The following is a 181,816-nucleotide window of genomic DNA, read 5'->3' on the forward strand; positions in this document are numbered from 1 at the left end:
GGTTTCGGCGAAGCCGAGCATGAAGCGCAGCTCATGCTCGCGGAAGATGGGCATGAGCGGGTTGATGACCGCGCCGATGCGCGCGCAGGCGAGATAGGTGGCGGTGAATTGCCACCAATTCGGCAATTGGCAGGCGACAACATCGTTCTTGCCGATGCCTAGCCGTGACAGCCCGACGGCGATGCGATCCGCCATGCGGGCCAGCTCCGCATAGGTAAAGCGCCTCACCTCCCCTGTCTCGGCCCGGTAGGCGGTGAGGGCGGTCTTGTCAGGGCATTCTTTCAGGGCGGAATCGAGCGCATCATTGATGGTGATGTCCCGCCAATAACCCTGCGCCACCATGGCGGCGCGGCGCGGGGGTAGCAAAACGGCGTCAAACTGCATGAACCAGAACTCCATATAGGCGCGAAATCATATCAATTCCTTCATGCGCTGGGCGCGGTTTTTGGGCCAGACAGGATCATATATGCCGTGGGTATCTGAGTGAGGAATTACAAACGGAGCCAGTTCAGTGGCCCGTGAAATTGGGTTTGCGCTTTTCGAGAAAGGCGCTCATCGCCTCGTGATGGTCCTTCGTTTGATGCATCAGCGCCTGATACGCGGCAGCGGCGTTTAGGAAATCCGGCAGATCCATTCTTTCGGCATTGCGCATGAGCCGTTTGGCGACCCTAACCGCGCGCGGGGATTTGGCGGCGATCACCGCCGCCTTTTCCCGGGCGCGGGGCATAAGCTCGCCATGCGGGACCACCTCCAGCACCATGCCAAGGTCGAGCGCCTCGCGCGCGTCGATCACCCGGCCAGAGAAGGTCAGCTCCGCCGCGCGCTGGTGGCCAAGGCGCCGGAGCAGGAACCAGCTGCCCGCATCACCTGGGATGATACCGAGATTGAGGAAAACCTCGCCGAATTTCGCAGCCTCGGAGGCGATCCGCATATCGCACATCATGGTCAGGTCGCACCCGGCGCCGATGGCAGGGCCGTTGACCGCGGCAATGGTGGGAATATCCATATTGTAAAGCATCACCGGAATGCGTTGGATGCCATCAATATAGCTTTGCGCCGCCGCCAAAGGCTCCCTGCGGAATATGCTGTCCGGGTCGCTCATTTCCTTGACATCCCCCCCCGCGCAGAAGGCGGGGTCGGCGCCAGTGAGGATCATCACGCTCACCTCAGGGTCCGCCTGGATGCGGGTAAAGGCGTCGAGCAGGGCGGTGATGATGGCGTTGCCGGTGATCGGGTTGCGCCGCGCCGGGTCGTTCAGCGTGACGGTGGCGATGCGGTCGGCGATATCGACCAGGACGCAGGGATCAGACATGCTTGCCATCCGCGCGCTGGCGCTTCTGGAACATCTCAGGATGGATCATGTCTCTCGCGTCGTGGCCAAGATGCAGCGTCTCACCGCCATCGACATATAAATCCTCGCCGGTGATGAAGCCGCCGATCTTGGAGGCGAGGAAAATGATCGCCCCGGAAATATCCTCGGCCGCTCCCATGCGGTTGAGGACGGAGCGGTTGAGTTCCCGCCAACGCTCCATAGGAATGGGATAGCGGCCGAGCGCCTCGGTCTTGATGGTGCCAGGCGCGACGCAGTTCAGCCGGATGCCGTATTCACCCCATTCGGCGGCCAGGGTTTTCATCATGCCGGTAACGCCCGCGCGCGCGGCGACGGTATGGGCAAAGCCGGTGAGCGCCGTGCGGGTGGAGATGGCGGTGACGAACACGATCGAACCGCCGTTTTCAAACATAAAATGATCCGCCGCGGCCCGGGTCATCTGCCAGGAACCGATGAGATTGTTGCGGATGACCGCCTCGAATCCCTTATTGGTGAGATCGCGCGCGGCGGAAATGAATTGGCCGCCGGCATTGTTCACCAGAACATCGAGCTTGCCATAATGATCCTTGATGCGGCGCATGGCGGTCTCGATGCTCGCCTCGTCGCGCGTATCGCCAGGGACCACCAACGCCTCGCCGCCCTTGGCGCGAATCATCTCCGCGGTTTCCTGCAACGGCTCCTCCCGCCGGGCGAAAAGCGCCAGCTTCGCCCCGCAAGAGGCCATTTCCAGCGCCGTGGCCCGGCCCATGCCGGAACCCGAGCCAGTCACCAGGGCCACTTGGCCCGCCATCAGGTCTGGCGCGAAGCGCCGCGGCATTTCCTCGGTCATTTCTTCTCCCTCATCTCCAATCCTCGCATTCGCCCGGCCGGCTCCGTTTCATCCAAGCGGGGAGGCGGCCAAGCTTATTGACCAAAATCGAACACATGTTAGAAATTTAATCAAGATGCCGGTGGGCTCAGAGCGCAAAACGGCGGAAACGCGAGTGAAGGAGGAAATGCATTCCATGGACAGCGAAGCCGTTCTGGTGCGCCGCGAGGCGAATGAAACCCGCATCACCATCAACCGGCCCGACCGGCGCAATGCGCTCAACCGCGAAGTCGCCGAGCAGATCATCGCTGGCATCGCTCAGGCGGAGGCCGACCCGGAGTGCCGCGTGATCGTGCTGACCGGCGCGGGCGACCAAGCCTTTTGCGCCGGAGGCGATATCAAGGCCGGCGCCGATGGTGGCCCCTTCATCCTGGATCCGGCCCAGCCGGGCCATTTCGCCGGCCAGCTTTTCGAGGCGCTGGATGTCTGTCGCAAGCCGACCATCGCGCGGGTCAACGGCGCCGCCGTGGGCGGCGGGGCCGGCATCGTCTGCGCGTGTGATCTGGCGGTAATGGCGGATCATGCCCGCATTGGCACGCCGGAGGTCAAGATCGGTCTGTTTCCCATGACGATCATCCCGCCGATGATGCGGGTGCTGCCCCGGCGTAAACTGGTGGAAATGTTTCTCACTGGCGTGCCCCTCACGGCGGAGGAGGCGCTGCGTTACAATGTGGTGAATTATGTCACCGATGCGGCCGGTCTGGACGCCAAGGTGGCCGAGCTGGTCGCGCTGATTTCCGCCCAGTCCCCCACGGCGATCCGCCTGGGCAAATATGGCTATCAGGCGATGGCGGACATGACGTTTCCCCAGCAGATGCGCCTGGGCGAGACCCTTTTGCCGAGAGTGGCACAAACCGAGGATGCCCGGGAGGGGTTCGCGGCGTTCATTGAAAAGCGCAAGCCGAACTGGACCGGACGCTGAATTTCGGAGGGTAGGAAAATGTCGGATCGGATCATACGAATCGGTTGCGCGTCCGGGTTCTGGGGCGACACGCCGGAGGCTGTCGGACAATTATTGACGAAGGGCAAAATCGATTACCTCGTCTTCGATTATTTGGCTGAGGTGACGATGTCGCTCATGGCGCGCGCCCGGGCCAAGGAGCCGGAGGCCGGGTTCGCCCCTGATTTCGTCAAGGCGCTCATTCCCTGGCTGGGAGAGATCAAGCGCCAGGGCATCAAGGTGGTGGCCAATGCCGGTGGGGTGAATCCGCGCGGCTGCCGGGACGCGCTGGCCAAGGCCGCCGCGGCGGCTGGGGTCGATTTGTCCATCGGCGTGGTGCTGGGCGATGACCTGCTCGACCGCGCCGATGAGATCCGCGCGCGGGGTGTGACCGAAATGTTCTCCGGCGCGCCCTTTCCCCAGGACGTCTGGAGCATGAATGCCTATCTCGGCGCCCGGCCCATCGCCGCGGCGCTGGATGCCGGGGCGGAGGTGATCATCACCGGCCGCTGCGCTGACAGCGCCGTGGCGCTGGGGCCGCTGATGCATGAGTTCGGCTGGGGTGATGAGGATTGGGACCGGCTCAGCCAGGGCTCGTTGGCGGGCCATCTCATCGAATGCGGGCCGCAAGGCACGGGCGGCAATTTCACAGATTGGCGGGATGTGCCGGGTTGGGACGATATGGGCATGCCCATCGTCGAAGTCTCGCCGGACGGCAGCTTCATCATGACCAAGACGCCCGAGACCGGCGGCCTGGTGGTGCCGGGCTCGGTGGGCGAGCAGATGCTCTATGAGATTGGCGATCCGCAGAATTACATCCTGCCCGATGTGATCTGCGACTGGTCCGGGGTGACGCTGACCCAGGCGGGGCCGGACCGCGTGCTTGTCAAAGGGGCAAAGGGGCGCGGCCGCACCTCCAGCTACAAGGTTTCCGCCACCTACGCCGATGGCTGGCGCTCCATAGCCACTCTGACCCTCGCCGCCATTGACGCCCCCGCCAAGGCCGAGCGGGTGGCGGAGGCGATTCTCACCCGTTGCCGCCGCCTTTTTCGCGGCAAGAATCTGGGCGATTTCCGTGAGGTCAGCGTCGAGGTGCTGGGCGCGGAGGCCTCCTATGGCGCCAATGCCCGCGCCCAGACGCGGGAGGTGGTGTTGAAGATCGGCGTCATCCATGACGACCGCCGCGCTCTCAATATCTTCGCGGGCGAGATCGCGCCGATGGCGATTTCCACCGCTCAGGGCCTCACCGGTTTTTTCGCTGGCCGTCCCAAGGTGCAGCCGGTGGTGCGGTTGTTCTCCTTCCTGCAAGAGAAGGCGGATACGCCGGTAACGGTGGAAGTTGATGGCCGGCAGGTGCCGGTGAAACTCGCCACCGACGCGGTGACGCTTCCCGCCGCGCCTTTGCCGGCCCGGCCCGCCGCCGCGCCCGGCCCCCGCGCCATGAATGTGAAGCTGGCGGCTCTGGCCTGGGGGCGCTCCGGCGACAAGGGCGATATCGCCAATATCGGCCTGCTCGCCCGCAAGCCGGACTATCTCCCCTATATCCGCGCGGCGGTGACCGAGGATGCAGTGAAGGCTTATTTCGCCCATTTCTGCAAAGGCAGGGTCGAGCGGTTCGATCTGCCGGGTAGTCATGCCTTGAATTTCCTGCTGCATGAAGCGTTGGGCGGCGGCGGCATCGCCTCGGTGCGGATCGACCCGCAGGGCAAGGGCTACGCCCAGATGCTGTTGGATATGGAGGTGCCGATTCCGGAGGAACTCGCGCAGCGCGACAGGTTGGCGGCATGAGGAAAATATCTAGGCTTTTGATCGCCAACCGGGGTGAGATCGCGGCCAGGGTGGCGCGCACCGCCAAGGCGCGCGGGCTGGAGGTGGCGGTGCTGCGCCATGCGGCGGAGGAGGCGGGCCCGGCCCATGCCATCGCCGATCAGGTGGTGACGATCGAGGGGCCGACCCCGGTCGCGGCCTATCTCGACATTCCGCAGATCGTCGCCGCAGCGCGGAAAGCGGGGGCGGACGCGGTTCATCCCGGCTATGGGTTTCTCTCCGAGAATGCCGCGTTCGTGCGGGCGCTGGACGCGGCGGGGCTGATTTTCGTCGGCCCCACGGCGGAGGTGATCGACCTGATGGGCGATAAGGTGCGCGCCCGCGCCTTCGTGGCCGAGCGCGGCTTTCCGGTCGCGCCCTCGGCTATCGAGGACGACGACCCGGCCAGCTTCATCGCCCGTTCCCGCGCCGTCGGTTATCCGCTGCTTATCAAACCCTCAGCGGGTGGCGGCGGCAAGGGCATGCGCATCGTGCGCGAGGATAGCCTGCTCGCCGCCGAGATCGAGACCGCCCGGCGCGAAGGACAGCGTTATTTTGGCGATGGGCGGCTATTTGTCGAGCGTTATATCGAGCGCCCCCGCCATATCGAGGTGCAGGTGATGGGGGACGGGCGCGGCAATGTCGTGCATTTCTGGGAGCGGGAATGCTCGATCCAGCGCCGCTTCCAGAAGATCGTCGAGGAAACGCCTTCCCCCGCGCTATCGCCCGCGCAACGCCTGGAGATTTGCGAAACGGCGGCGGGCATCGCCAGGGCTGTGAATTATCGCGGCGCGGGCACAGTGGAATTCATCTATGCCCAGGATGGCGGTTTTTATTTTCTGGAGATGAACACTCGCCTGCAGGTTGAGCATCCGGTGACTGAGATGGTGACAGGGTTCGATCTCGTCGCCGAACAGTTGCGCATCGCCGAGGGCGAGGGGCTGAGCACGGGCCAAGCCGATATTCGTCAGCATGGCCATTCCATCGAATTACGCATCTGCGCCGAGGACGCGGCGGCGGATTTCCGCCCGGCCATCGGAAAAATCCTCCTGCTCGATGAGCCGCGCGGCGAGGGGGTGCGGGTGGATAGCGGCATTCTCGAAGGCGGCCGCGTGACGGCCGATTTCGACCCGATGCTGGCCAAACTCATCGTTCATGGCGGCAACCGCGCCGAGGCCATCGCCCGCGCTCGCGCGGCGGTGCGCGATTACGTGATTCTCGGTGTCACCACAAATACCGGCTATCTCGATGCCATTCTCGCCCATCCCGCCTTCGCGGCGGGGAATGTTTCGACCGGGTTTCTGGCCGAGGAGGCCGAGACGCTGACCGCGCCGGGAGAGGATATGCGGGAGGCACTGATTGCCGCCGCCGCGCTCTCCGATCAATGGCTGCTTTATGAGGTAGGGCAAATTTCCGAAATTCACCGGCGCATGGGCGCCTGGAGGAACTGATGCGGCGCATATTCGAGATCGGCGGCGAGGAGCGGGAGTTCTGGCTTTCCCATGATGGCAGGGGCTATGCGCTGCATGAGGGCGCGCGCCAATATTCCGCCGCTCTCACCCCGGCGGAGGGAAAGGGCGCCTATGTGCTGGAGTATGAAGGGCGGCGAATACCGCTGCGCCTTGCCGTGGGCGATGGAGCCACTTTCATCCACCTGAATGGCCGCGCCTGGGAGGTGGGCGTGATCGACCCCGCCGAGCGGCTGGCGGGCGCCGGGGCCGGGGCTGGCGGTGATGTGGTGCTGGCGCCGATGCCAGGTGTGGTTGTCTCCGTTGCCGTCCAGCCTGGCGACGCCGTGGTGGAGGGGCAGCCGATTCTCGTCATTGAGAGCATGAAGCTGGAAACCACGCTGACAGCGCCGCGCGGAGGCCGCGTGGCGGAAATTGGCTTCGGTCCGGGCGAGAGCTTCGGCCTGAAGGCCGTGCTGGCGCGGCTGGCGCCTGAGGAGGGTTGAGAGCATGCGCAGATTCCAGAGCCGCATCGACACGAATGCCGCCGATTATAAGGAAAACTATGCCGCGATGACGGCGCGGCTGGCCGAGTTTCATGCCCGCCAGCACGCCGCCCGTTATGAACGGCCCCAGCGCGACCTCGACCGTCTGGCGCGGCAGAACAAGCTCGGCGTGCGGGAGCGGCTGAAGCTCCTGCTCGATCCCGGCACGCCGTTTCTGGAATTCTCCACCCTGGCCGCCTGCCGTGAATATGATGGCGAGGTGCCGGGAGCCGGTGTGGTGACGGGTATCGGCATCGTCCAGGGCCGGGAGGTGGCGATCCACGCCAATGACGCCAGCGTCAAGGGGGGGGCCTGGTATCCGCTCTCCGCGAAGAAAATCATCCGCCTCCTCGACGTCGCTTTGGAGAACCGTCTGCCGGTCGTGCATATCTGCGATAGCGCTGGCGGGTTTTTGCCGTTGCAGCGGGGCGTGTTTCCAGACCGTTATCTGGGCGGGCGGGTGTTCCGCAACCAGGTTCAGCTTTCCAAAATGGGCGTTCCGCAAATCGCCGTGGTGGGCGGGCATTGCACGGCGGGCGGCGCCTATGTGCCGGCGCTCAGCGATTATAACGTCATCATCGAGGGCACCGGGGCGATCTTCCTGGGCGGGCCGCCGCTGGTGAAGGCCGCCACTGGCGAGGAGGTGGGGGTCCAGGAGCTGGGTGGAGCGGTTATGCATACCTCGGTCTCGGGCACCGCCGATTACCGCGCCAGCTCGGAACAGCATGCCTTTTCCCTAGCGCGTGAGATCGTCGGCCAGTGGAAGCGCCCTGCGAAGACGGTGATCGAAACCGCGCCGATCGAGGACCCGTTTTACGACCCCAAGGAGCTTTACGGCATCATTCCCAAGGACCGTAAAACCAATTTCGACATGCGAGAGATCATCGCCCGGATCGTCGATGGGTCGCGGTTCCATGAATACCAGCCCGATTACGGCACCACCATCGTGTGCGGCTTTGCTCATATCTGGGGTTACAAGGTCGGTATTCTTGCCAATAACGGGGTGCTGTTCAACGACAGCTCGCTGAAATCGGCCCATTTTATGCAGCTTTGCAACCAGAACCGCACACCGCTCGTCTTCTTCCAGAACATCACAGGCTATATGGTTGGACGGCAATATGAGGAGCGTGGCATCACCAAGGATGGCGCCAAGATGCTGATGGCGCAGGGCGGCTCGGTCGTGCCGAAATTCACGGTGATCGCCAACGCTTCTTTCGGCGCGGGCAATTACGGCATGTGCGGACGGGCCTGGGATGCGCGCACATTGTTCATGTGGCCGCAGGCGGAGATTGGCGTGATGGGAGCGGAACAGGCGGCCAACACCCTGGCGGATGTGAAAATCCGTCAGCTGATGCGGGAGGGAAAGACATTGACCGAGGCGGAGATCGCCGCGATCCGCGAGCCTGTACTGGAAAGTTATAAGCGGGATATCGAGGCCTATACTTCGACCTCGGAGCTTTGGGATGATGGGATTCTCGACCCGGTGGACACGCGCAACGCGCTTGGCATGTCTATTTCGGCGGCGCTGAACGCCCCGATCGAGACGCCACCGCATTACGGCATATTCCGAATGTAGGGGCGTCGCCTTGACAGTCACAGATTTTCCCGCCCTATATGCCTAACAAACGTTCGAAATTGCCTTGGATAGAGCCGGGCGCCTGTAATTTAAGGAGAGGATGCGATGAGCGGAAAAGCCTATGTCGCCGGTGTCGGAATGGTGCCGTTCCAGAAGCCGGGAAAATCTGATAGTTACGATACCATGGCCACAGAGGCGGTGCGCGCCGCGCTGGCCGATGCCGGGATCGGCTATGAAAAGGTGCAGCAGGCCTATGCGGGGTATGTCTATGGCGATAGCACATGCGGCCAGCGGGCGCTTTACCATGTGGGGATGACCGGGATTCCCGTGGTTAATGTCAATAATAATTGCTCCACAGGCTCCACGGCGCTGTTTTTGGCCCGGCAGGCGGTGGAAAGCGGCGTGGTGGAATGCGCCCTGGCGCTCGGTTTCGAGCAGATGCAGCCAGGGGCCATCGGCTCGATGTTCAAGGACCGCATCAGCCCGTTCCAGTCTTTTGATGACGAGACGGATCATCTGGTCGGCCATGGCGAGATCCCGCTGGCGTTGCGTTATTTTGGCGGTGCGGGCAAGGCCCATATGGATGAATTCGGCACGCCGCTGGAAACCTTCGCCAAGATCCGCGCCAAGGCCAGCCGCCACGCGGCGCGCAACCCCTTGGCGTTGTTCCGGCAGGAGGTGACGCCGGAGGAGGTTTTGCAATCCCAGGTGATCTGGCCGGGCGTGATGACCAAGCTCATGGCCTGCCCGCCGACTTGCGGCGCCGCCGCCGCCATCGTCTGCACCAAGGCCTTCGCGGAGCGGCACGGGCTGGATAGCTCGGTGCGCATCGCCGCTCAGGCGATGACGACCGACGGGCCCGAAACTTTCCAGGCGCATGACATGCGCGAGGTCGTGGGGTCCTCCATGGCGCGGCGGGCGGCGAACCAGGTCTATGAGGCCGCCGGTATCGGACCGGAAGATGTGGATGTGGTCGAGCTGCATGATTGCTTCGCCCATAACGAACTTCTCACCTATGAGGCGCTCGGCCTTTGCGGCCGGGGCGAGGCGGCAAAATTTGTGGATGACGGTGACAATACCTATGGCGGCAAATACGTCACCAACCCTTCAGGCGGCCTGCTTTCCAAGGGGCATCCGCTTGGCGCCACCGGCCTCGCCCAATGCACCGAGCTGGTACAGCAATTGCGTGGGCAGTCCGGCCCGCGCCAGGTGGAGGGCGCGCGGCTGGCCTTGCAGCATAATCTGGGGCTGGGTGGCGCTTGCGTCGTGACGCTTTACGAAAAAGTCTGAAGTCCAAGAAGGATAACAACATATGGCAGGAAAGCTCCAGGACCGCGTGGCTCTGGTTTCAGGGTCCGGGCGCGGCATTGGCCGCGCCATCGCGCTCAAGCTGGCATCGGAAGGTGCGCGGGTGGTGGTGAACGATCTCGATGAAGCCCCCGCGAAAGAGACCGCGGAGGCGATCCGCGCCGCCGGAGGCAAAGCCGAGGTTTGCGCGGGCAGCGTGACCGAGGCCGGCTTCGCCGAGCGTTTCGTGCAGACCGGCATGGATGCCTTTGGCGGGCTGGACATCATCGTCAATAATGCCGGCTATACCTGGGACAGCGTGATTCAGAAAATGACCGATGAGCAATGGTACGCCATCATTGACGTCCATCTCACCGCGCCCTTCAGAATTTTGCGGGCCGCCCAGCCGATCATCAGCGCTCTCGCCAAGGAGGAAGCGGCGGATGGGCGTGAGGTGTTCCGCAAGGTGGTGAATATTTCTTCGATCGCTGGAACGGGCGGCAATGCCGGCCAGATCAATTATTCGGCTGGCAAGGCCGGTATTCTCGGCGTGACCCGCACCATGGCCAAGGAGTGGGGGCGCTATAAGGTCAATGTCAATGCGGTAGCCTTCGGCCCGATCCGCACCCGCCTGACCGAGGGCAGTGCCAAGGGCAACAGCACCATCAAGATCGAGGATCGCGAGATCAAGGTGGGCGTGAGTCCGGCTTTGCTGACTCAAATGGAACAGATGATCCCGCTCGGCCGGGTGGGCACGCCTGAGGAAGCGGCGGGGGCGGTTTACCTTTTCTGCGCGCCGGAATCCAACTTCATCTCCGGACAATATGTCATTTGCGGCGGTGGCTTCAATATGTGATCGTTCAGAGAACGTAACTGAGCGGTTAATGACAGAGGAAGGCGTATGATCCAGATTCAGTTGAACCCGGCGCTGGCCGAGCAACATCGGCGCGGCGGTTTTTGGCATGATAAGACTTTGCTGGATTATCTGGATGCGCTTCCGCCGGAACGGCTGGATTCGGTGGCTGTCACCGACATCAACAGCATGACCGGCCAAGCCACCACTTTATCTTATCGCCAGCTCATGCGCTTATCCAAGCGCATCGCCCTCGGCTTGATCGAGCTGGGGGTGGAGCGAGGGGAGGTGGTTTCCTACCAATTGCCGAATTGGTGGGAGTTCATCGCCTTGCATTTGGCCTGTCTGCATATCGGCGCCGTCACCAACCCGGTCATGCCTATTTTCCGCCAGCGTGAGCTTGGTTTCATGTTCAACCTTGCCGAAAGCCGGGTGGTGGTGGTGCCGCAATATTTCCGCGGTTTCGACCATCTGGAGATGATGCGCGAAATTCAACCCAATCTGCCCCGGCTTACGAGAGTCTTCGCGATCGGCGGTGAAGGAGACGCCTCCTTCGAAAAATTCTTCCTGGACCAGCGGCGGGAGGATGATCCGGCCGCCGAGGCGTTGTTGCGCGAACGGCGGATGAAGCCGGACGAGGTGATGGAATTGCTTTATACCTCCGGCACCACCGGCGAGCCGAAGGGGGTGCTCCATACATCCAACACCCATTTCGCCAATCTCATCGAGATTATCCGCCGCTTTGGACTGAGCGGGAACGACATTTGCTATATGCCCTCGCCGATGGCGCATCAGACCGGCTTTCTTGCCGGCATGGAGATGGCGATCACTCTCGGCACTAAGCTGGTCCTCCAGGACATCTGGGACGCCGAGGTGGGGCTGGGCCGCATTCAGGACGAAAACGTGACCTTCATGATGGGGGCCACGCCTTTCATCGCGGATCTCGCCGATCATCCCAATCTGGCGCAATACGATATCGCCTCGCTGCGGATCTTCCTTTCGGCGGGGGCGCCCATTCCCCGTGCCCTGGTGGAGCGCGCCACGGAGCGGCTGGGAGCGCGCATCGTCTCGGCCTGGGGCATGACGGAGAATCTTCTCGTCACCTCGACGAAGCTGGATGACCCGCCGGAGAAAGTCTTCGGCACCGACGGCGTGCCCGTTCCGGGCATGAAAATCCGCGTGGTCGGGGCGGAGGGGCAGGTGCTGGGTCCGGATCAGGAGGGCGTTTTGCAATCCCAGGGGCCGAGCCATTTCGTTGGCTATCATTCCCGGCCGGAATTATATGACATGACGGAGGATGGCTGGTTCAATACGGGCGATCTGGCCTGGATCGACACTGATGGCTATGTCCGGATAACCGGGCGGGCGAAGGACATCATCATTCGCGGCGGTGAGAACGTGCCAGTGGTCGAGATCGAGGAAGTGCTCTACCGCCATCCCTTCATCCAGGCGGCAGCGGTGGTCGGCAAGCCGGACCCGCGCCTGGGCGAGCGTGGCGTGGCCTATGTGGTCCTCCATGCCGGGCGCAACTTGACGATGGAAGATCTGCGGGCCCATCTGGAACAGTTCAAGATGGCCAAGCAGTATTGGCCGGAGGAGTTGATCGTGATGGATGAGTTACCGCGTACACCGAGCGGTAAGATTCAAAAATTCCGGTTGAGGCAGATGGCGGTGGAGGCGGCAGCCTGAAATCGCCCGCCGGGCAAGACGGAAAAACTCCTATCAGGTCTTACCTTTATTAAGGGAAATAATGTATAGCCCGTTAGGGAAAGACCGGGATGATCAATGCTGCATGAGGATCTCTGGCGGGCCATCGATACGTTAGCGGCGGAGCGGGGACTCTCCCCTTCCGCTCTGGCGCGCCAAGCCGGGCTTGATCCCACCAGTTTCAATCCTTCCAAACGGCGGGGGGCGGATGGCAAGCCGCGTTGGCCTTCGACCGAAAGCATCTCCAAAATTCTGTTCGCCACCGGCGCCAGGCTGGATGATTTCTCGGCCCTGGTGCGCGGCGCGCGGGCAATACCGGAGGCCAAGGCGAAGGGCCGCAACCGTTTGCCGCTCATCGGGCTCGCCCAGGCGGGAAATGAAGGGTTTTTCGACGATGGCGGCTATCCCGCCGGCGCGGGATGGGACGAGGTGGAATTGCCCAGCGTGGCGGATGCCAATGCCTACGCCCTAAGCATCAATGGCGATTCCATGCTGCCGGTCTACCGGCCGGGTGATACGATCCTTGTTTCTCCCGCCGCGCCCGTCCGTCAGGGCGACAGGGTGGTGGCCCGGGTGAAAAGCGGCGCGGTCATGGCGAAGCTGCTCCTCCGCCGTACCGCGAGCCGCGCCGAACTCGCCAGCCTCAATCCGGAATATCCTGATCTCTCCTTTCCCGCCGCCGAGATCATGTGGATGCACAGGATCGTCTGGGCCAGCCAATAGGTAGGCGGAAGCCACGGCGGCAAGCCGCAGCCGCCCCCAAACCATCCGCGCGAGTGAAGGTCCTGTTCGGCCTCCACCGCCCCACCTGATAACGCCCGCCACCGGTGTAGCCGGCGGCGGCCCGGTTCAGTACGATTTGGGCAGGCCCAACACGTGTTCGCCAATATAGTTGAGCAGCATCTCGTTATTGATCGGCGCGATTTTGAGCAGGCGCAGCATGGGCCAGAGCGTGACGACGTCGTAATCCCGGTCGAAGCCATAGCCGCCATGGGTCTGCAACGCCGCCTCCACCGCCGCCACGGCGGCCTCGGAGCCGAGCAGCTTGGCCATGTTGGCATGGGCGCCGGCATCCTCCCCGGCATCGAAGCGTTCGGCGGCGGTGTAGGTCATCAGCCGGGCGGCCTCGATCTGGGCCTTGGCCATGGCCATGCGGTGCTGCAAGGCTTGGTAGGAGCCAATGGGCTTGCCGAAGGGTTTGCGCTCCTTGGAATAGGCCACCGCCTTGGCGAGAGCATAATCCCCCATGCCCAGCGCGGCCCCGGCGGCGAGCAGGCGCTCGGAGTTCAGCCCCTCGAACATCAGCTTGGCGCCTTTGCCCGCCTCGCCGATCAGAGCATCGGCGGGGAGTTCGACATCGTCGAAGAACACCATATATTGCCGCTCGGCGGTTTCCACCTGGATGTTGAGTTGCTGGAGCTTGATGCCGGGTGTGTTCATGTCGAGCACGAAAAGGGACATGCCCTCGGTGCGGTTCTTGACTTCCGAGGCGCGGGTTGTGCGTGCGACGACGAGCATGAAATCGGCGTCCCGCGCACCGGAGATGAAGACCTTCTGGCCTTTGAGCGTCCAGCCACCCTTGCCATTCGGCGTGGCCAGCGTGTTCATCGCGAAACTATTGGTGCCGGCATTGGGTTCGGTGATGGCAAAGCACATCTTCTTTTCGCCAGTGCAGGTCGGGGTGACGTATTTTCTAATCTGCTCGGGCGTGCCGTTGCGCACGATGGGCACGCGGCCCAACCCGGTAACGACGAGAAATAGCGTCGGCACACCCGCCAAAGCCAGAGCCTCGTTGAGCACGGTGATCTCCAGCACGCCGCCGCCCGAGCCGCCATATTCCTCGGGAATGGAGAGGCCGAGCAGGCCGAATTCGCCCAGCTTGGCCCAAAGCTCATCAGGAAAACGGTCTTCCTTGATGCATTCCAGAATGTAGGCGCGGCCATATTGGGCGGTGACGCCGCGCGTGGCCTCCTGAATATCGCGGATGCGCGATTGTAGCGAATCCATCGAGGTGCGATTTTGGGTTTGGACGTCCATGAGGGTCTCCTTGGGTTCCGGGGGGTTATTTTTGGTTCCGTGGCCAGAAAATGCGCCATATTCCCTTGGCCGTGGCGCAGATTTTGCCGCTGGAATCACGAAAGTCGCCTTCGGCGAAGGCCACGGTTTTGCTGGCGCGCACAACGCGGCCATGAGCCTCGAAATGCGAGCCCATGGCGGCGTTGAGAAAGGTGATGTCGAGATTGATGGTAAACTGGCGCAGATCCGAGGGGTTGATCTCCTGCGCTTCCGGTAAGGCCATCAGAGATGACATGATGGCCCAGCCCAGCGCACCGTCGAACATATAGGAAATGACACCGCCATTGAGCACGCTGCTGTTGAGTTCGTTGTCCGTGCCGCCGCCGCCCAGCTGATCCGGCCGTATTTGCGGCAGGCGCACGACAGCGCGGCCGATTCCGGTTTCTTCCACCTCCAGCCCCTGCGCCTTGAGAAACGGGCTCTCGTTCCATTTTTGCTTCCAGGCGGCGATGCGGTCTTGCGGGGTGGTGGCACTGTCCAAAGAAAGGTCTCCTTTATTTGTAAGATCAAGCTCAGGCGCTGGCCGCGTGCGTGCGCAGCAGCGCGTCGAGCGTGCTTTCCAGATGTTTAAGGGAGTTGCACTCCCTGGCTATATGGCAATAGGGCGCATAGCGTTTCATCTCGGAATCACCGAGACCCCAGAATGAGACCGGTTCCGGATTGAGCCAGATGACGCGGCGCGCGCGGTCATGGAGCATGCGCATTACCTCGCTATGCGCCTCACCGCGATTGTTGCGCGCGTCGCCTAGGAACAAAATCGTGGTGCGGCGGTCGATCTGGTCGAGCAATTGTTCTTCGATATCGAGCAATGTCTGCCCGTAATCGCTGCCGGAGCCGCCCACGGCGTGGATGACCTTGTCCACCGCCTGCTCCACCGGCAGATGTTCGAATGTCTCGCTGATATCCACGAGATGATTGATAAAAGCGTAGCTGCGCACGCCGCTCATCTGCTCATCGAGGCTGTAGAGAAACAGCAGTAGGAAGCGCGCATATTGACGCACTGAGCCGCTGACGTCGCAAATGGCGATCACACGGGGCCGGTCCACCACCTTGGTGCGCCAAAAGGTCTCGAACAGGATACCGCCATAGGCGGCGTTGCGGCGCAGGGTTTTGCGGAAATCGAGCTGGCCGCGCACTCTCTGCTTTTTGCGCTGGGCATGCCGCTCGGCCAGGCGCTTGGCCATTTTGCGGACGATGACATGCATGCGTTCGAAATCGCGGTTCTCGATATTGGAGAGTTTTTGCGTCTGCAAGAACTCGTCATGCAACTGGCGCGTGGGAGCGGTACCATAAAGGGCCAGTTTGCGCTCGACGAAATTTCGCACCTCATTGAACAGGCGCTTGCGCGCGAGTTCCAGGGCCTCGGCGCGCACGGATATGCCGGCGCGCTTGGCCTCGGCGATGTCCCGGTCGAGCGATTCCAGCCCCATCGCCTGTTGGATTTTCTGCGTATAAAATCCTTTTTGCGTGAAGAACCAGATATCGGTGAGGCCAACCTCGCGCGCCGCTTCCTGCATGCGTTTGGCGAGCGCCGCGGAATCGCCGGAAAGGAGTAATTGAGAGAGCGCCTGCCCGCCCCGCCCGCGGCAGCCGCCGGCGCCGCCCGAGCCCATCTGGGAAGCTTCATTTTTGGAGGAGTCGGGGTTGGCGGGCTGCCCGGCATCGGGGCTGGCGGTTTCGCCCGCTTTCGCCGGGGATGATGGCTGAGCGCCGGGCTGCTGGAACGCATCGAAGCGGAAAAATCGGTCGAAAGCCTCGTCAAATACCGCCCGGTCGGCGCTGGTTTTGGCGAGGGTGGTGCCCAGCGCGTGTTTCAGCGTGGCGCGGTCGCCCCAGCCGACGAGTTCCACCGCGCGCGCGGCGTCGACCTGGGCGTTCAGATGCAGTTCGAGATCGCTGCCGCGCAGCGCCTTGAAAAAATCCTCAAGCGTGGCTTGCATAGGTTAAATCCGCTTCCTTGCGGGCGGCTTGCAGCAATTCCCGCATCTGCTCATTGGCCGTGGCGATATCCTGCTCGAATTTGAGAAACACGTTGAGCGTATCGCGCACCAGATCCAAGCTGAGATGCTCGGCGTTGAGCAGCAGCAGGGTCTTGGCCCAGTCTATGGTTTCGCTGACCGAAGGCAGTTTCTTGAGATCCAGCTGGCGCACCGCCTGGATGAAGGCCACGAGCTCCCGGTTGAGCGTTGCGGACAGGCCGGGCACGCGCCGCTCGAGAATGCGCCGCTCCAAAGCGGGCTCGGGAAAGGAAATATGCAGATGCAGGCAACGGCGCTTGAGCGCGTCGCTCATCTCTCTGGTATTGTTGCTGGTCAGAAACACGATGGGCTTGACCTGGGCCTTGATGGTGCCGAGTTCCGGCACCGAGACCTGGAAATCGGAAAGGACCTCCAGCAGAAAAGCCTCGAATTCCGGATCGGATTTATCGACCTCGTCGATCAGCAGCACGCAGCCATTTTCCTGGTGCAGCGCCTGATAAAGCGGGCGCGGTTCCAGAAAATGCTGGCTGAAAAACAGATCGTCATGGGCGTGCAGCCGCTCCATGGAGTCAGCCAGACCGGCGGCGCCTTGCATCATCTCGCCGAGCTTGTCCTTCAGCAGCTGGGTATAGAGCAATTGCTTGCCGTATTTCCATTCATACAACGCCTTCGATTCATCCAGCCCCTCATAGCACTGCATGCGGATCAACGGCACGCCGAGAAGCTCGGCCATGCTCTTGGCAAGTTCGGTCTTGCCCACGCCGGCAGGGCCTTCGATGAGGATCGGTTTCTCGAGATGAAAGCCGAGATAGACCGAGGTGGCGATGGCGGGACTGGCGATGTAATCGACGGAGGCGAAGCCGCGGGCAACGCTGTCGATGGAGGCGAATTGATCGGAATGGTCTGTTTTCATATGGATAATGATTGCAACATCTGTTGCCCCTTCTGAAGTTGCCGAGACTGCGCGGCTCCGCGCGCTATGCCGAGCACAAGACGCAGGTCGCGGATGAAATCGGGCGCCGCCGCGCCTGGCTCAAGCAGGTGACGCGCCTCTAGCCAGGCTTCGCAAGCCGCCTGCCAGCGCTCGCACAGGCGGCGCGCGCCGACGGTGGAAAAGGCGAGCGCCTCGCCCCAGCCCTGCGCCTCAAGCTCGTGGGCGAGAGCGTCGCGCACGGCGTGCAAAGCCTCCCATTCGAGCCGCAGCGCCCCCATTTCCCGCAGGGTGTCGCTCTCCGCCGCGCCGCGCGCGGCCAGGGCCCCTGCGGCCCATTCCAGCTCATGCCGCATGGCCCCGAGCAGCGGGCCTAGCAGCAGCGCGTCCTCGATCGCGCGCACCGGTTTGGCGATGGTCTCGAAACCCTGTCCGGGCGGGCCGATACGGCGGTTCTCCGGCACGCGGCAGGCCTCGAGCCGCAGATCGCAATGGCCCAGCGGCGCCAGCCCCTGCGCGCGCGGGTTGGGCAGGCGGGTGAGGCCCGGGGTTCGGGCATCCAGCAGGAAGGCGTCGAAGCGCTTGCGGCCATCCTGCTCACCGCTAATGGCGAGCACGATGATGGCGTCTGCGGCGGGGCCGTTGCTCACGAACGCCTTTTGCCCGTCAAGTATCCAGCCCTCGCCAGTCTCATCCCGGATCGCCCGTGTTTGCAGATGTTTGGGGTGCGCCCCCGCGCCGGGCTCGGAGATGGCGAGCGCCAGCAGGCTTTCCCCCCGCGCCATGGCGGCGAGCAGCGCGCTGATCCAGCCGCTTTGCCCCGGGTTGCGCGTGAGCGGACCGAGCACGTAACGCCCGAGCATTTGCTGTAACATCCAGGCCATGCCCAGCCCCAGCCGGCCGGTGGCATGGGTCACTTGCTCCGCGAGGGTGCTGACCAGCACGGCATCGGCGGCGGGGGGATTCTCCCCCACCGCGAACCCCAGGCCGAGCATGCCGCGCTGGCCGAGATGGGCCCACCAGCCGCGCGGAAAGCCTCCACCCGTCTGGGCGGGCGCGGTCCGTAGCGCCTCATCCATGGCGCGCGGCCAGTCCGGCGGCGGTGAACCGGCTGAAATCGCTGCGGGGCGCGCGGTCGGCATCGCGTGGAAACCCCTTACGGCTGTGGGTGCGTCTGTCCGTCAGGACAGAATGGCTTACGCAAGATACAGCACATCGCGCGGCCATGAAACCGAATAAGAGGCCGATTCATGCATAAAATCCCAACTGGCGGGCGGCGAGATCGCGCATCACCTCCTCGGCGCCGCCGCCGATCGCGTTGACCTTCACCTCCCGGTAGATGCGCTCGACCGTGACACCACGGATGAAGCCTGCCCCGCCATGGATCTGCACCGCCTCGTTGGCGCAGTAGGCCATGGTTTGGGTCGCCTGGTTCTTGAGCAGGCAGATCTCGCCCACCGGCTGCTCGCCCTGCTCCACCCGCCAGGCGAGGAGTTCGAGCATGGCCTGGGTGGCCTCGATCCGCATGGCCATGTCGGCGAGCTTATGGCGGGTGACCTGCATGTCGATCAGCTTGCCGCCGAACATCTCGCGCTGCTTGGCCCAGCCCAGCGCCTCCTCCAGGCACACCTGCGCGAAACCATTGGTCCCCGCCGCGAGAAAGATACGCTCGCGGTTGAAGTTCTTCATGATCGCCTTGAAGCCCTGGTTTTCCTCGCCGACGAGGTTTTCTGCCGGCACCCGGCAATTGTCGAAATAGAGTGTGGCGGTGTCGGAGCACAGCCATCCCATTTTTTGTAAGGGCGTCTGGGTGAAGCCGGGGGTATCTTTTTCGATCAGCAGCAGCGACACCCCGCCCGGGCCAGGGCCGCCGGTGCGCACGGCCACGGTATAGAAATCAGCACGAATGCCCGAGGTGATGAAGGTTTTGGAGCCATTGACGATGTAATGATCGCCCTCGCGCCGCGCCGTGGTTTTGAGATTGGCGACGTCCGACCCGCCGGAGGGCTCGGTGATGCCAAGGGCGCTGATCTTCTCGCCGCGCATCACGGGTGGCAGCACCTTTTGCTTGAGAGCCTCGCTGCCGACATTGACGATGGGCGGACAGCCGATGGTGTGCGACATCAGGCTCGCCAGCACGCCGCCCGCGCCGCAGCGCGCGATTTCCTGGGAGGCGATGATGGTCATGAACAAATCGCCGTCATTGCCCCCATAGGCCTCGGGGAAGCCGAGCCCCAGCAGGCCCACTTTTGCGGCCTGGCGGTATAACTCGCGGGGAAAGCCGCCTGCTTCCTCCCATTCCTCGACGAAGGGGGTGATGTCCTTTGCGACGAAGCGGCGCATGACGTCGCGAAAGGCCGCGTGTTCGGCGGTATAGAAGGGGCTGGCGGAGGCTGATGGGATGATGGGCATGGCTCGTTTCCGTGAGTTTTGCTGAATTATGCGGAAATAACAAATAAAATCAATTAGCCGCCGGTTGCCTAACTAATGATTGTTCTGTTATTTGAGCCTTCCCGGCTCGCATGATGGGCGTCATCAGGGGTCTGCGTGCGGCCGGCTCAAAAATAGGGCGGACGGCGCATGCAAGGCGTTTTAGACGGCATAACGGTTCTGGACCTCTCACGCCTGATCGCGGGACCCTATGCCGCGATGGTCCTGGCGGATCTCGGGGCGCGGGTCATTAAGGTCGAGGCGCTGGCAGGCGAGGAGGGACGGCATTTCGGCCCGCCTTTTTACGGCGAGGACAGCGTCACCTTCGTCAATTGCAACCGGGGCAAGGAATCCCTTGCCCTCGACATGCGCAAGCCGCAAGGGCGCGAGGTGCTCAACCGGCTCATCCGCCAATCGGATGTATTGGTGCATAATTTCCGCCCCGATTTCACTGAGAGGCAGAAACTCACTTACGAGGATGTGCGGGCGATCCATCCGGGCCTCATCTATTACATGGTCAGCGCCTTTGGCGAGGAGACGGCCTACCGGTTGCGTCCCTCGGTGGATAGCGTGGTGCAGGGCATGGCGGGGGCGTTTTATGCAAGCGGCGCGGAGGGCGACCCGCCGATACGCATTGGCCTGCCGGTGATCGACGTGGTGTCCGGCATGTGCGGGGCGCTAGGCGTGCTCACCGCCGTGATGCACCGGCAGAAAACTGGCGAGGGCCAGCGCGTGGAGCTTTCCCTCGCCGATACCATCCTCAACATCATGGCCAATAAATATGGTGAGCTCGCCGTCACCCAGCGCGAGCCGGTGCGCTCGGTCAATTTGCCGATCGCCGCGCCCAGCCGGCATTTCTGCGGAGCAGACGGGGCGTGGTTCAGCGTCTCAGTAGTGAATGAACCCGCGTTCAAGCGGTTTTGCTCGGTCATCGCCAAACCGGACTGGCTCACCGATCCGCGCTATCACGACAATGCCGCGCGTATCCGGAATTTAAAGGAATTGCTGGAGGAGCTGGAAGCCCTTTTCAGCACGCGCCCTGCCCGCGAATGGGTGAACGCCTTCGACGCCGCCGATATTCCCTGCGGCCCGGTGAACACCATTTCCCAGGCTATGGCCGACCCGGTTCTGGCGGGCCGTTTCGTCCAGCATCCGCGCATGCCGGGCTACCCGCTGATCCCCTTCCCCGCCCATCCCGCCGCGGGCATGCGCAACCTCGCGGCTATGGAGCCACCCCCCGCTCTCGGCCAGCATACGGCGACGGTGCTCAGCGAACTCGGCTATGGCGGCGCGGAAATCGCGGAGCTGGCCCGTGCCGGCGTGGTCCGGCTGCCCGCGGAGACCTCTGCGGGCCGCTGAAGTCCGGTAACGAGCGCCGCCGCTTGTGAAACCGGTGCGCTGCCGGTTACAAATGGGGATCATGGCCGCTCATCCGCTCATCGCCCCCTCTCTCCTCGCCGCGGATTTCTCCCGGCTCCGCGATGAAGTGACCGCCATCGAGCGGGCCGGGGCGGATTGGCTGCATCTCGACGTGATGGACGGGCATTTCGTCCCCAACATCACCTTCGGCCCGCTGGTGGTGCGGGCGCTGCGCCCCCATACCCGCCTGCCGCTGGACGCCCATCTGATGATCGCCCCCGCCGATCCTTACGTGGCGGCCTTCGCCGAGGCCGGGGCGGATCATATCTCCGTGCATTCCGAGGCCGGGCCGCATCTGCACCGCACCCTCCAGCTCATCCGCTCACTCGGCAAAAAGGCGGGGGTGGTCCTCAACCCGGCCACGCCCATCGAGGCGGTGGTGAACGTGTTGGACCTCGCCGATCTGATCATGGTGATGACGGTCAATCCCGGCTTCGGCGGCCAGGCCTTTCTCGCCTCGCAACTGCCCAAGATCTCGGCGCTGCGTCGTCTCATCGACGACTCCGGCCGCGATATCATTCTCCAGGTGGATGGCGGCGTCACCCACCAGACCGTCCCTGCCATTCTCGCGGCCGGAGCCACCTGCCTCATCGCCGGCACGGCGGTTTACGGCGCGGCGGATTACGCGGCGGCCATCGCCGCGCTCCGCGCCGGGGGGAGGTGACCATGCCCCCCGCCCCGCCCGGCGGCCTCGGCCGCCAGGCCCGCGCCTGGGTCACCCGGATGCGCAATCTACGCCCCGCCGCCGGGCCGGACGCCCCCGCCATCGCCCTGCGCGACCCCTGGCCGGGAGACCCGGCGCGCGGGGCCCGGCTGGTGAAGGGGGAGATGGAGTTTGGCGGCGCGGTGCTGCCGGTTCATCACGATGTGTTCGCCGGCGCGGCCGGGGCCACCCGGATGCTGCGCGCGCATCTGCACGGCTTCACCTGGCTGCGGGATCTGCGCGCGCTCGGCACGGATGCGGCCCGCTCCCGCGCGCGCGCCATGGCGCTCGATTTCATCGACACGCCGAAACCCGAGCCCACCGCCTACGCCCCGGATGCGGCGGGGGCGCGGCTCGCCTCCTGGCTCGGCCATTATGATTTTTTCGCCGCCTCGGCGGATGACGATTTTCGCCAGGCGCTGATGTCGCGCATGGTGCAGGACGCCCGCACTCTGGCCGCCGCTCTGCCCGCCGAGTTTCTCGACGGACGGGCGCTGACCGGCTTGAAGGGGTTGGTGGCCGCCTCCGTCGCCATGCCCGATCATGTGCCATACCTGTCCCGGGCGCTCAAATTTCTGCTGCCGGAGCTGGCCCGGCAATTCTATCCGGATGGCTGCCATGTCGAGCGCAGCCCGGCGGCGCATTTGCTGGCCCTGCGGGACATGACCGAGATGCGGGCCTTGTTGCAGGCCGGAGGCAAGGCCCCGCCCGCCGAACTGGTCACCGCCATTGAGCACGCGGCGGCGGCGCTGCGCGCCTTGCGCCATGGCGATGGCGGGCTCGCCTTGTTCAACGGCTCCAAGGAGGAGCTGCCCGGCCTCGTCGATCTCGTGCTGGCCCAGGCCGGGCGGGCGCGGGGCGCGCTGGCGCCGCTCAAACCCTCCGGGCTGTTCCGTCTCGCCGCCGCCAAATCCGTGCTGCTCATGGATGCGGGCCTGCCCGCGCCGCCCATGCTCGACCGCTTCGCCCATGCGGGCACGCTCGGCTTCGAATTCTCATTCGGTAAGGACCGGCTGGTGGTGAATTGCGGCGCGGCGCCCGCCCTGGCCGGCGACTGGGCGCAACTTCTGCGCGGCACCGCCGCCCATTCCACACTCATCATCGCCGACACGTCATCCTCGGAAATTCGCGAGACCGGCCTCGGCCACCGGCCCCGCAATGTCCATGTCGCGCGCGAGGACACGGGTGGTGTCGCCTGGATTGAGGCCAGCCATGACGGCTGGGCCGATTCCTTCGGCGCCATCCATCACCGCCGTCTCGGTCTCGCCGAGCATGGCGAGGAATTGCAGGGCGAGGATCTGATCGAGTCGACCACCCCCCAGCCCTTCGTCATCCGCTTTCATCTTCACCCCAATGTCACGGCCAGCCTCGCCCAGGACGGCGAAACCGTGCTGCTGCGCGCGCCCTCCGGGCTCGGCTTCCGGTTGCGGGCGGAGGGGGCCGCTCCGCGCATCGAGAGCGGCGTTTATTTCGGCCAGGCGGAGCCGCGCCGGGCGGAGCAGATCGTCCTGCCCGGCCATCAGGACGGGCCGCAGCACATTAAATGGTGGATCACGAAGGCCTAAGGATATGCGCATATTACTGACGGGCGGCGCGGGGTATATTGGCTCGCACACCGCTGCCGTGCTGGCCGAACGCGGGCACGAGCCGGTCATTCTCGATAATTTCGCCAATGCCGAGCGGGACGTGCCCGCCCGGCTCGCGCGCCTGACAGGACGGGAGATCGCGGTGATCGAGGCTGATATCCGCGACACCGAGCAGGTGACGGCGGCGCTCAGGACGCAGCCAGTCGAGGCCGTGATCCACTTCGCGGCGCTGAAGGCGGTGGGAGAGAGCGAGGCCGACCCGCTGCGCTATTACGATATGAATATCGCCGGGACGATCCGGCTGATGCAGGCCATGCAGGCGGTGGGGGTGGGGCGGATCGTCTTCTCATCCTCCGCCACGGTTTATGGCCAGCCGGAGTCCTCGCCCATCCTCGAGGATGCGCCCACTCGCGTCGAGAATATCTATGGCCGCACCAAGCTGGTGATGGAGGATCTCATCCGCGACCTCGCCCGCACCGGCAAGCTGGCCGGGGCGGCGAATTTGCGCTATTTCAATCCGGTGGGGGCGCATCCCAGCGCGATGATCGGCGAGACCCCGCGCGGCGTGCCCAATAATCTCATGCCCTATGTGACGCAGGTGGCGACCGGCGAGCGCGCCCATCTCAATGTCTTCGGCAACGACTACCCCACCCGCGACGGCACCGGCGAGCGTGATTATATCCATGTTATGGACCTTGCCGAGGCGCATGCCCTGGCTGTCGAGCATATCGCCGCGCATGACGTTTCCGTCACCGTTAATCTCGGCACCGGACGGGGAACGACCGTACTGGAACTGGTACGCGCCTTCGAGACCACGACGGGACGAAAAATTCCCCTGGTTTTCGCGCCGCGCCGTCCGGGCGATGTCGCCAGCTATTACGCCAACCCGGCCCTGGCCGAGCGGCTGTTCGGCTGGCGGGCCCGGCGCGATGTGGAGGATATGTGCCGCGATTCCTGGCGCTGGCAGGCCAGCCGCGCCGGTATCAACGATGTCTGATCCGCTTTCCCTGGGCGCGCGCCTGCCCTAAACCCCGCCCATGCCGGATTCCCGCCCCTTGCTCGTCTTCCTCATCATGGAGGACTGGTTTTTTCTGTCACATTTCCAGGCCCGGGCGCGGGCGGCCCAGGCGGCGGGCTGGCGGGTGGCGGTCATCGCCCGCCAAAGCGAGGCGGCGGCGGACATACGCGCGGCGGGTTTCGAATTCTATGCGGCGGCGCTGGACCGCAAGCGCCTCAACCCGTTCCGGGAGCTCGCCCTCTCTCTCTGGCTGGCGCGTCTCTACCGGCGGCTGCGCCCGGATGTCGTCCACCATATCGCCCTCAAGCCGATCATTTTGGGCGGAGTCGCGGCGCGGCTGGCCGGCGGGCCCGCCGTGCTCAACGCGCCCATAGGCCTTGGCTTCGTCTTCTCTTCCCGCAAGCTGCTGGCCCGGGCGCTGCGCCCCTTCGTCTCTCTGGGGCTGCGAGCGACGATGAACCCCAGGCGCGGCCTCGCGGTGTTCGAAAATCCGGACGATCTTAACGCCATGGTGGGCGCTGGCATGGTGCGGCGGGAGCGCGCCCGGCTCGTCCGGGGGGCAGGGGTGGATCTTCGCCAATTCCAGCCCGCGCCCGAGCCGGAGGGGACGGTGCGGGTACTGCTCGCGGCCCGTTTGATCCGGGAGAAGGGCATTGGCGTCTACGCGGCGGCGGCGCGGCAATTGCGGGGGCGGGCGGAATTCTGGCTGGCGGGCGCGCCGGATGCCTCCAACCCCAACCCGGTGACCGAGGCCGAGCTGCGGCAATGGGAGGGTGAGGGGATCTTGCACTGGCTGGGGCCGGTGCGGGATATGGCGGGGCTGCTCCGCCAGGTTCACGTCTTCACCTTGCCCTCGACCTACCGGGAAGGCCTGCCCAAGGTAATTTTGGAGGCAATGGCGGCGGGACGGCCGGTGGTGGCCACAGATATTCCCGGCTGCCGCGAGGCGGTGGCGGCGGAGGAAACCGGTTACCTCGTGCCGCCCGGCGATGCCTCCGCTTTGGCGGCGGCGCTCGCCCGGCTGATCATCGACCCCGCCTTGCGGAGGCGTCTAGGCATGGCTGGACGGGCGCGGGTGGAGCGGTATTTTTCAGATGAGAACGTCTGCGCCGAGACGCTCCGCCTCTACGAGGCGTTGCGGGCCGGCACGCCGTTCACTGCCCCGGCGACAACTCCGCCAGATCCTGATCCACCTGCTTCAGCTTGGCCTGGTTGAGGCGGCCGCCGGAGAGGGTGGCCAATTGCGACAGGCTCATGGAGGAAAATAGATCATAATGGGGGTTGGACATCACGCCCGGCACGTCGCGGTCCAGCACGGCCTTACCCCCCGGGTTGGCGGCGATCTTATTGATGGGCGTGTGAACGGAGAGCGCCGGGGGGGGCTTATCACCGCCCTGGCTCAGCGTGACGCGCTGGCCTCCCGGCATGGCGCAGCTCATGCCGACGAAGGCCAGTCCGGTCACGCCCAGAACCATGAAACCATGCCTCGCTTGCCTAACCATCTTCTTGCTCCTCGCAACCGCCGCCCTGGTTTCCTGCCCTGCGCCGGTATCCTAACAGATATAGGCAAACTTCGGTCGCAATGCGACAAATTTATCACGGTGGCGCGAGTTTAATGAATCCGCATAAAAGTTTTGCCCCGCCTGCTGCCGCTTGCCTTGGGCCGTGAGGCCGTGGCAAACCGCGCCCATCCTCACGTGACTGGCGTTCGGATGGATCACCATCGGGGAGCGCGGGGAGAAACGCCGCGCGCCTGGGCATTGCCGCAACCCGATTGGAGCCGCCTCGTGTCCGATATCATCCCCATTCGCACCGCCCTGATCTCCGTCTCCGATAAGACCGGGCTGGAGGATTTCGCCCGCGCTCTTATTGCCCAGGGGGCGAGGGTGCTCTCCACCGGCGGCTCGGCGAAATTGCTGCGCGAGGCGGGTTTGCCCGTCACCGAGGTCTCCGAGCATACCGGCTTTCCGGAAATTCTGGAGGGCCGGGTGAAAACCCTCGTGCCGCAGATCCATGGCGGTATTCTTGGCAAGCGCCATGACCCCGGCCATATCGCCGAGATGACGGCGCACGGCATCGCCCCCATCGATCTCGTCGCCGTCAATCTCTACCCGTTCGAGACGACGGTGGCGCGCGGCGCCGGTTTCGCCGACTGCATCGAAAATATCGACATTGGCGGCCCGGCGATGATCCGCGCCGCCGCGAAGAACCATGAGGGCGTGGCGGTGCTCACCGAGCCAAGCCATTACGCCCGCGTCCTGGAGGAGATGGCCGCCCAGGGGGGCACCAGCCTCGCCACGCGCCGGGCGCTGGCTGTTGCGGCCTTTGCCCGCACCGCCGCCTATGATGCCGCCATTTCCACCTGGTTCGCCGAACAATTGGGCGAAGCTTTTCCCCCGCGCTACGCCATCTCCGGCGAGCGGAAACAGGCGCTGCGCTATGGCGAAAATCCGCATCAGCGCGCGGCCTTCTATATCGCCGGGCCGCCCCGCTTCGGGGTCGCCACCGCCGCCCAGCACCAGGGCAAGGAACTCTCCTATAATAATTACAACGACACCGACGCCGCCTTCGAATGCGTGGCGGAGTTCACCGAGCCAACGGTGGTGATCGTCAAGCACGCCAACCCCTGCGGCGTCGCCATCGCCGCTAGCCCCGCCGCCGCCTGGGAACGCGCTTTGGCCTGCGACCCGGTCTCCGCCTTTGGCGGCATCGTCGCCCTCAACCGCGAGCTGGACGAGGACACCGCCGCGAAAATCGCCGCCATTTTCACCGAGGTGATCATCGCTCCGCAGGCGAGCGCGGAGGCCAAGGCGCTGCTGGCCCGCAAGAAAAATCTCCGCCTTCTCACCACGGGCGGCGTGCCCGATCCCGCCGCGCCGGGGTTGAGCTTCAAATCCCTGGCGGGCGGGTTTCTCCTGCAAGACCGCGACGCCGGACGGGTGGGCAGGGGTGACCTTAAAATTGTGACCAAACGCGGCCCCAGCGAGACGGAGATCGCTGACATGCTCTTTGCTTTCCGCGTCGCCAAGCACGTCAAATCCAATGCCATCGTCTATGCCAAGGCAGGAGCCACGCTCGGGATCGGCGCGGGGCAAATGAACCGGTTGGATTCCGCGCGCATCGCCGCCTGGCGCGGCAAGGAGGCGGGGCTGGATTTCACCGGCTGCGCCGTGGCCTCAGACGCGTTCTTTCCCTTCGCGGATGGGTTGGAGGCGGCGATCGCGGCGGGCGCCTCCTGCGTGATCCAGCCCGGCGGCTCGATCCGCGACGATGAGGTGATCGCGGCGGCGGATGCGGCGGGCATCGCCATGGTCTTCACAAACATGCGCCATTTCCGGCATTAAACGGCTATGACCAACGCGGAGCCATAACCATGCCCTTTCCCCTGCCGGACTGGATGCCGGGCTGGCTGTTCCTGGTCATCGCCGTGCCGGCGCTGCTCTGGGTTCTCGCTTTTCTCATGGTGCCATTCAGCGTATTCGGGGTAAAGGCCCGGCTGGAGGCGATGGAAGGCGAGCTGGCGGCTATCCAGGAGGAATTGCGGCTGATGCAATTGCGCGCGAGCGGCGCTCTGCCAGCCGCGCTGCGCCCGCTCGACCCGCCCGAGGACGTGCCGGATTTTGGCCTGCTCAAACGGCGGAGCGCCCCTGCCGCCGCGGAGGAGCCACGGCGCTCCCGCCCCCCCATTCCCGAGCCGCACCCGCCGCGCGGCGCTGCCGTGCCGGGCGAGCGGATCGTCCCGCCGCCCCATCGCGACCCGCCCCCGCCGCCGAAACCGCGCCGGATCGAGCCGCGGCTGGACTAATCCCGGCTTTTACCGCGCCACGCGGACCAGCAGCGAGGCGGCCAGGGCGAGCATGGTGAGGCCGACCAGCAGATCTAGCGTCCGCCACGCTTCAGGGCGGGTGAAGATGGGCCGCAGCAGCCGGGCGCCGAAGCCGAGCGCCGAAAACCACACGAAACTGGCCGAGGCGGCGCCGATGACGAAAACCGGGCGCAGCGGCGCGGGCTGTGCCGCGCCGATGGCGCCCAGGAGCAGCACGGTGTCCAGATAGACATGAGGGTTGAGAAAGGTGAACCCCGCCGTGGCCGCCAAGGCGCGGCCAAGGCTGACCGCGCCCGCCTCGGCCACCCGCATTACCTGAGGCTGGGTCATCCGCCGCAGGGCGGCGATGCCATACCAGCCGAGAAACGCCGCCCCGCCCAAAGCGAGCAGTGTGGTGAGCCGGGGGCTGGCGGCGGCGAGCGCCCCAACCCCGCCTACCCCGGCGGTCATCAGCGCCGCGTCCGCCAGCGCGCAGAACAGCACGACGGGGCCTACATGCTCCCGCCGCAGCCCCTGCCGCAGCACGAACAGGTTTTGCGCTCCGATGGCGATGATCAGCCCAGCCGAGGCGGCGAAGCCGGTGAGAAAGACAGCGAAAGGACTAGCCATTGGCCGCGCCTTAACGCGGCGGCCGGAGCAAGGAAAGTTATGTGGTATTAAAATACCACAGACCGGGACGCTTGACCTTTACCGGGGTTTTCCCCATAAGCCCGCCATTGTCTCATTTGGGTGCATTCATGAAAACGACGCTTTCCATCAAGCCCGCCGAGGTGAAGAAGGATTGGATTCTCATCGACGCCGAGGGCTTGGTTCTCGGCCGTCTCGCCGCCATCGTGGCGGCCCGCCTGCGCGGTAAGCACAAGGCCATTTTCACGCCGCATGTGGATTGCGGCGACAACATTATCGTCGTCAATGCCGAGAAGGTGAAGGTGACGGGCAAGAAGGCCGAGGATTCCGTTTTTTACTACCACACCGGTTATCCTGGCGGGGTCAAGGGTCGCTCGGTAAAAGAGCGGCTCGCGGGCAAGAACCCGCAAAGCGTGGTGGAGAAAGCAGTGGAACGCATGATCACGCGCGGGCCCCTCCAGCGCCAGCAAATGAAGAATCTCCACGTCTATGCGGGTCCTGAGCACCCGCACGGCGCCCAGCAGCCGCGCGCGCTCGATGTCGGCGCGCTGAACCTCAAGAATAAGAGGGCCTGAACCCATGTCCACGACCACCAACGCCTTCGCCGGCCTCAAGGATCTCCAGATCGGTGCCGCCGCTCCCAGCCCGGAGGCCGAGCCGCAGAAGCGCGAGCCCAAGCGCGACGCCCAGGGCCGCTCCTATGCCACCGGCCGACGCAAGAACGCCATCGCTCGCGTGTGGGTCAAGCCCGGCAAGGGCGAGATTATCGTCAACGGCAAGAAGGCGCCGGCCTATTTCGCCCGGCCGGTGCTGCGCATGCTTATCACCCAGCCCTTCCTGGTGGCGGACCGCTACAACCAGTTCGACGTGTATTGCACCGTGTCTGGCGGCGGTCTCTCCGGCCAGGCCGGCGCGGTGCGCCATGGTATCTCTCGCGCGCTCACTTTGTACGAGCCGGAGCTGCGCTCCATCCTCAAGGCCGCCGGGTTTCTTACCCGCGACCCGCGTATGGTCGAACGCAAGAAATACGGCAAGCCCAAGGCCCGCCGCTCCTTCCAGTTCTCCAAGCGCTAACCAACACCCCGGCGAAAGCCGGGGTTTTTTTGTAAACCCCTGATACTCGAACCAAGTTCGTAGCTGGAAACACGCGCGCCTTCCTTGATCTGCATGATCACCTAGGGGGTATTGCAGCAGCTTCAGCGGTTTAAGGTAGAATCAATGGCCGTCCCGGCGTTGCGCCGGCTCTGGACGGAATATCGAGCACAGTTAGCCCAGCTGCCTGGATGCGGAGGAAGGGCTCGTCCATGAAATTGCCAGGAGATTGGTAGCGGCGGAAGGATTTGAACCTCCGACCAAGGGATTATGATTCCCCTGCTCTACCACTGAGCTACGCCGCCTCATGATGCGGCTGCGGGTACTGCGGCCGGACTAGGAAGTCAAGACGAGGCGCGTTTTTGATCGTATCGAGCGGTCTCCCAGAATCTAATGAATGTTAGGTAAGCCGATTGACTTGAGTTGCTTGCTCGTTAAGGTCACCCAGAATCACGCCTGCGGGAGTTGGCGCGGATTAGGGTTCATTATAAAAGGGAGGCTCAGCATGGCCGAGCAAGAAATTCTTTACGATGTGAAAGATTACGTGGCCACCATCACCATCAACCGGCCCAAGACGCTCAACGCCTTTACCGGCGACAATATCAAGGACATGGAGGCATATCTCGACCAGGCTGCCACCGACCCGAAGGTGGGTGTGATCGTTCTCACCGGCACGGGTGAGCGTGCGTTTTGTGTGGGTGGGGATGTCAACTGGGAAAAAGGAACAGGCGGCAAGAGCGGTCTTGAGGATCTCGACTTCAATTTCAACCGCAAGATCGTGGAATGTCCGAAGCCGGTAATCGCCCGCGTCAATGGCTATGCGATCGGGGCGGGGCATCACATCGCCTATTTCTGCGATCTGACGATTGCCGCCGACCATGCGATTTTTGGGCAGAACGGCCCGCGCGTGGGCTCTCCCGCTGGCGGATATATCGTCTCGCACGCCGCCAATGTGCTCGGCCATAAGCGCGCTCGGGAATTATGGATGCTCTGCCGCCGTTACAACGCCCAGCAGGCTCTGGAATGGGGGCTGGCCAATGCTGTTGTGCCGATGGCGAAACTCGACGAGGAGGTCCGCAAAGCGTGCGATGAATATCTTTCGCTCTCTCCGACCTGCCTGAAGATCGTCAAACGCTCCTTCTATTATCATATGGAGCCGATCCTGAACCGCGACATGAGCAATATTCTCAAGGAAGTCGCCCCGGATTATTTCCGCACCGGCGAGCAGCAGGAAGGCGCCAGCGCGTTTTTGGAAAAGCGCAAGCCTGATTTCAGCCGCTTCCGCTGACCGTTTCGGCTGGTGTGAAAAAAAGGCCCCGTCAGGGGCCTTTTTTGGCTCGTGGATGGACGGATCAAACGTAATCCGAAACGGCGGTTTCGTCCCGCACCCGATCATTCGCCACCATCTGAAACAGCGGGCTCAGCACCGCCGCGATTATCCCGTTTAAAACCACGGTTGCTAAGGCGATATAACAGGGCACGGTATAGCCGAGGATATGGAACGGCCAGATCGCCCCGGTAAAGTGGTTCTGCCACACCAGCCAAGTGGCGCTGACAATTCCCACCAGCCAGCCAAGCAGCAATGCCCAGCCGTTCAAGGCGCGGGTGAATACTGAGAAGACGACGGCGGGAAAGGTCTGAATGATCCACATGCCGCCCAGCAATTGGAGTTGCACGGCATAGGTGGAGGGAATTTTCATGATGAAGATTAACGCGCCGATGATCATGAGGATGGCGAAAATCTTCGCTGCCAGGGTTTCGCCCCTCTGCGTGGGGGAGTGAAAAAACTGAGTCCAGATATCCCGCGTGAAAATATTGGCGGAGGCGATGGCCATGATCGCGGCGGGCACCAAGGCGCCGATGGCGATGGCCCCGAACGCCACCCCCGCGAACCAGCCTGGAAAAGAATTGAGCAGCACCGCCGGCACCGCGAAGCTGGCGCCGTATCTGGCGAAGCCGGCGGCGAATTGCGGCATGGTCTTCACCCCGGCCGCCAGCGCCATGAAGCCGATGAGCGCCAGCAGGCCGAGCAGGAGCGAATAAGCGGGTAACAGCACCGCGTTGCGCTTGATAACGCGTGGGCCTGAGGCAGAGAGGATCCCTGTCATCGTATGAGGGTAGAGAAACAAGGCCATGGCGCTACCCAACGCAAGCGAGGCGTAGGCGCTGTAGCTGCCGCTGGAGCCCGGAGGCGGGGGCGGCAGGATCAGCTTCGGCGCCGGAACCTTGGCGAAGATGGCCGTAAACCCGCCCAGCTCCGCGGGGATGACGATGATCGCGGCAATGACGGTGAGATAGATCAGCAGATCCTTGACGATGGAGATCATCGCTGGCGCGCGCAAACCCGCTGTCCAGGTAAAGGCGGCAAGAACGATGAAGGCGGCGATGAGCGGGCCATGGCCGGGCAGGCCGAGCGCGCCGATCACCGTCTGCATGCCCACAAGTTGCAGGGCGATATAGGGCATAGTGGCGAGGATGCCGGTGAGGCCCATGGCGAGGGCCAGCCAGCGATTGCCGTAACGGCCGCGCACGAATTCCGGCCCGGTGATGTAGCCTTTGGCGCGGGCGACCCGCCATAGCCGGGGAAACACCACGTAGAGAATCGGGTAGATGAGCACCGTATAGGGCATGGCAAAAAAGCCCAGCGCCCCGGCCCCGAACATCAATGCCGGAATGGCGATGAATGTATAGGCGGTGTAGGCGTCGCCGCCGATGAGGAACCAGGAGATCCAGGTGCCGAAGCGGCGGCCGCCGAGCCCCCATTCCTCGATATGGCCGATATTCCCCTCACCGGATTTCCAGCGCCCGGCGATGAAGCCGAGCACCAGCACTATGGCGATGAGAAGGAAGAAGACGATGGAGGCGGAAGGATAGGTCATTTGCGCGCTTCCTCACCAGCGTCGCGCTCCTCGGCGCGGTAGACGAAATAGATCAGCAAGGAGCCGACCGGGACGATGATAATTTGATACCAATAAAAAAACGGAAACCCGAATAAACTCGGCTCGACACGGTTAAAGAAAGGCACGATCAATGCCAGCACCATCACCAAAAGCAGAAGAATTCTTATCATATTCGCCTCTCAGAATTTCTGGGTCAGGCGGAAATCAAAAATATCGCCTTCAATATCACTGGAAGAGGCGAAGCTATGATTCCAGAACATGGTGAAATTCATACCGCCCGTGAATTGGTAGCCGAAGACCGGCCCGATCGTGTAGTTATGAACGATGGAGCCAGGCACTGCACCATGAACATAGCCAATACCGGCGACAGTGCAGTGGCACGTATCCTTGGAGAACTGCACCTGTTGCGAGCCGCCGAGACCGAACGTCCAATGGCTAATGGTTTTTGTAATGGTATAATCGGCCGAAAATTCAGGCGCGGTATAATAGGAATAACCGTGATAAGATGGTATATTGGTGGAGTCGACGGCGAAGCCGTAATGCGTGCCCACGCTGACATTCCAGCCATTATACAGCCAGCTTACGCCCACATCCGGCTCAATGGTGGTAAATGAATTGCCCGAAGGAAGTCCGCCATTTTTCAGGTCGCCCTTATTCAAAGAAACGATCGTATTGGTCGCATCGGGCAGATAAATGCTCAATCCCGTGCGCAGGAAGATGTGCTCGGGAAGTTTCCAAGAGAGAATCACCGGCATCAACAACGTATTATAAATGCCGAGATTTCCTGGACCGGAATGCCCAGTAACCCTTTGTTGACCCTGGAAGGAGGTATAATCGAAAGCCTGCGATACCGCCATGGCGTAGGTCGCGTCGAATATGCTGATGCCAGGAACCCACAGCACGGTGGGTGCGATAACACCAAGATCAAGCGCAGTATTGGGAATTTTGTTTCCCTGCACATCATATTTTGAAAACGCCGCGAAATAGGTATTCAATGAGCCATAGACCCCGGGCGGAGGGAGCGCGCCGGCGGGAGTGCCCACATTCACCGCGCGCAAATATAGATCCCACATCTCCTTGGCGCTGGCAGGCACGGGTGCAATCATCGCCATGAAGCCAGCCGCCGCCACCGTAGCGCACAGAAATTTACGGTCCAATTTCATTCTTCCGCCCCCTTTAGCAATTATCTTGAGGCCGTAGGCTGTTTTCTACCTTAGACCATGAAAAAATCGGTAATTCTGCCTCAAACTTTTATCAATGCCGTTTTTATTTGTGAGCCAAAAAAACCTGAGCGTGTTTTTGTGACAACATATGAGAAAAAATGTCACAGACCTGGGCTCGCGATATGAGAAAATTTCTCTCATCGCGAGTGTTTTAAAATTATCAATCCCTGGCCTGGGGTGCGGAAAGGAGTTTCAGTTCAGCGAGCGTTTTCCATCATCGGATCGGACTGAGCCTCTGCCGGCCCGGTCGGGGCTTCGTTCTCTGGACGCCGCCAAGCCTCGAGCAAAGAGGTGAATCGTGGCGCGAAACGCGCCATCGCCGCCTCGCGCACATGTCCAAACCCGCGCACATCCGCCGGCGCCGAAGCAATGGCGACCGCTTGCGGCAAACGCTTTAGGGATAAGCCGTTCACGATTTCAGTCAGCGCGGATTCGTAACGCGCCAGCAAATCCCGTTCGCGCCGCCGCTCTTGCGTTTTTCCGAATATATCGAGCGGTGTGCCGCGCAACGGCTTCAACCGTGCCAACAAGGGAAAAATGCCGTTGAGCATCCACCCGCCATAGGCGATTTTGCGCGGCTTGCCGCGCGCATCCTTGGGTGCCAGAAGGGGCGGTGAGAGCCATACCTTGGCGGGCTTGCCCCGCATCGTCTCGGGAACCGCCGCCGCGAAGCGGCCATCCGTATAGAGGCGGGCGACCTCATATTCGTCCTTGATGGCCATCAGCCGGAAAAGCTGCTGGGCGGCTGCCCGGGTTAGCGCTTCACCCGCGCCCAGCCTGCCCTCGGCGGCGCGCACGCGGTCAATCATGTCGCGGTAACGCTTGGCATAGGCCGGGTTTTGATAGGCGGTGAGTTCCGCCTCGCGCCGGGCGATCAATTCTTCCAACCCTTCTGTCTCAGGCGTTACTGGCCTCGGCACGTCCTGCTTGAGGGCTGAGGGGTCATGGGCGTAAAGACGGCCGAGCGCGAAAGCTTGCAGATTGGCCTCCTTGGCGACGCCGTTGAGGGCAATGGCATGAGCGATGGCCGCAGCGGAAACCGGGATCCGGCCCTTTTGCCAGGCAAAGCCCAGCATGACCATATTGGCGAACACCGTATCGCCCAGCTCTTTCGCCGCGAGGCTGCCGGCAGGGCAAATCTCGACGCTGGCGCAGGCGGCCGCGAGATGCTCTTCCAAAGGCTGGACGTCGAATTTCGCGTCACGGTCGGTGATGAAATCGGCCGTGGGGGCGACATCCTGATTGGCGATGACCGCCGTACGGGATTTGGAATAGAGCGTCAGCGCGTCGGGGCTATCCGCGACGAGCGCATCGCAGGCCAGCACGAGATCCGCGCTGGCGGCGGGAACACGCCCGCTGACGGTCTGATCTCTATCCGGACCCAGCCGCACATGGCTGAACACCGCGCCGTTTTTCTGGGCGAGCCCGGTCATATCGACGATACCCGCGTTCAGCCCATCCACATGCGCCGCCATGCCGAGAATCGAGGCGATGGTGGTAACGCCCGTGCCGCCAATGCCGGTGAAGATGATGTTGCGCACTGCTTCCAGCGGGGCGATCTCAGGTTCCGGCACCGCTTGCGGCGCCGCCTTGTTCAATGTCTTGGGCTTTGGCGCCTCCGCCGCCTCATAGGTGACAAAAGACGGGCAGAAGCCATTGAGGCAGGAATAATCCTGGTTGCAGGTTGACTGATCGATCTGGCGCTTGCGCCCGAACTCGGTTTCCAGCGGCGCGACGGAGACGCAATGCGAGGCTTCCGAACAATCACCGCAACCCTCGCACACCAGCGAATTGATGAATACCCGGCGGGGCGCGGCGGGCATTTTGCCCCGCTTGCGGCGGCGGCGTTTTTCGGTGGCGCAGACCTGGTCATAGACCAGAGCGGTCACCCCCTTGGTGGCGCGCAATTCCTCTTGCACGGCGGGCAAATCCTCGCGCGGGCGCAGGGTGACGCCGGGGGCAAGCCCCGTCACGCCGCGGTACCGGCTGAGATCATCCGCGACCACGATAATCCGCGTCACACCTTCATCTGCCAGCTGGCGGGTGATCTGCGGCACGGAAAATCCGTTTTCCGGATGCTGGCCGCCAGTCATGGCAACCGCGTCGTTATACAGCAGCTTGTAGGTAATATTGAGCCGCATCGCCACGGCGGCGCGAATGGCGAGCAGGCCGGAATGGTTATAGGTGCCATCGCCCAGATTCGCGAAAATATGGGGCATGTCGGTAAAGGGGGCGACTCCGGCCCAGCTCATGCCCTCTCCGCCCATATGGCTAGCCAGGCAGGTATGGGGATCGGCGAAACTCGCCATATAGTGGCAACCAATCCCGGCCAGGGCGTAAGAGCCTTCCGGTAGGCGGGTGGATTGATTGTGAGGACAACCGGAGCAGAAAAAGGGCTTGCGGCTCACCAGGGTTGAAAGCTCGGAGGCCGCCTCGGTGGCGGCCGTCACACGGCCGAGATAGGCATGTACCCGTGTCATATGCTCGCCCGGCGGTAAAAGCGAGGCGATGGCCCGCGCCACCTCCGCCACCGAGAGCGCCCCTAATTTGGAAAGAAGGGGCTCGCCATTTAGCCCGGTCTTGCCGAGAAGTCGCGGGCGGCGCTGCTCGGGCAAGTCGAACAAGGCGGCGCGGGTCTGGTCCTCCAGCAGCGGGCGCTTATTCTCGACGATCAGCAGGGTTTCCAGCCCAGTGGCAAAACTCCGCATGCCTTCCGTCTCAAGCGGCCAGGGCATCGCCACTTTATAAAGCGAAATGCCCAGCCGGGCCGCCTCCGCCGGGGTGAGGCCGAGCGCGCTCAGCGCCTCTTGCAACACCGTCCAGGCCTGACCATGCGCGGCGATGCCTAGGCGGGGCTGTGGCGCGGCGAGCGTCACCCGGTCCAGGCGGTTGGCCCGGGCGAAGGCCAGCGCGGCGGGAAGGCGGAACTGCCGCAGCCGCATCTCCTTATCCATCGGCTGGTCATATAAGCGAATGCCAAGCCCGCCCGGCGGCATCGCCAGCCCCTCGGGCAGGGTTACCGCGCCGCGATGCGGCCCCACCTCGATCGTGGCGCCTGAATCCATGTTATCCGCCACCGCGATCAAGCCAACCCATAGGCCGCTGAAGCGCGATAAGGCATAGCCGGTCAGGCCATAATCTACCACATCCTGCACATCGGCGGGAGCCAGGATAGGCATTTCCAAGTCCATGAGGGCGTATTCGGATTGCGAGGGCAGGGTCGAGGATTTGCAGGCATGGTCATCCCCCGCCACCGCCAGAACACCGCCCTTCGGCCAGGTTCCGGCGAAATTCGCGTGCCGGAACGCATCGCCCGTGCGGTCCACGCCGGGCGCCTTGCCGTACCACATGCCAAATACGCCATCATAACGCGCGCCGGGCAAAAGATTAACCTGCTGGGTACCCCAGACCGCCGTGGCGCCAAGATCCTCGTTGATCGCCTCCCGGAATATGATCTCTCTTGCCTCAAGGAAATTCCGGGCGGCATGCGCCTGCTGGTCCAGCCCGCCCAACGGCGAACCACGATAGCCCGAGACGAAACCCGCAGTTTTCAGCCCGGCCGCCGCATCGCGGCGGGACTGGTCCAGCAACACCCGCAACAGGGCCTGAATGCCAGTGATGAAAACCCTGCCTTCCTGAAGCGCGTATTTATCGTCGATCCTGACCTGATCCAGCGGCATTTTTCAGTTTCCCCAATCACTTTGATTTAACAGACTGCGCCGGTTCGGCGGGAATTGCTTGCCGAATTCGCTTGAAAAACCATAATTACTAGCATAATCATGCCTCTAAATTGGATTTTTTCAGAAAAATATGCCCGAAGTTCTCGATTCCTTGAACCTTAAAATTCTTAATCTTATCCAGAATGACGCGACCCTTTCCGTCGCGGATATCGCCGCGCGGGTAGGACTCAGCCCAAGCCCTTGCTGGCGGCGGGTGAAGCGTCTCGAGGAGGAGGGGGTTATCCAGAGGCGGGTTACCTTGCTGGATTGTGAAAAGCTCGGGCTGGGTTTCGAGGTTTATTGTACCGTTAAGCTTTCCCTGCCATCCCGCGAGAATTTAGAAACCTTCGAAAAAAACGTCATGAACCTGCCAGAGGTACTGCAATGCGCCACGGTCACGGGCGCAGCCGATTATGAGTTGCGTATCGTCACGCGCGACATGCATAGTTTCGACCTTTTCCTGCGCGAGAAGCTTCTAGCGCAGGGACTCGTCTCCAATATCGAAAGCCGGATCGTCACGCGTATGGTGAAAAACGTCACGACCGCTCCGCTCAATCTCGTCAAATCATAGATTCAGAATAACTCCAGCTCGCCCGAGCGGCGATCTTCACATTCCGGCGGGGGCGCGCCCCTCAAACGATATTGTAATTCCGCGAGGGGGATGGAGGCCAGGGCTGGCCCGTGTTCGACCTCCAAGCCCGCCGGTACCAACCGGCTGATCTGAAGTATGTAATCCCCTAGCGCCGTCAGGCATTGGGATAAAAGGTCAAGCGATTGAACATCCCGGTGGCATTGCGGGTCGAGGGCCAGCCGGGTCAGCGCGGGGCTGAGGCTTGCCTGGAACCGATCCGCGAAGCGGCCCATCTCACGCAGTTCATCGCCGATCAGATCAAGAACGGCGCGGAGGGAGACTGTTTCCCCGGCCTCAGCCGGTAATGAGTTCTGCTCCATTCAAAACAGTTCCACCTGGCCCGCTCCTGGTAGGGTTGCGGGCGGCTGCGCCGCTTCCTCACGCAGAAGATGAGCGGCCTCCGCGGTAAGAAAAGCCTGACGCGCCCGGCCGGTGACGGGCCAGAATTGCACCCGCCGCCCCTGGCTGCCGCGCAGACTGCCACCGACCAGTTCGATTCCCTCCCCGCTCAGGAAGTCTTCGGCAAAGCTCGCGTTGAGCGCGCCGATATCAGTGAGACCTTTCACCACAGCCGCGCCACCGAACAGCTTGGCCTTGAGGCGGGCTTTCCGCCCGCCATGGCGTAGAAGATCGTTGATTAGAAGTTCCATAAGATTCACCCCGTAACGCCGGGCGTCGCCACCCGCATGGCCGCCCGCCCTCCCCGATCCAGGTAGAAGGAAATGATTCATCCCGCCCACTCCCGCCACCGGGTCCCACAAGCAGGCCGCGATACAGGAGCCGAGCAAAGTGGTAAGCACCGTATCCGGCTCACTCACCACGCAATGCTCACCTTGGGCGACGTGAATTCGCCGCTCCACCGCAAAGTTGATTTTCGTCGTGATCATGACGCTGCTCTCTGCCGCTGCCAGGTAAGCGCCAGGATATGCCCGGCGATTTTTTCCAGCGGTAATTGCCGTTCCACCGCCCCCATCTCGAAGGCCGCGCGCGGCATGCCATACACCACGCTGCTGGCCGCATCCTGGCCAATGGTCTGCGCCCCCGCCCGGCGTAAGGCGAGCAGCCCTTCCGCCCCATCATTGCCGAGTCCGGTGAGGATCACCCCGACCGCGCGCCCGCCGACATGGCGGCAGACAGAGAGGAACATCATATCCACCGAAGGGCGATGGCCATTGACTTTTTCGCCATGGCTGAGACGTATTTCCAAAGCCCGCCGTCCGGCTAGTTCGAGATGCATGCCTCCCGGCGCGATATAGACATGCCCCGGTTCCACGAGCTGGCCGGTTTGCGCCTCACATACGGCCGGCCGACATAATTTATCCAGCCGCGCGGCAAAGCTGCGCGTGAACGCTGCGGGCATATGCTGGCTGATAAGGGTCGGGGGGCAGTTCTGAGGAAAATGGGAGAGAATCTCGATGAGGGCCTCCACCCCGCCGGTGGAGGAGCCGATGGCCACCACCCGCCCATCCGGCACATAATCGGCGGGGGCGCCGCCCGCCACGGGTGGGCGCGGCGGCCGGGTGCGCCGGGCGGATTGCGCGGCCGCTTTCACTTTTTCCGCGAGGCTGGAGAACCCCTCCGGGGCCAGCACCGAAGGTTTGGCCACGCAGTCAAAAGCGCCGATTTCCAATGCCCGCAAGCTGGTCTCCGCCCCCGCCTGGGTGAGGCTGGAGACCATGATCACCGGCGTGGGACGCAGCCGCATGATCTTCTCGAGAAAGGACAGACCGTTCATGTTCGGCATCTCAATGTCCAGCGTGATGACATCCGGATGCAGCATTTTGATCAGCTGGCGCGCCTCGAACGGGTCCGCCGCCTGACCCACCACTTCGATTTCCGGATCCGCCCGCAGCGTTGCGGAGATGATCGCCCGCATGGTCGCGGAATCATCCACGATCACCACCCGGGCGGTCATTGTGTCCTCACTTGGTTGAAGCGCCGGTAGATCGTCACGCCATCCGTTTCCACGAATCGTGCCGCGTCGCCCGTCACGCGTTCGGAATGGCCGATATATAGGGCGCCTCCCGGTGCCAGAAGCGGCATGAAGCGCGACCAGACTCGCTCCTGGGTGGAGGCGTCGAAATAAATGACGACGTTGCGGCAGAATATGGCTTGAAAAGTACCTTTCATCGGCCAGGCGCCGATGAGATTGAGTTGCCGGAAGGAAACCAGCCGGCGGAGTTCCTTGCCCGCCCGCCAGCCAGCGCCATTGGGCAGTTTTTCAAACCATGCCTGCCGCAACGCCGCCGGTACCGGCGCCAGCGCCGCCTCGTCATAGATTCCGGCGGCGGCGGCCGCCAGGACGTTGGGGTCGATATCCGTTGCCAGGATTTTTACATCGTGGCGGGGCGCGTCGGACATGTCCCGCAATATTGTCAGAGCCATGGAATAAGGTTCGGGGCCAGAGGAACAAGCGGCGGACCATAGCCGTACCCTTCCACCGGCGCGGGCATGGAGGATGAGGTCTGGCAGCAGTTTCGCCCGCATATGTTCGAAATGATGCGGCTCGCGAAAAAACCGGGTGACGTTGGTGGTGAGGGCTGCCACCATCTCCCACCGCTCCGCCTCGCCTTCCGGCGCCGAGACGAGGGCGCAATATTCGCTAAACCCGGTCAAGCCGAGGGCGCGGATGCGCCTGGCCAGGCGCGCATAGACGAGATTGGCCTTGGCCTGGGTCAAGGAAATTCCGGCCTCCCGTTTCACGATACCGGCGATGGTATCAAGTTCACTAGGAGCGAGGGTAAACTCGGCCTGATCAGTCTGGCCGCCAGCCAGCACGGCGGGGAATGACGCCATCAAGCGGGTTCCAGCTCGGCGGCGGGTAAGAGAGACTCGACTTCGATCAGGCTGACCATCCGCCCCTCGACCGCCAGCAATCCTTTGACGAAACTTTTTACCAGCGTAGAAGTGACGTCAGGCACTGGCTGGATGAGCGTATCGCTGACCGTAAGTATATCAGACACAGCGTCAACTAATATCCCGACCTGACGCTGCTCAAGCTGCACGACGATAATGACGTGCCGCGCCGTAGGCTCCGCGCCCGGCATGCCCAGCCGTATGCCGAGATCAATGATCGGCAGGACCGCCCCGCGTAGATTCATGACGCCCTTTACATAGGCTGGCACGCGCGGCAGGGCCGTTACCTCCGTCCAGCCCCGGATTTCACGCACGAGCATGACATCGATACAGAATTCCTGCCGCCCTACCCTGAAAGCGATCAGTTCCTTTCCGTCCTGCTTCCCTTCGGATGAAGTCATTAGGCGGCCCTTTCCTGCAATTCCATGATTTTTGGGGCGGCGGTGCGGCTGGCGGAGGCCGCCCCGGCCACGCGAATCGCCGCATCCACATCTACGATCAGAGCCACTTGGCCATCTCCCATAACCGTGGCGGCGGCGATGCCAGGCACCGCACGGTAATTGGCTTCCAGGCTTTTGATCACCACCTGGCGCTGGCCATGGATCGCATCCACCAGCAGCACGGTACGCCCGCCGCCCTCGCCTTCCACCAGCAGGGCGACGCAATCTTCCGGCGCGGCGGGGGATACGCCATAGCCGAGGCAAGAGGCGGTATCCACCATCGGCACGTAGCAGCCGCGCGAGGCGAGCAGGTTAGATTCGGCGTCCAGCGGAAATACGTCCTCGGCGCGCGGCTTCAATGTCTCGACGATGGCGCTGAGCGGGATGATGAGCGTGTGACCATGGGTGGAGACGACCATGCCATCCATCACGGCGAGGGTAAGGGGCAAGGAGAGCGTGAAGGTCGAGCCCCGGCCAGGACGGGAGGCGATCGAAATCCGTCCGCCCAGCGCCTGCACTGACTGGCGAACGACGTCCATTCCCACCCCGCGGCCAGAGATATCGGAGACGGCGGCCGCGGTCGAAAACCCGGGTAAAAAGATAAGATTATCGGTCTCTTCGTCGCTGAGCTGGGCGGCTGGGTCGATGAGCCCCTTTTCCACCGCCTTCTGGCGAACCCGGGCGCGGTCTATTCCCGCGCCGTCATCCTCTACCTCCAATACGATACGGCCGGACCGGTGCAACGCCGTCAGCCGTACCGTTCCTTCCGGCGGCTTGCCCGCCGCCAAGCGCGCCTCTGGGCTTTCCAACCCATGGTCTATGGCGTTGCGGATCATGTGGGTGAGAGGATCGCTGATGCGCTCAATGACGGTTTTATCGACCTCCGTCGCTTCGCCCTCCGTGACCAGCCGCACCTGCTTACCGGTCATCGCCGCCACTTCCCTCACCAAGCGTGGCATGCGCTGAAAGACCGAGCGTACCGGCTGGGCGCGAATCGCCATCACGCTATCCTGGATTTCCCGTGTGAGGGTCTCCAGGCTTTCCAATGTCATGGCTAACTTGGAGGAATGGGCGAGCCCCGATTCGACAATGTTCTGGGTGAGCATCGCCTCGTTGATCACCAGCTCGCCCATCAGATCCACCATCCGGTCGACCCGGTCGAGTTCGACGCGGATGGTAACCCCAGCGCGCTCTGATTTGCCAGCGGCGGACAGAGGCGAGGGAGCTGGCGCGGCAGGTGGCGGTGGCGGTAAAGGTGGCGAAACATCCGGGATGGCTGAGGGAGGCCGCGCGGCGGGTCCATGCTGTTCAGGTTCCGTCTCCGCTTCGCGCTCCTCGCCCCCGTGGTCTGCCGCTTCCTCTGGCGGGCCGAAAAATTCGAATTTGAAACCATTATCGCCGGTGATCACCTCTCCCGGAGCGAATCCTTGCGATGAGGTGATGATTTCTAATTCACAATCCTCCTCAACAAACTCGAATATATCACGAATCTCTTTCTCGGTACGGGCGGATTCGAGTTCGATCTCCCAAGAGAGATAGGCGCCTTCCGGATCAATATCCGGGAGATCCGGCAACCGGCTCGAATCCAGAGTGACACGCGCCTGGCCGAGCTGGCGCAATTCCCGCAACAGCACAGCCGCCTCGTTCGCCTTGGCGTAAAGCTCGGCATGGGGAGTAAAACGAATGTGCCAGATTTGCAGTAATGGTTTCCCCGGCTCGCTCGCTTCCGCCTCACCGCGCGGCGCGTGGGCGGGTTCATTTGTGTCCCCCGCGCCGCCAGCCCGGCTTAATTCCTGTGTCATTTCCGCGATCCGGGTTTCATCCGCGGGGAGGCCATCCCGCGCGGCGCGGACGAGATCGGCCAGCAGATCGGCGGCGCGCAAGAACACCGCCACGACCGGTGGTGACGCCGCCAGCATGCCGGAGCGGACCTTGTCGAGGGCGGTCTCAAAAACATGGGCAAAGCGCACCAGCGCATCCAGGGCGAAAATTCCCGCGCCACCCTTCATGGAATGGACGGCCCGGAACACGGCGTTGACCGTTTCCGCTTCGGCCGTACCGTCTTGCATGGCGAGAAGCCCGTTCTCCAGCTCCGCCAATTGCTCATCACATTCCTGAAAGAACGTAACGCGGATGGCGGCCATCGGGTCTTCCATCTTGCCGCTCCGCTCAGGCCGCGACGCGGCGGATCGCGTCCACCAATTTCGTGGGATCGAATGGCTTGACGATCCAGCCTGTCGCCCCCGCCGCGCGCGCCCGGTTTTTCTTTTCGGTATCGACCTCGGTGGTGAGCACCAGAACCGGCGTTGCCCGCCGTGCCTCATCCTGCCGCACGGCCTGGATAAAGCCGAAACCGTCCATGCGCGGCATGTTGATGTCGGTGACGATCACATCCGGCGTCTCGGTGGCGAGTACCTCGAGGCCGTGCAGGCCATCCTCGGCCTGTACCACCCGGAACCCCGCCGCCGTTAGGGAGTGGCGCAGCATGTCCCGCATGGCGCGGGAATCATCGACGGTGAGAACGGTCAAGCTCATGCGGGTACCTCATCTTTTCCGGCGGGCGCGGGAACGGTCAATGCTTCAACCGAGACGCCCATAACCTCCAAAGCGGTGATGAATTCCTCTGAGAGGGCGGTGAAGCGGAGCGGCTGTTTATCCGCCGCCCAAATGGCGCGTGCCGCCAGAAGAATTTGCAAACACTGGCCGCCCAGGCGGCGCACCCGTCCGGCGTCCAGCTCCAGCGCCGCGCCGCGCCGCCTCAACAATTCCGTGTGCAGTGCACGCGCGGCCACCAGGTCCAGAATTGGCGGCAATTCCATCCGTTCCGTCATAGTCGCGACTTTCCCAAAATTTATATAAATTCAAGTTAACGGCTCAAAATTCATCCCAATCGTCGCTCTCCGCCGGTGCGACGGGCACGAACTTACCTTTGGCCGCCAGCCTTTGCGGCCGGGCCGGGATTTTTTCAGCGAGCGCTTTCGGCGGCTGGTCTTCGGATGACCCTGCCGCCATCTCGTCGCCGATACGGAACCGGGCCACCAACCCCGCCAGTTCCTCGGCCTCGGCGGCGAGGGCATGGCTTGCCGCCGTGCTCTGCTCCACCATCGCGGCGTTCTGCTGCGTCACTTGATCCATCTGGCTCACCGCGCCGTTCACCTCTTCAAGGCCGGTGGCCTGCTCCTGTGTGGAAGCGGCGATCTCCGTCACCAAAGCGTTCAACCGCGCGACTTGGCTACTGATTCGGGTCAAAGCCTGACCAGTTTCGTTCACCAGCCGCACGCCGGCCTCCACCTGCGCGCCGGAATCGCTGATGAGCGCCTTGATCTCCTTAGCGGCGGCGGCGGAACGTTGCGCCAGGGCCCGAACCTCTGTCGCCACCACGGCGAAGCCGCGTCCGGCATCGCCGGCACGCGCCGCCTCCACCCCGGCATTGAGTGCGAGCAAATTCGTCTGGAATGCGATTTCATCGATAACGCCAATGATGTTGGAGATCTGCCGCGAGGATTGTTCTATCCCGCTCATCGCGGCGATCGTCTCGCCCACAACTTTTCCCGAGCGTTCCGCATCCGCCTCGGCCTCTCTCACCAGCCCCCGCGCTTCTCCTGTCCCCTCCGTAGCCTTGCGGACCGTGGACGTGATTTCATTCAACGCGGCGGCGGTCTGCTCCAAACTCGCCGCCTGCCGCTCCGTCCGCCGGGAGAGATCATCCGCGCCTTGTGTGATCTCGGCGGCGCTGGAGCGCACCTCTCCGGCATTGGCGGCAATCCGCCGCATGATGTGGAGCAGAGTTTCAGCGGTATTATTGAAATCGATCCGTAATTTTTCATAATTGGATGGAAATTGCTGTTCGATCCGGAACAGCAAATCCCCCGCAGCGAGCCGCTCGAGCCCCGCAGCTAGATTTTCAACGATCCTCGCCTTTTCCGCCGCTGAGGCCGCCCGCGCGGCAGCCTCAGCCTCTTCCTCGGCCGCCGCCGCCGCCCGTGTCCGCCGTGCTTCCTCTTCCAGACGTTGCTTTTCTTCCGCCGCTTGCTTGAATACCTGGACCATGGCGGCCATCTGGCCGATCTCGTCGCGGCGCTTTGTCTCGGGCACGTCTACCGTCAGCTCGCCCTGGCTCAGCCGGTTCATGGCCTCGCTCAACCGGCTCAACGGTAGGGTGATGTAGGCGCGCACGCCGAAATACCCTGCCACTACCACCGCTCCCAGCCCTATCAACACGCATAATACACTTTCGCTCAGGGTGCGACGCGAATCCCGCTGTAGCTGACGCAACGCGGCGGTGGTCTGCTGGTCGAGCGTTTGCCGTTCGACATCCATGTCGTTGTTCATGGCCACAAAGGCGGGCGCACATTCCGTTTCGAAAACCGGCTGCGCCGTAGCCGCTGCGCTGGCACCCCGCGCCGCGTGCCCGCACGCGCCCCGCATCACCCTCTCGCCCCGGCTGCGTAGAGCATCCAGGGCCGGCGCATTGGCGGGCATAAGGTGCGCGGCCGTTTCTAAATGCTGAATAAAGTACTTACCCGCTGCCGCGGCCTCGCTCAGGGCCTGCTGTTGCGTGTCGAGATTGGCAGCCAGTAAGCTGAACTCCATGGCGGCGCGGGCCTGCTGCAGGGCCTCGGAGGCCAACGCAACCTGATGCGCGGCGGCATTAACGGTGTTATTCACATGCATGCCCTCATTGGCAATGCGAGTCATCTGCAAGGCGAGGAAGCTGGTGGCGGCGAGGGAAAACACGCCGAACACGGCGAGCAATACCAGAAATTTGGCGAGAATAGGCAGGTTCTTCACGCTCAAGGCTCCAAGAGGCTGGGTCCGATGAGGCGAAACCCGCCCCGTCGCCTCCCGGCTGGGAGGTGACGCCAATATCTCCTTTCAAATTTAATGTTTGGTTGCCAGAAAGAGGACGGGCTTATTCCGCGAGGGCTTCTCCCACCAGGAGCAGAACCGGCCCTACCGGCGCGGCCCGCATGACCTCCTCGGCCAACCGGCCCAACGGGGCGCGAATGATGCGCTGCTCCGCCAGGCTGGCGGATTCGATGGCCGCGGCGGGCAAACTCGCCTCCATTCCCGCCGCGCGCAGCCGCGCCGCGATCCCCGCGATATGCTTGCGTCCCATATAAAAGGCGAGTGTGCCGCCGGCGCGCGCGAGCGCCGCCCAATCATACGCGGGCAGGGAATGGTCCGCGTCGCACCCCGTGATGAAATGCAAGGAGCGGGCTACACCCCGCCGGGTGAGCGAGGCGGGCAAGGCGGCGGCGGCGGCGGAAGCCGCCGTGACGCCCGGCACGATTTCGAAAGACATGCCTGCCGCTCGCAACGCCGCCATCTCTTCCGTGACCCGGCCAAAAATGGAGGGGTCTCCCCCTTTGAGTCGGACGACCACGCCACCGGCCTGAGCTTTTTCCACCAAAAGGCGACAAATCTCCGCCTGAGCCGTAGCGCGCCCGCCGCAACGCTTGCCGACATCGATGCGCTCAGCCGCTGGATTGATCAGCGCGAGAACACCCGCCCCCACCAGACTATCATGGAGCACCACGCGCGCTTCCGCCAGAAGCCGGGCGGTTTTCAATGTCAAAAGCTCGGGATCGCCCGGCCCAGCCCCGGCCAGATATATATTTACCATCCGCACACCCAAAAGAGGCGCCGCTCTCGGACAAAGCGCGGACTAACGCAAGCGTATGGCAACTTATTGAGAGGAAATAATTTTCTTCAATTTTCATGAAGAACCGATTGTAATCCCCTTAAATTCGAGAAAATAGGCGCTTTTCCCCCCGAAAATTTGGAATAATTTTTTCAGGCGACGAGCTCCGCGCGAGGCTCATGGCGCGCCGGAGGCGGCAGTTTGATGGCGGAGACCAGCGCCCTCACCTCGTTACGCGCCGCGATATGGGATAGTCCCATGGCGATGCCGATATTTGCCTCCTTCACATCCATGAGGGTCAGACCTTGGAGATAAAGCTCGCGGAAAATGACGCGCTCGCCAAAGCCCTTCAGGGTCCGGAAGCCGATACGCTTGGCGAGGCTCTCCAATGTCTCGCCCACATCGCGCTTATTGCGCGCCTCCACGGCGGCCAGGCGGTTCCGCATAACGATCCAGTCAATTTTTCCCCGGTCGCGGTTGAAACGCTCTTTGCGCGCCTCCCAGACCATTTCAGAGTAAACGCTCGGCTTGATGATGTCGTGATTATCCGGCTCGACCTTCGCCAGCATTGAGAAATCGACGAAACTGTCATTAATCGGGGTGATCAGCGTATCCGCGAAGGAATGGCCGTAACGGGAAAGGAAATTATCCGTCCCGGGGCAATCCACCACGATCACCTCGGCACCGCTTTCCACGAGCTCGGCCACAGCGGCGGTGAAGCATTCCGCTTCCTCCGCCTCTGCTTCCTGGCGCAGATCCCGCTCCGAGCGGAAAACCGGACGAAAATCCGGCACCGGCAGATCAATCCCTTTTTGTTCGACAAAGGCCCGCCGCGCGGCCAAAGTCCCTGCCAATGTGCCCTGGCGGGCATCCAGATCCAGTGCGCCGACGCGGTAGCCATCCCGCAACAGCGAGACGATGATATGAATCGAGGTGGTGGACTTGCCGGAGCCTCCTTTCTCATTACCCAATACGATAAAATACGGTTTCCGCGCCGTATGTTCCATCATGACCGCACTCTCCTTCAGGCTGCCCCGAGGATAAGCAAAATTCGCGAGTCGCGGCAAAAATCCGGTCCCTCTGGCGCTCGTTCAGGGAACGAACTACAATCTTGAGGAATTTGTCGTCGTAATTTCGCTTGACCGCTATGCCGACGGTTAGAGGAGGCACTCCTAATGAGAATGAGCTTCACCTCGATTTTCTTTAGCGTTTTCATAGGTATAGGTCTGGCTAACGCCCAGCCCTTGCAAGACCTGCCTCCTGGTCCGCTCGGCCAGGCGATCCAGAATGGACACGACATGATGATGTCGGGCAATACCAGTTCCGAGGTTAAGCTTTATATCAATAATTCGCTGAATTGCAGCGATTGCCATATCAACGCGGGAGATACCGCCGCTCCTGGCAATTTTCGTGATACGGCAAGCAAATTTCCCAGCTATTCTGCCCGTGAAGGGGTTGTGATCACATTGGAGGACCGCATCGCCAATTGCTTCATGCGCAGCATGAACGGCACGCGTCCCAGCACGGATAGCGCGGTGGTGGTGGACATGGCCGCCTATATCGCCTGGCTGGACAAGGGTAAGCCGATCGAAACACCGCCCTCTGCCGGTCAGCCAAGCCCCTATCCTGACATGGTGAAGACCGCCAGCCACGCGGATGTGACGGCCGGTGCGACGATCTACCAAGCCAATTGCGCCGCCTGCCACGGCAACACCGGGGAAGGGGCGGGCCCGTTTCCCCCGGTATGGGGTCCGCACAGCTATAATGCGGGGGCCGGGCTGGCGAATATCGCCAAGCTAGCCGAATGGGTGAAGGGCAACATGCCGCTCGGCAATCCGCATCTCACTCCGCAACAGGCCTTTCAGGTCGCGCTTTACATCGATACCCAGCCTCGGCCGGATTTCGTGCTTACCCAACACCTTTCTCCCCATGCTCCGGCAAGTGATTATAACGCCAAGGTCCGCGAGGAGACCGACACGGTGGAGAGCAATCTGAGAAAGGATGGTCTCTCCTTGCAAAGTCTCACCGGCCACTAAGCCGAGCCGCCGCTGATATGGAGGTTTTGCCGATTTAGCAGGCGGAGACCGAACAGAGGCATTTTCACGTTTGGCCGTTAATTGTGCTTGGCGCGCCAGGAAGTGCGCCGCTGGGTTAAGCACGTAGATAGACGCCAAAATTTTGACCTAATATCTCAATGCCCGGTACCCGCTCTCCGCCGGTTCCACTCCGTGCGTGTCATGGGCGAAGCCTGGGAAACGCCGGTCGAAATCCTCCAGGGCGGCCAGATAGCGCAGCACGGGCCCGTCCACCGGGCCGAAATTCTCGCCCGGCATCAGCAGCGGAATACCCGGCGGATAGGGCACGACCGCCGTTGCCGCTACGCCCCCCGCCAGGGCCGCCAGGGGTGCCAGGCCGCCCTCGCCACGGATCAGCCGGTCATGCGCCTCAGCGGGTATCATTTCCGGCTCGGGCAGAAAATTATACGCTTCCTGCAACCGCTCCGGATAATCGGTGGCGCGCATCGCCGTGAACATGGCCTCGCCCAAGTCGCGCAGCCCCAGCGCGCCATAGGCGGCGGGGTGAGCGGCGCAGAGCGTGGGCAATACCCGCGCGAGCGGCGCATTGGCGTCGTAATCCCGCTTGAAATCGAGGAGCGCGTTCACGAGCGACCCCCATTTTCCCTTGGTCACGCCTATGGAAAACAAGAAAAGAATGGAGAAATTCGCGGTCTTTTCCGGTGTAATGCCATGCGCGGCGAGATAATGGGTAAGCAGGGGCGCGGGAATGCCGGTGGCGTCCAGCCGGCCCGCCTGTGTCATCCCCGGCATGGTCAGCGTCACCTTGATCGGGTCCAGCATGCAAAACCCCGGCTCCAGCCCGGCAAAGCCGTGCCAGGCGGCGCCGGGGGCCAGCGCCCAGCATTCCTGGTTTTCGGCGAGCAGCGCGGATGGCGCTTCCATGAAGGCGAGTTCAGTGCCGCCATCACGCACCGTGTCCGGTTGCCAGACGCCGAAGAACCACTCCTCTCGCGTGGCGAATTCGGCGCGTAGCCGCGCCATTGTCTGGCGGAAGGAGACGGCTTCCGCGATCGCCTCCGAGGTGAGACGCTGGCCCGCCGGACCATCCATCATCGCCGAGCTGACATCGGCGGAGGCGATGATGGCGTAGTTGGGCGAGGTGGAGGCGTGCATCATCAACGATTCGTTGAAGCGCACAGGTTCGATTTTCGCCCGCCCCTCGCGCAGATGGATCATTGAGGCCTGGGAAAGGGCGGCGAGGAGCTTATGGGTGGATTGGGTGGCGAAGATGCTCGGGCCGGACCGGTCCATCTGGCGCGGTGCGCCGCGCATGGCGTAATGGTCGCGGTAAAGCGGATTGAAGCGGGCATGCCCGAACCAGGCCTCGTCGAACAGGATGCGATCCACCGATGGGGCGAGCAATTCCTCCACCCGCGCGGCGTTGTAGCAAAGGCCGTCATAGGTGGAATTGGTAACGATGGCGAGAACGGGGCGCTGCGCGCGTCCGCGCGTGAGTCGGGATACGGCGATGGTGTGGGCCACGGATTCGGCCTGGAAGGCAGCGGGCGGAATGGGGCCGATGATACCGAGATGGTTGCGCTGGGGCAGCAGATAGGCGGGATGCGCCCCGGTGAGTGCGAGACCGTGCTCAATGGATTTATGCGCGTTGCGGTCGGCCAGCACCGTCTCGCCACGGGCGATGCTCGCCGTCATCACCACCCGGTTGGCGGTGGAGGTGCCATTGGTGACGAAATACGAGCGGTCGGCGCCAAAGACATGCGCTGCGTAGCGTTCCGCGGCGCCGATGGGGCCGGTATGGTCAAGCAGGGAGCCGAGTTCCGTCACGGAGATGGAGAGATCTGCGCGTAGCAGCCTTTCGCCAAAATAATCGTAGAATAACCGCCCGGCGGGGGAGCGCAGGAAGGCGGCCCCGCCGGTATGGCCCGGGGTGTGCCATGAATATTCGGCCTCGTCCGCGAAACGGATGAGCGCGCCGAACATTGGCGGCAGCAATTCCTGGCGGTAGCGGCGCATGGCGGCGAGGATGCGGGAGCTGACGAATTCCATGGAACCCTCGAGCAGCCAGATGAAGCCATCCGCCTCGGCCATCACCTCGGCTGGAACATGCGCGGCATCATCGCGCTCGGCGAGCAGAAAAACGGGCAGGCGGGCATGGCGGGCGCGGATGGCGCGCAGCAGGGCGCGGGGCGCGGCATGATCCGGATCCTGGCGCATATCCCAGTCGAGAATGATGGTTTGCAGATGTGGATTAACCTCCAGTTCGGCCTCGGCATCGGCGGGGCTGGGTGCCGTGGCGGCGGCGATGTGGTGGTTTTTGAGATCGGTGGCGAGAGCGCGCCCGGCGCGGCCCAGCGGGGTGGGATCGTTCAGCTTATCGCAAACAAGCAGCACGCTGACGGGTGAGGCGGGGTCCTGTGCGGCCATTGAAGTCATCCTAAAATGCGCCGCTAGAATGACGCGCGGCGGGTCATCCGTCCACGTGGGCGGGGATGGAGATGACGGCGCGCAGGCCGGGGTGGTTGTCTTGCAGATGGAGCGTGCCGTTATGCAGCTGGGCCACGGCGGCGACGAGGGCGAGGCCAAGCCCGGAGCCGGCGGTGTTGCGCGCCGCCTCGGCCCGGAAGAAGCGCTCCGTGGCGCGGGCGCGGTCTTCCTCGGCGATGCCAGGGCCATGATCCGCGATAATGATCTGGACCACCCCGTCGCTCAACCGGGCCTTGAAGAGGATCATGGTGAGGGGAGGGGAGAATTTGATTGCGTTATCGAGCAGGTTGACCACCGCCTGCTGAATCAGCTCACGGTCGCCGAGGATGGGCAAAGGGCCGGCGATACGGGTGTTGAGAACGAGATCCTTGTCCTCCGCCACGGCCCGGTATAATTCATCGAGGTCCTGTAATACCGGGGCGAGGTCGAAGGGCGTGAAGGCTGCGCGGCGCGAGCCCGCCTCGATCTCGGAGATACGTAGCAGCGCCTCGAACACCGCGACGATGCCATCCAGCTCCGCTGTGGCCCGGTCTATGGCGGCTTGCATCTCCTCGCGCGTGGTGGCGTGCAGCGCCGCATCCTCTAGCCGGGCGCGAGCCCGCGTCACCGGGGTTCGCAGATCATGAGCAATGGCGTTGGAGACGTGCCGCACCCCGTCCATTAGCCGGGCGATGCGCTCCAGCATGTCGTTGATGGTGACAGCCAGTTCGTCGAACTCATCTCCCACCCCGGAAATGGCGACGCGGCGGTTGATATCCCCTTGCGAGATGGCGGCGGTAGTGACGGAGATGTCGCGGATGGCCCGGCGGAAAAGGCTCCGCACGAAAATGGCCCCCAATATGCCGAGCGCGGTCATCAGGCTGGCGGCGAGGATCAGCCCGTCGCGCAGCACCACCCGCAGTTCAGCGGCGGCGGTAAGATCGCGCCCGACGAGGAGGCGGAGCCCTCCCGGCAGGGTCGCGGTTTCCAGCAACGCGGTGGAATGCGCCCAGCCCCGGCTGACCGGCAGCTGATACCAAACCCCATCCTGGGTCAAACCGCCCGGCCATTGGTCGAGATTGCCGGTGATGATGCGCCCGGCGGGATCACGGAGCACGATGATGATTTCCGGATCAGCGAGGCCGGTGAGGCGGTAGCGTATGGCGCTTTCCAGCTGGGGCAAGCCACCTTTCTGGTTCGCGTCCATCAGCACGGTAAGCATATCGCTGATCGATCTCTCCGCCTGGCGCTGAAGGAGGCTGAGCGTGGAGAACCAGAGAATGCCAGCCAGGGCGATGGCGGAAAGACCGAAGACAAGGCTGTAAATCAGCGCGAAGCGCAGACTGGCGGAGCGCATCAGCAAGGGTCCCCGCCTCCGCCTCACCGGACCCTGGCCGCTTATCATCATCGCGGCTATGCCGGGGTCATGCCTCTTCTGTCCGTAACATGTAACCCGCGTTGCGGACGGTATGCAGGAGAGGCGTCTCGAAGGGCTTGTCGATTTTCTGGCGCAGCCGCGAGATATGCACGTCGATCACATTGGTCTGCGGGTCGAAATGATAATCCCACACGCCTTCAAGTAGCATGGTGCGGGTGACGACCTGGCCGGCATGACGCATGAGATATTCGAGCAGGCGGAATTCCCGCGGCTGTAGATCGATTTTCTGAGTCCCACGCCGCACGGTGCGGGAAAGCAGGTCCATCTCCAAATCGCCGACCTGCAAGCGGGTGGCCGGACCATCGCTTTTGCCCCGCCGGGTCAGCGTCTCGACCCGGGCCAGCAGTTCGGCGAAAGCGAAGGGCTTGGTCAGGTAATCATCGCCACCCGCTTTCAGCCCTTTCACCCGGTCATCCACCTGGCCGAGCGCCGAAAGAAAGAGCACGGGCGTCGTGTTGTCCTGGCCGCGCAGGGTTTCCAGCAGGCGGAGCCCATCAATGCCGCCCGGAAGCATGCGATCGAGTATGATGGCGTCGAAATTCTCCGAGGCGGCGAGGAAGAGGCCGTCGCGTCCGTTATCGGCATGCTCCGCCGTGTGCCCGGCCTCGCGCAGCCCCTTCACCACGAAGCTGGCTACGTCCTTATCGTCCTCCACGACGAGTATCCGCATCTCTACTCCCCTATCTGCGACGGCCGGCGTCCGATGATAACCGGCACATTGGATATATGTGCATTTTCTTTTATCCCAAGGATCACCTTGCGCCCCGGGGGCATCGAGGCGATGGCCCCAGTGAGGGCGTCCGCGCCGGAAATGGGTTCGCCGTCCACCGTAAGTACGGTTTCCGACTGGGTGAGGCCGGCGCGGTCGGCCGGGCCGCCCGGCTCCAGCCCGGTGATCACCGCCCCTGCCTCGCCCCGGGGCGGGTCTGCGACAGAGACGCCGAGCCAGCCCCGCGCGAGTCCGCCATGGGCGATGAGCGCGGTCACGATGGGGGCGGCGCTATTGCTGGGGATGGCGAACCCGATTCCCACAGAACCGCCAGAAGGCGAAACGATGGCTGAATTTATGCCGATCACGCCGCCCGCCATGTTGAAAGCGGGGCCGCCGGAATTGCCCGGATTGAGTGGCGCGTCCAGCTGGAGGAAATGGTTGAACGGACCCTCGCCGATATCACGCCCCTCGGCTGAGATAATGCCGAGCGTGAAAGATGTGCCGAGCGCGAAAGGGTTGCCCGCCGCCAGCACCCAATCACCGACCTGCGCCGCGGCGGAATCGGCCCAGCGCGCCGGAGAAAGCTGATGACGTGGAGAAATTTTAATGACAGCGATATCCGTCAGGTCATCCGCTCCTACCAGCCGGGCGGTGTAGGTCTCGCCATCATCGAGGGTCACGGTGATTTTTGCGGCGCCGGCGATGACATGGTCGTTGGTGACGATCAGGCCCTCCCGGCTGATGATGAAGCCCGATCCCGCCGCCTCGGTCAGAGGAGGGGTTGTTTTGCCGCCGCGTAGGGGGGCATGCGCCGCACCGGACGCGCCAGACCCCTCCGTCACCGCGATTCCCACCACGCTCGGAGCCACCTGCTTGACCAAGGGCGCGAGGGAATGGGGGGCGCCCTCAAACAGGCTGAACTGGGCCAAAGCCGCCCTTGGAGAAGCGAGGGCCAGCCCCAGCACCCAACCCCATCGTCTTATGTTCCCGCTACCCCGTGTCATGAGCCGCGCCATGCCAGTCCCTGCCTGCCCATGCAAGCCGCCGCAGCTATGACGCAGCTGGGGGCTGACCGGCACAGGCGGAGTTGAAAACGCGGCGTTCAAGCACGATTTGTGCTAGCGACACACAACGGAACGGAACAGGAGGTTTGACATGCGTTCTAAACGCCTTGACCCATCGGCCATCGATGTCGACCAGCTGAAACGGGAGTTCGAGAAGATCCGCGAGCAACTTGGCGAGGCGGCGGGCAAGTTGGGCGGAAATGCTCATTCCATTCTCGACCAGATCAATGATTATCTCCACAGTGAAAGCCTTTCCTCACGCGTGTCCTTTTTAGAAGAGGAGTTCGGGGCGCTTGGGGCCAAGCTCAAAGGAACCGGAAAGGACGCGGTTGCCAAGCTGGAATCGGAGGTGAGCGCCAAGCCGCTGACGGCCCTTGCGGTCGCGTTCGGCGTGGGCCTGGTGGCCTCGGCCTTTATGCGGCGCTCTTAACCTATGAACCTTACCCGCCGCGCCGGGATGATCGGCAGAAATGTCGCGCTGTGGGTATTCATGGTGATGGCGGTGCTCACCATGGCGCTGGGAGCGCTCGGCTTTTTTGTCGCGGCGCTACTGTTCTGGTTGAGTGAGCATATTGGCCCGGCGGGAGCGACCGCCGTGGCAGGAGCAGTGCTGCTGCTGTTTGCGCTCGCGACGGGCATAATATCCTCCGTCGTGCTACGGCGGATGCGGGCCCGCCAGCCTAGTTTGGCGATGGAAGGCATGGGGGCGGTCAGCCTGGGGTTGCGGCTTGCCACCATGGCCATTCGCCGTGACCCGCGCAAGGCAGTGTTGGGCGCGTTGATCGCCGGAGCGATCGCGGAATATTTTGCCGGAAATGCCAAGCCAAAAGGGTAATACCGTCTCTTCCAGAGTGACGGTAACCCGTATGGTTACCGCCCGGCGCGGGCGAGACTCGCGGCGATGGCGGCCTCAGCGGCCGCCCGGTCGGCCCAGCCGATGACCTTAACCCATTTTCCCTTTTCCAAATCTTTGTAATGTTCGAAAAAATGCCGGATCACCTCGCGGGTGATCTCCGGCAGCTCGGCTACCTCGGTCACGCCCATATATTTGGGGTGGACTTTCTCATGGGGGACGCAGACGATTTTTTCGTCATGGCCGGATTCGTCTTCCATTTCCAGCATGCCAATGGGGCGGCAGCGCACGACCGCGCCGGGAACCACTGGGGCGGGAAGCAGCACAAGGGCGTCCGCCGGGTCGCCATCCTCGGCCAGAGTCCCCGGGATAAAGCCGTAGGCGGCGGGGTAGGTCATGGGAGTGAAAACCAGCCGATCCACTATCATTGCCCCGCTTGCCTTGTCGATTTCATATTTGACGGCGGAGCCGGCGGGAATTTCCACCACTACATTGATATCGCGGGGCACATCTTTGCCGGGGGCCAGCTTGCTCACGTCCATGGAAACACGTCTCCTGAAGAAAGGCTGGGGGCGTATAGCCCGGCATGGAGAGGCTGACCAGCCGTGCCCCCGTCCATGTCCGGCGATTGACGGGCGGCGTGGCGCGCTTAAAAGCTGGGCGGGCAGCGCTGGTAGCTCAATGGTTAGAGCGGACCGCTCATAACGGTTTGGTTGGGGGTTCGAGTCCCTCCCGGCGCACCAATAACTTGGCATGGGCCGATGCTTCCACCTGCGCGCCAGGAAGCTCCATGTTCAGCTCCGCATGAACATGGAGATGGTCAGCGCCACCCCGATTGCGGTGACGACGATGCGCAGGATCTTCTCCGGCACATAGCGCAGGATGAGCACCCCCATCTGGCCGCCTGCGATCGCCGTGACGCCCAGCACCAAGATGAGCAGCCAATGCTGCTGGCTCTCGATGAGGAAGATGACGACCGCCGCGACATTCACCACCCCCGCCAGCACGTTCTTGGTGGCGCTTGCATGGCGCACGGAAAGTCCGACGGCGGTGAGCGCCGCCACCATCAAAATGCCGATGCCGCCGCCGAAATACCCGCCATAAATCGCGATGATGAATTGTAACACCACTGCGGCGCGCGGGGAAATGGGGGGCGGCGCGTCCTCCGCCAATGGTTTGCGGAAGAAACTGCCCCAGACGAACACCGCCGTGGCGAAGAGAATCAGCCAGGGGACCAAATGCGTGAACACGCTGACCGGAGTGGCCAGGAGCAGCACCGCGCCGATCGCGCCGCCAATGACGCTGACAATGAACAGGACTCGCAGCGACAGGCCCGCCGCCCCCTCCGCCATGCTCCGCCCCGTCCAGCCCGTGGTGGCCTGGCCAGGAAACAGGGCGATGGTGGAGGCGATGTTGGCGGCGCGCGGGTCGAGCCCCGCGAACATCAGGGCGGGAAAGGTTAGAAAGGAGCCGCCGCCCGCGACCGCGTTTTGCGCCCCGGCGATGAACCCGGCGAGGCCCAGCAGAATAAGTTGAAGAGTCATTGCCGCAGTTCCGCGAGTTCCTGGGCGGAGGGGCGGGCGCCGATACGCGAAATGGTGAGAGCGGCGGCCCTGGCGCCTAGGCGCCCCGCCGCCTCCAGCCCTTCCCCCCTGGTATGGGCGGCGAGAAAACCGGCGGCGTAGGCGTCGCCCGCGCCGGTGCTGTCCACCACCTCGGTGGGCAAGGCGGGAATGGCGATTCGCTGGCTGTTATGGAGAATGAGACTACCAGCCTCGCTGCGGGTGAGGATGGCGAGCGGAACGTCTCGCGCGGCGCAGGCCGCCGCCGCCTCGAACTCGCCGGTCTCGTACAGGCTGCAAATCTCCACTTCATTGGCGAAGAGAATGTCGATTCCTTCCGCGATCAGCCGGCGGAAGCCGTCCCGGTGGCGGTCAACGCAAAACGGGTCGGAGAGAGAGAGCGCCGTCTGCCGCCCGGCCGCGCGGGCCATGCGCGCCGCCTCCATGAAGGCCGACTGCGCCGCGGGCGGATCGAACAGGTAACCCTCTAGATATGTGACCTGGGAGGCGGCGATGACGGTTTCGTCCAAATCGTGCAGTGCGAATTCTCCTCCCGCGCCGAGATAGGTATTCATCGTGCGCTGCCCATCCGGGGTGACAAAGATCAGGCAGCGGGCGGTGGGCACCGGCGCCTGTAATGGCGGGGTGGGAAAGTGCACGCCCATGGCGGCGATTTCCCGGCGGAACACTTCACCCATCTCATCATCGGCCACCTTGCCGAGAAACGCGACCTTGGCCCCCAGCGCAGCCGCCACGGCGCAGCTATTGGCGACGGAGCCGCCCGCAGCGGTGACGCCGCCGCTCATCATTCCGGTGAGGCGGGTCGCGCTATCAGCATCAATGAGCGCCATCGCGCCCTTGCGCATGTCATGGCGGCTTAAAAATGCGTCATCCGCCGGACATAAATAATCGACGATGGCGTTGCCGATACCGGTAAGATCGAACTGCGTGGCGGCCATGTTCCGTGAACTCCTGCGGATTACCAAGGGCGGTTAGCACCCGCCGCCGGGGCGGGGCAAATTCGCGGATGCGGTTGTTCCCCTTAGGGCCTCATGCTAGCCCTGCCGCGTCAAGACGAGCCAGATGGAGGTTCCGTGTTCAATAAACGCAAGTCGGAAGAGCCGAAACCGGCCGGGAGCGACATTCCGGCCGAGAGAGAGGCCGAACCCTCGAAGACGGACCCGCCTCCCGCCCCCCAATCTTTTCCACCTCCCAGCTTCAAGGATGCTTCCATGGCCCGTTCGCCCTTCGCCCCGCCGCCTACCACCCCCGCCACGCCCCTCACCCCCCCGCCGCCGCGCGCGGTGATACCTACCACATCCCCGCGCGAGGCAGCCGAGCACCAGCGCCGTACCCTGGTGGTGGGACGTGGCATTTCCGTGCAAGGCACCGTGCAGGACGCCGAGCGGCTGGTGGTGGAGGGCACGATGGAGGCCGGCGCGATCAACGGCTTGATCGAGCTTGCGATTTCTCCCGGAGGTATGTTCAAGGGCGAGGTCGAGGTGGACGACGCCGAGATCGCCGGGACGGTGGACGGTACCGTGATCGCCCGGGGAACGCTGATCGTGCGCGCGACCGGCCGGGTGCTGGGCACGGCGCGCTGCCGGCGCTTGCAGGTGGAGGATGGCGGCCAGATCACCGGCCGGATCGAAATGCTGACCGGGGATGGCGCTCCGGCCCCGCGCGCCGAGAATTGACCTGGCGCTGTGCTCTTCAGCCTTGTTGAGAGGGTTTTCCGCTCAGGTCGGTCCATGGAAAATGCTCTAACGATTTGTCTGCACAAGCAATTTATCCGATCAAATGATTCATTTGATCGGATGTTGCTCTAGCGCAGCACGGCCTCGGCCTCGCGTCCCAACATCAGGGCAAGGCGCTCCAGCCGCCGCAGTACCGCCTCGCCGGCGAAGACTCCGTTCGCCGCTTCCAGGCCGAGCACCAGCCGTCCAGGGGGCAGCGCCAGGGTTGTGCCCGCCAGGAGATGAGGCGTGCCCGCCGAGAGCGTGTATGCGAGGCGCAGCGCCGCGCCCAGCGTCTCGCCGCGCCGCGCCGCCTGCATCTCCAGCAAGGCCCGCGCCGGAGCCAGAAACGGCGCCTCGGCCGGGGCCTCGTAGCGGATCGCCGTCGTCAGCGCGAGAAAGGCGCGAGCGTGATGGTCGAGACTCATTCCCGCCTGCCGCAGCACCCGCATGAAGGCTTGCTCGGCGCGGTATTCCGGGTGTTCATGGACGCCGATATCCGAGAGCCAGCAGGCGGCCTCGCGCAGGCGGGATTGGGCCGGGCTTTCGCCGGGAAAGAGCGGTGCCGTCCAGGCCATGAGAGCTGGAGGCAGGCCGGGATCGCGGAGCATGCCCCTCACGAGATCGCGCGAGGCGGCGAGGAGCGGGTCCTGAGCGCGGATCTCCGGCGGCAGAGAGCGGGCGAACCAGCCCTCCCGCAGCCCATTGGCGGAGAACACCACCCGCGCCGCGCCCGTGGCGCGCAGCAGCCGGCGCAGGATGACCGCCGCATAGGGCAGGTCCTCGATGCGGCGGCGCGGCACGCCCGGCATGCGTTCGATGAGCCTGCGCCCGCCCTCGCTCAGCACCCCGGCGAGGTCGCGCGCCTCCTCCCGGTTGATTGTGTAATGATGGACGATATTGAGAGGATAGCCGGTCTGGGCGATGTGGATGCGGGCGAGCGCCCGGAAGGCGCCGCCGGACAGGTAAAGGTCTTTCCCCGCCGCTTCCGCCGCGTAGGGAACGCTGGCAAGCGCCTCGATCATCAAAGCTCGCGCCTTGGCGATGTCTTGCCCGGCGCGCTCGGCGAGGCGGATCACCCCCACTGGCAGTGTGGTTGCTGCGCCGACCCGGCCCGCCTCCAGCCGGATGAGTTCTAGCGAGCCGCCGCCCAGATCGGCGAGAATGCCATCCGCCCCGGGGATGCCGCAGAGCACGCCCTCGGCGGAGAGTTCGGCTTCCTGGGCGCCGGAGAGGATGGTGATGCGCAATTCCGGCAAACGTTCCGCCATCGTTCGCACGAATTCGGCGCCATTGACGGCATCGCGCACGGCCGAGGTCGCCAGCACGTCGCAGGGAGTGGCGCCCATAGCGCGGGCAATGGCGGCGTAGCGGTGCAGCACGGTTTCCGCTTGGGCCAGAGCCTCCTCGCTCAGCCGCCCGGTGCTCGTCATGCCCTTGGCCAGGCGCAGCACGGCTTTCTCGTTGAAGATCTGAAGGGGATTGCGCAGCGCGCCCTCGTAGATGACCAGCCGGACCGAGTTGGAGCCGAGATCGACCACCGCGCGGCGGGAGGCGGGCTGGGAATGTAATGGAGAAGGGGTCATGAATCCTGCTTCACTGATCTTCTGAGCTGCGGGAAGGGTCGAGTTCGCGGCGTAGGATAAGAGCGTCGCCGCCATCGGCATAATAATGGCGGCGCTCCCCCGCGCGGGTAAACCCAAAACAGGCATAGAGCGCCCGCGCCGCCGCGTTGGTGGCGGCAACCTCTAAAAAAATCCGCTTCACCCCTGCCGCGCCCAGCCGGTGCAATGCCTCGCCGAGCAGGGCGGCGCCGATGCCCTGGCGGGGCGTTACCGCGCCGAGGGTGAGGATTTCCGCCTCGTCCAGTATTTGCCGCGCCAGCAGAAACCCGCCTTTCTCATGAACCAGCCCCAGCGTGCCCGGCTGGCCGAGCAGGGCGAGAAACGCAGCCGCGTCCCATGGCTCAGCCGGAAACAGCGCCGCGTGCATAGCCGCCAATGCCGCCGCGTGGGCCGGCCCGGCCTGGTGGAGGAGCCCGCCGCTCATCCCGGCGGCGGGCGCAGGCCCGCAGCAGGCAGTTTTGCCTCCGGCGGCTCGAGGTAGAGCGGCAATGGTGGTGCCGGAGCGCGCTTGGCGGCGATTTCCGCCAGTGCCGCGCGGCCCACCCAGGCGGGGTCGGCGCGGCGGGCATCGCTCAGCAGCACGTCCGCGCCCCGTGCCGCCAGTATCGCCGCCGCGAGCGGGGCCTCATCCCCAGCGAGGGCGATGGGCCGGGCCGGCATAGGCAGGGCGGTGTCGGCCCAGGCTTCCGCCTGGCCCGCTCGCAGGAGAAAGAGCCGCCCGCGCCGGGCGCGCAGAACCACCCAGAGCGCGCGGCCCGCAAAGGTCAAGCCCTGAGCATAGGCATCCGCCGCCGGGATACCTCGGAGCGGCAAACCGAGCGCGGCGGCGAAGCCCTGGGCCAACGCGATGGATGTGCGCAACCCGGTGAAACTGCCAGGCCCGGTGCAGACGGCCAGGTTGGTGGGGACGTGTTCCGCCACCGCCTCGCGCAGCAAGAGCGGCAAGGTCTCGATCAACCCCGGTTGCAACGGCGCGCTCCAACGTCCGAGGGTCGCGCCTTCCGCCGCCAGCACCGCCAGCCCCGCGCGGGGACCCGAAGCGTCGAGAGCGAGCAGGGTCACGCGAAATCAGCCGCCTCGGCAAATGTCAGGCGGGGCAGGCGGGGCGGCAATACCTCATCGGCGGCGGGATGGCCGAGATTGATGAGAAAATTGGATTTCCAGCCCTTTTGAATGAAAAAGGCGCGATCGAGCCGGGCACGGTCAAACCCTGACATTGGCCCGGTAGCGAGTCCCGCCGCCCGCGCCGCGAGCAGGAGATATGCCCCTTGAAGTGAGGAGTTGCGCATGGCGGTTTCCTCCGCCAGGTCGGGATTGCCGGTGAACCAAGGCTTCAGCTCGGCGGACGGATAGAGTTCCGGCAATTTGAGATAGAAATGCGGATCGTAAGCGACGATAGCGGTGACCGGCGCCGCCATCACCGGCTCGATATTGCCGCCGGACAGGCAGGGGCGCAGCGCCTCCTTACCCTCGGGGCTGCGGATGAACAGAAACCGCGCGGGCGAGCAGTTCCCCGAGGTCGGCCCGAGCTTCGCCAGATCATAGACCGCGCGCAGCGTGTCCTCGGCGACCGGCGCGGGGCTGAAGCGGGCATGGGTGCGCGCCGCGCGGAACAAGATGTCCAGCGCCACCTCGTCCAGAACCATCTCGCCTCCTTCCGGTTACGCCGCCTGTGTAACCGAGGTGACCTCCGGAATATAGTGTTTCAGCATGGTCTCGATGCCATGCTTGAGTGTGGCGGTGGAGGAGGGGCAGCCCGCGCAGGCGCCCTGCATTCGCAGTTGGACAACGCCGTCACGATATCCGCGGAAAATGATGTCGCCGCCATCGCCCGCCACGGCGGGGCGGATGCGGGTATCGAGCAAATCCTTGATTTGCGCGGCGATTTCCCGGTCAGCCGGGTCGACATCCTCCTCCACCAAGGCCACGCCCTCGCGCAGGATCGGCCTGCCCGCCACAAGATGTTCCATCAAAAGTCCCAGCACCTGGGGTTTCAAGGCCGCCCAGGAGGCGTCCTCGCTTTTGGTGATGGTGATGAAATCCCCACCGAGAAAGACGCGGATGACGCCTTCAAGCCCGAACAGCGCCTCCGCCAGCGGGGAGATTAGCGCCGCGTCGGCGTCTGGGAAATCCGCCGTCTTGTCGCCTAATATAACTTGACCGGGGAGAAATTTGAGGGTGGCCGGGTTGGGTGTGGCTTCGGTTTCGATAAACATTGCCGTTCCTTATCCGCGAAAGCGAACTGAGTTTGTCCTGAATATTATCCGTAAATTGGCGGTTTTTGCTCTCCTGGCAAGGCCAGAATGACAAGGCCGGATTGCGCCGCTTGCTCCGCCGGACGAAGCCGCGCAGAATTCCGCTATGCTGCCCACAGTTTTCATCAGCCATGGATCGCCCATGACCATCGCCGAGGATAGCCCGGCCCGGCGCTTTCTGGAAAGCCTGGGCGGGTTGCTTCCCCGGCCTGCGGCGATTCTCTCGGTCTCGGCCCATTGGGAAACCGAGGCGCCGATGGTGAGTGACCCGCCCGAAAACCAGACGATCCATGATTTTTACGGCTTTCCCCAGCCGCTTTATGCTTTGCGCTACACTCCGCCCGTGGCGCATGGGCTGGCGGCGCGCGTGGCGGCGCTGCTGGCAGGGGCCGGGTTGCCCTGCAAAATGGATAAAACAAGAGGACTCGACCATGGCAGCTGGGTGCCGCTGATGCTGGCCTATCCCGCTGCCGAAATCCCAGTAATTCAACTCTCGGTCCAGACGCAGCTTGGTGCGGCGCATCATCTGGCGCTGGGCGCGGCGTTGGGGCCTCTGCGCGCGGAGAGCGTGCTCGTGCTCGGCACTGGCAGCTTCACCCATGACCTGCGCCGGTTCCGGGCCGGGCGGCTGGCGGCTGACGCGGCGGAAACGCCGGATGTAACCCAATTCAGCCAATGGATGGACGAGAAGATCATGGCCGGGGATGTGGCGGCGCTCGCTTCGTATCGCCGCCTGGCTCCCTATGCCATGGCCCAGCACCCGAGCGAGGAACATTTGTTGCCGCTGCACGTGGCTCTGGCGGCGGCCGGGCCGGGCGCGCCAGCGCGCCGGCTTCACAGCTCGGTTGAGTATGGATTTCTTCGCATGGATGCCTATGCTTTCGGCTGATGCCGCAGGCGTCAGATGGCGATACGCACCCCGAGTTCGACTACGCGATCCGAGGGGATGCGGAAAAATTCCGTGGCGGAAATTGAATTGCGGGTCATGAACAGGAAAAGCCAGCGGCGGAGGAAACGCAGCTTGGGTACGGCCGCCGGCACGACCGTCTCCCGCCCGACGAAATAGCTCGTCTGCATCGGCTTGAATTCGATGCCTTGGGCATTGAGGCTCTCAAGCGCGCGCGGCACGTTGGGGCTCTCCATAAACCCATAATAGAGCGCAACTTTGTAGATGCCAGGCGCGGCTTGATCGACCCGGACACGCTCGCCGGGCGCGGCCTGGGGGATGTCCAGGTTACGAACCGTGACGAAGAATACCTGCTCGTGCAGCACCTTATTGTGCTTGAGGTTATGAAGAAGCGCGTTGGGCACGAAATCCAGATTGCCGGTGAGAAATACCGCCGTGCCCGGAACCCGCACGATGCGCGACTGGGGCAGCCGCGCCAGGAAAGTGGAAAGTGGCAGGCTGTCCTGCTGCCATCGCGCCAGGAGAAGCTGGCGGCCGCGCCGCCAAGTTGTCATGATGAAGATGATGGACAGGCCGATAACCAGCGGTACCCAGCCGCCCTCGATGATTTTGAGGGAGTTGGCGGCGAAGAAGGCGAAGTCTACCAGACCGATCGCGCCGAACAGCGCAATGGTGGCGGGCCGGGACCAGCCGAATTGCCGGCGGTAGACGAAGGCAGCGAGGGTGTTGTCACACAGGAAGGTGCCGGTGACGGCTATGCCATAGGCCGAGGCCAGGGCACCGGATGATTTGAAGGCCAGCACGAGCAACAGAACACCTGCCGCGAGGATGGTGTTGACCTGCGGGACGTAAATCTGCCCTTGCTCCGTTTCGCTGGTATGGCGCACCTCCATACGCGGCAGCAGGCCGAGTTGGACGCACATGCGAGAGACTGAAAAGGCTCCGGTGATGACCGCCTGGCTGGCGATGACTGTGGCAAATGTCGCCAGGATGATCAACGGCACCTGAAGAACATGGGGGGCGAGATGGTAAAACGGGTTGCTCGCGGCATGAGGATGGGCGATGACCAGGGCGCCCTGGCCGTAATAATTGAGGAGGAGGCAGGGCAGCACAAAGAATACCCATGAGACGCGGATCGGCCGCCGGCCGAAATGGCTCATATCGGCATAGAGCGCTTCCGCCCCCGTCACCGCCAGCACCACAGCGCCCAAGGCGAGGAAGGCGATTTTCTCATGACGGGCAATGAAGGTAACGCCGAAATAAGGGTTGAGGGCGATGAGAACGCCAGGATGCTGGACGATCTGAGCCAGCCCCAGAAGGCCGAGGCAGAGAAACCAGAGCGCCATCACGGGGCCGAAGGCGCGCCCAACCTTGGCGGTGCCGTGGCGTTGCACCAGGAACAATCCGATGATGACGGCGATGGCGATGGGGAGCACCACCTCGCTCAGGCTGGGGGCGACGACTTCGATTCCCTCAACAGCTGAAAGAATAGAGACAGCGGGGGTGATGACACCGTCACCAAAGAATAATCCGGCGCCGATAATACCGATGAGACCTACCGCCCGGCGTGTCTGGTCGTTGCGGGCGACCCGGCTGGCCAGTGCCATGAGCGACAGCGTGCCGCCCTCGCCGTCATTATCCGCCCGCATGATAATGATGACGTATTTGATGGTGACGGTGATGGCGAGCGCCCAGGTGATGAGCGATATGATGCCCAGCACGTCTTCGGCCACCAGCTTCGGCCCGTTGAAATAAGAGATCGCGGTTTGCAGCGCGTAGAGCGGGCTGGTGCCGATATCGCCGTAAACGACGCCCAGGACGCCGATGAGAATGGCAGGCCGAAGTTTTTCGGCGTTGCCAGATTGCGTGCTCATTGGGGGTTCCCTTCGCCTCCTTTGGCGGGCTGTAATGGTTTACCCCTGCGCCGACAAGCGGGACTCAAGCGGCGGGCCTGGGTTGCCGGGGGAGCAATAAATAGAGCTGCCCCGGCTGGCGCATGGAGCCGGCAGTTTGTTCGGCATCCGGCCCGGCGCCAAAAAAAATATCGGCCCGGTTCGCGCCGCGAATGCCGCCGCCCGTATCCTGGGCGACAGTGAGGAGATTGAGCGGCGCCCCGGTCACCGGGTCGCTGGTGGCGACAAAAAGCGGCGCGCCCAGCGGCAGCACGGTTTTGTCCACCGCCGTTGACCGCTCCGCCGTGAGTGGCGCGCCGAGTGTGCCGGGCGCTCCCTCATCCTCTGGCAAATAGCCGAGAGGGCGTAAATAAACATAGCGGGCGTTCTGCTCCATCACGTCCCGCGCCTGGTCTGGGTGCGAATTCAGCCAGGCCGAGATGCTTTGATAGCTGACATTGTCCGGCTGGAGCGCGCCCATTTGCACGAGAACCCGCCCGATTGGGGTGTAGGGCTGGCCATTCTGTCCATCGAAGCCGACCCGAAGGACGTTGCCGTTAGGCAGGACGATACGCCCGGCTCCCTGGATTTGCAGCATGAAGGCATCGACTGGGTTGGTGACATAGGCTGTGACCGGAGCTTGGCGGTTGAGGGCTCCCGCGTCGATGGCGGAGCGCGGCAAATTGGCGAGGGAGGCAATGGGCGGTTTGGCGAAGAGCGGTACGGTATAGCCCCGGCTTTCATTGCGGGAGCCCGGAACCTCCGGCTCGAAATAGCCGGTGACGAGCGCCTGGCCGGGAAGGGCATAGGCATCGAACCAGCTCTCAAAGAACTGGCGGGCGGCGGGCTGGTCGTTGGGGGCGATCGCCAGGGCGGCGGTGCAGGCGGGTTGCCACAGCCCGGCCTGGCCCGCGCGCTCTTGCGCCAGGCCAGCGCCGCCGAGGGGTGTGTCCGGCGGCATGTGGAGAATGATTTTGCAACTGGTGACGAAGCTGCGCAGCGCGGCGGCGGCATCATCCTGCTGCCAGCCCGGCAGGCTGGCGATGGGGATTTCCCGCCCCGGAGGCGCGTTGGGGCCGTTTTCAGGCTGCTGGGTGGCGCAAGCGGCGAGTGCCAGGGCGGCGGCAAGCGCGAAAAGGCGGCGGCGCATTGGCTTCAGCCGCTGCGCGCCGCGGATAGGCGCCAGACCGGGTCCGCGCCACGCAGATTGCGCTCGAAGGTCCACAGATCGGAGAGGTCAGTCTCTTCTTCGCTGCCGGGGATGGTGGAGCCGCTGGCATCCAGCCGGGCATGCTTCTGCGCTGAGACGAAACGCACCACGATGCCCGCGACGTCGCCGGCGATTTGCGCGTCCTCAATACCGGCGGAAAGAATGGATTTGATTTCGGTGCGCTGGCGTTCCCCCGCTGCCTCGCGCGCCGCGATAGCCGCCTCGAAGGTCTGGTAAACATGGGGGGAGAGCAGGGCTCGCAGGGTCGCCCGGTCGCCATCGGCGAAGGCGGTGACGATTTTGCGGAAATTTTCCTCCGCTTGGGCGAGAAATAACGGCGGATCGAATTGGGGATCGCGGTTGACGATTTGCATGAGACGCTGGCCGAGCTCCGAGCGCGGGTCCGGCACCGAACGGCCCGCGGGGGGGAGCGGCAATGCCTGCCCCTCGATGACCGGGGCCTGGGGCGCGGGATTCCTGCCCGGAGGCGCGGATACAGGCGGTTTTTCAAACCCGATGCGCTTGCCCAGAACCGAGCGCAGGCGGAGCGCGAGAAACACGGCTATGCCTGCGAGGATCACCAGTATGACGGGAAAGCCGCCGAGCGATTGGAGAATATTATCGGACACCATTACCCTCTATGAGACCGCCACCATACTGGCGCGGCCCGGCGGCGCGGGCAAGCCGGAGTTGGCGGCGCCGCCGACATATGGTGCAATGGAGTGGCCCGCCAGGCTGGGCAGGATTAAAGGACCGTTCATGTTTCTGCTCCGCCACGGGCAAAGTTATTTTAACTTGCACTTCACCGAGACGCGGCGCGACCCTGGAATTGAGGACCCCGAATTAACCCCGCTGGGCCATGAACAGGCGCGGGCGGCGGCGGCGGCGCTGGCTGACAAGGGCATTCGGCGCGTTATCGTCTCACCTTATACGCGGGCGCTGCAGACCGCCCAGCCTTTTATGGATCTGCCCGGCGTGACGATGGAAGTGATGCATGAGGTGCGGGAGCGCACCGCCTTTGCTTGCGATGTCGGCAGCGCCCCGGCTTTGCTGGCCGGGCGGTTTCCACAACATGAATTCGGGCATTTGCCAGAGCGCTGGTGGCATGAGGGAGTCGAAAGCGAGGCCGCTGTCATCGCCCGCGCCGACGCGTTCCGGACCATGATGGCCGCCCGTAAGGATGAAGAACGGACCCTGCTGGTGAGCCATTGGGGTTTTATTCTGGCGATGACCGGCGAATCGCTGCAAAATGGCCAGTGGATGGATTTCGATCCGGCGCGAGGGCGGCCGGAACGGATCAGCTGGCGGCACTGAAGGAGAAGGGCGTCGCGCATGGGATTGCTGCATCACGACGAGCCGCCCGCCTATGAAATCGAGCGGCCGGCGGGGGTCAGTCCATTTCTGCTGACCGCGGACCATGCCGGGCGGCTGATCCCCCGTATTCTGGGCGATCTAGGTTTGCCGGAGGCCGAGCGCGCGCGGCATATCGCCTGGGATATTGGCATTGGCGGGGTGACGCGGCGGCTGAGCGAGGCGCTGGATGCCACGGCCATTTTGCAGAACTACTCCCGCCTGGTGGTGGATTGCAACCGCCAGCCCGGCGTGGCGAGCGCCTTTCCCCAACTAAGCGAGGCGACGCCGGTGCCTGGAAATGCGGCGCTGGACAAGGTGGCGAAGGCAGCACGGCTGGCTGCGATTTTCGACCCCTATCATGGCGCCATCCATAGGGTGATCGCGGCGCGGCCGCGCACGGTCTATGTGGCGATGCACAGCTTCACCCCGGTTTATTTGGGGCAAGCGCGCTCAATGGACATTGCCGTTCTATATAACCGCAATCCCCGTCTTTCCCGGGAATTGGCGGCGCTGTTGCGGGGTGAAGGCGGGCTTGTAGTGGCGGAAAACGCGCCCTACCGGGTAAGCGATGAAACGGATTACGGCGTGCCGGTCCATGCCGAGCGCGGCGGCCTCGATTACGTGGAAATCGAGATCCGCCAAGATCTCATCGCCGAGGCGGCGGGGCAGGAACAATGGGCCGAGCGGTTGGCACGGCTGCTTCCGGCGGCGCTGTCGCGGCTGGATGGGGGCAGGGTGATGGCATGACCATGAAAAGACCGGGGCGCGAGAAAGCCGCTACCATGCCGGTGCGGAAGCCCGAGCGCAATTTACTATCCTTTCTCGACAGGGCCGAGGAGGGGGTTCTCAGTGGCTGGGCGGTGGATTTCGACAACCCGGCCGAAAGCCTCAAACTACGGGTGATCATCGATGACGTGATCACTGATGTACTGGATTGCGATCTGCGCCGCGAGGATAGCCGGCTTGTCAATCTCGCCAACGACAGGATTGGCTTTACCTACGAAATCCCGGCCCGGTTCCGCGACGGTGTGCATCACCGCCTGTGCTTCGCGACGCTGGACGGCGCGCTGATGCCCATAGGCTCCCGCGCGGGCGGCGCGGGGTTTGAATATAATTTCGTGCTCGAAGAGCCGGTGCGGTTGTTGGCCGTGGTGGATGGCTTGGTGGACGGGCTGATTCAGGGCTGGGCGCTGCGGGTGGATGACCGTGCGGGCACCAAGACGGGAGGCGTGCGCTTGCTGGCGATGCATGAAGGCCAGCCGGTGGCCGAGGTGCTGGCCGACCAGTTTCGAGGTGATGTCGCCGAGGCGCTCGGCGCGGATTCGGCGTGCGGCTTTGCTTTTGCCCTGCCGCCGGAATTGCGCTGCCGTGAAAGGCTGGAGATAAAAATATTTTCTCTGCCTGAACGTGAGGAGCTGAGCGGCAGCCCGCTGGAGATTACGTTTCCCGGCGATTCCGCGCGAGAGAAGATCGAGGCGCTGATCCGCCGAACCGATGAATTGTTCAGCTTCGCCTATCATCTGAAAAAGGAACTCAAGGCGGCGATTCCGCGCGAGCGTTTTCTTCTTGCCGATTATTCCCGTTGGGCGCTGGAATCCCGCCAGCTGGCTCTGCCGCGCAGCCTAGCGCGTTATGGCAGGGCGGATGTGGGGGATACGCTGGTCTCACTGATCTGTCCCGTTTACCGGCCGGGTCTGGGTGATTTTCTTGCAGCGATTGATTCGGTACGGGCGCAGACCCACCCCAACTGGGAGTTACTGCTGGTGGACGATGCCAGCGGAGATAAGGCTTTGGCCGCAGTTTTGGAGGAGTTGGAGGGGGCGGAGCCGCGCATTCGGGTGATCCGGCGCGGGCGCAACGGCGGCATCGCCCGGGCGACAAATGACGGGCTCAAGGCGGCGCGGGGCGCTTTCATTGGATTTTTCGATCATGATGATTTGCTGGAGCCAGAAGCTCTGAAAATCATGCTGCTGGCGCAGGCGGCGACGGGCGCGAAACTGCTTTATTCGGATGAGGACAAGGTTGAACGGGGCGGGGCTTTGAGCGAACCGCATTTCAAGCCCGATTTCAACTACCGTCTTCTTCTCGATATCAATTATATCTGCCATTTCGTGATGGTAGAGGCGGCGGCCTTGAGCAGGGTGGGAGCGCTGGATCCCAAACTGGACGGGGCCCAGGACCATGATCTGCTGTTGCGGCTGAGCGAGACATTGGAGCCGGAACAGATCCATCACGTCGCCGAAATTCTTTATCATTGGCGCAAGACGGCGAGTTCAACCGCGGCGGCGGGAACTGGCGCCAAGCCGAAGGCGGCTCTGGCCGGGGCCAAGGCGGTAGCGGCGCATCTCGCCCGCCGGAGCCTGACCGCGACGGTAGAGCCGCGCGGCGGCCTAACTTGTTACCAAGTGGAATGGAAATTGCCGGCGGCGCAGATTAAAAAAACGGGCGTCACCATCCTCATTCCCTACCGCGACCATGTGGAGATGACAAGAGAATGCGTAGAGGCGATCCGCCAAAACACCAAAGGAGTGAATTACGAAATCCTTCTTCTCGATAACTGGTCCACTACGCCCGAGGCGGCGCGCTTTGCCTCCGCCCAGGCGAATATCCAGGGAACCAGGGTTTTGCATATTGCCGAGCCGTTCAATTATTCCCGTATTAATAATATAGGCGTGAGCGAGGCACGCCAGGAATTTTTGCTGTTTATGAATAATGACGTGTTCGTGCGCGAACCGGACTGGCTGCGGCGGATGCTGGATGAGATGCTGGCGGATGAGAAAATAGGGGCCGTGGGAGCCAAGCTGCTCTATCCGGACGGCACGGTGCAACATGCCGGGGTGGTGCTGGGCGTGGGCGGGGTGGCCGACCACGCGTTTCGCGGTCTGGCACGCAACGCACCCGGATATATGGCGCATGCGATTACCGCGCAGGAGGTTTCCGCGGTGACGGCGGCATGTATGCTGGTGCGCAAGGCCGCATTTGACCAGGTGGGAAGGTTCGATGAAAAAGAGCTTTCCATAGCTTTTAACGATGTGGATTTATGCGTGAAGCTGCGCCAGGCGGGGTGGAAGATCATTTACACACCAGATGCGGTGGCCGAGCATCGGGAGAGCATTAGCCGGGGCGACGATTTCGACCAGGCGAAGCTGGCGCGGTTTATGTTCGAGAACGAGGTAATGCGGCAGCGCTACGCCGATGTGCTGCCGAACGATCCCTATTATAATCAACATTTTTCGCGCGAGGGCGGGGTTTACCGAGAGTTGCGATTGCTGCGCCTGGGCAAGGATTAGCCCAAACGCGCCGGCCGCTTAAACTCACACCTTGGCAAGGCGGCGCGCGGTGAGCAGGAGCACGCGCCGGTCTTCGGGCGCACAGGCGCGGTAAAGCCGCATCAGCGCCAATTCATCGCCTGTGAGAGAGCCGGTTTCCCCCGAGACCAAATAGCCAAGCGACGTGTTGAGCGCTTTGGCGATTTTTTCTATGTTTTCACGGATTTGACCGGCGCGGTCCGTCTCCCATTGGGCGATCGCGGAGCGAGAAACGCTGAGTTTTGCCGCGAGTTCGTCTTGCGTCATGTTCGCGGCGAGGCGCAGTGCCCGGATCCGGGCACCCACGGTTTCGGGTGGAGGCTGTTTCTTGGATGGCATAATTCATTCTAACGCCAGGTCTTAAAAACACAACGTTAGTTTAGCTTGACATCTATTGTTAGCATAAATAACGTATGGCATCGAACGTGAGGTGAGACATGCCGCAAGCGAGAGAATGGACCCAAGACGCCGACCGCGTGATTTGTGAGATGCGCGGAGCAGGAGAGACCTGGGCGGCGATTGGCCGTGAGCTGGGATTGTCCCGAAATACCGTCATCGAGCGTGGGCGGCGCCTACGCGCTTTTGCTCCGCCTCGCCCGCCCCCTGTACTGAAAGGCGCTGATGAGGAAGGACTGGATGATCCAAACAGGCAGCCTTTACGCGCGGGCCACCCTTTGACCTGGGGTCTTTTGACCGATGCGCCCTTTCCTGGAGAAGATGAACATGACAAATGATAGGTTGAACGTTGAAGCTCTCGTTCTAAGGCTTGAGGAGGCGGGCGCGACGCTGCTGGCCATGCCGGCGAGAGGCTATTCGACGGGATTAAAGCAGATCCGGCTCGATGTGGTGCATACGGCGCTAGACGCCTATGGCTGGGAAGGCGCGCGGCTGCGCGCCCCCGCCCCGCCTGCCGCTGCTGTTTCTCGCATGGATGAGGCGTTTTCTTGGCTGCTGTTCATACCTGATAGGCAATATGTTCTGCGGAGGATCGCTGGAGCGAGGGCGCTTGTGCATCCTCTGACGGGACGGCATCTCTACCCTTGGCGCCGATTGGGTAAGCTGCTCGGCGCGGACCATAAATCCGTTCAGAGATGGCATGGGCAAGCCATGGACATGATCACGCGCGCATTGTCAGAAAGATAAAAAAACTAACAAGACGATATTTTTACATTGCCCACCTGCCCCACTTTGACGTAAAGACATGGCTACACTGGTTCTACTGAACAAGAGCGGGGCGGTTATCGGCAGAACGGGCAAGGCGGCAGGGTTTCTGGCTTTCTCCCGCCGTGCGATGCGGGAGGTGGCGCAAAAACCGGCTCCCCACCATGAATTGCTGATCACCGAACTGGAAGGCCTTGCCCAGGGCCGGTGTGACCGGCTGATGGTGCAGATGCCGCCTGGTTCTGCCAAGTCAACCTACGGATCAGTGCTGTTTCCGGCGTGGTTCATGGCACGGCGGAAAGAAACCCAGGTGATCGCGGCGGCGCATACCGCATCGCTCGCCCATTATTTCGGAGGCCGGGTGAAGGCGGCGCTCGCCCGGCATGGCGGCTGGCTGGGTGTGGAAATAGCGCCGACGGCCAAGGCGGCTTCCCGCTTCGCCCTGGCGGCTGGACAGGAATATTTTTCCGCCGGTGTGCGGGGGCCGATTACGGGACGCCGAGCGGACCTGATCGTGATCGATGACCCGGTAAAGAATTGGGCTGAGGCGGAAAGCCAAGTGGCGCGGGACATGTTGTTTGACTGGTACCGGGCCGAGTTGACTGCGCGCCTGAAACCTGGCGGGCGGATCGTTCTTATCATGACGCGCTGGCACGAGGACGATCTGGCCGGGCGGTTGCTGGCCACCGAGACCGGATGGCGTTGCCTCCGCCTGCCTGCTTTGGCCGAAGTGGATGACCCGCTGGGCCGGGCTCCAGGGGAACCGCTATGGCCGGAATCGCAGGGGTTGGAAGCCCTGCAACGCCGTCGCCAGGAGACGGGAGAGCGAACCTTTGCCGCCATGTACCAGCAGGCGCCGCGCCCGAGCGAGGCGGAGCTCTTTCGGGTCGGTGGTATTGTAAGGCTGATCGTAGCGCCTGAGTTGCGAATGAGCATCAGGGCTTGGGACCTTGCCGGGAGCCTGCCGGGACCCGGCCGCCGCCCCGATTACACGGTGGGCTTGAAACTGGGCGTGACGGCGGATGATCGGCTGGTGGTTCTGGACGTATTGCGCGTGCAGGAAACGCCCGCCCAAGTGGAGGCGCGAATCCGTGATACGGCCCGGCTGGATGGACCGGGTGTGATCATCTCCCTGCCTCAGGACCCTGGCCAGGCGGGAGCCGCCCAGATCGCGATGCTTACGCGCGGTTTGGCTGGGTTCAAGGTGATCTCCAGCCCGGAGCGTGAACCGAAAAGGGTGCGAGCCATGCCTGCCGCCACGCAAGTGGATGGGGGAAATCTCGCGATCCTCGCCGCGCCCTGGAATGATGCTTTTCTAGCCGAAATGCGCGGGTTTCCGCATGGAGCAAATGACGATCAAATTGATGCGCTAGCCCGGGCCGTGAACAGCTTGGCTATTTTGACACCGCAACCGGCGCGGCGATTGACTGTGCCACTTTTGAGCCGCTGAGCAGGAGTTATGAACGCTTTATGTTCGAGACGATTTGCGATGCCATCCCCGTGGACAGGGCGCTGCCAGCTAGGGTCGCGCGGCTAGAGGCCCTGCGGCGCGTCCTGGATGGGACCCTTTATGACAATCTTCCTTATCAATTTCATGAGGAACGCAACGGGGCGGGGGAGTATATTCCGTTGCGGTTGCGTCGTCCCTCCGTACGCTACGGATTGTGCCGGGTAGTGGTTGAAGATTCCGTAGCGCTATTGTTCAGCGCTGGGCATTTTCCTGCCATTGAATCACCGGATGAAAACACCTCCCGGATTTTGAGCGGACTCCTCACCGAGGCGAGGTTGAACGAGGTGATGATTGATGCGGCTCTGCGCGGCTCGGTCGGGTCTGTGGCGGTGTTGTTTCGGGTGTTAAGTGGACGGATATTTTTTTCCGTCCTGGAGAGCCTTTACCTCACCCCGGTATGGAGCGCGACGGCGCCGGACGAACTGGCGCGGGTGACCGAGAGATATAAGGTGAACGGCGCCGATTTGCTGGCCCAGGGATATGAGGACGTCGACCCAACCGGGCTCTACTGGTTTCAGCGCATTTGGGACGCGCAAACCGAGACTTGGTTTCTACCCTGGCCAATCGATATGGCGATGGCCGCGCCGGTAAAGGATGAGAGTCGAAGTGTCGAGCATGGGCTCGGGTTTGTCCCCTTGGTGTGGATCAAGAATCTTCCCGGCGGCGAAGGTGTTGACGGTGCGTGTACATTCCGGTCTGCGATCGAGACAAATATAGAAATAGACTACCAGCTGAGCCAGGCGGGACGGGGGTTGAAATACAGTTCTGACCCGACTTTGCTAATCAAGGAGCCGGCTACAAGTGACAACGAAATCATCAAAGGCGCAGGAAATGCACTTGTGGTTTCAGAAAAGGGAGACGCCAAGCTACTGGAGATTGGTGGGACGGCTGCGGAGGCAGTGATCTCTTATGTACGGACATTACGAGAGTTCGCACTGGAGAGCGTGCATGGAAATCGGGCGAGCGCTGAAAAACTGGCGGCGCCACAATCCGGACGGGCGCTGGAACTGATGAATCAGGGCCTAATCTGGCTCGCTGACAATCTTCGAATTTCCTATGGTGAGGGTGGCATATTGGCGCTGGCCGGAATGGTTGTGAAAGCATCGAATATTTTTCAACTGAGTATGCGTGGCGAGGCGGTGCCGGCCCTTGATCGTAACCAGACGCTCGGCCTGCGCTGGCCGCGATGGTACCCACTTTCCGCTGATGACCGGCTTAAGGAGGCGCAGGCTGTGGCGACACTGGCGAATGCGGGACAAATTTCGCGTGGGGCTGCTGTTAAGGCTACAGCAGCAATGAATGATATCAAAGATATTGAAGCAGAATTGAATGCGATTGAACAGGACGCTCCATGACTGATGAAGTCGATAGTACCGAGAATTGGCAATTGCGGGCGGAGGCAGCTGAGGCGGCCCTGGTGCAGATGCAAAAAGAAGTCATGGAAAAAATTGTGCGCGCTGAATTGAAGGCGGAAGCGATAAAGGCGGGAATGATCGATCTCGATGGTTTGAAATTAATTGAAACAGATAAACTGAACGTGACCGAGACGGGAGAACTAAAGGATGCCGCAGCCGTACTCGCACAACTGAAACGAGCGAAGCCTTGGCTTTTTCCCGGTGGGAAATCATCCTCGTCTGCTGCCACCGCGCCCCGGCCGGAACCGCCGCGGCCCCGCCACGCCAATGAGATGAGCCGCGAGGAATGGCTAAACGCGCGCGCCGCGCTGGTACGGCGCCGCTAGGCAGAAGCAAAATCGTCGTCTCGTTGTGCCCGCCGCCAAGGCGGACGCCGGGATTTACGCCTGAACTTTGGAGATAGTACAAACGATGGGAATTCAAAATTTTCCGGCTGTGCTCCAGCCAATTATTCTACAGGGATTTTTGGAGAGAGAGTTTGAAACCTCTCTAAAATCACGCTTGGGATACCGGATGATCGCCGACCGCGAGGAGTTTTCTGTGGGGATCGGCGAGACACTGACTAAGACGCGTGCTGGATTAAAGCCGAGCGTCACCACGCCTCTAGCCGCCGCCAGCAATACAAATCTTGATAACGGGTTGGTTTCCAGCAATTGGGGCGTAGAGCAATACACGATCTCGCTGAATTTTTATGCCGCGACCCAGGACTTGAATATGGTGACAAGCCGGGTCGGCATTGCGTCACAGTTTTTGCAGAATGCTGCCACGAATGGTGAGCAAGCGGCACGCAGCCTTGATGAACTTGCCCGCAATGCTTTGTTTGCGCCTTATTTTGGTGGCAACAGTCGCGTCGTTCTCACGTTGGGCAGCGCCGCTCCCAACATCGAAGTGGATGACATCCGTGGATTTCAAACCGTATTCACGAACGGGGTGCAGCAGCCGGTTTCCGCCAGCGCACCGCTTTCCGTAACCGTGGGCAGCAATGTCTATACCCTTACAGGGGCGACGCCGGACGCGACCAATACGTCAACCGCGCCAAACGGAATTTCTGGGCAATTAACATTCTCCACAAATGTGACCATAGCTGACGGCACGGCAGGGAATACGGTTAAGGCGGCGACGGCGAGTGCCATTGTGCGTCCGGCCGGGCGGCTGACCACCGCCGCGCTGCAGGCTACCGACACGCTAACCATGGCCAGTCTTCTGGACGCAGTCGCCCTATTGCGACGTAACGCCGTACCGACGGTGGAGGGTGTGTATAACTGCTATCTTGACCCAGTCTCGGCGCGGCAGCTTTTTGGCGATGCAGACTTCAAGCAATTATTCACTGGCGCAACATCTTCAAACCCAATTTTTCAGCAGGGTATGGTAAGCGATTTCCTTGGTCTGCGTTTCATCACCACTACGGAAGCCTATGTGCAGGCGCACCCATCAATAGCCGGATTGAATGTCCGTCGCCCAATCGTCTGCGGACAGGGGGCATTGATTGAAGGTGATTTCTCCGGCATGGCCGCGGATGATGTAGCTCCTAAAGACAGCTTGGTGCAAGTGATCGACGGGGTGGCAATGGTGACGAGAGAGCCGGTTGACCGTTTACAGCAGATTATCGCGCAAAGCTGGTACTGGATTGGCGGGTTTTGCGCACCCTCCGATACCACCACAACGCCCCTTACCGTGCCAACCGCTACCAATGCTAACTACAAGCGAGCAGTGATGCTCGAGCATGTCGGCTAAGGAGCCAACGGATGGCGACAGGTTTAACACAGCCATTCCGTCCAGCAGGGACGGCGATGGCGGCGGCCACCACAACCAGTACGAACATTCCATTAGCGGGAAGCGGCCAAGCGTTGCTGGTATATAATTCAACCACTGCTATAGCGTTCTTCCGGCTGGGAAGAGCCTCTGCCCTGAGTGCCAGCGTGGCTGACACACCAGTGCCGCCAGGGGGAAGAATGCTTGTAGATGCTGGACCTTTCGTGACAAATGCTGCTGTGTTGCTGAGTGCCGGTACTGGAAACGTCTATTTTACCCTCGGTGATGGGGATGCGTATTGATGAGCGGTTCTCCACCCGCGTCTTTCACCGACGCACAGAAAACAGACATCCGCCGGTTTTGCGGTTATTCCGCCTACGGGGCCGGCGCAGCAGGGTTCAGTTCCTGGCGATTTTTTCAATCTTATGGAACTCTCGAATATCGACTGAACAACCTGGCACCAGCAGAGATGGCAGTGGTCTTACAATATATTTCTACCCTTGCATCGCTTGAAGCGTCGATTCCGCCTATTTCCGAAAATCTAGATACCGAGAGCGCTGCGGCCTGGACCCATAATGCTGCGGAGTTGCGAGACAGAAATGCTCTATTCGACGGCTGGCGACGGCGGCTGTGCGGATTTCTCGGTGTGGCTCCCGGCGCCGCTCTTGCCGAGTGCGGCATGACGCTGGTGGTATGAGATGGATGGGTTGCGCCTGGCTGATCGGCTGGCTTATGGCGCGGGGTGTGCCGCGAGACGGACTGGGTTTTGGTATGACGCGTATCGCCCGGACGGTCTGGCAGCGCCGCTGAACCCGGCAAACCGGTTCATGAGGTTATGCGTGGCTTTTGTGTTGCCCAGCGGGGCAGTTAACAGCCCCGCAGGCCTGACGACACCGTACCGGCAAGCTTGGGTAGATTGGTCTTATCTGCGGGTAGGCGACTATCTCTCTGGGCCGGACGGCGTGGCGTTTGTGGCGGCGATGGAACCGCCAAAGCCAATGCTGGCAGTTATGACAAACGCGTGCATCAGCTTGGCAAGGCCGGGTGTTACGGCAACTGTAGGGCTGAATGAGTATGGCACGATGGAACCCGGGGCCGAGATACCCTTGGTTACGGACTATCCCGCCAGCTTGCTGGTAGGCGGCGGTAGTGGCGACCGTACCCGGAATGGCCTCCCTGATGATACCAAAGTTCCGGGAGTAACGGCCCTATTGCCCATGGTGGCTGGCGTAGTGCCACGGGTTGCGGATATTCTTAGCAATCAACGAGGAGAGCGCTTTGCCGTAAGCAGTGTGGAAGAATTATCTGGCATATGGCGGATTTTTGTTGTGCAGGCGGTGCGCTGATGGCAGATCAAACGGATGTAGAAGCAGCCCTTGCATCGATTGTGGCGAACGTATTGTACCCAGAAGGAACCGCAACGGCAAGCGTAGTAGGACCGGACTGCAAAATTTATCGTGGCTGGCCGATGGCACCGGCACTGGATACCGATTTAGCAAAAGGAATGGCCCATATTTCGGTTAGCGCGACCGATGCACCCATACGGAATGTGACGCGCTACCCTAGGGTTTGGCAGAGCTTGACGCCGCCAACTGGAACACTAACGGTTAACGTGAATGAGGTTTCGGCATCATTTTTTGGGACTTGTTCTCCAGGGTTGCTGGCAGGAGTGCTAGTCGATGGCGAGGCCTATCCATATGCCGTCCAAGAGAATGACAGCGCTGCAACAGTGGCGAGCAATTTGGCCGTACTGTTGCGAGAGGGCGGCTGGATTGTCAACTACAGCGGAACAAGTTTGATGGTGCCAGAGGCAACCCGTTTCCAGGCGCGGGTAGTTAGGGGAATGCAGTCTTTGCAGGAAGTAAGACGTCAGGCTCAAGACTTCCGGGTTGCAATGTGGTGCCCCACGCCGATGCTCCGGGATATGATAGCGCCGGTTGTAGATGCTGCACTCATGAAAAATAATTTTATTGCTTTGCCAGATGGTTCATTCGCGCGTTTGCGTTTTGCTAACAGCTTAACCACCGATGAAAGCGCTAATGCTTCCCTCTATAGACGTGACCTTATGTATGCCGTCGAATATCCGACAACCTACGCGCAAACGACACCCGCAATGCTATTAGGAGTAATGACGGCCACCGTCAATTCGGCTGTGCTGGGAACATATCAAAGCTGAGGCAATAATGAATTATCATCTCGTGGTATTGAAACCGTTTGGCACATTCAAACGGGGAGATTTGATTAAAGATACTACGCTAGTCCAGTCAATTCTGACTGGTGGGAATGCGAATTATGTGGTGCGCATATTGGCGAAGGGAAGCTAAGCCATGCCGATCGTTCAGCAAAGCGCTATTAATACTACTGCGCTGGTGGTGCCTGACCTTTATGTGCAGATCGTACCACCCCAGTCATTATTACTCAATGGCGTGCCGACCGATATTGTGGGTGTGGTGGGGACAGCGAGTTGGGGGCCTGTAGGCGAACCTGTGGTCATCGGCAGCATGAACGACTATGCCGCAGCGTTTGGGCCGGTGATGGCTCGAAAATATGACCTGGGTACCCAGATAGCAACTGCGGTCCAGCAGGGCGCAGCGAATTTCCGCTGCGTACGAGTAACAGATGGAACAGACAGCGCCGCCAGCCTAGAAATTTTAGGCGCAGTGATTTTTACGGCCGCTTATACTGGCAGCACGGGAAATGGCCTGATCGTAACGCTTGGAAATGGATCCGCGGCCAATAGCTGGCGTTTGACCATAACTCTTCCTGGCCAAAGCCCAGAAATTTTTGATAACCTGAGCGGGTCAGGGGCACAGTTCTGGGATAACCTTGCGAACGCCGTAAACAATGGCAACGGCGTTCTACGTGGACCCTCCCAGCTAGTAGTCGCTTCGGCACAATCCGTTCAGGCTGTGCCGGTAAGCGGATCATACCCGTTCTCGGCCGGAACACCAGGCAGTGATGGCGCCAATAGCGTAACGGCCGCAACTCTGATAGGAAACGATACTCCGCCAAGAAGAGGAATGTACGCGCTGCGCAACCAAGGATGTGCCATTGGCCTGCTAGCAGATGCAGATGACCCCGCCTCATGGAGCGTTCAGATGGAAATGGGGCTGTCAGAAAGCATGTATATGATTTTGACAGGCCCGGCGGGGGATACGATCGATAATGCAGTCATTGTAAAGGGAGAGGCTGGCATCGATTCCTATGCTGCTAAAATGATGTTTGGAGACTGGATATATTGGAATGATTTAACTAACTCCGTCATTAGGTTAGTTTCGCCCCAAGGATTCGTCGCGGGACGGCTGGCGAATTTATCGCCAGAACAATCATCTCTCAATAAGCAAGTTTATGGCGCAATAGGGACGCAGAAGTCCGGCCAGCCGGGCGGCGCGACCGTCACCTCCTACGCGAGTGCTGACCTGGAGACATTGCTGAGCGCGGGAATTGATGTAATAGCAAACCCCCAACCGGGAGGAGCCTATTGGGGCGTGCGCGGCGGGCATAATAGTTCATCTTCTGCAGCCGTGAACGGCGACAATTATACACGACTTACCAATTATATTGCCGCCACTTTACAGGCAGGTATGGGCGGATATGTTGGTCAATTAGTGAATTCAACCTTATTCCAAAATATTCGTGCGACTCTTCTTTCATACCTGAATGGCCTTCTACAGCAGGGTATATTGGGTAGAACGGACGGGAGTTTGCCTTTCACGGTTGTGTGTGACGTCAGCAATAACCCGCCCAGCCGTACCGCACTTGGTTACGTACAAGCTGATGTTCAAATACGGTACCAAGCGATCAATGAGAAATTTATTGTTAATGTTCAAGGCGGCCAAACCGTCCAAGTCTCTGTACAGACAAGCTCAACCGCGCCGATCAACGGCTGAAGGAGTTTAAATTATGCCGTTCAATACGTTTTCGGTTGGTAGTGATTGCCAAATCGTGGTTATGGGTCCATTTGGTCGAGTTGACCTGGCCCATGTGACGGGTTTTGAGGCACAACAGATTACGCAGCCTTTGCGGGTAGACAGATTGGATGGGGTATTGCTGGCCGCTGAATTGCCGAAGGGATGGAATGGCAGTTTCATGCTAGATCGCGGGTCCTCGGCCGTAGATGATTTCATTGCCCAGCTTGAGGCGGCGTACTATAACGGCCAAACAATAAATGGTGGTACGTTATACCAGTATATTGACGAACCTGACGGTTCGACTTCAACCTATCAATTCAATAACGCAGTATTCAAACTGGCTTCTGCAGGAGTTTACAAAGGTGATGCTCCGGTGGCGCAGCGTCTTGATTTTTATGCTTCAACGAGGACGAAAGTATGAGCCCTGTTTCAGTAACTGATAAGGCGGGGCGGATATTAGAATTGCGTCGGTTTGGTGTTCTCGATCAGTTAAGGCTATATAAAGCACTTGGGCCTGAACTTTCCGAAAATCGAGCATATCTTGGATTAGCGCGAGTTGCAGCTGTCGTGGCGGTAGTCGACGGCGTTCCTTTACCGTTTCCTATACATGAGGCGGCGATCGAGGCGGCGTTAGAGAGGCTAGGCGAGGACGGTGTACAAGCCGTGGGCGAAGCTCTGCTCGAAAACGAGACAAGTGATCTTGCGGCACAAGCGGGAAACTAACTCGGCACCCTGCACTAACAGATTGCTTATATCTTGTGCGGTGCGGGGTGCCCTTCGAGATTGCATTTGCACTCGATGAAGTCGAGCGGCTAGCCTTTATTGTCGCTCTAGGCACACTAGAAGGCCGAGTATTTAACTGGACGCGGTTGGGTTGGCAGGAAGATTAAGGAAGTAGCTATGGGACAAATCGTTCTCTCCTTGGGCGATGTTTCGTTCCGGGACATGGAAGTCCCAGAAGCAATCAATTTTGGTGGCAGTCAGCGCCTCGCGATACAGAATATGATCGGAGGCGGCCGTGTTGTTGAAGCAATGGGACTGGACGATGGAGAAATTTCCTTTTCAGGAATTTTTTCAGGTTCGGACGCGACTGCACGCGCGCAGCTTCTAGACACGGCCCGAGCCTTGGGTGCGCAATTACCACTCATATGGCAGGATTTTTACTACCTCGTCATTATTGCGCGCTTCAGTGCCGAATATAGAAAGCCAAATTTAATTCCATTCTCAATCACCTGTGCGGTAGTAACTGACCCACTGGCGGTGGCAGCGAATGCCGTGGCACCTCTCGCGAATTTAATCAGTGGCGATTTGGCGTTAGCTGCCACGCTAAGTGGCCAGGCCGGACTCTCGGCCTCGACACTAAGCGGAATGAGCCTAAGTGCCTTGAGCTTGGCGCAGACCAGCATTGCGGATGGCATAAACGAGAGCGGCACAGCCTTAAGAAGCGCAGCTACAGCTCTCAATACGGCTTTTTTACCCACGGCAGGTGTTAACGCGTTGGCGCGGATCGGCGCTAGCGCAAGCCAACTAGCGGCTTTGACTGGAATGTCAGGATTCATTAATCGAGCGGCAGCAAATATGATGTTAGGGGGTTAAATGCGAAGAGTTATCGTTGTGGCTGGGGGAAATCTTTTTTTTCTAGCTGCGCAATATTTGCAGGATGCTACACAATGGGTCCGAATTGCACAAGCAAATAACTTATCTGACCCGGTGTTGCAAGGTTTAACGACTCTGATAATTCCGGAGGTTGATCTAGCGGCTGGGGGTGGTATTGCCGCTTGAGAGACCAGGCGCACGGATCTTCATAAACGGAGAGCCTTTAGGGGGGCTCGTCGCTCTGGAGGTGCAAGCGCCGGGACCCTTTATGGCAGGAAGGTTTCGTGCAGTTTTTGCTATGGGGGATGCACCTTGCTTGTCAACAAACATGTGTGCCAAGCTCGGCTTAGTTCCGACCACATTAGAAGTATCCACCAATAGTCTGAGCTATACGACGCTCCTGAAAGGATTTACAGAAAATATCCGAATTGATGTACGAAAAAATATCGCAATTCTTAGCGGTCGCGATATAACTAGTATGATGATTGATAGCGAAATTTCCGAAACGTTTATCAATCAAACCGCGAGCGAGGTGGCGTTTACTATCGCCGCTCGTCATGGATTAGTTCCGAATATAACTGTCACGGAGCGGAGAGTAGGACAATATTGCCAAATAGATCACGCGCGGACCGGTCTTAACCTAGGGTCAAAATCTACAACGGAATGGAACTTACTTTGTCGACTCGCTGAGGCAGAAGGATTTTTGGTATCCGTGACAGGTGGAGTACTTAATTTCGGTCCTGCTTCGTCAAGTAGTGTAAGAACAGTAACCCTAGAAAAATTTATAGACCTTGATATCGATTATCTTACTGCATTACCAAAAATGGTTGCTGTCCGCTCATGGAACAGTTCAGAAAAGACAGCGATACAAGAAACAGCTGGATCTGGAGTCACAACAAATATCGTTGTGCCAAACGTGAAGGCTGGATTGGCAAAAAATACTGCCGTTAATTATCTGTCCTTAATGCGCCAGCATCAAAAAATTCTCTGCGGAAAAATGCGAGGGAATATAGATCTAGAGCCCGGATCAAATCTGTTATTAACAGGTACAAACTCGGATCTGGATGATACTTATATTGTAACCAGCCTACGACACCGCCTGAATGAACATGAAGGATTTGTTCAGATGGTACAGGCTTACGCAGTGGATTAGCTGTTGGAAATTCTATGGAATTTAATCAAAGCTGGCGCAGGAGGGCTGGATGGTCAAATTGCGACAGTCAGGTTTGGCATAGTATCAAGCTTTGATCCAAATTCATACTTGGCAAAAGTTATGATTCAACCTGAAAACGTCTTGAGTGGATGGCTACCAGTATTGTCACCGTGGGTTGGTGCGGGCTGGGGGTTGGCGGCACCTTTATTGCCAGGCACTCAGGTGGTGGTATTGGCGCAGGAAGGCGATGCAGAGCAGGGAGTGATCGCTGGCGCGTTATGGTCCTCTAAAGACTCACCTCTCACCGCTTCGGCTGGTGAGCTCTGGTTACGCCATAAATCAGGAAGCCAGATAAAGCTCAATAATAATGGAAATATTGAACTGAACGCACCGACCGTTACTGTTCAGGGAAATTTAATGGTCAGCGGTGATATATCAGATCAGAGTGGCACACATGGTACCCTCCGGGCATTTCAGGCCGCATATGACCAGCATGTGCACCATGCACCAGGCGGAATAACGGAGTTGCCTTCGGAGATCGTTTGATGCCAGACCTCTTTTTAACATTTGGGGAAGATCTCCAAATTAGTCCTACCGGTGACTTATTGACCGCGGATGGAGAAATCATAACCGAGCAACGTGTGTTACGTCGGTTAATGACCAACCCAGGAGATTATATATGGCAACTTAGTTATGGGGCGGGTTTAGGAAGATTCGTGGGCCAAACTGGAATTTCTAACTTGGTCTCTGGAGTTATCCGGGCTCAAATGCAACTTGAGCCTCAGGTCGCACGAGTACCAACACCAACGGTAAACGCTACAATATCCGCAAATGGGATTGTCCGTGCTACCGTAAATTATCTGAATTCAAATTCTAGAGAGTCTACGTTTCTCTCAATTTCCATATAGGTTTTACTTAAGATGCAATTAACATTGCAAAATTTTTCTACTCTTGTGGAAAGTATGGCCGCTTCTGTGCAGGGAGCGGCGTCGACATTGTTAGACTTAACTATTGGGTCTGTTCTACGTGCTATTTTAGAAGCCAATGCCGGTATTGCGTTATGGTTGCAATGGTTGATCGTTCAAGTGCTAGCAACGACGCGCCTTGCGACTAGCATAGGACTAGATTGTGATAGTTTTTGTGGGGATTTCGGTTTAACTCGGTTATCGGCGGTTGCTGCAAGTGGAAAAGTTACATTCTCGCGTTTTTCACCGGGCATACAATCAATCATACCACTTGGAACGAATGTTACTACCTCGGACAATAAGCAAACATTTATAATTATAGAAGATTTCAATAATCCAGATTATAACGGGGACTTGAGAGGATATGTATTGGCTTCTGGTATAGCTTCAGTAGATGCTCTGGCGATTGCGGCGTTGCCAGGAGCGGCAGGAAATATTCAGGCTGGTGGAATATCTTCGCTTAGTTCAGCAATCGCAGGAATTGATGCTGTGGTTAATTCCGCTCCTTTCAGTGGAGGTCTGGATGCCGAAAGTGATACGGCATTTCGTGCACGTTTTCCGCTCTATCTTGCTGGCTTATCAAAAGCGACCAACGCAGCAATTAACAGCACAATTTTAGGAATTCAGCAAGGAGCTAGCTGTTCGATAAGTGAAAATATAAGCCAAGACGGCGCAGTAAAAATGGGGCATTTTGTAATCACTGTAGATGACGGTAGCGGTTATCCGTCTGACACCTTTATATCCACTGTGCAGCAATCGGTAGAGGCTATTCGTCCGATAGGGACTAATTTTGCGGTCCAGGGACCGCGTGTGTCTCAAGCGGATATATCAATGAATTTGACTACCAATAGCGTGGCCGTGCATGGTAGTTCTGTCGCCGCTGTGTCGGAAGCAATTAATGCATATATCTCAAGCTTACCTGTCGGCGGAGCGCTGAGCTATACAAAATTGGTTCAACTGGCCTATGATTCGTCCGAATATATAACAAATATTTCTAATTTATTGTTAAATGGCGAAACGTCAGATCTACTAACTTCTCCGTTCGAAGTAGTTCGTGCTGGTGTGATTGCGGTCTCTTGAGATGAAGGGAGATCTATCTGATATGCTGAACCGGCTAAAACAATTATTACCGGTTCGCTGGTTCGGTGATAAAACACCCAATTTGGATGCGTTGCTGGGCGGTTTAGGAAAGGCCTGGTCTGATATTTATAGCCTTCTAAATGAGGTTTTGTCTCAAACTCGTATAGCAACTGCAACAGGAATTTTTCTAGATATTGCGGCGCAGGATTATTTTGGACCGCTTCTGCCGCGTAAAGCCGGTGAGGGCGATCACTCATATAGTAACCGAATCCTTCAGAATTTGGTAGCGCCGCGCGCAACCCGATCTGGTCTAAGTGAGGTTTTGCTTGGTTTAACAGGGCGAAACCCTGTAATTTTTGAACCTTTAAATGCCACTGATACAGGCGGCTATAATATTAGCGGAGGCTACTGCGTGGCTGGCGGATATGGATGCGCTTCAATTCCATATCAATTTTTTGTGACGGCATACCGGCCTATTGATCTGCCCACAAGTCACTTGGGAGGCTACGGCATGGGGCCGGGTGGCTATTGCGCAGCGCCCATGTTCTATGCCTCGACCTGGCAGTTGTCTGGGAATGTATCTGACGCGGATATTTATGCCGCTATCGAGGCGGTAATTCCTACTGCCACCGTTGCCTGGACAAAAATTTCTAACTGAGGATTTTGCATGGATCGTAATATCGTTTATCCGGGAAGTATTCCGCTTGACACGGATATTCTATCTACAAACCGTAACGCAATGGTCGGCATTGCTGCCCTTACTGCAGCCACGTTAGGTAGCAATGTCGTTGCAGACGGTTTGGCGTGCGTCCCGACATCTCCTGCTTCTCTCGGCGTTATCGTTATGCCCGGGAGTATTACACAACTGGCTAGCCTGGATGCGACGGCTTATGGATCTCTTGGCACCGATGGTTCCGATCAGATTGTCAAGACCGGTATTAATCTACAGCCGACAAACTTTACCATGTCGGTCCCCTCGATTTCTGGCCAATCCATAAATTATCTCATTGAGGCAACATTCGACGAGAATGATACATTGCCGGTCGTATTACCCTATGTAAACGCTGCCAATCCTACCCAACCGTTTTCAGGACCCGCCAATTCCGGTACGGCGCAAAACACGCAACGTATACAGCGCGTGCAGTTGCAGATGAAGCCTGGAGCGGCAGCTCCGTCAGGAACCCAGACGACACCTGCGGTGGACGCCGGCTGGGTCGGGCTGTATGTGGTGACGGTAAATTACGGCCAAACAACACTTACTTATTCTAATATCTCAATCTGCCCTACGGCCCCCTTCCTTCAATTTAAGTTGCCGGCACTTCGCCCTGGGTTTTCGGCGATGCAGGTCTTTACTTCATCTGGAAATTTTGCGGTACCAAATGGAGTAACATCGGTGCGAGTCACAGTTATCGGGGGAGGAGGCTCAGGCGGATATCACAGCACAATGCCAAGCGGTGGTGGAGGGGCAGGTGGCCAAGCCGTGGGGATCATTGGGGGATTGACAGCCGGCCAAACCATACCCGTGACTGTGGGTGCCGGAGGCGTGACGCCTAGCGCTTACGCCAATGGCAATAATGGCGGAACATCTAAGTTTGGCAGTTACATTAGCGCGAATGGCGGAATCGGCGGTAATGGTGGAAATGCAGATAATTTTTCCAATGCAGGCGGAGCGGGCGGCACAGCATATGGTGGGCAAGTAAATACCGTTGGCTCTACAGGGACGGATTCTATCACTGTGGCTTGCCGAGGAGGCGATGGTGGAGGTCCGGGTAATGGCCGCGGCGCCAGTGGACCGCTCTCGGGTATATCAGCCTCAGGGTATGGTGGGGGTGGTGGAGGCGGTGGATGCTCAACGGGCGCTAATCCTGCGGGTTCCCCAGGCGGCGCGGGCGGTAGCGGACTTGTAATTGTAGAATTTTAATAAGGACGGCCCCCATGACTATACCTGCCGCCTATCTTTGGCGACCATCAAATGCTCGCTACGTACAAATAGATGGATTCGTATCCGGGCCACGCCGACCGCAATCACCTTGCGCCGCTCCATTGGCTTGGCCAGCAAAAGATCCTGGCGACACGCTGGATTATGTGTTCGATATTTCGCCTGCATTAACAGCTGATCCAGGCGACGCAATCGCTTCGCTTGACATAACGATCGGTCCTGCCAATGTCGGCGATCTTCAATTAGTTTCGGCGGCCGCAGATGGTCCGCGTGCAATTCTATGGCTTAGCGGCGGACAGAGCCAGACTAACTACACCGTGACGGTGACGGCGAGAACCAATGGCGGTAGGATCTTGGTACGCACTATCTCCCTTCCCGTTGTGGCACTAGCGAGTTTGCCGACGCCACAAAACGCATTGACCACCGGAGACGGGCTAGCTTTGACCGATCCGACTGGTACGCCATTCACGACGATATGAGGTGACGCCGTTATGACAACCATTGGGCAATTGCCTCTTGCCACCTCGGTTTCCGACGCCGATGAGATTGCTATCTTTCAAAACGGCCAGACCCTAGCGGCTACAAGGGCCCAAATGCTGTCAGGGGTTCAGACGACGCTCTCTTTGCCACAGGGAACGGTTTTGGGAAATGCGGGTCCAGGAACATCCGCGCCAATACCCATACACATCGGGGCGAATCTCACTTTATCCGGCTCAATTTTGGCAGCCAATGCCGCGCCGTTTTCGATCCCTTCTTTACCTGTCGGTAGCGTGCCTCAGGTTGGAGATGTTGTACCAATCGGCCAACAAGGAGGAAACTATGGTGTCTCCTATGCAAATTTTATGTCTGGAATCGCTAATGTTTCAGGAATTCCGGGCGGGGCGCTAACGGCAATAGCTACCGGTGCAAAAACTGCGCGAACACTTTCCGACCTAACGGGAAATTCGGTTTCCCTTGAAGATTTTGGCGCAATAGGGGACGGTATAACTGATGATAGCGGTGCGTTGCTCGCCGCAATTGCGAGCGGCCAGCCGGTGCGACTCGGTGCCAAGACTTACGCCATTGCCGGGGAGTGTGACTTAACCGGAACCACATGCAGTCTAGTAGGAATTGCAGGACTTTCTGTTTTAAAGCGCTGTACTCAATCTAAGATCGGGGCAGCTTCGACACCCACTTGGTTAAATGTTGAATGTACAAATTTTTTTGCTGATGGCATAACGTTTGATGCCAATAATGGGATAACATCTAATACACTTGCCGTTGCGATTCAGTCAAGTTGCGTAAGATCTCTTGTAACTAGATGTATATTTCAAAATGCTAAGGGATCAAGTTATGGTAATGGCTTGACATACTTGGCGAGCGATCCAGCTTTAACGAACCATCATATTGATGATTGTGAATTTGTTGGTAATTCGGCTAGCGGATTTATGTCCTTCGCTACATATGGGCTCAGCGTTACTAATTGCAGATCTCACGATAATGGACTGAATGGAATATACGTTGATAGTACAGATACTACTTTTAAGCTTAAGGTCCGAGCACTGCATGTAGCTAATAATGTATGCTGGAATAATAATAATGTAGGAATTCTTGTAGGAAATTTTATTTCTAATAATGTACTATCTGTGCCGTATCAGTATGGAAACTCTAACCCGGATATTCTAGGCGCTGTAATTATTGGCAATAATTGTTATCAGAACGGCGTATATGGTGTTTACATATCCGGCCGCAATATTCTAGTTTCTGCAAATATATGCACCAATAATAGCACTAGGGTAAGTTTCGGAGCTGGGATTCTTTGCGATACTGGGTACTGCAAAATAACTGGTAATATGGTAACCGGAGCGACGGCTTTTGGAATTGACTGTGGGGGTTCCATCTATACCGAAGTAGAAAATAATTACATAAACGGTGCGATTACCGGGCTAAACATAGGCGGTGGCTTGTATTGTATCGCAAGATCAAATTTTATCCAAGATTGTACTGGCGCTGGTATTGGAGTGCAAAATGTCGAGTCGGATGGCGCGGGTGATAATTTTGGACTGGCATGCACGGGTTTGTCTATTATAGGAAATTGGATTAATTACAGCGGAAGCGTAATAGGAATACTGATCCGGGATGCGGTCAAGAACGTTAGAGTGGAAGATAATGTTATTCTAGCAAATGCAGGCGCTAATTTGGCAACTGCGCTATCTGCTTACACTGATTCTATGATATCAAGGCGGAACATTTTAAATTATACAACGAGGTGGGCCATAAATCCGGCTATGGTTGGCGGCATCTATACATTGACGGTTCCAGACATAGCAGATGCAGTTAGTATTTCACAGTCGAGTGCACCTATTTCAAGTATCGTTACTACGCAAGGCGCAGCAGCAGCAGGACAAATAACCTTTATTAAGATCACAAGTGCTGGGACGGGTTATACAAAAGCCAATATCTCAATTTCCGGAACGGGGAGCGGTGCTGCGGCGTCTGCCTGGATCAGTGGCGGAAAAATAATTGGTATCCAGATGTCTGCCTTTGGAAGTGGGTACGGTGCGGGGACAATAGTTACTATTTCAGGCGATGGGGCGGGAGCGGTGGCCACTCCCCAAGTTGGGCTACCTGTTTTAAGCGGAAAAGAACTTACAATTGATTGCCTGACGCCTGTGGTTTTTGCAACGGCCGGCGCTTCGCCTGATCAAATAAATTGGACTGGGGCGCCTATTACTATTCCAGCTGGGGCTTGCATTGATTGGATTGGCGCCAGCACAACGAGCTGGAGAGCGGAACGATTTGTCCAGAATGATTATATTTTACCAAATGGAGATGGAAGTCTCTCCGTAAGATCTCAATCCGGGGATATTTCCCTACATCCATCTGGAAGTGGTGTGGTAAGGTTAATATCTGATACCGAGCCAATGGGCGCGGTTGAGTTAATCGGTCGAGGCTCGCCCTTGAACACTCTTACTGCTCCAGCGGGGTCCACCTATCGAAATCTAAATGGTGGTGTAGGTAGCACTTTTTGGGTGAAACAATCCGGAAACGGAACCTCAAATTGGGTAGCCATCGCCTGATTAAGATTAGCCTGTTTTAAAAGCATAGGGCCGCTCTATGACAACGATTGCGCAATTGCCAAAAGCCGCCTCTTTAGGTGCCGGAGACCTTGTTCCCGTGTCTCAGGCGGGCATAGTTTATTCAGCCACAATTGACCAGTTAGGAGTGAACCTCCAACCGATAATCAGCATAGCTTCCGGAGCGCTCTTAGGCCGTGCTAGCATAGGAGCGGGTGGACCCGAAGCGATAAATGTTGGGGCTGGTTTGGCGATTGAAGGCGGCGCACTGGCCGCGACAGGAACAGACCATGCTAGTTTTCCTCGACAGACAGCGATCACACTTACTGATGACATTGTAATCAACAGTCCGTCCGGACCCGGCTTATTGCCCGTTACAGGGTTGCGCGCGATTTTCAATCCGGGTGAAGGGATCATTATTGACGGCGACGGCATAATTTCTGCATCTCTGACGGGCGTGGTGGGACCGGCGGGCCCCCCTGGAGCTGTGGGATTGCCGGGACCTACTGGTCCAGAGGGGCCGGCGGGTCCTTCGGGAAACGGTCTCAATGGACCTGAAGTGAATAATACGGTAGGCAGCATAGGAGAAAGCGATTATGTGCCTATATGGCAAAATGGCACGCTATCTTGGATTTCTTACGGACAATTTATATCAGGCCAGACAATTGACGAGCTACCCGCTGCTGCGCCAACTTCAGATAGCGATGCTCTCATTGTAGCGCAGGGCGGTAATATTCTTAAATCACAGAACTTTGGTTCCATTTGGTCTTACTTCCAAAACAAATTGTCTAGTGTAAAAACTAATATTGTAGAATTAAGTAGTGACACGGTTTTGGACACGACCGTTCATAATAATAGAATTTTGATCGCCAGCTCTCCTCTAACTTTAACTGGAAATTTTACGAATTCTGGTTCTGGTTTCTTTTGTAAGCTGATCAATTTATCGAGCGGTCTTGTGATAATGGGGTCTGGAATTTCCTCCGGAACCGGCGGGGCTACACTACCGCCTGGGGCAGATACGACCTTAATGGGTATTAGCTATTCGGGCGGGTCTATGATTTGGTGGAGCGGCATAATTTCGAATAACCCTACAATTACTGTAGGGACAATAAAGCCCCTTTTAGCCAATACACCTTTTATCGTAAGTGGAGGCATATTCAATGACGCTCCTGTTGCACTCGATTATTCAATTGATGGTGGTTCTACATGGAACTCCGCTATACTCCCTGTGATTACTGAAAATGCATATAGTTTTAATATTGACTCGGGCTTAGTGGCGGGTACTTATTCCATAAGAGTACGAGACCATGAAAATGTAGCCGTATTGGGAGTTTCCAATAGTTTTATCGTGCAAGCGCCAACCATAGAAATTGGTTCGGTGCCAAACACTGTATCGGTAAATGCTACACTCCACGTAGGTGGATCGGTACTACCGCCAGGGGCTGCTGTGCGTAGCGGTCTATCGCTAAGCGCAACTACACCCCCCACTCAATGGAGTGCTGCCACAGTCAGCGATGACACTTGGAGTTCTAATCTGACTTTTCCTACAGCGGGTTATTGGTATGTTTGGGCGGAGCAGACGACTACGTCTAGTGTCCAAGCGGTATCCTCTGTTATTAATGCTATCTCAGGTTCTTTGACTATCCTAGCTCCCGCTACAGGGATTATCGGAAGCGCGTTGACTATAACCGGAGTCGTGGTTCCGGCAGGGGACGCTGTGAGCATTGCCTTGTCGAGTACCAATAATACAGCGCCAACCACTGGATGGGTAGCGACGACAAATAATGGTGGCAATTTCTCAGGGTCACTGACACCGTTAGCCTCTGGTGTATATTATGCCTGGGCGCGGGATGAGGTGCTTGGCCTCACAAATTCGGCTGGAGTTATTACGGTTAATGCAGCACCCGCACTGATTTATGGCATAAATAATCCTGGCGGAACTTATATGCATGGAAGTGGCTCCATCACATTAACGGGTTCGGTCTCCCCGGCCCAAAATATCTCAACTCAGGTCGCCCTCTCCACTTCCAATACTGTGGCGCCAAACACGGGTTGGGCGGATGCTGTCATACAAAATTATAATCAAAACTGGGGGCTTTATTATACGACTCCCTCTACTTCAGGAAATTATTATGTTTGGGTTCAAACGGCCGCTGGAGCCAATACTATTGTAAGTGACTTTACTATAGGCGTTACATAAACAGATGGTATTTCTTTTTAACGAACCCGGATCACCTTTGATATCTGGGTTCGGGAGTCGAGTTCTGACATCTGCGTTACCAGCCAGCTTAGGCGCTATTCCGTCAGAGTTTTTGGGACCATACCCGTCAAATATTGCCGGTCTTTCCGGCTGGTGGGATGCAGGTCTAATTAGCGGTCTACGCGACACTAATGACCTCCCGCTTGTGGCCAGCAATAATAGCGTCAGTTGTATTTCAGATAAATCAGGAAATGGAACATTACTTCAGCCGTATTGTCCTTTAAACGGCATCACCCCAACGGCAACGACGGCTGTGCCGCGGGTTAATGGCCTACTTGGCGCGGTCGGCGGACCGACTCCAGGTATCGCCAGTTACGGCCCTACCCTTGATCCGGAGTGGGGATTGGTTCACCCCGGTCTTGAGTTTGGGTCTGGTCTCCCATGGACCCGTTATTTTGTCTGGACCAGACCGAATTGGAGGCAAGGCACGATCTATGGGAATGCCCACCCCATTCCGCTAATTCATACCATGATCGGTAACGGCTTGACCCTTCTTCAGGCTGACAGCTCGGAGGGAAGCACCCTTACTCTCTTTCCCGGAACGTCCGCCCAGACCATCGTAACCTCTGCCTTAGCGCGCCGGCATAGTCACGCAATTATTTTGCGTAATACTCCAGGCCAAGGCGTAGATGTTTGGCTTGATGGTGAGCAGTTGGCTTCGGCAGTTCCAAATCCCTTGCCCGCTAATGCGTTGGCGCAAACGCTGTTATTACATGATGGGACAATTCAGGGCTCAGCACAATGCTGGTTTCACGAGGCGGCATGTTGGGAACGTGCTTTGGAAGGAGACGAAATATCTATCCTCATTGCGGCACAGGGGCGCTGGGTATTGGGCACGCGGAAAGGGCTGAATTTGCTCGTAATGGGGCAATCAAACGCCGCTTGGTTTATCAATTCTGGGGGAGCGCTTGCTTTAGCCCAAGGGGCAGCCTGGTATCTGGGAGCCGCGGCATATGGGTACACTGCGGCAATTAGTGGTACATATCTCTCGCCTGACCGTTATTCGGTCATTGCTGGACATCCGATTTCAAACTCCTCTCCGCCAGCTTTTCCACCGGGGATAGCCAATGGAACCTTTCTTACCAATCCAGGAGACGGATCAGATCCGACCGGGTGGAGCGGTGGACCAGATTTCGCCGCTCTAACAAATTACCTTACTGGAAATACCGCAGTCGTTTCCGAAATTGATCAGACCGATATAGCATTTTTGGTCTGGCCATGGTCGGAGCAAGATAGCACAATGCCATACACTAGTAAGGAGCTTTATAAGGGGTCTGTTCTCCGGCTCCTTTCGCTTTCACGAGAACTTTTTGGCCGAACAGAAATGATGCTGCCAATGCTTGCTTGGAGCGCCATTCCTTATGCGGGCGATACTGGTATTCAAATGGTTCGGGAATCCATTGCTGATCTTGCAGCAGACCCAGCCAATTATATCCACTTTTTTGTAAAACAAACGGCTGATTCAAATCCGCTTAATTCGGATTATGATGCGACTAATGGTTCTTTTTTGGGAGGAGATCCCAACCACCGTGATCAAATAGATTTGTTGCGGTATGGTCGTATCGGCGCGCACGCAGCTGGCCAGCTTGCCGTGAAAATGGGGCTGAGTGATACGATTCCAGCCCATCAATTGCCATTTACGGGCCTGCCTATGCAAGGCGGACCGAGAATTAGCCACGTGTTTCGCGCAACGGATACCGAGTTAATTTTAACAATCAGCCATGATAGTGGCAACGATCTTATTGTACCTCTGCAAGCGATGAATGGGGCAGGCTTCGCGGTAATGGATGGCGGGTCGGTCGCGGAGCCTGGAAAAATTATTTCAGGAATTAAATCAGAGCGAGTTGATGCTACACATATTTCGATCACTCTTGCAGAAGCAATTATAAGTCCTTCGAGTTCAGCTGTTTTATTCTATCCTTATGGTAGCACCCAAATTGGCCGAGGAGATGCTGTAACTGATAACGCTTCCGTCCTTTCACCCCCCCTAAATTGGAACATAGGGCAGGATCTCGGTTCGGCATGGTCTATGAATTTCCCTCTGCAGGCGACTTGTTATCCGATTGTTTTGTCAGATACTCCAATATAGAGAAGAACGATGGACCATGATGTTTTGGGTGCTCTCCGTACTGAGATAATCGGGGTGCGAAATGATATTAGTGCATTAAGAAAGGATATAAGTATACTTGAAGCAAAGGCGGATTCTCTGGAGACGTGGCGTGACAGGTATCTTGTCCAAGAAGATCAAGTAGTAGCAAAGATGTTTTCAAAAGTAGAAGAGCTTATGGGAGGGCTTGGAGATATGCGAGCAGACTTATTCCGAATTCGAGGTGAGCGTGATGCAGAGCGTCGGGCAAGCATGGCAGTAGTTAGTATTCTTTCTGCGGTATGCGGCGGCTTAGCTACGAGTATTTTTCATGGATAATTTTTTATCGTGCCTGTCATTCACATTAGAAATGGAGGGGGGGTATACCAATAACCCTGATGACCCAGGAAATTGGACCGGCGGTCGTATAAAAGTTGGTCAGTTACGGGGAACAAAATGTGGAATTAGCGCGGCCTCTTACCCCGCTCTTGATATTCAAAATTTATCTTTAGAGGCAATCAAAGATATATATTATAAAGACTACTTTATGTTGATTCACGGAGACAAGTTACAGCTACCATTAGCGATGGTAGCCTTTGATGCAGCCGTTAATGCTGGTGTCAAGAAGTCTATAGTTTGGCTTCAGCAGAGCCTTAAACTTCAAGAGGACGGAATATGCGGACCACAAACACTGTCTGCGTTGATGTCAGGAAATCCGCTGGAAATCTCCCGGGAGGCTCTAGCGCGGCGTCTAGATTTTTATATGAGATCCAGAGGTTGGGATATTTTTGGCCTTGGTTGGGCGGGCAGAGTTATAAAATTAGCTCAGGCAATTGTATAAATGGAAAAAATTATGTTGAAAATCAGATCATTCTTTGAATCGCCCCAAAATAGAACGGGTCTTTCGATCTGGGCGGCTACGGCACTAACTGCACTTGTGCAGCAGGTTGTTGCGCATCAACCGTTAGCCGCAGCCGACGTATTCGGAATTATATTAGGATTCCTCAAAATTATTGAGCCAGAAAATACTGTAACTTTAGCTCAAATGAAAACGGTTGAGACGGACATAAAAAAATTAATTAAAGTGGGCGACCTAGGTAGTTTTGCCGATGTAGCCAGGGATGCCGCTGGATTAATTGGGTCGTTGGACAAATAATAATTTTACTTACGAAAAGGTTTTAGACAGATGGATATAGCAAAAATTGATGAGGGATTGGGTGTTGCTTCTGTGGCGGGCGCGGTAATCGGCGGAACAGCCGGAGCAGCGGTCACGGAGGGAGTTACGGTGGCAGAAGCTACAATTGACGCAATACATGCGGAAACGACTACTCACGGGCCTGCTTTGGCCAAGGCTGCAAATGCTGTATCGGCTCTAACGACAGCAGCGGCCCCGGTAATAAGTAGCCTACCGAAAGGAGAGGCGCAAAAAGCGGTTATGGGGCTTTCTTTTCTAGAGACAATTTTGGCCGACCTGAAATCGATTTTTAAAATATAAAATAATTTGGATGCAGATATGAAGCGTCAGGATCTAGCCGAATTGGGTCAGTTAAGATCGCTTCTCTCCGCCAGGGCTCGTTCGGTGAAGCGAGCTGCTGCGCGGTTGCATGACCTAGCCTTAAGGTTGGGCATATGGTCTAATGGCAGTTATTCACCGTCTCTTAAGAGAGGGCGATCAAACCGTAAAATGTCGAAAGCCCTAGGAATGGCATGGCTCGACAAGACTGCCTTGGGAGTGGTCAAACATGAACAACCGATATTTTTTTTTGATCGGTTGTCCCGGCATGGAAGGCGCGTCAGTAATAAGCCTCCTTTAGTCGATTGGGCGTGGGTTAGCCAAGATTCGGGACATTGGACAAAAGTGATGCCCCACTCCTTCCAAACAACGGGCTCCAACCGGTCTGCATTTTTTTCTCCTTCTCGTTTGTCTGACAAACTTTCTCAGGCTCGGTTTTACGCGCCAGTTTCAGGCCCGGCATTGAACTTTTCCATAAGGGAGACAAGTAAAGCAGCCTCACAGAATTCATTTTCAACGCATGCATCTCTAAACGAACAAAATGTCCCATTGACGCCTCGAGGCGACTCCTGGTTAGATCGAGAGACTGGAAACAAGTCTGCAGACCGAAAAACGGGGTCTACTTTAGGTCGATTGGAGAGCTCTTATGTGATATCGGATCGCAATATTCCTCGAGCGGGGCAAGCTAGCATAATAGGACACGAGTTTTCTGATGCCCTAGATGATTATTTTTTCCGGCAATCCCGATTGCCTCCCATTCGTGGTACGGCCTTTGACCCACGTCTGACCCCGCTTTGGGCTGGAATGAAGATTCCTTTATGATAGTATACTTGAGATACTTTGAATCAGCAGTTCCGCTTCTTCAAGAGAGAGGTCGAGCGCTTGCTGGGCTGTCCTCTGGGAAAATCCGCCACGAGCCATGGCCGCTAAAATTTTTGCATATGGCGCGTTACCGAACGGCCCCGCTCGGCGACGTCTTATATAAAAACAAGCAGCGGCAAGCTCACGGTCGGGGTTATTTGGCAACTCCGGCGCCAGCACGCCCTTGGCGGCTAAATACGCAAGGGTGGCGCGACGTGATTTCCCCGATAGCGCCAGTTGCCTGACGCGGGACGCTGAGAAGGCCTCGTCATTCAATACACCTTGGGCTTTCAGGCGGGAAAGAACGGCTGGTATTTTTTCTTTGGCTTGTTGGAGGATATGTGCGATTTCGTCGGCTTGGTTTTCCGGCGAGGCAGCTTGTTTTCGCCCCCAGCGCTCGATCCGCCTGGCCAGGATGCGGGCCAGCCCCATTTCCGTAGCGGCGTAGCGAGCCAGATGGCGGATGGCAGCCTCATACAGATGGGCCTCGTCCGGCGTTTTTTCTAGCATGCTGTGAGTTTGCACCGGTTTTGGCCTCTTGTCACGAATGAAGGGTGGCGATATAGGCGCCCCTTCACTCTCTGAGTGATGCGCGCGAGTTCAGGCTTTGGCATGCCTGACCGCCGCCCCGATTTTCGGGACCCCACCCCGAGCCAGGTGGGCCATTTGACAGGAGACTGGAAATGCCGAAGCTTAAGACCAAATCATCGGTCAAGAAGCGTTTCAAGATCACGGCCACGGGCAAGGTACTCGCCGGCCCAGGCAAGAAGCGCCATAATTTATATGCCCGTTCACAAAAGGCCAAGCGTCAAAATCGTGGTAGCCAGACGCTGACCCATGCTGATGCATTAACCGTCAAACAATGGGCGCCGTACGGCCTGTAAGGGAGGAAGAAGATGGCACGTGTAAAACGTGGTGTGACCGCTCATGCCCGCCATAAGAAGGTTTTGAACTCTTCCAAGGGATATGTAGGCCGGTCATCGACGAATTATCGCATTGCGCTGGAGCGTCTGGAAAAAGCGCTGCGCTACGCCTATCGCGACCGGCGTGTGAAGAAGCGGGAATTCCGTGCTCTTTGGATTCAGCGTATCAATGCGGCGGTGCGCGAGCATGGGTTGACCTACAGCCAATTCATTTATAACTTAAAACAGGCTGGGCTCGAGCTGGACCGTAAGGTGCTTTCGGCTATCGCTTTTGAGGATCCGGCTTCCTTCGCCGAGATAGTACGAGCGGTTAAAGGCGTCTCTATAGCTACAGAATAAATTTTCTGAACCCTCTTGAGTCATGACCAAGCCGAGCGCATCTCGGTTTGGTCATGAGCATTTTTCCGCCCTTACCAGAGCAGTTGGCCATAGAATCGGGTTTTCTCACAGAACCGGAGCGGAGTCAGCTTTGGGAAGCCGCCGTTTTAATGGCAGATTCGCGAAACTTATTGGTGCGTTTTGCCGGCTTGTTCGGTCGACAAATAACGGGTCTTAATAGGATTGCGGGTCGGGTCGGAACAAGAATTGGGAGCGAAGCTTGGTCTAGCTTCCCGCATCGTGCTCAAGAGATGGTGGAAGATGTATTATGGAGCAGCTATAGCTACGCTACGTTGGGGTTGGATACAGTCTCTCATTTTCTCCGCCCGAAGGAGTCTCGTAAAAATTACTTCCACCAACTAGCTACTACCGCAAGTGGAGCGGCGTCTGGCTTCATAGGCCTGCCCGGTGCGCTGATTGATATTCCCTTCACGACCACTGTAATCCTGCGTTCCATAGCTGAGATCGCGCGCGATTGCGGTGAAGATCTTTCTGCCGAGGAGACCAAGCGGGCTTGTTTGGAAGTGCTGGCCTTAGGTACGCCTGGACCCGGTGGTGAAGACACCGAGGCGGGATACTGGGCCGCGCGGCTTGGTATGAGCCACTTGGCGATTAATTTGTTGATCCGCAGCGCTGCCGGGCGGTTCAGTCTCGTTCTCTCAGAGAAAATTATGGCGCAGGTGGTGCCCTTGGCGGGGGCAATAACCGGTGCGCTAATGAATTATGGTTTCACTGACTATTATCAAAGCATGGCGAAAGTACATTTCTGTTTAAGGGCTTTGGAACGGCGTACCGGCGAGCCGGAAGCAATTAAGATTGTTTTTGTGGCAATGGTGCGGGCCGCAAGAGAACGTCGCCGAATTGTTAAGCGCCAAGATATTAAGCAGACTTTGCTCCCCGCCCACTAATTAGGCAATGCTAAGCAGTTCCACATCGAAAATAAGCGTCGCGCCCGGTGGGATGATGGAGCCGGCACCGCGATGCCCATAGCCATGATCAGGCGGAATTATGAGACTACGCTGTCCGCCGGATTGCATGGTTTCAACTCCTATATCCCAACCAGAAATAACTTGGCCAATGCCTAGTTTAAAAGAAAAAGGCTGGCCCCGATCCCGCGAGGAATCAAATTTTTGCCCTCTTGCCCCCTCATCACTGAGCCATCCCGTGTAGTGTACGGTCACCACCTGCCCTTTTTTGGGAGTTGGGCCAGTGCCTATGATATGATCCTCATATTTAACCCCTGATGGGAGGGTAACCATATTAATTTCAGCCAAGGCAAACTCTTCATTAAAAATGAGCGCGGCACGCCCTATAATTTATCAGTTTTTGGCCTGATGATATCCGGCCGCATCCAAATCGGCTTTACACGCAAAAGCGCCATGCTTGGTCTTCGCATAATACTTTGATCCGGCGCTATGATAGAGTTTTGCGTGGGTTAATGTCGTCCACTCAACAACGTTACCAGGACAGTGAGCCGAAGCGGCGCTTTCAGTCGAGAACCTCTCGTCTGCTGGCAAATCTTTATGGGATGCTCCCCCAATGTGAGAAGATGACGAAGCCGTTCCCGAAGAAGATGGGCCCGAGTTTTTGGGCGTTGTCGTTCCCGAGGAATTGGATGTCATAGGGGCCATCATTCCTGAGGATGCAGAAGGGTTACCCGAAGCGGTTTGCGCTAGCGCGGGCACCCCCGACAGGGAGGCCACACCAAGAGTAAGGAGCATCTTTGCGAGATTCGTGGCGTTCATATTTTGCTTTCCTGGAAAGGGCGACAGGATGACGTGCTTATATAGCCGGTTTGCACAGAACGATAAAGCCCCCACCCTTTCGGCAGGAAAGCAGGGGTTTTCGCGGTCAGGAAATTGCACCCGCTCTCGTGGAGGTTTAGGAAGGGGGTGGGATTTAGTCGTGAGATAACCGCATGCCTCTTATTGCCGACCGGATGAATCGCATCAGCCCCAGCCAGACCATGATGATCACCGCCAAGGTCCGCGCCCTCAAGGCTGCGGGTAAGGATATCATCGGCTTGTCAGCCGGGGAGCCGGATTTTGATACCCCTGCTCACATTAAACAAGCGGCCATTGCCGCGATCAACCAGGGCGAAACCAAATACACCGACGTTGCCGGCACGCCCGCCCTGCGCCAGGCGGTGGTAGAAAAATTCAGCCGCGACGGGATCTCTTACCGGCCCGAGGAGATCATCGTCTCCACCGGCGGCAAGCAGGTGATTTTTAACGCCATGCTGGCGACCGTCCAGGCAGGGGATGAGGTGATCATTCCCACCCCCTGCTGGGTGTCCTATCCTGATATTGTCCAATTGGCCGAAGGCCAGCCGGTTTTCCTTCCCTGCCCGCAAAATAACGGCTTCAAAATGCTGGCTGAAGATTTGGAAAAGGCGATCACGCCCCGGACCAAATGGGTATTTCTCAATTCTCCCAATAATCCGACCGGAGCGGCTTATTCTGCTGAGGAGTTGCGACCCATCTGCGATGTTCTCCTGCGCCACCCCCAGCTATGGGTGTTCAGCGATGATATTTATGAAAAGCTGGTTTATGACGGCTTTAAGGCCGCCACCATCGCCCAGGTCGAACCCAGGCTGAAGGACCGGGCCGTCACCATGAACGGCTGCTCCAAGGCCTATGCCATGACCGGCTGGCGCATTGGATTCTGTGGCGCCCCGGTGGAATTAATTAAAGCTATGGAAAAGCTCCAGGGCCAGTCCACCTCTAATACCTCTTCCATCAGCCAGGCGGCGGCGGTGGCGGCACTAAACGGGCCTGAAGAAGCGTTGCACGAGATGGTGAAAGTCTACCAGCAACGCCGAAATATGGTGGTTGATATGCTCAACCAGGCGCAAGGCTTGAATTGCCCGAAACCGGAGGGCGCGTTTTACGTCTTTCCGTCCATGCAGGGCTGCATCGGCAAAACCACTCCGCGAGGCAAGCCAATCGAAACCGACGAAGATTTCGTGATCGCGCTTCTCGATGAGGAAGGCGTGGCGGCGGTGCATGGTTCAGCCTTCATCTACCCCGGCCATTTCCGCATCTCTTACGCCACCTCGACCGAGGCGTTGCGCGAAGCCTGTACGCGCATTCAGCGTTTTTGCGCGTCTTTGCGCTGATTGCGCTTGGATGGTTCGTTGATCACGCTAAGCCATCGGGATTTGCGCCTGGAACTCCTGCCGGAGCTGGGTGCCAGCATCGCCTCTTTCAAGCAGGATGATTTCGCGATCTTCCGGGAAACTTCGCCGGAGGCCATCGCGGCGCGGGATGGCCGCGCTTTCTCCTATTTTCCTTTAATCCCCTATTCCAACCGTATCCGGCACGGCGCCTTCTGTTTCGCTGGGCAGCGCTATAATCTCACACGGGATGATGAAGATCCACGCCACGCCTTGCATGGCACCGCCCGGTTTCATGCCTGGCGGCTCGTGGAGCAGGCCGCCGATCGCGCCCGTTGCGAATTTGCCTTTCCAGGTCATAATCCTGAATGGCCGTTCCCCTACGAGGCGTGGCAAGTTTTCACCCTCGCGGCGGATCGCCTGGTCATTGAGATCGGCGTCCGCAACACCCATTCTGCCCCTGCCCCGGCAGGGCTTGGCCTGCATCCCTATTTCATCCGGCACCAATCGGTTCTGGCGCAATTCAACGCCGCCTATGTCTGGGAAAAGGACGCGGAGGATATTCCCCTCCGCTCGGTGCCCGATACTGGCCGTTTCGATTTCGGGCGCGGCCATGCCATAAGCCAGGCGGACCTCATCGATCATGCCTATGGCGGTTGGGATCAGCGGGCCGTCATCGCTTGGCCGCGCCAGAAACGCCGCCTCCTCATCCAGGCCGACCCAATCTTTCGCGATGTGATCCTCTACACCCCCGTCGGCCGGGAGTATTTCGCTATGGAGCCGGTGACACACCGGCCTGATGCAATCAATCCGACCGATGACCCAAAGGATGCGCCGATGACAGTCCTTCCTCCTAATGGGGCGCTGTCAGGCCGCGTGGCCTTTATTCTCTCCAGCTTGAACGGAACACCATAGAGCAAAGGGGAGAAGCTGCGCCCCTTGCTCTCTTAGGCATTCAGTACAAGTCGCGCAGGCGTCCGCCAAGCAGCCCAGCCACGGCGGCTATGAAGGCTCCGATCACTCCCGCGAAGAAAGTATAGATCGCGGCCGCGGATGCGCTCTTGCGTGCCTCATTCGCCATTTGTTTGGCCTTGGCCAGGTTCGCTTGCTCCTCGCCAAGCACCGCGTTCACTCGCGCCGCTGCGGCGGAAGGGTCAAGTCCGGTAGCCCCCGCTACCAGCGTGGCGAGATAGGATTTATCATCATCCGATACCTGCCCCGTCACAGCGCTCTGGGCAAGAATGATGGTTGCATCCTGCCGCATTTGCTGCGGTGTCGCGCCGGGAAGGGATACGCCGGTGCCCGCCTCGCCCATGGCTGGCTTGAACAACTCCGTCACATAATAATTACTGGTTGCGGTCATGTCCCCAGCTGCGGCGGCGGCCTTACCCCCCGCATTCACCGCGCCAAGCCCGGCCAGAGCCAGGCTGCTAAAGGTGAGCAGCATCGCCACGCTCCAAGCCATCAAACCATGGGCGGTATCGCGGAACGTGACTTCGTCGCTATGCACGCCGACCCATTTGGTCCGCAGCCGTCCGGCCAAAAATCCTCCGAAAAACGACGCTACCCACTGCACGATGATAAGCCAGATCGCGGCCAGCACCGTAAAGGTCAACGGCGAGGCGCCGTGGCCCGCCCATGGCGAGACCACCGCCAGCCCCAGCCCGGCGCCAAGAATTGTTAACAGCAGGGCGATGGCGGCCGCCGCCACCCCGCCCGCGAAAATCGCGCCCCAGGACACGGCGGATTGCGAGGCCGCGTCCCCGGCTAACGCCGTGGGGTTACGCGCCGTGGTAGTCAAATAATCGCTCATTCAAGCCTCCGCTCAATGCCAGAACAGAAGAAGAATGATAATGATCGGCAACGGGATGCCCAGCAGCCAGAGCAGAATATATGGCATCTTAAAAACCCCCCTCAATTGGTTCCAAACGAGACGGATTTTTGGCCATGGGACATGGTCTTCAAGCCAAGCGGGGAAAAATAACCGCAATGACATTGTTTTGTTAACTTAATAACGAGCGTCTTGCCCCGCCCCCCCGGACATGATCTACCGGCGCGGGCGTTAGAGGGGCTTTGGATGAAAACCGCTTTCATCACCGGGGTGACAGGACAGGACGGGGCCTATCTCGCGCAATTCCTTCTCGGCAAAGGTTACCGGGTGGTGGGATTGCTTCGCCGCTCCGCTTCCTCCGACCAACTGGGGGAACGGCTGCGCTGGCTCGGCATTCTCAACGAGATCGAGACGATGGACGGCGATATTCTCGATATCGCCTCGCTCATGCGCATCCTGCAATCGGTGCGGCCGGATGAGATATACAACCTCGCCGCCCAGAGCTTCGTCGCCACCTCCTGGCAGCAACCCATTCTCACCGCCAGCGCCACCGGGCTGGGGCCGGTTTATCTCCTTGAGGCCGTCCGTATCCTCGGCTTGCCGGCGCGCTTCTACCAAGCCTCATCCTCGGAAATGTTCGGGAAAGTCCAGGCCCCGTTGCAGAGTGAGACCACCCCCTTCCATCCGCGCAGTCCTTACGCGGTGGCCAAGCTTCACGGCCATTGGGCGACGGTGAATTACCGGGAGAGTTTCGGCCTGCACGCCTCCTCCGGCATTCTGTTCAATCATGAAAGCCCTTTGCGAGGCATTGAATTCGTCACCCGTAAGATCACGGACGGCGTGGCGCGCATCAGCCTCGGACTCAGCCAAGCGCTCGCCCTCGGCAATCTGGAGGCGGCGCGCGATTGGGGCCACGCCCGGGACTACGTGAAGGCCATGTGGCTGATGCTCCAGCAGGACCAGCCGGATGATTACGTGGTGGCGACAGGGCGGAGCGCCACCATCCGCGAGTTCTGCCGCCTCGCCTTCGCGGTGGCCGGGTTGAATTACGAGGATCATGTCGTCCTGAACCCGGCCTTTCTGCGCCCCGCCGAGGTGGATTATCTGCGGGGGGATGCCACCAAAGCGCGTGTCCGCCTGGGTTGGGCGCCCGAGACCAGCCTGGAGGCGCTGGTCGAGGAAATGGTCGCGGCGGACCTGGCCCGGCTGCGCGGATGAGATGACCCCGCGCATCATGATCACCGGCGCGCAGGGCTTCGCCGGCCGCCACATGGCCGCCTGTTTACGCGAAACCCGCCCCGCTGTCCCGCTCCATATCGCCCATTTCGACATTACCGATCCGGCGGCTGTCATGGAGGCGGTGGCAGGGTTTCGTCCTACCCATCTGCTCCATCTGGCGGGGGTCAGCGCGGTCAGCGCCGCCGCCGCCGCGCCGGATCTGGCCTGGCGGGTCAATCTCCACGGCACGCTCAACCTCGCCCGGGCGGTGCTGGCCCGCGCGCCGGATTGCCGGTTCCTGCACGTCTCCTCCTGCGAAATCTACGGACGGAGCTTTTTGCGCGCCGCGCCGCTGGATGAGGACGCGCCGCCCGCCCCGGTCAATGCCTATGGCGCCAGCAAGGCGGCGGCGGATCTCGCTTTGGGCGCCATGGTGGGGGAGGGGCTCCGGCTCCTCCGCCTGCGCCCTGCCAACCATACCGGGCCGGGGCAATCCCCAGCCTTCGTTATTCCCGCTTTCGCCCGCCAGATCGCCTTGATCGAAGCGGGAGCGCAGGAGAAGGTCATCAAAACCGGCTCTCTCACCGCCCGGCGGGATTTTCTCGATGTCCGGGATGTCTGCGCCGCCTATGCGGCGGCCCTCGCCCTCGAGGGGGAGGAGGCAGGCGAAATCCTCAACATCGCCTCCGGGCGGAGCGTGGCGGTGGGCGATATCCTGGATACCCTGATCGGGTTGACCGGGTTGAGCATCCGGGTGGAAACCGACCCGGCGCGGCTGCGTCCCGGCGAAATCCCTGAAACCTGGCTCGATCCGGCGCGGGCGCGCGCCCGTCTCGGCTGGGAGCCGCGCATTCCCTTGGCGGAAACCTTGCGCGGCGTTCTGGCCTATTGGCGGGCCCAGCAAAAACCCCCGGCTTGAGAAACCAGGGGTCGTTGGGTCCGGCGGCTATTGGGTTCGCAACCGCTCCATTTCCTCCTTGAGCCGCAACTTCTCCAGCTTCAGCCGGGTCAACGCCGCCCCATCTGGCTGGGGCCGCCGGTCTTCATCGGCGATTCTGGTTTCCAGGCTGGCATGCCGCCCCTTCAGGGCTTCGAGACGAGATTGCAGGTTCATGGTGTCTCCTATGGCTGTGGCCAACAATCCCTGGGCAGACGCCGCAAGGGTTCCATGCCCAGGAAGGTCAGCCTAGCGCTGCCGCCGCGAAATTGTCATCTGAAAACTATGTCAAATCCGCTTAAACCGGTGGATAACCGAACTTTTCCATCACCGGTCCATGCGCGCTCCACAGCGCGCGGGCTTGCGCCGCCGTCAGTTTATCCCGCCAGCCGCCCGCCTTGCCCTGGCGGAAAAACCTCTCCCGGCCCGGCCCGGCCGCGCGGTAGCCCTCCCGGGTCTCCTGGCCGGAGAGTGTCGCGAAACTGCTGAAGGCGATGGCCCGGCGCAGTAGCTCCGGCTCCGGCCTCTCGCCTTCCCTCCCGAGAAACCGGATGATGCGGGCGAAATAGCGTTCCGGCTCGGCCAGCAAATCCTCATAGCGCACCAGGAGCCGGCGCGGGGCCGCCACCCAGGAGAGCGCGTGCGCCGACCAGGAGGAGAGGAGTTCGAAAACCTGCACCCCATCGCTGGCATTGGCCGCTCCCTCCTGGCCCATGAAATCGATGATCTCATCCACGCTTTTGCCGGTGAAGGCGGCGTAGGAAAGCGCCACGTCCCTGGGGTCGCGCACCACATAAATCGCCCCGGCGGTCACCTCCGGCGTGCAGAGCGGCACGCCATGCAGGCTCAGGCGGGCATTATGGGTTTTCACGAAGACCAGGTCCTCGTGCAGCCGCGTCAATTCCGCATGCACGCGCGGCCGGCGGGCCTGCACCTCCGCCGGAGACAGCACCTCGCCCGGCGGCCCAAAAAATGCCATCGCACATTCCGCCACGCTCATATCCACGAGGCGGTTGATGCTATGCGGCTCACGCGCGCCGAGAATGTAATTATGCAGGAAGGCCCGCAGCCAGGTATTGCCGGATTTGGGGTAGGAGGCGAGCCAGATCAGCTTGCCCATGCGCGGCTTAGAATATCTGCTTTGGCAGCACCCCATTCTCGCGCGCCTGCTTCTCCAGCCCCTCGCGGTCATCCGGATGGGCGAGCGCGATCAAGGCGCGGGCGCGCTCCGGCACGCTCTTGCCCTTGAGATTGACCATCCCGTATTCGGTGACCACATACATCACGTCGCTGCGCGGCGTGGTGATGGTGGTGCCTGGCGGATGGCCGAGAACGATGCGTGGCCGCGCCTGCTCCCCTTTACCAAAGCGGGAGGAGAGGCAAATGAAGGATTTGCCGCCCTCGGACATTCCCGCCCCGCGCACGAATTGCAATTGGCCGCCCGTGCCGGTGCAATGCCGGAAGCCTGAACTCTCGGAGGCGACCTGCCCCGAAAGATCGATCTGCATGGCGTTGTTGATCGAAACCACCTTGCGGTTGCGGGCGATATTCTCGGTGAGATTGGTCTCGTCCACCGGCAGGCACAGGCACATCTCATTGCCATCGACGAACTCGTACATGCGCTTGGTGCCCACCGCGAAGGTAAAGACGATCTTACCCCGATAGCTGGTTTTCCGGGAGCCGTTAATCTTGCCCGCCTCGATCAAATCCATCATGCCGTCGATGAACATTTCCGTATGCACGCCGAGATCCTTCACCGGCGCGTGGGAGAGGGCGGCGCAAACCGCATTGGTCATGCCGCCAATTCCCACCTGCAGGCAGGCGCCGTCGCTGATCTCGGGCAGGATGAGGTCGGAAACCCGGCGGTCCACCTCGGTCGGCGGCGGGTTGAGCAATTCCGGCAAGGGCGCGTTGTTACTCTCGATCACCGCATCCACCTCGGAGATATGCACGACATTCTCCACGCCGTAGCAAACCGGCAAGGCGGTGCTGGTCTCCACCACGATATGCTTGGCGATATCGCAAATCGCCCGCAAATAGGTGGCGGTGACGCCGAAATTGAAAAATCCGTGCCGATCCATCGGGGTGGTCTGGATCACCAGCAGATCGACCTTGAAATGCTTGCGGTAAAGGGCCGGACCCTCGCCGAAATTAAAGGGGATGTAGACTGTCGCCCCCTTGTCATGCATCTTGCGGTCATAGGTGGAGAAATGCCAGTTCTCCACCTGGAAATGCCGCTGCTCCAGGTCCTGCTCCGCCACCATGCGCGGCCGCAGGGAGAGCGCGCCCCGTATCCGGACGTCTTGCAGCTCGGATTTGCGCTCCGCCAGCGCCGCGTCGAACAGATCGGGCTGGTTGAAGGAGAAACCGTAATCCACCCACCATCCGCTTTTCACCATCGCCGCGGCTTCCGCCGCCGTCCGGGTCTTGTCCCTCAGTATTTGCTGAAAATTCATGTCGTCTCGCCCCTCTGCTCCGCACCGGCCCGTTGGCGGTCTTGTTCTTGCCGCCCCGCCGCCCGGCGGTCTTAATCCAACATGTCCGCCTTGCCAATCGCGCCGGTTTCGCGCAGCGCGCGGATCGCCTCTTGCGTCAGCCCCGCCTCCCGCAGCACGGCTTCCGTATCGGCGCCCAGAGCGGGCGCGGCGCGGCGCGGCAGATCATCCTCCCCGGTGCCGATCGGCGTTTTGATCATCGCCACAGGCGGCCCCGCCGCGCGCTCGTAATTCCACACCAGGCCGCGCTCGCGCACGAACGGATCCTCGATCGCGCCGCGCAAATCGTTGACCGGCGCGGCGGGCACCCGGCCCTCGAAATGCCTGAGCCATTCCGCCGTGCTGCGGGTGGAAAGCACGCCGTCCAGCAATTCGGTGATCAGCGCGCGATGCGCGAGCCGGTCCTTGAAGCTGCGGAAGCGCGGGTCGTCCGCCCATTCCGGATGGCCGATCCGCTCGCACAGCACCGGCCAGAACCGTTCCTTGTTGCACATGATGAGAATGAAGCCGTCCGCGGTGCGGTAGAGCTGGCTGGGCACGAGGGAAGGGTGGGCCGAGCGCGGCTCGCGTCCCTGCACATGGCCGCCATTCAGATACCAGGTGGCGAGGTAATTCAAATTTTGCAGCGCCATGTCGAACAGGCTGACATCGAGATCGCGCCCGCGTCCCTCGGCGCGGGCGGCCAGCACCCCCGAGACCAGCGCGAAGGCGGCGAACAGCCCGGTCATCAGATCCACCACCGAGAGGCCGAAGCGCGAGGGCGGTCCGTCCGGCTCGCCGGTCAGGGAAAGATACCCCGCCTCGGCCTGCATGAGATAATCATAGCCGGGCCAGGCCGCGCGCGAGCCGGTGCGGCCATAGGCGGAGAGATGCACGCAGACGATCTTCGGATTGGCCGGGGCCAGCGCCTCATAGGTGAGGCCGAGCTTGGCGGGTAGGTCTCCGCGCAGATTGTTGAACACCGCATCCGCCTGGGCGGCGAGGGCGTGCAGCGCCTCCCGCGCCCCCGGCTTCTTCAAATCCAGCGTCACGCTGCGCTTGTTGCGGTTGAAGCTCTGGTAGAATTGGCTGTCGCCCGGCGCGAAGAAATAGGGCCCCACCCCGCGCGCCATGTCGCCGCCCTCGGCGGGGTTTTCGATCTTGATGATCTCGGCGCCGAGATCGGCGAGCTGCATGGTGCCGTACGGGCCCGCCCCGTATTGCTCCACCGTGATGACGCGCAGGCCGGAAAGCAGGGCCATGCGCGTCAGGCCGGGTTCCGCTCGACCAGCTGACGGGCGATGATCAGGCGCTGCAACTCGTTCGTCCCCTCGCCGATCACCAGCAGCGGCGCGTCACGGTAGAGCCGTTCGACGTTGAATTCCTTCGAATAGCCGTAACCGCCATGGATGCGCATGGATTCGAGCGAGCAGAACACCGCCGCCTCGGTGGCGAAGAGCTTGGCCATGCCCGCCTCCATGTCGCAGCGCTCGCCCCGGTCATAGGCGGCGGCGGCCTCCGCCACCAGCAGGCGGCTCGCCTGCACGCGGGTCGCGATATCGGCGAGCTTGATCTGGATCGCCTGATGCTCGCAGATCGGCTTGCCGAAGGTATGGCGCGCCTGGGAATAGGCGAGCGCCTCGTCCAGCGCCGCCTGCGCTACCCCCACCCCGCGGGCCGCCACGTTGATACGGCCCAGCTCCAACCCGCCCAGTGCGTGCTGCAGGCCGCGCCCCTCCACCCCGCCGATGAGCCGGGCGGCGGGGATGCGGTAATCCTGGAACACCAGCTCCGCCGAATCGATGCCCTTATAGCCGAGCTTTTCCAGCTTGCGGCTCACCGAAAATCCCGGCCCCTTCTCGGCCAGGAACAGGCTCATGCCGCGGTGGCGCGGCGTCGCCTGCGGGTCGGTCTTCACCAGCAGGGCGAAGCATTGCCCTTCGATGCCGTTGGAGATCCAGGTCTTGGTGCCGTTGATGACGTAATGCTCGCCCTCCCGCCTCGCCGTGGTGCGCACGGCCTGCAGGTCGGTGCCGCAATCCGGCTCGGTCAAGGCGAGCCCGCCCCGCAACTCGCCGGTGGCGAAGCGCGGCAGAAATTCCCGCTTCTGCTCCGGTGTGCCGAAGCGCCGCACCGCCGAGGCCATGATGAGATGGGAATTGATGATGCCGCTCAGCGACATCCACACCCGCGAAATCCGCTCGATGATGCGCGAATAGGTGCGGCAGGACAGGCCGAGCCCGCCATATTCGGCGGGAATGATGGCGCCGAACAGGCCGAGCGCCTTCATCTTCTCCACGATCTCCGCCGGGTAGATGTCGTCATGCTCCAGCCGGCGCACATCCGGCTTCACGTCGCGTTCCAAAAAGCGGTCCACGCTGTCCAGGATCATCGCCTCCGCGTCGCCCGGCGCGGTCTCCACGGCATCAACCATCATTTCAGCCCCAGTAAATCGTCGATCTCGCGCAAATCCCCCGCCGCCGCCAGATCGAGTATGGCGGCGCGGATGCGCTCCACCCGGGCGGCGGATGCGGCGCGGGCCGCGTTGTCGCGGTATTTGGCGAGGATATCCTCATCGGAGAGCGGGCGCTCGCCACAGCCGCGGTTGCGGTGCTCGCGCTGGCGGCGCGTCGTCCCGTCTTCCATCTCCACGATCACCTCGCCCGAATAATAGGCGGGAAAGCCCGAGCCGGGATCGATCTCGTAATCCACCCGGTCGGCCAAGGCGAGAATGGCGGGGTCGGTGATCGCCTCGGCGCTGAGTTCGTTGAGGGAGAAGCGCCCGCGCAGCAGGGCGGCGGCGACGATGAAGGGGATGGAGAATTGCGCGTCATAGGCATTGGCTGGGCGGCGCTTATTCGCCACCGGCTCGCACACCGTCTTCACCACCTCGGCCGGGATCAGCGCCCGCACGCGGCGGATGCGCGCCGGGTCCAGCCCCGCCGCCCGCAGGGCGATGGCGGCATCGGCGCAGGCATGGGTGAAATGGCAGGCGGGGAAGGGCTTGACCCCCACATCCATGATCTCCCACACCGAGCCGAGACCCTGGGTGGCGAGAGCCAGCGCCTCCGGCTCGTAATGGGCCTGTAAATGGCTCGCATAGAGGCCGAAGCGCCCCTCATAGGCGCGCTTGGCGCCCTCGAAGCCTTGCCGGGCGAGGGCGGCGGCGGTGATGCCGGCATTGGCCGCCCAGCCGGGGTGCAGGCGCTTGTTCCACGCCCCATCCTCCAGAAACTCCATGCTTCCCGCCCCCAGGGAGAGCACGATGCCCTGCGCCAGGGTCAGCTGCGCGGCGGTCAGCTCCATCAGCTTGCCCGCCGCCAGGGCGCAGGCAAAGGCGCCGATCAGCCCGGTGGGATGGAAGCCGACCTGATGAAACCCGCCCTTGGCGACGGCGCCGAGCCGCCCCGCCACCTCCATGCCCGCCACATAGGCGGTCAACGCCTCGCGCCCGCTCGCCCTTTGCCGGGCGCCCACGGCCAGCACGGTTGGCCACAGGCTCGCCGTGGCATGGATCACGCCGCGCATATGCGTGTCGTCGTAATCGAGGCCGTGGATCAGCAAACCGTTCACCACCGCCGCGTCGCGCATCGGCAGCCGGTCGGGGAAGCCGATCACGGCGGCCTCGCCAGGCCCCGCCAGCCCGCGCATCGCCGTCAGCGTGCGCTGGGCGAAATCGAAGCCGGTGGAGGCGAGGGCTATGCCGGTGCCGTCCAGAATCAGATGCGCCGCCCGCCGCGTCACCGCCTCCGGCAAGGCGGCGAAGGCGAGGTCATGGGTGAAGGCCGCCAGCTCCTGGGAGACGAGACGCCTCTGCCCGGCTTGGGCCTCCGTCCCGGGCTGGGCGTCGCTCAGCATGTCCATAATGGTTCCTCCGCCCGCGCCGGGCTGCTGATTTATCCGGACAAATTGATCCCGCCCGGCGGGGCTGTCAAGCCGTTGCCGCGCCGCGCCGCAGGGTCAGCGAATAGCTGAACCGCTCGGCGGGGTGGAGATTGAAGGCGATCTCGGCCAGCCGCCCAGTGGCGAGGCGGTAGGCGCGGCGGATCTCGATGGCGGCCCCGCCCGGCTTGGCCGCGAGGCCCGCCGCCGCCGCGGCGGGCAGCGCCGCCCCCCGCAAGGTCTGCTCGATCTCGGTGACCCGCTCCCCATACATCTCCTCGATCAAGGCATAGACCGGGCCGGGGCGCTGCCCCAGCGCATCCCCCACCCGGCCATAATCGGCATGCACGAACACCTCGGTCCAGCAGATCGGCAGCGTCACGTCCGGGGCGTAGCGGAACCCTTCCACCCGCAGCCAGCGTGTGCCGGGCGGGCAATCCAGCCGCTCGGCCAACCCGCCCTGGGCGATGACGAACCGGCTCGATCCGGCCTCGTAGCGGGTCTCGGTCGCGTATTGCAGCAACTCCTCCACCGAGGCGACGTCATGCACGTAGAGCGGCGGCTCGGCCCGGGGCGCCACCATGCTTCCCGCCCCCTGGCGGGAGGTCACCAGCCTCTCCTCGCGCAGCCGCCGCAGCGCCTCGCGCACCGTGTGGCGGCTCACGCCGAAGCGGCGGCACAGCCCCTCCTCGGTCGGCAGCCGCGCCCCCGGCGGCAGCGCGCCGGTGAGAATCTCGCGCCGCAGCGCCTCCACCACCCGGCGGTAGAGCGGCGCCGCCGCCGCCTCCAGCTCGCTGCTCATGCGGCCCTCCTTGACGCCTCCGGTGGCGGGATTTACTGGGTTTGTCCGCACAAATCCACCCGGGCGGCGCGCCGCCGCCCCCAAGAGGAGCGAAGCCATGGTCGCCACCGCCAAACCCATAGCCCCCCAACGCTACCGGGAGAGCTATGGCCGCGAATACGAGGATTTCGAGGTGGGCGACGTGTATGAGCACCGCCCCGGCCGCACGATCAGCGAGACCGACAACACCTGGTTCACCCTGCTGACCATGAACGGCCATCCGCTGCATTTCGACGCCGCCTACGCCGCCCACTCGGAATTCGGGCGGGTGGTGGTCAATTCCTGCCTTACCCTTTCCATCGTCGCGGGCATGAGCGTCAGCGATGTCAGCCAGAAGGCCATCGCCAATCTCGGCTGGACCGATATCCGCCTCACCGCCCCGGTTTTCGTGGGCGACACGCTTTATGCGGAGTCGGAGGTGCTGGCCAAGCGGGATTCGGCCAAGCGGCCCCATCAGGGGGTGGTGAGCATCCGCACCACCGGCCGCAAGGCCGATGGCACGGTGTTCATGTCCTTCGAGCGCACCGTGCTGGTGCCCAAGCGCGGCTTCTCGGTGGACGACAAGGCGGAATACTGACGGTCCTCAGCCCGCGCGTGAGCGGGGCGGGTAACTCCCCAACGATTGCCGGGCCAGCATCCAGCCCGCATATTCCGGCAGGGGCTTCACTCCCCGCGCCGCCCGCGCGCGAGTTCCGTTATCACCCCGTGCAGCGTGTTGAGTTCCTGGCGCGTCACCTCGCCGCGCTGGAAAAAATGGCGGAGATTGCGCACCATGCCGGGCCGTTTCTGCGGGTTGCGCAGAAAGCCGCTCTCATCGCAGGCGCGGATGAGATGGGCCATGAACCGGTCGAGCTCGCCCTTGGTGGCCGGGGCGGTCTCGTTTACCTGCAAGGCGCGCGGCGGCGGCTCAGGCGCGCGCGCCAGCCACCATTCATAGCCCAGCACCATCACCGCCTGGGCGAGGTTGAGCGACATGAAATCCGGGTTGAGATCGTAGCGGATCAGGCTGTCCGCATGGGCGATGTCATCATTATCCAGCCCGGTGCGCTCCGGGCCGAACAGCACCCCGGCCTTTAGCCCCCGCGCCCCGATGGCGATGATCTCATTCGCCCCGCCCCGCGCGGTGAGCACCGGCTTGATGATATGGCGCGGGCGCGGGCAGGTGGCGAAGACCCGGTGCAGATCCGCCACCGCCTCCCCGACGCTCTCAAACACCTTGGCGTTATCCAGAATGCGATGCGCGCCCGATCCGGTGATCCAGGCGCGCGGCAGCGGCCAGCCGTCGCGCGGGCCGACGAGGCGCAGATGGTACAGCCCGGTATTGCCCATCGCCCGCGCCACCGCGCCGATATTCTCCGCCATTTGCGGCCGCACGAGAATCACCACCGGGGAAGGGTCGCGCGGCGTCAGCTCCGCCCCGCCCTGGCGGCCGGTCATAGCTTACGCAACGTGTAGGCCCCGCCCGGCCCGTCTTCTATGACCACACCCAGCCTGGCGATCTCGTCCCGGAGACGGTCGGATTCCGCGAAATTCCTCGCCGCCCGCGCGGCCACGCGCGCCTCCGCCAGGGCCTGAACCTCAATGGGAAGCCCGCCCCGGAACCATTCCTCCGGCGAGGCGTTGAAAAGGCCGAGCAGCCCGCCCGCCGCGCGCAGCGCCCGCGCCGCCGCCGCCTCGCCGGCCAGGGCCTTGTCCGCCAGGGCATGCAGCCCGGCGATCGCCCCCGGCGTGTTGAGGTCGTCGAGCAGCGGCGCCATCACCTCCGGCGGCAATTCCTCCTCCGCCCCGGCCTGGGGGTGGGCCTCAAGCGCCCGGTAGAACCGGTCCAGCTCCTTGCGCGCCTCGGCCAGGGCGGCATCGCTGAAATCGAGCGGCGAGCGGTAATGCGCGCGCATCAGCATGAAGCGCACCGCCTCGCCGGGCGCCTTGGCCAGCACGTCGTGCAGCACGAGAAAATTGCCGAGCGATTTGCTCATCTTCTCGCCATTGACCAGCAGCATGCGGTTATGCACCCAGACATTGGCGAAGCGCGAGCCGGGAAAGGCGCAGCAGCTCTGGGCGATCTCGTTCTCATGATGCGGAAAGATCAGATCGTCGCCGCCGCCGTGAATGTCGAAATCCGTGCCGAGATGCTTCCACGACATCGCCGAGCATTCGATATGCCAGCCCGGCCGCCCCCGCCCCCAGGGGCACTCCCAGCCCGGCAGGTCGGGGGTGGAGGGTTTCCACAGCACGAAATCCCCCGGCTCGCGCTTATAGGGCGCCACATCCACCCTGGCCCCGGCCAGCAATTCATCCGGCGTGCGGCCCGAGAATTTGCCGTAATCCGGGTCGGAGGCGACGGAGAACAGCACATGCCCCTCCGCCTCATAGGCGTGCCCGCCCGCGATCAACCGTTCGATCAGATTTATGATTTCGGGAATATGCCCGGTGGCGCGCGGCTCGATATCCGGCGGCAATGCGTAAAGTGCTGCCATATCCTCGTGATACCAGCGGATCGGTCCTTCCGTCACCTCGGCGATGGAGACGCCCCGCTCCCGGGCGCGGATGTTGATCTTGTCATCCACATCCGTGATGTTGCGCACATAGGTCACGCGCGGGTAGAGCCGCCGCAGCAGCCGCACCAGCACGTCGAACACCACCACGTTGCGGGCATTGCCGAGATGGGCGCGGTCATAGACCGTGGGGCCGCAGAGATAGACGCGCACATGGTCCGGGTCGAGCGGCAGAAAGCGCGCCTTGGCGCGGGTGCGGGTGTTGTACAGCGTCAACTGGGTCATGATGCGGCTGTTTTGGCCGGAATCGCCGCCAAATCAAGCCGGATTGATTTTTGCCCGGCCCCGGCGCCAGATGCGTGGCATGGATCAGGTTCTCGCCGCGGTGGACGCCGCCATCCCCGCCGCGCTGGAACGGCTTTTCGCCTTCCTGCGCATCCCCTCCATCAGCGCCCAGCCCGCCCACGCGCCGGATTGCCGCCGCGCCGCCCTGTGGGCGCGGGACGCTCTGGCGGAGATGGGCTTCAGCGCCCGGCTGGCGGAGACCAGCGGCCATCCCGCCGTCATCGCCAGCCATGAGGGGGCCGGGCCGGACGCCCCGCATGTGCTGTTCTACGGCCATTACGACGTCCAGCCCGCCGACCCGCTGGACTTATGGGAGACGGACCCGTTCGAGCCGCGCCTGGTGGAGGGGCCGCGCGGCAAGCGCATCGTCGCGCGCGGCGCGGTGGACGATAAAGGCCAGGTGGTGAGCTTCATGGAGGCCTGCCGGGCCCATCTCGCCGTCAAGGGCCGGCTGCCGGTGCGCCTCACCATCCTGCTGGAGGGCGAGGAGGAAAACGGCAGCCCCTCCCTGGACGAGCTGCTGACCCGCGAGCGCGAGGCCCTACGCGCCGATTTCGTGCTGGTTGCCGACACCAATATGTGGGATTTCGCCACCCCCGCCATCACCACCTCGCTGCGCGGCCTGGCGGCGATGGACGTGCGCGTGCATGGTCCCAGCCGCGATCTCCATTCCGGCCTGTTCGGCGGCATCGCCCTCAACCCCATCCATGTGCTGACGCGTGTGCTGGGCGAGCTGCGCGACGCTCAAGGCCGCATCCGCATCCCCGGCTTTTACGAGGGCGTGCAGCCGCCGCCGCCCGGAGAGCTCGCCGCCTGGGCGGCGCTGGGCTTCGACGCGGCGGCGTTTTTGGGCGAGGTCGGCCTGCGCCACCCGGCGGGGGAGGCGGACCAGCCGCCCCTGGCCCAGCTTTGGGCGCGGCCCACGGCGGAGGTGAACGGCATTTATGGCGGCTATCAGGGCGAGGGCAGCAAGACTGTCATCCCCGCCCACGCCACCGCCAAGCTCACTTTCCGGCTTGTCGCCGGGCAGGACCCGGCCCGGATTCAGGATGGCTTCGCGCAATTCGTCACGGCGGCGCTGCCGCCGGACGCGCGGGCCGAGTTCACCCGCGGTGGCGCCGCGCCCGGCTACCGCCTGCCCGAAGGAGCGCCCTTTCTCCGCGCCGCCCAGGCGGCGCTGGCGGCGGAGTTCGGCAAGCCGGCGGCGCTGATCGGCTCCGGCGCCTCCATCCCGGTGGTGGAGGCGTTCAAGACCCGGCTGGGGCTGGACACGCTTCTCGCCGGGTTCGGGCTGGATGACGACCGCATCCACGCCCCCAACGAGAAATTCGAGCTGGCCTGCTTCCACCGGGGCGCCCGCGCCCATGCGCGCCTGCTCGCCGGCTTCGCCGCCAGGGCTGATCGCGTCCCGCCCCCTTGACGCCACGGCCCGGAGGCGGCTTGAACCATGGCCATGGAAACCCGCCCGCCGCCCGCCGCCAAACCCGGGGCCGAGCCCGCCCGACAGACGCGCGAGGAGGCGGAGGCCGCCGCCCTGCGCGCCAATCTCGCCCGGCGCAAGGCCCAGGCCCGCGCCAAGGCCGCCCCGGCCAAGGAAGCTCCAAAATGCCCGTGATGCCCGATCGCTGGATTCGCGAACAGGCGCGCGAGGCGCGGATGATCGAACCCTTCGTCGAGAGCCAGAAGCGCGACGGCGTCATCTCCTATGGGCTTTCCTCCTATGGCTATGACGCGCGCTGCTCCGACCAGTTCAAGGTTTTCACCAATGTCGATTCGGCGGTGGTGGACCCCAAGGCCTTCAACCAAGCGAGTTTCGTGGACCGCGCCGGCCCGGTCTGCATCATCCCGCCCAACAGCTTCGCCCTCACTCATACGGTGGAATATTTCCGTATCCCGCGCGACGTGCTGGTAATCTGCCTCGGCAAATCGACCTATGCGCGCTGCGGCATCATCGTCAACGTCACCCCGCTGGAGCCGGAATGGGAGGGCCAGGTGACGATCGAGATTTCCAACACCACCCCCCTGCCAGCGAAAATCTATGCGGGGGAGGGCATCTGCCAGTTCCTCTTCCTGCGCGGCGATGGCCCGTGCGAAATCTCCTATGCCGACAAGGCGGGCAAATATATGGGCCAGCGCGGCGTCGCGCTGCCGAGGATGTAAAACCGTTTCATGGATTCGATTCGCATTACCGGCGGCGTGCCGCTTTCCGGCCGCATCGCCATTTCCGGCGCCAAGAACGCCGCCCTGCCGCTGATGGCCTGCGGCCTGCTCACCGATGAGCCGCTCCGTCTCTCCAACGTCGCCCGGCTCGCCGATCTCGCGACCATGGCCCAGCTTCTCGCTCAGCACGGCATCGAGGTGCGGGCGGAGGAGCGCGAGCTGAGCCTGGGCGGGCGCATCAGCAATACCGAGGCGCCTTACGAGATCGTCCGCAAGATGCGCGCCTCCATCCTGGTGCTGGGGCCGCTGCTCGCCCGCACCGGCGAGGCCCGGGTTTCTTTGCCCGGCGGCTGCGCCATCGGCACCCGCCCGGTCGATCTCCACCTCAAAGGGCTGGAGGCGATGGGGGCCAGGATCCGGCTGGAGGGCGGCTATGTCGAGGCGAGCGCGCCGCGCGGCCTGCGCGGGGTGGAGATCGTCTTTCCCTTCGTCTCGGTCGGCGCCACCGAGAATCTGCTGATGGCGGCGAGCCTGGCCGAGGGCCGCACCGTGCTCAAGAACGCGGCCCGCGAGCCGGAGATCACCGATCTAGCCAAATGCCTGATCGCCATGGGGGCGCGGATCGAGGGGCTGGAGACCGACACGCTGACCATCGAGGGGGTGAAAGCCCTGCACGGCGCGGCGCATGACATTCTGCCGGACCGGATCGAGACCGGCACCTATGCCTGCGCCGCGGCCATCACCGGCGGCGATATCTTCCTGGAAAACGCCCGCGCGGCGGATCTCGGCGCGGTTCTCACCTCGCTGCGCGAGGCGGGGGTGGAGATCGCCGAGGCGGAGAACGGCTTTCGCGTGAGCCGCGCCAACGGGCTGCGCGGGGTGGATGTAACGACCGAGCCTTTCCCCGGCTTTCCCACCGACATGCAGGCGCAGTTCATGGCGCTGATGAGCGTGGCGGAGGGCGCCTCGCTGATCACCGAGAACATCTTCGAAAACCGGTTCATGCATGTGCCGGAGCTGGCGCGCATGGGGGCGCGGATCAATATCCAGGGCGCCTCCGCCATCGTCCGCGGCGCTGCCCACCTCACCGGCGCGCCGGTGATGGCCACCGATCTGCGCGCCTCCGTCTCGCTGGTGCTGGCCGGGCTGGCGGCGCGGGGGGAGACCACCATCTCGCGGGTCTATCATCTCGACCGGGGCTATGAGGCGGTGGAGGAGAAGCTGGCGGGCTGCGGCGCGCGGATCGAGCGGGTGGCGGCGGCTTAACCCATCCCCGCCATGGCGGGCGGGGCCAGCTGCATCAGCACCCCGGCGGCGAGAAGAGCCAGCACGCCCAGGGCGATCTCCCCGGCGATGGACCCCAGCAGCGCCGCGCGGCTTCGCGGCAGGGCCGGGGTGAGGCACAGGCGGTTGCGCCCGGCGAGGCCGAGCAGCCCGGCGAGTTGCGCCGCCTTGAAGAGGGCGGTTGCGCCGTAGGCCGTGGAAAGGAGCAACCGCGCCCGGCCGATGAGCAACCCGTATTGGGCCAGGGCGCTCAGCAGCAGAACCGCGACGCAGATGACGCCAAACCGGGAATAGCGCCGGGCCAGGCAGGCGGGCTGCGGGCTGGCCCGCAGCCCCAGCGCCAGCGTGGGCAGGGTGCCGAGCCAGCTGGCGGCGGCGCCGATATGAAGGAGGGAGAGGAGGAACAGGGCCGCCCCTTCCCCGCCGCCCATCGCCGCGCCATGGCCAAGGCCGGATTGCGCCAGCACCCCCGCGCCCGAGAGCGCGGCCGCGCCGCGCCAGCGCCGGGTTTGCGCCCCGGCCAGCGCGGCCAGCAGCAGCCCCATGCGCGCCAGGGTGAGCCAGCCGAAACGCGTCGCGGCGATGATCCGCGGCAGGGCGGCGAGAATGACGCCGGGCTTGCCCGTGCCGAGGATATAGGCGCTCTCCAGCCAGAACCAGCCTATCCCCGCCGCCAGGGCCAGGGCGAATCCGGCCCAGGCCAGGCGGCGCAAGCCGGGGGCGCGGCTGCCCGGCTCCAGCGCCGCGCAATAGAGGGCGGTACCGAAGACGCAAATATATCCGGCGAGATGCAGCCCCCGGCAAACGCCGCGCAGCAGCAGCCAGGCGGGGCCGTCCATGCCTTCAGCCGGAGACGGTGAAGCTGAAACTGCCGTGGGTCTTATGGCCGTCGGTGGAGAGGGCGTCCCATTTCACCGTGTATTTGCCCCCCATCTCGAAATGCAGCGGCACCGTGAGTTCATCGGCATGGCCCGGCACGGGGGCGGGCTTGGCCGTCTGCGCCTGCATGCCCATGGCATCCGCCACCGTCACGGCGCAGAATTGCGGCTGCACCTCCTCGGTGAAGGTGAGCAACAGGCGGGAGGTGCTGGCGGGCACCGACGCTCCGGCGGCGGGGTCCGATGATTTCAGATAGGCATGGGCCAGCGCGGCGGCGGGCGCGGCGGCCAGCATCAGCGCGGCGAGGAGGGCGGCGAAACAACGCATGGGCAACGCTCCTGTGGGGTGGACACGTTGCAGTCTTAGAGAAAACATTCCCGCGTGGGAAGCTTCTCCAGCGGATCAAAACAGGTTGAGGAAACGCTGCCAAAGCCCGGGGGGCTGGCTGCTCTCCTGCGGGGTGGAGCCGGCGGTGGCGGGCTGGCCCATGGCGGCGTTTTCCTGCAAGCGGCGCTGCTCGGCCGGGGCGTTCACCACCGCCGGGGCTGGCGGGGATTGGCCCATGAGGCTGCCGACGAACCCCGGCGAGCGGCTGGCCTCGGCCGCGTTCTGGTTGACCTGGGCGCGGATGTTGGGATCCGGCGCCGGGCCGGCCTGCTGGAGAAAGGCCTGGTCGGCGGGGCTGGAAGGCTGGCTGCTGGTGGCGGGCAGGGCGCTGGCCGGGGCGATGACCGCCGCCCCCTGCTGGGCGGCGTTCGCCTCCTGCGTGGGGGGCTGGCCGGGATTCGGTGGCGGCAGCTGGCCGAGCTCCGGCGGCAGGGAGAGGGGCGGCAGCGTGCCGACCTGATAGGCGTCGGGCGGGTTGGCCTCCATCCCGAAGGTTTTGCTCATATTGCTGCTGCATCCCGCCAATGCCGGGGCGAGCAGGAGAAGCGAGGGCATGGCGCGGACGCGGCGTGTGATCATATCGCCTTCCTATCCTTCCGCATGATCCGCGGCAACAGGCGCGCGGCGGCGCAGATTTTCGATCATCAACGCGATGACGCCGCAGACGATGGCGGCGTCGCCGATATTGAACACCCAGGGATAGGCGAGCGCGCCGAGATGGACATGGATGAAATCCACCACCGCGCCGAAGCGCAGCCGGTCGAGCACGTTGCCGGCCGCCCCGCCGATGATCGCGCCGAGGGCGACGGTGATCAGCCAGTCGCGCGTGCGCGCCATCCAGACCAGCAGGGCGATGACCACGGCGCTGGCGAGCAAGGCGAGCAGGATCTTGGCTCCCAGCCCGGCGAGCAGGCCGAAGGTGATGCCGTGATTCCACACCAGCACGAGGTCCAGGACCGGCGCGGGGGAGAGCACCCGGCCATCCTGCAAATGCCAGAGATGCAGCACGGCGAATTTGCTCGCCTGGTCGGCGAGCAGCACCAGCGCGGCGGTCAGCAGGCCGGTGAGACGCCGCATCAGCCGCCGATCTCCGCCACCGCCGCGCGGCAGCGCCGGCAGAGCGCGGGGTGGGCGGCATCCTCCCCGACCTCGGGCAACACCTTCCAGCAGCGTTCGCATTTATGGCCCTGGGCAAGCGTGGCGCCATCAGCGGCGCCGAAAGCCGCGGCGGAGGTGATGCAGATTTCCGCCCAGAACCCGGTATCCGCGCTCAAAGCCTTGGCCGCGGGCGAGAGGACGGCCTCGGCCTGGAGGGAGGAGCCGATTTCCTTGCTGGCGCGCATCACCTCGATGGCGCCCGTCACCCCGGCGCGGTGGGCGCGAATCTGGGCGAAGCGCGCCGCCAGCGCCTCATCCCGCCAGGAGTCCGGCACGGCCGGGAATAATTCGAGATGGACCGAGGCGCTGGGCCCGTGGCGGGCGATCCAGGCTTCCTCGGCGGTGAAGGGCAGGGCCGGGGCCAGCCAGGTGGCGAGGCAGCGGAACAACGTGTCGAGGAAGCTGCGGCAGGCGCGGCGCTTGGGGGCGGAGGGCGCGTCGCAATAGAGGCTGTCCTTGCGGATGTCGAAATAAAACGCCGAGAGGTCGGCGGCGCAGAAATGGTGGAGGGCGGGATAGACCCCGGTCCAGTCATGGCTTTCCACCGCCGCGCGCAGCCGCGCGTTCAATTCCCAGAGCCGGTGGAGCAGGAATCTCTCCAGCTCGGGATACTCCGCCTCGGCCAGGCGCTCGGCCTCGGTGAAGCCATCCAGCGAGCCGAGCAGCCAGCGGAGCGTGTTGCGCAGCCGCCGGTATAATTCCGCCTGCTGCTTGAGGATGTCCGGGCCGATGCGCAGATCCTCGGAAATATCCGAGTTCAGCACCCACAGGCGCAGGATATCCGCCCCGTATTTGTCGTTCACCTCCTGCGGCGCGGTGACGTTGCCGAGCGATTTGGACATTTTCCGCCCCTGCTCATCGAGCACGAAGCCATCCGTCACGATCGCCTTGAACGGCGCGCGCCCGCGCGTGCCCACCGCCTCCAGGAGCGAGGACTGGAACCAGCCGCGATGCTGGTCCGAGCCTTCCAGATAAATGTCGGCGGGCCAGGGCATGCCCCGCGCTTCCAGCACGAAGGCGTGGGTCGAGCCGGATTCGAACCAGACATCGACAACGTCGAAAATCTGCTCGTACTCCGCCGGGTCGCGCTCCGGGCCGAGAAAATCCCCGGCGGGGCGGGCGTACCAGGCATCGGCACCCTCCCGCGTGAAAATCTCCACCACGCGGCGCATCACCTCTGGGTCGCGCAGGGGCTCGTGGCTGCGCTTATCCACGAAGATGGCGATGGGCACGCCCCAGGCCCGCTGGCGGGAGATGCACCAATCCGGGCGGCTCTCGACCATCGCGCGGATGCGGTTGCGCCCGGCCTCCGGCACGAAGCGGGTCTCGTCGATGGCCGCCAGCGCCTTGGCGCGGATGCGGCTCTCGCCATCCATGCGGATGAACCATTGCGCGGTGGCGCGGTAGATGAGCGGCGCCTTGGAGCGCCAGCTATGCGGGTAGGGGTGGAGAAATTCCTCGCGGTGGAGGAGAGTGCCCGCCGCGGTCAGGGCCGCGCAGACCGGCTCCGCCGCCTTATAGACATGCACGCCGGCGAAAAGCGGCACGCCGGGGTAATAGGTGCCGTCATCCGCCACCGTGTCCGGCACCTCGATGCCATGGGCCTTGCAGACGGCGAAATCCTCCTCGCCATGGCCGGGCGCGGTATGGACGATGCCGGTGCCGGCCTCGGCGGTGACATGCTCGCCAAGCAGGGCGGGCACGGTGAAATCATAGCCCGGGGCGAGCCGGGCGAGGGGATGATGAAAGCGCTTGCCCGCCAGGTCGCGGCCGGGAAAGCGCCGCCCGGCGGCGTAACGGCTGATGCCGGTGGCGCGGGCGAAGGCATCCAGCAATTCGGCGGCGACGATCAGCCGCTCGCCGGGGATGGCGAGGCTGCCCGGCGCGATCTCCTCGACCGTGACGAGGCAATACTCCAGCTCCGCCCCCACCGCGAGGGCGCGGTTGCCGGGAATGGTCCAGGGGGTGGTGGTCCAGATCACCGCCGCCGCGCCGGCGAGATCGCCCTCCGCCGCCGGGAAGCGCACATAGATCGCCGTATCCTTCTTGTCGTGATACTCGACCTCCGCCTCGGCGAGGGCGGTTTTTTCCACCGGGCTCCACAGTACCGGACGCAGCCCGCGATAGAGCGCGCCGTTGAGAAGGAATTTGCCGATCTCCGCGGCGATCGCCGCCTCGGAGGCGAAATCCATGGTCGCGTAGCGGCTGGCCCAGTCCCCCGCCACGCCGAGGCGCTGGAATTCCTCGGTTTGCACCGTCATCCAATGCTGGGCGTACTCCCGGCACTGGCGGCGGAACTCGAGAACCGGCACCTGGTCCTTGTCCAGCTTCTTCGCCCGGTATTCCTCCTCGATCTTCCATTCGATCGGCAGGCCGTGGCAATCCCAGCCGGGAATGTAATCGGCGTCCCGGCCCGCCATCTGCTGGGCGCGGTTGATGACGTCCTTGTGAATCTTATTGAGCGCGTGGCCGATATGGAGATGGCCGTTGGCGTAGGGCGGGCCGTCATGCAGCACGAAAGGCGGGCGGCCCCGGGCGGCAGCGCGCAGCCGCGCCCAGAGATTCATCTCCGCCCAGCGGGCCAGCATCTCCGGCTCGCGCTTTGGCAAATCGCCCCGCATGGGAAATTCCGTGCGCGGCAGGAACACGGTGGATTTATAGTCGGTCAGCGTTTCGGTCATGGGGGAGGCTCACCTGGGCGGCGGAAAAGACGATACGGCGTGGAAGGCGCTGGGCGGCGCGAAACCCGTTTCAGGCCCGGGCAGGCGCTATAATTCGGAAAAACCGGCCGATCATGGGCCATTTATGCGGCGGGGCCCGGCAGGGCGTCAAGCGCGTGGCGGGCGGCGGCGGCGTCGCGGGCGATCTGCGCCTTAAGCGCCTCGAAGCTGGGAAATTTCTGCTCCTCGCGGAGAAAATGGCGAAGCCGCACGGCGATCTCCTGGCCGTAGAGATCCCCCGCGAAATCGAGGAAATGGACTTCGAGCCGGGATTCGGTGCCGCCCACGGTGGGGCGCAGCCCGATATTGGCGACGCCCTTGACCAGCGCGCCCCCCAGATGGGCGGTGACGGCGTAGACCCCGCGCTGCGGCTCCAGATGCCGCCCCAGCCTGATATTGGCGGTGGGAAAGCCGATGGTGCGGCCCCGCGCATCGCCATGCTCCACCACGCCCCGGATGGAATGGGGGCGGCCGAGGAGATCGGCGGCGCGCTCGGGATACCCCTCCTGCAGCAGGCGGCGGATGCGGGTGGAGGAGATCGGCCCCTCCGCATCCGTGACCGCCGGCACCACGCTCAGCCCCATCCCCAGCGTCTCCGCCCGCGCCGCCAGAAAGGCCACATCGCCCCCGCGCCGGTGGCCGAAGGCGAAATCCGCGCCGCAGGAGAGATGCGCCGCGCCGGCGCCCTGAAACAGCACCTCCTGCACGAAGGCCTCGGCGGTGAGATGGGCGAACGCGGCATCGAAGGGGATCTGGTAGAGGATGTCCACGCCGAGAGATTCGAGGATGGCGGCGCGCTCTGCCGCCAGGGTGAGACGGAAGGGCGGGTCCTGCGGGCGGAAGAATTCGCGGGGGTGCGGCTCGAAGGTGAGCACCGCGCGCGGCGCGTCGGGCCGGGCGGCGTGGGCGGCGCGCAGCACCGCCGCGTGGCCCTTATGCACCCCGTCGAAATTGCCCAGGGCGACGCTGGCGCCGCGCGCGGCGGCGGGCAGAGCGCGCCAATCCGTATAAATCTTCATGAGTCGGCACAAACTCCCACACTTGGCCGCGGGTCAAGGGTACGGCAGAAGGAGCGCGAAGAAATCGAAAGGATTGCGGATGCGGAGTGTCTTAAAGGGCCTGGCCGGGCTGATCCTGCTGGTGGTGGTGCTTTGGCTCGGCCTGTGGCTCTACGCCGAGATGCGGCTCAAGCAGCTGGTCTCGGCCCAGATCGCGCGGATCAATCAATCCGGCGCGGCGCAGGTGAGTTACGATAAGCTCACCGGCAGCCACAACCCCCTGGTCGCCGCCGTCACGCTGGTCAACCCGGTGTGGAGCGCCTCCCCGCCGGGGGCGGGCGGGACGCCCGGATTCAGGCTGGCCGCCGCCCGCCTCGGCGCGCATGTGGAGCTGTGGCATCCCTTTCTCCTGCATGTCGATCTGCCGCCCCGGCTCGATTTCGACGCGCAGGGCTTCATGGGCGCGCTCACCTTCGCCATGGCCGACGTGACCGAGCATTTGTCGCCCGGCGTTTGGGTGGGGAATGTTTCCAATCCGGTCACCGGCGGGGAGGCCCGTTTCGCCGCCATCAACCTGCTCGGCCTGGATTCGACCGGCAGCCTGCAAATCGCCCAGATCGACAGCCTGGCGGCGCGTGAGGACGTGGACGCCAAGGCCGGGCCGGACAAGACGGCGCTGGCGCTGGACTGGCAGGCGAACGGGGCGCGGCTCTCCACCCTCTTCGTCAAGCTGTTCAACGCGCCCTATAATGGCGAGATCGCGCATCTGGAAATGAAGGTCGCGCTGTCCGGGCCGCTCTTGCCGCCGCCGCCCGCGCCGCCTGGGGAAGAGGATAAAGCCCTGATCCGGCAATTGCACCAATGGGCGCTGGCGGGGGGCAATGGCCGCCTGGCGGTGAAGCTGACACTGGGGCCGAGCCAGATCCAGGCGGATGGGACGGTGAAATTCGACGCGCAGGCCCAGCCTTCCGGCACGGGCGACCTCACCGCCGACCATCTCGACCAGCTCAGCGCCACCCTGACCCAGGCCTGGCCGTTCATCACCCCTTGGGTCACCAATATTCAGGCGCGGCTCGCCCCCTATCTCAGCACCAGCCCGGCGGCGGGGCAGGTGCTGACCGCGCATGGCCGGTACGGCAGGGACGGGGTGTTTCTCAATGACCAGAGGATGGGGGATATGCCGCCGCTCGACTGGAACGGGCTTCTCACCCCGCCATCCGCCACCGTGGCGCCGGGCGATGGTTCCGGCGCCGCCTCACCCTGACTGGGCCGCGATCTTGTCGATCTGATTCTGCATGGCGGTGAGCAAGGCCGCGAACCGGCCGCCATTATCGTTGATCACCCCCGCATAGTCATTGCGGGTGGTGATGCGCAGGCTGGTGCCCGCCACGATCACGTCCACGATCTTGGGCTGGCCGCCCACATCCTCCACCACCCAGCCGACATCGGCGGGCTGCTTGTCGGGCGCGGTGACGGTGGTGTCCACCACCACGCCGTTGCCCTGCGGCGCGGTGCCGTTCACCTTGAAGCTCACGCCCTGATAGGCCTTGATCTGATAGGTGATGTTATAGGCGATGAGCTGGCGGAACAGGCTGTGGAATTGCTGTTTCTGCTCGGGCGTGGCGATGTTGATGTAGCGCCCCAATACGTAATCCCCGACCTGATCCACCGCGACGACCTGGTTGACGAGATCGCGCAGGGCGTTGGCCTTCTGGCTTTGCGAGCCGGGACCGTTGACGATGGCGACCAGCCGGTCCCCCGCCTGCTGGATGAAGGCCCTGGCCTGATCGGGGGGCAGGGCGAAGGCCGCGCCGGGCAGGGCGGTGAGCAAAGGCACGGAGGCGAGGGCGCCGAGAACGAAACGGCGGAGAAACATGGGCATATCCTTGCGGCTCTATTGCGCCTGGGGCGGGTACCAGTTGGGCCAGGTGCGTTTGTTGTTCGCCTGGATCTGCTGCATCTGCGACTCGCGCGATTGGCGATACAGGCTGCGGAAGGTGGCGTAGGGGTCGAGGGCAGTGGCGTTGATCTGGTCGATCGTGCCCAAAAGCTGCGCCCGGGTGTTGATGAGGTGAATCCCCATTTCCGAATAGCCGAAATCGTTAAGGGCGGTGCTCTCCGGGGCCGCCTCCATCGGCGTCGCGAACCATTGCACCGGCAGGTTCCAGAAATCACGCGCGCCCGAGGGGCCGAAGAAGGGGAGATAGAGATACGGCCCGGGAGGCGCGCCCCAGCTGGCCAAGGTGAGGCCGAAATCCGTATCGGTCTTCTTGAGGCCGAGGGCGCTGGCGGGGTCGAAGAAACCGCCGACCCCGGCGGTCGAGTTGATGATGAAGCGCAGCATGGAGGTGCCGGCGTCGCGCGGGTAACCGCCGGCCATGAAATTAAGCATCCGCGCGGGCTCGCCGATATTGGAGGTGAAATCCCCCACATGGTTGCGCATGCCCTGGGTGGTGACATGGGTATAGCCCTGGGCGATGGGCTTCATGAAATAGGTGTCGAGGGTGTTGTTCACCTTGAAGAAGACGCGGTTGGTCGGCTCGAGCGGGTCGTTCTGCTCTTGATAGGCCTGGTAGGCCGCCGTGTCCGATTTGGGGGGAGCCGTGGCGCAGCCCGCGAGGGTGAGGGCCAGGGTCACCCCCGGCGCCATGCAGGCCAGGCCGCGCCCGAGCCGCTGTTTCAATTTTCGCGTCATCCCTGCATGCCCTCCTGCTCCGCCAGCATGGGGCTGGCCTGCTGACATGTGTATGTCAGGGGCCCGCCGTCAACCACTCCGCGCGACTATACTTGGCCTGTGTCCCGCTTGCCACTTGCGCGATGCCCGCCAGCCTGCCACCACACCGGTTCACGGAGTTCGCAGTCATGAGCCATTCCCCCGCCCCCGAGACCTTGCGGCGCTGGGCCGAAACCACCCGCATCGCGCCGCTGCCGGCGCGCGCCGGCGCCGCCCCGCCCGCCATCTCCTTCGAGTTTTTTCCGCCCAAGACCCCGGCGCTGGAGGCGCAGCTCTGGGCCTGCATCGAGCGGCTGGCGGTGTTGCGCCCGGCCTTCGTCTCCGTAACCTATGGGGCGGGCGGCACCACCCAGGAGCGCACCCACGCCACCGTGCTGCGCCTGGTGAGGGAAACGAGCCTGACGCCCGCCGCCCATCTCACCTGCGTGGGGGCCACGCGGGAGGCGGTGGACGAGGTCGCCCGCCGCTACTGGCAGGCGGGGGTGCGGCATATCGTCGCCCTGCGCGGCGACCCGCCGAGCGGTGAGCGCTACGCGCCGTATCCGGGCGGCTATCCCTTCGCCGCCGATCTGGTCAAAGGGCTGCGGCGGATCGCGGATTTCGAGATTTCCGTCGCCGCCTATCCCGAGACCCATCCGGAGGCGGCGAGCCCAGAGGCCGATCTCGACAATCTCAAGCGCAAGCTGGATGCGGGGGCGGCCCGCGCCATCACCCAGGTCTTCTTCGACAATGCCGCCTTCCTGCGCTTTCTCGACCGCGCGGTGGCGGCGGGGATCACCGCGCCCATCGTGCCCGGCATCATGCCCGTCACCAATTTCGCCCAGGCGCGGCGCTTCGCCGAGACCTGTGGCACCCAGGTGCCGGGCTGGATGGCGGAGATGTTCGAGGGGCTGGATGACGACCTCGAGACCCGGCGCATGGTGGCGGCGGCGGTGGCGGCGGAACAGGTGCGGCTGCTCCAGGCCAACGGCATCGACGAATTCCATTTCTACACGCTGAACCGTCCGGACCTCACCTACGCCATCGCCCGGATTCTGGGCGTGAAGCCGGAGACCGGGGCGGGCTGAGCCATGGCGGCGTATCTGCAGGGGCTGAACCCGGCCCAGCGCGAGGCGGTGGAGAGCACCGAGGGGCCCGTGCTGGTGCTGGCCGGGGCGGGCACGGGCAAGACGCGGGTGCTGACCACCCGCTTCGCCCATATTCTGCTCAGCCGCCGGGCCTTTCCCAACCAGATCCTCACCGTCACCTTCACCAACAAGGCGGCGCGGGAGATGCGCGAGCGCGTGGCGCGGCTGATGGACGGGCCGGTGGAGGGGCTCTGGCTCGGCACGTTTCACGCGCTTTGCGCCCGCATGCTGCGCCGCTGGGCGGAGCGCGCGGGGCTGACGAGCGGTTTTTCCATTCTCGACACCGACGATCAGCTCCGCCTGCTCAAGCAGGTGATGGAGGCGGCGCGGATCGACTTCAAACGCTGGCCGCCCAACGCGCTGATGGCGCAGATCCAGCGCTGGAAGGATAAGGGCTTCATGCCCGGCGAGATTCCGGCGGGCGAAGGCTCGGATTTCGCCAATGGCCGGGCGGAGGAATTCTACGCCGCCTATCAGGCGCGGCTGCGCCAGCTCAACGCCGTGGATTTCGGCGATCTGCTGCTGATGATGGTGCATCTGTTGAAGACCGACGCGGAGGTGCTGACCTATTATCACCGCGCCTTCCGCTATATTCTCGTGGATGAGTACCAGGACACCAATCTCGTCCAGTATTACTGGCTGCGCCTGCTCGCCCAGGGGCATAAGAACATCTGCTGCGTCGGCGATGACGACCAGAGCATTTATAGCTGGCGGGGCGCCGAGATCGAGAATATTCTCAAATTCGAGCGGGATTTTCCCGGCGCGCGGGTCATCCGGCTGGAGGCGAATTACCGTTCCACCACGCCGATCCTCGCCGCGGCCTCCCACCTCATCGCCCATAATGAGGGCAGGCTGGGCAAGACCCTGCATGCGGGGCGGGGCGACGCGGAGGGCGAGCCGGTCGAGGTGATCTCACTGTGGGATTCGGAAGAGGAGGCGCGCATGGTGGGCGCGCGCATCGAGGCGCTCTGGCGTTCCGGCCATTCCCTCAACGAGATCGCCATACTGGTGCGCGCCGGGTTCCAGACCCGCGCCTTCGAGGAGCGGCTGCTCACCCTGGGCGTGCCCTACCGCATCGTCGGCGGGTTGCGGTTTTACGAGCGGCAGGAGATTCGCGACGCCATCGCCTATTTGCGGGTACTGGCCCAGCCGATGGATGATCTCGCCTTCGAGCGTATCGTCAACTTGCCCAAGCGCGGCGTGGGGGAGAGCGCGCTGCGCGCCCTGCACGAGGCCGCGCGGGCGCATGACCAGCCTCTCTACGCCGCGATGGCGCGGCTGGTGGCGGAAGGCGGGTTCAAAGGCAGGCTGGGGGCGACCCTGGCCCGGCTGCTGGCGCAATTCGGGCATTGGCGGGAGGTATTGGCGGCGCAGGGGCCGGTGGCGGCGCTGGAGGCGGTGCTGGAGGAGTCCGGCTATATCGCCATGTGGAAGGCGGATAAATCCCCGGACGCGCCGGGGCGGCTGGAGAATCTCAAGGAGCTGGTCCGCGCCCTCGCCGAGTTCGAGACGCTGGAGCTGTTTCTCGAACATGTCGCGCTGGTGACCGAGGCGGACCAGCAGGATGACGGGGCGCGGGTTTCGATGATGACGCTGCACGGGGCGAAGGGGCTGGAATTCGATACGGTGTTTCTGCCCGGCTGGGAGGAGGGGGTGTTCCCCAACCAGCGCGCTCTGGATGAGGGCGGCAATAAGAGCCTGGAGGAGGAGCGGCGCCTCGCCTATGTCGGCATCACCCGCGCCCGCCAGCGCGCCATCATCCTCCACGCCGCCAACCGCCGCATCTACGCCAACTGGCAAAGCTCCATCCCCAGCCGCTTCATCGAGGAGCTGCCGGAGGCTGTGCTGCGCCGCTCCGGCTCCGCCCGCCCGGCCGAGGCGCGGCCGGCCCCGGCGATGACGCGCTTCCCGCTCCAGGCGCGCCGGCCCGAGCCCTGGGAGGTACGGCCCCGCCCGGCGCGGGCGGAGTCGATTCCGGTGGGGACGCGGGTCTTCCACCAGAAATTCGGCTATGGCCGCGTCATCGCCGCCGAGGACGACCGGCTGGACGTGGATTTCGAGGCGGCGGGGGAGAAGCGCGTGCTCGACCGGTTCGTGGAACGCCAGGATGGCTGAGGAGATGCTGGATTGCATCTTCCTGCGCGTGCCCGCCGCGGCGATGGAAGCCTTCGAGGCGGCGCTCTCCAGCGTCTGCAAGGCGGTGTCCTTCTACCATGACGAGGAGGCGGATTTCTGGGATCTGCAAGGGGTGAAGGAGCGCGGCGCGGATGAGGCCGCCCTAGCCGCCGCCCTGGCCGTGGCGGAGATGCTGACCCGCCTCTCGCCGGCGCTGACGCGCGGGCTGGTGCCGGTGGGGGGGTGGCTCGCGCGCACGCAACAGGCCTTTCCGGAGCAGTTCATCGGCCAGCGTTTCGCCGTGCGCGGCACGCATATCCGGACGGCTCCGGCGCCCGGGCGCATCACGCTCACTTTGGATGCCGGGCTCGCCTTCGGCACGGGCGAGCATAACTCGACGCGCGGCTGCCTGGTGACGCTGGAGCGCCTGGCCCGCCGCCACCGCCCCGCCCGCAGTCTCGATCTCGGCACGGGCTCGGGGATTCTCGCCATCGCCGCGGCGAGGCTGCTGCACCGCCCGGTGCTGGCCACGGATATCGATGCGCGGGCGGCGCGGGTGGCGGCGGCCAATGCGCGGGTGAACGGGGTGGGCGGGCTGGTGCGGGCGATCCAGGCGGATGGCTGGGCGGACCCGCGCATCGCCGGCGCCGCGCCATTCGATCTGGTCTTCGCCAATATTCTGGCGCGGCCGCTCTGCGCGATGGCAGCGCAACTCGCCGCGCATCTGGCGCCGGGCGGGCGGGCCGTGCTGGCCGGGCTGCTCGCCACCCAGGCGAACTGGGTGCTGGCCGCCCACCGCCGCGCCGGGCTGGTGCTAGAGGAACGGCTGGAGGACGGGGCGTGGTCGATTCTGACGGTGAGACGGGGATGAGGAGTTCCTTACCGCCTGGCCGTTCACGCCATGGTGGCGATGGTGCTGCGGAACCGGGTCTGGGCCCAGAGAAACAAACCCGTGCCGATCAGCGCCAGGGCCAGGAATTGCGGCCACACGACCGCGAACCCGGCCCCGCGGTAAAGGATGGCCTGCGCCAGGATGACGAAATGCGTGTTCGGAGCCGCCTGCATCATATATTGGATGGCGACGGGCATGCTCTCGCGCGGCGTGCTGGCCCCCGAGAGCAGTTGCAGCGGCAGCAGCACCAGCATTAGCAATAGCCCGAATTGCGGCATCGAGCGGGCCAGGGTGGCGAGCAATATGCCCATGGCCGTCGTGGCGAAGAGTTGCAGCGCCGCGCCGGCCAGGAATAACGGCACGGACCCCTCGATGGGCACCGCCAGCAGGCCCTGCACCACCACAATAAGCGAAACGGCGCTGACCGTGAGCACGACCAGCGCCATCGCCCAGATTTTGCTGACCATGATCTCGAACGGCGTCACCGGCATCACCAGCAGATGCTCGATCGTCCCATGCTCGCGCTCGCGGATCAGCGCCGCGCCGGTCAGCACGATCGAGAGCATGGTGATGGCGTCGATGATCTGCATGACCCCGCCGAACCAGGATTGGTTCAGATTGGGATTGAAGCGGGCCCGCAAGGCGAGATCCACGGGCAGGCGGGATACCGCGCGGTAGCGCTGGGCGAAGGAGGCCACCTCGCCGGTAACGATGCTCTGGATATAGCCGCTGCCGGTAAAGGCCTGGCTCATGCGCGTGGCGTCGACATTGAGCTGGATGGTCGGCGCCCGCCCGGCGAGAACGTCCCGCTGGAAATCCGGCGGAATGTCGAGCGCGAACGTGTCGCGCCCGGCATCCATGCGCGAATCCATCTCCGGAATGCCGATCATGGCGGGCGGTGTGAAGTAAGGCGGATAAAAGGCGCTGTCGATGCGCAGGGATAAGGGAGACTGATCTTCGTCGACGATGGCGATGGGCGCGCGGTTCAATGTCTCGGGAAGCGCCGTCGCGGCGATGTAAACCGAAAACGTGAAGGCATAGACGATCAGCACCATCATGATCGGGTCGCGCGCCAGGCTGCGCAATTCCTTGATCCCGAGATTGAAGATATTGGCCGGGTTCACGGCTCAGCGCTCCTGCTTGTTCAGGAAAAACACGCAAACCCCCAAAAGAACGGGGATCGTCGCGGCGAGCGGCCAGAATGACCCGTAAAGATCGTGGAAGTATAAAGCCTTGGAAAAGGTTCCCCGGGAAATGTCGAGAAAATGGGTGGTCGGATAGACCTCGCCGATCAGCCGCCCCATGCCCTGCAGGGAGGAGACCGGATCGATCATGCCGGAAAACTGGATGGCGGGAATGATGCTGAGAATGGCCGTGCCGAAAATCGCCGCGATCTGGCTGTTCATGAAAATCGAGATCAACAGGCCGATGGCGGTGGCGCAGGTCACGTAGAGCAGCGCGCCGAAGGCGAGGGTGAGGAAGCCGCCCTTCATCGGCACGCCGAACAGCAAGACCGCCAGCAGGAACAGCAGGAGAAAATTCACCATAGCCAGAATGATGTAAGGAAGCTGCTTGCCCAGAAGAAACTCCAGCCTCGTCACCGGCGTCACGTAGAAATTGATGATGGAGCCCAGCTCTTTTTCCCGCACCACGCTGAGAGCGGTGAGCATGGCGGGGATGAGGAGCAGCAGCAGCGGCAACATGGCGGGAACCATGGCGACGATGCTCACCACATCCGGGTTGTAGCGGTAGCGGATTTCGAGATTGAACAACCCGGCCGGCGGCGTGCCCCCCGGCATTTGCGCCTCCTTCCGCGCCAGCCATTGGGCGTGGATCGCCTCCATATAGGCTTTCACCGTCTCTGCGCGCATCGGCATCGCGCCGTCGATCCACGCCCCCACGGAAACCGGGTCACCCCGTTCGACATCCCGGGCGAAATGGGGCGGCAGCTCGATGGCGAGGGCCAGCTCGCCGTCCCGCATCCGCCGGTCGAGATCGGCGTAGTCGCGCAATGGCGAGCGATCGATGAAATAGGGCGAGCCGGCGATATTGAGGGCGTAATCACTGCTCATGGTGGTCTGGTCATGGTCCAGCACGGCGAAGGTGAGGTTCTGCACGTCCAGGCTGACGCCAAAGCCCATGACCAGCATAAGGATCACCGAGCCGAGCAGAGCCAGGGTGAGGCGGATCGGGTCGCGGCGCAATTCCAGCGCCTCGCGCCTGGAATAGCTGAACATGCGCCGCGGGTTGAACCAGCCAGGGGAGCGCGGCGTCGGGGCGGGCGGATCGGCGATGGGCGCCAGCGCCGCGCTCTCCGCCGTTCCGGTCTCTTTGGTGGCATCCTCGAGGTAACCGATAAAGGCGTCCTCCAGCGTGGCCGCGCCGCGCGCCGCCATCAGCTCCGCGGCGGAGCCGATCACCAGCACCCGGCCCGCATGCATCAAAGCCACGCGGTCGCAACGCGCCGCCTCGTTCATGAAATGGGTGGAGATGAAGATCGTCACCCGGTCCTGCCGGGAAAGATCGGCGAGGCTCTGCCAGAAAGAGTCCCGCGCCACCGGGTCAACGCCGGAGGTCGGCTCGTCCAGGATCAGCATGTCCGGCCCGTGGATCATCGCCACCGCAAGGGAGAGGCGCTGGCGCTGGCCGAGGGGCAGAGTGCCGGGCAAGGCGTCCATCAATCCCGTCAGTTCGAAACGCCGCGCCATTTCCTCCACGCGCCCCGCTATGTCCGCGGCGGGGAGCTGGAACAGCTTGGCATGCAAAACCAGGTTCTGGCGCACGGTCAGTTCGGAATAGAGCGAGAAGGATTGCGACATGTAGCCGACGCGGCGGCGGGTCTGAAGATCGTTGGCATCCACCTCATGGCCGAACAGCCTTGCCTGACCCTCGGTCGCGGGCAGCAGGCCGGTGAGCATTTTCATCGTCGTGGTTTTGCCGCAGCCATTGGAGCCGATGAAACCGAAAATCTCCCCCCGCTCGATCCGGAAATCCACGTGATCGACGGCGACGAAATCACCGAAACGGCGGGTCAACCCCTTGGCCTCGATGGCGGTTTCCGCCTCGCCCGGGGGGCGGGGCGGGATATGCACGGGTTTATGGGCGCGGCGTTTTTCCTCCGGCAGCAGGGCGATGAACACCGCCTCCAGGGAGTTCGCGCCGGTCTGGCGCTGCAGCTCCGCCGGGCCGCCAGTGGCGAGAACCCGCCCCGCATCCATCGCCAGCAGCCAGTCGAAGCGCGCCGCCTCCTCCATATAGGCGGTCGCCACCATCACGCTGAGCCCAGGCCGCCCGGCGCGGATGCGGCCGATGAGCTCCCAGAACTGCCGCCGCGATAGCGGGTCCACGCCGGTCGTCGGCTCATCGAGGATCAGCAGGTCGGGGTCATGGATCAGCGCGCAGCACAAGCCGAGTTTCTGCTTCATGCCGCCGGAGAGATGCCCGGCGGCGCGCTCCGCGAAGGGGGCGAGGCCGGTGGCGGCCAGCAACTCGCCGATCCGCGTCCGCCGCTCCGCCTCCGCCTGGCCGAACAACCGGGCGAAGAAGTCGATATTCTCGAAAACCGAGAGTGTGGGGTAGAGGTTGCGCCCCAGCCCTTGCGGCATATAGGCGATGCGCGGGCACACCCGGGCGCGATGGGCCGGATCGGCGATGTCGCCGCCCAATACCTCCACCCGGCCTTCCTGCACGCTGCGCGCCCCGGCAATGAGGGCGAGCAGGCTGGATTTGCCCACGCCATCAGGGCCGATTAGCCCTGCCATCCGCCCGGCGGGGATCTCCACGCTCACCTCCGCCAGCGCGTGCGTGGCGCCATAGCGCAGCCCCACGCCGCTCAGCCGCGCGACCGGGGCGCTGCCGCTCATTGCGGCAGCTTGACGGCCAGGGCGGGAGGCCAGGGGCGGCTCGAATCGAGCCGGACATAGGCCACGCCCGGCAGGCCGGTTTTCACCCCGCGTATGTATTTCTTGAGCAAGGCGGGGTCGATGCGCGCCTTGATGCGGAACATCAGCTTGGTCCGTTCCTCCGGGGTTTCCACCGTTTTGGGGGTGAATTGCGCGACATCGGCGACGAGGGAGATGCGCGCCGGGATCACATATTGCGGGAAGGCATCGAGCACCAGCCGGGCCTCATCGCCCATGCGCAGCTTGCCGGCATCCGCCGTGGGCAGGAAAAATGTCATGTAAACATCGCTGAGATCGATCATGTTCAGCAGCTTGCCGCCGGCGGGTAGAACCTCCCCCGGCTGGGCGACGCGATACTGCACCCGGCCCTCCCGCGGGGCGCGCAGCGTGCTGTCGTCGATATCCGCCTGGATGCGGTCGATCTCCGCCCGCGCCGCCTCCACCGCCGCGCGCGCGCCGATCACCTGCGATTGCGCCGCCGTGACCGCCGCCTGCGCGGCGGCGAGATTGGCCTGCTCCGCGCTCACCGCCGCCTGGGCGCCGAGAAGATTGTCGCGGTCGTCATCCAGGGTTTGCTTTGGCACGGCGCCGCGCGGGGCGAGCGTTTCCGAGCGGGCGAGGCGGCGCTGGGCCGCGTCGCGCTCCGCCTCCCGCTGGGCGACCCGGGCCTGGGCCGCCGCCACCTCGGCCTGGTGCTGGGAGACGAGGCTCTGCGCGGTCTGGACGTTGATCGCCGCTTCCTGCATCTGGGCCACCGCCGCGGCGCGCTGGGCCTCCAGCACCGAGACGTCCATATGCGCCACCACCTCGCCGGCGGTGACGAAATCTCCCTCATCGACCAATATATCCTTGATGCGCCCGGCGATCTTGGTGGCGATATCGATATCCGTCGCCTCGACCCGGCCATTGCCGCTGGCGAAGCCGGGGCCTAACCCCTTGGGCTGCAACGCATACCAGGCCAGACCGCCCGCCAGTAAAACCGCCACGGTGAGCAGAAGGGTGAGCGGCCAATGCCGTTTCAGCCAGCGCATGGGAGTTCTGCCCGCGCCACGACGGCAAGTTTTACGAATGAAGGGAAGGGAGGGACATGTTTCATTTTGGCTCCAGGTGGCAACCCTTGCCGGTATTGATCTGCCAGGCGGGCAGGCCGGTGGCGGATGCGCTCGGCATCCAGCCCGGGGTCTGCTGGTCGCCCTCGATGACCGCGTTGGGAAATTCATCCTGCAGGGCCGCGATGGTGCGCACCAGCAAGGTCGTTTTGCCCGCGCCGGGGGAGGAGACGAGGTTCGTCCGGCTCAGCCCCGGCGTGTGGGCATGGGCCGGGTGGGCGTGATCATGGTCATGATGATGGCCGGCCTCCTCATGCTCATGGCCGCCGCAGCCGCCTACCCCGCACATGTCAGGAAACCTCCATCCGGCTGATGCGCATCACAATGACTTGGACTGAAACCGCTCGGCGGCGATACTGCCGTGATGGCTTGCGCTGTGCAAGCAACCTTACCGATGCCGAATGGGTTTTGATCGCGCCGTTCATGCCGTCGCGGGCACGGCTTGGCCGGCCGCGCTCTGTGTCGCTGCGCGTGATTATTGAAGTGATGCTCTACATGTTATCCACTGGCTGCGAGTGGAGGCAAGTCCCCAGGGAGTTCGGGACCTTCACAACGGTACAGGCATATTTCTACCGCTTCAGCCGTGACGGCACGCTGATACGGATCAACCAAACGCTGGTCGCGTGGGCACGGGAGCTGGCTGGACGCATGGCATCGCCAAGCGCGGGCGTGATCGATAGCCAGCCGGCGAAAACGACCGAGGCGGGCGAGCCGCGCGGGTTCGGCGCGGGCAAAATGAGCATGTCGGCTTCGTGCGGGCGGCGAGTTTTGGCACGCCCGGGCGTGTCAATGTCAAGCCAAGGGAAAATGGCAGGCAACGGCGCGGCCATCGGCTCCTGGCGCCAGTGCCGGGATCTCCGCCCGGCAGCGCTCCTGGGCGAAGGGGCAGCGCGTATGAAACCGGCAGCCGGGCGGCGGGTTGATGGGGCTGGGCGGCTCACCCTGCGGCATGATGCGCGGCTTGGCCTCGTCCAGCGTCAGCTCCGGCACCGCCGAGATCAAAGCCGCGGTGTAGGGATGCGCCGGTCGATGCAGGACCGCATCCGTCTCGCCCAATTCGACGATGCCACCCAGATACATGACCGCCGTCCGGGTGGCGATCTGGCGCACCACGCTCAGATCATGCGCGATGAACACATAGGTAAGACCGAATTTTTCCTGAAGGTCCATGAACAGATTGATGATTTGCGCCTGCACGGAGACATCGAGGGCGGAGACCGGTTCATCCGCCACGATCAGGCTGGGGGAGAGCGCCAAACCCCGGGCGATGCCAATGCGCTGGCGCTGACCGCCGGAAAATTCATGAGGGTATCGCCGCAAATGGTCCGGCGCCAGATTGACGAGCTCCATCAATTCCAGCAGCCGCGCCTGCACCCCGGCCTCGTTCAACGTGCCATGAACGCGCAGGGGCTCAGCGATCAAATCGCCGATGCGGCGGCGCGGGTTGAGTGAGGCATAAGGGTCCTGAAAGACCATCTGCATTTCGGCGCGCAAGGGCCGCAGGGCCCGCTGGCCGACGCGGCTGATGTCCCGGTTTTTGAACAGGATTCGGCCCGAATCAATTTCATAAAGCCGCAAAATGCAGCGTCCGAGCGTGGATTTCCCGCAGCCGGATTCGCCCACCAGCCCCAGGACCTCTCCCGGATACACATCCAGCGATACATTTTTGAGGGCTTGCAGAATTTGCACGCCGCCCTGGCGGAACCGGCTCCCCAGCCGGAAGTTTTTAGAAAGAGTCTCGATACGCAGCAGGGGAGGAGGGGTCATGCCACCGTCTCCTCATGACCGGCGGGAAGCTGGCTCCAATCCGGCGTGCCATGTTCGGCCAGATAGCAGGCGGCCTGCCGCGCATCGGCTCCGAATAAAGGCGGGCGGACGGAGCAAACCTCCATACGGAAGGCGCAGCGGGGTTGAAACGGGCAGCCAGCCGGGCGGCTGAGCGGTGCGGGCGGGCTGCCGGGGATTGAGGGCAGGCGGCGCAGCCGGGGTCCGCGCATGGGCGGGATGGAGCGCAACAGCCCGAGCGTGTAGGGGTGGCGCGGGGCGCGCAGCACCTCCGCCTTTGCCCCCTGTTCCGCGACGATTCCGGCATACATTACCAGTACCCGGTCCGAGACTTGAGCGACCACGCCCATATCATGGGTGATGAGAATGACGGAGGAGCCGAAATCCCGCCGCAGCCGCTGGATGAGGTCGAGGATTTGCGCCTGCACGGTCACGTCCAGCGCGGTGGTCGGCTCGTCAGCGATGAGCAGGGACGGGTTGCAGGAAAGCGCCATGGCGATCATCGCGCGTTGGCGCATGCCACCGGAGAGCTGATGCGGATAGCGCGTAGCCGCCTTTTCCGGCGCGGGAAACCCCATCTCCCCCAGCAGCTCGACCGCGCGCTTGCGCGCCGCGGCGCGGGAGAGGGGTTGATGGGCGCGCAACTGCTCGATGATCTGCCAGCCGATGGTATAGACGGGCGTCAGCGCCGTCATGGGATCCTGGAAGATCATGGCGATTTCCCCGCCCCGCAGCCGCCGCATCTCGCGAGCGCCGGCTTGCAACAGGTCCTCGCCCTTATAGCGGATCTCCCCTCTCAGCTCGGCATTGGGGTCGGTGATCAACCGCATGACCGCAAGCGCGGTCATGCTTTTGCCGGAGCCGGATTCGCCAACAATGCTGAGAATTTCCCGCTGGCCGACGGTGAAGGAGACATCTTCAAGGATACGCACTCTTCCGTGCTCAGACCGGAAGGAGACGCAGAGATTCCGCACATCGAGCAGCGGAGGCGAATTTTCAGCTTGCATTGCGCACGCGCGGGTCGAGCCAGGCATAGGCGATGTCCACCACGGCATTGGCGAAGACGACGAAAACCGACGAATACATCACGGTGGCCATGATGAAGGGAAGGTCGAGAGTCTGCAAAGCCTCGTAGGTGAGCCGCCCCACCCCGGGAAGATTGAAAACAACCTCGGTGAGCAGGGCGCCGCCGCCCACCAGCGCGCCGAAATCCAGCCCGAACATGGAGACAAAGGTGATAAGAGAGGTGCGCAGCGCATGACGGAACATGATCCGCGCCTCGGACAACCCCTTGGCCCGGGCCGTGCGGATATAATCCTCCTGATATGCCTCCACCAGATTCGCGCGCAGCACCCGGCCATAAAGCCCGATATAAAGGATGGCGAGGGTGATCCAGGGAATGACCAGCCCCTTGAACCACATCCAGGGGTCCTGGGTGAGCGGTGTGTAGCCCAGCCCTGGCACCCAATGGAACAGGAAGCTATTATGCCAACGGGATTGGGTGAGAAGATTGGCGACCGAACCCACCCAGAAAACCGGCATGGACACGCCGACCAGGCTGAGAAACATCAGCCCCCGGTCGAGCAGGCTGCCCCGCGTGGCCGCTGCCGCTACGCCGACCAGAATGCCAAACACCACCCAGATGACCGCCGCGCCCAGAACCAAAGAAAGCGTGACCGGCGCCGCCTCGATGACCGCGGGAATCACCTTCTGCCCGCGATTCACGAAAGAGGTGAGATCCCGCTTGATGAACAACTTATCCATCATCTTGGCGTATTGCACCGGCAAGGGCTGATCGAAGCCGAAGGAGTGGCGCACTTGCGCCAGCACTTGCGGGGTGGCGTTGCGCCCGGCGATGCGCGCCGCCGGATCCGCCCCTGGCGTGGCGAAAAATATGCCGAACACCACCACGCTGATGCCGAGCATCACGAACAGCATCTCGGCCAGGCGGCGAAGGACGGGAAGCAGCATCGGCCTCAATCCTTCCGCACACGCAGCTTGGCGCGCGGGTCGAGAGCGTCGCGGACGCCATCGCCCAGAAAGTTGAGTGCCAGAACGGTGATGACGATCGCCAGCCCCGGCGCGACGGCGACCATCGGCTGGGTATAAAGCAGGCCCTCGCCGTCCTGGATGATCGTGCCCCAGCTTGCCGCGGGAGGCTGCACCCCGATGGAGAGGAAGGAGAGGGCGGATTCCGTGAGCATGTTAAGCGCCATCATCAACGGTGCGAAGACGATGAGCGTGGGCGCCACGTTGGGCAGAATATCCTTTGACAGGATGCGGAAACCAGGCACGCCCAGGCAGCGGGCCGCCAGCACGAAGTCGCTCCGGGAGAGGGAAAGCACCTGGCCGCGAATGGGCCGCGCGACATAAGGCACATAGACGATGCCGATGATCGCGATAGGAATCAGGAGGCTGTTGGAGGGGATATTGATGGGGCCGATTTGCAGCCCCGAACTGATGATGACGATGGAAAGCGAGATGGCGAGCAGATAGACGGGGAAGGCCCAGAGCACATCGAGCAGCCGGGCGAGGATGATATCCGTCCAACCCCCGGCGAACCCCGCGACGGTGCCGACCAGCGCCGCCAGCACCAGCGTGACGATGGTGGAAAAAAAAGCGATGATGAGCGAATTGCGCCCGCCATAGAGAATACGCGCCGCGACATCCCGTCCCTGCCCGTCGGCACCCAGAAAATACTGCCCATGCCAGGTCGGGCCGATGGGGTTAACACCCAAGCCGAGCCCCGCGCTGTCCGTCTGCATGATGTCGACGCTCTGGCCGTGGATGGTGATCTGGCCGGCCGGGTTGGACTGAAACGGGTCCGTGTGGGAGACGTAGCGCGCATAAAGCGGTGCCGCGCAGCAGGCGAGGACGATGAGACACAGCACCAGCACGGCTCCCATCGCCGTGCGGTCACGCCGGAGCTTGCGGAACGCCTCGGCCCACGGCCCCTCGGCTCTCGGAGCCGCCCCGCTGGCGGAAGCGGGTTCAGGCATTGGCGGCCATTATAGAAAAGTCACGGCGGCACGGCGGTAGGAGCCGCCATGCCCGGTCAGGAGGCTCAGGCATAAAGCTCCCTTACTGCACCCAGACCTGGGAGAACAGCAAGTGAAACTGATCACTGAAGGTGAAATTGCCAACCCGGCTGGAGACGAAATTGAGCTGCTTCGGCGTGAACATCGACACCCAGGGCGCCTGGTCAGTGATTTCCCGGTCCAGCTGGGCCCATTGCTTGTTCGCGGCCTTAGGGTCGGAGACGGCGGTGACCAGCGCCTGGTGAATTTGGGCGTCGATATTCTTGTCACAGAATCCGGATATATTGACGGACGCGTCGGAGCCGGGATGGAAGGAGCCGCAACTCAGCAGCACGTTGATGAAATCCGAGGCGGCGGGGTAATCCTGGTACCAGTCGGTAATGCTGATCTGGACATGGTTGTTGGTGTTCTGGATATAGGTGAACTCAATATCGCCCGAAATTATCTTCAGCGTTGCCTTGAAGCCGAGCTGGTTGAGCACGCTGACGAGATAGGTGCCAAGGGCCGGGTTCACATTTTGATCATCGGTGATCACCGTCACCTTCTGTCCTGCCTGCCCGGAAGCCTTCATATATTGCATGGCCTTGTTCATGTCCGGCGCGGTCCATGTCGTGCCTGGAGTCTTGGTATAAGGGCAATAGGGCTCATAACCGGGGAAGTTGGGCGGCAGAATCTGGCAGCTGGGCACCGCCAGGCGCGGGCCGCCGTAAATATTGACGGCGGCGCGGCGGTTGAAGGCGTAATTGACGGCGAGCCGGGCGTCTTTATTGTTGAAAGGCGGAAGATTGACGTTCATTGCCGCATAATAAATCGCCAGCATCTGATTGATGTGGATCTGCTTGGGGTATTTGCTCGCCATTTCCGCCAAGCGGTCCGGCGGCGGCGCGTCGAACATCCAATCCGCGTCTCCGTTTTCCACCGCCGTCACTTCATCCTCCGGCTTGGCGCCGAAATTATAGACGATTTTATCCACATAGCCCGGGGGTTGCGCATCCTGGCTCCAGGCTTTGAAATACGGATTGCGCTGCATCACCAGCTGCTTTTGCGGGTCGTAGCTGGTGATCATATAAGGGCCGGTGGCGGCGGCCGCGGTGGTGCCCAGATCATGGGCGGGGGTATCCGGCGGCAGAACATCCCCAAAGGGCGTGGCGAGCTTATAGAGAAATTCCGGATCCGGCTGGGTGAGGTGGAAGGTCACCGTATTGGCGCTGTCATTTGCCACAACCCCGCCCGCCAATGTGCAGCTGGCGGGGGTTTGCAAGCAGGCATCCGCCCCGACGATGACATTATACCAGGATCCCGCGTTGGGGCTGCTCACCTTGAACAGGCGCTGGAAGCTGGCGACAACGTCATCCGGCGTCACATCCTGGCCGTTTGAGAATTTGATGCCCTTGCGCAAGGTGAAGGTATAAGTTTTGCCCCCATCCTGGGGCTGGGGAATCGCGACCGCGAGGTCTGGCACCAGTGTGTTGCTGTCCGGGCCAGAGGTGCGCTTGAACGTGAGGAGACCGTCATTGGTCAGCACCAGCAGGGACCAGAACTGGCTGGTGTAATTGATCTGCGGGTCCAGCGTGCCGGCCGCTGAGGCGGCGGTGAGGCGAAGCGTGCCCCCTATATGATTATCCGCCCGCGCCATATTTGAAGCGCTCGCCACGCCTGCGGCGGCGAGCGCCGCCAGGACCGGACCTCGAAGATTCTTACGCATAGACATATGATGATCCCCATTGACGTTAGGTGGCGACAGGGCCTCATCCTGGCCCGTTTGGGCCTCTGGATGGGCCGATTGATTTTATTTCCACGACCGGACCCGCCATGCGCGGCATGGCAAGTATCCAGACAATCATATTTTTGTCATGATGCCAAGGCGGCGGCGCCTGCCGGAACAGCCCAGTCATCATGGCGCCCCGGCGATGCCGCGTGACACCAAGACGGGCCGCGCTTATCCGGTCTTGACAAATCTGGGACCGCAACGCGTATGGAGCGTATGGACCAGAAGCAGATAGACGAAATTGCCGCAGCCTGGGCTTCCCGCAAGTTCGGCCTGGTCAATGAAATGAAGCTGAAACTCGAGCATGTTTCAGCCAATGGGGTACAGATCCGTATGCCCTTCAATCCTGAGTTTTGTGCTGATGTCGAACAGACGCTTTTGCATGGCGGCATCCTTACCGCGCTTCTGGATAGCGCTTTCGGGTTGGTGAATTTCTGCGCCATTCCCGGTCTCTTGACGATGGCCACGCTGGATCTGCGCGTGGATTATCTGCGCCCGGCCCGCTCCCGCGCCGACGTCATCGTTCTGGCGAAATGCTATCGCGAGACCCGCCATATCGCTTTTGACAGCGGTACCGTCTGGTTCGATGGCGACGAAACCACCGAGATCGCGCGGGGCGCCGCCGCCTTTGCCCTTACGCGGGGTGACGGCGCTATGTTCCAATCTCCCTTATAAACGAAGGCCGGACATGACACCCGAATCGGTCAATTCTCATATCGGGCGCGTCCCGTTTTTCCGTTTTCTCGCTATTTCCGTTCTTACCATAGACGAAATGCATGCCGAAGCCGAGATGGCGTTCTCTCCTCGCGTGATCGGCAATCCACAAAAAGAATATTATCATGGCGGGATCATCGCGAGCTTCATGGAGGCCATGGCCGCGATCGTGGTAAAGCCTGAATTTGACCCGCTGCCGGCCAAACCGATCAATCTCACCGTTGACTATCTGCGCCCGGCTATGAAGGGGCCGCTCAAAGGCCGGGCCACCGTTACCCGCAAGGGAAAACGCATGGCCAGCGTGTGGACCGTCTCGTGGCAAGAGAGCGAAACCCAACCGGTTGCGGAAGGGCTGTACCATTTTCTGCTGGTTTAGCCGTCTCCCATCTTCCCCGCCGGCTTGCAGATCCCATCCAATAAAAGACCTGTTAGCATGGCGGAAAGCTCCTCCAGGCTCTCATAACCCGGATTGTTCCTTTTATTCTGGTCGAACCAGGTAACGGTCCAATTCAGCGCGCCGAGCATGGCCTGGCGCAATGGTTTGATTTCAATGTCGGGACGCAAAACGCCTTTTTCCTGGGCCTCGCGCAGCAGATCATCCCATATCTTTCCGTAATCCTGGCGGATACGCCGATGCCGCTGGCGCAGCTCCTTGGGAAGCATTCCAAAGCTGCGAATATTGGCGGAGGTAAACTCGCTGGCGCTGAACAAGCAGGACAGATGCGTGGCGATCGCCGTGGCGATCGCGGCCCGATAATCCCCGCTTTGCCTGGACTGGCTCACCGCCTCGCTGACGCCGGTGATAAGATCGGTAAGCCCGGTACGCAGCACCTCGTCGATAATTTTTTCTTTGGATTCGAAGTGATAATAAACGCTGCCGGGTTCCATTTTCGCCTCGGCGGCAATCCGGCGTATCGTGGTCGCCTTGTATCCGCTATCCCGGAGAATGCGGGCGGCGGCTTTCAATATATCAAGCCGGGTCTGGGCGGATTTCACCCCGAATTGCGCGATTACAATTTGTCCCGCTGTCATCGCTACCGGCGGTACGGATGCACTGTCGCTTTTGACGCACATGCCATCGAGTAGCAATTTGGTCATCCGTTTTGACAACGCGCCGACAGGATACCGGCCGGCATCGTACCATTCCACCGTCCAGTTCATCGCGCTCAGAATGAATCGCGACATGGAGCGCAAGGCGATATCCTCGCGCAGCGCACCGGTTTCGGAGGCCCTGGTCAGAAAATGCTGCCATAAACCGGCATAAGCATGGCGGAGCCGCCGATGCGGCGCGCGCAACTCCTCCGGCAGCATGGGATAATTCCGGATATTCGCAGATGTGAAATCGCTTTTCGTCAATAAAAAGCGCAGATGCGTTTCCACCAGCCGGCCGAGTGTTTCCCGAAAGGGGGCCCCTCCGGCCTCAGCCTCCTCGATGAGGGTTTTCAACTCCACATAAAGGCTGCGAACACCGATATCGAGAACTTCTGCAAGAATTTGCTCTTTTGACGTGAAGTGATAATAAATACTGCCGGCTTCAAGTCTCGCCGCCCGCGCGATCTGCTGCATCGTGGTGGCCTGGTATCCCTGATCGCGGAACAGCTTCGCCGCCGTGGTCAAAATATCGCTGCGGGTTTTTTCCGATTTCCTGGGCTGCTCATCAACTCCGCTGGACGGCGGCGATATTCCGTGACTGCTCATATTCGCCTGTTCGGCTTGAAAGGTAAATATTTCAAAATTAATCCTGTTTTTCGAATATCACAGCCAAAATAGCCATCCTTTTTACTCCGGCAATTCCAGCACCGCCTTGGCGAGTATGTTGCGCTGGATCTCATTGGAGCCGCCATAGATTGTCGATGGCCTTGCCTTGTAGAAGCTGGACAGGATGTCCACCCCAACATTGTTGATTTGCAGTGGCCCCACCGTGCCGCCATCGGGACCGGCAGCCTCGATCATCAGCTCGGTGATGCGCTGGAACGTCTCTGTTACCCATACTTTTAATATCGAGACATCGGAGCCCAGCGTCTCGCCACGCTTCAGCTGATCGGCGAAACGGGTATAAAGCGCCGCGTGATCCTCCACGTCCAGCGCCGCCTGGGCGAAGCGGTCCCGGAACACCGGATCCTCGAAGGCGCCGCGCCCGCGCGCGAAGCCTTCCAATTGAATAAGAGCATTCTGCGCGAGGTTGGGCGAGCCGATGAAAATGCGCTCGAAGCTGAGCAGCGCCTTCGCCATCGTCCAGCCCTTGTTCATCTCGCCCACCAGATTCTCACGCGGCGTGCGGGCATTATCTAAAAATACCTCGCAAAACTCCTCTTCTCCCGCGAGCGTCTTGATCGGGCGCACCGTGATGCCGGGCTGATCCATCCGCGCCAGCAGGAAGCTAATGCCCTGCTGCTTTTTCGGCGCGTTGGGGTCCGTGCGCACCAGCATGAAAATATGGGTGGCGTCCTGGGCCATGGTCGTCCAGATTTTTTGGCCGTTGATGACGAACTCGTCTCCCTCCAGCACGGCCTGGGTACGCAGATTGGCGAGGTCGGAGCCTGCCCCCGGCTCGGAATAACCCTGACACCAAATGGTTTCATAACTCAGAATGCGCGGCAACCAATGGTCCTTTTGCGCCTGGGTGCCAAAATGGAGGACCAGCGGCCCCACCATCTGCACGCCCATATCCACGCCGCGGCTTACACCCAGACGCTGTTCTTCATCGTAGAGGATGAGTAGCTTCGCCGGGTTCAGCCCCATGCCGCCATATTCCGCCGGCCAGGCCGGCGCGCTCCAGCCCGCGGCGTGCAGCTTTTGCAGCCAAGGGCGAAGCTCGTGAATGCGCGGCCGATGGGCCGCGTGGCGCAGCGTGGCCGGATATTCGGTTTCGAGAAACCGCCGGACCTCCTGACGGAAATCGGCATCGCTCATATCGTTCCAGTTTTTCATGATGTGGGTCCCGGCTCGCTCAAGGCGGGCTTGCGCTTCATCATCGCCATGGATTGCGTGGTGAAAACCAACTCACCATCCGGATTTCGCGCTTCGATGGTGTATTGCAAAATTCCCCGATCGGGCTTGCTCCGCGATGGGGTGATGGCATTCACGATCAACTCCACATCCAGGGGCTCGTCTGGATGCACAGGCTTGAGCCAGCGAAAATTATCGAACCCCATCCCGCCGATATTGGCCATGGTGGTCATCATTTCGGTCATGATCGGCTTGAAGACCTCGAGCAAGGTTTGGAATCCGGACGCGATCAGCCCGCCGTGAATTTTCGTGGCGTATTCCTCGTCCAGATGGAGTTGTTGCGGGTCCCACTCCCGGGCGAAACCCATGATCGATTCTTTGCTCATCGGCGCGGTCCGGAACCGGAAAACCTGACCGGCTTGAAAATCCTCGAGATATTTCATTTTATCCTCTAGTTGGCGCGAATCCCGCATCCACCCCTTCGGCTCCGCGCCCGGTGCGGTCGCGGCTGAACTCTCCCAGCTTTGGATAGGTCTCCCGGAATAATTGCAAATATTCCTCGACCGGCGGGTCTGCGAACACGCCGCGATCATTCACATATTCCATATGGCGGCGGTTCTTTTCGTCATATTCGTGGAACAGCGCGTCGTGATAGCCGTCAAAAATCAAGGGTTTGACGCCAAAGCGTTCGCAGAGCTCCATGTTGAAGGCCGGCGTTACCTTATAAGGCTGGCCCTCCAGCCAAAGCTGGACATAGCCATGGAAGATGAAAAGATCGGTGCCCATCAACTCGCGCAGCTTGGGGGTGCTGAGATGATTGCGCACATCCGCGAAGCCCAGCGCGGCGGGGATGCCGGCCGCACGCAGGCAGGCCGTCAACAAAATCGCTTTCGGCACGCAGAAGGAGGAGGCCATAGTGGCGATGCGGCTGGCATAATAGCCTTCCGGCTCCAGCTCGAACGTGTAAGGGTCGTAGCGGATGTCGTCGCGCACCGCCTCGAACAGGCGTACGGCTTTTTCCCGGTCGGACGCATCACTCGCCAGGCTGGCCAGCGCCTTGTCCACAAAACCGCGCACCTCGGGGCTGTCGCTCTCCACGAAGCGGGTGGGTGAAAGAAATTTTTGGGCCTCTTCGGGCAAAATTTTTCTGGACCGTTCCATTATCAGGGCCTTCCCCTTAAAATCTAACAGATGTTAGATTGCGCTGGTGACGCCGCATCGTCAATGGCGATCACCGCCGCGTTTGGCTGCCTTAAATAATACGGATGAGGATAAAAAATGAAGCCCTCCTATGTCGTCGGGGAAACGACGCCGCCGCTGTTCAACATGACCATCGGCGAGGCTCTCGAGCGAGCCGCGTCGAACTGGCCGGCGGGCGAGGCCCTGGTCTGTCCGGCGCAAGGGGCGCGTCTCACCTGGCGCGATCTTGATCGCCGGGCTGGGGAGATCGCGGCGGGGTTTCTTGCCCGCGGGCTGAAGCCAGGCGAGCGGGTCGGCATCTGGTCGCTCAACCGGCTGGAATGGGTTCTTACCCAATTCGCCTGCGCCAAGGCGGGGTTGATCCTGGTCACGGTCAACCCGGCGTATCGGCTCTCGGAGCTGGAATATGCCCTCACCAAGGTGGATATGAACGCCATCGTCATATCTCCTCCTTTCAAGACCAGCGATTATGGCGGGATGATTTTGACCCTCGCGCCCGAGCTCGCCACCTCTTCCCCTGGCCAGCTGCGTTCCGGCCGCCTTCCCTTTTTGCGCCTCGTGGTACAGATGGGCGAGGAGCTCATTCCCGGCGCGCTCTCCTTCGCCGCGCTCGAGCAGGAAGGCCGGGCGGCGGGAGCCGAGGCGCTGAGGGCCGTGGCGGCGGGTTTGCGGCCCAGCGACCCGGTCAATATCCAATTCACGTCCGGCACCACCGGCGCCCCCAAGGGGGTCACGCTCAGCCATCATAATATATTGAATAACGGCTATATGATCGGCGGCTATCTCGGCCTCGCCCCGGATCAACGATTCTGCGTCCCGGTGCCGCTCTACCATTGCTTCGGCATGGTCGTGGGCAATCTCGCCTGCCTCACCCATGGCGCGGCGATCGTCCTGCCCGGCGAAGGCTTCGACCCGCTGGTCACCCTGCAAACCCTGGCGGATGAGCGCTGCACCGTGGTGAACGGTGTTCCCACCATGTTCATCGCCGAGCTTGAGCATCCGCGTTTCGCGGAATTCGATCTGAGTTCCATGCGCTCGGGGATCATGGGAGGCAGTCCTTGCCCGATTGAGGTGATGCGTAAGGTGATTAGCCAGATGCACGCCCCCGATATGACCATCGGCTATGGCATGACGGAGACGTCCCCCGCCAGCTTCCAGACTTCCCCGGATGACCCGCTGGAGCGCCGCGTTTCCACCATCGGCCGGGTTCATCCCCATGCGGAGGCCAAGATCATCGACACGGCCACGGGCGCCATTGTGCCTTGCGGAACGCCGGGAGAATTATGCGTGCGCGGCTACGCGGTTATGCTCGGCTATTGGAATGACGAGGCGCAGACCGCCAAGGCCATCGACGCCGAGGGGTGGATGCATACCGGCGACCTCGCCGTGCTGGACGAGGATGGATATTGCCAGATCGTGGGGCGGATCAAGGACATGGTCATCCGGGGCGGCGAGAACCTCTACCCCAGAGAGATCGAGGAATATCTCTACACCCATCCTAAAATTATGGATGTTCAAGTATTTGGGGTGCCGGATGAGCGGTATGGCGAGGAATTATGCGCCTGGGTCATCCTGCGCGAAGGGCAGGAGATGAACGCCGAGGAGTTGCGCGCCTTCTGCCGGGGGCAAATCGCCCATCATAAAATTCCGCGCTACGTTAAATTCGTGGCCGAAATGCCGACAACCGTGACCGGCAAGATCCAGAAATTCCGGATGCGGGAAATGATGGTGGAGGAGCTGAGCGCTATCGGCCTGACCGGCTAGCGCGGTGCCCCAGGCGGCGCTTTTGGCAACGCAGCCACCCTCCTGTTTTTCCTTCGCGGCTCTGGCCTTTTCCGGTGAAGCCGGTATTAAGCCCTTTCGCCCGGCCACGCGCCGGATAAGTTCAAGGAAGCCGAGGTGAGCCGATGCCGGTGCCGTTTTCCGCCGAGGATTTTGATCGCATCTTCGATTCGGCCATTATCCGCCGGGCGCAGAGCGTTCTCGCGCTCGGTTTCGTGAAGGATGTGGCGCTGAGCGGCGACACCATCGAGGGTGTGGTCGAGGATATGGACGGCACGCGGCGCGTTACCACGCTCACCCCCGAGAGAAAGGGCAGCCGCATCTCCTTCGCGGAGCGGGAATGCTCCTGTGGGGAGCGGGGCTGCCGCCATCTGGCCGCCACCGCCCTCGCGGCCCTCGCGAAATTTCCGGCGCTGCGCAAACCCGCGCCGGCCTCGGTGATCGATAGCTTTATTCCCATTCGGGAGCCGAACCATACCCCGCCCCCCGCGCGTCCGCGCCCCACGGGCCGGCGCGCCCGCCCGCCCGCCACCCTGCTGGCCGTTACGCCGGAGGCGCCCGAGCCGGGGGGGACGGTGCTGGAGCGCCCGGCCGTGCCGGTGCTGCGCCTGCGCCGGGTGCATGGGCCGGACGAATTCAACCGTCAGCGTATGATCGATGTCCTCACCCTGGATTTCGACTATGGCGGGGTGAGGGTGGATGGGGCCGATGAGAGCCCCTTCATCCGGGTGCGTTCCGGCGGCCAGATCGCCTTCATCCGCCGCGATCCGGCGGCGGAGGCAGCGGCGCTCGACCTGCTGCGCCCGGACGGCTTCGTGCAGATGCGGGTGGCGGATGGCAAATCCGCCCGGGGCCAGCGGGTATTGGTCTTTCGCGGCGAGGAGGCCGCCGCCAAATGGCACCATTTCGTCGCGGTGCGCGTGCCGGAACTCACGGCGTTGGGTTGGCATAGCCAGATCGACGCCAATTTCGGCCCGCAAATGGCTGATCAGGTCGGCAGCCTTGATATGGTGGTGCAGGACGGGGAAAAGGGCAGCTTCTCGCTCGAATTCGGCATCGAGATCGATGGCGAGCGCCACCCTCTTCTCCCCATTCTCGAAAACCTGCTGGCGCGCGGCGGCATCGAGGCGGCGCAGATCGTCGAGGGCGAGATCATCACCTCGCTCGAGGATGGGCGCGTCATCAAACTGCCGGAGGACCGCATCCGGCGCTTGCTCGCGGTCATGGGCGATCTGATCGAGGCCGCCGGCCGCACGGCGGAGAAACATCTGGTGCTGCCGGTGGGCGCCGCGGCCACCGTGCTGGACCTTGAGGAGGTGCTCACCACTTCCTGGCAGAACGCGGCGGATATCGAGGCTTATGTCGAGCGCTTCCGGGGCGAGCCGGAGATCATCCCGGTCGAGGTTCCGGCGGCGTTCCGGGGGGCGCTGCGTCCCTATCAGCAGCAGGGCGTGGACTGGCTCCAGCATCTCGCCAGCCACGGCTTGGGCGCGTTCCTGGCGGATGACATGGGCCTCGGCAAGACGGCGCAGACCATCGCCCATATTTGCGTGGAGCATGCGGAAGGGCGGCTGACCTCTCCAGCCCTGATCGTCGTTCCCACCTCGCTGGTGGCCAACTGGACGGCGGAGCTGCGCAAATTTGCCCCGCATCTGAAAATCGAGGTGCTGCACGGCATGGAGCGGCACGAAAAACGCAAAAACCTCGACGAGGTGCAGGTGGTTATCACCACCTACACGGTGTTGACCCGCGACATCGAATTCATGCGGCCCTTGCCCTGGCACATGGCGGTGCTGGACGAGGCCCAGGCGATCAAATCCCCCGAGGCGCGAGCCACCCGCGCGGTCTGCCAGCTCAAGGCGACCCATAAAATCTGCCTTTCCGGCACCCCGATCGAAAACAATCTTGATGAATTATGGTCGCAATTCGCTTTTCTCATGCCAGGTCTTCTGGGTGACCGGCGGGGTTTCACCAAGCGTTTCCGCACACCCATCGAGAAAAATGGCGATCCGGAGGTGCGGGCGCAGCTGATCCACCGCATCCAGCCCTTTATCCTGCGCCGGACCAAGCAGGAAGTCGCGACGGAATTGCCGCCCAAACACACGATCCTGCGGCGCATCTCTCTCGCCCCGGACCAGCGGGCGCTGTACGAGACGATACGCGGCACGCTCTATGAGACCGTGAAGGAGCAGATGGCCGAGCGCACCCTGGCGCAAAGCCGGGTCATCGTCCTCGATGCGCTGTTGAAATTACGGCAGGCCTGTTGCGATCCGCGCCTGGTGAAGCTCGGCAATGGGCGCGGCACGGAAAGCTCGGCCAAGCTCGACGATCTGATGGAGATGGTAGGCGAGCTCATTCCCGAGGGGCGGCGTATTCTGGTCTTTTCCCAATTCACCTCGATGCTCGACCTCATCAAGCCGCGCCTGGCGGAGGCGGGCATTTCCTTTGTCGAGCTGCGCGGCGATACGCGCGACCGCGCCACCCCGGTGCGCCGTTTCGAGGCGGGGGAAGTCCCGCTCTTCCTCATCTCGCTGAAGGCGGGCGGGCGCGGCCTTAATCTCACCTCGGCGGATACGGTTATCCATTACGACCCGTGGTGGAACCCGGCGGTCGAGGCCCAGGCCTCCGACCGGGCGCACCGCATCGGCCAGACCAAATCCGTCTTCGTCTACAAGCTCATCGCCTCGGATACGGTGGAGGAGCGGATTTTGGAATTACAGCAGCGCAAGGCGGAGCTGGCGAGCATCGCCTTCCAGGAGGGAGGCGGTCTGGCCTTCAATGCCGAGGATATCGACTTTCTGTTCGGCCAGGCGGAGCAGATGGAACCCGAGGCCGAGGCGGCCTGACCCTGCTCCTTACCGGACATGGTGGATTTTGAGGGTGGACTCCCCATCTCTGGCCTCGGCCGGAATAAGGAGTTCCCATGACCGATCATACGAAATCTCCCGTCCTCCAACCCTTCGCCTTGGGAGACATGCAGCTTGCCAACCGCGTGGTGATGGCGCCGCTGACGCGTAGCCGCTCGAGCGAGGAGGGCGTGCCTCCGCCCTTTGCCGCTGATTATTACGGGCAACGCGCCGAGGCCGGACTCATCATTAGTGAGGCGACCAATATTTCACCCCAGGCGCGGGGTTACGCTCTTACGCCCGGCATATGGACAGACGCCCAGGTGGAAAGCTGGCAACGCGTCACCCGCGCGGTGCATCGGCGGAATGGCCGGATTTTCCTGCAGCTCTGGCATACGGGGCGGCTTTCCCATCCGGATTTGCACGGGGGCGCGCTGCCCGTGGCGCCCTCGGCCATCAAGCCCGCCGGCCAGGCCTTCACCAGTTCCGGGCTGAAGGATTTTGTCACGCCGCGCGCGCTGGAAACGGACGAGATCCCCGCCATCGTCGAGGATTACCGCCACGCCGCCAAGAAAGCGAAGGAGGCGGGGTTCGATGGCGTGGAGGTTCATTCCGCCAATAATTATCTGCTAGAGCAGTTCATCCGCGACAGTACCAACCGCAGGACGGACTGTTATGGCGGCTCTATCGAAAACCGCTTGCGTTTTCCCCTGGAGGTGGTGCGGGCCGTCGTGGAGGTTTGGGGCCCCCAGCGTGTGGGAATCCGGATTTCCCCCTCGACCACCATGCCTGGCGAAAGTCCCATGGATTCCAACCCGATGGCGACCTACGGCACCTATGTGGATGCGCTCTCGCAAACCGGTTTGCTCTATATCCATTGTATAGAGGGGACGACCCAGCTTTCCCGCGACCCGGCCGGGGTCGATTTTCCGGCGCTCCGCCGGCGTTTTCGCGGTGCCTATATGGCCAACAACCAGTACACACTGGCTTTGGCCGAGGAGATGCTGGCGGCGGGAAAGGCCGATCTCTTCAGTTTCGGACGGCCATTCATCGCCAACCCTGATCTCGTTTTCCGGCTGCGAACCGGCGCGCCCCTGGCAGAGGCGCCCAAGGAGTACTGGTACGGCGATGGCAAGACCGGATATTCGGACTGGCCGGGCATGGAAGGTCAAATCCGCGTCGAGGTTTGACCTCTTATCCAATGGCGGGTGAAATCATGGCGCGGAGGCTGGATTCCCGCGCCATGCCATGCGATAGAGCGCCGGAAGCGACCCGAGCCGCCGCTGGGGCCGCTTCCGTTCGCGAGAATGATGGGCCGGCATAGCTCAGCGGTAGAGCAACTGATTCGTAATCAGTAGGTCCCCAGTTCAATCCTGGGTGCCGGCACCAGTGCAATTAATCAATGGCTTATGTCGGCATCGGCCTGCTAGCGGCCTCGTGGTTGGATGACGACCGCCACTAACAATCAGCGATTGGCGCAAATAACGGATTTTCAACCATCGACAAATATCGCCGGACGGGAAACTGGAGCGGGTAGCGGGAATCGAACCCGCGCGTTCAGCTTGGGAAGCTGACAGGCTACCATTACATCATACCCGCCCGTGACCCGTTCATAATCCGCCGGCATTGACCGCGCAACCCATCCGGCGTAGGCGGAAGCCACCTCGTGATTTGTCCGGCCGGATTGCGGCGAGGCTTCCCTGTCCGGGAAGAAGCAAAACAAACGCGCTAAAGAGGCTTGCCGCGCGCCGCTGCGCCGGTTTTTCTCCCGTGGCCGGACGCGAACGCTGCAAACGGGGACGAAACCATGTCCGAGCCCACGCCTAACCGCCTCGCCACGGATCTCATCCATGCCGGGCGCATCCGCACCAATCTCGATGAGAACGCCGAGGCGCTCTTTCTCACCTCTGGCTTCACTTATGAAAGCGCGGAGCTGGCGGAGGCGGTCTTCGCCAATCAGATCGAACATTTCCAGTATTCGCGCTTCGCCAATCCAACAGTGGCGATGCTGGAGAGCCGGCTGGCGCGGCTCGAGGGCGCGGAGGCCTGCCGCGCCACCGCCACCGGCATGGCGGCGGTGCATGCCGCGGTGATGTGCGGGCTGAAGGCGGGGGACCGGGTGGTGGCCTCGCGCGCCCTGTTCGGCTCATGCCATTGGATCATCTCCACCCTGCTGCCGCAATTCGGCATCGAAAGCGTGTTCGTGGACGGGCCGGACCTGCCGGGCTGGCAGGCCGCCCTCGCCAAGCCAACCGCCCTCGTGCTGCTGGAGACGCCATCCAACCCGATGCTGGACATCGTCGATCTCGCCGCCGTGTCCCGGCTGGCACATGCGGCCGGGGCGCTGGTGGTGGTGGATAACGTGTTTGCCACCCCGTTGCTGCAAAAGCCGCTGCAACTGGGCGCGGATGTGGTGGTTTACTCCGCGACCAAGCATATGGACGGGCAGGGCCGGGTGCTCGGCGGCGCGGTGCTGGGTTCCCGGCAATGGATCGAGCAGGTCTTTCAGCCCTTCTTCCGCAATACCGGCCCTTCGCTCTCGCCCTTCAACGCCTGGGTGATTCTCAAAGGGCTGGAAACCTTACCCCTCCGCCTCAAGGCGCAAAGCGAAAGCGCGGAGGCGATCGCCCGGTTTCTGGAAACCCATCCCCGCATCGCCCGCGTCCTTTATCCGAGCCTCGCCTCCTTCAGGCAGCGGGAGCTAGCGCTGCGCCAGATGTCCGGCGGCGGCACGCTCATCGCCTTCGAGGTGAAGGGTGGCAAGCCGGAAGCCTTCCGGCTGATGAACGCGCTGCGCATCATCAGCATCTCGAATAATCTGGGTGACACCAAATCCCTCGCGACCCATCCGGCGACCACCACCCATATGCGCATCGGCGCGGAGGAGCGCGCCCGGCTCGGCATCACGGATGCCAGCATCCGCCTCTCGGTGGGGCTGGAGGATGTTCAGGACCTCATCGCCGATCTTACCCAGGCCTTGGACAAGATGTGATCACGCCGCGCGGGCGGCCTTAAGGCGAGGCCTGGGCAGCTTGTAGGTAGCGAAGCAGCCCCCCGCCACCGCGCGGCCCAACTCCGTCTTGTCCAGAAGGGCCAGGCCGGGAGGAAGGCCGGCGGTTATATCGCGCATCGCCAGATGTTCCGCCAGGGCGCGGGTTAACGCGCCGGGGCCGGAGAGCAACCATGGGATATCGTTATCCCCCCGGTTCACCGCCTCGACCACCGCCTCCAGCGTAGCCTTCAAAACCGGGTGCCGGGGCGTGGCGGCGATAAAATGATTGCCGGCGCAGCCAAAATCCTCCTGTGCGAGCACCAAATCGGCTCCCGCCGGTAACAACGCCGTCAGCGGGCGCAGGCAGCGATCATCTGCATCGGCATACACGCCGCCTTCCTCCACCAGCGCCGCCAGGCGGAAGATATCCGCTTTTTGGGTCAGCTCGCGCACCCGGCGAAAGGCTTGGCTAACCGGCGGAGGAAACCGGTCACCGATATAAGCCAGGGCGGTTTCCTCATCGCAAAGCCGCCATTCATGCCCGGGATTGCGCTCTCTCCAGCTTTGCATCAGCATTTCCACATCCCCAGGCGTGTCCGAAATATGCCAGAAACTGTGAATGAGAGGTGGAATGGGGGCGGCCTCGGGCTGGGCGTGGAATTCCAGCCGCTCCGCCTGACGCATCGCCAGCAGCAGGCTGGCGGCGGGGGCGGTCGAATCCGGCGCGCGCTGGACCAGTTTAGCCAACGGTTCCAGGCGTTCGGGCGCTGGCAAGGCGGCCAGAGCGGCGAGTTGCCGGGCCAGACCGTCATCCAGCCCGTATTCCTCGATCATCTGACCGAGAAGGGATTGGGATATATTCAGGGATTCGCCCCGTAGACGCCGCCCCGCGGCGGCCAGTTCGTATAGACGGCGCAAATGCGCCCGGGCGCCGTCTAAATTCAAACTCATCATCTTCACCCGCGCCAGCGCCTCCTGGGTGGCGGGATCGTCCGGGTTTAACGCCGCCGCCGCCTCGTAATGGCCAAGCGCCGCCGGCAATTGCCAGAGACTCTCCGCCAGCGCGCCCACACAGCGCCGCTTGACGGCGCGCTCCTCCGGCGTGGCGGGAGCCACGGCGAATAAGGATGCCCCTGACTGGGTTCCCGCCAGCAACTCGGTCTGGAACCGTTCAACCCCTAGCCAGAACTCCTTTGGCGTGGCGAGGGCGGCCGCGCGGGCGACGTGGAGCGCCTCCTCCATTTTCCCGGCGCGGCGCAGCCAAGTGATGCGCCAGCATGCGAGTGTAGGCGTGGTGCCGGCTTCCGCCTCGAATTCGTTCAAACCGGCCATGGCTTCCCCGAGCCGGCCTTGCCAGGCCAGCGCGTCCAGCATGCCGAGGCGAAATTCCGGCTCTCCGGGCCGCCGCAGCGCTGCCGCGCGATAAATCTCCTCGGCGAGACCGGCATTTCCCTGAGCCAGGGCCTGGGAAGCGAGCTGCCGGGCTGCCTCCGCATGGCCAGGGTCGAACGCCAGGACTCTGCGCCAATGGGTCTGGCTGTCCGCCAAGCGGCCCAGCAGATATTCCTGCCGGGCCAGTTCGGCCAAAAGCTCCACATTCTCAGGTTCGTGCGTCAGGGCGGCTTCAAACCAACGCGCCGCCGCCGCGGCGTCTCCCGCCTGGCATTCGATCCGCCCCAGTTCCACCAGCAATTGCGGCTGGTCGGGATGGGCCGTCAACGCTGAAAGACCGACGCGCCGCGCCTCCTCCACCGCGCCGCAGGACCGCAAGGCCATGATCAGCCCCAAACGGGGCGCTAAATCCTGGGGGGCCGCCTCTTCCGCCCGGGCGAGAGCGGCGAGCGCCTCCTCTATCCGGTTGAGAGCCCGCAACTCCGTGGCCACATCCAGCCAGCGCCAGACATCACTGGGCGCCAGTTCCGCGGCCGCGCGGTACCATGCCAAAGCTCCGACGGATCATTACCGGCGCGGGCCAGATTTCCCAACGCGACATGGGCGTGCCAAAAATGGGGGTGTTGATCCAGCAATGCGCGTAAGGCCGCCTCGGCTGCTTCTGGCTGGCCGTCTCGACGCAGCGCTTCGGCCAGGCTCAGCGCGTGCCAGGGATCATCCGGCGCCAGCCGCGCCGCCGCGCGCAGTGCCGCGAGCTTGCGTTCTCCCGGCTCGCTGCGGGCGGCAAATTCCTTTAACCTTGCCAGCAAATCTCCCGCGCTCAGCTTGATCGCATTGGCCAGTTCCTGCCGCGACGCGCGGTCGCGCGCGCTGATCACGATCTCCTCTGCCACCGGCAGGGCGGCGAAAGCCAGCGGCCAGGCGAAACCATAGCGGCCATCCCCCCGCCCCGCCTGCTCGACATCCGGCCGGTGACGATCCGCGATCGCGCTGCCCGCCACTTCGCCATTGATCAGGAATTCAATGTCCGCGCGCCGTTCCGGGTCCTGTTCAAACCAGGCCCAGCCGAGCACCGTTAACCCGCCGCCCAGCAAATCGATATAGCCGACCAGCCGATCCTTGTCAGTCAATTCATCCTCTGCCATCGGCACCCTGTTGCCATAGCAAATAGACGCGGCCAGCGCCCGCCTGTCTAGCGACCCGGGCTGGCCAAAGCCTGGCGCTCCGATTAGCTAACCTTGAAAGCAGGAGAACGGGCGATGGATTTCGACCTTTTCGTCATAGGCGGCGGCTCGGGCGGCGTGCGCTGCGCGCGTGTCGCGGGAGGGCATGGGGCGCGGGTCGGCATCGCCGAGGCGCGGTTCTGGGGCGGCACCTGCGTCAATGTCGGCTGCGTGCCGAAGAAATTCATGGTGATGGCGGCGGAATATGGCGCCGCCGCGCGGGACGCGCGCGGCTTCGGCTGGGATGTGGCGGCGCGCGGGCATGACTGGGCCGCGCTCATCGCCGCCAAGGACAAGGAGATCGCGCGGCTCAATGGCATTTACCGCCGCCTGCTGAAGACGGCGGGGGTGCGGCTGTTCGACGCCCCGGCCCGGTTCCTCGACCCGCACACGCTCGATGTCGGCGGCCAGCGGGTCACGGCCGAGCGCATCGTCATCGCCACTGGCGGCCGCCCCACCGGCCTCGACATCCCCGGCGCGGAGCACGCCGTGGTCTCGGACGATATTTTCGTGCTGCCGGAGCGGCCCCGGCGGGTCGCCATCGTCGGCGGCGGGTATATCGCGGTCGAGTTCGCGGGGGTTTTCGCCGGGCTCGGGTCGGAGACCCATCTCATCTATCGCCAGCCCTTGCCTTTACGCGGGTTCGATGAGGATGTGCGGGTGGAGCTCGCGGCGGCGCTCAAGGCAAACGGGATCATCCTCCACCGGGATGTCACGCCCGAGCGCATCACCGTGGACGACGAGGGCAAACATCTCGCTCTCTCGGATTTCGGCGTGGTGGATGCCGATATGGTCCTCTTCGCCACCGGCCGCGCCCCCAATACTTCCTCGCTCGGCCTCGCCGCCGCCGGCGTGAAGACGGGCAAACGGGGCGAGATCGCCGTCGGGCCTGATTTCGCCACCAACATCCCGCATATCTTCGCGCTGGGCGACGTGACGGACCGGCTGAACCTCACCCCCGTCGCCACCGCTGAGGGCCATGCCCTGGCGGACACGCTCTTTGGCCACCGCCCGCGCGGCGTGGATCTTGGCCAGGTGCCGACGGCGGTCTTTTCGATCCCCCCCATCGCCACGGTGGGGCTGACAGAGGACGAGGCGGCGAAACGCCATGAAGGCGCGAAGATCTTTCTCTCCAAATTCACGCCCATGCGCCACAATCTCTCGGGCCGGGAGCGCAAGACGCTGATCAAGCTCGTGGTGGACGCGCGTACCGACAAAGTACTCGGCGCGCACATGCTGGGGGAGGACGCGCCGGAGATCGTGCAGGGCCTGGCCATCGCCATCACCGCCGGAGCGACGAAAGCGGATTTCGACAATACCATCGGCATCCATCCCACGGCGGCGGAGGAATTTGTGACATTGCGGACACAAACCAGGGTTGCCGGGGGTGGCGTCACCCCTTAGTAGCCTTGCGGCGCAAATCGCGCTTAAACTGAGGGATCAAGAAACGCCTTCTGGAGACGATATGGACACGATCAGCCCAGCCGCTCTTTCTTCCGGCTGGACGCCCGATAGCTGGCGCGCCCGGCCCATCCGCCAGGTGCCCAGCTATCCCAACCCGGACAAGCTGGCGGCGATGGAAGCGCGTCTCGCCCGCTTTCCGCCTTTGGTTTTCGCCGGAGAGGCGCGGAACCTCAAGGCGCATCTCGCCCGCGCCGCCCGGGGCCAGGCCTTTGTGCTGCAAGGCGGGGATTGCGCCGAAAGCTTTGGCGATTTCACGGCCAACATCATCCGCGACACCTTCCGCGTGCTGCTGCAAATGTCGGTGGTGCTTACCTTCGGCGGCGCCATGCCGGTGGTCAAGCTGGGCCGCATGGCCGGCCAGTTTGCCAAGCCCCGCTCCTCGGAGACCGAGAGCCAGGGCGGTGTCACGCTGCCCTCCTACCGGGGCGACATCATCAATGGGCCCGAGTTTTCGGAGGCCGCGCGCATCCCCGATCCCAGCCGCATGGAATTCGCGTATTTTCAATCCGCGGGCACGCTTAATCTCCTGCGCGCCTTCGCCTCCGGCGGCTATGCGGATCTGCACGAGGTGCATCGCTGGAATCTCGACTTCGTCGAGAAATCCCCGCTCGCGGCCAAATACCGGGAGCTGTCCTCCCGCATCGATGAAACCCTCGGCTTCATGGCCGCCTGCGGCCTGACCAGCGCCGACACGCCGCAAATCCGCGAGACCGATTTCTATACCAGCCACGAGGCGCTGCTGCTGCCTTATGAGCAGGCCCTCACCCGCATCGATTCGACCAGCGGCGATCATTACGCCTGCTCGGCCCATTTTCTCTGGATCGGCGATCGCACCCGTCAGCCGGACGGGGCGCATGTGGAATTCATGCGCGGCATCAAAAACCCCATCGGCATCAAGGTCGGCCCCAGCCTGGGCGTGGATGAACTCCTGCGGCTCATGGACCTGCTCGACCCGCAGAACGAGCCGGGGCGGCTGACGCTGATTTCCCGCATGGGCGCGGCCAAGGTGGGAGAGGCGCTGCCGCCGCTGCTGCGCGCGGTCAAGCGCGCCGGACGCCAGCCGGTCTGGCTGTGCGACGCGATGCACGGCAATGGCATCACCACCGCCGCCAAGGTCAAGACCCGCCGTTTCGACGACATTCTCGCCGAGTTGCGCGGGTTTTTCGACGCGCATGAGGCGGAGGGCACCATCGCCGGCGGGGCGCATCTGGAAATGACCGGACGCAACGTGACCGAATGCGTGGGCGGGGCGCGCGGCCTCTCCGAGGATGATCTGGGCGCGCGTTACGAGACCTTCTGCGACCCCAGGCTGAATGCCGAGCAATCCCTCGAACTCGCCTTCTATCTGGCCGAGGAATTGAAGTCCCGCCGGGCCTCGAAGGCCGCCGCGTGACGCCGGCCCCGCTCTCGGACGGGGAGATCGTCGCCCGCACGGACGCCTATTTCAACCATACGCGCCAGATTGTCGCCCGGTTCGGGGACTGCACGGTCACTTACGCGATTTTTCTGCGCCGTCCGGTCATCTGCGCCCCGGCGATCATGGTGGAGTGGCTGCGCGCGGTGGGCCGGGCGCGGGGACGGCAATTCGAGATCGAGCTGCCGCGCGAGGAAGGACAATGGGTGGGGGCGGGCGAGCCGCTGGCCTATGTCACCGGCAGCTTCGTGGCGCTGGCGGATTTGGAGACGCTCGCCTTGCAGAAAATCGGCGCTGCCTGCGTGGCCGCGCATAACGCCTTCCAGATGGCCGCCGCCCTGCCCAACGCCGCCTTTCTTGCCATGGATGCGCGCCATTGCGCCGGGGCGGAGATGCAGGAGCTGATGGCCTATGCCTGCGCCGTCGGCTCGCGGGCGGCCCAGGCCGAGGGCGCCAAGGGCTTCATCGGCAATGCCAATGACTGGACGGCGCATTATTTCGGCGCGTCCCGCGGGCTGGGCACCATGCCCCACGCCCTCATCGGCTATGCCGGCTCCACCCTCCGCGCGGCGGAAATGTTCCATGAAACCTTTCCCGCCGAGCCATTGACCGTGCTGGTCGATTATTTTGGCCGGGAGATCACCGACGGGCTGGAAGTCTGCCGCCGCTTCCCCGAGATGGCGCGGTCGGGGCGTCTTTCCGTGCGGCTGGACACGCATGGCGGCCGCTATCTGGAAGGGATGGGTCCCCAGGAAAGCTACGCGGTGTTGGAGCGCAACGCCCCCGGCGCGCTGCGCCGCTATCGCACCCATCGCGATCTTGGCTATCTCATCGGCACCGGCGTCTCCGCCGCCGCTATCTGGAAGATGCGCGAGGCCTTGACCGAGGCGGGCTTTCCGGCGGTGAAGATCGTCGTCTCCTCTGGCTTCGGTGTGGAAAAATGCTCGGTCATGGCGGATGCCAAGGCGCCGATCGACGTGGTGGGGACAGGCAGCTTCATCCCGGATAATTGGAGCGAGACTTACGCCACCGCCGATATCGTCGCGTATGACGGTATGCCGCGGGTCAAAATCGGGCGCGAGTTCCTGCTCCGGCCGCGCCAGGCGTGATCCGGCGTCCCGGAGAGAGGCGATGACCATCGGTGACGGTCTGTTCGCCCAGCTGCGCGAAGCCGCCCATGCCGAGTGGGAGGCCTATACCGGGCATGAATTCGTCCGCCAGCTCGGCGCGGGCACGCTGCCCGCCGCCTGTTTCCGCCGTTTCCTGACCCAGGATTACCTGTTTCTCATCCATTTCGCCCGGGCCTACGCGCTGCTCGCTTTCAAGCAGACGGACTGGCCGGATATCCGCGCCGCCGCCGCCGGGCTGAACGCCATCATCGAGGAGATGCCTCTGCATATTTCATTCTGCGCCGGCTGGGGGCTGAGCGAGGCGGAGATGCGGGCCGAGCCGGAAGCGCCGGCGACCATGCTCTACACCCGTTACGTGATCGATACCGGCCTCGCCGGAGACGCGCTCGACCTCTTCACCGCGCTGATGCCTTGCATCGCGGGTTATGGCGAGATCGGCCAGCGTCTGGACGCGCCCGCGCCGGACCATCCCTACCGGGACTGGATCGGCGCCTATCAAAGCGCGGCGTATCAGCGCAGCGTCGCCACCGCCATCGCGGCTTTCGAGGATCTGGGCCGGCGCCGGGGCGCGGCCGCGCGGCTTGCCTCCCTCACACGCATCTTCGCCACCGCCTCCCGGCTGGAGGCGGATTTCTGGACCATGGGGTTGGAAGGCTGAGTTTCCCCCGCTGCGGACGATAGCTTTCCAATTTCACCCGCATCGCGGCGCTGTTTCATTCATTCAGCAGCCGGTAGCCCACCCCGGGTTCCGTCCGCAGCCGGGCCGAGAATTCCGGCCCGAGCTTTTTGCGCAGCTGGCGGATATAAATGCGCATGTCCAGCATCACACGCGCTCGCAGGCGGGAACGTAGGCGATCAGCAGCGTGAAGATCACGGCGCTGATCAGCAGGGTGATAATGTTGTCCATGGGGGAACCGCCTATGCGGAGCGCACATTAATCCCCCGCCCCATAAGGCCGCGATGCGGAAAGAGGAGCGGGCGGATAAAGCCGGTATAAAGATCCGCCCCGCCCCCATGTTACGAGATCTTCATTGGGCCTTTAGGACAAAGCCGGACCGCACAAGGCCATATGCGTTTCATGTCTTTCCATCCGCCATATGCCGTGCTGGAGCGGGACGCCGCCCTTTTCCTCGATATCGACGGTACTTTGCTGGATTTTTCCCCCTCGCCCGAGAGCGTCATCGTACCGCCCGGCCTGCCGGAGTGTCTCGCCCGGCTGCAACAGCGCCTGGGCGGCGCGCTGGCCCTGGTCTCGGGGCGTAGCCTCGCCGATATCGACCGCCTCTTTGGCCCTGGCTTCGCGGCGGCGGCGGAACATGGAGCCTTGCTGCGCGGAGCCGATGGCGCGCTGCTCGCCCGCCACCAGCCGGACCCGGCCCTGGCCGAGATTGCGCCTTCCCTGCGCCAGGCGGTGGCGGCGCGGCCCGGCACGCTGTTGGAGGAGAAGGATTTCGGGCTGGCGCTGCATTGGCGCGCCGCGCCGGAGCATGGCGAGGCGCTGACGGCGCTGGGGGAAAAATTGGCGGTGCCGCATTCCGGGCTGGTGCTGCTGCCCGCCAAGCAGGCGCTGGAAATCCGCTCCCGCGGGCCGGATAAGGGTGAGGCTCTGGCGGCGTTCATGGCGCGCCCGCCTTTCCGGGGCCGCCGCCCGGTCTTCATCGGCGATGACGTGACGGACGAGCCCGCCATCGAGCGCGCCCGGGAATTGGGCGGGGCGGGGCTGCATGTGGCGCATGATTTCAGGGGCGAGCCGGAGGCGGTGCGGCAATGGCTGGCCAGCCACCTGAAGGAAGGCGCCCTATGACGCGCGGGCCCGACCTTAACCTCGCCGCCATCGGCAATGGCGCCATCGCCTCGCTGATCGACCGCCAGGGCACGCATCTTTGGTGCTGCTGGCCAAGGCTGGATGGCGACCCGGTCTTTCATGCCTTGCTGGGTGGCGGCGCGCCGGAGAATGGCACGTTCGCCACCGAGCTGGCGGGGCTGTCGGAGTCCAGCCAGAGCTATATGCCCAACACCGCCATCGTCGAGACCATCCTGCGCGACGGCCAGGGCAACGCCCTGCGTATCGTCGATTTCTGCCCCCGCTTCCGGCTCTACGGACGCATCTTCCATCCCTTCATGCTCATCCGGCGGGTGGAGCCATTGGCGGGGCGGCCGCGCATCACCATAAGGCTGCGCCCCGGCTTCAATTATGGCGAGCAGCATCCCCGCCCATCCATCGGCAGCAATCATCTGCGCTGGGCCGGGCCGGATTTTGCCCTGCGCGCCACCACGGACATGCCCATCTCCCATGTCCTGCACGAGAACGCCTTTACCCTGAGCCGCCCCGGCACGCTGGTGCTCAGCGTCGATGAGCCGCTCAGCCAGTCCCCGGATTCGCTCTATACCCAGTTTCTCTCAGAAACCCGGAATTACTGGCAGGATTGGGTGGCCAATCTCAACGTGCCGTTCGACTGGCAGGACGCGGTGATCCGCGCCGCGATCACGCTGAAGCTCTGTTCCTTCGACGACACGGGCGGCGTCGTCGCGGCGCTCACCACCTCCATCCCGGAGGCGCCGGGCTCGGGCCGCACCTGGGATTACCGGTTCTGCTGGCTGCGGGATTCGATGTTCACCATTTCCGCCCTCAACCGCCTTTCGGCGACGCGGACGATGGAAACCTATCTCAATTTCGTGCTGGATAACGTCACGGCGGCGGGGCCGGGGGAATTGCCGCCGCTCTTTCCCATCGCCCCGGGGATGAAGCTCGGCGAATACATCGCCCCCTGCCTGCCCGGCTATGCCGGCGGGGATGGGCCGGTGCGGGTCGGCAATGGCGCCGCCATCCAGCGCCAGAACGACGCCTATGGCGCCATCATTCTCAGCTTCACCCAGTTCTTCTTCGACCACCGGCTGAAGCTGCGCGGCGATCTCGCCTTGTACCGGCAGCTCTGCCCGCTGGGCGAGATCGCGGCGCGGGTGGCGCTGGAACCGGATGCCGGGCCGTGGGAATTCCGGGGCCGGGCGCGGGTCCATAGTTTTTCCGCCGCCATGTGCTGGGCGGCGCTCTCCCGCCTGGCGATGATCGCCGGGGCGCTGGGGCTGGAGGACGAGGCCGCCGATTGGGAGGCCCGCGCCCAGGGCCTGCGTGATGAAATCCTGCGCCGCGTCGTCACGGCGGAGGGCTGGCTTTCGGGCGTGCTGGATGAGGAGGTCGCGGACGCCTCCGTGCTGGTCCTGCCGGATATCGGCTTCATCGGCGCCCGCTCGCCGGAATTCTCCGCCACGCTCGATATGGTGGCGCGCCGGCTGCTGCATGACGGCTTCGTGCTGCGCTACGACGCGCCGGATGATTTCGGCCTGCCCGAGACCGCATTTTTGCTGTGCAGCTTCTGGTACGTCAACGCTCTGGCCATGGCGGGCCGGCTGGCCGAGGCGCGGGCGCTGTTCGAGCGGATTCTCGCCGTCCGCAACCATGTCGGCCTGCTCTCGGAGGATGTGGCCACCTCCAAGGAGGGAGAGCCCCGCCTCTGGGGTAATTTTCCGCAAACCTATTCACATGTGGGCTTGATACTTTGCGCGATGAGATTGTCACGCAGTTGGGAGGAAGGGTTATGGCGCGCCTCGTAGTCGTTTCAAACCGCGTGCCGGACGTCGCGGATCCATCTAGCCCGCGCGCGGGAGGTCTGGCGGTTGGGCTGGCGGATGCGCTGGTGCCCGGCTCGCTCTGGTTCGGCTGGTCCGGCCACCAGGTGCCGGAGCGCTCAAGTGAAATCAGCGAGGCGGAATCGGAGGGGATCAGCTACGCCACCATCGATCTGGCGGAGGCGGATTACCGGGCCTTCTATCTGGGCTTCTCCAACAGCACGCTTTGGCCGCTCTTTCACATGCTGCCGAGCTTCGTGAATTACGACACCGGGGAATACCGGGCCTATCAGGAGGTGAATGAGGAATACGCGGCGGCCCTGGTCAAGTTGTTGCATCCGGATGACCTCGTCTGGATCCACGACTACCAGCTGCTCGGCGTGGCGGCGGCTCTGCGCCGCCGGGGCGTGACCAACCGCATCGGATTTTATCTGCACATTCCCTTCCCCGCCCCGGCGATCTACGAATTGCTGCCGCCGGGCGAGGAATTGCTCGTGGGGCTGCTCGCCCATGACGTCATTGGCTTCCAGACGCGGCGGGATCAGGAGCATTTCCTCGCGACGTTGCGCTGTCATGGTTTTTCCCTCCAGGGCGAGTCCCTGCATTACCGGGGCCGGCTGGTGCGCACCGTGGTGACGCCGGTGGGGGTGGATGTGGACGCCTTCCACGGGCTGGCGGTGCGGGCGGTGCGCCGGGTCGAGGCGAGGCGGGTGGTGGAGAGCCTCGCCGGGCGCGCGCTGATGATCAGCGCCGACCGGCTGGATTACACCAAGGGCCTGCCGGCGCGGTTCGATTCCTATGGGCGTTTTCTCTCGCGCTTCCCCAACCAGCGGCGGCGGGTGAGCTTCCTCCAGGTCGCCGCGCCCTCGCGCGAGGAGGTGGATAGATACCGGGATCTGCGCGACGAGCTCGACAACAAGGCCGGGGCGATCAATGGCGCCTTCTCGGATTTCGACTGGGTGCCGCTGCGCTACATGACCCGCGCGGCGGGCCGTCCCTTGCTGGCGGGAATGTTCCGCATCTCCCGCATCGGGCTGGTGACGCCGCTGCGCGACGGCATGAACCTGGTGGCGATGGAATATGTCGCGGCGCAGAACCCGGATGATCCCGGCGTGCTCATCCTCTCCAAATTCGCGGGCGCCGCCAGCATCCTGCCCGAGGCGCTGCTGGTGAACCCCTATGATATCGATGGGGTGGCGGAGGCGATCGACCGCGCCCTGACCATGGGGCTGGAGGAGCGGCGCGAGCGCCATGCCGCCTTGCTCGCCCAGGCGCGCCGGCATGACGCGCGGGCCTATTGCCTCGGCTTCACCTCGGCCCTGCGTCAATGCGAGGCGCGGGCCATGGCGGAGGAGGCCATCCGCTAGCGGCGCTGGCCTCTGGCGGGGACGAGGTATAGATTGCGCGGCGCGAAGGCGCGCGGAGATTGGCTTGGCTGAAACCTACCTGCTCGGGATCGATCTTGGCGCCGGCAGCCTCAAGGCGACGCTGATCACGCCCGATGGCGCGATCAAGGCGGAGGCGGCGGCGCCGGTTTCCACCGCCATGCGCCATTTCGGCTGGGCGGAGCAGGATCCGGCGGAATGGTTCGCCGCCCTCTGCCAGGCGGTCAGGGGCGTTCTCTCCCAGCATGGGGTGGAGGCGGGGCGGATCGCGGGCATTGGCCTCTCCGCCGGGGCGCATATCCCCGTCCTCACCGACGGGGAGGGCACCGTGCTGCGCCCGGCGATCATGTGGAGCGACCAGCGCGCCGCCGCCGAGGCCGAGGCCCTGCATGAGCGGGCGGGGGCGGAAATCGTCGCCACCGCGCTCAACCGGGTCAACCCGACCTGGACGCTGGCGATGCTCGCCTGGCTGAGGACGCATGAGCCGGAGGTGATGGCGCGCGCCCGGCGGCTCTATCTCGCCAAGGATTTCCTGCGCTCCTGCCTCACCGGCACCTGGGAGACCGATTATGCGGACGCGATCGGCACCCTGCTGGCCGATGACCGCACCAAAAGTTGGTCGCCCGAGATGGCGCGGCTGATCGGCCTCGATATGGCGATTCTGCCGCCGATCGTGCCGCCGGAGCAGGTGGTGGGCGGGGTGACGGAAAAGGCGGCCGCCCGCACCGGCCTCAAGCCCGGCACGCCGGTCGTGTGCGGCTCCAACGACACCACGGTGGAGTTTTTCGGTGTCGGCGGCAACGCGCCCGGCATTGGCGGGGTCAAGCTGGCCACGGCGGGGGTCCTCTTCCTCGCCACGCGCGGACCGGCGGTGCATCCGCCCGTCTCCTGCTATCCGCATATCATTCCCGGCCTTTATTACACCGCCACCGGCACCAATAGCTGCGCCTCGGCGCATCGCTGGGTGCGGGATTTGATGTTCGCGGAAGGCGGGTTCGAGGCGATGGACGCGCTGGCCAGCGCCGCGCCGCGCGGGGCGGAGGGGCTGCTCTTCCACCCATATCTCCAGGGCGAGCGCGCCCCTTATTGGGACCCGCTGCTGCGGGCGGATTTCATTGGCATGACCATGGCCCATGGCAAGATGCATTTCGCCCGCGCCGTGTATGAGGGCATCGCCTTCTCGATCCGTGATCTGCTGGAGGCGGCGCGCGCCCTGGGGCTGGAGTTCGGCCCCATCCGGCTGATGGGCGGCGGGGCGCGCAGCGCCTGCTGGCGGCGGATCATCGCGGATGTGACGGGGCTGGTCATCGAGCGCACGGAGGCGGGTGACGCCTCCTTCGGGGCGGCGCTGGTGGCGGGCATCGGCGCCGGGCTGTTCAGCGGACCGGAGGCGGCGGCGGCGCGCTGCGTGCGGCTCAAGGATGTCACCCGCCCCGAGGCGGAGGGGGTGGCGTTCTATGCCCGGCTGTTCGAGATCTACAAGGAGGCGCAGGCGGCGCTGGCCGGAATCGATCACCGGCTGCACGCGCTGGTGGCCGCGCCGGCGGAGGCGTGACATGAATCTTTCCCCCACCGAACTCGAACGGCTGACAATCTTCACCGCGGCGGAGCATGCGCGGCGGTTGCGGGCGCGCGGCATCCGGCTTTCCCACCCCGAGGCGGTGGCGCTGATCGCCGATGAGATGCTGCTCGCCGCCCGCGCCGGCATGGAATATGAGGCGATCGTGGATATGGCGGCGGGGCTGCTCACGGCGGCGGAGGTCGAGCCGGGCGTGCCCAGCCTGGCCGAATTCATCGCCGTCGAGGCGAATTTCCCGGAAGGCACCAAGCTCGTTATCGTCTTCCGCCCCATCGCCGGCGGGCTGGAAGCGGAGGGGGAGGAGATCCCGGGCGAGATCATCACCCCGGCGGGGGAGATCAAGCTCAACGCCGGGCGGGAGCGCGTCGAGATCGAGGTGCTCAACACCGGCGACCGCGACATCCAGGTGCGCAGCCACGCCCATTTCTTCGAGACCAACCCCGCCCTGCGCTTCGACCGCGCCGCCGCGTTCGGCTTCCGGCTGGATGTGCCCTCGGGGGCGGGGATGCGCTTCGAGCCCGGCATCGCCCGCAAGGTGAGGCTGGTGGCGATGGCGGGGACGCGCATCGTCCAGGGCCAGGCCGGACTCACCGGCGGGCGGCTGGACGACCCGGCGGTGAAGGCGGCGGCGCTGACGGCGGCGCGCGACGGCGGCTATCAGGGGAGCTGAGCCATGGCGAGGATGAGCCGCGCCGATTACGCCGCCACCTTCGGCCCCACCACCGGGGATATGGTGCGGCTCGGCGATACCGGGTTGCTCGCCGAGATCGAGCGTGACTACACGGTTTATGGCGATGAGCTGACCACCGGCGCGGGCAAGGCGATGCGCGATGGCGAGGGTTTCCAGACCACCGGCACGGCGGCCTCCGGCGCGCTGGACGCGGTGGTGCAGAACGCCACCATCCTCGACGCCGTTCTCGGGATCATCAAGGCCGATATCGGCATTCGCGACGGCCGCATCGCCGGGATCGGCAAGGCGGGCAACCCGGACATCATGGCCGGGGTGGACCCCGCGCTGCGCTGCGGCCCCAACACCGCCGTGCATCATGGCGAGGCCTATATCATCACCGCCGGGGCGGTGGAGAGCCATGCCCATTTCCTCTGCCCCCAGCAGAGCGAGCAGGCGATGGCGGGCGGCATCACCACCATCATCGGCATGTCCCCCGGCCCGTATTTCGACGTCAGCTGTTCCGGCCCCGCCATTCTCGGCCAGATGCTGCAGGCGGCTGAATTCTCGCCGCTCAATTTCGGCTTTCTCGGGCGCGGCTGCTCCGACCCCGGCGCGGTCGAGGAATCGGTGGCGGGCGGGGCGCTGGGGGTGAAGATCCATGAGGATTTCGGCGCCTCGCCCGCGGTGCTCGAAGGCTGCCTCGCCGCCGCGGACCGGCATGATTTCAGCGTCTGCCTGCATACCGACACGATCAACGAATACGGGTTCTGCGAGGATACGCTGCGCGCCATTGGCGGGCGCTCCATCCATATGTTCCATACGGAGGGTGCCGGCGGCGGCCACGCCCCGGATCTGCTGCGGGTGAACGGCCACGCCAACGTGCTGCCCGGCTCGACCAACCCCACCAACCCGTTCACCGCCTACGCCCTGCATGAGGGGCTGCCGATGACCATGCTGGCGCATGCGATGAACTGGCGGCTGGCGGAGGATCTCGCCTTCGCCGAATCCCGGGTGCGGCCGCAGACCATGGCGGCGGAGGATCTGCTGCACGACATGGGCGCGATCTCTATTTTCTCCACCGACAGCCAGGGCATGGGGCGGCTCGCGGAGAACACCGCCAAATGCTGGCAGCTCGCCAGCGTGATGAAGGCGCGGCTGGGCCGGCTGCAGGAGGAGACCACCGCGCGCGCCGATAATGAGCGGATCAAGCGCTATCTCGCCAAGCTCACCCTCAACCCGGCGATCGCGGCGGGCATCGCCGCCCATGTCGGCAGTTTGCAACCTGGCCGGATGGCCGATCTCATCTTCTGGCCCCGCGCCAGTTTCGGCATCAAGCCCCGCGTGGTGATGAAAAGCGGTTTCATCATCTGGGCCAGTTGCGGCGATGCCAATGGCAGCATGATGGAGAGCGAACCCAATCTTCAGCGGCCGATGTGGGGGAGCCTGGGCGGCTCCCCGGCGCGGCTGGGGGTAAATTTCGTCTCCCGCCTCGCCATCGAGGCCGGCCGGCAGCGCCAGCTCGGGCTGGGCAAGGCGTTCGTGCCCATCGCCAGCACGCGCGGTCTGGGCAAGGCGGATATGGTCCATAACACCGCCCTGCCGGTCATCGAGGTGGATAGCGAGACCTTCGAGGTCCGCGCCGATGGAAGGCTGCTGAGCGGCCCGCCCGCGCGGCGGGTACCGCTCAACCGCGCCTATATGCTCAGGTGAATCCCCAGCTCGACCTGCATTTCGCCCGGGACGGGGCCGGGCGGAGCCTGCTGACGCGCCGCCGCGCCGGCTACCCTTTCGGCCTCGCCGCGCCATTGCGCGGGCCGCGGGGCGGGGCGGTGGTGATGCTGCAATCCATCTCGGGCGGGCTTTATGGCGGCGAGCGGCTAGGCCAGCGCCTGGTGCTGGCGGAAGGGGCCGATGTGCGGCTGATCCAGCCCGCCGCCACCCCGGTGCGCCGCCAGGGGGAGGCGGCGGCGGCGCGGCAGAGCATCACGCTGGAGACCGGCGCGGGGGCGCGGCTCATCTACGCCACGCGGCCCCTCATCCTGCTGCCGGGGGCGGCGCTCATTCAGGATTGGGAGGTCGTGCTGGCGCCAGGGGCGCGCCTGCTATTCTGGGAGGGGTTCGCCGCCCACGCGCCGGGCAAGGCGGCGGCGGCGTGGCGGCTGGCCGGGCGGGTCAGCATCCGCGCGCCGGGGGGCAGGCTGCTGGCGGCGGAGCGGATGACGGCGCGGAGCGGGGATGCGGCCTGTGCTTACGGGGCCTTCGGCAAGATCTGGTGCCTGGGCGGCGGCCCGCCGCGCGAGCCCCCGCCTGTGCCATCCGCCGGGATTTATTGCGGCGTGAGCGCGCTGCCGGGCGGAGCGGGGTATGTCATCGCCCTCGCGGCGCGGGAAGGCGGCAGGCTGGCCGACGCCCTCGAGAGTCTGGCGGGCTGGGCCGAGGCCCTCATACCAGCGGGCTGAGGACGATCCGCCGCCCCTGGCCGGTGACGCTGGCGATGCGCCCGCCCTCCGTGCCGCTCAACATCACCATATCCCCTTCCGCCATTAGATCGGCGGCGTCGGCGAAATAGCCGGGATGCGCCGCCTCGGTCAGATTGTCGTTGCCCGCCTTGTAGTGCCAGAGGGTGAAACCGTTGGCATAGGCAAGGACCGAGAGATTGCGGAGGGTGAATGACATAGGCGGGTTCCTTTCATCGCTTACTTAAGGTTGTATCCGATGATAGGCTTATATTCCTACATGCAGAACATAACAAGAACAAAATGCGCTTGCCCGCAAAAATAATTGGTCCTTAATTTCCGTATCCCACGATCCCCTTGATTTCCAGGAAATCATTGAGGGCGAAATCGGCGTATTCGCGCCCATTGCCGGATTGCTTATAGCCGCCGAAGGGGGCGTAAAAATCGGAATCCGGGTAGTTCAGATAGACCGAGCCCGCGCGCATCTCAGCCGCCACGGCGCGCACCTGATCCATATTCTTGCCCTGGACATAAGCGGCGAGGCCGTAAACCGTGTCGTTGGCGATCTCGATCGCTTCCTCCACCGTGTCATAGGGGATGATGGAGAGCACGGGGCCGAAAATCTCCTCCTGCTCGATGGTCATGCCCGGGCGGACATTGCCGAATACGGTGGGCTTGACGAAATAGCCCTTGTTCAGCCCATCCGGCCGGCCGAGACCGCCGCAGGCGAGGGTGGCGCCCTCATCGATGCCCGCCTTGATCAGCCGCTGCACCTTGTCCCATTGCGCCTGGCTCACCAGCGGGCCCAGCATCGTGCCCTCCGCGAAGGCCGGCCCCACCACCTGCTTGCGCGCCTCATCGGCCGCGATCTCCACCGCCTCGTCATGCAGGCCGTGCGGCACGAGCATGCGGGTCGCGGCGTCGCAGGATTGGCCGGTATTGATGAAACACGCGCCGATGCCCTTGCGCACCGCATCTTCGAGGTCGACATCCGGCAGGAGAATGTTAGCGGATTTGCCGCCCAGCTCCTGGCAGACGCGCTTGACCGTCGCCGCCGCCTCCCGCGCCACGATCACCCCGGCGCGGGTGGAGCCGGTGAAGGAGACCATGTCCACATCCGGATGCCCGGCCATCACCTGCCCGACCTCCGGCCCGGTGCCATTGACGAGGTTGAACACGCCCTTCGGCACGCCCGCCTCGTGCATCACCTCCGCGAAGATCAGCGCGTTGACCGGCGCGATCTCGGAGGGTTTGAGGACCATGGTGCAGCCCGCCGCCAGCGCCGGGGCGACCTTGCAGACGATCTGGTTGAGCGGCCAGTTCCAGGGAGTGATGAGGCCGCACACGCCGATCGGCTCCTTCACCACCAGAGTGGTGCCCCGCGTCTCGCTGAACTCGAATGTCTTGAACGTCTCGATCAGCGCGATGAAATGCTGCTGACCGACCCAGGCCTGCGCCTCCTTGGCGAAGGCGATGGGCGCGCCCATCTCGCGCGCGCAGGCCTCGGCGATGTCGTCATAGCGCTTGTTGTAAACCGCGAGGCAGGTTTCGAGCAGATCCAGCCGCTCCTTGCGGGAGGTGTGGGAAAACGCTTTGAAGGCGGCCTTCGCGGCGGCGACCGCCTTGTCCACATCGGCGCGGGAGCCGCCGGAGATCTCGGTGAACACATCCTCGGTCGAGGGGTCGATGACCGGGATGCGGTTGGGTACCGCCGGGTCCACCCAGGCGCCGTCGATGTAGAATTTCAGATGGTCGGGCATGATGCGTCTCCTCGGATGAGGGCGGGATCATACGCCTCCCGCCCGCGATCCGCTTGACATTGGAGCGCAGGGCGGCGCCCTCAACCCTCCGGCTGGCTTTCCTTGCGCAGCACGTCCAGCGGCAGCAACTCGCCGTTCCGCTCGAAATGCCAGAATATCCAGCCATTGCAGGAGGGAGCGTTCTGCACCGCCGCGCCGACACGGTGGATGGAGCCGCGCAGCCCGCCGCTGACCAGCCCGCCCTCGGCTGTCACCTCGGCGGCGAAGCGGCGCTGGCGGTCCACCACCCGCGCGCCGGGGCGGATCAGCCCGCGCTCGACCAGGCTGCCGAAGGCGATGCGCGGCGCGTCGCGTCCGGCGGGGGGTGCCACCACCGCGTTGCGAGGCGCGCGCGCCTCGGCGCGCAACCGGCCCCAGGCGGCCTCCACATAGGCTGGGTGGCGCTCGATGCCGATGAAATGCCGGTGCAGCCGCTTCGCCACCGCCGCCGTGGTGCCGGTGCCGAGAAACGGGTCGAGGATGACATCCCCCGGCGCGGTCGCGGCCATGATGACGCGGTGGAGCAGCGCCTCCGGCTTTTGCGTCGGGTGGAGTTTGAGCCCGTGCGCGTTGCGCAGCCGCTCCGCCCCGGTGCAGAGCGGCAGCGTCCAGTCCGAGCGCATCTGCACCTCGTCATTGAGCGATTTCATCGCCTGGTAATTTAATTTATAGCGGCTCTGCTGGCTGCGGGCCGCCCAGATCATCGTCTCATGGGCGTTGGTGAAGCGCCGGCCGCGGAAATTGGGCATGGGGTTGGATTTGCGCCAGATCACGTCGTTGAGGATCCAGAAGCCGAGATCCTGCATGATCGCCCCGATGCGGAAGATGTTGTGATAGGAGCCGATGACCCAGATCGTCCCGTCCTTGGCCAGCACGCGGCGGCATTCGCCGAGCCAGTCCCGGGTGAAGGCGTCATAGGCGGGAAAATCGGCGAATTTGTCCCAGTCCTCGTCCACCCCCTCTACCAGGCTGTCATCCGGGCGGCGCAGCTCGCCGCGCAATTGCAGATTATAGGGCGGGTCCGCGAATACGCATTGCACCGAGGCGTCGGGCAGCATGCGCAGCGTGGCGGCGGCGTCGCCCAGCAAAATCTGATCCAGCGGCAATTCGCGCGGCACTTCCACGGGCAAGGCGGGTCCTCAACGGTAACAAGCAGCGGGGGATTTTGTGACGGCACAATCGTTGCCGCGTCAACCGCGCTGATGCGGCGCCAAGACAGGGAAGGCTCATGCATTATACCGCTTATTCATTCTTGACAGTATTGGGGGGGGAGGATAGCAACCGGCGCACCCTTCCGGCGGAGGTTCCGCAGGAGACAGGCGAGCATGAGCGAAGGCCCCGAGAAGCCGGCGTTTGAGGCGAGGTTACAGGCAGCGGAAGACGCGGCCCGGCCCGCGCGGCGGGAACCGGGGCGGAGCGAGGCGGGTTCGGCGCGGCGCGCCATCGAACTCGCGATGCGGCTCGGGGTGGAGATGGTGGCCGCGATGGTCATCGCCGTGGGGATCGGCTGGGGGCTGGATAAGCTTCTGCACACGACCCCCTGGCTGATGATCCTCATGGTCCCGGTGGGTTTGGCGGCGGGCCTGCGCAATCTGATGCGGGCCGGGGCGACGGATGACAGGGCGCCGCGCGAGCGGCGGTGACGGCGGCGGGGCAGGGAAGACACATGGCGGGACCATCGATCGACGCGCTTGGACAATTCACCCTCACCCCCGGTCTGGGTCCGGTGGGCCGCGCCCTCGGCTTCACCAATTCCAACGAGGCCATGCTGGCCTCCGCGCTCATCATCATCGGGCTGTTCGCCGCTGGCTTGAGCGCCCGCGCCCTGGTGCCGGGGCGCCTGCAATCGCTGGTCGAGATGCTCTACGAATTCGTGCATAATATGTGCGTGGATACGATCGGCGAGGAAGGCCGGCGCTTCTTCCCGCTGGTCTTCACAATTTTCAGCTTCATCCTGCTCGGCAATCTTCTTGGGCTGTTCCCCTATTTCTTCGCCTTCACCTCGCATATCGCGGTGACGCTGGCGCTGGCGCTGTTTGTCTTCCTGTTCTCGACCGGGGTGGGGTTCTATACGCACGGGCTCGGCTTTCTGCGCTTCTTCGTGCCGGCGGGCGTGCCTGGCTGGCTGCTGCCCCTGCTCATCCCCATCGAAATCATCTCCTATCTATCGCGCCCTGTTTCGCTCTCCGTGCGTCTCTTCGCCAACATGACCGCCGGGCACGTGATGTGGGAGGTCTTCGCTGGCTTCATGCTCATGCTCACCGCCGGGCTGGGCGTGCTGGGCGCCATCGCCGCCATCATCCCGCTGGGGCTGAACGTAGCGCTCGCCGCGCTGGAATTACTGGTGGCCGGGCTGCAAGCCTATGTGTTCGCCATCCTCACCTGCCTGTATCTGCACGATGCCGTGCATATGCACTGACCTCTAAAACAGCCCCCTCTACGGAAAGGAAAGTCACATGGATCCTCAGTCTGCCGCGCTGCTCGCCAAGGATATCGGCGCGGGTCTCGCCACCATCGGCGTCGCCGGCGCGGGCGTGGGTATCGGCAATCTGTTCGGCGCGTTCGTCTCCGCCACGGGCCGCAACCCGGCGGCGCGCGACAATATGTTCCGCGACGTTCTGCTCGGCTTCGCGCTGACGGAGGCCGTGGCGCTCTACGCGCTGGTCATCGCGCTGGTCATCCTGTTCACTTAAGATGCGCCGGCTCAGCACCGCCCTGCTGCTGGCGCTCGCCCCCTCCGCCGCGCTGGCGGAGGGCAAGATGCCGCAGATGGATTTCTCCAACCCGCTCACCGGCGACCAGGTGGGGTGGATGGTGGTTATTCTGGTGGTGCTCTACCTGGCGCTCTCCCGCTGGGGGCTGCCGCAGGTCGGCAAGGTGCTGGAGGATCGCGCGGCCGCCATCGCCCGCGATCTCGCCGCGGCGCGCGCCGCCAAGCTGGAGGCGGACCGCGCCGTGTCGCTCTTGAACGCGACGCTGGCGGCGGCGCGGGCCAATGCCCAGGCCGAGGTGGCCGAGGCCGTGGCCCAGGCGAAGGCCAAGGCTGCCGCCCAGGCGGCGGAGCTGAACGCCCGCATGGAGGCCAAGCTCGCGGAGGCGGAAGCGCGGATCGAGGCGGCGCGGACCGCCGCCCTGGCCGCCATCAAGCCCGTGGCGGCCGAGGCGGCGCAGGAGATGCTGCGCCGGCTCATCGGCGCGGCCCCGCCCGCCGATGAACTCGCCCGCGAGGTAGATGCGGCGCTGGTGGCGCGAAAGGCGGCCTGACCGATGCAATACGAAGCGTTTCATCTCAATTTTTGGCAGCACGGCACCTTCTGGGTTCTTGTCGCCCTGGTGATCTTTGCGTTCCTCGCGGGCCGGAGGGTATGGCTGGTCATCGCCGGAATGCTCGATGCCCGCGCCCAGGCTGTGCGGACGGCGCTTGACGAGGCGGCCCAGTTGAAGGCGGAGGCAGAGGCCATGCTGGCCGAGACCAAGCGCAAACAGGCCCAGGCGGAGGAGGACGCCAAGCGGATTCTCGCGACCGCCCATGCCGAGGCGGAACGCCTGGCCCAAGACCTCGCCGCCGAGGCGGAGGCCGCCGCGCGGCGGCGTGAGCGCATGGCGATGGAGCGGATCGCCGCCGCCGAGGGCGCGGCGGTAAAGGAGGTCCGCGCCGCGGCGATCGATGTGGCGACAGCGGCGGCCACCGCGATCCTGCGCGGCCCCGCCGGCGCCCAAGCGGAGCCGACGCTGATCGACCACGCTCTCGCCGCCTTGCCAGGCGCGCTGCGCGGCTGATTTTTCTCGAAGAGGATCCGTTATGACCGCCATCGCCGATATCGTCGCCCGCGAGATTCTCGACAGCCGGGGCAACCCGACAGTGGAGGTGGATGTGCTGCTCGAATCCGGCGCGTTCGGCCGCGCCGCCGTTCCTTCCGGGGCGTCCACCGGCGCGCATGAGGCGGTGGAGCTGCGCGATGGCGATAAGAGCCGCTATGGCGGCAAGGGCGTGCTGCGGGCGGTGGAGGCTATCGAGGGTGAGATTCTCGACGCGATCGGCGGGCTCGACGCCGAGGACCAGATCGGCATCGACAATATCCTCATCGACCTGGATGGCACCCCTAACAAGGCGCGGCTGGGCGCGAACGCGATCCTCGGCGTCTCCCTGGCCCTGGCCAAGGCCGCCGCCGCCGATAATGGCATGCCACTCTACCGCTATATCGGCGGGGTGTTCGCCCGTACCCTGCCAGTGCCGATGATGAACATCGTCAATGGCGGCAAGCACGCGGACAATCCCATCGACATCCAGGAATTCATGATCCAGCCGGTGGGCGCCGCCTCCATCGCCGAGGCGGTGCGCATCGGCGCGGAGATTTTCGCCACGCTGAAGAAGAGCCTGCACGAGGCCGGGCACAACACCAATGTTGGCGATGAGGGCGGTTTCGCCCCCAATCTCAAATCCGCCGATGAGGCGCTGGGCTTCATCGCCCGGGCCTGCGAGGCGGCTGGCTACCGGCCGGGCGAGGACATCACCTTCGCGCTCGACTGCGCCTCCACCGAGTTTTTCAAGGATGGGATCTACCATCTCGAGGGCGAGGATAAGCGCTTCGATGCCGGGCAGATGGTCGATTACCTCGCCGGTCTCTGCGCCCGCTATCCCATCGCCTCCATCGAGGATGGCTGCGCGGAAGATGACTGGTCCGGCTGGAAGCCCCTCACCGAGCGCCTGGGCGCGAAGGTGCAGCTCGTGGGCGATGACCTCTTCGTCACCAACCCGGTGCGCCTCACGCGCGGCATCGAGGCCGGCACCGCCAATTCCATCCTGGTCAAGGTCAACCAGATCGGCACCCTCACCGAAACACTCGAAGCGGTCGAAATCGCCCATCGCGCCGGCTATACCGCCGTGATGTCCCACCGCTCCGGCGAAACCGAGGATGCGACGATCGCCGACCTCGCGGTCGCCACCAATTGCGGCCAGATCAAAACCGGCTCCCTCGCCCGCTCAGACCGCACGGCCAAATACAACCAGCTGATGCGCATCGAGGACGAGCTTGGCCTCACCGCCCGCTATAACGGCCCCGCCCTGCGCCGCAGCTAGAGCCTGATAAGGAATTCAAATTATTAAAAATTTTTGCGGGGCTTGGGGAGCTTTTTATAAAAAGCTCCCCAAGAGTCTGGCCCTTTTTTGTAAAAAAGGGCCAGGCCCCAAAAAACTTTTGAAAATTATCCTCAGTGTTTTTGTAGAGACGGTTAAAGCAATCTCTCAGCGCCAAGGCTCTGGCCCCAGCACCTCATTCCCCAGGCCGTGACGGCCCGAAATAGCTGCACGTATCGCCCTCGCTGTCACGATACACGCTCACCCGCGCCAGCCCCGGGCAATCCCCCTCCAGCCTGCCCCAAATCCAGCTCGCGAGATTCTCCAGCGTCGCCGGGCCCAAATCCGCGATCTCATCCAAGAACTGATGGTCCAGCGCCTCGCGCACCTCGCTGATGCTGCGCGCGAAATAGCCCAAATCAATCAACATGCCGCTGCGCGCGTCAGGCTCGCCCCGCAACACCACCTCGGCGCGGTATGAATGCCCATGAATCCGCCGGCTCGGCTCGGCATCTATGGTCCGCCGCAACGTATGCGCCGCCTCAAAACGGAATTGCTTTCTCAGTTCATGCATTAAGGAATACCCAGATATTTATGTGTTTGCAGTGAAAGCCTCCAGCGCGGATTGGCCAGGCAGAACGCCACCGCCGCCGCGGTATTGGCCTCGCGCGCCGGCCCATCCATCGGCTGCAACAGAAAATGTTTGAAATCCAGCGCCTCGAACCGCGCCGGCGGCGCCGCCTGCTGCGGAAACACCAGCTTCAGCTCATCACCCCCGCGCACCGCCAGCGGCGCAGCCGCCTTCGGGCTCACGCAGAGCCAGTCTATCCCCTCCGGCGGCGCCAGCGTGCCGTTGCTCTCCGCGGCAATGCGAAACCCCCGCGCGTGCAGCGCCGCGGTCAACGCGGCATCAACCTGCAAAAACGGCTCCCCGCCGGTCAGCACCACCAGCCGCTCCGCCGCCCCGCCCCGCCAGGCCGCCTCAACCGCCCCGGCCAGCGCCTGCGCATCGCCAAAGCGCCCGCCCCCCGGCCCGTCCGTGCCGATGAAATCCGTGTCGCAAAACGTGCAAACCGCCGCGGCGCGGTCCTCCTCGCGGCCGGACCACAGGTTACAGCCCGCGAAACGGCAGAACACGGCCGCCCTTCCGGCCTGCAAACCTTCGCCCTGCAGGGTAAGGAATATCTCCTTCACCGCGTAACTCATCACCCAATCCTCAATCTGGCGCCCGCGCCAAACCGCGCGGCAACAATCCGCGCCTCTATCATCGACCCGGGCAAAACTGGCAAGCCGTCACCCTTCGCAAAATTCCTTCATTGCAGCGCGACATGAAAACCCGGTAGACTAGGAGTCGTGGTGAAGAAACACTCACGGCACTAGCGCTAGAGTTGTCTCCACCCGTTTGGACCATCCCTGGATCAGGAGACTCCCATGCCGAGCCTCGCTCTTTCCTTCGACAATCCCTCGGTCGCCAACCCGCTCGACCT

The 181,816-nt window shown here is 62.6% G+C and carries 175 protein-coding genes, 4 tRNA genes, 1 pseudogene and 1 riboswitch; of the genes and pseudogenes, 94 read left to right on the forward strand and 86 right to left on the reverse strand.

Annotated elements, in window-relative coordinates; genetic code table 11:
- From M7H45_RS01020 to M7H45_RS01030, 3 genes are all read right to left on the reverse strand, one after another.
- Nucleotides 1-384 (reverse strand): AMP-binding protein (locus M7H45_RS01020; protein ID WP_298213820.1); only part of this gene is annotated, 384 nt, incomplete at its 3' end.
- Between the two features lie 124 nt (nt 385-508).
- The gene (locus tag M7H45_RS01025) at nt 509-1,312 is read right to left on the reverse strand and encodes an enoyl-CoA hydratase-related protein (protein ID WP_298213822.1); all 804 of its coding nucleotides are present in this window, start codon (nt 1,310-1,312) and stop codon (nt 509-511) included.
- Nucleotides 1,305-2,159 (reverse strand): SDR family NAD(P)-dependent oxidoreductase, encoded by an 855-nt coding sequence (locus M7H45_RS01030; RefSeq protein WP_298213824.1) that lies wholly within the window; start codon nt 2,157-2,159, stop codon nt 1,305-1,307. Before M7H45_RS01030 ends, M7H45_RS01025 begins: the two co-directional genes overlap by 8 nt.
- Nucleotides 2,160-2,334: 175 nt before the next feature.
- On the opposite strand from M7H45_RS01030, the gene M7H45_RS01035 reads away from it, so the two are divergent.
- From M7H45_RS01035 to M7H45_RS01075, 9 genes are all read left to right on the forward strand, one after another.
- Nucleotides 2,335-3,120: an enoyl-CoA hydratase-related protein gene (locus M7H45_RS01035; protein ID WP_298213826.1), complete on the forward strand. Its 786-nt coding sequence runs from the start codon at nt 2,335-2,337 to the stop codon at nt 3,118-3,120.
- Nucleotides 3,121-3,138: 18 nt separating this feature from the next.
- A complete protein-coding gene (locus tag M7H45_RS01040) occupies nt 3,139-4,926 on the forward strand; it encodes an acyclic terpene utilization AtuA family protein (RefSeq protein ID WP_298213828.1) in 1,788 nt (595 codons plus the stop codon).
- Nucleotides 4,923-6,395 carry an acetyl/propionyl/methylcrotonyl-CoA carboxylase subunit alpha gene (locus M7H45_RS01045; protein ID WP_298213830.1) on the forward strand — a complete coding sequence of 491 codons (1,473 nt, stop codon included), beginning with the start codon at nt 4,923-4,925 and terminating at the stop codon, nt 6,393-6,395. Before M7H45_RS01040 ends, M7H45_RS01045 begins: the two co-directional genes overlap by 4 nt.
- The gene (locus M7H45_RS01050; protein ID WP_298213831.1) at nt 6,395-6,898 is read left to right on the forward strand and encodes an acetyl-CoA carboxylase biotin carboxyl carrier protein subunit; all 504 of its coding nucleotides are present in this window, start codon (nt 6,395-6,397) and stop codon (nt 6,896-6,898) included. Before M7H45_RS01045 ends, M7H45_RS01050 begins: the two co-directional genes overlap by 1 nt.
- 4 nt (nt 6,899-6,902) lie before the next feature.
- Complete coding sequence (locus M7H45_RS01055) at nt 6,903-8,513, forward strand: acyl-CoA carboxylase subunit beta (protein ID WP_298213833.1); 1,611 nt, start codon at nt 6,903-6,905, stop codon at nt 8,511-8,513.
- A 105-nt stretch (nt 8,514-8,618) separates the two neighbouring features.
- The gene (locus tag M7H45_RS01060; protein ID WP_298213836.1) at nt 8,619-9,803 is read left to right on the forward strand and encodes a lipid-transfer protein; all 1,185 of its coding nucleotides are present in this window, start codon (nt 8,619-8,621) and stop codon (nt 9,801-9,803) included.
- 22 nt (nt 9,804-9,825) lie between these two features.
- A complete protein-coding gene (locus M7H45_RS01065) occupies nt 9,826-10,656 on the forward strand; it encodes an SDR family NAD(P)-dependent oxidoreductase (protein ID WP_298213838.1) in 831 nt (276 codons plus the stop codon).
- 45 nt (nt 10,657-10,701) lie between these two features.
- Nucleotides 10,702-12,342, forward strand: a complete 1,641-nt coding sequence (locus M7H45_RS01070) for an AMP-binding protein (protein ID WP_298213840.1) — start codon at nt 10,702-10,704, stop codon at nt 12,340-12,342.
- A gap of 96 nt (nt 12,343-12,438) precedes the next feature.
- Complete coding sequence (locus M7H45_RS01075; RefSeq protein WP_298213842.1) at nt 12,439-13,083, forward strand: helix-turn-helix transcriptional regulator; 645 nt, start codon at nt 12,439-12,441, stop codon at nt 13,081-13,083.
- A 126-nt stretch (nt 13,084-13,209) separates the two neighbouring features.
- On the opposite strand, the gene M7H45_RS01080 is transcribed toward M7H45_RS01075, so the two are convergent.
- The 6 genes from M7H45_RS01080 to M7H45_RS01105 form a co-directional block, all read right to left on the reverse strand.
- The gene (locus tag M7H45_RS01080) at nt 13,210-14,397 is read right to left on the reverse strand and encodes an acyl-CoA dehydrogenase family protein (protein ID WP_298213844.1); all 1,188 of its coding nucleotides are present in this window, start codon (nt 14,395-14,397) and stop codon (nt 13,210-13,212) included.
- Between the two features lie 25 nt (nt 14,398-14,422).
- Nucleotides 14,423-14,917: a PaaI family thioesterase gene (locus M7H45_RS01085; protein ID WP_298213846.1), complete on the reverse strand. Its 495-nt coding sequence runs from the start codon at nt 14,915-14,917 to the stop codon at nt 14,423-14,425.
- A gap of 31 nt (nt 14,918-14,948) precedes the next feature.
- Nucleotides 14,949-16,376, reverse strand: a complete 1,428-nt coding sequence (locus tag M7H45_RS01090) for a VWA domain-containing protein (protein ID WP_298213848.1) — start codon at nt 16,374-16,376, stop codon at nt 14,949-14,951.
- On the reverse strand, nt 16,360-17,328 hold the full coding sequence (locus M7H45_RS01095) for a MoxR family ATPase (protein ID WP_298213849.1): 969 nt from the start codon (nt 17,326-17,328) through the stop codon (nt 16,360-16,362). Before M7H45_RS01095 ends, M7H45_RS01090 begins: the two co-directional genes overlap by 17 nt.
- On the reverse strand, nt 17,325-18,488 hold the full coding sequence (locus M7H45_RS01100; RefSeq protein WP_298213851.1) for an acyl-CoA dehydrogenase family protein: 1,164 nt from the start codon (nt 18,486-18,488) through the stop codon (nt 17,325-17,327). The genes M7H45_RS01095 and M7H45_RS01100 overlap by 4 nt, the downstream gene beginning before the upstream one ends.
- Nucleotides 18,489-18,594: 106 nt before the next feature.
- Nucleotides 18,595-19,758, reverse strand: a complete 1,164-nt coding sequence (locus tag M7H45_RS01105) for an acyl-CoA dehydrogenase family protein (RefSeq protein WP_298213853.1) — start codon at nt 19,756-19,758, stop codon at nt 18,595-18,597.
- Nucleotides 19,759-19,926: 168 nt separating this feature from the next.
- On the opposite strand from M7H45_RS01105, the gene M7H45_RS01110 reads away from it, so the two are divergent.
- The 5 genes from M7H45_RS01110 to M7H45_RS01130 all read left to right on the forward strand — a co-directional run bounded on the left by M7H45_RS01110 (nt 19,927) and on the right by M7H45_RS01130 (nt 25,718).
- Nucleotides 19,927-21,135, forward strand: coding sequence for a CaiB/BaiF CoA-transferase family protein (locus tag M7H45_RS01110; RefSeq protein WP_298213855.1), 1,209 nt, complete (start codon nt 19,927-19,929; stop codon nt 21,133-21,135).
- Between the two features lie 61 nt (nt 21,136-21,196).
- Nucleotides 21,197-21,859, forward strand: coding sequence for a ribulose-phosphate 3-epimerase (rpe, locus tag M7H45_RS01115; RefSeq protein WP_298213857.1), 663 nt, complete (start codon nt 21,197-21,199; stop codon nt 21,857-21,859).
- 2 nt (nt 21,860-21,861) lie between these two features.
- The gene (locus M7H45_RS01120) at nt 21,862-23,463 is read left to right on the forward strand and encodes a heparinase II/III family protein (protein WP_298213859.1); all 1,602 of its coding nucleotides are present in this window, start codon (nt 21,862-21,864) and stop codon (nt 23,461-23,463) included.
- A gap of 4 nt (nt 23,464-23,467) precedes the next feature.
- Nucleotides 23,468-24,481, forward strand: coding sequence for a UDP-glucose 4-epimerase GalE (gene galE, locus M7H45_RS01125; RefSeq protein ID WP_298213862.1), 1,014 nt, complete (start codon nt 23,468-23,470; stop codon nt 24,479-24,481).
- A 40-nt stretch (nt 24,482-24,521) separates the two neighbouring features.
- Nucleotides 24,522-25,718, forward strand: coding sequence for a glycosyltransferase family 4 protein (locus tag M7H45_RS01130; RefSeq protein WP_298213864.1), 1,197 nt, complete (start codon nt 24,522-24,524; stop codon nt 25,716-25,718).
- Here the strand turns inward: M7H45_RS01130 and M7H45_RS01135 are convergent.
- A complete protein-coding gene (locus M7H45_RS01135; RefSeq protein WP_298213866.1) occupies nt 25,657-26,004 on the reverse strand; it encodes a hypothetical protein in 348 nt (115 codons plus the stop codon). The two genes, M7H45_RS01130 and M7H45_RS01135, sit on opposite strands and share 62 nt — an antisense overlap.
- Nucleotides 26,005-26,189: 185 nt before the next feature.
- Nucleotides 26,190-26,268, forward strand: a riboswitch (ZMP/ZTP riboswitch).
- Between the two features lie 21 nt (nt 26,269-26,289).
- On the opposite strand from M7H45_RS01135, the gene purH reads away from it, so the two are divergent.
- Together purH and M7H45_RS01145 are read left to right on the forward strand one after the other, a co-directional pair.
- Complete coding sequence (gene purH / locus M7H45_RS01140) at nt 26,290-27,846, forward strand: bifunctional phosphoribosylaminoimidazolecarboxamide formyltransferase/IMP cyclohydrolase (protein ID WP_298213868.1); 1,557 nt, start codon at nt 26,290-26,292, stop codon at nt 27,844-27,846.
- A gap of 29 nt (nt 27,847-27,875) precedes the next feature.
- A complete protein-coding gene (locus tag M7H45_RS01145) occupies nt 27,876-28,307 on the forward strand; it encodes a hypothetical protein (protein ID WP_298213870.1) in 432 nt (143 codons plus the stop codon).
- 9 nt (nt 28,308-28,316) lie between these two features.
- Here M7H45_RS01145 and M7H45_RS01150 read toward each other — a convergent pair whose 3' ends face one another.
- Complete coding sequence (locus tag M7H45_RS01150; RefSeq protein WP_298213871.1) at nt 28,317-28,937, reverse strand: LysE/ArgO family amino acid transporter; 621 nt, start codon at nt 28,935-28,937, stop codon at nt 28,317-28,319.
- A 128-nt stretch (nt 28,938-29,065) separates the two neighbouring features.
- On the opposite strand from M7H45_RS01150, the gene rplM reads away from it, so the two are divergent.
- A complete protein-coding gene (gene rplM, locus M7H45_RS01155) occupies nt 29,066-29,530 on the forward strand; it encodes a 50S ribosomal protein L13 (protein ID WP_298213873.1) in 465 nt (154 codons plus the stop codon).
- Nucleotides 29,531-29,534: 4 nt separating this feature from the next.
- Nucleotides 29,535-30,029, forward strand: a complete 495-nt coding sequence (gene rpsI / locus M7H45_RS01160) for a 30S ribosomal protein S9 (protein WP_298213875.1) — start codon at nt 29,535-29,537, stop codon at nt 30,027-30,029.
- A 248-nt stretch (nt 30,030-30,277) separates the two neighbouring features.
- Here the strand turns inward: rpsI and M7H45_RS01165 are convergent.
- Nucleotides 30,278-30,352 (reverse strand) — tRNA-Met (locus M7H45_RS01165).
- A gap of 200 nt (nt 30,353-30,552) precedes the next feature.
- On the opposite strand from M7H45_RS01165, the gene M7H45_RS01170 reads away from it, so the two are divergent.
- Nucleotides 30,553-31,335, forward strand: coding sequence for an enoyl-CoA hydratase-related protein (locus M7H45_RS01170; RefSeq protein WP_298213877.1), 783 nt, complete (start codon nt 30,553-30,555; stop codon nt 31,333-31,335).
- 64 nt (nt 31,336-31,399) lie between these two features.
- On the opposite strand, the gene mctP is transcribed toward M7H45_RS01170, so the two are convergent.
- From mctP to M7H45_RS01190, 4 genes are all read right to left on the reverse strand, one after another.
- Entirely contained in the window at nt 31,400-32,926 is a 1,527-nt protein-coding gene (mctP, locus tag M7H45_RS01175; RefSeq protein ID WP_298213879.1) for a monocarboxylate uptake permease MctP, read from the reverse strand.
- Nucleotides 32,923-33,117 (reverse strand): DUF3311 domain-containing protein, encoded by a 195-nt coding sequence (locus M7H45_RS01180; RefSeq protein ID WP_298213881.1) that lies wholly within the window; start codon nt 33,115-33,117, stop codon nt 32,923-32,925. The genes mctP and M7H45_RS01180 overlap by 4 nt, the downstream gene beginning before the upstream one ends.
- Nucleotides 33,118-33,126: 9 nt before the next feature.
- A complete protein-coding gene (locus M7H45_RS01185) occupies nt 33,127-34,110 on the reverse strand; it encodes a transporter (RefSeq protein ID WP_298213883.1) in 984 nt (327 codons plus the stop codon).
- A gap of 257 nt (nt 34,111-34,367) precedes the next feature.
- Nucleotides 34,368-37,850 (reverse strand): indolepyruvate ferredoxin oxidoreductase family protein, encoded by a 3,483-nt coding sequence (locus tag M7H45_RS01190; RefSeq protein WP_298213885.1) that lies wholly within the window; start codon nt 37,848-37,850, stop codon nt 34,368-34,370.
- Between the two features lie 130 nt (nt 37,851-37,980).
- Here M7H45_RS01190 and M7H45_RS01195 point away from each other — a divergent pair, with 130 nt between their 5' ends.
- Nucleotides 37,981-38,460: an Lrp/AsnC family transcriptional regulator gene (locus tag M7H45_RS01195; protein WP_298213887.1), complete on the forward strand. Its 480-nt coding sequence runs from the start codon at nt 37,981-37,983 to the stop codon at nt 38,458-38,460.
- A 2-nt stretch (nt 38,461-38,462) separates the two neighbouring features.
- Here the strand turns inward: M7H45_RS01195 and M7H45_RS01200 are convergent, their stop codons facing one another.
- The 11 genes from M7H45_RS01200 to M7H45_RS01250 form a co-directional block, all read right to left on the reverse strand.
- Nucleotides 38,463-38,840, reverse strand: coding sequence for a hypothetical protein (locus M7H45_RS01200; protein ID WP_298213888.1), 378 nt, complete (start codon nt 38,838-38,840; stop codon nt 38,463-38,465).
- Nucleotides 38,841-39,407, reverse strand: a complete 567-nt coding sequence (locus M7H45_RS01205; RefSeq protein ID WP_366145502.1) for a chemotaxis protein CheD — start codon at nt 39,405-39,407, stop codon at nt 38,841-38,843. It abuts the gene before it with no gap.
- A complete protein-coding gene (locus M7H45_RS01210) occupies nt 39,404-40,435 on the reverse strand; it encodes a chemotaxis response regulator protein-glutamate methylesterase (RefSeq protein WP_298213890.1) in 1,032 nt (343 codons plus the stop codon). Before M7H45_RS01210 ends, M7H45_RS01205 begins: the two co-directional genes overlap by 4 nt.
- Nucleotides 40,432-41,316 (reverse strand): protein-glutamate O-methyltransferase CheR, encoded by an 885-nt coding sequence (locus M7H45_RS01215; protein WP_298213893.1) that lies wholly within the window; start codon nt 41,314-41,316, stop codon nt 40,432-40,434. Before M7H45_RS01215 ends, M7H45_RS01210 begins: the two co-directional genes overlap by 4 nt.
- Complete coding sequence (locus M7H45_RS01220; RefSeq protein ID WP_298213895.1) at nt 41,316-41,777, reverse strand: chemotaxis protein CheW; 462 nt, start codon at nt 41,775-41,777, stop codon at nt 41,316-41,318. The genes M7H45_RS01215 and M7H45_RS01220 overlap by 1 nt, the downstream gene beginning before the upstream one ends.
- Nucleotides 41,777-43,972, reverse strand: a complete 2,196-nt coding sequence (locus tag M7H45_RS01225; protein ID WP_298213897.1) for a chemotaxis protein CheA — start codon at nt 43,970-43,972, stop codon at nt 41,777-41,779. The genes M7H45_RS01220 and M7H45_RS01225 overlap by 1 nt, the downstream gene beginning before the upstream one ends.
- Before the next feature lie 13 nt (nt 43,973-43,985).
- Nucleotides 43,986-44,351 carry a response regulator gene (locus M7H45_RS01230; protein WP_298213899.1) on the reverse strand — a complete coding sequence of 122 codons (366 nt, stop codon included), beginning with the start codon at nt 44,349-44,351 and terminating at the stop codon, nt 43,986-43,988.
- Nucleotides 44,348-44,647, reverse strand: a complete 300-nt coding sequence (locus tag M7H45_RS01235; RefSeq protein WP_298213901.1) for an STAS domain-containing protein — start codon at nt 44,645-44,647, stop codon at nt 44,348-44,350. Before M7H45_RS01235 ends, M7H45_RS01230 begins: the two co-directional genes overlap by 4 nt.
- 43 nt (nt 44,648-44,690) lie before the next feature.
- Complete coding sequence (locus M7H45_RS01240) at nt 44,691-46,445, reverse strand: methyl-accepting chemotaxis protein (RefSeq protein WP_298213903.1); 1,755 nt, start codon at nt 46,443-46,445, stop codon at nt 44,691-44,693.
- A gap of 283 nt (nt 46,446-46,728) precedes the next feature.
- Nucleotides 46,729-47,442, reverse strand: a complete 714-nt coding sequence (gene cobA, locus M7H45_RS01245; protein ID WP_298213905.1) for a uroporphyrinogen-III C-methyltransferase — start codon at nt 47,440-47,442, stop codon at nt 46,729-46,731.
- A gap of 170 nt (nt 47,443-47,612) precedes the next feature.
- Entirely contained in the window at nt 47,613-48,470 is an 858-nt protein-coding gene (locus M7H45_RS01250; RefSeq protein WP_298213906.1) for a division plane positioning ATPase MipZ, read from the reverse strand.
- Between the two features lie 165 nt (nt 48,471-48,635).
- Between M7H45_RS01250 and M7H45_RS01255 the strand changes: the two genes are divergently transcribed.
- Nucleotides 48,636-49,496, forward strand: a complete 861-nt coding sequence (locus M7H45_RS01255; RefSeq protein WP_298213908.1) for a c-type cytochrome — start codon at nt 48,636-48,638, stop codon at nt 49,494-49,496.
- 147 nt (nt 49,497-49,643) lie between these two features.
- On the opposite strand, the gene M7H45_RS01260 is transcribed toward M7H45_RS01255, so the two are convergent.
- From M7H45_RS01260 to M7H45_RS01275, 4 genes are all read right to left on the reverse strand, one after another.
- Entirely contained in the window at nt 49,644-51,923 is a 2,280-nt protein-coding gene (locus M7H45_RS01260) for an Orn/Lys/Arg decarboxylase N-terminal domain-containing protein (RefSeq protein WP_298213911.1), read from the reverse strand.
- Nucleotides 51,924-51,966: 43 nt separating this feature from the next.
- The gene (locus M7H45_RS01265) at nt 51,967-53,319 is read right to left on the reverse strand and encodes a HAMP domain-containing sensor histidine kinase (RefSeq protein ID WP_298214157.1); all 1,353 of its coding nucleotides are present in this window, start codon (nt 53,317-53,319) and stop codon (nt 51,967-51,969) included.
- A gap of 67 nt (nt 53,320-53,386) precedes the next feature.
- Entirely contained in the window at nt 53,387-54,070 is a 684-nt protein-coding gene (locus M7H45_RS01270) for a response regulator transcription factor (protein ID WP_298213913.1), read from the reverse strand.
- A 2-nt stretch (nt 54,071-54,072) separates the two neighbouring features.
- A complete protein-coding gene (locus tag M7H45_RS01275) occupies nt 54,073-55,116 on the reverse strand; it encodes a S1C family serine protease (protein WP_298213915.1) in 1,044 nt (347 codons plus the stop codon).
- A gap of 151 nt (nt 55,117-55,267) precedes the next feature.
- On the opposite strand from M7H45_RS01275, the gene M7H45_RS01280 reads away from it, so the two are divergent.
- Nucleotides 55,268-55,606, forward strand: a complete 339-nt coding sequence (locus tag M7H45_RS01280; protein WP_298213917.1) for a hypothetical protein — start codon at nt 55,268-55,270, stop codon at nt 55,604-55,606.
- Nucleotides 55,607-55,609: 3 nt separating this feature from the next.
- Nucleotides 55,610-56,011, forward strand: a complete 402-nt coding sequence (locus tag M7H45_RS01285) for a hypothetical protein (RefSeq protein ID WP_298213918.1) — start codon at nt 55,610-55,612, stop codon at nt 56,009-56,011.
- Nucleotides 56,012-56,046: 35 nt separating this feature from the next.
- Here the strand turns inward: M7H45_RS01285 and ppa are convergent, their stop codons facing one another.
- On the reverse strand, nt 56,047-56,571 hold the full coding sequence (gene ppa / locus M7H45_RS01290) for an inorganic diphosphatase (RefSeq protein WP_298213920.1): 525 nt from the start codon (nt 56,569-56,571) through the stop codon (nt 56,047-56,049).
- Nucleotides 56,572-56,696: 125 nt separating this feature from the next.
- Here ppa and M7H45_RS01295 point away from each other — a divergent pair.
- A tRNA-Ile gene (locus M7H45_RS01295) sits at nt 56,697-56,772 on the forward strand.
- A 51-nt stretch (nt 56,773-56,823) separates the two neighbouring features.
- On the opposite strand, the gene M7H45_RS01300 is transcribed toward M7H45_RS01295, so the two are convergent.
- Nucleotides 56,824-57,573, reverse strand: coding sequence for a sulfite exporter TauE/SafE family protein (locus M7H45_RS01300; protein ID WP_298213922.1), 750 nt, complete (start codon nt 57,571-57,573; stop codon nt 56,824-56,826).
- Complete coding sequence (locus M7H45_RS01305; protein ID WP_298213924.1) at nt 57,570-58,550, reverse strand: adenosine kinase; 981 nt, start codon at nt 58,548-58,550, stop codon at nt 57,570-57,572. Before M7H45_RS01305 ends, M7H45_RS01300 begins: the two co-directional genes overlap by 4 nt.
- Before the next feature lie 273 nt (nt 58,551-58,823).
- Here M7H45_RS01305 and M7H45_RS01310 point away from each other — a divergent pair, with 273 nt between their 5' ends.
- Entirely contained in the window at nt 58,824-59,288 is a 465-nt protein-coding gene (locus M7H45_RS01310; RefSeq protein WP_298213926.1) for a polymer-forming cytoskeletal protein, read from the forward strand.
- A 128-nt stretch (nt 59,289-59,416) separates the two neighbouring features.
- Here M7H45_RS01310 and M7H45_RS01315 read toward each other — a convergent pair whose 3' ends face one another.
- From M7H45_RS01315 to M7H45_RS01335, 5 genes are read right to left on the reverse strand one after another with little or no spacing between them, the layout of a single operon-like run.
- On the reverse strand, nt 59,417-60,913 hold the full coding sequence (locus M7H45_RS01315; RefSeq protein ID WP_298213928.1) for a Ppx/GppA family phosphatase: 1,497 nt from the start codon (nt 60,911-60,913) through the stop codon (nt 59,417-59,419).
- Nucleotides 60,914-60,923: 10 nt separating this feature from the next.
- Nucleotides 60,924-61,376, reverse strand: a complete 453-nt coding sequence (locus tag M7H45_RS01320) for a GNAT family N-acetyltransferase (protein WP_298213930.1) — start codon at nt 61,374-61,376, stop codon at nt 60,924-60,926.
- Nucleotides 61,373-62,014: a tRNA (adenosine(37)-N6)-threonylcarbamoyltransferase complex dimerization subunit type 1 TsaB gene (gene tsaB, locus M7H45_RS01325; RefSeq protein WP_298213932.1), complete on the reverse strand. Its 642-nt coding sequence runs from the start codon at nt 62,012-62,014 to the stop codon at nt 61,373-61,375. The genes M7H45_RS01320 and tsaB overlap by 4 nt, the downstream gene beginning before the upstream one ends.
- Nucleotides 62,011-62,598 carry a malonic semialdehyde reductase gene (locus tag M7H45_RS01330; protein WP_298213934.1) on the reverse strand — a complete coding sequence of 196 codons (588 nt, stop codon included), beginning with the start codon at nt 62,596-62,598 and terminating at the stop codon, nt 62,011-62,013. Before M7H45_RS01330 ends, tsaB begins: the two co-directional genes overlap by 4 nt.
- Nucleotides 62,599-62,613: 15 nt before the next feature.
- Nucleotides 62,614-63,168 carry a NifU family protein gene (locus M7H45_RS01335; RefSeq protein WP_298213936.1) on the reverse strand — a complete coding sequence of 185 codons (555 nt, stop codon included), beginning with the start codon at nt 63,166-63,168 and terminating at the stop codon, nt 62,614-62,616.
- A gap of 145 nt (nt 63,169-63,313) precedes the next feature.
- Between M7H45_RS01335 and M7H45_RS01340 the strand changes: the two genes are divergently transcribed.
- The gene (locus tag M7H45_RS01340; RefSeq protein ID WP_298213938.1) at nt 63,314-64,096 is read left to right on the forward strand and encodes a class III extradiol ring-cleavage dioxygenase; all 783 of its coding nucleotides are present in this window, start codon (nt 63,314-63,316) and stop codon (nt 64,094-64,096) included.
- A gap of 11 nt (nt 64,097-64,107) precedes the next feature.
- Here M7H45_RS01340 and M7H45_RS01345 read toward each other — a convergent pair whose 3' ends face one another.
- The 4 genes from M7H45_RS01345 to M7H45_RS01360 all read right to left on the reverse strand — a co-directional run bounded on the left by M7H45_RS01345 (nt 64,108) and on the right by M7H45_RS01360 (nt 67,977).
- The gene (locus tag M7H45_RS01345; RefSeq protein WP_298213940.1) at nt 64,108-65,988 is read right to left on the reverse strand and encodes a potassium transporter Kup; all 1,881 of its coding nucleotides are present in this window, start codon (nt 65,986-65,988) and stop codon (nt 64,108-64,110) included.
- A 64-nt stretch (nt 65,989-66,052) separates the two neighbouring features.
- Nucleotides 66,053-67,156: a murein transglycosylase A gene (locus M7H45_RS01350; protein ID WP_298213942.1), complete on the reverse strand. Its 1,104-nt coding sequence runs from the start codon at nt 67,154-67,156 to the stop codon at nt 66,053-66,055.
- Between the two features lie 5 nt (nt 67,157-67,161).
- Entirely contained in the window at nt 67,162-67,848 is a 687-nt protein-coding gene (locus M7H45_RS01355; RefSeq protein ID WP_298213944.1) for a Tim44/TimA family putative adaptor protein, read from the reverse strand.
- Between the two features lie 6 nt (nt 67,849-67,854).
- Entirely contained in the window at nt 67,855-67,977 is a 123-nt protein-coding gene (locus tag M7H45_RS01360) for a hypothetical protein (protein WP_298213946.1), read from the reverse strand.
- Between M7H45_RS01360 and M7H45_RS01365 the strand changes: the two genes are divergently transcribed.
- From M7H45_RS01365 to M7H45_RS01375, 3 genes are read left to right on the forward strand one after another with little or no spacing between them, the layout of a single operon-like run.
- Nucleotides 67,976-68,530: a histidine phosphatase family protein gene (locus M7H45_RS01365; protein WP_298213948.1), complete on the forward strand. Its 555-nt coding sequence runs from the start codon at nt 67,976-67,978 to the stop codon at nt 68,528-68,530. The two genes, M7H45_RS01360 and M7H45_RS01365, sit on opposite strands and share 2 nt — an antisense overlap.
- 18 nt (nt 68,531-68,548) lie before the next feature.
- Nucleotides 68,549-69,316, forward strand: coding sequence for an N-formylglutamate amidohydrolase (locus M7H45_RS01370; RefSeq protein WP_298213950.1), 768 nt, complete (start codon nt 68,549-68,551; stop codon nt 69,314-69,316).
- Nucleotides 69,313-71,859, forward strand: coding sequence for a glycosyltransferase family 2 protein (locus tag M7H45_RS01375; protein ID WP_298213952.1), 2,547 nt, complete (start codon nt 69,313-69,315; stop codon nt 71,857-71,859). The genes M7H45_RS01370 and M7H45_RS01375 overlap by 4 nt, the downstream gene beginning before the upstream one ends.
- Before the next feature lie 24 nt (nt 71,860-71,883).
- On the opposite strand, the gene M7H45_RS01380 is transcribed toward M7H45_RS01375, so the two are convergent.
- The gene (locus M7H45_RS01380) at nt 71,884-72,216 is read right to left on the reverse strand and encodes a helix-turn-helix domain-containing protein (protein WP_298213954.1); all 333 of its coding nucleotides are present in this window, start codon (nt 72,214-72,216) and stop codon (nt 71,884-71,886) included.
- 378 nt (nt 72,217-72,594) lie between these two features.
- Between M7H45_RS01380 and M7H45_RS01385 the strand changes: the two genes are divergently transcribed.
- The 24 genes from M7H45_RS01385 to M7H45_RS01505 all read left to right on the forward strand — a co-directional run bounded on the left by M7H45_RS01385 (nt 72,595) and on the right by M7H45_RS01505 (nt 97,256).
- The gene (locus M7H45_RS01385) at nt 72,595-73,020 is read left to right on the forward strand and encodes a DUF6362 family protein (protein WP_298213956.1); all 426 of its coding nucleotides are present in this window, start codon (nt 72,595-72,597) and stop codon (nt 73,018-73,020) included.
- A 58-nt stretch (nt 73,021-73,078) separates the two neighbouring features.
- Nucleotides 73,079-74,488 (forward strand): phage terminase large subunit, encoded by a 1,410-nt coding sequence (gene terL, locus M7H45_RS01390; RefSeq protein ID WP_298213958.1) that lies wholly within the window; start codon nt 73,079-73,081, stop codon nt 74,486-74,488.
- Between the two features lie 20 nt (nt 74,489-74,508).
- Nucleotides 74,509-75,903, forward strand: coding sequence for a phage portal protein (locus M7H45_RS01395; RefSeq protein ID WP_298213960.1), 1,395 nt, complete (start codon nt 74,509-74,511; stop codon nt 75,901-75,903).
- Complete coding sequence (locus tag M7H45_RS01400; protein WP_298213962.1) at nt 75,900-76,289, forward strand: hypothetical protein; 390 nt, start codon at nt 75,900-75,902, stop codon at nt 76,287-76,289. The genes M7H45_RS01395 and M7H45_RS01400 overlap by 4 nt, the downstream gene beginning before the upstream one ends.
- Before the next feature lie 85 nt (nt 76,290-76,374).
- Nucleotides 76,375-77,697, forward strand: a complete 1,323-nt coding sequence (locus M7H45_RS01405; RefSeq protein WP_298213964.1) for a DUF4043 domain-containing protein — start codon at nt 76,375-76,377, stop codon at nt 77,695-77,697.
- A gap of 319 nt (nt 77,698-78,016) precedes the next feature.
- A complete protein-coding gene (locus M7H45_RS01410) occupies nt 78,017-78,412 on the forward strand; it encodes a hypothetical protein (RefSeq protein WP_298213966.1) in 396 nt (131 codons plus the stop codon).
- Between the two features lie 615 nt (nt 78,413-79,027).
- Nucleotides 79,028-79,891 carry a hypothetical protein gene (locus M7H45_RS01415; RefSeq protein ID WP_298213968.1) on the forward strand — a complete coding sequence of 288 codons (864 nt, stop codon included), beginning with the start codon at nt 79,028-79,030 and terminating at the stop codon, nt 79,889-79,891.
- Between the two features lie 151 nt (nt 79,892-80,042).
- Nucleotides 80,043-81,605: a phage tail protein gene (locus tag M7H45_RS01420; protein WP_298213970.1), complete on the forward strand. Its 1,563-nt coding sequence runs from the start codon at nt 80,043-80,045 to the stop codon at nt 81,603-81,605.
- Between the two features lie 13 nt (nt 81,606-81,618).
- Nucleotides 81,619-82,047, forward strand: a complete 429-nt coding sequence (locus M7H45_RS01425) for a hypothetical protein (RefSeq protein WP_298213971.1) — start codon at nt 81,619-81,621, stop codon at nt 82,045-82,047.
- Nucleotides 82,044-82,349, forward strand: a complete 306-nt coding sequence (locus M7H45_RS01430) for a hypothetical protein (RefSeq protein WP_298213973.1) — start codon at nt 82,044-82,046, stop codon at nt 82,347-82,349. The genes M7H45_RS01425 and M7H45_RS01430 overlap by 4 nt, the downstream gene beginning before the upstream one ends.
- A gap of 177 nt (nt 82,350-82,526) precedes the next feature.
- The gene (locus M7H45_RS01435; protein ID WP_298213975.1) at nt 82,527-83,222 is read left to right on the forward strand and encodes a hypothetical protein; all 696 of its coding nucleotides are present in this window, start codon (nt 82,527-82,529) and stop codon (nt 83,220-83,222) included.
- A 175-nt stretch (nt 83,223-83,397) separates the two neighbouring features.
- Nucleotides 83,398-84,375: a hypothetical protein gene (locus M7H45_RS01445; RefSeq protein WP_298213979.1), complete on the forward strand. Its 978-nt coding sequence runs from the start codon at nt 83,398-83,400 to the stop codon at nt 84,373-84,375.
- 3 nt (nt 84,376-84,378) lie between these two features.
- Complete coding sequence (locus M7H45_RS01450; protein ID WP_298213981.1) at nt 84,379-84,921, forward strand: phage baseplate assembly protein V; 543 nt, start codon at nt 84,379-84,381, stop codon at nt 84,919-84,921.
- A 374-nt stretch (nt 84,922-85,295) separates the two neighbouring features.
- Nucleotides 85,296-86,420 carry a baseplate J/gp47 family protein gene (locus M7H45_RS01455; RefSeq protein WP_298213984.1) on the forward strand — a complete coding sequence of 375 codons (1,125 nt, stop codon included), beginning with the start codon at nt 85,296-85,298 and terminating at the stop codon, nt 86,418-86,420.
- 22 nt (nt 86,421-86,442) lie between these two features.
- Entirely contained in the window at nt 86,443-87,078 is a 636-nt protein-coding gene (locus M7H45_RS01460; protein WP_298213987.1) for a hypothetical protein, read from the forward strand.
- 9 nt (nt 87,079-87,087) lie between these two features.
- Entirely contained in the window at nt 87,088-88,341 is a 1,254-nt protein-coding gene (locus M7H45_RS01465) for a glycine-rich domain-containing protein (protein ID WP_298213989.1), read from the forward strand.
- 14 nt (nt 88,342-88,355) lie between these two features.
- Nucleotides 88,356-88,838 carry a hypothetical protein gene (locus M7H45_RS01470; protein WP_298213991.1) on the forward strand — a complete coding sequence of 161 codons (483 nt, stop codon included), beginning with the start codon at nt 88,356-88,358 and terminating at the stop codon, nt 88,836-88,838.
- A 12-nt stretch (nt 88,839-88,850) separates the two neighbouring features.
- Nucleotides 88,851-91,418 carry a right-handed parallel beta-helix repeat-containing protein gene (locus tag M7H45_RS01475; RefSeq protein WP_298213993.1) on the forward strand — a complete coding sequence of 856 codons (2,568 nt, stop codon included), beginning with the start codon at nt 88,851-88,853 and terminating at the stop codon, nt 91,416-91,418.
- A 97-nt stretch (nt 91,419-91,515) separates the two neighbouring features.
- The gene (locus tag M7H45_RS01480; RefSeq protein ID WP_298213994.1) at nt 91,516-93,615 is read left to right on the forward strand and encodes a collagen-like protein; all 2,100 of its coding nucleotides are present in this window, start codon (nt 91,516-91,518) and stop codon (nt 93,613-93,615) included.
- A 529-nt stretch (nt 93,616-94,144) separates the two neighbouring features.
- Entirely contained in the window at nt 94,145-95,764 is a 1,620-nt protein-coding gene (locus M7H45_RS01485) for a hypothetical protein (protein WP_298213996.1), read from the forward strand.
- 9 nt (nt 95,765-95,773) lie between these two features.
- Nucleotides 95,774-96,100 carry a hypothetical protein gene (locus M7H45_RS01490; RefSeq protein WP_298213998.1) on the forward strand — a complete coding sequence of 109 codons (327 nt, stop codon included), beginning with the start codon at nt 95,774-95,776 and terminating at the stop codon, nt 96,098-96,100.
- Nucleotides 96,093-96,602 carry a glycoside hydrolase family 108 protein gene (locus M7H45_RS01495; RefSeq protein ID WP_298214000.1) on the forward strand — a complete coding sequence of 170 codons (510 nt, stop codon included), beginning with the start codon at nt 96,093-96,095 and terminating at the stop codon, nt 96,600-96,602. The genes M7H45_RS01490 and M7H45_RS01495 overlap by 8 nt, the downstream gene beginning before the upstream one ends.
- Nucleotides 96,603-96,917 (forward strand): hypothetical protein, encoded by a 315-nt coding sequence (locus tag M7H45_RS01500; RefSeq protein WP_298214002.1) that lies wholly within the window; start codon nt 96,603-96,605, stop codon nt 96,915-96,917.
- 30 nt (nt 96,918-96,947) lie between these two features.
- Nucleotides 96,948-97,256, forward strand: a complete 309-nt coding sequence (locus M7H45_RS01505; RefSeq protein WP_298214004.1) for a hypothetical protein — start codon at nt 96,948-96,950, stop codon at nt 97,254-97,256.
- An 834-nt stretch (nt 97,257-98,090) separates the two neighbouring features.
- On the opposite strand, the gene M7H45_RS01510 is transcribed toward M7H45_RS01505, so the two are convergent.
- Nucleotides 98,091-98,645: a regulatory protein RecX gene (locus M7H45_RS01510; RefSeq protein WP_298214007.1), complete on the reverse strand. Its 555-nt coding sequence runs from the start codon at nt 98,643-98,645 to the stop codon at nt 98,091-98,093.
- A gap of 173 nt (nt 98,646-98,818) precedes the next feature.
- On the opposite strand from M7H45_RS01510, the gene rpmI reads away from it, so the two are divergent.
- Genes rpmI through M7H45_RS01525 form a run of 3 tightly spaced genes read left to right on the forward strand, consistent with a single transcriptional unit; the run spans nt 98,819 to nt 100,344 of the window.
- On the forward strand, nt 98,819-99,019 hold the full coding sequence (gene rpmI / locus M7H45_RS01515) for a 50S ribosomal protein L35 (RefSeq protein ID WP_298214009.1): 201 nt from the start codon (nt 98,819-98,821) through the stop codon (nt 99,017-99,019).
- A 12-nt stretch (nt 99,020-99,031) separates the two neighbouring features.
- The gene (gene rplT / locus M7H45_RS01520) at nt 99,032-99,397 is read left to right on the forward strand and encodes a 50S ribosomal protein L20 (protein WP_298214011.1); all 366 of its coding nucleotides are present in this window, start codon (nt 99,032-99,034) and stop codon (nt 99,395-99,397) included.
- Nucleotides 99,398-99,450: 53 nt separating this feature from the next.
- A complete protein-coding gene (locus tag M7H45_RS01525; protein WP_298214013.1) occupies nt 99,451-100,344 on the forward strand; it encodes an EcsC family protein in 894 nt (297 codons plus the stop codon).
- Here the strand turns inward: M7H45_RS01525 and M7H45_RS01530 are convergent, their stop codons facing one another.
- Complete coding sequence (locus M7H45_RS01530) at nt 100,345-100,710, reverse strand: FKBP-type peptidyl-prolyl cis-trans isomerase (RefSeq protein WP_298214015.1); 366 nt, start codon at nt 100,708-100,710, stop codon at nt 100,345-100,347. It abuts the gene before it with no gap.
- 644 nt (nt 100,711-101,354) lie between these two features.
- Between M7H45_RS01530 and M7H45_RS01535 the strand changes: the two genes are divergently transcribed.
- Both M7H45_RS01535 and M7H45_RS01540 read left to right on the forward strand, forming a co-directional pair.
- Nucleotides 101,355-102,554: a pyridoxal phosphate-dependent aminotransferase gene (locus M7H45_RS01535; RefSeq protein WP_298214017.1), complete on the forward strand. Its 1,200-nt coding sequence runs from the start codon at nt 101,355-101,357 to the stop codon at nt 102,552-102,554.
- A gap of 18 nt (nt 102,555-102,572) precedes the next feature.
- Nucleotides 102,573-103,466 carry an aldose 1-epimerase gene (locus tag M7H45_RS01540; RefSeq protein WP_298214019.1) on the forward strand — a complete coding sequence of 298 codons (894 nt, stop codon included), beginning with the start codon at nt 102,573-102,575 and terminating at the stop codon, nt 103,464-103,466.
- Between the two features lie 40 nt (nt 103,467-103,506).
- Here the strand turns inward: M7H45_RS01540 and M7H45_RS01545 are convergent, their stop codons facing one another.
- Complete coding sequence (locus tag M7H45_RS01545; protein WP_298214021.1) at nt 103,507-104,364, reverse strand: hypothetical protein; 858 nt, start codon at nt 104,362-104,364, stop codon at nt 103,507-103,509.
- A 264-nt stretch (nt 104,365-104,628) separates the two neighbouring features.
- Between M7H45_RS01545 and M7H45_RS01550 the strand changes: the two genes are divergently transcribed.
- Together M7H45_RS01550 and M7H45_RS01555 are read left to right on the forward strand one after the other, a co-directional pair.
- Entirely contained in the window at nt 104,629-105,600 is a 972-nt protein-coding gene (locus M7H45_RS01550) for a GDP-mannose 4,6-dehydratase (RefSeq protein ID WP_298214023.1), read from the forward strand.
- A gap of 1 nt (nt 105,601) precedes the next feature.
- Complete coding sequence (locus tag M7H45_RS01555) at nt 105,602-106,519, forward strand: GDP-mannose 4,6-dehydratase (protein WP_298214025.1); 918 nt, start codon at nt 105,602-105,604, stop codon at nt 106,517-106,519.
- Nucleotides 106,520-106,546: 27 nt separating this feature from the next.
- On the opposite strand, the gene M7H45_RS01560 is transcribed toward M7H45_RS01555, so the two are convergent.
- The 7 genes from M7H45_RS01560 to M7H45_RS01590 all read right to left on the reverse strand — a co-directional run bounded on the left by M7H45_RS01560 (nt 106,547) and on the right by M7H45_RS01590 (nt 113,695).
- Nucleotides 106,547-106,714 carry a YdcH family protein gene (locus M7H45_RS01560; RefSeq protein ID WP_298214027.1) on the reverse strand — a complete coding sequence of 56 codons (168 nt, stop codon included), beginning with the start codon at nt 106,712-106,714 and terminating at the stop codon, nt 106,547-106,549.
- Between the two features lie 121 nt (nt 106,715-106,835).
- A complete protein-coding gene (locus M7H45_RS01565; RefSeq protein WP_298214029.1) occupies nt 106,836-107,657 on the reverse strand; it encodes a sulfotransferase domain-containing protein in 822 nt (273 codons plus the stop codon).
- Nucleotides 107,658-107,664: 7 nt separating this feature from the next.
- Nucleotides 107,665-108,993: an acetyl-CoA hydrolase/transferase family protein gene (locus tag M7H45_RS01570; RefSeq protein WP_298214031.1), complete on the reverse strand. Its 1,329-nt coding sequence runs from the start codon at nt 108,991-108,993 to the stop codon at nt 107,665-107,667.
- A gap of 71 nt (nt 108,994-109,064) precedes the next feature.
- The gene (locus M7H45_RS01575; protein ID WP_298214033.1) at nt 109,065-110,273 is read right to left on the reverse strand and encodes a CaiB/BaiF CoA-transferase family protein; all 1,209 of its coding nucleotides are present in this window, start codon (nt 110,271-110,273) and stop codon (nt 109,065-109,067) included.
- Nucleotides 110,274-110,278: 5 nt separating this feature from the next.
- Complete coding sequence (locus tag M7H45_RS01580) at nt 110,279-111,448, reverse strand: acyl-CoA dehydrogenase family protein (protein ID WP_298214035.1); 1,170 nt, start codon at nt 111,446-111,448, stop codon at nt 110,279-110,281.
- Nucleotides 111,445-112,875, reverse strand: a complete 1,431-nt coding sequence (locus M7H45_RS01585; RefSeq protein WP_298214037.1) for an MmgE/PrpD family protein — start codon at nt 112,873-112,875, stop codon at nt 111,445-111,447. The genes M7H45_RS01580 and M7H45_RS01585 overlap by 4 nt, the downstream gene beginning before the upstream one ends.
- A gap of 67 nt (nt 112,876-112,942) precedes the next feature.
- Nucleotides 112,943-113,695, reverse strand: coding sequence for a GntR family transcriptional regulator (locus tag M7H45_RS01590; protein ID WP_298214039.1), 753 nt, complete (start codon nt 113,693-113,695; stop codon nt 112,943-112,945).
- Nucleotides 113,696-113,792: 97 nt separating this feature from the next.
- On the opposite strand from M7H45_RS01590, the gene M7H45_RS01595 reads away from it, so the two are divergent.
- Complete coding sequence (locus M7H45_RS01595; protein WP_298214041.1) at nt 113,793-114,311, forward strand: MaoC family dehydratase; 519 nt, start codon at nt 113,793-113,795, stop codon at nt 114,309-114,311.
- 86 nt (nt 114,312-114,397) lie between these two features.
- Here the strand turns inward: M7H45_RS01595 and M7H45_RS01600 are convergent, their stop codons facing one another.
- Both M7H45_RS01600 and cysS read right to left on the reverse strand, forming a co-directional pair.
- On the reverse strand, nt 114,398-115,171 hold the full coding sequence (locus M7H45_RS01600; protein ID WP_298214043.1) for an RNA methyltransferase: 774 nt from the start codon (nt 115,169-115,171) through the stop codon (nt 114,398-114,400).
- On the reverse strand, nt 115,168-116,514 hold the full coding sequence (gene cysS / locus M7H45_RS01605; RefSeq protein WP_298214045.1) for a cysteine--tRNA ligase: 1,347 nt from the start codon (nt 116,512-116,514) through the stop codon (nt 115,168-115,170). Before cysS ends, M7H45_RS01600 begins: the two co-directional genes overlap by 4 nt.
- A 79-nt stretch (nt 116,515-116,593) precedes the next feature.
- Here cysS and M7H45_RS01610 point away from each other — a divergent pair, with 79 nt between their 5' ends.
- From M7H45_RS01610 to murA, 4 genes are read left to right on the forward strand one after another with little or no spacing between them, the layout of a single operon-like run.
- Nucleotides 116,594-117,994, forward strand: a complete 1,401-nt coding sequence (locus tag M7H45_RS01610; protein WP_298214047.1) for a dipeptidase — start codon at nt 116,594-116,596, stop codon at nt 117,992-117,994.
- A 27-nt stretch (nt 117,995-118,021) separates the two neighbouring features.
- Complete coding sequence (locus tag M7H45_RS01615; protein WP_298214049.1) at nt 118,022-118,189, forward strand: hypothetical protein; 168 nt, start codon at nt 118,022-118,024, stop codon at nt 118,187-118,189.
- Nucleotides 118,180-118,734, forward strand: coding sequence for a dCTP deaminase (gene dcd / locus M7H45_RS01620; protein WP_298214051.1), 555 nt, complete (start codon nt 118,180-118,182; stop codon nt 118,732-118,734). Before M7H45_RS01615 ends, dcd begins: the two co-directional genes overlap by 10 nt.
- A gap of 9 nt (nt 118,735-118,743) precedes the next feature.
- On the forward strand, nt 118,744-120,000 hold the full coding sequence (gene murA / locus M7H45_RS01625) for a UDP-N-acetylglucosamine 1-carboxyvinyltransferase (protein ID WP_298214053.1): 1,257 nt from the start codon (nt 118,744-118,746) through the stop codon (nt 119,998-120,000).
- Here the strand turns inward: murA and M7H45_RS01630 are convergent.
- The 6 genes from M7H45_RS01630 to M7H45_RS01655 all read right to left on the reverse strand — a co-directional run bounded on the left by M7H45_RS01630 (nt 119,997) and on the right by M7H45_RS01655 (nt 126,181).
- Nucleotides 119,997-120,857, reverse strand: a complete 861-nt coding sequence (locus tag M7H45_RS01630) for a CopD family protein (protein WP_298214055.1) — start codon at nt 120,855-120,857, stop codon at nt 119,997-119,999. The genes murA and M7H45_RS01630 overlap by 4 nt on opposite strands.
- Before the next feature lie 4 nt (nt 120,858-120,861).
- Complete coding sequence (locus M7H45_RS01635) at nt 120,862-121,224, reverse strand: copper resistance CopC family protein (protein WP_298214057.1); 363 nt, start codon at nt 121,222-121,224, stop codon at nt 120,862-120,864.
- A gap of 75 nt (nt 121,225-121,299) precedes the next feature.
- Nucleotides 121,300-121,863 (reverse strand): DUF3035 domain-containing protein, encoded by a 564-nt coding sequence (locus M7H45_RS01640; RefSeq protein WP_298214059.1) that lies wholly within the window; start codon nt 121,861-121,863, stop codon nt 121,300-121,302.
- A gap of 9 nt (nt 121,864-121,872) precedes the next feature.
- Entirely contained in the window at nt 121,873-122,361 is a 489-nt protein-coding gene (lspA, locus tag M7H45_RS01645; RefSeq protein WP_298214061.1) for a signal peptidase II, read from the reverse strand.
- On the reverse strand, nt 122,361-125,123 hold the full coding sequence (gene ileS / locus M7H45_RS01650) for an isoleucine--tRNA ligase (RefSeq protein WP_298214063.1): 2,763 nt from the start codon (nt 125,121-125,123) through the stop codon (nt 122,361-122,363). The genes lspA and ileS overlap by 1 nt, the downstream gene beginning before the upstream one ends.
- 122 nt (nt 125,124-125,245) lie before the next feature.
- Nucleotides 125,246-126,181: a bifunctional riboflavin kinase/FAD synthetase gene (locus M7H45_RS01655; RefSeq protein WP_298214065.1), complete on the reverse strand. Its 936-nt coding sequence runs from the start codon at nt 126,179-126,181 to the stop codon at nt 125,246-125,248.
- Nucleotides 126,182-126,260: 79 nt separating this feature from the next.
- Here M7H45_RS01655 and M7H45_RS01660 point away from each other — a divergent pair, with 79 nt between their 5' ends.
- The gene (locus M7H45_RS01660; RefSeq protein ID WP_298214067.1) at nt 126,261-127,424 is read left to right on the forward strand and encodes a DUF2125 domain-containing protein; all 1,164 of its coding nucleotides are present in this window, start codon (nt 126,261-126,263) and stop codon (nt 127,422-127,424) included.
- Here the strand turns inward: M7H45_RS01660 and M7H45_RS01665 are convergent.
- Together M7H45_RS01665 and M7H45_RS01670 are read right to left on the reverse strand one after the other, a co-directional pair.
- Complete coding sequence (locus M7H45_RS01665) at nt 127,416-128,036, reverse strand: phospholipid-binding protein MlaC (RefSeq protein WP_298214069.1); 621 nt, start codon at nt 128,034-128,036, stop codon at nt 127,416-127,418. The genes M7H45_RS01660 and M7H45_RS01665 overlap by 9 nt on opposite strands.
- 18 nt (nt 128,037-128,054) lie before the next feature.
- The gene (locus tag M7H45_RS01670; RefSeq protein ID WP_298214071.1) at nt 128,055-128,855 is read right to left on the reverse strand and encodes a VacJ family lipoprotein; all 801 of its coding nucleotides are present in this window, start codon (nt 128,853-128,855) and stop codon (nt 128,055-128,057) included.
- 167 nt (nt 128,856-129,022) lie between these two features.
- Between M7H45_RS01670 and metF the strand changes: the two genes are divergently transcribed.
- The 3 genes from metF to M7H45_RS01685 are packed head-to-tail and all read left to right on the forward strand — an operon-like array spanning nt 129,023 to nt 133,007.
- On the forward strand, nt 129,023-129,961 hold the full coding sequence (metF, locus tag M7H45_RS01675) for a methylenetetrahydrofolate reductase [NAD(P)H] (RefSeq protein WP_298214073.1): 939 nt from the start codon (nt 129,023-129,025) through the stop codon (nt 129,959-129,961).
- Between the two features lie 3 nt (nt 129,962-129,964).
- Nucleotides 129,965-132,136, forward strand: a complete 2,172-nt coding sequence (locus M7H45_RS01680) for an ATP-dependent helicase (protein ID WP_298214075.1) — start codon at nt 129,965-129,967, stop codon at nt 132,134-132,136.
- On the forward strand, nt 132,129-133,007 hold the full coding sequence (locus tag M7H45_RS01685; RefSeq protein WP_298214077.1) for a 50S ribosomal protein L11 methyltransferase: 879 nt from the start codon (nt 132,129-132,131) through the stop codon (nt 133,005-133,007). Before M7H45_RS01680 ends, M7H45_RS01685 begins: the two co-directional genes overlap by 8 nt.
- Nucleotides 133,008-133,030: 23 nt before the next feature.
- Here M7H45_RS01685 and M7H45_RS01690 read toward each other — a convergent pair whose 3' ends face one another.
- The 4 genes from M7H45_RS01690 to M7H45_RS01705 all read right to left on the reverse strand — a co-directional run bounded on the left by M7H45_RS01690 (nt 133,031) and on the right by M7H45_RS01705 (nt 138,328).
- Entirely contained in the window at nt 133,031-134,152 is a 1,122-nt protein-coding gene (locus M7H45_RS01690; RefSeq protein ID WP_298214079.1) for an ABC transporter permease, read from the reverse strand.
- 3 nt (nt 134,153-134,155) lie between these two features.
- Nucleotides 134,156-136,891: a ribosome-associated ATPase/putative transporter RbbA gene (rbbA, locus tag M7H45_RS01695; protein WP_298214081.1), complete on the reverse strand. Its 2,736-nt coding sequence runs from the start codon at nt 136,889-136,891 to the stop codon at nt 134,156-134,158.
- On the reverse strand, nt 136,888-137,961 hold the full coding sequence (locus M7H45_RS01700; RefSeq protein WP_298214083.1) for an HlyD family secretion protein: 1,074 nt from the start codon (nt 137,959-137,961) through the stop codon (nt 136,888-136,890). The genes rbbA and M7H45_RS01700 overlap by 4 nt, the downstream gene beginning before the upstream one ends.
- Nucleotides 137,962-138,022: 61 nt before the next feature.
- A complete protein-coding gene (locus M7H45_RS01705) occupies nt 138,023-138,328 on the reverse strand; it encodes a GTP-binding protein (RefSeq protein ID WP_366145503.1) in 306 nt (101 codons plus the stop codon).
- A 35-nt stretch (nt 138,329-138,363) separates the two neighbouring features.
- On the opposite strand from M7H45_RS01705, the pseudogene M7H45_RS01710 reads away from it, so the two are divergent.
- A pseudogene (locus M7H45_RS01710) lies at nt 138,364-138,774 on the forward strand (transposase); the annotation flags it as partial.
- Between the two features lie 57 nt (nt 138,775-138,831).
- Here M7H45_RS01710 and M7H45_RS01715 read toward each other — a convergent pair.
- From M7H45_RS01715 to M7H45_RS01735, 5 genes are all read right to left on the reverse strand, one after another.
- Nucleotides 138,832-139,806 carry an ABC transporter ATP-binding protein gene (locus M7H45_RS01715; protein ID WP_298214085.1) on the reverse strand — a complete coding sequence of 325 codons (975 nt, stop codon included), beginning with the start codon at nt 139,804-139,806 and terminating at the stop codon, nt 138,832-138,834.
- Nucleotides 139,803-140,831, reverse strand: coding sequence for an ABC transporter ATP-binding protein (locus M7H45_RS01720; protein ID WP_298214087.1), 1,029 nt, complete (start codon nt 140,829-140,831; stop codon nt 139,803-139,805). The genes M7H45_RS01715 and M7H45_RS01720 overlap by 4 nt, the downstream gene beginning before the upstream one ends.
- Nucleotides 140,821-141,795: an ABC transporter permease gene (locus tag M7H45_RS01725; RefSeq protein ID WP_298214089.1), complete on the reverse strand. Its 975-nt coding sequence runs from the start codon at nt 141,793-141,795 to the stop codon at nt 140,821-140,823. The genes M7H45_RS01720 and M7H45_RS01725 overlap by 11 nt, the downstream gene beginning before the upstream one ends.
- 5 nt (nt 141,796-141,800) lie before the next feature.
- A complete protein-coding gene (locus M7H45_RS01730; RefSeq protein ID WP_298214091.1) occupies nt 141,801-142,823 on the reverse strand; it encodes an ABC transporter permease in 1,023 nt (340 codons plus the stop codon).
- Between the two features lie 82 nt (nt 142,824-142,905).
- Nucleotides 142,906-144,573, reverse strand: coding sequence for an ABC transporter substrate-binding protein (locus M7H45_RS01735; protein WP_298214093.1), 1,668 nt, complete (start codon nt 144,571-144,573; stop codon nt 142,906-142,908).
- Nucleotides 144,574-144,846: 273 nt separating this feature from the next.
- Here M7H45_RS01735 and M7H45_RS01740 point away from each other — a divergent pair, with 273 nt between their 5' ends.
- A complete protein-coding gene (locus M7H45_RS01740) occupies nt 144,847-145,305 on the forward strand; it encodes a PaaI family thioesterase (protein WP_298214095.1) in 459 nt (152 codons plus the stop codon).
- Between the two features lie 13 nt (nt 145,306-145,318).
- Nucleotides 145,319-145,720 (forward strand): PaaI family thioesterase, encoded by a 402-nt coding sequence (locus tag M7H45_RS01745; protein ID WP_298214097.1) that lies wholly within the window; start codon nt 145,319-145,321, stop codon nt 145,718-145,720.
- On the opposite strand, the gene M7H45_RS01750 is transcribed toward M7H45_RS01745, so the two are convergent.
- The 4 genes from M7H45_RS01750 to M7H45_RS01765 all read right to left on the reverse strand — a co-directional run bounded on the left by M7H45_RS01750 (nt 145,717) and on the right by M7H45_RS01765 (nt 149,433).
- The gene (locus tag M7H45_RS01750) at nt 145,717-147,042 is read right to left on the reverse strand and encodes a TetR/AcrR family transcriptional regulator (RefSeq protein ID WP_298214099.1); all 1,326 of its coding nucleotides are present in this window, start codon (nt 147,040-147,042) and stop codon (nt 145,717-145,719) included. The genes M7H45_RS01745 and M7H45_RS01750 overlap by 4 nt on opposite strands.
- 81 nt (nt 147,043-147,123) lie before the next feature.
- Nucleotides 147,124-148,275, reverse strand: coding sequence for an acyl-CoA dehydrogenase family protein (locus tag M7H45_RS01755; RefSeq protein WP_298214100.1), 1,152 nt, complete (start codon nt 148,273-148,275; stop codon nt 147,124-147,126).
- Nucleotides 148,272-148,736, reverse strand: coding sequence for a MaoC family dehydratase (locus tag M7H45_RS01760; RefSeq protein WP_298214101.1), 465 nt, complete (start codon nt 148,734-148,736; stop codon nt 148,272-148,274). Before M7H45_RS01760 ends, M7H45_RS01755 begins: the two co-directional genes overlap by 4 nt.
- Before the next feature lies 1 nt (nt 148,737).
- Nucleotides 148,738-149,433: a transglutaminase family protein gene (locus M7H45_RS01765; protein ID WP_298214103.1), complete on the reverse strand. Its 696-nt coding sequence runs from the start codon at nt 149,431-149,433 to the stop codon at nt 148,738-148,740.
- Nucleotides 149,434-149,571: 138 nt separating this feature from the next.
- Between M7H45_RS01765 and M7H45_RS01770 the strand changes: the two genes are divergently transcribed.
- The 4 genes from M7H45_RS01770 to M7H45_RS01785 all read left to right on the forward strand — a co-directional run bounded on the left by M7H45_RS01770 (nt 149,572) and on the right by M7H45_RS01785 (nt 155,510).
- Complete coding sequence (locus tag M7H45_RS01770) at nt 149,572-151,257, forward strand: AMP-binding protein (protein ID WP_298214105.1); 1,686 nt, start codon at nt 149,572-149,574, stop codon at nt 151,255-151,257.
- Nucleotides 151,258-151,400: 143 nt separating this feature from the next.
- Nucleotides 151,401-154,121 carry a DEAD/DEAH box helicase gene (locus tag M7H45_RS01775; protein ID WP_298214107.1) on the forward strand — a complete coding sequence of 907 codons (2,721 nt, stop codon included), beginning with the start codon at nt 151,401-151,403 and terminating at the stop codon, nt 154,119-154,121.
- A 77-nt stretch (nt 154,122-154,198) separates the two neighbouring features.
- Complete coding sequence (locus M7H45_RS01780; RefSeq protein ID WP_298214109.1) at nt 154,199-155,311, forward strand: alkene reductase; 1,113 nt, start codon at nt 154,199-154,201, stop codon at nt 155,309-155,311.
- 124 nt (nt 155,312-155,435) lie between these two features.
- Nucleotides 155,436-155,510: transfer RNA gene (locus M7H45_RS01785), tRNA-Thr, on the forward strand.
- A gap of 136 nt (nt 155,511-155,646) precedes the next feature.
- Here the strand turns inward: M7H45_RS01785 and M7H45_RS01790 are convergent.
- A tRNA-Gly gene (locus tag M7H45_RS01790) sits at nt 155,647-155,720 on the reverse strand.
- A gap of 208 nt (nt 155,721-155,928) precedes the next feature.
- Between M7H45_RS01790 and metZ the strand changes: the two genes are divergently transcribed.
- The gene (metZ, locus tag M7H45_RS01795; RefSeq protein WP_298214111.1) at nt 155,929-157,113 is read left to right on the forward strand and encodes an O-succinylhomoserine sulfhydrylase; all 1,185 of its coding nucleotides are present in this window, start codon (nt 155,929-155,931) and stop codon (nt 157,111-157,113) included.
- Here metZ and M7H45_RS01800 read toward each other — a convergent pair whose 3' ends face one another.
- Nucleotides 157,114-159,057, reverse strand: coding sequence for a glycosyltransferase (locus tag M7H45_RS01800; protein ID WP_298214112.1), 1,944 nt, complete (start codon nt 159,055-159,057; stop codon nt 157,114-157,116).
- Nucleotides 158,964-159,650: a hypothetical protein gene (locus tag M7H45_RS01805; protein ID WP_298214114.1), complete on the reverse strand. Its 687-nt coding sequence runs from the start codon at nt 159,648-159,650 to the stop codon at nt 158,964-158,966. The genes M7H45_RS01800 and M7H45_RS01805 overlap by 94 nt, the downstream gene beginning before the upstream one ends.
- 114 nt (nt 159,651-159,764) lie before the next feature.
- Between M7H45_RS01805 and gorA the strand changes: the two genes are divergently transcribed.
- From gorA to M7H45_RS01825, 4 genes are all read left to right on the forward strand, one after another.
- A complete protein-coding gene (gene gorA, locus M7H45_RS01810; protein ID WP_298214115.1) occupies nt 159,765-161,132 on the forward strand; it encodes a glutathione-disulfide reductase in 1,368 nt (455 codons plus the stop codon).
- A gap of 61 nt (nt 161,133-161,193) precedes the next feature.
- Nucleotides 161,194-162,585: a class II 3-deoxy-7-phosphoheptulonate synthase gene (locus tag M7H45_RS01815; RefSeq protein WP_298214117.1), complete on the forward strand. Its 1,392-nt coding sequence runs from the start codon at nt 161,194-161,196 to the stop codon at nt 162,583-162,585.
- Nucleotides 162,582-163,715 (forward strand): nicotinate phosphoribosyltransferase, encoded by a 1,134-nt coding sequence (locus tag M7H45_RS01820; RefSeq protein ID WP_298214119.1) that lies wholly within the window; start codon nt 162,582-162,584, stop codon nt 163,713-163,715. Before M7H45_RS01815 ends, M7H45_RS01820 begins: the two co-directional genes overlap by 4 nt.
- A gap of 22 nt (nt 163,716-163,737) precedes the next feature.
- Nucleotides 163,738-164,394: a TenA family protein gene (locus M7H45_RS01825; RefSeq protein WP_298214120.1), complete on the forward strand. Its 657-nt coding sequence runs from the start codon at nt 163,738-163,740 to the stop codon at nt 164,392-164,394.
- A 55-nt stretch (nt 164,395-164,449) separates the two neighbouring features.
- Here M7H45_RS01825 and M7H45_RS01830 read toward each other — a convergent pair whose 3' ends face one another.
- Nucleotides 164,450-164,560 (reverse strand): helix-turn-helix domain-containing protein, encoded by a 111-nt coding sequence (locus tag M7H45_RS01830; RefSeq protein WP_298214122.1) that lies wholly within the window; start codon nt 164,558-164,560, stop codon nt 164,450-164,452.
- A gap of 245 nt (nt 164,561-164,805) precedes the next feature.
- Here M7H45_RS01830 and otsB point away from each other — a divergent pair, with 245 nt between their 5' ends.
- From otsB to M7H45_RS01865, 7 genes are all read left to right on the forward strand, one after another.
- Nucleotides 164,806-165,540, forward strand: a complete 735-nt coding sequence (gene otsB, locus M7H45_RS01835) for a trehalose-phosphatase (RefSeq protein ID WP_298214124.1) — start codon at nt 164,806-164,808, stop codon at nt 165,538-165,540.
- Nucleotides 165,537-167,348, forward strand: coding sequence for a glycoside hydrolase family 15 protein (locus tag M7H45_RS01840; protein WP_298214126.1), 1,812 nt, complete (start codon nt 165,537-165,539; stop codon nt 167,346-167,348). The genes otsB and M7H45_RS01840 overlap by 4 nt, the downstream gene beginning before the upstream one ends.
- The gene (locus M7H45_RS01845; RefSeq protein WP_298214128.1) at nt 167,333-168,730 is read left to right on the forward strand and encodes a trehalose-6-phosphate synthase; all 1,398 of its coding nucleotides are present in this window, start codon (nt 167,333-167,335) and stop codon (nt 168,728-168,730) included. The genes M7H45_RS01840 and M7H45_RS01845 overlap by 16 nt, the downstream gene beginning before the upstream one ends.
- A 64-nt stretch (nt 168,731-168,794) precedes the next feature.
- The gene (locus tag M7H45_RS01850; protein ID WP_298214130.1) at nt 168,795-170,303 is read left to right on the forward strand and encodes a xylulokinase; all 1,509 of its coding nucleotides are present in this window, start codon (nt 168,795-168,797) and stop codon (nt 170,301-170,303) included.
- A 1-nt stretch (nt 170,304) separates the two neighbouring features.
- A complete protein-coding gene (locus tag M7H45_RS01855) occupies nt 170,305-170,997 on the forward strand; it encodes an urease subunit beta (RefSeq protein ID WP_298214132.1) in 693 nt (230 codons plus the stop codon).
- 3 nt (nt 170,998-171,000) lie between these two features.
- A complete protein-coding gene (gene ureC / locus M7H45_RS01860) occupies nt 171,001-172,707 on the forward strand; it encodes an urease subunit alpha (RefSeq protein ID WP_298214134.1) in 1,707 nt (568 codons plus the stop codon).
- Nucleotides 172,704-173,456: an urease accessory protein UreD gene (locus M7H45_RS01865; protein WP_298214136.1), complete on the forward strand. Its 753-nt coding sequence runs from the start codon at nt 172,704-172,706 to the stop codon at nt 173,454-173,456. The genes ureC and M7H45_RS01865 overlap by 4 nt, the downstream gene beginning before the upstream one ends.
- Here M7H45_RS01865 and M7H45_RS01870 read toward each other — a convergent pair.
- From M7H45_RS01870 to M7H45_RS01880, 3 genes are all read right to left on the reverse strand, one after another.
- A complete protein-coding gene (locus M7H45_RS01870; protein ID WP_298214138.1) occupies nt 173,440-173,673 on the reverse strand; it encodes a hypothetical protein in 234 nt (77 codons plus the stop codon). The genes M7H45_RS01865 and M7H45_RS01870 overlap by 17 nt on opposite strands.
- Nucleotides 173,674-173,785: 112 nt before the next feature.
- Nucleotides 173,786-175,213: an aldehyde dehydrogenase family protein gene (locus tag M7H45_RS01875; RefSeq protein WP_298214140.1), complete on the reverse strand. Its 1,428-nt coding sequence runs from the start codon at nt 175,211-175,213 to the stop codon at nt 173,786-173,788.
- 80 nt (nt 175,214-175,293) lie between these two features.
- Nucleotides 175,294-176,310 (reverse strand): site-specific DNA-methyltransferase, encoded by a 1,017-nt coding sequence (locus M7H45_RS01880; RefSeq protein ID WP_298214159.1) that lies wholly within the window; start codon nt 176,308-176,310, stop codon nt 175,294-175,296.
- A gap of 267 nt (nt 176,311-176,577) precedes the next feature.
- Here M7H45_RS01880 and M7H45_RS01885 point away from each other — a divergent pair, with 267 nt between their 5' ends.
- Genes M7H45_RS01885 through eno form a run of 6 tightly spaced genes read left to right on the forward strand, consistent with a single transcriptional unit; the run spans nt 176,578 to nt 180,332 of the window.
- A complete protein-coding gene (locus M7H45_RS01885) occupies nt 176,578-176,895 on the forward strand; it encodes an AtpZ/AtpI family protein (RefSeq protein WP_298214142.1) in 318 nt (105 codons plus the stop codon).
- A gap of 23 nt (nt 176,896-176,918) precedes the next feature.
- Entirely contained in the window at nt 176,919-177,671 is a 753-nt protein-coding gene (locus tag M7H45_RS01890) for a F0F1 ATP synthase subunit A (RefSeq protein WP_298214144.1), read from the forward strand.
- 37 nt (nt 177,672-177,708) lie between these two features.
- Nucleotides 177,709-177,945: an ATP synthase subunit C family protein gene (locus M7H45_RS01895; RefSeq protein ID WP_298214146.1), complete on the forward strand. Its 237-nt coding sequence runs from the start codon at nt 177,709-177,711 to the stop codon at nt 177,943-177,945.
- A 1-nt stretch (nt 177,946) separates the two neighbouring features.
- Nucleotides 177,947-178,516 (forward strand): F0F1 ATP synthase subunit B, encoded by a 570-nt coding sequence (locus M7H45_RS01900; RefSeq protein WP_298214148.1) that lies wholly within the window; start codon nt 177,947-177,949, stop codon nt 178,514-178,516.
- 3 nt (nt 178,517-178,519) lie between these two features.
- Nucleotides 178,520-179,032: a F0F1 ATP synthase subunit B gene (locus tag M7H45_RS01905; protein ID WP_298214150.1), complete on the forward strand. Its 513-nt coding sequence runs from the start codon at nt 178,520-178,522 to the stop codon at nt 179,030-179,032.
- Between the two features lie 22 nt (nt 179,033-179,054).
- On the forward strand, nt 179,055-180,332 hold the full coding sequence (gene eno / locus M7H45_RS01910) for a phosphopyruvate hydratase (protein WP_298214152.1): 1,278 nt from the start codon (nt 179,055-179,057) through the stop codon (nt 180,330-180,332).
- 193 nt (nt 180,333-180,525) lie between these two features.
- Here the strand turns inward: eno and M7H45_RS01915 are convergent, their stop codons facing one another.
- Nucleotides 180,526-180,903: a 6-carboxytetrahydropterin synthase gene (locus tag M7H45_RS01915; RefSeq protein WP_298214153.1), complete on the reverse strand. Its 378-nt coding sequence runs from the start codon at nt 180,901-180,903 to the stop codon at nt 180,526-180,528.
- A complete protein-coding gene (queE, locus tag M7H45_RS01920) occupies nt 180,903-181,535 on the reverse strand; it encodes a 7-carboxy-7-deazaguanine synthase (RefSeq protein ID WP_298214155.1) in 633 nt (210 codons plus the stop codon). Before queE ends, M7H45_RS01915 begins: the two co-directional genes overlap by 1 nt.
- Between the last annotated feature and the right edge of the window lie 281 nt (nt 181,536-181,816).

The organism is Acidocella sp. (assembly GCF_027352905.1).
Taxonomy (GTDB): domain Bacteria; phylum Pseudomonadota; class Alphaproteobacteria; order Acetobacterales; family Acetobacteraceae; genus Acidocella.

Excerpts from the sequence above, each read along its gene's own strand:
- M7H45_RS01025 (WP_298213822.1), bottom strand. The coding sequence starts at position 1,312 with ATGTCTGATCCCTGCGTCCTGGTCGATATCGCCGACCGCATCGCCACC.
- M7H45_RS01030 (WP_298213824.1), bottom strand. The coding sequence starts at position 2,159 with ATGACCGAGGAAATGCCGCGGCGCTTCGCGCCAGACCTGATGGCGGGC.
- M7H45_RS01035 (WP_298213826.1), top strand. The coding sequence starts at position 2,335 with ATGGACAGCGAAGCCGTTCTGGTGCGCCGCGAGGCGAATGAAACCCGC.
- M7H45_RS01040 (WP_298213828.1), top strand. The coding sequence starts at position 3,139 with ATGTCGGATCGGATCATACGAATCGGTTGCGCGTCCGGGTTCTGGGGC.
- M7H45_RS01045 (WP_298213830.1), top strand. The coding sequence starts at position 4,923 with ATGAGGAAAATATCTAGGCTTTTGATCGCCAACCGGGGTGAGATCGCG.
- M7H45_RS01050 (WP_298213831.1), top strand. The coding sequence starts at position 6,395 with ATGCGGCGCATATTCGAGATCGGCGGCGAGGAGCGGGAGTTCTGGCTT.
- M7H45_RS01055 (WP_298213833.1), top strand. The coding sequence starts at position 6,903 with ATGCGCAGATTCCAGAGCCGCATCGACACGAATGCCGCCGATTATAAG.
- M7H45_RS01060 (WP_298213836.1), top strand. The coding sequence starts at position 8,619 with ATGAGCGGAAAAGCCTATGTCGCCGGTGTCGGAATGGTGCCGTTCCAG.
- M7H45_RS01065 (WP_298213838.1), top strand. The coding sequence starts at position 9,826 with ATGGCAGGAAAGCTCCAGGACCGCGTGGCTCTGGTTTCAGGGTCCGGG.
- M7H45_RS01070 (WP_298213840.1), top strand. The coding sequence starts at position 10,702 with ATGATCCAGATTCAGTTGAACCCGGCGCTGGCCGAGCAACATCGGCGC.
- M7H45_RS01075 (WP_298213842.1), top strand. The coding sequence starts at position 12,439 with ATGCTGCATGAGGATCTCTGGCGGGCCATCGATACGTTAGCGGCGGAG.
- M7H45_RS01080 (WP_298213844.1), bottom strand. The coding sequence starts at position 14,397 with ATGGACGTCCAAACCCAAAATCGCACCTCGATGGATTCGCTACAATCG.
- M7H45_RS01090 (WP_298213848.1), bottom strand. The coding sequence starts at position 16,376 with ATGCAAGCCACGCTTGAGGATTTTTTCAAGGCGCTGCGCGGCAGCGAT.
- M7H45_RS01095 (WP_298213849.1), bottom strand. The coding sequence starts at position 17,328 with ATGAAAACAGACCATTCCGATCAATTCGCCTCCATCGACAGCGTTGCC.
- M7H45_RS01100 (WP_298213851.1), bottom strand. The coding sequence starts at position 18,488 with ATGCCGACCGCGCGCCCCGCAGCGATTTCAGCCGGTTCACCGCCGCCG.
- M7H45_RS01105 (WP_298213853.1), bottom strand. The coding sequence starts at position 19,758 with ATGCCCATCATCCCATCAGCCTCCGCCAGCCCCTTCTATACCGCCGAA.
- M7H45_RS01110 (WP_298213855.1), top strand. The coding sequence starts at position 19,927 with ATGCAAGGCGTTTTAGACGGCATAACGGTTCTGGACCTCTCACGCCTG.
- rpe (WP_298213857.1), top strand. The coding sequence starts at position 21,197 with ATGGCCGCTCATCCGCTCATCGCCCCCTCTCTCCTCGCCGCGGATTTC.
- M7H45_RS01120 (WP_298213859.1), top strand. The coding sequence starts at position 21,862 with ATGCCCCCCGCCCCGCCCGGCGGCCTCGGCCGCCAGGCCCGCGCCTGG.
- galE (WP_298213862.1), top strand. The coding sequence starts at position 23,468 with ATGCGCATATTACTGACGGGCGGCGCGGGGTATATTGGCTCGCACACC.
- M7H45_RS01130 (WP_298213864.1), top strand. The coding sequence starts at position 24,522 with ATGCCGGATTCCCGCCCCTTGCTCGTCTTCCTCATCATGGAGGACTGG.
- M7H45_RS01135 (WP_298213866.1), bottom strand. The coding sequence starts at position 26,004 with ATGGTTAGGCAAGCGAGGCATGGTTTCATGGTTCTGGGCGTGACCGGA.
- M7H45_RS01145 (WP_298213870.1), top strand. The coding sequence starts at position 27,876 with ATGCCCTTTCCCCTGCCGGACTGGATGCCGGGCTGGCTGTTCCTGGTC.
- M7H45_RS01150 (WP_298213871.1), bottom strand. The coding sequence starts at position 28,937 with ATGGCTAGTCCTTTCGCTGTCTTTCTCACCGGCTTCGCCGCCTCGGCT.
- rplM (WP_298213873.1), top strand. The coding sequence starts at position 29,066 with ATGAAAACGACGCTTTCCATCAAGCCCGCCGAGGTGAAGAAGGATTGG.
- rpsI (WP_298213875.1), top strand. The coding sequence starts at position 29,535 with ATGTCCACGACCACCAACGCCTTCGCCGGCCTCAAGGATCTCCAGATC.
- M7H45_RS01170 (WP_298213877.1), top strand. The coding sequence starts at position 30,553 with ATGGCCGAGCAAGAAATTCTTTACGATGTGAAAGATTACGTGGCCACC.
- mctP (WP_298213879.1), bottom strand. The coding sequence starts at position 32,926 with ATGACCTATCCTTCCGCCTCCATCGTCTTCTTCCTTCTCATCGCCATA.
- M7H45_RS01180 (WP_298213881.1), bottom strand. The coding sequence starts at position 33,117 with ATGATAAGAATTCTTCTGCTTTTGGTGATGGTGCTGGCATTGATCGTG.
- M7H45_RS01185 (WP_298213883.1), bottom strand. The coding sequence starts at position 34,110 with ATGAAATTGGACCGTAAATTTCTGTGCGCTACGGTGGCGGCGGCTGGC.
- M7H45_RS01190 (WP_298213885.1), bottom strand. The coding sequence starts at position 37,850 with ATGCCGCTGGATCAGGTCAGGATCGACGATAAATACGCGCTTCAGGAA.
- M7H45_RS01195 (WP_298213887.1), top strand. The coding sequence starts at position 37,981 with ATGCCCGAAGTTCTCGATTCCTTGAACCTTAAAATTCTTAATCTTATC.
- M7H45_RS01200 (WP_298213888.1), bottom strand. The coding sequence starts at position 38,840 with ATGGAGCAGAACTCATTACCGGCTGAGGCCGGGGAAACAGTCTCCCTC.
- M7H45_RS01205 (WP_366145502.1), bottom strand. The coding sequence starts at position 39,407 with ATGATCACGACGAAAATCAACTTTGCGGTGGAGCGGCGAATTCACGTC.
- M7H45_RS01210 (WP_298213890.1), bottom strand. The coding sequence starts at position 40,435 with ATGACCGCCCGGGTGGTGATCGTGGATGATTCCGCGACCATGCGGGCG.
- M7H45_RS01215 (WP_298213893.1), bottom strand. The coding sequence starts at position 41,316 with ATGGCGTCATTCCCCGCCGTGCTGGCTGGCGGCCAGACTGATCAGGCC.
- M7H45_RS01220 (WP_298213895.1), bottom strand. The coding sequence starts at position 41,777 with ATGACTTCATCCGAAGGGAAGCAGGACGGAAAGGAACTGATCGCTTTC.
- M7H45_RS01225 (WP_298213897.1), bottom strand. The coding sequence starts at position 43,972 with ATGGAAGACCCGATGGCCGCCATCCGCGTTACGTTCTTTCAGGAATGT.
- M7H45_RS01230 (WP_298213899.1), bottom strand. The coding sequence starts at position 44,351 with ATGAGCTTGACCGTTCTCACCGTCGATGATTCCCGCGCCATGCGGGAC.
- M7H45_RS01235 (WP_298213901.1), bottom strand. The coding sequence starts at position 44,647 with ATGACGGAACGGATGGAATTGCCGCCAATTCTGGACCTGGTGGCCGCG.
- cobA (WP_298213905.1), bottom strand. The coding sequence starts at position 47,442 with ATGGTAAATATATATCTGGCCGGGGCTGGGCCGGGCGATCCCGAGCTT.
- M7H45_RS01250 (WP_298213906.1), bottom strand. The coding sequence starts at position 48,470 with ATGATGGAACATACGGCGCGGAAACCGTATTTTATCGTATTGGGTAAT.
- M7H45_RS01255 (WP_298213908.1), top strand. The coding sequence starts at position 48,636 with ATGAGAATGAGCTTCACCTCGATTTTCTTTAGCGTTTTCATAGGTATA.
- M7H45_RS01260 (WP_298213911.1), bottom strand. The coding sequence starts at position 51,923 with ATGGCCGCACAGGACCCCGCCTCACCCGTCAGCGTGCTGCTTGTTTGC.
- M7H45_RS01265 (WP_298214157.1), bottom strand. The coding sequence starts at position 53,319 with ATGCGCTCCGCCAGTCTGCGCTTCGCGCTGATTTACAGCCTTGTCTTC.
- M7H45_RS01270 (WP_298213913.1), bottom strand. The coding sequence starts at position 54,070 with ATGCGGATACTCGTCGTGGAGGACGATAAGGACGTAGCCAGCTTCGTG.
- M7H45_RS01275 (WP_298213915.1), bottom strand. The coding sequence starts at position 55,116 with ATGACACGGGGTAGCGGGAACATAAGACGATGGGGTTGGGTGCTGGGG.
- M7H45_RS01280 (WP_298213917.1), top strand. The coding sequence starts at position 55,268 with ATGCGTTCTAAACGCCTTGACCCATCGGCCATCGATGTCGACCAGCTG.
- M7H45_RS01285 (WP_298213918.1), top strand. The coding sequence starts at position 55,610 with ATGAACCTTACCCGCCGCGCCGGGATGATCGGCAGAAATGTCGCGCTG.
- ppa (WP_298213920.1), bottom strand. The coding sequence starts at position 56,571 with ATGGACGTGAGCAAGCTGGCCCCCGGCAAAGATGTGCCCCGCGATATC.
- M7H45_RS01300 (WP_298213922.1), bottom strand. The coding sequence starts at position 57,573 with ATGACTCTTCAACTTATTCTGCTGGGCCTCGCCGGGTTCATCGCCGGG.
- M7H45_RS01305 (WP_298213924.1), bottom strand. The coding sequence starts at position 58,550 with ATGGCCGCCACGCAGTTCGATCTTACCGGTATCGGCAACGCCATCGTC.
- M7H45_RS01310 (WP_298213926.1), top strand. The coding sequence starts at position 58,824 with ATGGCCCGTTCGCCCTTCGCCCCGCCGCCTACCACCCCCGCCACGCCC.
- M7H45_RS01315 (WP_298213928.1), bottom strand. The coding sequence starts at position 60,913 with ATGACCCCTTCTCCATTACATTCCCAGCCCGCCTCCCGCCGCGCGGTG.
- M7H45_RS01320 (WP_298213930.1), bottom strand. The coding sequence starts at position 61,376 with ATGAGCGGCGGGCTCCTCCACCAGGCCGGGCCGGCCCACGCGGCGGCA.
- M7H45_RS01330 (WP_298213934.1), bottom strand. The coding sequence starts at position 62,598 with ATGGTTCTGGACGAGGTGGCGCTGGACATCTTGTTCCGCGCGGCGCGC.
- M7H45_RS01335 (WP_298213936.1), bottom strand. The coding sequence starts at position 63,168 with ATGTTTATCGAAACCGAAGCCACACCCAACCCGGCCACCCTCAAATTT.
- M7H45_RS01340 (WP_298213938.1), top strand. The coding sequence starts at position 63,314 with ATGCTGCCCACAGTTTTCATCAGCCATGGATCGCCCATGACCATCGCC.
- M7H45_RS01345 (WP_298213940.1), bottom strand. The coding sequence starts at position 65,988 with ATGAGCACGCAATCTGGCAACGCCGAAAAACTTCGGCCTGCCATTCTC.
- M7H45_RS01350 (WP_298213942.1), bottom strand. The coding sequence starts at position 67,156 with ATGCGCCGCCGCCTTTTCGCGCTTGCCGCCGCCCTGGCACTCGCCGCT.
- M7H45_RS01355 (WP_298213944.1), bottom strand. The coding sequence starts at position 67,848 with ATGGTGTCCGATAATATTCTCCAATCGCTCGGCGGCTTTCCCGTCATA.
- M7H45_RS01365 (WP_298213948.1), top strand. The coding sequence starts at position 67,976 with ATGTTTCTGCTCCGCCACGGGCAAAGTTATTTTAACTTGCACTTCACC.
- M7H45_RS01360 (WP_298213946.1), bottom strand. The coding sequence starts at position 67,977 with ATGAACGGTCCTTTAATCCTGCCCAGCCTGGCGGGCCACTCCATTGCA.
- M7H45_RS01370 (WP_298213950.1), top strand. The coding sequence starts at position 68,549 with ATGGGATTGCTGCATCACGACGAGCCGCCCGCCTATGAAATCGAGCGG.
- M7H45_RS01375 (WP_298213952.1), top strand. The coding sequence starts at position 69,313 with ATGACCATGAAAAGACCGGGGCGCGAGAAAGCCGCTACCATGCCGGTG.
- M7H45_RS01380 (WP_298213954.1), bottom strand. The coding sequence starts at position 72,216 with ATGCCATCCAAGAAACAGCCTCCACCCGAAACCGTGGGTGCCCGGATC.
- M7H45_RS01385 (WP_298213956.1), top strand. The coding sequence starts at position 72,595 with ATGAACATGACAAATGATAGGTTGAACGTTGAAGCTCTCGTTCTAAGG.
- terL (WP_298213958.1), top strand. The coding sequence starts at position 73,079 with ATGGCTACACTGGTTCTACTGAACAAGAGCGGGGCGGTTATCGGCAGA.
- M7H45_RS01395 (WP_298213960.1), top strand. The coding sequence starts at position 74,509 with ATGTTCGAGACGATTTGCGATGCCATCCCCGTGGACAGGGCGCTGCCA.
- M7H45_RS01400 (WP_298213962.1), top strand. The coding sequence starts at position 75,900 with ATGACTGATGAAGTCGATAGTACCGAGAATTGGCAATTGCGGGCGGAG.
- M7H45_RS01405 (WP_298213964.1), top strand. The coding sequence starts at position 76,375 with ATGGGAATTCAAAATTTTCCGGCTGTGCTCCAGCCAATTATTCTACAG.
- M7H45_RS01410 (WP_298213966.1), top strand. The coding sequence starts at position 78,017 with ATGAGCGGTTCTCCACCCGCGTCTTTCACCGACGCACAGAAAACAGAC.
- M7H45_RS01415 (WP_298213968.1), top strand. The coding sequence starts at position 79,028 with ATGGCGGATTTTTGTTGTGCAGGCGGTGCGCTGATGGCAGATCAAACG.
- M7H45_RS01420 (WP_298213970.1), top strand. The coding sequence starts at position 80,043 with ATGCCGATCGTTCAGCAAAGCGCTATTAATACTACTGCGCTGGTGGTG.
- M7H45_RS01425 (WP_298213971.1), top strand. The coding sequence starts at position 81,619 with ATGCCGTTCAATACGTTTTCGGTTGGTAGTGATTGCCAAATCGTGGTT.
- M7H45_RS01430 (WP_298213973.1), top strand. The coding sequence starts at position 82,044 with ATGAGCCCTGTTTCAGTAACTGATAAGGCGGGGCGGATATTAGAATTG.
- M7H45_RS01435 (WP_298213975.1), top strand. The coding sequence starts at position 82,527 with ATGGGACAAATCGTTCTCTCCTTGGGCGATGTTTCGTTCCGGGACATG.
- M7H45_RS01455 (WP_298213984.1), top strand. The coding sequence starts at position 85,296 with ATGCAATTAACATTGCAAAATTTTTCTACTCTTGTGGAAAGTATGGCC.
- M7H45_RS01460 (WP_298213987.1), top strand. The coding sequence starts at position 86,443 with ATGCTGAACCGGCTAAAACAATTATTACCGGTTCGCTGGTTCGGTGAT.
- M7H45_RS01465 (WP_298213989.1), top strand. The coding sequence starts at position 87,088 with ATGGATCGTAATATCGTTTATCCGGGAAGTATTCCGCTTGACACGGAT.
- M7H45_RS01470 (WP_298213991.1), top strand. The coding sequence starts at position 88,356 with ATGACTATACCTGCCGCCTATCTTTGGCGACCATCAAATGCTCGCTAC.
- M7H45_RS01475 (WP_298213993.1), top strand. The coding sequence starts at position 88,851 with ATGACAACCATTGGGCAATTGCCTCTTGCCACCTCGGTTTCCGACGCC.
- M7H45_RS01485 (WP_298213996.1), top strand. The coding sequence starts at position 94,145 with ATGATCGGTAACGGCTTGACCCTTCTTCAGGCTGACAGCTCGGAGGGA.
- M7H45_RS01490 (WP_298213998.1), top strand. The coding sequence starts at position 95,774 with ATGGACCATGATGTTTTGGGTGCTCTCCGTACTGAGATAATCGGGGTG.
- M7H45_RS01495 (WP_298214000.1), top strand. The coding sequence starts at position 96,093 with ATGGATAATTTTTTATCGTGCCTGTCATTCACATTAGAAATGGAGGGG.
- M7H45_RS01500 (WP_298214002.1), top strand. The coding sequence starts at position 96,603 with ATGGAAAAAATTATGTTGAAAATCAGATCATTCTTTGAATCGCCCCAA.
- M7H45_RS01505 (WP_298214004.1), top strand. The coding sequence starts at position 96,948 with ATGGATATAGCAAAAATTGATGAGGGATTGGGTGTTGCTTCTGTGGCG.
- M7H45_RS01510 (WP_298214007.1), bottom strand. The coding sequence starts at position 98,645 with ATGCTAGAAAAAACGCCGGACGAGGCCCATCTGTATGAGGCTGCCATC.
- rpmI (WP_298214009.1), top strand. The coding sequence starts at position 98,819 with ATGCCGAAGCTTAAGACCAAATCATCGGTCAAGAAGCGTTTCAAGATC.
- rplT (WP_298214011.1), top strand. The coding sequence starts at position 99,032 with ATGGCACGTGTAAAACGTGGTGTGACCGCTCATGCCCGCCATAAGAAG.
- M7H45_RS01525 (WP_298214013.1), top strand. The coding sequence starts at position 99,451 with ATGAGCATTTTTCCGCCCTTACCAGAGCAGTTGGCCATAGAATCGGGT.
- M7H45_RS01535 (WP_298214017.1), top strand. The coding sequence starts at position 101,355 with ATGCCTCTTATTGCCGACCGGATGAATCGCATCAGCCCCAGCCAGACC.
- M7H45_RS01545 (WP_298214021.1), bottom strand. The coding sequence starts at position 104,364 with ATGAGCGATTATTTGACTACCACGGCGCGTAACCCCACGGCGTTAGCC.
- M7H45_RS01550 (WP_298214023.1), top strand. The coding sequence starts at position 104,629 with ATGAAAACCGCTTTCATCACCGGGGTGACAGGACAGGACGGGGCCTAT.
- M7H45_RS01555 (WP_298214025.1), top strand. The coding sequence starts at position 105,602 with ATGACCCCGCGCATCATGATCACCGGCGCGCAGGGCTTCGCCGGCCGC.
- M7H45_RS01560 (WP_298214027.1), bottom strand. The coding sequence starts at position 106,714 with ATGAACCTGCAATCTCGTCTCGAAGCCCTGAAGGGGCGGCATGCCAGC.
- M7H45_RS01565 (WP_298214029.1), bottom strand. The coding sequence starts at position 107,657 with ATGGGCAAGCTGATCTGGCTCGCCTCCTACCCCAAATCCGGCAATACC.
- M7H45_RS01570 (WP_298214031.1), bottom strand. The coding sequence starts at position 108,993 with ATGAATTTTCAGCAAATACTGAGGGACAAGACCCGGACGGCGGCGGAA.
- M7H45_RS01575 (WP_298214033.1), bottom strand. The coding sequence starts at position 110,273 with ATGGCCCTGCTTTCCGGCCTGCGCGTCATCACGGTGGAGCAATACGGG.
- M7H45_RS01580 (WP_298214035.1), bottom strand. The coding sequence starts at position 111,448 with ATGATGGTTGATGCCGTGGAGACCGCGCCGGGCGACGCGGAGGCGATG.
- M7H45_RS01585 (WP_298214037.1), bottom strand. The coding sequence starts at position 112,875 with ATGGACATGCTGAGCGACGCCCAGCCCGGGACGGAGGCCCAAGCCGGG.
- M7H45_RS01590 (WP_298214039.1), bottom strand. The coding sequence starts at position 113,695 with ATGAGCAGCGAGCTGGAGGCGGCGGCGGCGCCGCTCTACCGCCGGGTG.
- M7H45_RS01595 (WP_298214041.1), top strand. The coding sequence starts at position 113,793 with ATGGTCGCCACCGCCAAACCCATAGCCCCCCAACGCTACCGGGAGAGC.
- M7H45_RS01600 (WP_298214043.1), bottom strand. The coding sequence starts at position 115,171 with ATGACCGGCCGCCAGGGCGGGGCGGAGCTGACGCCGCGCGACCCTTCC.
- cysS (WP_298214045.1), bottom strand. The coding sequence starts at position 116,514 with ATGACCCAGTTGACGCTGTACAACACCCGCACCCGCGCCAAGGCGCGC.
- M7H45_RS01610 (WP_298214047.1), top strand. The coding sequence starts at position 116,594 with ATGGATCAGGTTCTCGCCGCGGTGGACGCCGCCATCCCCGCCGCGCTG.
- M7H45_RS01615 (WP_298214049.1), top strand. The coding sequence starts at position 118,022 with ATGGCCATGGAAACCCGCCCGCCGCCCGCCGCCAAACCCGGGGCCGAG.
- dcd (WP_298214051.1), top strand. The coding sequence starts at position 118,180 with ATGCCCGTGATGCCCGATCGCTGGATTCGCGAACAGGCGCGCGAGGCG.
- murA (WP_298214053.1), top strand. The coding sequence starts at position 118,744 with ATGGATTCGATTCGCATTACCGGCGGCGTGCCGCTTTCCGGCCGCATC.
- M7H45_RS01630 (WP_298214055.1), bottom strand. The coding sequence starts at position 120,857 with ATGGACGGCCCCGCCTGGCTGCTGCTGCGCGGCGTTTGCCGGGGGCTG.
- M7H45_RS01635 (WP_298214057.1), bottom strand. The coding sequence starts at position 121,224 with ATGCGTTGTTTCGCCGCCCTCCTCGCCGCGCTGATGCTGGCCGCCGCG.
- M7H45_RS01640 (WP_298214059.1), bottom strand. The coding sequence starts at position 121,863 with ATGATCACACGCCGCGTCCGCGCCATGCCCTCGCTTCTCCTGCTCGCC.
- lspA (WP_298214061.1), bottom strand. The coding sequence starts at position 122,361 with ATGCGGCGTCTCACCGGCCTGCTGACCGCCGCGCTGGTGCTGCTCGCC.
- ileS (WP_298214063.1), bottom strand. The coding sequence starts at position 125,123 with ATGACCGAAACGCTGACCGACTATAAATCCACCGTGTTCCTGCCGCGC.
- M7H45_RS01655 (WP_298214065.1), bottom strand. The coding sequence starts at position 126,181 with ATGAAGATTTATACGGATTGGCGCGCTCTGCCCGCCGCCGCGCGCGGC.
- M7H45_RS01660 (WP_298214067.1), top strand. The coding sequence starts at position 126,261 with ATGCGGAGTGTCTTAAAGGGCCTGGCCGGGCTGATCCTGCTGGTGGTG.
- M7H45_RS01665 (WP_298214069.1), bottom strand. The coding sequence starts at position 128,036 with ATGTTTCTCCGCCGTTTCGTTCTCGGCGCCCTCGCCTCCGTGCCTTTG.
- M7H45_RS01670 (WP_298214071.1), bottom strand. The coding sequence starts at position 128,855 with ATGACGCGAAAATTGAAACAGCGGCTCGGGCGCGGCCTGGCCTGCATG.
- metF (WP_298214073.1), top strand. The coding sequence starts at position 129,023 with ATGAGCCATTCCCCCGCCCCCGAGACCTTGCGGCGCTGGGCCGAAACC.
- M7H45_RS01680 (WP_298214075.1), top strand. The coding sequence starts at position 129,965 with ATGGCGGCGTATCTGCAGGGGCTGAACCCGGCCCAGCGCGAGGCGGTG.
- M7H45_RS01685 (WP_298214077.1), top strand. The coding sequence starts at position 132,129 with ATGGCTGAGGAGATGCTGGATTGCATCTTCCTGCGCGTGCCCGCCGCG.
- rbbA (WP_298214081.1), bottom strand. The coding sequence starts at position 136,891 with ATGAGCGGCAGCGCCCCGGTCGCGCGGCTGAGCGGCGTGGGGCTGCGC.
- M7H45_RS01700 (WP_298214083.1), bottom strand. The coding sequence starts at position 137,961 with ATGCGCTGGCTGAAACGGCATTGGCCGCTCACCCTTCTGCTCACCGTG.
- M7H45_RS01705 (WP_366145503.1), bottom strand. The coding sequence starts at position 138,328 with ATGTGCGGGGTAGGCGGCTGCGGCGGCCATGAGCATGAGGAGGCCGGC.
- M7H45_RS01715 (WP_298214085.1), bottom strand. The coding sequence starts at position 139,806 with ATGACCCCTCCTCCCCTGCTGCGTATCGAGACTCTTTCTAAAAACTTC.
- M7H45_RS01720 (WP_298214087.1), bottom strand. The coding sequence starts at position 140,831 with ATGCAAGCTGAAAATTCGCCTCCGCTGCTCGATGTGCGGAATCTCTGC.
- M7H45_RS01725 (WP_298214089.1), bottom strand. The coding sequence starts at position 141,795 with ATGCTGCTTCCCGTCCTTCGCCGCCTGGCCGAGATGCTGTTCGTGATG.
- M7H45_RS01730 (WP_298214091.1), bottom strand. The coding sequence starts at position 142,823 with ATGCCTGAACCCGCTTCCGCCAGCGGGGCGGCTCCGAGAGCCGAGGGG.
- M7H45_RS01735 (WP_298214093.1), bottom strand. The coding sequence starts at position 144,573 with ATGTCTATGCGTAAGAATCTTCGAGGTCCGGTCCTGGCGGCGCTCGCC.
- M7H45_RS01740 (WP_298214095.1), top strand. The coding sequence starts at position 144,847 with ATGGACCAGAAGCAGATAGACGAAATTGCCGCAGCCTGGGCTTCCCGC.
- M7H45_RS01745 (WP_298214097.1), top strand. The coding sequence starts at position 145,319 with ATGACACCCGAATCGGTCAATTCTCATATCGGGCGCGTCCCGTTTTTC.
- M7H45_RS01750 (WP_298214099.1), bottom strand. The coding sequence starts at position 147,042 with ATGAGCAGTCACGGAATATCGCCGCCGTCCAGCGGAGTTGATGAGCAG.
- M7H45_RS01755 (WP_298214100.1), bottom strand. The coding sequence starts at position 148,275 with ATGAAAAACTGGAACGATATGAGCGATGCCGATTTCCGTCAGGAGGTC.
- M7H45_RS01760 (WP_298214101.1), bottom strand. The coding sequence starts at position 148,736 with ATGAAATATCTCGAGGATTTTCAAGCCGGTCAGGTTTTCCGGTTCCGG.
- M7H45_RS01770 (WP_298214105.1), top strand. The coding sequence starts at position 149,572 with ATGAAGCCCTCCTATGTCGTCGGGGAAACGACGCCGCCGCTGTTCAAC.
- M7H45_RS01775 (WP_298214107.1), top strand. The coding sequence starts at position 151,401 with ATGCCGGTGCCGTTTTCCGCCGAGGATTTTGATCGCATCTTCGATTCG.
- M7H45_RS01780 (WP_298214109.1), top strand. The coding sequence starts at position 154,199 with ATGACCGATCATACGAAATCTCCCGTCCTCCAACCCTTCGCCTTGGGA.
- metZ (WP_298214111.1), top strand. The coding sequence starts at position 155,929 with ATGTCCGAGCCCACGCCTAACCGCCTCGCCACGGATCTCATCCATGCC.
- M7H45_RS01805 (WP_298214114.1), bottom strand. The coding sequence starts at position 159,650 with ATGGCAGAGGATGAATTGACTGACAAGGATCGGCTGGTCGGCTATATC.
- gorA (WP_298214115.1), top strand. The coding sequence starts at position 159,765 with ATGGATTTCGACCTTTTCGTCATAGGCGGCGGCTCGGGCGGCGTGCGC.
- M7H45_RS01815 (WP_298214117.1), top strand. The coding sequence starts at position 161,194 with ATGGACACGATCAGCCCAGCCGCTCTTTCTTCCGGCTGGACGCCCGAT.
- M7H45_RS01825 (WP_298214120.1), top strand. The coding sequence starts at position 163,738 with ATGACCATCGGTGACGGTCTGTTCGCCCAGCTGCGCGAAGCCGCCCAT.
- M7H45_RS01830 (WP_298214122.1), bottom strand. The coding sequence starts at position 164,560 with ATGCTGGACATGCGCATTTATATCCGCCAGCTGCGCAAAAAGCTCGGG.
- otsB (WP_298214124.1), top strand. The coding sequence starts at position 164,806 with ATGCGTTTCATGTCTTTCCATCCGCCATATGCCGTGCTGGAGCGGGAC.
- M7H45_RS01840 (WP_298214126.1), top strand. The coding sequence starts at position 165,537 with ATGACGCGCGGGCCCGACCTTAACCTCGCCGCCATCGGCAATGGCGCC.
- M7H45_RS01845 (WP_298214128.1), top strand. The coding sequence starts at position 167,333 with ATGGCGCGCCTCGTAGTCGTTTCAAACCGCGTGCCGGACGTCGCGGAT.
- M7H45_RS01855 (WP_298214132.1), top strand. The coding sequence starts at position 170,305 with ATGAATCTTTCCCCCACCGAACTCGAACGGCTGACAATCTTCACCGCG.
- ureC (WP_298214134.1), top strand. The coding sequence starts at position 171,001 with ATGGCGAGGATGAGCCGCGCCGATTACGCCGCCACCTTCGGCCCCACC.
- M7H45_RS01870 (WP_298214138.1), bottom strand. The coding sequence starts at position 173,673 with ATGTCATTCACCCTCCGCAATCTCTCGGTCCTTGCCTATGCCAACGGT.
- M7H45_RS01875 (WP_298214140.1), bottom strand. The coding sequence starts at position 175,213 with ATGCCCGACCATCTGAAATTCTACATCGACGGCGCCTGGGTGGACCCG.
- M7H45_RS01880 (WP_298214159.1), bottom strand. The coding sequence starts at position 176,310 with ATGCTGCCCGACGCCTCGGTGCAATGCGTATTCGCGGACCCGCCCTAT.
- M7H45_RS01885 (WP_298214142.1), top strand. The coding sequence starts at position 176,578 with ATGAGCGAAGGCCCCGAGAAGCCGGCGTTTGAGGCGAGGTTACAGGCA.
- M7H45_RS01890 (WP_298214144.1), top strand. The coding sequence starts at position 176,919 with ATGGCGGGACCATCGATCGACGCGCTTGGACAATTCACCCTCACCCCC.
- M7H45_RS01895 (WP_298214146.1), top strand. The coding sequence starts at position 177,709 with ATGGATCCTCAGTCTGCCGCGCTGCTCGCCAAGGATATCGGCGCGGGT.
- M7H45_RS01900 (WP_298214148.1), top strand. The coding sequence starts at position 177,947 with ATGCGCCGGCTCAGCACCGCCCTGCTGCTGGCGCTCGCCCCCTCCGCC.
- M7H45_RS01905 (WP_298214150.1), top strand. The coding sequence starts at position 178,520 with ATGCAATACGAAGCGTTTCATCTCAATTTTTGGCAGCACGGCACCTTC.
- eno (WP_298214152.1), top strand. The coding sequence starts at position 179,055 with ATGACCGCCATCGCCGATATCGTCGCCCGCGAGATTCTCGACAGCCGG.
- M7H45_RS01915 (WP_298214153.1), bottom strand. The coding sequence starts at position 180,903 with ATGCATGAACTGAGAAAGCAATTCCGTTTTGAGGCGGCGCATACGTTG.
- queE (WP_298214155.1), bottom strand. The coding sequence starts at position 181,535 with ATGAGTTACGCGGTGAAGGAGATATTCCTTACCCTGCAGGGCGAAGGT.